Consider the following 196,163-nt stretch of genomic DNA (forward strand, 5'->3'; position numbering starts at 1 on the left):
GTCCCCTACGACCCCGCCAAACACGGTGCCGCAGCAGCGCTCAACAAGCCCGTCGCTGCCTGAGGTTGACACAGGGAGTGTCATGGGGCCTCCCGCCCTGGACTGAGGAGCGCAGGGAGCGAAGCGACCGGAGCGACGAGGGAAGGGCGGGAGTAACAGCCCCATGACCCGCGCGACGGAGTCGCGCAATCAATACAGTTCATGACGCTTTGTTGGCGCGGAGTGACGCGAGCTTGGCGATCGCGAGGCCGACGACGATCGTCACCAGTACGCCGATGATCCCGGCCAGTGCACCGGAAACCTGTGCATTGCCGATTCCGTGTACGCCGTAATCGGCCAGCGGACTGCCCGCGACCGCCGAGTCCTTCGCCGCACCCTCGAACCCGAGCTTGGCGCCGACGAACTCCAGCCCGTCCGGGTGCGCGCTCGCGAACAGGCTCAGCCCGCCCGCGACGAGCAGCGTCACCGCAATCCCCACGCCGAGGGAGCGGCCGGCCGGCTTCACGGCGATCGGCCGGTCCGGTGACACCGTGGAGGTGTTGCCGTCGGCATCGACCAGAACAAGGTCCTGCTGCAGGTGCCGAGCGGCGTACACGAGGTCCGGCCGGGTCGCGACGACCGCGCTCAGCACGGCCGCGGTGATCACCGCCTCGCCGATCCCGACCAGAACGTGCCAGCCGACCATCGCGGTCGCGAGTTTGCCGAGCGGGATGTCGACCGCGCCACCGATCGAGTACAGCCCGGTGAACGCCAGGGCCGCGACAGGTACCGACACCAGCGCGCCGACGGTCGCGGCCGGTACGACGCTGCCGACCCTCCGCGGCAGCACCTTCATCAGCGCCCGTGTCAGGAAGTACCCGACGAGCACGGTGATCAGGCCCATCAACGTGATGTTCGTACCCAGCGCCGTCAGACCGCCGTCGGCGAACAACAGCCCCTGCACCAGGAGCACCGTCGACATCACCAGTACGGCGGTCCACGGCCCGACCAGCGCCGCCGCGAGCGCGCCGCCGAGCAGGTGACCGCTGGTACCCGCGCCGACCGGGAAGTTCACCATCTGCACCGCGAACACGAACGCCGCGGTCAGCCCGGCCAGCGCCGGACCGGTCTCGCGGAGCTCGCGGTTCGCCCGCTGCAGGCTGAAGCCGACCGCCCCGGCCGCGATCAGACCAGTGGCGACGGACGTTGGCGCGTTGAAGAAACCGTCAGGGACATGCACGCGCTCATTGTTGTTCTTGTTGCGACCGAATCGCAACAAGCAGTCTCACAGCTCCTTGAGCGCCTCGCTGATCGCACGGTGGAAGGTCGGATACGCGTAGATCATCTGACGCAGCGTGTTCACCGGTACGGCGGCATGCACCGCGACCGCCAGCGCGCTGAGCACCTCGCCACCCGTCGGGCCCGCGCTCGTCGCGCCGACCAGCACGCCGCGGTCGGCGTCCATGATCACCTTGATGAAGCCCTCGTTGCCGGCCTTGTGGATCCAGCCGCGCGTCGAGGCCGGGATCGGGGTCGACGCGGTCCGCACGTTCAGCCCCGCGTCCCGTGCCTGCTTCTCGGTCAGCCCGACCGCGCCGATCTCCGGGTCGGTGAACGTGACCCGCGGCATCGCGTGGTAGCTCGCTGTCGGGGCGTCCGCCTCCTGGAGGATGTCGCGGACCGCGATGTCGGCCTGGTACATGGCGTTGTGGGTGAACGCGCCGACGCCGGTGACGTCGCCGACCGCCCAGACCTTGTCGCCCGCGCGGACGTGCTCGTCGACCTCGACCCGCCGCGCCGACGGGTCCAGACCGAGTTTGTCCAGGCCGAGCTCCGCGGTCGCCACCCGCCGACCGGTTGCCACCAGCAACTTCTCGCCGGAGACCGTCGCCCCGTCCGCGAGCGTGACGCTGAACGTGCCGTCGGCGTACCCGATCTGCTGCGCGTGCGCGCCGAGGCGGAACGTCACGCCGTCGCGCTCCATCGCCTCGCGGGCCAGCTCGCCCGACTCCGGCTCCTCCATCGGCAGCACCTCAGGAGCACCTTCGACCACGGTCACCCGGACGCCGAAGCGGGCGAACACCTGCGCCAGCTCCATGCCGATCGCGCCGCCGCCGAGGACGACGAGCGACTCGGGCAGCGTCTCGACCTCGATCGCCTCCCGGTTCGTCCAGTACGGCGTACCGGCCAGGCCGTCGATCGGCGGGACGGACGGGACCGTCCCGGTCGCGATCACGATGCCTCGGGCCGCTTCGTACTCGGTGTCGCCGGCGCGGACCGTGCTCGGGCCGGTGATCGTGGCGACGTCCTTGATGACGGTCGCGCCCTTGTCCACCAGCCGGTCGACCGCGACCTGGTCGTTCCAGGTGTCGGTCGCCTCCTCGCGGATCCGCTTCGCGACCGGCGTCCAGTCCGGCTGCACGCTCGCCGTACCGGCGATGCCGTCGACGCGACGGGTCTCGGCGATCAGGTTCGCGGCCCGGATCATCATCTTGCTCGGGATGCACCCGTAGTACGGGCACTCACCGCCGACCAGCCGGGATTCGATCCCGACCACCCGCAGCCCGGCCTGTGCCAGCCTCCCGGCCGTCTCCTCCCCGCCGACCCCGAGCCCCACCACGACGACATCCACCTGTTCAGCCATGCCGCCCAATCTCCCAGAGCAGCCCGAACCGGCCAAGTCCCCACCCCGCGCGTCATCGCGATATCAGGAGGCCGGCCAGGCGGTTCGGCGGCTAATCTGCTGCCCATGTACGTGATCGCGCACCTCAGTGACCCGCATCTCGACGGCTCGGAGGAGGCGCGGTCGCGGCTGCGGCGAATCACGTCGTACCTGCGAGAGTTCCGGCGGCCGGTCGACGCCGTCCTGGTCACCGGCGATCTGGCGGATCACGGCCTGTCGGAGGAGTACGCCGAGCTTGCCGAGGAGCTGAAGCTGGACGTGCCCGTGCTGGTGTTGCCGGGCAACCACGATGTGAGTACGCCGTTCCGCGCCGGGCTCGCGTCGTTCGTCGACGCGCCGGGTGAGGGGCACCCGGTGCATCAGGTGCGTGATGTCGGCGAGGCCCGTTTCGTGCTGCTCGACACGACGGTGCCGGGCGAGGACCACGGTCTGCTGCCGGAGGAGTCGTTGGCCTGGCTGGACGGCGTACTGCGGGAACCCTTCGACGGACCGGTGTTCGTCGCGTTCCACCAGCCGCCGTTCAACCTGCATCACCCGACGATGGACCAGTGGATGCTCCGCACGCGCGAGCCGTTCGCCGCCGTGCTCCAGGACAAGCCGGTCACCGCGCTTTTCGCGGGCCACGTCCACAACGCCATCACAGCAACCTTCGCCGGCATCCCGCTCCGAGTCGCCCCCGGCATCCGCTCGTCGGTCCCGCTCCCCTTCGAACCTGAGAGCCCAACAGGGTCGCTGGTCGACCCCACTGCCGAGCCCGGTCTCGCCCTCCATGTGCACGTGCCGGGCGAACCCCTCCAGACCGTCTACAGGTTCCCGCGATGACGGGCCCCTTGGTTCTGCACCCGATCGCCCGGGTCGAGTCGAGCCTGCGGGAGCGTGCCGATGCTCCCCGTCAGGGCGACGAAGGCGCCCCCGACGCGTGGGTGGTCTTCGACGAATCGGTCCGCGCTGCCCTCGCCGACATCACACCCGGCGACGAACTCATCCTGATCACCTGGTTCGACCGAGCCGACCGCGCCGTACAGGCGGTCCATCCCCGAGGCGACGCGTCCCGCCCGGCGACCGGAGTCTTCAGCACCCGCTCCCCCGACCGCCCCAACCCCCTAGGCCTCCATCGAGTCGCGGTCCTGGCCGTCGATGGCCTCCGTCTCCACGTCAACAACCTGGAAGCCCTCGACGGCACCCCGGTCGTCGACGTCAAGCCCGTCCTGGGGGACATCCACGAACGCTGACCCCGCGTCGATCAGCGACTCGTAGCGGGTGGCCATAGTGGTGGCTCGATGGTGGAGGGCGGTGCGGAGCGACTGGGGTGTGAGGGCTTCCGCGTTGGCGCCGAGTTGCCAGAGAGCCCATTCGGCGTGCCACGAGTCTTGGAAGGTCAGTTCGAGGTGGAGCCAGCCCTCGGCGTCGGGTTCGGGGGCTTCGGCTCGGACAGCCACTGCGGCGTTCAGTAGGTCTTCGCGGCGTGCTGGGTTGACCCGCACCAGGACCGTGAGGTGGCCGTCGGAGAGGAACTGGGCGGAGCGATCGCGCCAGATGCGGTCCAGATCGACCTGGTTCGGACGCTCCGCCGGCTCGGAGAGTTCCTCGGCGGCTTGCATTCGGGAGAGTCGGTACGTGCGGTCCTCGCCGGATCTTCTGGCCAGCAGGTAACCCCGGTCGCGTACGGTGACCAGGCCGATCGGGTCGACCGTGCGCCACTGCGGTTCCTGTCGAGTGGCGGTGTACAGGATGCGCAGTTTGTGGCCGGCCAGCACCGCGCGCCGGACCTCGAGCATCGTGGCATCGGGTACCTCTTTGGTGATCAGCCGACGCGAGAGCAGGTCCGTCTCCGGGTCGACCAGGATCCGCTGCGCCGCTTCGCTCGCGGTGGCCCGATGGCTTTCGGGAAGCGCGTCGACCACCTTGCGCATCGCCGACGCCAGCGCCGAGCTGAGACCGAAGACCTGTTCGCCTCGTCCCGAGCCGGCGGTCAGCAACGCCAGCGCCTCGTCGTGATTCAGCCCGGTCAGCTCGGTCCGGAACCCCGGTAGCAATGCGAATCCGCCGTGCCGCCCACGCTCGGCGTACACCGGGATGCCCGCAGCGGACAGCGCCTCGATATCCCGCAGCACGGTGCGCGTCGACACCTCAAGCTCGCGGGCGAGCACGTCCGCGGTCAGCCGGCCGCGCTGACGCAGCAGCAACACCAGCGAGACCAACCGGTCGGCGCGCACCCCGGAACAATACCTGACCAAGGATGTCGTGATTTGTTGGAAAGCTCGCCAGCATGACGATTGAACGAACCGCAGTCAACCCGGTGCCATGGTCACTGGAGCTGGGCTTCAACCAGGGCGAGCTGGTCGCAGGTCACACCCGGACGCTGTACTGCTCCGGCCAGACCGCGATGGACGCCGACGGCAAACCGCAGCACGACGGCGATCTGCCCGCACAGCTCGCACTGAGCCTCGACAACCTGGAGGCAATACTCACCGAGGCCGGTATGTCCCTCACGAACCTCGTCCGCCTCAACGTCTACACGACCGACGTCGACCTTCTGTTCCCGCACTACGGCGTACTGGCCGCACGCCTCGCAGCCGCAGGCGTCGCCCCCGCCACGACAATGCTCGGCGTCACGCGCCTGGCAGTCCCCGGCCAACTGGTCGAGCTCGAAGCTACCGCCGTCGACTAGTGGGTTGGGGAGGGTTGTGCGCCCAGAGCGGCACGAAACCCTCCCCAACTCGGGCTAGAAGTTGATCATGTGGCCTTCGAGGCCGTGGAAGGCTTCCTGGAGGGCTTCGCTCAGGGTGGGGTGGGCGTGGACGTTGCGGGCCAGTTCCTTCGTGGTCAGGTCCCACTTCTGGGCCAGGGTCAGCTCGGGCAGGAGCTCGGTGACCTCGGGGCCGATCAGGTGCGCGCCGAGAAGTTCGCCGTACTTGCTGTCGCTGATCACCTTGACGAAGCCGGTCGGGTCGCCGAGGCCGTGCGCCTTGCCGTTCGCGGTGAACGGGAACTTGGCGACCTTCACGTCGTGGCCGAGCTTGCGGGCCTCTTCCTCGGTGTACCCGAAGCTGGCGATCTGCGGCTGGCAGAAGGTCGCCCGCGGGATCATCGCGTAGTCGAGCTCCATCGTCTCGTGACCCGCGATCGTCTCGGCCGCGATCACGCCCATCGCCCCGGCCGCGTGCGCGAGCATCAGCTTCGCGGTCACGTCGCCGATCGCGAAGATGTTCGGCACGTTGGTCCGGCAGAAGCCGTCGACGCCGATCGCACCGCGCTCGGTGAGCTGTACGCCGATCTTGTCCAGGCCGTAGCCGTCGACGCGCGGCTGGAAGCCGATCGCCTGCATGACCTTGTCGGCCTCGATCGTCTGCTGTACGCCGTCCTTGCCCGTCACGGTGACCTTGACCGAGGCGCCGGAGTCGTCGATCGAGTCGACCCGCGTGGACGTCAGCACGTCGACGCCGAGCTTCTTGTACGCCCGCGCGAGCTCCTTGGAGACCTCCGGGTCCTCGAGCGGGACCATCCGGTCGAGGAACTCGACGATCGTCACCTTCACGCCGTAGTTCGCCAGCACGTACGCGAACTCGACACCGATCGCGCCCGCGCCGGCGATCACGATCGAGCCGGGCAGCTCCTCGGTAAGGATCTGCTCCTCGTAGGTCACCACGCGCTCGCTGAGCTGGGTGCCCGGCAGCAGCTTGGTGGTCGCGCCGGTCGCCACGATGCAGGAACCGAAGGTGACGGTCTCCGACGAGCCGTCGTTCAGCGTCACGTCGAGGGTGTTGGCGTCGGTGAACGAACCCCAGCCGTCGAACTCGGTGATGTTGTTCTTCTTCATCAGGAAGTGGACGCCCTTGACCCGGCCGTCCGCGACCTTCCGGCTGCGCTGCACCGCGGTCGGGAAGTCGAAGGTCACCTCGCCGCTGATGCCGAAGGTCTTCGCCTCCGTCCGGAAGATGTGCGACAGCTCGGCGTTCCGCAGCAGCGCCTTGGACGGGATACAGCCCACGTTCAGGCAGACACCGCCCCAGTACTTCTTCTCGATGATGGCGGTCTTGAGCCCGAGCTGGGCAGCGCGGATCGCCGCGACGTACCCGCCGGGACCGGCGCCGAGGACAACAACGTCAAAGTGCGAGGCCATGCAGTGAACTTTAATAGGTCGCACCAGTCCCACGGCGCAGTGGTACGGCGGTGCGCCCGGGCGGGTGATCCGGGTCACTGGTGGGGCCGATCGCGCCCTGTTGTCCTCCGTTCGCCCGATCAGCCGTCGGCCGAACGGTCACGGTCCGTCGAACCGGGTTCCGCGCGGACCGTTCGACGCCTACGCTGGCCTGGCGCGTGAGGCGAGAAGTGATGGGGGACGGATGGGACTGGGGAGACGCAAGGGGCTGCGGTTCGCGGCACTCGGCATACTGCTGGCGGCGGTCGCCGTCCCGGCAGCGTACGCCGACCCGACGCCGTCCACGACCGAGCCGCCGCCTGCCTCCGTCACCGATGTCAACCGCTCGCTCGAGCAGCTCCAGGCCGAAGCCGCCGCTGTCCAGGCCGACTTCGCGAAGGCGACGATCGCCTACACGAAGGCGCTGAAGGAGGCGCAGGCCGCCGAGGCTGCCGCGAAGAAGGCGGAAGCCAGCGCGACGGCCTCCAAGGGCCTGTCCGACCAGGAGCGCCGCCGGCTCGGCGTGATCACCGCGCAGGCGTACCAGCTGGGTATTCCGACCGTGATGGGTACCGAGTCGATGCTCTGGTCGCTCGCCCCGATCGCCGAGAACCTGCAGGAGATCGCCGACCGGCAGACCGCGATCACGCAGCTCGGCAGCACGCACGTGTCGCAGTACAACAAGGCCATGGCTGCTGAAGCCGAGTCCAACCGGCTCAAGGCGGAAGCGACCACGAAGCGCGCCGCCGCGAACGAGGCCGCCGCCAAGGCCCAGGAGCTCAGCAACCAGGTCCAGCACAAGGCCGCCAGCGCATCCGCGGCGATGGCCGATCAGACGGCCGATCTCGACGTCGCCTCCGCGCTCTCGAAGCAGCTCCAGCTGGCCCGCAACCAGCAGGCGCTCGCACGCTGGCAGACCTATCTGACTGAGCTCGCCGCCACGAAGGTCACTCCCCCGGCCGCCGCCGTACTGAAGAATCCGAGAACACTGCCGACCGGGCTGGCACCGCTGACCCGCCGCGGTGCAGCAGTCCCCGGTGTTGCCTCGGTGTCCGTCGCCGGCCGAACCGTCCGCGTGATGTCGGCCGAGACGATCCGGGCGGTCAATCAAGCCTTCAGCCTGGTCGGGAAGCCGTACGGCGTCGCCGCGACCGGCCCGGACAAGTACGGCTGCCTCGGCGCGGCCCGCGTCGCGTGGCAGCCGTACACGACCCTGCCGAACCTGGTCGGCAAGGTCTACCCGAACTACCAGGCCGTCCCGAACGCGCAGATCCAGCCCGGCGACCTGCTCGTCATGGGCAGCAAGTCCCTCGGCCTCGTCCACATCGGCATCGCACTCGACAACGGCGAGATGATCGCCGCGGACGAGTCGAAGGGCTCGGTCGTCGTCACGACCGTCCCCGACAACCTGTACGCCGCGCTCCGACCGACGCTCGGCGCCCCGACCAAGCCGCAGGTCGCGCCGGTGGCGACGTCCGAGGCGTACGCGTTCCGGTGCGGTAACACGGCCACGTCGTACGACGTCGGCTCGGGCTCCTGGACCTGGCCGCTGCCGGACGGGACCTACGAGATCGGTACGCCGTTCGGTCAGTCGGGATCCATGTGGTCGACCGGATTCCACACCGGCCAGGACTTCCCGGCCGCGGTCGGTACGACGGTACGCGCCGTGACGTCCGGCGTCGTACGCGTCGAGCACCCCGCCTGGGCCGGCAACCTGGTGCGGATCGACCACGGGAACGGCCTCGAAACGCTCTACGCCCACCTGAGCCGGGTCGACGTCGCCGACGGGCAGCAGGTGACGGCCGGGCAGCAGATCGGTGCCGTCGGCACCGAAGGCAACTCGACCGGGCCGCACCTGCACTTCGAGGTCCGGCTCGGCGGCGACCCCGTCAACCCGATGCCGTTCCTGGCCACCGGGTCCGCGAGCACCGGGTGGGGCGGCTACAGCAACGGCATGATTCCGTCCGGCAAGCTGTGCGCGCTCGGGTCCGGTCACATGCTCAGGTGCGACGCCGCCGCGGCCTACCTGAAGCTCGCATCGGACTACCGTGCGCAGTTCGGCAAGTCACTGTGCATCACGGACTCCTACCGTTCGTACGCGTCCCAGGTCAGCCTCTATCAGCGCAAGCCCTCCCTGGCCGCGCTCCCGGGCACGTCCAACCACGGCTGGGGCGTGGCGGTCGACCTGTGCGGAGGCGTCGACAAGTACAACACCACCCAATACCAGTGGATGAAGTCGCACGCGTCGGCGTACGGCTGGCTGCACCCGGCCTGGGCCGACCAGGGCGGCAACCGTGAAGAGCCCTGGCATTGGGAGTTCGGCAACCCGGCCGCCTCCTAGCCGCCCGGTAGGCTGGGGGCGTGGCCGAGAAAAGGAGTCCCGACCGCACCGACCACAACGTCACGCTCGATGCGGCGGACGACCGGTGGGAATGGCGGCGACGGATTCGCGAGAATCCGCGGAAGTTGCTGTTCTACCGGATCGGCGTCGGCGTTCTCGGCGGACTGCTGATCATTGCCGCGCCGTTGACCGGATGGTTGCCGGGACCGGGCGGGATCCCGTTGTTCATCGCGGGTCTCGCCGTGCTCGCGAGCGAGTTCGAGTGGGCCCAGCGGCTGCTGTACCGGGTCAAGGACTGGGTGAAGGCGCTCACTGCCTGGACCGGCAAGCAACCCGCCTGGCTGAAGGCGCTCGGGACACTCGCGCTGTTCGTCTGCGTGCTCGTCGTCATCTGGCTCTACCTGGCCGCGCTCGGCGTGCCGGGCTGGCTGCCCGACTCGTGGGAGTCATTCCTGCACAAACTGCCCCTGCTGCACTGAGTACGGCGGCAACTCGACCAGTTCGCTCATGTTCTGGGCCATCTTGAGCATCTGGTTCAGGAAGAACGGCCGGTCCAGGATCTTGTTCCGCGCCGCGATCCCGAACCGGGTCGCCGGGGCCAGGAACGAGCCCGCACGGCTGCCGTCCTGGGTCTTCGACACGGCCTTCCGCAACCGCTCCTCGTACCGGTCGAACGCGGTTCGGAAGTCACCGCGTGCCTGCGCCAACTCCCCCGCCAGTACGTAGGCGCCGACCACCGCCGTACCGGTGCCGAGCGCGCCGAACGTAGCGCCGTACCCCGCGTCGCCGAGCAACACGATCCGGTCGGTCGACCAGCGGTCCACGCGGACCCGGCTGATCGAGTCGAAGTACAGCTCCGTTGCCGCCGGCAACGCTTCGAGCAGCTCCGGGACGTGCCAGCCGAGACCGCTGAACTGCTCCAGCAGGATGGCCTTCTGCTGGTCCAGGTCGCGCCGGTTGTACTTCAGCTCCGGCGATTTGAACACGAACAGCGTCTGCGCCAGCGCCGGATCGCGACGGTCCGCGCCGACACTCGCAAGCTTCCCGGGAACGTTGTACATCAGCGTGTCGCCGGAGATCCCCAGCGTGTTCGGGACCTCCCAGCCGCCCACGTAGTAGTCGAGGTGCCGTTCGACGACCTGCTCCGCCGGCCACGCCAGCCGCCGTACGACGGAATGCATCCCGTCCGCGCCGATCACGAGGTCGTACGTCTCCTCGATACCGCTCTCGAACCGCACGTCCACGCCGTCCGCGTGCTCCTCCAGGCTCGCGATCGAGTCGCCGAAGCGGTACGTCGCCTGCTCGCGGCTGTGCTCGTGCAACACCCGCGACAGGTCTGCCCGCAGTACCTCCAGCTCCCCGCCCGCGAACTCGGCCGGCAGCCGCATCAACTTGCGGCCCGACTCGTCGACGAACCGCATCGCATTCCCGCCGGTCTGTAGCGACCGCAGGTCCTCGAGCACGCCCATGCGCTCCAGGACGGTGGTGAAGACCTCACCGCGGAAGTCCACCGCGTACCCGCCCTGCCGCAGCGCGGGCGCGATCTCGACCACCGTCACGTCATGTCCCGCACGGCCCAGCCAGAGCGCCGCCGAGGGGCCCGCCACGCTCGCACCCGAAACCAGAACCTTCATCGTCGCCTCCATCGAGAGTAACTGTGTCTGCCGGACACAGTAGTGTGTATGGTAGACACAGTTCAAGCGAATTCCAGAAAGGAAGGCGATGACCGAACTGCTCTGGGGCAAGGAACCGGCCCGGACGCGCGGCCCGAAGCCCGCGATCACGCTGACCGCCATCGCCGAGGTCGCGATCGCGATCGCGGACGCCGAAGGCCTCGACGCCGTCTCGATGCAACGCGTCGCGGGTGAGCTCCCGGTCACGAAGATGGCGCTCTACCGGTACGTCCCCGGCAAGAGCGAGCTGGTCGCGGTGATGAGCGACCTCGCGATGGGCAGCCCGCCGGACCGTCCCGACCTACCGTGGCGCGAGGCGCTCCGCACGTGGGCGATCGACCTGTACGACGGATTCACGCGGCACCCGTGGCTGCTGCAGTCGACGATCGGACGCCGGCTCCTCGGACCGAACGAGCTCGCCTGGATGGAGCGTGGAGTCGCGGCACTCGCCGGCACGGGCCTGACCGGCGGCGAGCAGTTCGACTCGATCCTGGTCCTCACCAGTCACGTCCGGAACATCGCTCAGCAGTCCACGACGTTCCCTGGGCACACCAGCGGGCTGAGCGAGGAGGACATGCAGCAGTCGCTCGCCGAGATCCTCACCACCGAGGCCGATCGGTTCCCGCACCTGACCGCCGCGATGCGTACGTCGGCGGGCAGCGAGAACCAGGGACTGGAGTTCGGTCTGCAGCGGATCCTGGACGGACTAGACCTTCTCGTCCGCAGCCGGGTAGCTGTGCCGGATCGCATTGAAACGTTGCCGATAGAGCGACGCGGGTAGCCCGTAGTGGGACTTGAAGCGGCGGGCGAAGTAGTTCTGGTCGGGCCAGCCGACGGACTCCCCGATCCGGTTGATCGGCAGGTCGGTGTGCAGCAGGCGATCGGCCGCGAGCTCGACGCGGTGCCGGGACAGGTACGCCATCGGCGGCAGTCCGGTCACCGACTTGAAGAGGCGGACCAGGTATCCGGGTGCGAGGTGCAGCTCCCCCGCGAGATCGGTCAGCGTCCAGTGCCGGGCCGGGTCGGCCTCCATCATCCGCATCGCGTCGACGACGGCCGGATGGGTGTACTCGCCGCGCTGGTCGGTTTCCGCGACGGTTCGCGCGACGCAACTGAGATACAACGACAGCCAGCCGATGATCTCACCGCGGTGCCGGCTCGGCGGCTGGTTCCGTAGCCGGCGCAGTCCGTCGAGGTGGCCGACCGCCTCGTTCCTGGTCGCCGGATCGAGGTGGGTGGCGATCATGCCGCGACGCTGGGCCGAGAAGGGACCGGTCCACAACAGGTAACCCAGCAAGGGATCCTCACGCGCCCAGGCGAGCTCGCGCCGGACCAGGTCGGCGGAGAAGCAGCAGTTGTAGACCTCGAGATCGTCGCAGTCGACGTACTCGTGCCAGACCCCCGGACGCAGCAGGATCGCATCACCGGCCCGCAGTCGCTGACGTCCGGCGAGGCTGTGATGGACGCCTTCACCGGCTGTGACGAGCAGCAATTCGAAGAAGCTGTGCGTGTGCAGCGGGTGCGCCTTCTCGTGCAGGTGTGTACCTGCGTGCACCACCGTCCCTTCGACGAAGTGCAGCACGGTCCCGCGGGTCCTCACCGGCTCGTCGGCCATGCCTCACGATACGAGCCAAGGTGCAGATCGTGCTAGATCGAGTGCACATCGGGCTAGTAGCCGGCGACTGCCGGTCGCAGGATCAGGGAACAGGCGAAACCTCCTCGCCGGTCCATCAGCCAAAGATCGAGCGTTTTGTCAGAGCACCCAATGAATCGTTTCACAGACCGTCCTGATCAGCGCCCTGGTTGGAGTCACATGTCGCAACTCGCCGCACCCACCGCCCTCCGCTTCGAGCATCAGCAGGCACCAGAATCCGGCCCAGAAGACGGCACAGTTCTGGGCCTCGGCACTGCGAGCCCGCGGATCTCCTGGCAGGTCCCAACCGCGGACGCCGGCTACGCGCAGACGGCGTACGAGGTCGAGATCACCACCGGAACCACAGAGGTCTTCACCGTCCAGTCCCCCGACCAGGTGCTGGTGCCGTGGCCGGCTGCGGCGCTCACCTCGCGTGAGTCCGCTCAGGTGCGGGTCCGCGTCCGGGGGAACGACGACTGGAGCGAGTGGAGCGAGCCAGCAACAGTCGAGACCGGGCTGCTCACGCCCGACGACTGGACCGCCCGGTTCGTCAGCCCGAAGAACAACCCGCACGGCTCCCCCGCTCCGCTGATCGCCGGCACAGCGAACCTCCCGGACGGCGTCGTGAAGGCCCGTCTGTACGCGACTGCGCACGGCATCTACATCCCCGAGCTCAACGGGCAACGGGTCGGGAACGAGGAGCTCGCGCCCGGCTGGACGTCGTACCAGTTCCGGCTCCGCTACCAGACGTACGACGTGACCGAGCTTGTTCGACCTGGTGAGAACACGCTCGAGTTCCTCGTCGGCAACGCCTGGTACCGCGGCCGGATCGGGTTCCAGCACCAGAAGCAGTTGTACGGCGAACGCCTCGCCGTCCTCGCCCAACTCGAGGTCACCACCGAGGACGGCCAGATCCACACGTTCGCGAGCGACGGCACCTGGACCTCCCGGGAGAGCAACGTCCTCGCCGACGACCTGTACGACGGGCAGACCACGGACCTGCGCAGACAACCCGGAGAGCGCTCTCTGGTGGACGTTCTCGACGCCGACCTGAACCTGCTCGTCGCTCCCGACGGCCCGCCGGTCCGGATCACCGACGTCCTGCCGGCGGTCGAGATCACCACGTCCCCGAGCGGCAAGACCCTCGTCGATTTCGGCCAGAACCTCGTCGGCCGCGTCCGCCTCACGGTTCGCGGCCAGGCCGAGGGCGACGAGATCGTGCTGCGGCACGCGGAAGTCCTGGAGAACGGCGAGCTCGGCGTCCGCCCGCTCCGCACCGCGAAAGCGACCGACACCTACATCCTCGCCGGCCCCGACGAGGTGACCCTCGACTCGCCGCTCACCTTCCACGGCTTCCGGTACGCCGAAGTCACGGGAGTGAGCGCTCTTTCCAAGGACGACATCGTGGCGGTCGTCGTCGGCACCGACCTGCGCCGCACCGGCTGGTTCGAATCGTCCGACGAGCTGCTCAACAAGTTCCACGAGAACGTGGTCTGGGGCATGCGCGGCAACTTCGTCGACGTACCGACCGACTGCCCGCAGCGCGACGAGCGCCTGGGCTGGACCGGCGACATCCAGGTCTTCTCGCCGACCGCGACGTTCCTGTTCGACACCGCCGGCTTCCTCACCAACTGGCTCGCCGACCTGGCCGCCGAACAGCAGAAGGACGGCTCCGTGCCGTACGTCATCCCGGACGTGCTGAAGGACGAGCACCCGGCGACCGCGGCTTGGGGTGACGCGGCAACGATCGTGCCCTGGGTGATCTACCAGCGCACGGGCGACGCCGGTCTGCTCGCCCGGCAGTTGCCGAGCATGCGTGCGTGGGTCGACAAGATGGCCGATCTGGCCGGCAGCAACCTCCTTTGGTCGGGCGGCTTCCAGTTCGGTGACTGGCTCGACCCGACGGCTCCCCCGGAGAACGCGTTCAAGGCCAAGGCCGACGCCGACGTGGTCGCGACCGCGCATCTGGCCCGCTCGGCCGAGGTTGTCGCGCAGGCCGCAGAGATCGTCGGCCAGCCGGACGTCGCCCGTCAGTACGCCACGCTGGCCGACGGCGTACGGAAGGCGTTTGCCGCCGAGTACGTCACCGCCGGTGGCCGGGTATTGAGCGACGCGGCAACGACCTACGCGCTCGCCCTGCAGTGGGCTCTGCTGCCGACCGACACCCAGCGCCGCGGCGCCGGCGAGCGCCTCGCCGACCTCGTCCGGACGTCGAGTTTCCGGATCAGTACCGGATTCGTCGGAACGCCGCTGATCTCCGACGCACTGGCCGATTCCGGACATCCTGACCTGGCATACCGCCTCTTGCTACAGACAGGGTGCCCGTCTTGGCTGTACGCAGTGACGATGGGAGCCACGACGGTCTGGGAACGCTACGACAGCATGCTGCCCGACGGCAGCATCAACCCCGGCGAGATGACGTCGTTCAACCACTACGCCCTCGGCGCCGTCGCAGACTGGATGCACCGCCGGGTCGCGGGGCTGGCCGCGGTCGATCCCGGTTACCGGACCTTCGAGGTGCGCCCGCTCGTCACCGACCACCTGACGAAGGCCTCGGCCAAGCACCTCACGCCGTACGGCGAGGCATCCGTGGCGTGGGCCCGCTCGAACGGTCAGGTCACGCTGTCGGTGACAGTTCCGGTCGGGTCACGCGCCAGCGTCTCCGTTCCTGGACAGGACGAGCCGAACGAGGTCGGTCACGGGACGCACGAGTGGACCGCCGCCGACCCGTACGCCGAGACGCCGGGCGTGCCCGCCGACGCCACGATCCGCCAGCTGATCGACAACGCACCGGCCTGGACCGCGATCGTCGCGGCCGCCATCGAAGACGAGGTGGTCGCCGCCGACACGGACCTCACCGCCCGTTTGGAGCGCTACCTCGACAATCCGGCCGCGGAGCTGATCCCGGTGCTCGGCCGCTTCCGCAAGAACCCCGACGCCCAGGCCCTGCAGGCCGAGCTCGACGCACGTCTCAGCCACTAACCCACCAACCCAACTCACCGACCGCCCCGCTGCCGCGATGTACATCCCTTGGAGGTCACGATGAGGTTCCGCCCAGGAGCCAGCGGTCTCGCACTGCTGGCTGTCTGTTCCCTAACCCTTGCCGCGTGCAGCGCGGGCAGTCTCGGATCCAGCGACGACGCCGGTGGCAGCGGCGCGGTCGAGATCACGTACCTGACCACGAACCAGGACCAGGACGTGAAGGAGGCCGAGCAACTCGCCAAGGACTTCCACGCCAAGAACTCGAACATCACCGTGAAGGTCGAGACCCGGCCGGGTGGCACCGAGGGCGACAACATCATCAAGACCCGGTTGTCGACCGGCGACATGGTCGACGTGTTCAACTACAACACCGGGTCCCTGTTCAACGCGATCGCACCGCAGAAGAACCTGCTCTCGGTCAACGACGAGCCCTGGGTCGCCAACCTGGACGACAACTTCAAGAAGACGGTGACCGCCGAGGGCCAGGTGTACGGCGCACCCGTCGGCGGATTCATGGGTGGCGCGGTCCTGTACAGCATCCCGGTCTACGAGAAACTCGGGCTGAAGATTCCGAAGACCTGGGCCGAGTTCATGGCCAACAACGCCAAGATCAAAGCCGGCGGCGGTGGCGTCGCCCCCGTCATCCAGACGTACGGCGAGACCTGGACCTCGCAGCTGTTCGTCCTCGGAGACTTCCACAACGTCTCCGCGGCCGAGCCGGACTTCGCCGACAAGTACACCAAGAACCAGGCGAAGTACGCGACGTCACCGGCCGCGCTGAAGGGGTTCGAGCACACCGAGGCCGTCCACGACGCCGGCTACGAGAACAAGGACTTCGCCTCGGCCAAACTGCCGGACGGTCTCAAGATGCTTGCCACCGGCAAGGGTGCGCACTACCCGATCCTGTCCGGCGTGGTCGCCAACATGATCGCCACCTACCCGGACGCGGCCAAGACCGTCGGACTGTTCGCGCTGCCTGGTGACGACGCGAGCAAGAACGGCCTGACGCTGTGGACGCCCGGCGGCCTCTACATCCCGAAGACCACCGAGGGCGACAAGCTCGACGCCGCCAAGAAGTTCCTCGCCTTCGTCGCCAGTCCGGACGGCTGCGCGTCGCAGACCAAGGCCGGCGCACCGACCGGTCCGTACGCGGTCAAGGGCTGCACGCTCGGCAACGACGTACCGCAGGCCATCAAGGACATGCAGCCGTACCTCGACAAGCCGGGCGCGTCCAGCCTGGCGCTGGAGTTCCTCTCGCCGGTGAAAGGCCCGTCGCTGGAGCAGATCACCGTCGAGGTCGGGTCCGGCATCCGCAAGGCAAAGGACGGCGCCGCCCGGTACGACGAAGACGTCAAGAAGCAGGCCCAGCAACTCGGGCTGGCGGGTTGGTGAGGCCCCATGACCGCATCGATGCCACACCTCCGGCGCGGCGGGTCATGGGGCTGTAACTCCCGACCTTCCCTCGTCGCTCCAGTCGCTTCGCTCCCTCCGCTCCTCAGTCCAGGTCGGGAGGCCCCATGACCGTTACCTCGGCCCGTCCTCAGGACCGCGTTGACTCGACCCCGGCCGCGAAGGCGATCGGGGGGAAGGTCTACACGCCGTACTCGTTCTGGTTCTACCTGCCGACCGCGGTGCTCTACAGCGTGCTGTTCCTGGTCCCGACGTTCGCGTCGTTCTACTACAGCCTGACGCGGTGGAGCCTGTTCGAGTCGAAGTTCATCGGGTTCGACAACTTCGTCACGTTCTTCCAGGAGCCGGCGCTGGTCAAGGGCTTCACCAACACCCTGATCTACGCCGTGGTGACGTCGGGTTCGAAGGTCGTGCTCGGTCTGTTGCTCGCCGTCCTGCTGACGTCGCGGATCGTCGGCCGCGGCTACCTGCGGTCGGTCGTGTTCTTCCCGGTGCTGGTCAGCACCGTCGGCGTCGGCCTGCTGTTCCAGGTGCTGATGAACCCTGAACGCGGCATCATCAACGGTGCGCTGGGCGTGTTCGGGATCCAGGGGCCTGGGTGGCTGACCGACCCGAAGTGGGCGCTGATGTCGATCGCCGCCGTCGACGTCTGGAAGGGCGTCGGGCTGGCGACCCTGATCTACATCGCCGGCATCGTGTCGATCCCGCGGGAGTACATGGAGGCCGCCCGGGTGGACGGCGCCGGGTCGTGGGAATCGTTCCGCCGGATCGTGCTGCCGCTGTGCAAACCGGCCACCGTCACCGTGATCATCCTGTCCCTGATCGGCGGCCTGCGGTCGTTCGAGCTGATCTGGGCGATGACGCGCGGCGGGCCCGGGTTCACCTCGGACGTGATCTCGTCGGTGATCTACAAGCAGTACCAGGCCGGGTTCTACGGCCTCTCGACAGCCGGCAACGTGATCCTCTTCGTGGTCGTGACTGCGATCATCCTCCCGCTGTCATGGTTCCTGAACCGGAAAGAGGTGGACATGTGAGTACGGTACATATGCCGCGACTCCGTCGCGGCGGCTCATGGGGCTGTTGCTCCCGGTCTTCCCTCGTCGCTGCGGTCGCTTCGCTCCCTCCGCTCCTCAGTCCAGACCGGGAGGCCCCATGAGTACCGCCGAACTCGTCAACCACCGGCCCGGGCGGAGCTATCTGCTCAGTGCGGTCGCGATTGTCGCCTCGATCGTGGTCTTCATCATCCCGTTCGCGTTCATCGTGCTGACCGCCGTGAAGGACCGGCAGCAGTCCGCGGACCTGGACTTCTCCTGGCCGCACCAGTTCCAGTTCGTGCAGAACTTCGTCGACGTGGTCAAGGCCCGCGACTACATGCTGGTGATCGCGTTCATCAACAGCACGATCCTGACCGTGGCCAGCGTCTTCGGGATGGTCGTGCTGGCGGCCATGGCCGGGTTCGTGCTGCAGCGGCGGAAGAGCAAGTGGAACGGCTTCATCAACTTCCTGGTGCTGTCCGGCCTCATCATCCCGCCGGCCGTCGTACCGACGATCTGGGTGCTGCAGAAGCTCGGGCTCTTCAAGACCATGCCGGGACTGATCCTGATCGAGATCGCGTTCGGGCTGTCGTTCTGCATCCTGTTGTTCCGCGCCTTCGTCGCGACCATTCCCCGCGAGCTGGACGAGGCGGCGATCATCGACGGAGCCGGGCCGTTACGGTTGTTCTTCCGGGTCATCTTCCCGCTGCTCAGATCCGTCATCATCACGGTCGTCGTGGTCCAGTCGGTCAACGTGTTCAACGACTTCGTGAACCCGCTGTACTTCCTGCCCGGCGACAAGAACGCCACCGTCCAGCTCACCCTCTACAACTTCTCCGGCCAGTTCAGCACCCAGTACAACCTGCTGTTCATGGACATCCTGCTGATCACGATTCCGCCGCTGATCATGTTCCTGTTCTTCAACCGGCAGATCGTGGCGGGTATGACGTCCGGAGCGGTCAAGGGGTAGCAGGCTTGCGGACGATCAGGGCCGCCTGGCCCGCGTCCTTCTCAGCGGGCAGCGCCGCGCGCGTCAGGGTCGCCACCTCGGCGAACCCGGCGCTCGCGAGCAGCCCGGCCACGTCGGCGACGTCGTACATGTAGACCTCGAGGTCTATGTCATGACCGTAGGCGTTCCTCAAATGCCGGCTGCCATCACCGACTTTGAAGCCGTGCACGAGGTGGCCGCCAGGCCGCAGCACGCGGAACAGCTCCGCGAACACCGCCGGCAGGTCCTCGCGTGGAGTGTGAACCAGCGAATACCACGCGAGGGCCCCGGCCAGCTCACCGTCCTTCAGGTCCAGGTCGAACAGCGAGCCGACCTCGAAGCGCAGCTCCGGGTACTCCCGCCGGGCCACCTCGATCATCCCCGGCGTCAGATCGACCCCGAACACGTCCATCCCGCTGCCGGCCAGGTACGTCGTGATCCGCCCGGTGCCGCACCCGAGATCCCCCACCGGCCCGTCGGTGACCAGGTGGCCGAAGTAGTCGAGGGCCCCTTTCTCGAACGGATCCGCGCGGTGATAGTCGCGCAGAATCGCGTGGTAGTCGGTGGCAGCGGCGTTGTACGACCCTTGGATATCGTTCACGCCAGAACCTTAGGAAGGCCCTCCGACAGTTTCTCGTAGTCCGCGATCGAGTTGTACGCGTGCGCCGAGAGCCGGATGAACCCACGGTCGTCGAAGCCGGTCAGCGTGATCTCGGCCTTCAGCTCGCGGGACACCCGCAGCTTCAGCGCGTCGCCGCCGCTGAGATCGACCGAGGACGGCAGCTCGACCAGGCGCATCGTCGCCGGCGGGTGCGCCACCTCGGCCACACCGGTCCCGAGCGCCTTCGCCAGCACCTTCGCGCCCTCCTCGACCAACGTGGTCAGCTGCGGGCGACGGGTCGGCCAGTCGAGCTCCGCCAGGACCCGCAACGATTCCGGGGCCGCGATCCACGGCACGTAGTCGTACGTGCCGAGCATGTCGAAGCGCTCCGGCATCCGCTCGTCGTACTCCGACCACGACACGATCAGCGGCATCGACGCCGTACGCCATTGCTCGGCGACGACCAGCCCGGCCGTTGCCCGCGGCGCGGCCGGCCACTTGTGGAAGTTGCCGGTCCAGAAGTCGGCTCCCGCGGCGGCCGGCGCGTCGATCAGCGCCGGGGCGTGCGCGCCGTCGACCACGATCGGTACGCCGCGCTCGTGGGAAGCCGCCACCAGCGCATCGATCGGGAAGACCTTCGCCGTACCCGACGTGATCTGGTCCACGATCAGGACGGATGCGCCGTCCAGGCGGTCCGCGATCAGCGCGACCACGGTCTCGTCGTCGGCCTCGATCGGGATCTCGACGATCGCCACCTCGGCGCCGTGCGCCTTCGCGAACCGCTCGGCCGCGTACCGCACCGCGCCGTACGCGTGGTCGGTCAGCACGATCCGGCTCCCGGCCGGGATCGGCAGCGTCTGGAGCGCGACGGTCACGCCGGCGCTCGCGTTCGGGACCAGCGCGAACCCGTGAGGGTCGGTCTCCAGGTACGCCGCCAGGGCCAGGCGGCTCGCGGTCAGCCGGTCGGCGACGGTACGGAACCAGACCATCGGGTTGGCGTCCATCTCGGCGCGGAGGCCGGCCATCACCTCCTGCGTGCGGCGCGGCACAGCGCCGTACGAACCGTGGTTGAGGTGCAGAACGCCGGGATCGAGAGTCCACAGATCGGGGCGGGAGCGGAGTACTGTCACCACCCAAACGGTACATACTGCACACGTGCACCCCTACCTCGACCATGACGGACCGATCGCGATGGCCCATCGAGGCGGCGCCAAGCACCCGGACAACATCGGCTACGAAAACTCGCTGCACGCGTTCCAGCACGCCGTCGACCTCGGGTACTGGTACCTGGAGACCGACCTGCACGCGACCAGCGACGGCGTCGTGATCGCGTTCCACGACGACCGGCTCGACCGCGTCACCGACCGGACCGGCGTGATCGCGGAGCTGCCGTGGTCGGAGGTCAGCAAGGCGAAGATCAACGGCCACGAGCCGATCCCCCGCCTGGACGAGCTGCTCGAGCACTTCCCGGAGACCCGGTTCAACCTCGACATCAAGGCCGAGGGCGGGCTCGAACCGGCCGCGAAGGTCCTGCGGGGCGCCGACGCGATCGACCGGATCTGCGTGTCCTCGTTCTCCCAGTCGCGGGTCCGCCGGATCCGCAAGCTGCTCGGGCCGCGGCTGTGCACGGGGTACGGCGAGTGGGAGATCGCCATGATCCGCTTCCTGCCGTTTGCCCTGAACGCGGCCGGCGCCTGCCTGCAGATCCCCGAGCGGTACGGCGCGCTCCACGTCCTCACGCCCGGCCTGATCAAGCGCGCGCACTCCCGCGGCAAACAGGTGCACGTCTGGACGATCGACGACCCCGACGCGATGCACCGGCTGCTCGACGCCGGCGTCGACGGCATCATCACCGACCGCACGGACCTGCTCCGCGACGTCCTGAAGGAGCGGGGTCAGTGGAGTTGAAGTGTTATCCCCAGAGTTGTCCAGAGGTACGCCGCATCGTCCCCCGGACCTGACACACTTCCGCGCATGGGATTCCTCTCCGCCCCGCCGGCGGTCGACAAGCGCGAGTACTGGGGATTCAGTCTCTACGACTGGGCCAACTCGGGCTACGTCACCACCACGGGCACCGTCCTGTTCGCGCCGTACCTGACATCGGTCGCGGAGAGGGCCGCCTGCGGGTTCGTCGGGACCACCGACAACCCGTGCCACACGAACCTCAACGTGCTCGGGCTCGGCATCTCCCCCGGCTCGCTCGCGTTCTACGTCGTCACGGTCGCGACCCTGGTGTCCGCACTGTTCCTGCCGGTGGTCGGCGCCATCGCGGACCGGATGTCGCACAAGAAGCTGCTGATGTGCGGCTTCGCCTGGGCCGGCGCTCTTGCGGCTTGCTGCATGGTGTTCGTCGACGACGGACGCTGGCAGCTCGGTGCGCTGCTGCTGTTCGTGGGGAACCTGTGCCTCGGCTCGTCCCTGGTCGTGTACGACTCGATCCTCATCGACATCGCTCCACCGGATCAGCGCGACGCCGTCTCGTCCCGCGCCTGGGCCTTCGGGTACGCCGGGGGCTTCCTGCTGCTCCTGGTCAACCTGGCAGTCGTCACCGCCCACGACGCCCTCGGGCTGAGCCAGAGCACGGCCGTACGCCTCAGCCTGCTCAGTGCGGGGCTCTGGTGGGGAATCTTCACGTTCTTCCCGTTCCTCCGGCTGCGGAACCGGCCGCCGACGAACGTCGTACAGGTGCGCAGCGGCAGCCTCGTGCGCCAGAGCTTCGGTCAGCTGGCCGCCACCCTCAAGCACCTGCGCAGCTACAAGATGACGATGCTGTTCCTGATCGCGTACCTGTTCTTCAACGACGGGATCCAGACGGTCATCTCGGTGTCTTCGACGTACGGCGAGAAGCAGCTCGGGTTCGAGACGCAGGTGCTGATCGCAACCATTCTGCTGGTCCAGTTCGTGGCCTTCTTCGGGGCGCTCGCGTTCGGCCGGTTCGCCCAGCGGTACGGCGCGCATCGCACGATCGCCGGCGGCCTGGTGGTCTGGATCCTGATCGTGATCGCCGGCTTCCTGCTGCCCGCGCACCAGATAGCCCCGTTCCTGGCGATGGGGACGGCGATCGGGATCGTGCTCGGCGGGACGCAGGCGCTGTCCCGCTCGGCGTTCAGCCAGCTGATCCCGAGGGGCCGCGAGGCGGAGTACTTCTCGCTCTACCAGGCGGGCGAACGCGGGACGTCGTGGCTCGGCACGCTGGTGTTCGGTCTCGTCCACCAGCTCACCGGCTCGTACCGTCCCGCGATCGTCGCCCTCGGCCTCTTCTTCGTCGTCGGCCTCGCGCTGCTGGTCCGCGTCGACATGCGCCGCGGCATCGACGAAGCCGGCAACAGTCAGCCGACCGTGGTCTAGGCAGTGGGTTAGCCCGTGGTTCAGGCCGTGTTCAGCCCGTGGTTCAAGTCGTGGTTCAGGCCGCGCCGGGGCCGACGTCCGCGGCGGTGAGTGGGCGTCGGACCGGTGCCGCGGTCGAGTACTCGTCGGCGCCCACGTCGTACGGCGCTGTCCGTGCCTGCCCGTCGACGTCGTCGCTGATCTGACCCGTGTGGTCGACGGCAGCGGCGTTCACCGCGGCACTCCCCGAACCGAGCCGATAGACGCCGTCGGCGCCCGCGGTCAGCTTCGGATCGGCGCGCGTGACGCCCGACGACGGGATGTTGCCGTTGGTCGCCTGACCCCAGACGATGTTCCCCGCCCAGCTCAGGCCGTCGAGGTACGGCATGTCGACCAGCTCGCCGCTGTCGCCGACCATCAGATTGTCAACAACCACACAATCCAGCGGAGGCACCGTGCGCTGACTCTCACCGACCAGGGCCTGGCCGTTGTTCCGGAGGGTGTTCAGCGCGATCGTCACGCGGTCAGGTGCGTCGTTGCCGGTCCGGGAGCTGGACGGCTCGCCCTCGTAGTGGTCCCGCTCCGTGCCGCTGCCGAGCACCACGCCGGCGCCCGCGATCCCGCTGACGTAGTTGTTCACGATCAGATGGTCGTTGCCGTAGATCCGGATCCCGTTCTGCCCGGAGAGCAGATAGTTGCTCTCGACCCGGTTGTCGTTGCCGTGCCGCAGGACGAGCCCGCCGAGGGACGAGCGGATCGTGTTGTACCGGATCGTGTTGCCCGACGACTTCACCGAGATCGCCTCGGGGTCGCCGTTGCACCGCTCGAACAGGTTGTACTCGACCGTCGCGTCGGCGGTGCTGAGCGCCCGGCTGCTCACTCCGAGCCGGATCGGTTCGCCGCCGTTCGCCCCGGCGTACGTGTGGTCGCGGAAGTAGTTCCGCAGGATGTGCGTGCGCTGCGCCATCGCCTCCGAGCCGGGGCCGTCGATCACGAGGTACACGCCGAGGGTGGACTTGTCGTGGAAGACGTTGCGGTCGATCTTCGCGTCGTCGCCGCGGACGACCACCCAGTGGCCGGTCGACGCCGCGAGGGCGAGGTCGTTGCGGGTCAACCGGATCCGCGGGCAGTCCGCCGGGATCTCCAGCGTCGTACTCTGCCGGAACGCGAACCCGCTGATCGTGATGTCCGACGATCCCGAGAACACGAAGCTCTGCGCGCCGGTGAGCGTCACACCGCCCCGGCTCTGGGCCACGATCGTGATCGGCGCGCTGCTGGTCCCGTGCCGGTTGGTGATGGTGATCGGCGACCCCGACGGTACGGCGTACGAACCGTTCGCCATCGTGATCGTGGTGCCGGCGGTGGCGCTGTTGATTGCCTGTTGCAACTCGGCCAGCGAGGTCACCGTTGCCGTTTCCTGGGCGAGCGCTGCTCGCGCACCTACCAAGGAAACTGCGACGGCGCCACTGCCGGCCAAGAAGGTACGACGGTCCATGACGAGGCTCCTAGTTGTGTGGGCGGTACAACTTCCGGTACTCGCTCGGGGTCACCGAACTCACCTGGCGGAACACCTTGGAGAAGTAGGACTGGTCCATGCCGACCTCGGCCGCGATCTCCTCCATCGGGCGCGCGGTCGTCGTCAGCTCGCGCTGGGCCCGTTCGATCCGGGCGCGCTTGATGTACTGCTTCGGCGACAGTCCGAACTCGGTGCGGAAATGCCGCAGGAAGCTCGGCAGGTCGTAGCCGAACACGGCCGCGAGCTCCTCGACGCTCGGCAGCGTCGCGAGATTGTCCTGGACGTACTGCACGATCCCGGACTCGCTCGTCTGCCGCTCCGACAACCGCACCGAGCCTGGCGGTGCACTGTCCAGATAGTGCGCGAACAAGGCAGTCAGCGCCGAACGCAGCCGCAGCGGCGTCGCGAGACCGGGCGGGTCCCGGTCCGCCGCACCGACCTGCTCGAACAGAGCCGCCGCCTCCTCGGGCGCCTTGCTCGGGACGACGTACGGCAGCGTCAGCATCTCGCCGATGTCGCGGTCGCCGATCAGCGCCGAGAAATGCAGCCAGTGCTTGCGGAAAACGTTGTCGCTGATCGTCTCGTAGGAGACCGGCACGTCGGCCGGCAGGTAGACCAGTTCACCGGGCCGCGGATAGAGCTCCTGGTCCCGTACGACGAGACGCCCCTCCCCCTCCAGGATCAGGTAGAGGCGCGAGAACGGATCCGGCATCAGAGCCCGGGACCACTCACGGTGGACCTTCGTGATCCGGGCCGCGACCACCAGATCCAGCCGTAGCCGGTCGAGATACGTGCGGATGATCTCCTGCTCTCCGACAGCGCTCTCCTGGGTCGTCCTCATCGCATCGTCCCGCCATTTCCGAGGCCGTTTTGTACTTTTTGCGCCTCATTTCGTCGGAAGATAGCGCTTTCCAGGCGAGGTAGTCAATGAGTCGTCGGATCTCTGGCCGGCAGGGTTCGGTTACATCGGTACGACGGAAGCGACGAACTCACGCACCTCGGCGGCTGTCGGGCGGGTGCCGGTGCGGTCGGCGAACATCATGTGGCTCGAGCCGATCAGCGTCAGGCCGAGGACGTCGATGTTGGCGCCTGGGCGGATGCGGCCGTAGGTCTGTTCTGCGGCGAGGTAGTCCCGGATGGCCTGGCCGGCTTCGCTGAGGATCGGCACGCCGGTGGGCACGGCCTCCCGCAGGCGGGCGCGCAGGCCGTCACGGGAGATTGTCAGGCTGACGATCGCGACGGCGACCGAGCCGAACAGGTCGGTCAGCATGGTGGTGAGGTTGTCGACGACACTCCCCTGCCCCGCGGCCTTCAGCAGCGCTTCGGCCTGGTCGTCGAGGCGGCGGATCCGGCCGAGGACGAGCTCGGCGAGGAAGCCGTCGAAGTCCGTGAAGTGCTTGTGCAGCACGCCCTTCGCGCACCCCGCCTCCGCGGTCACAGCCCGGCTGGTCAGCGCCTCGGGACCGTCCCGCAGCAACACTCGCTCGGCCGCGTCGAACAACTGCTCCCGGGCGTCCCGCATCGCCACACCGGTCGGCACGCACACCCCTCCCTTGACACAAATGGGCAACCGCCCACTACCGTGGGCACATGCCCACTCTACCGCCGAACCCCCACCCGAAGCAGCCCACCGCCGCGAGGCAACCCGCCGCCCCGCTGCGGTCCACCGACCCGAAGCAGCTCGCCGACCCGCTGCGGCCTGCCGATGCTGATCCGCATCGGCACCGTGAGATGGCTGAGTCTTTCGGCGCCGACGCGGCGCTCTACGACCGGGCCCGGCCGTCCTATCCGACCGCCCTCATCGACGCGCTCGTCGCCGCGGCGCCCGGTCGCGACTTCCTCGACGTCGGCTGCGGGACCGGCATCCTGTCCCGCCAGCTCCAGGCGGCGGGATGCCGAGTGCTCGGCGTCGACGTTGACGAGCGAATGGCGGCGTACGCGCGCTCGACCGGAGTCGACGCCGAGGTCTCCCCGTTCGAGACCTGGGATGCGGCCGGTCGTACCTTCGACGCGCTCGTCGCCGGAATGACGTGGCACTGGATCGACCCCGCGGTCGGCTCCGCGAAGGCCGCCGACGTGCTTCGCCCCGGCGGGACGTTCGCAGTCTTCTGGTACGTCCTGCAACCGCCACCCGACCTCGGCGCAGCCTTCGCGGCCGTCCAGCGCGACGTACTGCCCCAGAACCCAGCCGCCGCGCGAGCCGCCGCCTCGCCCCTCGGTGCGTACGAGCACTTCCTGGACCGAACCGCCGACAACCTCACCGACGCCTTCACCGACATCTCCCGCGCCACGTTCCCCTGGTCCCGGACGTACACCCGCGACGAGTGGCTCGACCAACTCCGCACCAGCGGCATCGCCAAACCCCTCGCCGACGCCGGCAAACTCGACACCGTACTCAAAGGCACCGGCGCAGCGATCGACGCCGCCGGCGGCACCTTCCCCCTCGACTCCGTCGCCGTAACCCTCACCGCCACCCGGAAGTGACCGTGCGCTCGGCCGGGGTGCTGGCCGGGCGCACGGGTTGAGGCGGATCGCCAGGCCATCACAATTCATCGCCGAACGCCTGCGGCACGCTTGGCGGCGCGGTGGGGGCGCGATTGTGATGGCCTGGCGGTCCTCAGCGCGAGGACGGAGTCGCGGTTGGGTTGCGGAAGCCGCCGAAAGTGCCCTGGCGGACTGTGTTCGCGGTGATCGTGCCGTTGGTGTTCTGGCCGCTGACGACGACCTGCTCCCCCGCCTTCAGGTCCGCCGCGGTGCCCTTCGACGTGATCTCGTACGTCGTGTCGCCGGTCAGCTTCACGGTGACGTTGCCGGACTGGGTCTTCACGACCAGCTCGGAACTGTTCGCCGAGACCACCGTGCCGACCGTCCCGCCACCGCCCTGCCCACCACCAGGCCCCTGACCGGGTGCGCCGTACCCGTTCTGGCCGCGGAACCCGCCGTACCCACCCGCACCGCGACCACCGGCCTGCGGCTGGTTCGACGAGCTGTCCGAGGCGAACGCCGCGTGCAGCCCGGCACCCGCGCCGAGCCCGATGGCGAGGACCACCATCCCGGTAAGGATCGCCGTTGCCAGCGGCAGGTTGAGGGTCTTCTTCGGCTTCAACGCCGCCTCGACCTCCTCGTCGGACCCGATCTGGGCGAACTCGTCGGGCGTCTGGTCGCTCATCGACGTCCTCGCTTCGCTCCGGGCGCCGATGAGACTCGGCGGACGCTGTGCTCGATGATGAACTCGCTTCGCTCGTTCATGTAGAACAGGCCTCTCACTCGTGACGTAGTGCATCGATGGGACGGAGGCCGGCGGCTCGGTGCGCCGGCATGCTGCCGAAGAACAGGCCCACCGCCGCGGACACGCCGAGCGCGAGTCCGATCGACGACGGCACCAGGACCGGGTGTACGCCGGCCAACTGGAAGCGGGTGACGATCAGCGCGGCCCCGACCCCGACCGCGCCGCCGATCAGGCTGAGCAGCGTCGCCTCGATCAGGAACTGGCCGAGGATCGTCCGCCGCCGGGCGCCGAGCGCCTTGCGGATGCCGATCTCCCGGGTCCGTTCGGTGACCGTGACCAGCATGATGTTGGTGACCCCGATCCCGCCCACGACCAGGCTGATCGCGGCCACGGTCGCGAGCAGCGCGGTGAACGTCGCCGCGGTGTCCTGGCTGGTCTGCAGGATCTGCGCCGAGTTCGTGATCCGGAACGGCGAGGTCTCGTCGGCGGGCACCTGGTGACGGGCGGTCAGCAGCTGCGTGACCTCGGCCTGCGTGGTGTCGACCCGGTCCTGGCCGGCCGCCTGGACGACGATCTGGTTCAGGGCGCCGTACCCGGCCTGGGTCGCCCGGAGCGTGGTGATCGGGACGATCGCGGTCGCGTTCGGGTCGTTGAAGCCGGTGCTGTCCTTGCTCGCGAGTACGCCGAGGACGGTGAAGTCGACCGCGCCGAGCTTGATCGTCTGACCGACCGCGCTCGCGGGCCGCGTGAACAGTTCGGTCGCGGCCGTCTGCCCTAGCAGGATGACCCGCTGCGAGCTGTCGACGTCGGCTTGCGTGAACGAGCGGCCGAGCTGCACTGGGGTGTTGGTGGTGGGCAGGTACGTCGGCGTGGTGCCGATCACCTGGTTGACCGTGTAGCTGGTGTCGCCGTTGGTCGCCGTACCGGAGCTGGTCATCACCGGTGCGACCGACGAGACGTCGGGAGCCAGGTTCTTGTCGGCGAGCGCGGTGGCGTCGTCGAGCGTAAGGCTGTACCGCTGGTTGGCCGGGCCCGCCTGGCCGCGAACGAAGCCGCCGCCACCGCCCGTCGTCGAGACCGTGAGCAGATTGGTGCCCATGGCCTCGAGACGGTCCTGTACCGCCTTCCCGGAGCCGTTGCCGACCGCAACCAGCACGATGACGGCGCCGACGCCGATCGAGACGCCGAGGACGGTGAGGAGCGATCTCAGTTTGTTCGCGGTGAGGCCGCAGAGTGCGGCGCCCATCAGGTCGCGGGGAGACATCAGCGGGTCACCTCGTCGGAGACGATCCGGCCGTCGGAGACCTGCACGAGCCGCCGGGCGCGGGCCGCGACGTCGTGCTCGTGGGTGATCACGATGATCGTGCGACCGTCGGCGTGCAGGTCGTCGAACATACCGAGCACCTCGGCGGTCGAGTGGGCGTCGAGGTTGCCGGTCGGCTCGTCGGCCAGCAGGATCCGCGGACCCGTCGCCAGCGCGCGGGCGATCGCGACGCGCTGCTGCTGACCGCCGGACAGCTCGTTCGGCCGGTGGCCGGTGCGGTCGGCGAGACCGACGAGTTCGAGCGCTCGCTGCGCGCGCTTGCGGCGTTCGCCGCGGCGCAGGTGGGCGTAGGTGAGCGGCAGTTCGACGTTCGCAAGCGCGGTGGTGCGCGGAATCAGGTTGAACGACTGGAAGATGAACCCGATCTTCCGGCCGCGGACGAGCGCCTGCTGGTCCTCGCTCAGCCGGGCCACGTCGCTCCCGTCCAGCCAGTACTCCCCGCGGGACGGTACGTCGAGGCAACCGAGGATGTTCATCAACGTCGACTTGCCGGAACCCGACGAGCCCATCACCGCGACGTACTCGCCGGCCTCGACCCGCAGCGACACACCCCGGAGAGCGTGCACCGCGGTCTCGCCCTGGCCGTACGTCTTGGTGACCTCCCGGATCTCGATCAGGGACTCAGCGGCCACGGAAACCTCCGGCGCCGGTTCCCTGGCCGACGCCCGCGCCCGGGAACTGGCCGCCGCCCGGCAGCTGTCCCTGCCGGCCCTGGCCGTTCTGGGTGCCGGTGCCGCCGATCGCGCCCTGCAGCAGCTCGATCCGGTCGCCTTCGTTCAGGCCGGACGTGATCTGGGTGTAGCTGTCGCCCCGGACGCCGACCTGCACCTCACGCGTCCCGCTGCCGTCGGCCATCGTGACTGTGTACGTCGTCCCGCTGGTCGCGATCGCTGTGCTCGGGACGTAGAGGGCGTTGGCCGCCTTCGCGGTCTGGACCGTGACGTTCGCGGTCTGGCCCATCCGGGCGTTGGCCGGGAGCTTGGCGAGGCTGAAGGTGGCCGAGTACGAGACCACGCCGTTGGTAGTGGTCGGGGTCGGCGACACGGTCGCCAGCGATGCGGTGAGCGTCGTACCGGGCTCGGCATTCAGGGTGACCGTCGCCGCCTGGCCGGCCTTGATCTTGATCGCGTCGGCCTCGGCGAACGCGGCCACCACCTGGAGCGCCTTCAGGTCGGCGATGTCCACGAAGCCGGTGCCGGACGTGGTCGACGTACCGGAGTTCGAGGCTGAACCTTGACCTGAGGTCGAGCCTTGGCCGCCGCTGCCTGAACCGGAACTCGAACTCGAGCTGGATCCGCCGGCCACCGAGCCGACCGTGCCGTTGACGGCGGTGACGGTGCCGGCGATCGGCGCCTTCAGCGTGGTCGCGTCAACCGCGGCCTGAGCCGCCTCGACGTTCTGGTCGGACTGTTCCTTGTCCGCCTTCGCCTTCGCCAGGCTCGCCTCGGCGTTGCTGACGGCGACCTCCGGACTCTGACTCTGCCCTTGACCTTGAGACTGCTGAGTCTGCTGAGTCTGCTGTTGCTGGCCGTTGCCCGGGGTGGGAGTCGGCGAGGGCGAGGCGGAAGCTTCCTCGGCCGCCTCCAATGCGTCCTGCGCGTCGCTGAGGGTCTCCTCGGCCGCGGTGACCGAGTTCGCGGACGCGATCTGGTTCTGCTGGGCGATCCGCAGCTGCCGCTCGGCGGCGGCCGGGTCGATCTTCGCGATCGCCGCGCCCTTCGCCACGACCTGGCCGACCTTGACGAGCACCTGCGTCACCGTGCCGGACGTCTCGAACTGCGGGGACGCGGTCTGCGAGCTCTGCAGCGTGCCGCTCGAGCTGACGCTCGCGGTCACGTCGCCGCGCTGCACGGCCACCGACGGCTGGGTCGCGCTGGCGGCCGGCGGATCCTTCTTGAAGAACAGGAAGTAGGCGGTGACGGCGATGGCGAGGACGATGGCCACCAGGGCCACGTTCACGAAACTGAGGCCACGGAGCTTGTGGCGGGGTAGCACCATGGACGCTGAGGCTAGGGTCGGTTGCTGAGGAGTAGATCCTCGATTCCTGGCAACAGGCTGTGAACCAGGTATCGAGTTGGTGCGTCGTACGTCGGGCGGCTTGGGACGCGCCGTGACACAGCGGGATCTGTGAACAGTCGATGACAGCAGGTCACGACGACAGTGTCAGGTGCGTACATATGGCTCGGACATGCCAAAATGGGAATGATCCGGGCCGGCCGACCGTTGGCTCGGATGACGATCTCGGAGGTTTGACATGTCTAATCGCGTACTGCGTGGTTCGGGGCTGGGTGGGGTCAGCTTCGAGGATGACCGCGGTGTCGAGTTCGCGCCGCGCCAGATGATCACGTACGACTGCCCCCGCGGCCACGTGGTCGAGGTGACCATGGCGCACGACGCCGAGGTGCCCGCGATCTGGGAATGCCCGCACTGCGGCAGCGAGGCCGCCCGCTCCACCGGCGAGAAGCCGGAGCCGAAGCAGGAGAAGCCGGCCCGTACGCACTGGGACATGCTGCGCGAGCGCCGGAGCATCTCGGAGCTGGAGGAGCTGCTGGCCGAGCGGGTCGACCTGCTCCGCAAGGGCGAGATCGGCCCGGCGCACCTGCACCGGACCAAGCGCACCGCCTGATCTACTGGGAACCCTCACCGCAAGGGCGCGGTGAGGGTTTCTTTTTGCCTTGATTTGCCTAATGCCTTTAGGTAATCACATAATGAGTTATGGCACGAGTGGGGTTGAGCAGTGCGCGGCTGGCGCTGGCCGGTGCCGAACTGGCCGACGAGGTCGGGTTCGAACAGGTCACCGTGTCGGCGCTGGCCCGCCACTTCGGCGTCCAGGTCGCGAGCCTGTACTCCCACGTCCGCAACTCCGACGACCTGAAGGCCCGCATCGCCACGGTCGCTCTCACCGAGCTCGCCGACCAGGCGGCCGCGGCCCTCGCAGGGCGCGCAGGCGGCGACGCCCTGCACGCCCTCGCCGACGTCTACCGCGACTATGCCCGAGCCCACCCGGGCCGCTACGCCGCCACACGCCACACCGCCGCTGCCTCAGTTCCGGTCGAGCAGTACGTCGCTGCGGGGCGGAGACACTCGGAGCTCGTCCGCGCGGTCCTTCGTGGATACGACCTCGGCGAGCCCGCCCAGACCGACGCCGTACGACTCCTCGGCAGCACGATCCACGGCTACATCACCCTCGAGCTCGCCGGCTCCTTCTCCCACAGCGAGCCCAGTGCCGGCGAGAGCTGGCCACGCATCATCGACGCCCTCGACACCCTCCTCCGAAGCTGGAGCTGACATGATCACTACCCCAATCACCGGCGACCTGCTCCGCGGTGCGCTCGACCTGGAGCAGACCGACCGCGGCGTGCTGCCGCACCGCCTTCCTGCTTGGGCGCGAACGCAGTACGACGACGACCAGATGTCGATGGTCGAGGCACAACCCTCCGGCGTACGCCTCGTCTTCCGTACGTCGGCCACCGTCGTCGAACTGGAGACGCTGCCGACGAAGCGGGACTACGTCGGCGCTCCCCCACGTCCGGACGGCGTGTACGACGTACTCGTCGACGGCCAGCTGGTGACGCAGCTCACCGCGACCGGCGGCGACGTCATCACCATCGACCTGATGACAGGTACCACCTCGCGGCGTCCTGGACAGCCCGAAACGCTGCGATTCGCCGGGCTGGCCGCCGTACCGAAGACCGTCGAGATCTGGCTGCCGCACGACGAGACCACCGAACTCGTTGCCCTGCGCACCGATGCTCCGATCGAGCCGGTTCCGGTTGCGGGTCGGGTCTGGCTGCATCACGGCAGCTCCATCAGCCACGGGTCCAACGCCACCCATCCCAAGGGCACCTGGCCGGCCCTGGCCGCCGCTCAGGCCGGTGTCGAACTCGTCAACCTGGGCTTCGGCGGCAGCGCGTACCTGCAGCCGTTCATCGCCCGCACCATCCGCGACACGCCCGCCGATCTGATCAGCCTCAAACTCGGCATCAACATCGTCAACAGCGACGGGCTCCGCCTTCGCAGCTTCACCCCGGCCGTCCATGGCTTCCTCGACACCATCCGCGACGGCCACCCTGACACGCCGCTCCTGGTCGTCTCCCCCATCCTCTGCCCGATCCACGAGGACACGCCTGGACCGACCAACTGGGACCTGTCCGCCCTGGCCGCCGGCGAACTCCGCTTCACCGCCACGGGCAACCCCGACGAGATCCCGGCCGGCAAACTCACCCTGTCGGTCATCCGCACCGAGCTGGCCCGCCTCGTCACACAACGCGCCCTCACCGACCCCAACCTCCACTACCTGGACGGACGCGACCTGTACGGCGAAGCAGACAACGTCGCCCATCCGCTCCCCGACGACCTCCACCCCGACGCCGCCACACACGACCTGCTCGCCACGCGCTTCACCCGTCACGCGTTCGGACCCAAAGGCCCTTTCACAGGTGACGTCCGGGGCTGATGGCTCAGTAGCGCGCGAAGTCTTCCAGAGAACGCAGGTCGGCGCGCCTGGCGGCGATCGTGACGCTGTCGTCGGTGATCTCCTCGATATCGTCCCAGGGCAGGTACCAGACATCGCCGAGTCGTGCGTGGATGAGCCGACGGAGCAGCTCGGGGCCGACATGGCGCTCGTAGCCGAAGAGCCGCGTGGCCCGCTTCTCCACGACGATCAGGCCGTCGACCCGCAGCGCGCGCTGCATCGAGACCAGCATCGGACCGTCCTGGACCAGGCGAACGTCCGCGACGGAGCCGACGACGTCGCCCTCGGCGTCCAGGACGTGGCGACCGAGCAGGTCATTCAGGCGCATGGCGGGCTCCCGGGATCTTCGCGATGACGTGGTTCTCGACCCAGTCGTCGTAGTAGTCGAGCTCGAGGTCCTCGACCGCGACCGTCACCGCCGTATCGATACCGGCGATCCGGCGGGCCGTGATCTGCTCCCGGCCGGTGATCAGTGCGGCCACGACCGGCGGATCGGCGTCCAGGTCGAGTTCGACGTCGTCGATCTTTCCGGCCAGGTGACCGTCGGCCTGGTCGATCAACTGCCGGTCCAGGAGATGCAGCTGGGCGTGCAGCACGCGCCCCGATTCGCTGGGCGTCCCTGGCATGGTCACTGCCCTCCTTTCGTGATGATCATCAGCGGTATCGCCGCCACCGAGGCGACGATGAGCAGCGCCAGGTAGACCAGGCCCACCGCGTTGCGCACCGGACCGTTCCTCTCCTCGCCGACATAGTCGGGGTCGTTGGCAACGATCAGGATCGGCAGGTAGGTCAGCGGCAGGGCCACCGCCGCGAACACCACGGAGTACTCCGTCACCTGCACCGGATCGACGGCCGTCAGCAGCGTCAGCATCGCCAGGACGAGGCACACGATGATCACCACGTGGAACCGGGACGCCTCCCGCGGCCGGACGAACTTCCCCCATTGCCAGCCGCGGTACTGCGCGATCGTGTAACCGCACGACAACGCGGTTTCCAGGGCCGCGCCGAAGGTCGCCGCGAACACCCCGATCAGGACGATCGCCAACCCGAGCTTGCCGAGGGCAACCGCCACCGGAAGGGTCACCTGGCCCAAGGTCTCGACCTTGATGGCCGCCGGCAGGAACAGGACCGCGGCGCAGCCCATGATCGCCAGCGACAGCAACCCGCCGAGCGGGAAACCGACGAACACGTTGGACCGTGCCGTCACCAGGTCTTTCCGCGTCCATTTCTCCTCGACCCCTCCGGACGAGAAGAAGAACACCTCGTACGGCGTCATCGCCGCACCGAACAGTGCGATCCCGTAGTACGCGTAGGTCGCCCAGTTCTCGTGACCGATCGGATGCGGCCGCGTCGCCTGGTGCAGCAGCTGGCCCCAGTCCGGTCCGAGCTTGAACAACGCGACCGCGAACACGATCAGCAGCAGCCCGAGCAGCCCGAAGACCTGCTCGAGCCGGGAGAACTTCACCCTCCAGATCACCAGCCACACCGCGAACGCGGCCAGCGGCATCCAGAGCAGGTAGTGCACTCCACTCGCGAGCTCGAGCGCCAGTGCCACACCGCCGATCTCGGCGATCAAGGTCAACAGCGTCACCAAGAACGACGCCACCAGGGTGAGCAGTCCCGTCCGGGAGCCGAGCCGCTCGCGGACCAGGTCGAACACCGGGCGTCCGGAGATCGCCACGACCCGTCCGCACATCTCGGCGTACAGGCAGATCCCGATCACTCCGACGACCACCACCCACGCCATGTGCATTCCGAACCGGGCGCCGACCAACGCGTTGGTGACCAGGTCACCGATGTCGACGAAGCCGCCGATCGCGGTCAGGATCCCGAGCGTGACGCCGAGTACCTTCTTCATTTCGCGAGCTCCCCGATCCGGCCCAGATCGGCACTGGATCGGCGAAGCGCCGCGAGCTGCTGTTCGGCCGCCGCCAGATTGCCGTTGCCGAGCGCGATCCGGACCGCCGTCACCGCGGTCTGCGCATCGTCCAGGGTCTTTGTGACCTGCTCGTAGAGCCGTGTCGAGGTTTCCGTCGACGGCTGCTGGGCGGAGAACGAACTCGTTGCCTTCTCGACACCCTTCTCGGCGTCTCCGACGATCTGCCCGGCGGCCTGCGACCACAGCTGGTGGGCCCGTAACTGCTCGACGGCCAGCCGGGTGGTGCTCACCTCGGACGCTGCGTCGCGGGCCGACTGGGCGGCCGCTGACCGCAGCTTCTGGTCCGGGTCGGCACAGCTGCTCAGAACCACCACCAACAGCACTGCCACAGCTATCGCTCGACGCATTCCCACCGTCCCGAATCCGATAGTCGTACGACGGACCGGTACCCAGGCCTCATGCAAGCTCAGCGACGAGGCTCCAGACAGAGGCAGCCGACGCCGCGCGGGATTGCCGGACGTGTGCCACTCAGCAAGCGCGCATCTCCACCGGGCGTACGCGGTGACTCCGGCCGCACGGCGAGGGCCGTCGGGGTTGGTGAGTGGCGGGGCTACTTCTTGTCTGGGTCGATGACTTCGCCTTGGATTATGTCGTCTGTGGGGCGTTGGGGCCCGGGGGTGTTGGCGCCGGGGATGAAGGTGCCTAGGCCGGGGCCGCCTAGTTGGGTGGTGACGCGGCGGCTGAAGAAGGCGGTCATGGCGCGGCGGGCCAACGGGCGGGTGAAGGGGAGGACGAAGAAGAAGCCGAAGATGTCGGTGATGAAGCCTGGAGTGAGGAGCAGTGTCCCGCCGACCAGGACCAACGCGGCGTCAGCCAGCTCGCGGCCCGGCATCTTCCCGGTCTCGAACGAGCTCTGCAGCGCCCGCCAGGCCCGCCGGCCCTCGCGCTTGATCAGCCACGCGCCGAACGCGCTCTCGACCAGCAGCAGCGCGACCGTCGGCCACCCGCCGATCACCTGACCGACCTGGATGATCACGAAGATCTCCGCGATCGGAACCACCAGCAACGCGAGCGCCACGAACCACGGCATGTCCTACCCCTTCCTGCCTGAGACACCAGCGTACGGAACGAGCGGGCACGACAAACCCTGAGTGAACCCTGACTTAGACCGGGACCTTCTCGCGGCTCGGCGTCTCGGCCGCCGGCGGCGGGGTCTTGTCCGTGCGACCGCGGCGGCGCTCGATCAGCGCCAGGACGAGACCGAGCAGGCCGAGCCCGGTCAGGACCCACTCCGGCCAGCCGCCGAGAGTCATGGCCAGCGTCTGCCCGTCCCGCACCGGAACGGTCGCGACGTACACGTCCGGAACGAACTGCGCCGACTTGTGCTCGACGCTGCCGTCCGGACGGATCACGCCGGAGATCCCGCTCGTCGACGCGATCAGTACGGTGCGCCCGGTCTCGATCGCGCGCATCCGGGTGATCGCGAACTGCTGCTCGGGCTGACCCGTTCCGCCGTACGTCGCGTTGTTGGTCTGCACGATCAGCACCTGGGCGCCGCCCTTGACCACGTCGTGGATGACGTTGTCGTACGCGAGCTCGAAGCAGATGACGTCGCCGTAGGTGACCCCGCGGATCGGCATCACGCCCGGCCCCACACCCGGCACGGTCTGCGCGCCGATCATCTCCAGCCGCTTGATGTAGGGCAGCAACTGGTCGCGGAACGGGATGTACTCACCGAACGGCACCGGGTGCCGCTTCGCGTACCGCTGCCCCGGCCCGGTGGCGGGATCCCAGACGATTCCGGTGGTCTGCCGCTCGTTCTCGCCCGGTCCCTCGGTGACGGCGCCGACCAGGATCGGCACGCCGACCGCCTTCACCGCGGTCTCGATGTCGGCGCGGGTCTCCGCGTCCTTGTACGGGTCGATGTCGGTCGAGTTCTCCGGCCAGATCACCACGTCCGGCTTCAGCTCGGTGCCGGCCTCGACGCGCTTCTGCAGGTCGAGGGTCGCCTGCAGATGGTTGCGCGTCACCGTCCGCGCCCTGCCCAGGAACTCCAGCCCCTTGCCCGGCACGTTGCCCTGCACCATCGCGGCCCGCACAGTCTTGCCGTCGCCCGCGATCGACAGGGGGATCAAGGCACTCCCGAACACGATGGCCAGCCCCGCGACGAGCGCCACGGCCCGCAGGCGCAGTGCGGTCTCGCGGCGCAGTACGGCGTACAGCAGGACGCCGACGAGCGCGACGATGAAGCTCAGGCCGGGGATGCCGACGTACGCGGCCAGCTTGCCCAGGGAGTCGTCGGAGAACGCCCACGCGAGCCGGCCCCAGGGGAAGCCGCCGAACGGCACCGACGCGGTCGCGAACTCGGTCGCCACCCACAGGCACGGGATCCACAGCATCCACAGCCGAAGCTTCAGCACCTGTGTCGCGAACAATCCGAAGACCGCGTAGAACAGTCCCTCGAGGATCGCCAGCGCGATCGCCGCGTCGCCGCCGATGATGCTCAGCCACGGCACGAGGACGGCGTAGTACGCGATCCCGAACCCGGCGCCGACCAGGAAGCCGGCCTTCATCGAGATCCCGTTCAGCGCGGCCAGGAGCAGCGGTACGGCGATGACGGTGAGCCAGGGGTGGTCGTGCGGTTCGAACGCGAAGCCGAGCAGTACGCCGGCGATCACGGCCACCGCCACCCGCGGCAGCAGCCGCCCCAGCGCCTTCAACCGGTCCACGCCGTACCCCTTGTCCTCACCGCACCGGCGGACGCCGGTCGCACGACCGTACAACGTCCGGGGCACGCGAATGTATCCGGTCAGTAGCCAGAACGATGTCCGGGCCGGACGGCGGGGAACTACACGCCTGGGATTCCGGCTGTCGGAGTGAAGGGGCAGGGAAAGAGGAAGAGGCTCGGCGTGCCTTCGGACCAACCGTCGGTGCGCTGGCTGCGCACTGTCGGGCTGTTGTCTACTGGCCGCCGAGCCTCTTCCACCTCTGCCCCGCGGGGGGCTCACCGCCGGTGATCTCAGCCCCCGTCGACTCAAGCCTGGCTTTGGCCTGGTCAGCGTCGCGGGATCATCCGGTGGCCGAACTTCTTGTGACCGTTGAACGAACGGGTTGTGACGACTCCCAAAACGATGCTCGCTGGCGGCGACGGTGTCAACCTCTCCCCAGGCTCTTTGAACCCGTTGTAACACGATCGCCTGCGCCACAAGGGAAAACGAGTTTCCTTCAGCCGAGTCACGTTACAGAGCGATATCAGCACTCCACGTGATCGTTACCCACGGCAACCAAACGTCACCCAACCGGTACAACGACGGTTCCCCTGGCGCGGGTGATCTCCAGCGGCTCGGCGAGCACCTCGGCCGCCGACGCGGAGCGGTCGGGACGTCCGCGGCACACGACGTACGCGCTGAAGTCGATGTCGCGGCTGCGGTTCCCGACCCGGCTGATCGTTGCCGTCACCTCGACCACGTCGCCCGCGCGCAGCGGCTGCAGGAACTGCACGTCGGAGTACGACGCGAACAGGCCTTCGTCACCGTCCGCCTGGATGCAGACCTCGGTCGCGACGTCACCGAACAGCGCGAGCACGTACGCGCCGTCGACCAGGTTGCCGGCGTAGTGCGCGTGGCTGTACGGAACGTAGCGCCGGTGCGTGACGGTCAGTCCAACGGTTGCCTTTGACACCTTTATGCGACCCCGCTTTCAATTGAACGCAGCCTGTTGGCGTGACGTCGCGTCACGAGAGCGTCGACGAGATAGCTGGCCACTTCACCCGGCGTCGTTCCCCGGCCGAACACCCGGTCGACGCCGAGCTCGTCGGCCATCTGCTCGGTGAAACGGGGGCCGCCGGCAACAAGTACGGGGCGCGCGTCCTCGGCGTACGCCTCCCGGAACGCCGCGGACATCTCCTTGGTGTTGAGTACGTGCGCCTCGCGCTGCGTCACCACCTGCGACACCAGGATCGCGTCGGCCTTGTCGGCCTTGGCCCGCCGGACCAGCTCGGGTACGGCGACCTGTGCGCCGAGGTTCACGACCTTCACCTCACGGTAGTACTCCAGGCCCTTCTCCCCCGCGAACCCCTTGATGTTCAGGATCGCGTCGATACCGACCGTGTGCGCGTCGGTGCCGATGCACGCGCCGACCACGGTCAGCCGGCGGCGCAGCCCCTTGCGGATCGCGAGGTTGACCTCCTTCGGCGACAGCAGCGGGTAGTCGCGCTCGATCACCTCGACCTTCGACGTGTCCACCAGGTGGTTCACAGGACCGTAGACCACGAAGAACGTGAAGTCCGGGCCGATCGCCTTCGAGTGCACGACCAGGGCCGGGTCCATGCCCATCTTGTTGGCCAGCTGGACCGCCGCACCCTCGGCGCGCTTGTCGTGCGGGACGGGCAACGTGAACGACAGTTGCACCATCCCGTCGCCCGTGGTGTCGCCGTACGGCCGGATGATGCTCACTGGCCCTCCTCCAACAGCTCGATCGCCGGGTTGTAGTACGCCGGCGACTTGCGCGCGACCCCGTCCAGCCCGCGACCGGCGTCCTGTGGACGTTTCATCAGGCCGAAGGTGCCGTCGCCGATCGCGTTCAGCAGACCGTCGTCGACGATCCGGTCCAGCAGCTCCACCGACTCGCCGAGGACCTGGCGGGCCCGGGACGCGATGAACCCGTTCGGCTCCGGCCGGAAGTCCTCGTGAAGGTTGCCGGCAGCACCTAAGACGTAGCGGACGTTCTGCAGCGCGAGGTCGCGGTCCGAGATCCACGGCGTCACGACGGCCTCGGTCATCATGCCGACCAGCAGGATGCCTTGCCCGGTCATCGCGCCGGCCAGGTTGAAGAACCCGTCCAGCAGATAGCCGCGGAACACGTCGCCGGTCATGTGCCGGGTCGGCGGCATCCACTTCAGCGGCGCGTTCGGGAACAGCTGTCGCGCCAGCATCGCGTGCGCGAGCTCGAGCCGGAACGAGTCCGGGATGTCAGGGTTGATCTCGAACGCGTGCCCGAGACCCAGCTGCCAGTCCTCGAGCCCGGCCTCCTTGGCGAAATACTCGTTCAGCAACTGCGAGACCGTCACGGTGTGCGCGGCCTCGACCGCGTCGGCGGTGGTCAGGTAGTTGTCCTCGCCGGTGTTGATGATGATCCCGGCGCGGGCGTGGATCTGGCGGCTGAAGCGCTGGTCGACGAACGTCCGGATCGGGTTGATGTCGCGGAAGAGGATCCCGTACATCGAGTCGTTCAGCATCATGTCGAGCCGCTCGAGCCCGGCCAGCGTCGCGATCTCCGGCATGCACAGCCCGGATGCGTAGTTCGTCAACCGCACATAGCGGCCCAACTCGCGAGACGACTCGTCCAGCGCCGCTCGCATCAGCCGGAAGTTCTCCTGCGTCGCATACGTACCGGCGAACCCCTCGCGCGTCGGGCCCTCCGGAACGTAGTCGAGCAGCGACTGACCCGTCGACCGGATCACCGCGATGATGTCGGCGCCTTCCCGTGCGGCCGCCTGCGCCTGCGGGATGTCCTCGTAGATGTCGCCGGTGGCAACGATCAGGTAGATCCACGGCCGCTGCTCCGGGTCGCCGTGCCGCTTGATCAGCCGGTCACGCTCCCGCCGCCGCCCGTCGATCCGCTTCATCCCGGCCGTCGCGGCCTTACGCGCGGCGGACCGAGCCCGGACGGCGTCGCGGCCCTCGGGCATCCGGAACGTGACGGAACCCGATGCGGCCTTCTGCGCCAGCACCGCCAGGTCCTCGGCCTCACCACGCAGCAGCGCGTCCCACACGGGCAGCGCGAGACCGTGCTCGAGGCCGACGTCCGCACGCACGGTGTCGGCGAGCCGGTTCACCCACGGAATGCCTTCGGTGTCGGCACCGGTCAGCCCGGCGAGCCGCAGTACAGCGCGCTCGACCGACACCGTGGTGTGCTGCCGAGCGAGGTTGACGATCGGCTTCCCGGCCTTGCGCGCGAGGCTGCGCGCCTTCCGGACGGTGACTGGATCGAGGTCCAGCTTCTTCTTCATTGCGACCATCCCTCGGCTTCATAGACCACACGACCACCGACGACGGTTCGCAGGCAGGTAGGTGTTCCCTGGCTCAGATCCGGCAGCACCGGTACGCCGGCCCGCGGGTCCGTCGACCACGCGGCGACACGCGTGTCCGGCGTCTGCACGACGAGGTCGGCATCGCTCTGCCAGATCGCGTACGTCGCGGCCGTGCTGGGTGCAAGCACTCCGGCGTCATCGATCCCGGCTGCCCGCCAACCGCCGCGCGTATGCGCCTGGAACGCCGCCCGGACGGTGATCCGCTCCGACTGCTCGTGATGGAACGCGGCCGCCCGAACGGCCTCCCAACCACCCAACTCCGTCACGGGCGCATCCGAGCCGAACGCGAGTACGACGCCGGCACGGGCCAGCGACCCGAACGGGTTCATGCCCCGCCAGCGGTCGCCGACGCGCTCGGCGTACATACCGTCCGGACCGCCCCACAGGCCGTCGAACATCGGCTGCACACTCGCCACCACGCCGCAGCGCGCGAGCGTCGCGATCGTTGCCTCGTCGACCATTTCGACATGCTCGAGCCGGTGCCGTGCCGCGACGAGGGCCTGTACGCCGACTTTCTCGGCGGCGAGCTCGAACCCGCGCGCGATGTTGTCGAGCGCCTGGTCGCCGATGCAGTGGAACCCGGCCTGCACGTTCCGCTCGGTGCAGGCGATCACGTGCTCGGCGATCTGCTCGGCCGTCAGGTACGCGTGGCCGCGGTGGTCTGTGCGGTCGGAGTACGGCTCCCGCAAAGCCGCCGTACGTGAACCGAGTGCGCCGTCGGCGTTCAGGTCACCGGCGAGACCGGCGAGACCGTAGGTGCCGAGGTGTTCGAAGGCGCCCGGCTCACCCCAGTACAGCGTCGCGGCCAGGCCGAGCTGCTCGGCCGCCTCACGCACGATCGGCAACTCCCACAGCGGCCCGATATGCGGTGCCGCCATCTCGTGGAACGCACCGATCCCCTTGGCCGCCATGGCCTTCAGCGCGGCCTCGATGTTCTGCCGCCGCTGATCCGGTCCGATCAGGTCGCCGAGGGCATCCCGTACGGCGTGATTCGCGGAGCGCTCCACGCGGCCGGTCTCGTCGTACCCCTCTTGGTCCTTCGCGACCGGGACGAGGGCCGACGAGATGACGCCGGAGTGGCCGTCGATGCGGGACAGGTACACGCGACGGCCGCCGGCTGCGCGGTCGAGCTCCTCCGTTGTCGGCGGGCGGCCCTCCGGCCAGGCGGTCTCGTCCCAGCCGGCGCTGTCGATGACCGCGTCCTCGGGGAGGTTCGCCGCGAACGCTGCGAGGCGATCGAGAGCGTCCGTCAGCGAGGTCGTACCGGCCAGGTCGAGACCGGTCAGCACCGCGCCGGCACCGGCCGTGTGGACGTGGGCGTCGACGAAGGCCGGTGTCACCAGCTTTCCGTCGAGGTCGATCACCTCGTCCGCGCCGTCGGCGTACGAACTCGTGCCCGTGTCGTCACCGAGCCAGGTCACCACCCCGTCGTCGAACGCGATAGCGGTGGCGTGAGGGTCGGCAGGCGAGTAGACGGAACCGTTCGTCAGAAGTGTGCGCACGGACTAATCCTCCGCCAGCCTGCTCTCGAACAGACCACGGACACCCGGCTCGGTCCGCAACAGCTCCATCGCATAGTCGGCGTGGCCGGGCACGTACCCGTTGCCGACGAGCATCGTGACGTCCGCGGCGAGACCTTCCGCGCCGAGCGCGGCCGCGGAGAACGAGGTCGCCATCGAGAAGAAGATCACGGTGCCGCCGGCCGCAGTCGACAGGACGGCTCCGTGCTCACATCCCGGTACGTCGACGCACACCACCGTGATGTCCGCAGGTCCCCCGGCCTCCTCGACCGCCTTCGCCAGCGCCACCGGATCGCGGGCGTCGGCCAGCGTCACGACATCGGCCAGACCGGCTTCGGTCAGGCGATCCTGCTCGTGCTGAACTGGCACAACACCGATCGCGCGAGCAGCCCCGGCGGCGCGGGCAGCAGCCAGTGACAACGAGCCGGATTTACCTGCGCCGCCAATTACTGACACGACAGGCTTTGTGCCTTTGTCGACATACGATCGCACCACGCGAGCGGTCAGCGCCGGGGCGCCGCAGACGTCCATGACCGCCAGCGACAGCTCCGGCTTCAGGTCGTCGGGGAGCTTCGCGACGATCGACCGCGCGAACAGGATCGCGTGCCCCTGCGCCGGAACCTGCTCGCTCTTGCCGTCCCAGTCCCGCAGTTCGTCGGTGATCTGCAGCGGGGTCAGCGTGAGCGAGACCAGCGTGGCCACTCGGTCGCCAGGCGCGAGACCGAGGGGCGAGTCGGGGCCGACCTCGTCGACCACGCCGACGAGCATGCCGCCGGAGCCGGTGACCGGGTTCTGCATCTTGCCGCGGGTCTCGACGATGTCCAGGACCGCGCGGCGGATCGCCGTACCGTCACCGCCGTGCGCTTCGGCGAGCTGACGGTACGAGGCGGCATCCAGGTTCAGCCGCTCGACCGCGATGCGGACCTCGTCGGGCCAGATCCCGGGACGTGCGTCGAGTTTCTCCGCCGCCTGCGGCAACACGCCGGACGGCGCGAGTACACGGTGCAGTCCTACCGGGCTGGATGACACGGATCCTCCTCTGTGCGGTCGGGCAAAATACTACTCACAGCACGCTCAGACGGGAATTCTTGCGGCGTACTGTTGGATCTGACGGATGTTCTGTCGCTATCCTCACATGAGACAGCAATACCCCTGAAGCCCGCGGAGGACCTGTGACCGACCTGATCACCCCGGAGCTGGCTCGTTCGGAGCCTGGCGACGGCCAGCCGTACCTCTATCGGCGCGCCGAGCTGGTCGAACCGGACTGGACCCGGCTGCCCGGCTGGAAGGACGTCACGGCCGAGGAGTGGCGCTCGGCGCAGTGGCAGCGGTCGCACTGCGTGAAGAACGTGAAGCAGCTGCGCGAGGTGATGGGCGACCTGCTCGAGGACCGGCTGTACGACGACCTCACCCGGGACCAGGCCGAGCGCGCGACCATGTCGATGCTGCTGCCGCCGCAGATGCTGAACACCATCGTTCCCACCGGCGCGGCTGACTACACGGAGGCGTTCTACGCCGACCCGGTCCGCCGGTACATGCTGCCCGTCTTCAGCGACCGCCGTACCGACTGGCCGTCGCACCCGCACGCGGCGCGGGACTCGCTGCACGAGCACGAGATGTGGGCCACGGAGGGGTTGACCCACCGCTACCCGACCAAGGTCCTCGCGGAGGTCCTGCCGACGTGCCCGCAGTACTGCGGTCACTGCACGCGGATGGACCTGGTCGGGAACTCGACGCCGGTGATCGACAAGCTCAAGTTCGTCGCGAAGCCGCAGACCCGGCTCGACGACATGCTCGACTACCTGCGCCGTACGCCGGGAGTCCGGGACGTCGTCGTCTCCGGCGGCGATGTGGCGAACATGCCCTGGCCGCGGCTCGAGGCGTTCCTGATGAACCTGCTCGAGATCGAGAACATCCGCGACATCCGGCTGGCCACCAAGGCGCTGATGGGCATGCCGCAGCACTGGCTGTCCGACGACGTCCGGTCCGGCGTCGCGCGCGTCGCCGGCGTCGCGCGGGACCGCGGCGTGATGCTCGCGATGCACACGCACGTGAACGCGGCGCAGTCCGTGACCCCGCTGGTCGCCGAGGCGTCGAAGGCGATGCTCGAGGCCGGTCTGCGGGACGTGCGGAACCAGGGCGTGCTGATGCGCGGCGTCAACGACTCGATCCCGCAGCTGCTCGACCTGTGCTTCGCGTTGCTCGACGGCGCGAACATCACGCCGTACTACTTCTACATGTGCGACATGATCCCGTTCTCCGAGCACTGGCGGGTGTCGGTCCGCGACGCGCAGCACCTGCAGCACGGGATCCTCGGGTACCTCCCCGGCTTCGCGACACCGCGCATCGTCTGCGATGTCCCGTACGTCGGCAAGCGCTGGGTGCACCAGCTGTCCGAGTACGACGAGGTCCGCGGAATCTCGTACTGGAAGAAGAACTACCGCACGGGCATCGAGCAGCAGGATCCTGACGCGCTGAACCGCACCTACGAGTACTACGACCCGATCGACACGCTGCCTGTCGAGGGTCAGGACTGGTGGACCCAGCACGCCGGCAACCACCTCGCCGAAGCCGAGGCCCGCGCCGCCGCCTCCCGCACCGCCGCCGAGGCCCAAAAACTCCTCGACATCAACTGACCGTCTTGGGTGCCACGAGTGCAGGGGGTGGCACCCAAGACTCTTGCAACTTCCTGCAACTCCCGCAGCGTGACGTCATGGATGCCCTCGGCAACCGCTAGCATCGCGGAGCGTTTGTCGGGCGGCGTGTCTGGGGCATGTCGCGAGCTCGGGAGTTCTTGTGCGGGTGATCCGCAGGATATTCGGCGTACTGCTGGCTTTGATCGGGTTGATCCTCGCCGTCGTCGGTGGGGCCGCGGCGTTCTGGCTGATCGGGCCGGACAATACGGTCCACTCCGGCGAGCAGCATCTCGCCGGCAAGGGGCTCGCGGTGGCGAGTACGCCGGATCTGCTGAACCGGCACGGTCCGGTGCTGCACGTCGACGTACGGTCGAGCAAGAATCAGCCTGTGTTCGTCGGGGTGGCTCGGGACTTCGACGTGAGCAGCTACCTGAAGGGCATCGCGCACACGAAGCTCGTGCAGGTGCAGTACCCGATCGCGCTGTCGACGCAGGACGAGAACGGTACGGCGGGCCCGCTCGCCGCGCCGGACACGCTCGACTGGTGGGTCACCAAGGCGAACGGCACCGGCACGCAGTCGCTCGCCTGGCCGATCGAGGACGGCCCGTACGACGTCGTCATCATGAACGCGGACGGGAAGACGGCGCCCGACGTACAGGTCGACCTGGGCATCGAGATCCCGAAAGCATTCGCGACCGCGCTGGTTGTCTTCGCCGCCGGCATTGTTCTCCTTGCCATCGGCATCCTCCTCATCCTCATCCGCCGCCGTCCCCGCAAGCCCCAGCCGACGCAGAACTCCACCGCACCGCAGCCGGTCCAGCAGCCGGCTTCCAGCAGCGCGGCCGCTCGGCGAGTTGTCGTCTTGGGACTCGCGTTCGGGTTGACGACGGGGTGTTCGGCCGTCCCGCCGGCGGACACGGTAACCGTGCTGACCCGTCCCGCGATCAGCGAGCAGGTTGCCGCAGCGGCCATCAAGCACTACGACGAGGTCAGCAACGCCGCCACCAAGCGCCGCGACGAGAAGCTGATCGCGACTGTCGAGACGGGGGACGTGCTCCGCCTGTCTCAAGCCGGCTACCGCATAGACCGGGTGTTGGACAAGGCCGGCAAGGACATTCCGGACCCGACCACTCACGTGAAGCCGAGCATCGGAGTGCCGTCGTACGGCGGTTATCCGATGCGGTTCGTGGCCTCGGCCGGCATGTCGGCGTACAAGGACTACCAAGTGCTGGACCTCTGGGAGCGCAGGTCCGCGGGTGATCCGTGGCTCGTGAGCCATCAGGTCACCCCGGAGAAGAAGGTCAAGCTCCCGCCCCTCAAGGGCTTGCGTCCGCTCACCGCCGCGGACAACGAGTTGCTCGCAGCCTCACCGGAAGCAGCGGGCAAGGCACTGGCCGGATACCTCAACGCCGGCACCAGGTCGTCGCACGCCGCTCTCTTCGCCCCGTCAGCGGACATCACCGACACGCTCAACGAGTTGGCGACAGCCAAGTCCAGCCTGCTCAAGAATCCGAAGGCGTATCGCGCGGTCATCGACACCTTCACCCCGAGCGGGAGTCCGGCCGCGTTCCTGACCACCTCGGGCGAGGCGCTGGTCTTCCTGTCCCTGACCGAGCAGTTCCAGGTCCAGATCGCGCCGAACCTCTCGATCTTCTGGGGACAGGGCAGCCGCGCGTCAGCGTTCAGCCCACCCACCAAGGCGTACGACAGCGCCCTGACCAGCACGATCCTCCATCAGGTGGCTCTGGTCATTCCGCGGAAGGGCGCCAAGATTCGCGTCCTTGCCGCCACCGACGACGTGGTTCAGGCCGGCGGTTTCTGAGCGAGGTGACTCGTCAGTTCGGCGTACGTCGTGATTGTCGGGCCGGGCCAGGTCGGGTCGCTGTTCGCGTGTTCGGTGGTGCGGATCGCGTGCATGCCGAGGGAGGCGGCGGCGGGGAGTTCGTTGTCGTTGCCGTCGCCTACGTAGATGCAGTCACTCGGCTCGGCGCCGAGGGCTGCGCAGGCGATCTCGTAGATCGCGGGCTCGGGCTTGGCGGCGCCGACCTCGGCGGAGAACGCCGTCGCGTCGAAGTACTGGGCGAGCGGGCTGGACGGCCACTGGAGCTGGGTTTCGGCGGTGATGTTGCTGACCAGCCCGATCCGCCAGCCCGCTGCCTTGAAGGCGGCCAACGTCTCCAGCGTCGCGGCAGGGGCTCGGCCGAGCAGTCGCTGGGCGAGCGACCGGCGCAGGCCGGTTGCCTCCTGCACCTGTTCGTCGGTCGGCGTACCACCGCACCGCTCGGCGATCACGCGCAGTGTGCTCGGCAGATCGCCGTACGCACCGATGAACCGTTCGTACGACGACGCGTCGAACGCGCGCTGGAATGCCGCGGCATCGACCCCGAGCACCGCGCCCATCCGTGCGTTGACCAGGTCGCGCTCGGCATCGCCACCTGAGACCAGGGTGCTGAACAGGTCGCTGAGCAGGACCTTCACAGGGCCGGTGGGCGGCGTTCGTACGGCGTGCTCAGGACGATCGTCGTGGTTGTGGAGACGTTCGCGCGCGCCCGGATCACGGCCAACAGGTTCTCCAGCGCGGCCGGTGAGGCGACCCGGACGACGAGGACGTAGCTGGAGTCGCCGGCCACGGAGTAGCAGGACTCGATCTCCGGGACGTCCCGGAGACGTTCCGGTGAGTCGTCCGGTTGCGACGGGTCGATCGGCCGGATCGAGATCAGCGCGGTCAGCGGCAGACCCAGCGCGGTGTGGTCGACGGTGGCGGCGTACCCCTGGATGATCCCGCGCTGCTCGAGCCGCTTCACCCGCTGATGGACGGCCGACGTGGACAGGCCGGTCGCCTTGCCCAGGTCGGTGAAGCTCATCCTGCCGTCGGATGCGAGCAGCCCGACGATCTTGCGGTCCAGGTCCTCCATCCTGGAGACCCTACTGCCGCGAGCGCCCGGCATGAAAGCATCTCCCCATGGCTGAGACAGGACAGCGCTTGATGCTGCTCGACACCGCGTCGCTCTACTTCCGTGCGTTCTTCGGCGTACCGGACACGATGAAGGCTGCCGACGGCACGCCGACCAATGCGATCCGGGGGCTGCTCGACTTCATCGCCCGGCTGGCCGAGAACCACAAGCCGACCCATCTGGTCGCCTGCTGGGACGACAACTGGCGGCCGTCGTGGCGGGTCGCGCTGATCCCGTCGTACAAGGCGCAGCGGGTCGAGTTCGTGACGCCGAAGGGCGAGCAGGTCGAGGACGTGCCCGATCGCCTGGAGGTTCAGGTGCCCTACATCCGGGCCTGCCTGGAGGCGATCGGGATCACCGTCGTCGGGGCGCCCGACCACGAGGCGGACGACGTGATCGGCACGCTGTCGCACCAGGCGACGATGCCGGTCGACGTCGTCACCGGGGACCGCGACCTGTTCCAGCTGATCGACGACAGCCGCGGCATCCGGGTCGTCTACACGGCCGCCCGCGGCGTCGGCCGGGCCGAGGTGTACGACGAGAAGGCGCTGCTCGCGAAGTACGAGATCCCCGCTCAGCGGTACGCCGACTTCGCGACGCTGCGTGGTGACGCGTCCGACGGGCTGCCCGGCGTGAAGGGCATCGGCGAGAAGACGGCCGCCTCACTCGTCACGGCGTACGGCGATCTGGACGCGATCCGCGCAGCGGCCGCCGACCCGACCACGCCGATGGCGCCCGGTGTGAAGAAGAAGATCCTGGCGGACAGCGACTACCTCGACGTCGCCCCCAAGGTGGTCGCGGTGGCGAAGGACGCGCCGGTCGGGACGTACGACGCGACGCTGCCGCGCACGATCAAGGACCCGGAGCGCTGGCTGGATCTCGTCGAACTGCTCGAGCTGGGCAGTAGTGCCCAACGCGTCATGGCCGCGCTCGACCTCGGGCCGAAGGCATGAGCGCCGGAAGGGTGCGGACGCGGGAGTTGGCGGAGCTGTTCCGCGAGGAGATCGTCGCGTTGCGCCGAGCGCTGCACCAGGTCCCGGAGTACGACCTCGACCTGCCGAAGACGCAGCAGCTGATCCTGGACGCGCTCGAAGGGCTGCCCCTGGAGATCACGCTCGGCAAGGAACTGTCGTCGGTGACCGCCGTACTGCGGGGCGGCGGCGGGCCAGGCCCCGTCGTACTGCTGCGCGGCGACATGGACGCACTGCCGGTCACCGAGCGGACCGACGTACCGTTCGCGTCCCGGCATCCAGGGATGATGCACGCCTGCGGTCACGACCTGCACGTCGCGGGGCTCGTCGGCGCGGCGAAGGTGTTGTGCGCGCTGCGGGACGAGCTGCCGGGTGATGTGGTGTTCATGTTCCAGCCGGGCGAGGAGACGACCGGTGGCGCGCCGATCATGATCCGCGAAGGAGTTCTCGACGCGGCCGGTCGCCGGGCGGATGCGGCGTACGGGCTGCATGTCGGGTCGTCCTCGCAGCCGTTGGGGATGTGGAGCAGCAGGCCCGGATCGTTCATGGCGGCGGCCGACCAGTTGTCCGTACGCGTCGTCGGCGCGGGGACGCACGGCTCCACGCCGTACCGGGGTAAGGACCCGATTCCGGTGCTCTGCGAGATCGTGACCGCGTTGCAGACGATGGTCACGCGGCAGTTCGACGTGTTCGACCCGGTGGTGCTCACTGTCGGCCGGATCGCCGGCGGCACGAAGGAGAACATCATCCCGGACGACGCGTTCTTCGACGCCACCGTGCGGACGTTCTCCGAGGTGGCCCGCGCGAAGGTGCAGGAGGCGTCGATCCAGGTCGTCGAGGGGCTCGCGGCCGCGCACGGGCTGCAGGTCGAGGCAGAGTACCGGGTCGGGTACCCGGTGACGGTCAACGACGAGGCGGAGTTCAACTTCGCCCGCGACACCATCGTCGACGTCTTCGGCCCGGACCGCTTCCGCGAACGGCCCAATCCACGCTGCGGCGCCGAGGACTTCTCCTACATCCTGCAGGAGGTCCCGGGCGTCTACCTCAACCTCAGCGCCTGCGCCGCCGCCGATCCCGACGCAGCCGCCGACAACCACTCCCCACTGGCCAACTTCGACGACTCGGTCCTCCCCGACGGCGCCGCCCTACTGGCGGAGCTCGCTGTACGTCGTCTCGCGCGCTGACGCCAGCCCGGTGAGCGCGAGTCCGAGGACCGTCGTCGCCGCGGCGACCAGGTAGATCGTGGGCAGGCCGGGTCCGGCGATGACCCGGCCGCCCAGCCAGCCTGCGAAAGCGGCCGCGACCTGGTACGACGAGGCGTTGACGGCGATCGCCAGTGTCGGGGCCGCGGCGGCTGTGGTGAGGACGCGGGCCTGCATGCCGGGGATCACGGAGAACGCGACGGCGCCGAGGGCGAAGACGAGCACACCGGTCAGGATCGTGGCCGGGCTCAGCCGGAGGGCGATGAGCAGTAGAACTAGCAGTGCTAGCGCGCCGAGTTGCGAAGGCAGCAGGGCGCGGTCAGCCAGGCGGCCGCCCACCAGGTTGCCGATCGTCGCGCCGACGCCGTACACCAGCAGCATCGGAGCGACGGCGCCCGCGGAGAACGACGCGGGGCCGGTCAGCAGCGGTGCGAGGTAGGTGAACACCATCAGTGCGCCGATGTTCGCGACGGCAGTGATGGCGATCGCGAGGAGCAGGTCGCGGTTGCGGAAGACGGCGAATTCGGTGAGCGCGCGGGTGCGTACGCCGGGCTGATCATTCGGGATGAACCGGGCGACCAGGATCAGGCCGGCCGCGCAGCAGGCCGTGATCGCGGCGAAGGTCGTACGCCAGCCGAACTCGTCGCCGATCCAGGTGCCGAGCGGTGCGCCGAGGACCATTGCCAGATTCATGCCGAGGGCAAGCTTCGCGACGGTGGACGCCTTCTTGTCCGGCGGTGCGGAGGTGGTCGCGATGACGATCGCGTTCGCGAAGAACGTGGAGGTGACCAGGGCCGTCACGATCCGCGCCACGAACAGGACGCCGTACCCGGGAGCGACCGTGGACAGCAGGTTTCCTGTCACCGCGACCGCGAGCAGCCCGAGCACGAGAGGTTTCCGCGGCCGTCCCGCGGTGATTGCCGTCAGCAACGGGCCGCCGACGATCATCCCCAGCGCGTACGCAGTAACGAGGAGCCCCGCCGCCGGGATCGAGACCCCCAGGTCCCCCGCCACGGCCGGCAGGATCCCGGCCACCACGAACTCCCCCGTGGTCACTCCGAACACGCACACCAGCAACGCCGTCAGCTTCATGAGTTCCTCACGGATAGGTAATGAATTATCCGTGAGAACCGTAGATCGTTCTCACGGATATTTGCAACCTGTACCATGAGAACCATGCAGGACCTGATCGCCGTTCAGCCCGATGCCGACGCGCCGTTGCCGCCTGCTCCCGGCTCCGACACGTGGCTCGCGCTGGACTTCGCGAACACCGCGATCGCGCTCCCCGGCGGTCAGTACGTCGACCTGCTCGGCAGTCCCGCGGCCGTCAACGGCTGGCTCGCCGCACGCGGCCTCGCCCCCGAGAACGCCGACGTACAGGAGATGTGCGCGACTCAGCTCCGCGCCCTCCGCGAGCACGTCCGCTCACTCTTCGCCGCCCGAGTCACCGGCGCACCCGCGCTCCCCGCTGCACTCGACGCCGTCAACGACGCCCTCACCCGTGTCCCGACCGCCGCACTCCTGCGCTGGGACGACAAGACCGGCCCTTATCGAGCCACCCCTTGCCCCACCAACGAGATCCTCGAGCACGCGCTGGCAACGATCTCCGCCAGCGCAGCTGACCTCCTGACGAGCGCGGAAGCCGAAACCCTCACCGCCTGCGAGTCCACCCCCTGCAACCGCTACCTCCTCCGCCACGGCCGCCGCCACTGGTGCTCCACCCGCTGCGGCGACCGAACCCGAGCCGCCCGCGCCTACGCCCGCCGTACTCGGTCCAGCTCAGACTGACGCCTCAGCGACCGAGCCCCGCCGCGACGTCGATCCCGATGCCGTCGTCGTGCGCCGGCACCCCGTGTCCGCAACCCGACTCGAGCCGCACCGATGACTTTCGCGGTCAGCTCGCCTCTGTACAGGTATGAGCTCATTGCGCCGGCCACAGACCACGGCGGTGGTCGCCGGAGCGGGCCGCGTTTCGGATCGGCGTGAGCAACCAGAACGGAGAAGGACATGTTGCTGGAACACAAGAATGTCGTCGTCTACGGCGCCGGCGGCGCGGTCGGTAGTGCGGTGGCCCGCGGTTTCGCTCACGAAGGTGCCAGGGTGTTCCTCACCGCGCGAAATCTCGACGTCATCGACACGGTCGCGAAGGAGATCTCCGCCGCGGGCGGAGCGGTCGAGACCGCCGTGGTCGACGCCCTGGACGAGAAATCCGTCACCGAACACCTCGACGCCGTCATCGCCGACGCCGGTCGCATCGACGTCTCGTTCAACGCGATCGGAATCTCTCCGCAGGGGCTGCAAGGCATCCCGTTCACCGACCTACCGGTCGACAACTTCCTGCGACCGATCACGACGTACGCCCAGGCCCACTTCATCACCGCGAAGTCCGCGGCCCGGCACATGATTCCCCAAGGATCGGGAGTGATCATGATGCACACACCCGAACCCGCCCGGGTAAGTCTGCCGCTGGTCGGGGGCATGAGCGTGGGCTGGGCGGCGATGGAAGCCCTCAACCGCGCGTTGTCGGCCGAATGGGCACAGCACGGTGTCCGCTCGATCTGCCTGCGGACCACGGGCATGGTCGAAACACCGACCATCGACGTCGTCTACGGGCTGCACGCCGACGCGATGGGTATCTCTCGAGACCAATTCACCGCCATGGTCACCTCGATGACCCACCGCAAACGCCCCACCGCACTGGCCGAACTCACCTCAGTGGCGGCATTCCTCGCCTCCGACCAAGCGTCGGCGATGACCGGAACAGTCGCCAACCTGACCGGCGGAATCATCGTCGACTGATCACCGCATGCCCCGGCTGCCACTCCCTTCGGCGGCCGGGGCACCCTTCAATGCAAGGAGCAAGCCATGGACGATCTCCTCGCGACCGCGGTCGCGGCACACGGTGGTCTGGACCGGTGGAACCAGATCAAGACGATCGACGTCAGGGCCGCTGTCAGCGGGGCCTTCTGGCAGATCAAGGGGAAAGCGGACGCGATGAGCGACGTTCGCCTCGAGGTGGACACCACACAGCAACAGCTGACCATGGACTACATCACTCAAGACCGGCGCTCGCTGTTCCAGCCCGACCGGGTAGTTCTGCAGCAACCCGACGGCACGGTTGTCGACGCACGCGACAACCCGGAGCGGTCGTTCGCCGGCCACGAGATCCACACACCGTGGGACGACTTGCATCTCGCGTACTTCACCGGGGAGGCGCTGTGGACGTACTTGAATACGCCGTTCCTGTTCACCTGGCCCGGGTTCGTCTGCGAGGAGATCGCCCCGACCGAGGCCGACGGTGAAACCTGGCGGCGGCTGAAAGTGACCTTCCCCGACCACATCAAGAGCCACACCCGCACGCAGGTGTTCTGCTTCGGCCCGGACGGGTTGCTGCGCCGTCACGACTTCACCATCGACATCGTCGACCCGACCACCGAATCACAGCTTCACGCCGCCGACTACCGCGACGTCGACGGCATCGTCGTCCCCGCCACACGACGGGCCTACGCCCCGATGGGCGGCGACCAGATCCTCTTCGTCAACATCGAGATGGCTGACATCGCCGTCCACTGACCCGAATTCCTTCTCACAAAGGACGTCACGATGACCACCACCGTCCGGCGAGCCGCGCACCCGGCCACCGCAGAATCGGCGGATCATGCACACCATGACTGAAGCCGACGCCGGCGACAAGGATTTCGGAAGGCTGAGCGATCCGTTCCGGCGCGAGCTCCTCGCGTACTGCTACCGCATGCTCGGCTCGGTCGACGACGCCGAGGAGGTGGTGCAAGACGTCTACCTCGACGCCTGGCGTGCGCACGGCGCGTTCGAGGGACGGTCGTCGCTGCGTACCTGGCTGTACCGGATCGCGACTCGAGCGTCTTTCAAGGCGCTCGAAAAAGGTAGACGCAGGCCTCTGCCCGCGGATCTCGGCGCTCCCCAGACAGACCTGGATGCGGCCCTCGGCGCACAAGAGGTGCCCTGGCTCCAGCCGATACCCGACTTCCTGTTCACCTCCGTACCGGCCGATCCGGCGACAGTCGTGGTGGAACGACAGAGCATGCGGCTCGCGCTGGTGGGAGCACTCCAGCAGCTGCCGCCGCGACAGCGCGCCGTGCTGATTCTCCGCGACGTACTGCAATGGCGTACGGCAGAGGTGGCGCAACTGCTGGAGATGACGACGGCGGCGGTCAACAGCGCGCTCCAGCGCGCCAGAGCCCAGCTTCCGCTCAGCCAAGACGACCTGACCGAACCCGCCGAGCCACAACAGCGGGCCCTGCTCGACCGATACGTCACCGCCTTCGAAACCGCGGACGTCGATCAACTCGTCGCGGTCCTGACCGAGGACGCGAGATGGGAAATGCCACCGATCGCGACCTGGTTCGAAGGTCGCGACACCATCCTCGCCTTCCTGGCCAAACAGATGCGAGTGATCGGACCGGCCGCATTGGTCCCCACCTCCGCCAACGGACAACCCGCCTTCGCGGTGTACGCCCGCGGCCGCGACGGGGCACTCCACCCACATGCGCTGCACGTACTGACACTCACGACCGAGGGCGCCTGCCGGATCGTCGCGTTCCACGGCTCAGAGCTGTTTCCACTGTTCGGGCTCTGACACGGCCGACGGCATGTCCGAACCGGAACACATCACCCAGCACAGCGACGAGCTTCACGCACAGCTGCGACTGTTCTGCCACCTCATGCTCGGTTCGGCCGACGCCGCGGACCGCGTCATGCGGCAGATCTACCGTCGCGCACTCGATCCTCAAGACGATCAACAGCATCGGCAATCAGAACGCGTCCGACTCTTCGGTATCGCCGCCGACCTCTGCGGGGCCCGCGCTTGTTCATCGCCGGCGCCGCCACGGTCGCTGATCGGCGGGGACGCTCACTTGCGTCCCCGCCGATCGGTGGTCAGCGGGCCATCGGGCGGCCGGCGGGGGCGGCTACCGGGGCGGCGATGGCGGCTGCTTCTTCGTCGATGTCTACGACTGCGCCGCTGAACTGGGCGTTGTAGAGGCGGGCGTAGGCGCCGTACTGCTCGCTAGCTCAGCGCCTTCTCCAGCCAGACCATGAAGGCGGAGTAGTCCGCCGAGATCGACCGGCTGATCTCGATTCCGTCCGCAGACACGCTCATGCGGGCGAGCTCGTCGAGCGCCACCCGCTCCCGCACGAATCGCACCCCTGGCCAGAGCAGCGCGGCGGCCAGGGTCAACGCGTCGTGCTGCATCGACCCCGGGTACTTCACCATCCACCGGTCGAAGTGCTCGCGCAGTACCCGCTCCCACGGTCGCGCGTCCGGGCGGCCCCAGCGTCGGTAGAGCACGGACTCTCGGGTGATCTCCATAGCGGGGTTGAACGTCACGTCCGACACCACGAACCTCGGGTTCCAGAGGCCGAGCTCGGGCAGCATCCGGATCGCTGCCGCGGTATCCACCCTGAAGTTGTGCTCGGCCCGCGACGGGTCGCGATAGCTGATGGCGCCGCCCATCTGGGTGACGGCAAACCGCGGCAGCAGCACCGGCTCCTCGCGTTGCAGCCGAGCGAGATTCGACAACGGGCCCATGCCGACCCATCGGATCCGCCCCTGGATCCCGGCGCAGACCTCGTCAACCACCGCGACCACGTCGTCGTCCTGCCGCGGCACCTCCGGCGGGCAGACTCCATCCATGATCCACATCCGGCTGTTCCCCAGATCGGACCCGGCAACGACCCGTACATCAGGCCGTCCGACAAGGTCGAGCAGATACCGCACGAGCCGAGCCCGCTCACCGCCGTACTCGTCGCTGGTCACCACCAACCGCAACTCGGGCACCTGCCGGGCCGCCACCACCAACGCCACCGTGTCGTCCGGATCCCCACCCAGATCGGTGTCGATGATCATCGGCGCCGTGGCAATCGCCGGCACGCCGACCCGTGGCGGAGGCCCGTCCCGGATCATCGCGTCCGCCATGTCCTCGAACCCCTCAAAGCTCGCGGTCGTCCCTGCGAGGGCCATCCAGTCCGCCTCCGGATCTCTTTCCTTCCCGCTGCCCATCAGAACCTCCGCTTGCCCGAGTCGAGTTCAGAACATTCTCTTCTCATCGCGAACGCCAGGTGGTGCCCGTCACGGCCCAGGGCGAGGATCCGGTCGGTACGACGAGACCCGACATCCGCCCGAAGATCCGCCAGCATGTCGTCGGCCACCCGCACCATCAACGGTGCCGGGAACTGGTATGCGACAAGGTAGGCGTCCTGCAGGGCGGCCAAGTGGGCCGGATCGGTGAGCCCCAGCCTCGATGCGGTCAGCTGCGCGCACCGGTTGCCACGTCGCCGCACCGAGCCTGCGTCAGTCGCCATGCCTCAAGTACGCCACAGTCGGCGCAAGCTCCGCGGAAGTTATCCACAGGCCGTGCGGGACGGGGACGCTGCGGTGCGTCCCCGTCCTTTCGATCAGCGGGCCATCGGGCGGCCGGCGGGGGCGGCTACCGGGGCGGCGATGGCGGCTGCTTCTTCGTCGATGTCTACGACCGCGCCGCTGAACTGGGCGTTGTAGAGGCGGGCGTAGGCGCCGTTCTCGGCCAGGAGCTCGCTGTGGTTGCCCTGCTCGACGATGGCGCCGTTCTCCATGACCAGGATCAGATCCGCGTCGCGGATGGTGGACAGGCGGTGGGCGATGACGAAGCTGGTGCGGTCGGAGCGCAGGGCGGCCATGGCGCGCTGCACCAGGACCTCCGTGCGGGTGTCGACCGAACTGGTCGCCTCGTCGAGGATCAGCAACTGCGGGTCGGCGAGGAACGCGCGGGCGATGGTGAGCAACTGCTTCTCACCGGCGCTGACGTTGCTGCCTTCCTCGTCGATGACCGTGTCGTACCCGTCCGGCAGGCTGTGCACGAAGCGATCGACGTACGTCGCCTTCGCTGCCGCCAGCATGTCCTCCTCGGTGGCCTTCAGGTTGCCGTAGAGGAGGTTGTCCCGGATCGTGCCGCCGAACAGCCAGGTGTCCTGCAGCACCATGCCGATCCGCGAGCGCAGGTCGTGCCGGGTCAGGTCGGTGATGTCGACGCCGTCGAGGGTGATCCGGCCGCCGTTGAGCTCGTAGAACCGCATGATCAGGTTGACCAGCGTGGTCTTGCCGGCACCGGTCGGTCCGACGATCGCGACCGTCTGGCCGGGTTCGGCGACCAGGCTCAGGTCGGTGATCAGCGGCTCGTCCGGCTTGTACGAGAACGACACGTGCTCGAACTCGACCCGGCCCCGCGAGTCCGTGACCTTCGCCGGTGTCGCCTCGTCCGGCACCTGCTCCTTGGCGTCCAGCACCTCGAACACGCGTTCCGCCGACGCCACGCCGGACTGCAGCAGGTTCGCCATCGAGGCCACCTGGGTCAGCGGCTGGGTGAACTGCCGCGAGTACTGGATGAACGCCTGGACGTCACCCAGCGACATCGTGCCGGAGGCGACCCGCAGACCGCCGACGACCGCGATCACCACGTAGTTCACGTTCCCGATGAACATCATCAACGGCATGATCAGACCGGAGATGAACTGCGCCCCGAACGCGGCCTTGTACAGCTCCTCGTTCTTCTCCGCGAAGCTCGCCTCGATCTCCTTCTGCCGGCCGAACACCTTCACCAGCTCGTGCCCGGTGAACGCCTCCTCGATCTGGCCGTTCAAGGCGCCGGTATGCCGCCATTGCGCGACGAACCGTACCTGCGACCGCTTGGCGATTGCCGCGGTCAGCACCATCGAGATCGGGATCGTGACGAGCGCGATCAGCGCCAGCAGCGGCGAGATCACGAACATCATCGTGATCACCCCGATCACCGTCAGCAGTGAGGTGAGCAACTGGCTCAGTGTCTGCTGCAGGCTGGTCGAGATGTTGTCGATGTCGTTGGTCACCCGGCTGAGCAGCTCACCGCGCGGCGCGCCGTCGAAGTAGCTCAACGGCAGCTTGTTCAGCTTCTCCTCGACCTCGGACCGCAGGTCGAGAATGGTCCGCTGTACGACGCCGTTCAGGATGTAACCCTGCGCCCAGGACAGGAAGAACGCGCCGGCGTACAACGCCAGTGCCAGCAGCAGAACGTTGCGCAGGGCATCGGTGTCGATGCCGACTCCCGGGATCAGGTCGATCCCCTGCAGCAGGTCCGCCAGCCGGCCGTTGCCGGACGCGCGGGTCTGCTCGATGATCTGCTCCTTGGTCACGCCGCGCGGGAACCTCTTGCCGATCGCGCCGGAGAAGATGATGTCGGTCGCGCGACCGAGGATCTTCGGGCCGAGCACCGACAGCCCGACGCTGAAGATCGCGAGCAGGATGACACCCGAGACCTGCACCCGGTGCGGACGCAGCCGCTTCAGCAGCCGCTTCGCCGAGGGCAGGAAGTTCATCGACTTGTCCCCCGGAATACCTCCCGGAGGCCCGAACGCGCGCCCGGTGGTCGGCCGCTCGGTCGCCTTCACGGTCTTGGTTTCCGCCTGGCCGTCCGCGGCAGGCTCTTGTGACTCGGTCATGCCGCCTCCTCCGCGGAACGCTGGGACTCGACGATCTCGACGTACGTCGGACATGTGTCGAGCAACTCCTGATGGGGGCCCTTGCCGACGATCGCACCGTCCTCGATCACCACGATCTGGTCGGCGTCGATGATCGTCGAGACCCGCTGGGCGACGACGACCACGCACGCCTCCCGGGTGACCGGCCGCAACGCCGCCCGCAACCGTGCGTCCGTCGCCAGGTCGAGCGCCGAGAACGAGTCGTCGAACAGGAAGATCTCCGGCTTGCGGACCAGCGCCCGCGCGATCGCGAGCCGCTGCCGCTGACCGCCGGACACGTTCGTGCCGCCCTGCGCGATCGGCGCGTTCAGCCCTTCCGGCATGGCCTCGACGAAGTCCTTGCCCTGAGCAATCTCCAGCGCTTCCCAGAGCTCCTCGTCGGTCGCGTCCGGGTTCCCGTACCGCAGGTTGCTGGCGACCGTCCCGGAGAACAGGTACGGACGCTGCGGCACCAGTCCGATCCGCTCCCACAGCGCCTCGGGTGCGATCTCCCGTACGTCGATACCGTCGACGAGCACGCGCCCCTCGGTCGCGTCGATCAACCGCGGCACGAGCGACAACAAGGTGGTCTTGCCCGCGCCGGTGCTGCCGATGATCGCGGTCGTCTGGCCCGGCGACGCGACGAAGCTGATGTCCTGCAGCACCGGCTCGGCGGCACCCGGGTACTTGAAGGAGGCGTGTTCGAACACCAGTTGGCCGCGCCCGGTGAAGCTGCGGATCGGCGTGACCGGCGGCCGCACGGACGAGTCGGTGTCGAGCACCTCGGAGATCCGGTCCGCGCAGACCGAGGCCCGCGGCACCATGATCATCACGAACACGCCCATCATCACCGAGAACAAGATCTGGATCAGGTAGCTCAGGAACGCGGTCAGCGCGCCGACCTCCATCGTCTGGTTCTCGATCCGGGAGGCGCCGAACCACAGCACCGCGACACTGGACACGTTCAGGATCAGCATCACCGTCGGGAACACCAGCGCCATCAGCCGGCCGGCCCGGATCGCGGTGTCGGTCAGGTTCGCGTTGGCCTCGCCGAACCGCTCGACCTCGTGCGGTTCGCGGACGAACGCCCGGACCACCCGGATCCCGGCGATCTGCTCGCGCAGCACCCGGTTCACACCGTCGATGTTCTTCTGCATCTTCCGGAACTGCGGCACCATCCTGCTGGCGATGAAGCCGACACAGCCGGCCAGCAGCGGTACGGCGACCGCGACCAGCCAGGACAGGCCGACGTCCTCGCGGACCGCCATGATGACGCCGCCGACCATCGTGATCGGCGCGGCGACCAGCATCGTCGTGGTCATCACCACAAGCATCTGGATCTGCTGTACGTCGTTCGTACTGCGGGAGATCAGCGTCGGCGCACCGAACTGGTTCACCTCCCGGGCGGAGAACTCGCCGACCCGGTGGAACACCGCGGCGCGGACGTCGCGTCCGAACAGGGCGGCCGTCTTCGCACCGAAGTACACCGCGGTGATCGTGCAGGCGATCTGCACCAGGCTGACGGCGAGCATCCAGCCGCCGGTGTTCATGATGTAGCCGGTGTCACCCTTGGCCACACCGTTGTCGATGATGTCGGCGTTCAGGCTGGGTAGGTAGAGGGAGGCAATCGTCCCGACCAGCTGCAGGACGACCACCAGGAGCAGGTTTCCCGCGTACGGACGCAGGTGCGTACGCAAGACGCGAAGTAACATCAATCATCCCCAGAGTCGTGATGGCGGGCACCGTCGAGCGCGAACTCGACGATGTCCTCGGAGGCCGGTGGCTGACCGGTGTCGTGCAAGCTGTCGTGCTTGAGCAGACCGTCGAAGGCGAAGTCGACGATCTCCTCGGCGGTCAGCACGTGGCCGCCGGAAATCATTGGGTGGGTGGCCGAGAAGGTGACCATGCCGATCATCCGGACCACGTCCTCCGGCGGCACCCGGAGCTGGTCGGCGTCCGGTCGCAGCAGGTCGGCGAACGCGGCGTTGGCCAGCTCGTTCTGATGTTTGCGCCGGGCCTCGTCCATCGGCGTCGAGTGCTTGAACTCCGGCGGCCGGCGGATCCGCAGCGCGAACAGCAGTTTGAACACCCCGCGCAGCCGCTTCTGGCTGATCTCGACAGCGGCGACGGTCCGCTCCCGCAGCGGCAAGCTGCGATCGACCTGCTCGAGCGCCCGGATCAGGTCCGAGGGGTCGAACACCGTCGCCATCGCGGCCTCGATCAGCGCGTCCTTGCTGCCGAAAGCTCGGAAGATCGTCCCCTCGGCGATACCCGCCGCCTCGGCGATCTGCTTGGTGCTGACCTCCGGACCGGATTCCTCCAGCAACGGCAGCGCGGCCGCGAGGATGGCAGCGCGCCGTTCCTCGGGGGGCAGTGGGGTCGCTCGTGGGCTCACGTCGTCAAAGGTAACTGAGTGAGTACTCACTCACAACTACATTTACCCTTCTGGCGCAGTCCGGTTCGCGACCAGCGCAGACACGCCGTCGAGAAGCCTTTCCAGACCGTACTCGAACGAGTGTTCGGCATCATAAGGAGCATCGAACTCATTCCCGACAGCGGTCCCGACCCGGGACGAGAGCGGGAACTTCTCCAGATCCCCGATCTGATCCAGGTGCGGTACGTGCGCCAGCCACCACTCCTTGTCGGTCATCCCGGACCGCTGGATCACCTGGCGCGCTTCGACCGCCGTACGGACGGCGCCGTGGACGTAGCCGTTGACGAGTGCGACGGTCGCATCCATCTCCAGATCGGTGAGTCCGATCCCCTCGACCGCGGTCAGCTCCCACTCGTACTTCGCCATCACGTTCGGCCCGAGCGGCGGGCGGTTGATCGCGACGTGGAGCAGCCACGAGTGCCGCAGGTACAGCTCCCGGTTCTCCCGGGCGACCTCGTCGAGCGCTGCTCGCCAGTCCCCCGGTACGACGCGGCGCGGCAGTTCGCCGTACACGGTGTCGAGCATGACGTCGAGCAGTTCGCCTTTGCCCGGGAAATAGCGGTACAGCGTCATCGCGCCGACGCCGAGCTCGTCGGCGACCCGGCGCATCGACATCGCGGCCAGTCCTTCGGCGTCCGCGACCCGCAGAGCGACCGAGACGATCCCGTCGACGGTCAGCGCCGGCTTGGGCCCGCGGGTCGGCGCGGGACGGCGGCGCCACAGCAGCTCGAGGCTCTTCGCCGGGTCCCCGCTGCCGCTGAACTCCTGATTCATGTGCGCGTTTCCTTCGTAGCCGCTATTCTTCGTACAGTGTACGCAGTTGACCTCAAGTTCCGTCGAGGTTCTAGCGTGACGTTTTGTCGGTGGTGTGCGGAATCATCGACCGTCCCAGCCGATCGATGCAGCGGAGCACAGCCGTGAGTATGGAAATGACCGCGTGGAACTCGCTCTACCACGCGATGCACGCGCAGGACGAGAAGAGACCCTTCTCCCGAGCCACCTTGCAACGGATCCTTGCCTTCGCCCGGCCCCACCGGCGGTATCTGGTCTCGTTCCTGGCGCTGAGCATCGGCGGTGCCGTGCTCGCGGTCGCCACGCCGGTGCTGGCAGGGCGAGTGGTCGACGCGATCGTCGGCGGCAAGGCCTTCAGCGTCGTGCTGCAACTGTCCCTGCTGATCGCGGCCATCGCGGTCGCCGAGGCCGGGCTGAGCATGCTCACCCGCTGGCTGTCCGCGAGCATCGGCGAGGGATTGATCCTCGACCTGCGGACCGCCGTGTTCGACCACATCCAGCGGATGCCCATCGCGTTCTTCACCCGCACGCGGACGGGCGCGCTGGTCTCCCGGCTGAACAACGACGTGATCGGTGCGCAGCGGGCGTTCAGCGACACCCTGTCCGGTGTCGTCAGCAACTTGGTGATGCTCGTGCTGACGCTGGTCGTGATGCTCGGCGTGTCGTGGCAGATCACCCTGCTCGCGCTGGTCATCCTGCCGGTCTTCGTCGTGCCCGCGCGCCGGATCGGGAGGAAGCTGGCCGGGTTGCAGCGCGAAGCGGCGGACTACAACGCGACCATGAGCACCCAGATGACCGAGCGGTTCTCGGCGCCCGGTGCGACGCTGGTGAAGCTGTTCGGGCGGCCGGCTCGCGAGTCCCTCGAGTTCGCGATCCGGGCACGCCGCGTGCGCGACATCGGTGTGCGGACCGCGATGGTGCAGTGGATCTTCGTCACCTCGCTCACGCTGGTGTCCGCGCTCGCGCTGGCAGTCGTTTACGGGCTGGGCGGGTTCTACGCGTTGCGTGACCAGCTCGACGCGGGCGCGGTCGTCTCGATGGCGTTGCTGCTCACCCGGCTGTACTCGCCGCTGACGGCGCTCGCGAGTGCGCGGCTCGAGGTGATGACCGCTCTGGTGAGCTTCGAGCGGGTCTTCGAGGTGCTGGACCTGGAGCCGCTGATCAAGGACAAGCCGGACGCCGGACGCGTGCCCGAAGGTCCGGTGGCGGTGGAGTTCTCCGGCGTCAGCTTCGCGTACCCGTCGGCGGACAAGGTGTCGCTTGCGTCGCTCGAAGAAGTCGCGAAGCTGGACACGCGCGGTGGCGTCGAGGTGCTGCACGATGTCTCGTTCCGCGCCGAGCCCGGGCAGATGGTCGCGCTGGTCGGCTCGTCGGGTGCCGGGAAGTCGACGATCGCGCAGCTGATTCCACGGTTGTACGACGTGGACTCGGGCTCCGTGAAGCTCGCCGGGGTCGACGTACGGGATGTGTCCGCGGAGTCCTTGCGGGAGACGCTCGGCATGGTCACGCAGGACGGGCACCTGTTCCACGACTCGATCCGGGAGAACCTGCTGCTCGCGCGCCCCGAGGCTACCGAGGATGATCTGTGGGACGCGCTGGAGCGTGCTCGGCTGGGTGATTTGATCCGGTCGCTGCCTGATCAGCTGGACACGGTCGTGGGTGAGCGTGGGTATCGGCTGTCGGGTGGTGAGCGGCAGCGGTTGACGATCGCACGGTTGCTGCTCGCGCAGCCGCGGGTGGTCATCCTCGACGAGGCGACCGCGGCCCTGGACTCGACGAACGAGGCCGCGGTGCAGGCAGCGCTGACCGAGGCGCTTTCCGGACGTACGGCGGTGGTCATCGCGCACCGGTTGTCGACCATTCGGGCCGCGGACCAGATCCTCGTGATCGAGGACGGGCGGATCGTCGAACGCGGCACGCACGCGGATCTCCTCGCGGCGGCCGGGCGGTACGAGGAACTGCACCGGACCCAGTTCGAGCAGCCAGGTACGGAAGGCGCCGAAGCGGTTCCGGTCTGAGTTGGTTGTTGTTGTCCGTAGCGAGTGGGAGGGTCGTCGGTTGGTGGGTACGGGGCAGGAGCTGGCTGGGTGTGCGGTGGTTTTCCGGCCGGCTGATCCACCACGGGCAAGTCGCGTGGCGTTCTGGGATCCGGACGGCGGTCCACTCCCCCTCGGGGTCGGCGGCCAGGTCGACCTAGAACTGGTCCACGCCGACTCCTCCAGTGGAGCAGGTGTTGGCCACGTGGGGGCGCAGTCTGGCGGAGGCGTGCGGCTTCACCCCGTCCCCGCTGTCGAGTTGCCGGTGGCGGAGGCCGTTCCGATCCTCGGGCGGATGCGGCGGGCGCCCGGGGCGCATCCGTCGGCGGCCTTCTGGGGTGGCGCCTCCCTGGTCGCCCTCCAACTGGTTGCCCGCGGCAAGCTCCTGCCCGGCGTCACCCCCGAAGGTCACGACGCCTGGCGGGTCGGCCCGCTCGACCCGGACGACATCACCCGCCTCCTCACCCTCGCCGAAGCAATGCCAGCCTCTGCCCGGGCACTCCCACTCACCAACTCTTCCCGTGGTGAGGTGCGGGTTCCTGTTGCCGAGGAGCTGTTGCGGGAGTTTCTGGATGCCGTGGCCGACGGCATGCCTCGCTCGCCCGCCGCAGCGAAGGCACACCAGACCAACCTCTTCACCGCGACCGCACCCCAGCGCGCCGAGCGTCTGCGGACCTGGGCCGACGAAGTCTCGGCCGGACTCGACACCGGCGTACGGATCTCGCTCCGCATCGAGTTGGCCGACTCACTCGCCTTCAGTGCCGTGGTCCAACTGCACAGCCTCAAGGACCCCACCCTCGTCAGAGACGCAGATGATGTCTGGTCCGACGACGTTCCCGGCTTTGGACCCCGAGCACGGATCGACGCCACACTGGCGATCCGCCGCGCGGCGCGTGTCTGGCAACCACTCGGCCGCCTGCTCGACTCCGCCGTACCGGACCGGATGGACCTCGCAGACGAAGAGGTCGCCGAACTGCTGGCCGGCTCCGCACAGCGGCTCGCCGCAGCGGGCGTGGACCTGCACTGGCCACGCAGCCTCGGCCGGGAGCTCACGGCACGCGCCGCGATCACCTCGGCCGACGGGCCGCCCAGCGATCTCCCGGGCTTCTTCGGCGGCGACCGCACTCTCGATTTCAGCTGGCAGGTGGCGCTCGGCGACGACCCGCTGACCGAGGCCGAGCTCGACCGGCTCGCGGAAGCGACCCGCCCGGTCGTCCGGCTCCGGGACCAGTGGATGCTGATCGATCCCGAGCTCGCCCGCAAGGCCCGCGAACGCATCCTCAAACCCGTCACCGCGATCGACGCCCTCGGCGCCGCCCTCACCGGGACCACCGAGATCGACGGCCGCCAGATCGCCGTCACTCCGACCAAGTGGCTCGACGAACTGCGCGCCAAGATCGCTGACCCGGACCGCGCCGACGAGCCGATCGAAGCGCCGGCAGGACTGCAGGCGACCCTCCGCGACTACCAGCTGCGCGGCCTGCGCTGGCTGTCCCGGATGACGTCGCTCGGTCTCGGCGGCTGCCTCGCCGACGACATGGGCCTCGGCAAGACGATCACGCTCATCTCGCTGCATCTGCACCGTCAACAGTCCGCCGATACCGCCGGTCCGACGCTGGTCGTCTGCCCCGCCTCCCTGCTCGGCAACTGGGAGCGGGAGGTGCAGCGCTTCGCTCCGGGCACGCCGGTACGCCGCTTCCACGGCACGTCCCGTTCGCTCGACGACGCGCGGGAAGGTTTCGTGCTGACGACGTACGGGACGCTGCGGCGTGACGCCGTACGGCTGGCCGACCATCCGTGGGCGCTCGTGGTGGCGGACGAGGCGCAGCATGTGAAGAACCCGTCGTCGGGTACGGCGAAGGCGCTGCGGACCGTGCCGGCCAAGGCCCGGGTCGCGCTGACCGGTACGCCGGTGGAGAACAACCTGTCCGAGCTGTGGGCGATCCTCGACTGGACGACGCCCGGGCTGCTCGGGCGGCTCGGATCGTTCCGGACGCAGTGGGCGCAGCCGATCGAGGCGGACAAGGACGAGGAGGTCGCGGCGCGGCTCGCGAAACTCGTCAAACCGTTCCTGCTCCGCCGGAAGAAGTCCGATCCGGGCATTGCGACCGAGCTGCCGCCGAAGACCGAGACGGACCAGGCGGTGTCGCTGACCCGCGAGCAGGTTGTGTTGTACGAGGCAACGGTCCGCGAGCTGATGGCGGAGGTCCAGGCGAGCGACCGGATGGCGCGGCGCGGGCTGATCGTGAAGCTCCTGACCGGGTTGAAGCAGATCTGCAACCACCCCGCGCAGTACCTGAAGGAACCCGGCGACGCGCGGCTGACCGGCCGCTCGGGCAAGCTCGAACTGCTCGACGAGCTGCTCGAGACGATCGTCGCCGAGGACGGCGCCGTGCTCGTCTTCACCCAGTACGTCGCGATGGCGCGACTGCTCGAACGGCATCTCGCCGACCGCGGCATCCCGACCCAGCTGCTGCACGGCGGCACGCCGGTCGCGCGGCGCGAGGAGATGGTCGACCGGTTCCAGGCCGGCGAGGTGCGCGTGTTCCTGCTGTCGTTGAAGGCCGCCGGGACCGGGCTGAACCTGACCCGCGCGGATCACGTCGTGCACTTCGACCGCTGGTGGAATCCCGCGGTCGAGGACCAGGCGACCGACCGGGCGTACCGGATCGGGCAGACCCGGCCGGTGCAGGTCCACCGGTTGATTGCCGAAGGCACCATCGAGGACCGGATCGCCGGAATGCTCGCCGCCAAACGCGAGCTGGCCGAGGCCGTGCTGTCCGGCGGTGAAGCGGCGCTGACTGAGCTCTCCGACGCCGAACTGGCCGATCTGGTCGAGCTGCGGGCAGGTGCGCGATGACCGAGGCACAAGGCTTCCCTGCCTTCGCGGCCCAACACCGCAGTACCCGTGGCAGGTCGTGGTGGGCCAGGGCCTGGGTGCAGGCAATGGAGGACACGTCGCTGGACAACGGTCAGCTCAAGAAGGGCCGTCGGTACGCGAACTCCGGACAGGTCGGCACGATCACTGTCAGCCCCGGACGGATCGCAGCGACTGTGTACTCGCCCGAGGACACGTACGAGGCCGTGGTTCACGTCGACCAGCTGAGCGATGACGACTGGCGCCGGTTCCACGAGCAGGTTGCCGCACGCGCCGGTCACATCGCGGCGTTGCTCGACGGCGAGATGCCGCACAAGCTGGTCGAAGCAGCGTCCGACGCCGGCGTCACACTGCTGCCGGGCATCGGCGATCTCGATCCGAGCTGTACGTGCGACGCCTGGGAACTCCCCTGCCTGCACGCAGCCGCCCTGTGCTACCAGGTCGCCTGGCTCCTCGACGCCGATCCGTTCGTGCTGCTGCTCCTCCGCGGCCGCACCCGCGAAGCGCTGCTCGACGAACTGCAGGCCTCGTCGGCTCAGCCCGTCGAGGTGGGCGTGGCCGTCACCGACGTACTGGCCGGCACGCCCGGCGATCTGCCCGAGCCACCGGAGCTCCCCGCACGCGTTGGCCTCGACGAGCTCGCGGTGGCGGGGATCGAGCCACCCGGCGACGTCGGGCCGCAGGTGCTCCAGTTGCTCGTGCTCGATGCCGCCCGCCGCGCCCGATCGATCCTCAACGCGCTCCTCCGCGGCACCGCCGAGCCGCGGCCTCTCGACGAATGGCAGGACGCCGTCCGCCTCGCGACGGACTTCCCGCAACTCGTCCCGGCGCTGACCGAGTCGACCGGACGGAACCTTGCCCCCGGCATCCAAGCCTGGCAGTACGGCGGCGCGCCCGGTCTCGACGTACTCGAGCACACCTGGACGCCCGATCCGGCCGAGCTGAACCGAGCGCGGACGGAGTTGCTCGCCGCGGACGACGACCTGACGATCAGCACGTCGGCGAACCAGTTGACGCTGGGGGCGGACACGCAGCTTCGCCTCGACCGGGACGGGCGCTGGCATCCGTACCGGCTCGTCGACGAGGTCTGGATCCCGGCCGGTGCGCCGTCCAGGGATCCGCTGGTCGTCGAGTGGTAAGAGTCAGGACTCGGTGACGGGACGCATGGCGAGGCCCTCGGTGCCCGCCCAGTACGTGACGCGCTGGCCGTCGTCGGCCTCGAACGAGGTCACCGGCATCTTCACCTTGACCGGCTTCTCCGCCTCGGCCTCGCCGCCCGGGCTGCCGAGGCTGACGGTCATGAACTTCACGGGATAGGTGTCCATCTGTCCGCCGGTCGCGAGCACACCCGCGTAGGCCTTCTCACCGGGAGCGAGGGTGACCGCCTCGTCGGGGTTGGTCCCCTCCTTGACCGGGGCGTAGCTCTTGGCGTTGCCGAGTGTGACCTCGGGATAGTTCTGTACGTCGCACTTCTTGGCGCTCTTGTTGGTGGCCACGAGCATGAGGTGCCGGACCTCTTCGCCCGGCGCGTCGTAGTTCGTGACCGTGAAGGTCAGGTCCGCCATGGTGCACAGGTCGACGCTGGAGTCGCCGGTGGGCTTCTTCGACGGCGTCGCGGTCGATGTCGCTGTCGATCTCGATGCGGCCGGCTTCGTCGACTGCACCGGATTCGACGCGGCCGGCGCGGTCGACGAGGTCGTTGCACTCGCCGAGCTCGTGGCACTCTGCTGGTCCGAGGGCTTGCTCCCGTCCGACGCGTTGGCCGACCCGCACGCGGCGATTGTCAGGAGTGCGGCGACCGCGCCGGCCCCCAGGGCATACCTTCTCCAACTGCCAGCACACTTGCGGCTCACATTCACTGAAGCTCCCCTTGCTCAGTTGACGAATTCGAGGTGATAGACGCTTCACGCTCGGTTAAAGTTGGTCACGACTTCGGAGCAGGAGGAGGTGAGTTGATGACCGCGTCAGTCCGCGCTGCGGCACGTCCGGCAGCGCCATCGGTCATTCAACTCATCCACTGAACCTTCGAAAGGGACCTCCGTTGTCCATCACCTGGAACACCCGTGTCGAGACCCGGTCCGACATCGACCCTCTCCGCAACCTGACCCATGAGGCCTTTGGCCGGCAGTTCGAGGTCGACTTCCTGGACGCACTGCGCGCGAATCCGGTCGCCTGGATTACCGGGCTCTCGTTCGTCGCCACCACGTCCGACGACGAGCCGATCGCCTACGCGATCCTCAGCCGTTGTCACGTCGACGACGTACCGGTCCTGTCGCTCAGTCCGGTTGCCGTGCTTCCGGCGTACCAGCGGCAAGGGGCCGGCGGAGCCGTCGTACGAGCCGCTCTGGCGACGGCGCGTGACCGCCCTGAGCCTGCGGTGGTCGTCCTCGGCCACGCGGAGTACTACCCACGGTTCGGTTTCCGGCAGGCGACCGAGTTCGGTATCCATCATCCGCAGTACGACGGCCCGCACCTGATGGCGCTCGCCCTCGGCAACCACGCCGTACCCGCCGGAAACCTCACCTTCCCGGTCACCGGCTGACGACCGCCACGGGGCGGTGGTAAAAGGTTCACTCAAACTCGCCGAATCACTTGCGCACCCACCTTGTATACATGAAACAGTCGACAAGAACCCGCCTACTCAGGAGCTACTGCGATGACTCGTCGACTCGCACTGAACCGTTTCATCTCCGGCACCCGCCGTCGTACCGCGGCTGGGATCGGCGCGGCCGTCGTTGCGGTGGCCATGTTCGCCGCGGCCGGGACGGCCTGCTCGCCGGTGGAGCCGAGCGGCGGTGACAATCCGTCGAACGGTCAGTCGGCCGGCGGGCAGGACGTGTTCGGCGAGGCGGCCGATGCGGCGAAGGTGAAGCAGGGCGGCACGCTGACCGTCGCCCTGTCCGCAGACCCGGACAAGCTCGACCCGACGCTGTCACGCAGCCTGTACTCGCGGTACGTCTTCCACACCATGTGCGAGAAGCTGTACGACCTCGGCCCGGACGCCAAGCTGGTCCCGCAGCTCGCGACCGCGCTGCCGACGATCTCCTCCGACGGGCTCAGCCTGACGATCCCGCTGAAGGAGGGTGTGAAGTTCGCCGACGGCGGCACGTTCGACTCGAACGCGGTCAAGATCTCGCTGAACCGGGATCTCACGCTGGCCGGCTCGGCGCGCAAGAGCGAGCTCGGCCCGGTCGCCTCGATCGAGACGCCGGACCCGAAGACCGTTGTCATCAAGCTTTCGAAGCCGTTCGCCCCGCTGACGGCCGCGCTGGCCGACCGGGCCGGGATGGTGCTCAGCCCGGCCGCGGTCGCGAAGCTCGGTGCGAACTTCTCCACCGCGCCGGTCTGCGTCGGCCCGTTCAAGTTCGCCAGCCGGGTCGCGCAGAACTCGATCAAGGTCGTCAAGGACCCGCAGTACTACGACGCCGCCAAGGTGCACCTGGACGCGATCGAGTACCGGATCATCACCGACTCGAGCATCCGCTCGGCGAACTTGAAGTCCGGGGACGCGCAGGTCGCGGACTCGCTGTCGTCCCAGGACGCGCCGACGCTGCAGAAGGACGACAGCGTCAGCGTGCTGCAGTCGCAGTCGCTCGGGTACCAGGGCCTGACGATCAACATCGGTAACGCCAACGGGATCGGCAACCCACTCAAGCAGCTCGACACCCCGATCGCGAAGGACCCGAGGGTACGGCAGGCGCTGGCGCTGGCGATCGACCGGGAAGCGCTCGTGAAGTCGATCTTCAACGGGCTCAACACGGTCGCCTGTTCGCCGATCTCGCCGAAGAGCGAGTTCACGTCGGACGCGGCGCAGGTCTGCCCGGCGCACGATCCCGCGAAGGCCAAGCAGTTGCTGGCCGACGCCGGCGTGAGTACGCCGTACAAGGTCGAGATGATCACGTCGAACAACCCGGACAGTCTGCGGCTCGCGCAGGCGCTGCAGGGCATGGTGAAGGAGGGCGGGTTCGACCTGGTCATCAAGCCGGTCGAGTACGCCGCTCTGCTGGACCAGCAGGACCGTGGTGACTTCGAGCTGCTGCAGCTCGGCTGGTCGGGACGGGTCGACCCGGACGCGAACATCTTCAACTTCGTCGGCACCACCGGCAGCCAGAACGTCTCCGGCTACAGCAACCCCGACGTCGACAAGCTCCTCACCGACGCCCGTCAGTCCACCGACAAGGCCGAGCGCGTGAAGCTGTACGGCGACGTCGTCGCCAAGCTGCAGCAGGACGACCCGATCATCTACATGTACCGCCAGCGCAACCTGACCGGCGTCTCCAAGAAGCTGCTCGGTATCCAGGTCTACCCCGACGGCGTGATCCGCACCGCGTTCGCAGGTTTCGCGAAGTGAGGCGGTACCTGCTCAATCGGTTGTGGCAGTCCGCGGTGACGCTCGTGCTCGCGACGATCGTGGTGTTCGCCGGGGTGCGGGCGTTGCCGGGCGATCCGGCGCTGGCGCTGGCGGGTGAGGACCGGGATCCGGAGTCGCTGCGGGCGATCCGGCAGCAGTACGGACTGGACCAGTCGTGGCTCGTGCAGTTCTGGCAGTTCGTGAGCCATGCGGCGCGCGGTGATCTCGGGCAGTCGATCCGGACCGGTACGCCGGTGCGGTCGATGATCGTGAGCGCGCTGCCGGTGACGATCGAGCTGTCAGTGCTGGCGATTCTGATCGCGAGCGTGATCGGGGTCGGGACCGGTGTGGTCGCCGCCGTACGGCGTGGGCGGCCGGCGGAATGGGCCGCGAACGCGCTAGCACTGCTAGGACTTTCGGTGCCGCACTTCTGGCTCGGCCTGATGGCGATCCTGTACCTGTCCGTTGCCCTCGGCCTCTTCCCCGCGTCGGGCTTCGTCCCGTTCTTCACCAACCCGGTGGCCAACCTGCACCACCTCGTCCTCCCGGCGCTGATCCTCGGCACCGGCCTGTCCGCTGTGATCATGCGCCAGACCAGGTCCTCGATGCTCGATGCGCTGTCCGCGGACTACATCCGTACGGCGGAGGCCAAGGGTCTCTCGCCCAAGTCCGTCGTCGGAAAGCACGCCCTGCGCAACAGCCTGATCGTGGTCGTCACGATCGTCGGCCTCCAGCTGGGCGCGCTGATCTCCGGCGCGGTCGTCACCGAACGGATCTTCGCTCTCCCCGGTTTCGGCAAGCTCACTGTCGACGCCGTCTTCCAGCGCGACTACCCCGTCATCCAGGCGGTCGTCCTGGTCACCGCGACGGCGTACATCGTCATCAACCTGCTCGTCGATCTCCTGTACTCCGTCATCGATCCGCGCATCCGCGTGCGAGGTGAGGCCTGATGGCAGTCGCCGAAGTCACCGAGGCCGTGCCGACGGCCCCGCTCCGCAGCAACCGCCGCCGAGTGGTACGCCGGATCCTGCACAACCCGCTCGCGCTCACCGGGCTAGCAGTGCTAGCGATCGCGGTGATCCTCGCGGTGTTCGCCAACTGGCTGGCGCCGCACGAACCAACTCAGACCCACCTCGACCGCGCGTTCGCCCCGCCGGGCACTGCCGGCTACCTGCTCGGCACCGATGACCTCGGCCGCGATGTGCTCTCGCGGATCATGTTCGGGCTCCGCGCGTCGCTGCACGTCGGCGTCCTCGCGGTCGCGTTCTCGCTGGTGGTCGGCGTACCGCTCGGGCTGATCGCCGGCTACTTCCGGACCGTCGACGCGCTGATCTCCCGGCTCACCGACCTGGTGCTGGCGTTCCCGTTCCTGATCCTCGCGGTCGGTCTGGCCGCGATCCGCGGCGCGAGTCTCGGCAACGCGGCGATCGCGATCGGCATCGCGCAGATCCCCGGCATGATCCGGATCGTCCGGTCGGAGACCTTGCGGATCAAGTCGCTCGACTTCGTCGCCGCGGCGATCGTCGAAGGTGCGAGTGACGCCTGGGTGCTGGGCCGGCACATCTTCCCGAACGCCGGCTCCGCGATCATAGTCCAGGCCACCGTCGGCATCCCGGCGGCGATCCTCGGCGAGGCCGTGCTGTCGTTCCTCGGCCTCGGTATCCAGCCACCCGCGCCGAGCCTCGGCACGATGCTCGCCGACGCGCAGCAGTTCGCGTCCCGGGCGCCGTGGGCCGCGGTGATGCCCGGTGTCGCGATCATGCTGCTCACGCTGGCGTTCAACATCGTCGGCGACAGCCTCCGCGACGCCCTCGACCCGAAGGCGAGCCGCCGATGAAACCTGTACTCGCAGTGAAAGAGCTGTCCGTCACGTTCCGCACCGAGGACGGGCCGTTGTCGGCGGTCGACCGGGTCAGCTTCGAGGTCGGGGACGGCGAGGTGCTCGCGGTGGTCGGCGAGTCCGGCTGCGGCAAGAGCGTCACCGCGATGAGCGTCGCCGGTCTGCTCCCCCGTACGGCGACCGTCACCGGCTCGGTCGAGCTCGACGGCACCGAACTGATCGGCGCCGACAAGCGCACGCTCCGCTCGATCCGCGGCCGCGAGGTCGCGTACATCTTCCAGGAGCCGATGACCTCGCTGAACCCGGTCTTCACCGTCGGCCACCAGATCATCGAGGTACTGCGGACGCACATCGGCCTCAGCCGCCAGGCGGCGCACGCCCGCGCGGTCGAACTGCTCAAGCTCGTCGGCATCCCGTCCGCCGAGCGCCGCGTGGGCGACTATCCCCACCAACTGTCCGGCGGCATGCGGCAACGCGTGATGATCGCGATGGCCGTCGCCTGCGACCCGAAGGTGCTGATCGCCGACGAGCCGACCACGGCCCTCGACGTCACGATCCAGGCCGGCATTCTCGACGTACTGCGTGGTTTGCGCGAACGCCTCGGCACGAGCATCGTGCTGATCACGCACGACCTCGGGGTGGTCGCCGATCTCGCCGACCGGGTCGCGGTGATGTACGCCGGTCGCGTCGTGGAAACCGCCGAGGTCCATGACCTGTTCGCACACGCCGAGCACCCCTACACCGTAGGACTGCTCGGCGCATCCCCCGCTGCCGGACGCCATGCGGAATCCCAACGCCTGAACGAGATTCCCGGTCTCGTACCGGTCCTCAGCGAGCAACCTGACGCCTGCACGTTCGCCGACCGCTGCCCACGAGCCGTCGACACCTGTACGTCGTCCCAACCGCAGCTCACCGACGGTCCGCACCGCGTCGCGTGCTGGAACCCGGTCCGCGAACGAGTGGAGGTCTGATGGATGCCCTAGAGGTTGAGGACCTCGTCATGCACTTCGGTCCGGTCCGGGCGGTCGACGGCGTGACGCTCCGGATCCGGCAAGGTACGGTCGTCGCGCTCGTCGGTGAGAGCGGCTCCGGCAAGTCGACCGTCGGCCGCTGCATCGTCAGGCTGCTCGAACCGACCGGCGGCACCGTCCGGCTCGCGGGCGCTGACATCACGCACCTGAGCCGCCGCCAGCTCCGGCCGCACCGCCGCGACGTGTCCATCGTGTTTCAGGACCCGGCCGGCTCACTCGATCCGCGGCTGTCCGTCGGCGACATCGTCGGCGAACCGCTCCGCCTGATGCGCCGCAAGGACATCTCCACCAAGGTCTCCGAGTCACTGCGCCGGGTCGGCCTCCGGCCCGAGGTCGCACAACGCGCACCACACGAACTGTCCGGCGGTCAGCGGCAACGAGTCAGCATCGCCCGCGCGCTGATCTCCGAACCACGGCTGCTCGTCGCGGACGAGCCGACCAGTGCGCTGGACGTCTCGGTGCAGGCCGCCGTACTCAATCTGCTCGCCGACCTCCAGCGCGATCTCGGGTTCGCGTGCTTGTTCATCACCCACGACCTGTCAGCGGTCGAATACCTTGCCGACGAGGTCGCGGTGATGTACCTCGGTCAACTGGTGGAGCAGGGACCGCGCGCCAGGATCTTCGGGAACCCGGCGCACCCCTACACGCAGGCGCTGCTGTCCGCGGCGCCCGTACCCGATCCTGTCGAGCAGCGTGCCCGCCGGCCCGTCCTGCTCGGTGACGACCTTCCGTCGGCAATCGATCCACCGCCCGGTTGCCGCTTCCACACCCGGTGCCCGGTCGCGGTGGACACATGCCGGACAGTCGTCCCGGAACGACGGACGATCGGCGAAGGTGGACACCAGGTCGCCTGTCATCTCGTCGACGACGACGGCACCGGCCCCGACGTACGACCAACTGAAGGAGTTGTCCAATGACGTTCACCACCCGGCCGACGCTGCGTGGCACGTTCGGGATGGTTTCGTCCACGCATTGGCTGGCGTCGCAGTCGGCCATGCGGATCCTCGAGCTGGGCGGCAACGCGTTCGACGCAGGTGCCGCGGCCGGGTTCGTGCTGCACGTGGTCGAGCCGCACCTCAACGGGCCGGGCGGTGAGGTGCCGGCGATCATCGCGACCGCTGAAGACCCGACGCCGCGGGTGCTGTGTGGTCAGGGCGTCGCGCCGGCCGGTGCGACCATCGAGCACTATCGGTCGCTCGGCCTGACCATGGTGCCGGGCTCCGGTCCACTCGCGGCCACGGTTCCGGGCGCGGTCGACGCCTGGCTGCTCCTGCTGCGCGACCACGGCACATTGCCGTTGAGCGTCGTACTCGAGCCAGCGATCGAGTACGCCCGCAACGGGCATCCGCTCGTGCCGCGGATCGCCGACACCATCGGCACCGTCCAGCAACTCTTCGAGGAGCACTGGCCGACCTCCGCCGCGCTCTGGCTCAAGAACGGCCGCCCCGTGACCGGCCGGTTCAGCAACGAGGCGTACTCCACGACACTCGAGAAGCTCGTGGCCGCGGCCACAGGAGCCGATCGGGAAACACAGATCGAGCGGGCGCGGAAGACCTGGCGGGAAGGTTTCGTCGCGGAGGCGATCGACAAGTTCTCGCGGCTCCCGCATCGCGACTCCAGCGGCGAGGACCACGCCGGCCTGATCACGGGCGACGACCTGGCCGGGTTCGAGGCGACCTGGGAGGACGCGGCGACGTACGACTGGAACGGGTACACCGTCGCCAAGACCGGTTCCTGGGGCCAAGGCCCCGCGCTGCTGCAGTCGCTCGCCGTACTCGCGGAACTCGGCGACGTCGACCTCGACACCGCCGAGGGCGTTCACACGACGGTCGAGGTCATGAAGCTGTCGTACGCCGACCGCGAGGCCTGGTACGGCGACGGCGCCGACGTACCGCTCGACACGCTCCTCTCCCCCGCCTACGCCGCCGAGCGGGCGAAGCTGGTCGGATCGGACGCCTCGCTGGACCTCCGCCCGGGCACTCCGGACGGACGCGCACCGAAGCTGCCTTCATTTGCTGCAGGCAACGAGACGGGCGATGCGACGACCGGTGAGCCGACCGTCTCCCCGGTCGGTGAGACGCGCGGCGACACCTGCCACGTCGACGTGGTCGACCGCTGGGGCAACATGATCTCGGCGACGCCCAGCGGCGGCTGGCTGCAGTCGTCGCCGACGATTCCCGAGCTCGGGTTCTGTCTCGGCAGCCGCGCACAGATGTTCTGGCTCGAGGAAGGGCTGCCGGCGTCACTCGCGCCCGGCAAGCGGCCGCGCACCACGCTGACGCCGACGCTCGTACTCCGCGACGGCGAACCGATCATGGCCTGCGGATCACCGGGCGGTGACCAGCAGGACCAGTGGCAGCTGCTCTTCCTGCTCCGGCACCTCGGCGCGGGCCAGGACCTGCAGGAGGCGATCGACGCACCCGCCTGGCACACGACCGGCTTCCCGTCGTCGTTCTACCCGCGCACCACGGAACCAGGCGGGCTCGTGATCGAGAGCCGGGTCGACAAGGGCATCCGCGACGAGCTGGTACGGCGTGGACACGTCGTGACCGAGTCCGATCCGTGGAGCCTCGGCCGGCTGTGCGCCGTACGGAAGGAGGCCGACGGCGTCCTGGCTGCCGCGGCCAACCCTCGCGGCATGCAAGGCTACGCGGTCGGGCGCTGAGTCAGGCCTTCGAGCCCAGTGCTGCCTTGGCGGCGGCCTCGACGTGCAGGCGGGCGGCCGTACTCGCGGCCGCCGCGTCGCCTGCCTCGATGGCCTCGACCAGCCGCAGGTGCTCCTCCGTGGAGTGCGGCGCCCGCTGAGCCGCGCCGACCCGGAACACCCAGTGCACGTGGTGGTACATCGCGGCCGAGATCGAGTGCAGCCAGCGATTCCCGCTGACCTCGATCACGGCCCGGTGGAACGCGCTGTTCAACTCGGCGACCCGGTCGAAGTCCTCAGCCTTCGCGGCCGCGTTCGCGTCCTCGACCAGCCCGCGCAGCGTCGCGATCCCCGCAGGGGTCGCCCGCTCCGCGGCGAGGCCGGCCGCGAGGGTCTCGAGTTGCTGCCGTACGGCGAACAGGTCCCGCACCGCGGTCTCGTCGAGCGTCGCGACCACCGCGCCCCGGCGCGGAAGGATGTGCACAAAGCCTTCGGCCTCGACCACACGCAGTGCTTCCCGGACCGGATTCCGCGACACCCCGAAGTCGTCCGCGAGCCGCGTCTCGGTCAGCCGCTCGCCCTCGTGGTACTCACCGTCGACGATCCGCCGACGCAGTTCCGCGAGCACCTGCTCGCGGAGCGCGATGTGATCGGCACCGATCGTGCGGACCATCCGGTCCCGGCGGGCGTCCTCGTCGAGCTGCTCCACCCCTGGCTCCTCTCCCCGCTCCCCGTTCGGCCTGCGCGCCACGGTAGCCGATCGATCGCCACCCGGCACGTGATCCCGGGACAGCGTTATGTTGACGGCTTGAGCATCCGACTGATTCCCCTGACAGATCCCGACCACAAGCCGTTCAGCCGGCGCATCGCCTGGCTGGCCGCACAGGCCGACGGTACGCCGGTCGGTTCCGCGTTCCTGCGGCTCAACAGCCGCAAGGCCCACGCGCATCTCGGCGACCTGGAGATCAACGTGCACCCGGCCGAGCGCGGCCGTGGGACCGGCACGCTGCTGCTCGGCGCCGTCGTCAGCGCCGCGCGCGAACACGGCGTACGGACGCTGATCACGGATGTCGACGTCAACTCGATCGGCGACCGCTTCCTTCAGCGGCGCGGGTTCGCGATCGGCCTGACGCTGATCTACGCGCGGCTCGATCTGTCGACGAGCACTCCCGACGTACCGGAAGTTCCTGGCTACCGGCTGGTGTCCTGGGAAGGTGCGCCGCCGGAAGAACTGGTGCAGACCTTCACCGATGCGCGCGCCGGGATGAACGACGCGCCGTCGGGCACGATCGACGCCGGCGTGGACGTGTGGGATGTCGAGCGGACGAGGTCTGCCGCGCAGCTGATCGAGCAGCGCGGCGAGCGTCTCTTGGTCGTCGCGGCGGTCGACAGCACGGGCCGCATCGCCGGCTTCACGGAGGTCGTCGTCGCTGGAGATGGGAAGGGCGACGGGCAGAACTACGGCACCGCCGTCCTCCCCGAGCACCGCGGCCGCGGGCTCGCGCTGTGGATGAAGGCCGCCCAGATCCACGAGACCCGCCGCCGGTTCCCCGATCTCGACGGCCTCCTCACCGACACGGTCGACACCAACACAGCGATGCGCCGCACCAACGACCGCCTCGGCTACCGCCCGCAGCACGAGGTCCACCGCCGCACCCTCGACCTATAGCTGAGCGCTACTGGCCGAGGATCTTCAGGACCGCGGCGGTCGTGATCGGGTGGTAGCCGGGGCGGGCCTTGGCGAAGACCTCCGCGGCGAACGCTCGGTCGGTGCCGGCCAGCGCCTGGTACACCGGGAGGACGAGCTTCATCCGGCCGACGGTGGTCAGGAACTCGGCGAGCTCGGCGTACGCCGCCTCATAGCTGCTCGCGGCAACGATCTGGTACCAGCGCCGCGCGATCTCACCGTTCGCCGTACCGGTCAGGCCGAACGCACGGTCGAGCTGCTGCAGCAGGACCGGGCTCAGTACGTCGGGAGCCCCGTCGAGGAACCTGAGCCACTCCTGCGTCGTCCACCGCTCCGCGCCGTGCGGCAGCTCGCCCGTCGTCAGCCACAGTCCGCGCGCCTCGTCCACGACCTCGAACCGCGCCGACACCGCGCGCCGCGCGAACGCCGGAATCCCCGGCTCGTACAGCCAGGCGGCCAGCTCGTCCTCGGTCACCACGCCCGGATGCGGCGTCGTCAGGTGCTCCCGCAGGTGCTCGACGAAGTTGTCGGTGTTGATGCTGCGGAACGCGAACGTGTCGAAGTACCCGCGCAGGAACGGATCGAACACCTCCCGCGTGAACCGCTCCTCCAGCCAGGACAGGAACCACGAACCCTTGAGTGGGCCGGTCGACGTCGTGCCGTGGTACTCGGACCGGTGATGCAGGCCCGGCAGCTCGACCGCGAGCTCGGCCGGCGTCAGCGGGTCCAGCTTCACCACGGTCGCGTGCTGCTTGATCGCGGTCTCCATCACCGCGAACTCGGTCCCGTAGACGGCCTCGACGATCCGGTTCTCGACGTACGACGTGAAGCCCTCGTTGAGCCAGATGTCGTCCCAGCTGTCCTGTGTGACGAGGTTGCCGGACCAGCTGTGCGCCAGCTCGTGGGCGATCACACTGACCAGGGACTTGTCGCCGATCACCACGGTCGGGGTCGCGAACGTCATCCGCGGGTTCTCCATACCGCCGTACGGGAACGACGGCGGCAGCACGAGCAGGTCGTAGCGGCCCCAGCGGTACGGGCCGAAGAGCTCCTCGGTGACCCGCATCATCTCCTCGGTGTCGGAGAACTCGGTCGCCGCCCGCCGCACGGTCGCGGGCTCGGCCCACACGCCCGACCGCTCGCCGAGCGGCTCGAACACCAGGTCGCCCGCGGCGATCGCCAGCAGGTACGACGGGATCGGCTCCGGCATCACCACGTCGTACGAGCCGGTACGGCGCGACGTCGTACCGTTGTCGGCGCTCATCAGCACCATCAGCTCGGGTGGCGCCGTCACGTGCGCGGCGTAGCTGAACCGCACGCTCGGCGTGTCCTGCACCGGGACCCAGCTGCGCGCGTGGATCGCCTGCGACTGGCTGAACATGAACGGCATCACGCCGCCCGCCGTCATCGCCGGGTCCAGCCACTGCAGACCGGTCGCGGTCGGCGCGGTCCGGTAACTCACCTTGACCCGCGGTTGGCCCGCCGTCCGGATGGTCAGCGCGGAGCCGAGCTCCGGGTCCGGGACCGCGAGGCTGTACTCCAGCGGCTCCCAGCCGTCGGCGGTCAGGCCCTCGACGCCCAAGACGGTGAGGTCGCGGGTGTCCAGGACGAGCCGGCTGGTCGCACCGGTCCAGGCGAGGGTGTGCGTGGCACTGCCGGCCAGCACTTTCTCGTCGAAGTCGAGCGCGAGGTCGAGCTCGAGGTGGGTGGTCCGAACCACCTGCGGCTCGGCGTAGGAGTGGCGATCGTGCGTCAAGGGATGCTCCCCAGGTGAGGCGTCCGGGGAACACTACCCACGTCGCGGGCGGATCGGACGACCAATCTGGGCCAGCCGCACCACCGTGCCAAAACCCTGGTTCGGTCCTGACGCGGCAGACTAGGACGATGATGTCCCAGCGGATGTCCCAGCGGAACCCCGAGCTGGTGCTGAAACGGCGCCCGTTCGGGTCCTGGCTGCTCGGTCCGGCCGACCAGAGCACGAAACGGCTGCGGATCCGCCTCCACCTGCTGCTGACCGTGTTCTCGATCGGCACCAACCTGATCGGTGCCTTCGTCACCTTCGTCCTCGCTGTCTTCGTGCTGCCCGGCCCGTCGCTGGTCGACCAGCTACAGCTCATCGACGCGATCGTCATCCCGGCGTACTTCCTCTTCGCGATGGGGGTCTGTTACGTCTGGAGCAGCCGCCTGACGAAGCGGGTCACCCGCTGGATCGACCTCGAGCGGTCCGCCACCCGGCGGGAGCAGATCGCCACGCTGCAGCTGCCGCTGCGGCTCACGCTGATCGAGGTGCTGCTCTGGTTCGGTGCCGCCGTGCTGTTCACGGTGATGACGGTGGTCCTGCAACCCGAGAACGCGCTCCGGGTGGCCCTCACGGTCATCGACGGGATGATCATCACCTCCGCGGTCTCGTACTTGCTGACCGAGTTCGCCCTCAGGCCCATCGCCGCACGGGCGCTCGTCGACTCCCCGCCGCCGCGGCGGCTGCTCGCGGCCGGGTTGAAGGCCCGCACGGTGTTCTTCTGGGCGGTCGGCTCCGGCGTACCCGTGGCCGGCCTGATGCTGGCCGCCGTACTCGCGCTGATCGAGGGCGACGTCACCTCGACCCGGCTGTCGGTCGTGATTCTTGCCCTGGGCATCGTGGCGCTCGGCAACGGTTGCCTGCTCACGTGGTTGTCGGCGAGGTCCGTGGTGGCGCCGGTGCGATCGGTGCGGGACGCGTTGAACCTGATCGGCGAGGGACGTCTCGACGTGAGTATCCCGGTCTTCGACGGCACCGAGCTGGGGTCGCTGCAGGCCGGGTTCAACCGGATGGCGGACGGTCTGCGCGAGCGGGAGCGGATCCGGGACCTGTTCGGGCGGTACGTCGGGCCGGATGTCGTCCAGGAGGCGCTGACCAGCGACAGCCTCGGCGGCGAGGAGCGGTACGCCGCGGTGCTGTTCGTCGACCTGGTCGGATCGACCGAGCTCGCTGCCCAGCGGCCGCCGGCCGAGGTCGTGCAGCTGCTCAACCGGTTCTTCGCGATCGTGGTCGCGGAGGTGGACCGGCAGGGCGGGTTCGTGAACAAGTTCGCCGGTGACGCGGTGCTGGCGGTCTTCGGGGCGCCGGCCGAGCTGGTGGATCCGGCGGGCAGCGCGCTGACCGCGGGGCGGGAGCTGTCCCGGCGGCTCGCCGACGAGTTGCCGGAGGCAACCGCGGGGATCGGTGTCACGGCGGGGATCGTGGTGGCCGGCACGGTGGGCGACGTACGGCGGCACGAGTACACCGTGATCGGGGACCCGGTGAACGAGGCGGCGCGGCTGAGCGACCTGGCCAAGACCGCACCCGGGCGACTCATCGCGTCGATGACCGCGGTCGCCGAGTCCGCCCCCGCTGAGGCCGAGCACTGGCACCCCGGCGACGAGATCACCGTCCGCGGCCGCTCAACCCCAACCCACCTCGCCGTACCACGCCAACTTTGAGCACCCACCAACCATCAGGCCGGCGCCGAAACGGTTGGTGCGTGCTCAAGGTCGTCGATGAGTTGGTGGAGCAGCGCGGCGCCGTACAGCATCGCCTTCGTTTGGCGGTCGTGGGCGGCGCGGCGTTCGGCGATCGCGGTGCGTAGCGCCTCGGTGCTGCCGGTACGGCGCAGGCCGTCGAGGACCGGCCTGATCTGCTCGAAGTAGTACCGGCCCTGGCGGAGCATGTGGATGATCCGCGCGTCGCGCACTTCCTCGGGGCCGTACCGCCGGTACTTCGTGCCCGGTTCCCGGGTCGGCGCGAGCAGGCCGGCGGCCTCCCAGACGCGGAGAGCCGACGTACGGATGCCCAGGCGGTGTGCGAGTTCGCCGACGAGTAGGGACGGGCCGGTGACCGGCTGCTCGTCGACGTACTCCGCGGCCAGCGCGCCGAGGGCCTCACTGGCGGCGTCGGTGGCGAGTCGTTGCTCGTGCAGGGCGGCGTGGGCCGCGTCCACGAGTCTGTAGGCAAGCGCCTCGTCGCCGTTGTGGACGGCGCGCATGATCTCGGTGGCGGTCTCGGCGCCGAACCCGGGCGCGAGCGCGCGGTACGTCAGCAACGCCGCCACATGCTCTGGTCCGTACTGCCGGTACCCGGTGTCCGACCGAGGCGCCGGCGGCAGAATCCCCGCCGCCTCGTAGTTGCGCACCAACTGCGTCGAAACACCCGCCCGCCGCGCCAGATCCACCGGCCGCAGTCCCACGCCCTACCTCCCAATCCCTCGACTTTGTGCACCAGATCCGCGCTCCGGCCGCTCGATCTCGCGGATCCGGTGCACAAAGTGGTGCTAGCGGCCGCCGGAGACGTCGACGGTGGTGCCGGTCATGTACGAGGAGCGGGTGGAGGCCAGGAAGGCGATGACCTCGGCTACCTCCTCGGGTTTGCCGGGGCGGGCCAGGGGCGGGGTGGCGCCGAGACGGTCCAGGCGGCCGGGCTCGTGGATGTCGGTCTGGATCAGGCCGGGCCGGACTCCGAGGACCCGGACGCCTTCCTTCGCCACCTCGTTGGCCAGGCCGGTCGTCAACGCGTCGACGGCGGCCTTGCTCGCCGCGTAGTCGACGTACTCGCCGGCCGATCCGAGCACCGCGGCGCGCGAGGAGATGTTCACGATCACGCCGCCATCGCCGCCGTACGCCGTCGACATCCGGCGGACCGCGGCACCGGCGACCAGGAACGCGCTGATCGCGTTGATCCGGAACACCCGGTCGAGCCGTTCGGCGTCGTACTCCGCGACCCGCCCGGCCGGCGAGACGACGCCGGCGTTGTTGATCACCGCGGTGATCGGGCCCAGCTCCGCGGTCACCGCGTCGAAGAGCCGCTCGATCTGCTCGGCCTCGGTAACGTCCGCCTGGACGGCGATCGCGCGACTACCGTGGTCCTCGCAGGCCTTCACGACCTGCGCAGCGTCGTGGGCTTGCGTCCGGTAGTTGACCCCGACGTCCCAGCCGTCCGCCGCGAGCGCGAGCGACGCGGCCGCGCCGATCCCGCGACTTCCACCGGTGACCAGTACAACTCCACGTCCGTCAGTCATGGTCCTACTGTTTCATGTGGGGTCAGGCAGGCGGCTTCGCGAACCCGAGTTGGGTTTCCGAGTCGGTGAATCCGAGCGAGCGATAGATCCGGATCGCGAGGTACTCCGGATCCGCGACCATCACCAGGGTCCGCGCACCGCCTTCGGTCAGCCCGTAGGTCGACGCGTGGTGGACGAGCGTGGTCGCCAGCCCGCGACCACGGTCCTCCGGGGACGTCTGCACATCCTGGAACCGGGCCAGCCCCCTGCCGTCGAACATCAACCCGAGCGCACTCTGCAGCCGATCCCCGTCGAACGCGCCGAACCACTTCCCGTGACCGTCGTCGACCAGCTCGCGCTTCGCCGCCAACCTGCGCCGGGTGAAGTCCTCGTACGCCGCGTCGACCTTCATGGACGCGGTGGCGAGACTCTGGCGGTACAGCTGCTCCCAGTCGTCGTCACTGTTCAAGAAGCGGTACGTCGAATCCGCGTTGGGCCGTTGCGGTTCCAGGACCCGATCGGCCGTCATCACGACACTGCGGTCGACTGTGAACCCGGCAGCGGTCAGCTCGTCCTCGGCCCCGACCTCGCCGTCGACGGTATCGATGCCGATGGCAACGTGGGCCGCGTCCGGGAACTCCCGCCGGAACTCGTCGAGCCGGATCTTCGCGTCACCCGTCGCGAACGGCGTGCGGTAGAGCAGGAAATTCCCCCACCAGAAGCCCGGGTTGCCCGGCGTGCGCACCACGACGTACTCCCCCGCGTCGCGCAGCGTGCTTCCGCCCAGCTGCAGCAGCAACAGGTCGGTCCGATACCCCAGGCTCTTGATCTCCACCCCCACATCCTCACCCACGCGTCAATCGCCTTCTTTGACGATGCAGTGGTTGACATGCAGCCAACCGGCTGCCTATGTTGGAAAGGCAGCCAAACGGCTGCATGAAGCGATCGGAGGGCGATGGACGACGAGGTGTTCCGGGCGCTCGCGGATCCCAGCCGGCGACGGCTGCTCGACCTGCTGAACCTGCGCAACGGGCAGACACTGCGCGAGCTGTGCGCCGAGCTCGACATGGCGCGGCAGTCCGTCAGCAAACATCTCGCCGTCCTCGAGAGCGCGAACCTCATCAGCACCGTATGGCGCGGCCGGGAGAAGCTGCACCACCTGAACGCGGAGCCGATCAACGCCATCGCCGACCGCTGGATCCATCAGTACGACCGTCGGCGGGTTCAGCTGTTCGCCGACCTCAAGACGGCTTTGGAGGCTGACATGAGCGACCACGATTTCGTCTACACCACCTACATCCGGACCACGCCCGAGCGGTTGTGGCAGGCGCTGACGGACCCGGCGTTCACCGAGCAGTACTGGCAGCTCCACCACGAGACCGATTGGAAGCCCGGCTCCCCGATGGTGTGGCACCAAGGCGACGTCGCGATCTCCGGACCGGGGCAGGTGGTGGTGGAGCACACGCCGTACACGCGGCTGGCCTATGCCTGGCACCACATCACGCCCGAGTTCGCGAAGGCGGTCGGGTTCGACGAGGCGACCTACGAGCGGACCAGCCGCGAGCGGTTGTCGACGGCAACGTTCGAGCTCGAGCCGGTCGACGACCAGGTGAAGCTCACCGTGATCCACAGCGGCTTCGAGCCGGGCAGCACGATCCGGACCATGATCCAGGACGGCTGGCCGCGCCTGCTGGCGGACCTGAAATCCTTGCTGGAGACATCAGTCGCCACCGTGCAGTAGGAGTCCTAAGGGCGCTTGTGGATCACCAGCGGGAGAACCGCGGCCGCTCCTGCTTCGCGGAGTTTCGCCGCGGCTACCGTGACCGGCCACTGGGACGATGTGGAGTCGACGAGGAGGAGCACTGTGCGTGCTGTGACGGCCTGGGCCGTGGCGCCGTCTACCTGGAGGCCGTCCCGCCAGACCTTCGCCTCCTCCGCTGACGACAGGTCGTCGGTGTAGCCGCTCCGGTCGATGGTCAGCTCCGCCCGCTCCAACCGCCCGACCCCGGCAACGTGATCCGCAACCGCGGACGTGAGCTCCCGATAACCCCCGGCAGCAAGCGGTACGACGACATCGGGCCGAGCCGACCACGACCCACGCCATCGGGAGAGCGCCGCGACCGCACCGGCCTGCAACGCCTCGACTGCCTCGGGCGCGGGCGAGCCGTTGAACGCGCCTTGCAACACCTCGCGCCACTCGGGCGCGTCGGCGTACACGATGATGCGGCCCGGCTCGGCGGAGAGTGCTGGCGGGATCTTCCCGCGGGCGCCGAACGCGCCGCCCGGCCACATCTTCCGCGTCTCCAGCACGTGGACCTCGCCGCGCAGCGACCGCGTGATCGTCGCGACGGTCTCCGGATCGGGCCGCTCCACCAACGGCTCCGGCAACACCCCCAGGCACACCGAGCACCGGCCACAGGGCTCCGCCGACGGATCGTCCAGCGACTCCTGGAGAAGTTGCATCAGACAACGATCGCCGCGGGTGTACGCGCGCATGATGTCGGCCTCGCGCCGCCGTACGGACACGATGCCGTCGTAGTGCGCCGCGTCGAACGTCCACTCGGCGCCGGTCCGGACCCAGCCGCGCTCGACCCTGTCGACGGCTCCGTCGACGGCGAGTTGCTTCAGCATCAGCTCGACCCGGGTCCGGCGCAGACCGGTCTCGGCCTCCAACGCCGGCACGGTCGCGGGCTGATCCGGTCCGTAGCTCTCCAGCGCCCTCAGCAAGCGCTGCACGTTCTCGGGCACCGGGATCGTCGCGGTCGCGAAGTAGTCCCAGACGCCCGCGTCCGCGTCGGACGGCAGCAACGCCACCACCGCATGGTCGATGCCGCGGCCGGCACGGCCGACCTGCTGGTAGTACGAGACCGGTGAGGGCGGCGACCCGACATGCACAACGAAACCGAGGTCCGGCTTGTCGTACCCCATTCCCAACGCCGAGGTCGCGATCAGCGCCTTCAACTGGTTGCCGCGCAGCGCGTCCTCGAGCCGCTCCCGCTCCCCCGCCTCCAGCTGACCTGTGTACGCCGCGACCGGGACATCTGGCCCGTGGACCTCTTGGATCACCGAAGCCAGCCGCTGCGCGTCAGCGACCGTCAACGCGTACACGATCCCCGACCCGGGAAGCGTCGGCAGTACGTCGACGACCCATGCGAACCGATCCAGCGGAGACAGCGCATCCACCACCGCGAGCTGCAGACTCGATCGCGCCAGCGGGCCACGCAGTACCAAAGTGGACTCGCCGAGCTGCTTCGCGACGTCTTCTGTCACGCGCGAGTTGGCGGTCGCTGTCGTCGCCAGCACCGGTGTCTTCGGGTTCAGCTGCTGCAGCACCTCGGACACCCGGCGGTAGTCCGGGCGGAAGTCGTGACCCCAGTCGGACACCGCGTGCGCTTCGTCGATGACGAGCAGACCGATCTGCCCCGCGAGGCCGTCCAGCACGCGCCGTCCGAAGCCCGGGTTCGCCAGGCGCTCCGGGGACACCAGCAGTACGTCGACCGCACCGGAGCGCAGATCGTGCTCGATGCTCGACCATTCGTCGATGTTGTTCGAGTTCAGCGTCGCGGCGCGGAGCCCCGCACGGCTGGCCGCGGCGACCTGGTCACGCATCAACGACAGCAGCGGTGAGACCACGAGCGTCGGGCCGAACCCCTCAGCCCGCCGGATCGCCGTCGCGGCCCAGTAGACCGCGGACTTCCCCCAGCCGGTCGCCTGGACCACGAGCACCCGCGCGGCCGCCTCGCACAACGCGGCAACAGCGGTCTCCTGATCCGTCCGCAGCCGCGCCTCGTCGCCCGCGATCGCCCGGATCAGGTCACCCGCAACCTTCGCCCGGTCGTCGGTCAGAGTCAGCATCGCCGCAGTCTCGCCCATGCCGACGACCCTAGACGCCCCCACCCCCATTCCGCGCGCGCCTGCCGCCCACCCTGTGGACAACCCGATCCAACTCCCGGCGCGCCGGCCTCCCGACCCCGGCGGTGGGGGCGTGGGTGGTGGGCTAGGCGCACTTGCCGGGGTGGCAGGGTTCTCCGTTGGAGGCGACCAGGCGGCGGGGACCGGGGCCTGTGGTGGCGAGGGTGTCGTGGGGGTTGGCCAGGGCACAGCGGTCGAGGGAGAGGCAGCCGCAGCCGACGCAGTCCTTGAAGTCGTCGCGGAGTTGTTCGAGGTGCACGATGCGGCGGTCGAGCTCGGCCTGCCAGCACTCCGAGATGCGCTCCCAGTCGGCACGCGTCGGCGTACGGTTCTCCGGCAGCAGCTTGAGGATCGCGGCCACCTCCGCGAGCGGTACGCCGACCCGCTGGGCGATCCTGACCAACGCCACCCGGCGCAACGTGTCTCGCTTGTAGCGGCGCTGGTTCCCCGACGTACGGCGGCTGACGATCAGCCCCTGCCGCTCGTAGAAATGCAGAGCCGAGATCGCCACGCCGCTGCGTTGCGACAGCTGCCCGACCGTCAACTCACCCGGCTCGATGTCCATCGCTCGTCCCTTCAACCTCAACTTATATCGAGGCTAGCGGAAAGAGTCAGGCGGTTACGAGGCGGCGCCCGATGCTCGCGGACATCAACGCGGCCGCCGCGCAGAGACCACCGGCCAGATACCACGCGATGTTGTAGCTGCCTTGCGCGTCCCGGATCGCTCCGGCGCCGGTCGCGGCCAGGGCCGCACCGACCTGGTGCGACGCGAACACCCAGCCGAACACGATCGGCCCGTCCTCGCCGAACCACTCGCGGCACAGCGCCACGGTAGGCGGCACGGTCGCCACCCAGTCCAGCCCGTAGAAGATGATGAACACCCAGGTGCTCGGCGCAGCACTCGGTCCGAGCAGCGACGGCAGCACCAGCAACGACAGGCCGCGCAGCGAGTAGTAGGCGATGAGCAGGTACCGCGGGTCCCACCGGTCGGTCAGGTACCCGGAGAAGATCGTCCCGCCAACGTCGAAGACACCGACCAGTGCCAGCAGTGACGCGGCAGTCGTGGCCGGCATGCCGTGGTCGTGCGCCGCCGTCACGAAATGCGTGCCGACCAGACCGTTCGTCGAGGCGCCGCAGATCGCGAACCCGCCCGCCAGCATCCAGAACGCGGGACGCCGGGCCGCCGTTCGCAGGGCGTTGAGCGCTCGCATGGCACTACTACCGGTCGTCTGCACCCGCTGCCCCGCCGTACTGCCCTCCGGGGCGCCGTACGCGCGCAGCCCGAGGTCACTCGGGTAGTCCCGCAGGAAGAACAGCACCAGCGGTACGACGGCCAACGCTGCACCAGCCGCCACGAGCGCAGGCACCCGCCAGCCAAAGTTCGACGCCAGCGACGCGATCAGTGGCAGGAAGATCAGCTGACCGGTCGCACCGGCCGCTGTGAGGATCCCAGTCACCAGACCGCGACGGTGCACGAACCAGCGCCCGGTGATCGTCGCCACGAAGGTCATCGACATCGACCCGGTGCCGACGCCGACCAGTAGCCCCCAGCAGAGCAGCAGTTGCCAGGACGCGGTCATGAACACGGTCAGGCCGCTGCCCAGCGCGATCAGGACCAGTGCCCCGCTGACCACCTTCCGCAGCCCGAGCCGGTCCATCAGCGCGGCGGCGAACGGCGAGATCCCGCCGAACAGCAGCAGGTTGATCGACACCGCCGCCGAGATCGTCGCGTGCGACCACCCGAACTCCTCGTGCAGCGGATCGAGCAGCACACTCGGCACCGACCGGAATCCGGCCGCGCCGATCAGCGTCACGAACCCGACCACAGCGACCGCCCAGGCCAGGTGCACCCGGGGAGCCTTCTTCGTCTCCAGTATCTGTGTCACCCGACCAGGGTGCCCGTTCGACCGCCATCGAACTAGTGGCCAGATAGACAACATATGTCAAGATATGGCCATGAGTCCTCGTCGTCATCTGGCCGCCGTCGGTCCGCACGTGGTCGCCGTCCTCGCGCTCGAGCCGGTCGTCGGGTTCGACCTGACCATCCCGCCGACCGTCCTGGGCGCCGCCACCAAAGCCGACGGCACCAAGTTGTACGACGTTCGCATCTGCGGACTCGGCGGACCGGTGCGGGCGGGTGCCGGATTCAGCCTCGTGCCGGACCACGGCCCCGAGGCGCTCGCCGAGGCGGACACGGTGATCGTGCCGGGAACCTACATCCCCCAGCCGCGGTACGAAGGCACGCTGCCCGACGACCTGGCCGCCGCGCTCGCCACCATTCGCCCGGGTACGCGTATCGCCTCGATCTGCACGGGGGCGTTCGTCCTCGGCGCGGCCGGCTACCTGGACGGGCGGCCGGCGACGACGCACTGGCGGCGGGCCGAGTTGTTCCGCAGCGTGTACCCGCAGGTGAAGCTCGACGAGGACAAGCTGTTCATCGACGACGGCGACGTACTCACGTCGGCCGGCCTGGCCGCGGGTGTCGATCTCTGCCTGCACCTGATCCGCCGCGACTTCGGCAGCGAGGTCGCCAACAGGGCCGCCCGGCACTGCGTCGTACCGCCGTGGCGTGACGGCGGACAGTCGCAGTACATCGAGCGCGCCGTACCTGAAGAAGGCAGTGAGGGTACGTCGCCGACGCGGGCCTGGGCGCTCGAACGGCTCGATGAGGACATCAGTCTCGCGGCGATGGCGGACCATGCGCGGATGAGTGTGCGTACGTTCAGCAGGCGCTTCAAGTCGGAGACCGGACAGTCGCCCGGCACCTGGCTGCTGCAGCAGCGCGTGCGGCACGCGTGCCAGCTGCTCGAGACCACCGACCTCTCGGTCGACCGCGTCGCCGAGGAGGCCGGCCTGGGTACGGCGGCCTCCCTGCGACACCACCTGCGGTCCGAGCTGGGCGTCTCTCCACTCGCCTACCGCAAGACGTTCCGCGCGGGCTAGGCCAGAACGACCAGGTCATGAGGCTGGTTGTTCATCGACTCGACGCCGTCCGCCGTCACCACGACGATGTCCTCGATCCGTGCACCCCAACGACCGGCCTGGTAGATGCCCGGCTCGACACTGAACGCCATACCGGGCTCCAGCGGCAGGTCGTTGCCCGCGACGATGTACGGCTCCTCGTGGACGTCCAGCCCGATCCCGTGGCCGGTCCGGTGGATGAAGTAGTCGCCGAAGCCCGCCGCGGCGATGACGTCCCGGGCCGCGGCGTCGATCGACTCCGCGGTCGCACCGGGCCGAACGGCCTCCACCGCGGCCTGCTGAGCCTCCTGCAGTACGGCGTACGTCGCGGCGACGTCGGCGTCCCGCGGCGTACCGACGGCGTACGTCCGCGTGGAGTCCGAGTTGTAGCCCTCGGCCACCGGACCGCCGATGTCGACGACCACCACGTCGCCGGCCTCGATCACACGGTCGGACAGGGCGTGGTGCGGGCTCGCGCCGTTCGGGCCGCTGCCGACGATCACGAAGTCCGCCCCCGTGTGGCCTTCCTCGACGATCGCGGCCTCGATGTCCGCACCGACCTCGGCCTCGGTCCGGCCCGGACGCAGCCACTCCCCGACGCGGGCGTGCACGCGGTCGATCGCCGCGCCCGCCTTGCGCAGCGCCTCGATCTCCGCCGCGTCCTTCCGCATCCGCAACTCACGGACGATCGGTCCGGCCAGCACCTGCTCGGCCTTCGGCAACGCGTCCCGGAACCCGAAGACGTGCAGCGCCGGCGTGAAGTCGCTCACCGCGACCCGCTCGGCGCCACTCAGCCGCTCGGCCACGAGGTTGTACGGGTCGACGCCGTCCACCCAGGTGATGACGTCGACGCCCAACTCCGCCAGCGGCAGATCGTCGTACCCGGGCGCTTCGAGTTTCGGCACGACGAGTGCCGGGGCGCCGTCGGCCGGGATCACCAACGTGGTGAGACGCTCGAGCGAGCCGCCGGGCTGACCGATCAGGTAGCGCAGATCGGAACCCGGTGTGATCACCAGACCGGTTCCGGCCGCGGCCTCGCGAGCGCGATCCAGGCGGGCACGGAGTACGGCGGCCCCGGGTACGGAAGGAAGTGCTGAGCGACGAGCCATGGGTGTGACTCTAGAACTGTCGGACGGGGTTGCTACAACTTGCCCCATGACCCTGCATCATGTGTCCGTCGGCGACGGTGTTCCGGTTCTCGCACTGCACGGATGGACGCCGGACCACCGGCTGATGACCGGCTGCCTCGAACCGATCTTCAGCCGCCTGACCGGATACCGCCGGCTGTACCCGGACCTGCCCGGGATGGGGAAGAGCCCGGCCGGCGACATCGACAGCTCGGACGGCATCATGGCGGCGGTGCGCGCGTTCATCGACGAGCAGATCGGCGACGAGCCGTTCCTGCTCATCGGCGAGTCGTACGGCGGGTATCTCGCCCGCGGCCTGGTCATGGAGCGCGCCGAGCAGATCCTGGGCATCGGACTGATCTGCCCGATCGGCACGCTCTGGCACAAGGACCGGAAGCTGCCCGAACACGTCGTACTGCGGTCGGAGCCGGGGGTACTCGAATCGCTGACCGAGGGCGAGGATTTCGCCGAGCTGGCCGTCGTACAGACCGCCGACGCGCTGGCGGCGTACCGCGCGGACGTGGCGCCGGGTCTCGCGGTCGCCGACACCGCGGCGCTCGAACGCATCCAGAAGAACTGGGCGTTGTCGACGGCACCGGAGAGCGGTCCGCCGTACGACGGACCGTCTCTCATCGTGTGCGGCCGGCAGGACGCCGTGACCGGATACGAGGACCAGTTCGGTCTGCTCCCCCACTACCCGCGCGCGACGTACGCCGTATTGGACGTCGCCGGCCACAATCTCCAGCTCGAGCAGCCCGGGCTGCTCGACGCCTTGATCCGCGAATGGCTTCAGCGCGCCGCCGAGTGAGCTCTCAGCTGGTCTGAGCGGTCGGCATGATCGTCAGCTGCTGGAAGTTGACCCGCGGCGGCTGGGCGGCGACGAAGCCGACAGCCTGCGCGATGTCCTCCGCGGTGAGCCACTCCATCGTCTGCTTGGATCCGTCCAGCCACTCCAGCGCGCCTTGGTCCGTGACGTGGCTCTGCAACTCGGTGCCCACGATGCCCGGCTCGAGTGCCGAGACCCGGACGTTCTTCGGACCGAGCTCGGCCCGCAGGTGACGGGACAGGTGGCTGACGTAGGCCTTGGTCCCGGAGTACACCGCGAAGTTCGGGAAGATGTTCTGCGCCGCGATCGAGGAGGTGTTGATCAGGTCCGCGACACCGCGTTCGGCGGCGGCTGCGACCAACTGCGGCGTGAAGGCGCCGATGACGTTCATCAGGCCGGTGATGTTGAGGTCGATCTGCTGCTGCCACTGCTCGGTCGCGCGCTCCTCGACAGGTGCCGGGAGCATCACGCCGGCGTTGTTGAACAGCAGGTCGGCGCCGCCGAGTTCGGCTCCGACCCGATCGGCCGCGGCCTGCACGGCCGCCGCGTCGGTCACGTCGGCCGCCAGCGCCAGCGCGGTTCCGCCGTCCTTCTCGATGCGGGTCACGAGTTCGCGCAGGCGATCCGCCCGCCGGGCCAGGACGACGACGGTCGCGCCCAGTGCTGCCAGGTGTTCGGCTGCGGCCTCGCCGATGCCGCTCGAGGCTCCGGTGATCACCGCGACCCGACCTGCGAGCGGCTTGGAGACAGCGTGCACAGTCATGTTGATGACTACCTTCCGGTGTGAAGAAGTTCGTCGGCCGGCGATCGCCGGCCGCATCTCCAGAACACCAGCCACAGAAGGGTTTCGGGGCGCTCGAGCAGGCCCTGTCCAGGCAGGCACCGTCGAGGCTGGTACCGGCAGGGCCACCCAGCGGCGCGGATCGACCGCCTCCGTCGATCACACTGGAGCCATGGAACGCAGCACCGAGGTCGCCGACTTCCTGCGCTCGCGGCGGGCCGCGATCGCGCCCGATCGGGCAGGCCTGCCCGAGGACGGACGGACGCGACGGGTGCCCGGCCTCCGTCGGGACGAGGTCGCCCGGCTGGCGGGCGTCAGCACGGAGTACTACACCCGTCTCGAGCAAGGGCGGGCCGGCAACCCCTCGGCCGAGGTCCTCGACGCGCTCGCCCGCGCACTGCAACTGGACGCGACCGAACGCGAACACCTCAACGACCTGCTCAGCCGGCGTGCACCGGTACGACGGACGCCGGCCGGCCCGCAACGGGTCCGGCCCGGTCTCTACCTGATGCTGCAGACCCTCGACCACGTGCCCGCGTTCATCCTCGGACGACGGACCGACGTCCTGGCCACCAACCGGCTCGCACGCGCGGTGCTGACGGACTTCGACGCGATGCCGGCGACGCGCCGCAACCTCGCACGGTACTACCTGCTGGATCCCGAGGCCCGCGAGCGGGTCGGCGACTGGGAGCGGATCGCGGCCGAGACCGTGGCGATGCTCCGCCTCGAAGCCGGCCGCCACCCGAACGATCGGCAACTCGCGGATCTCGTCGGCGAGCTCACCCTGCGGTCGCCGGAGTTCACCGGCTGGTGGAACGACCACCGCGTCCTGCGCCGCACCCACGGCGCGAAGGTCTACCGCCACCCGATCGCCGGTGAGCTGCAGTTCGCCTACGAGTCCTTCCAGGTGCCCGGCGACGCCGAACAGACCCTCTGCGTCTACCAGGTCGAGCCGGGTTCGCCGACTGCCGACGGCCTGCGGCTGCTCGCCAGCTGGACCGCTCCGCAGCACGCGACCGACTGAATCACCCCCTGCCGCTCACCGCTACCAGCGGGTAATGTCGGGCGCATGGTGACTGGGAAGCGTCCGATCGGGTGGCCGTTGCTGGTCGCGCTCACCAACGGGCGCACCAGGATTTCCGACGAGCGGCTGGAAGCGGCCGTCCGGGGCCAGGTGGTGCTGGTCACCGGTTCGTCGTACGGGATCGGTGAGGCGACCGCGCGGCGGCTGGCCGCGGCTGGGGCGACGGTGCTGCTCGTGGCGCGGACGGCGGACCAGTTGCAGCTCGTCGCGGACGACATCCGGTCGCGGGGCGGGGCGGCGTACGTGTACCCGGCGAACCTCGCCGACCCGGCGGCGGTCGAGGAGCTAGCGCGGACCGTGCTGGCCGAGCACGAGCGGGTCGACGTACTCGTGAACAACGCCGGCAAGTCGATCCGGCGATCGATCGCGGACACGTACCAGCGTTTCCACGACATCGAGCGGACCAACGCGGTCAACTACCTCGGGCCGGCGAAGCTCGTGCTCGAACTGCTGCCGTCGATGCGCGAACGCGGGTCCGGCCACATCGTGAACGTGTCGACGGCCGGCGTCCGTACGCCGCCGATGGCGCGCTGGTCGGCGTACCTGGCGTCGAAGAGCGCGTTCGACGTGTGGCTGCGGTGCGTGGCGCAGGAGGTCCGCGGCGACGGGGTGACGACCTCGACGGTCTACATGGGGCTGGTGCACACGCGGATGAGTGAGCCGACGCCGCTGCTCAACAAGTTGCCGGGGCTGACGCCGGAGCAGGCGGCCGATCAGGTGTGTACGGCGGTGGCCGAGCGGCCGCACAACATCACGCCGCCGTTCGTCCGTCCGGCCGATGCCCTCGGCAACCTGTTGCGGGTGCCGACGGATCGGTTGCTCGAGCAGTACTTCCGGCGTACCGGAGGCGGGAAGAAGCGATGAGGACGATCCGCCCGATCCGGCCGCTGCGACCACCGGAGTGGCTGGTGCAGAGCGCGGCCGAGGTCGGCGGGTTGTCGGTCGCGTTGATCAGGTCCGGGGTGTGGCGGTCGGCCGGGCCGACGCAGCTCGTGCGGATCGAGCGGGCGTTGCGGACCTGGGGTCAGTCGATGGCGGCGCTCGGGGTGATCGCGGCGATCCGGTATCCGGAGCGGCCGGCGGTGATTTCCGGGGACGACGAGATCACGTACGCCGAGCTGGATCGGCGGTGCGAGCGGATCGCCGCCGGGATGCGGGCGCAGTACGGGATCGTTGCCGGGAGCAAGGTGGCGGTGCTGTGCCGCAACCACCGCGGATTCCTCGAGGCGACGCTGGCGGCGTCGCGGATCGGCGCGGACGTCCTGTTCGTGAACACCGAGTTCGCACCACCGCAACTGCGAGCGGTCCTCGAGCGGCACCGCTTGGATCTTCTGGTTCACGACTCCGAGTTCACACCACCGAACGACATCCCGGCCGTCCTGTCGAGTCTGGATGAGCTGGCTCGGAGTGTGGCGCCTGCAGCACCTCCACCCGAGACCGCCGGGCACATCACGACTCTCACTTCGGGAACCACTGGTACGCCGAAGGCCGCGCCTCGGGTGCCGACCGCGCTGGGGTTGGCGGGGTTGACCGGGAGCGCGCTCAGCCGGTTCGGGCTCCGGGCGGGCGAGCCGATGGTCGTGTGCCCACCCCTTTTCCACGGGCTCGGCCTGCTCACCTCGACGCTCGCGTTGTTCCTCGGCTCGCCACTCGTCCTGCGACCGCGCTTCGACGCCGCCACCGTGCTCGCCGACGTCGAGGCGACCCGCGCCGGCGCGATCGTCGCCGTACCGGTGATGCTGCGCCGGATGCTCGATCTCGGTCCGAATGCCACCGCTGAGTACGATCTGCGCTCGCTGCGGGCCGTCATCTCGGGCGCGTCCCAGCTCGGCGCGCCGCTGGCGGAGCGATTCATCGAACGGTTCGGGCCGGTGCTGTGTGACGCGTACGGGTCGAGTGAGGTCGGCATCGCCACGATCGCGACGTCCGCCGACCTGCTCGCCGCGCCCGGGACCGTCGGGCGGCCCTGTCTGGGCAGCACGATCCGGATCCTCGACGACCAGGACCGCACGGTGCCGATCGGCACGACCGGGCGGATCTTCGCGGGCGGCGGGCTGGTGTTCGGCGGCTACTCGGACGGTTCGAGCAAGACCGTCGTCGACGGGCGGATGAGCACCGGCGACCTCGGCCACGTCGATGCGGCCGGCCGCTTGTTCGTCGACGGCCGCGAGGACGACATGATCGTGTCCGGCGGCGAGAACGTGTATCCGGTCGAGGTCGAGCAGTGCCTCGCCGCACATCCCGCGGTCGCCGAAGCGGTCGTCGCCGGAGTCCCCGACGACGAGTTCGGCCAGCGGCTCATCGCGTACGTCGTACTCCACTCGCCGGCCACCGAGGACGAGCTGCTGACCCATGTGAAGGCCAACCTCGCGCGCTACAAAACGCCGCGCCAGATCGTGGTCCTCGACGAATTCCCGCGCAACGCGACGGGCAAGGTCCTGCGCGGCAAACTCACCCCGCCGTGAAGAGCTTCCGGAACCTCGTCATCCGGTCCAGCGCGCTGGACTCGTCCCCGAAGGACACCGCCACGGTCTCCGCCCCGGCGTCGACGAGCTCGTGAGCCATGGCGACGACCGGATCGGGATCACCGCCGGACCAGTCGAGCCGCGTCCCGACCTTGATCGGCCGGTCGCCGAACGACCTGAGCCGCGACACCGCCGCCGCAAACGCGGGACCGTCCAGGTTGAGCCCCTGCCACTCGTCGCCGTAGCGCGCGGCGCGGCGCAACGCGGGCAGCGTCGTACCGCCGATCATGAGCGGGAGCGGCGCCCGGAGCCTGGGCTCGAACACCCCGCCGCGGTCCCGGCCCTCGAAGAGATCGCGGATGATCCCGAGCGACTCGTCCGTCCGGCGGCCGCGCTCCTCGAACACGGCACCGACCGCCGCGAACTCGGCCTTCGCCCACCCCGCGCCGATCCCCAGTACGACGCGCTCGCCGGACAACCGGTGCAGTGTCGCCGCCTGCTTGGCGACCACGTACGGACTCCGCATCGGCAGCACGAGCACCGAGGTCCCGAACCGGATCCGGCTCGTGCGCGCCGCCAGGTACCCGATCGTGACGAGAGGTTCGTACACACCGCCGTACGTCGGGCCGAACTCAGCCGGCGGGAGGAGGTGATCGGGCAACCACGCCGTACCGTAGCCCAGATCCTCCGCGGCGATCGCCAGCTCGACCAGTCGCTCGGGCGGCATCGTCGCCGACTCGTCCGGGAGGACCACCTGGAGTTCGACCATATGCCCGACCCTAACCGGCGGCGAGGACGATTGATGGGAGAGTGGGCACGTGAAGATTCTCGTCGGATACGTACCAACGCCCGAGGGTGAGGCGGCGCTGACCGCCGCGGCGACCGAGGCCGAGCTGCGCGGGGCCTCGATCCTGCTGCTGAACACGAGCCGGGGCGACGCCTACATCGACGCCCGCTACGCCAACGCCGACGAGTTGGCCGCCGCCGAGGCCAAGCTGCGCGAGCACGGCGTCGAGGTGACGATCCAGCAGGCGGTCTCCGAGGGCGACGTGGCCGGCGCACTCCTGAAGGCGGCCGCCGCCGAGGACGTCGGCCTGATCGTCCTCGGCCTCCGCCGCCGCAGCCCGGTCGGCAAACTCATCCTCGGCAGCACCGCCCAACGGGTCCTCCTCGAGTCCCCGGTCCCGGTCCTCGCGGTGAAGGTCCCGTCCCCCCACGACTGAAATCCGGGTGAGGTGCTGGGGTCGGGCCTCTAAACTGGACTGGTTATGCCTGATGCCCGGACCGAGTCCACGAGTCCTTCCCCAGCCCCCTCGCAGGACCCGGCCAATCGCCGGCGCCGTCGGCGCGGCGGAAAGGGACGCCAAGCCACCGCCCCGACAGCCGTAACCGGTGCCTCCGAGGGCGAGCTGAATCTTGCGGACGTGCTCGCTCGGCTCGACGATCTGACGGCGTACGACCGGGAGCACCTCGGGCGGCGGCTCGAGCGGGTCCGGCGTACGACGGATGCTCGCAAGCGGGCCGCCGAGCTGCAGAGTGTGGCCGGGGCGGTCGAGCATGCCGAGCGGCGGGTCGACGTACGGCGCAACGCCGTGCCCGAGATCACGTACCCGGAAGAGCTGCCGGTCAGCCAGCTGAAGGACGAGATCGCCGCCGCGATCCGGGACCACCAGGTCGTGGTCGTCGCGGGTGAGACCGGATCCGGGAAGACCACCCAGATCCCGAAGATCTGCCTCGAGCTCGGCCGCGGCATCCACGGCATGATCGGCCACACCCAACCCCGCCGGCTCGCGGCGCGCACGGTCGCGGAACGGATCGCGGAGGAGCTCGGCACCGAGCTCGGTGAGACGATCGGTTTCGCCGTCCGGTTCACCGACAAGGTCAGCGAGCGGTCGCTGGTCAAGCTGATGACCGACGGCATCCTGCTGAACGAGCTCCAGCGCGACCGCGACCTCACGCGGTACGACACGCTCATCATCGACGAGGCGCACGAGCGCAGCCTGAACATCGACTTCATCCTCGGCTACCTCAAGCGCCTGCTTCCCCGCCGCCCGGACCTCAAGGTGATCATCACCTCGGCGACCATCGACCCGGAGCGGTTCGCCGCGCACTTCGCGGCCGCGGACGGCACCCCGGCGCCGATCGTCGAGGTGTCCGGCCGGACCTACCCGGTCGAGGTGCGGTACCGCCCGGTCAACGACCCCGAGGATCCGAGCACGATCGACCGCGACCAGACCCAGGCGATCCTGGACGCCGTCGACGAGCTCGAGTACGAGGCGGACGGCGACGTACTGGTGTTCCTGTCCGGCGAGCGCGAGATCCGCGACACCGCCGACGCGTTGAACGACAAGTTCCGCGGCGAACGCCGTACGACCGAGATCCTCCCCCTCTACGCCAGGCTCTCGAACGCGGAGCAGCACCGGGTCTTCCAGCCGCACTCGAACCGCCGGATCGTGCTCGCCACGAACGTCGCCGAGACCTCGCTGACCGTCCCGGGCATCAAGTACGTGATCGATCCCGGTACGGCGCGGATCTCGCGCTACAGCCACCGCACAAAGGTCCAGCACCTCCCGATCGAGCCGGTGTCGCAGGCCAGCGCGAACCAGCGCAAGGGCCGCAGTGGCCGGACCAGCGACGGCATCTGCATCCGGCTGTACTCCGAGGAGGACTTCACCAACCGGCCCGAGTTCACCGACCCGGAGATCCTGCGCACCAACCTCGCCTCGGTCATCCTGCAGATGACCGCGATCGGGCTCGGCGACATCGCCGCGTTCCCGTTCATCGACGAACCCGACAAGCGCAGCATCACCGACGGCCTGCAACTGCTCACCGAACTGGGAGCGATCGACACGCCGAAGGGCGGCCGGCTGACCCCGATCGGTAGGCAGCTCGCGCAGATCCCACTGGACCCGCGGCTGGCCCGGATGATCGTCGAGGCCGACAAGCACGCCTGTGTCCGCGAGGTCATGGTGATCGCGGCCGCGCTCTCGATCCAGGACCCGCGCGAACGGCCGACGGATGCCGAGGCACAGGCGCAGCAGGCGCATGCCCGGTTCCGCGACCCGAACAGCGACTTCCTCGGGTACCTGAACCTTTGGGGCTACCTGAAGAAGCAGCAGAAGGAGCTGTCCGGCAACCAGTTCCGCCGGATGTGCCGCAGCGAGTACCTGAACTATCTCCGGGTCCGGGAGTGGCAGGACATCTTCGCGCAGCTCCGCCAGGTCGCCACCCAGATCGGCGTGAAACTCAACAGCGGCGAGCCGGCCGACCCGCAGAGCGTGCACATCGCGCTGATGTCCGGTCTGCTCAGCCACCTCGGGATGAAGGATCCCGCGAACCAGCACCAGTACCTCGGCGCGCGCGGCACGAAGTTCGCGATCTTCCCCGGCTCCGGGCTGTTCAAGAAGCCGCCGCAGTTCGTGATGGCCGCCGAGCTGGTCGAGACGTCGAAGCTGTGGGCGCGGGTGAACGCGAAGATCGAGCCCGAGTGGGCCGAGGATCTCGCCCCGCACCTGATCAAGCGCTCGTACTCCGAGCCGCACTGGGAACGCAAGGCCGGTGCCGTGATGGCGTACGAGAAGGTGACGCTGTACGGCGTACCGATCGTTGCCCGGCGCAAGGTGAACTACGGGAAGGTCGACCCGGAGGTGTCGCGCGAGCTGTTCATCCGGCACGCGCTGGTCGAGGGCGACTGGGACACGCACCACAAGTTCTTCCACGAGAACCGCAAGCTGATCGAAGAGGTCGAAGAGCTCGAGGAGCGGACGCGGCGGCGCGACCTGCTGGTCGACGACGAGACGTTGTTCGCGTTCTACGACGAGCGTCTCGGTCCCGAGGTCGTCACGGGCCGGCACTTCGACACGTGGTGGAAGACGGCGCGGCAGCGCGATCCCGATCTGCTCGACTTCGAGCGCTCGCTGATCGTCCGCGAAGGCGCGGACGTCAAGGAGGATGAGTTCCCGCTCCACTGGACGCAGAACGGGATGACGTTCGACCTGACCTACGCGTTCGAGCCCGGCACGGACGCCGACGGCGTGACCGTGCACATTCCCCTGCTCGTCCTGAACCAGGTGACCGAGGACGGCTTCGAGTGGAGCGTTCCCGGGTTCCGCGAGGAGCTGGTCACGACGCTGATCAAGTCCCTTCCGAAGGCTGTACGGCGGAACATCGTGCCGGCGCCGGACCACGCGCGACAGATCCTCCCCGAGCTCGACCCGGCGTCCGGGCCGCTCACCGACGCGATGGCACGCGCCTTGCGGGAGCTGCGCGGCGTGGTGATCGAGCCGGAGGACTGGGACTGGACGCGGGTGCCCGAGCACCTGCGGATGACGTTCCGGGTCGAGGACGACAAACGTAAGACAGTGGCCGAAGGCAAGGATCTCGCCAAGCTGAAGGAGAAGCTGAAGCCGAAGACGAAGGCCGCGATCTCGCAGGTCGCGTCGAAGGCGGTCAGCGGGCTGGAGAAGGCCGGTCTGACCGACTGGACGTTCGGCGATCTCCCCCGCAGCTTCTCCGAGCACCGCAACGGGCTGACGGTCGCGGGCTACCCGGCGCTCGTCGACGAGGGCAAGAGCGTCGCGATCCGCCTGCAGGAGACCGAACGCGACCAGGCCGCGGCGATGTGGGCGGGCACGCGGCGGCTTCTGCTGCTGACCATGCCGTCGGTGATCGACGTCGTACAGAGGAATCTGACCAATCAGCAGAAGATGACTCTGATGGCGGGCCCGCATCGCAATGTCGGTGAACTGCTCGACGACGCGATCGCGGCTGCCGTCGACCAGCTGATGGCAGCGGCCGGTGGGCCGGCGTGGAACCTGACCGCGTTCTCGATCCTGCGGGACGCCGTACGGTCGGAACTCGCGGACACCGTGCTGACGATCCTGCAGCAGGTCGAGCAGGTGCTCGGGCATGCGCGGACCGTGGACAAGCAGATCTCCCGGGCCGCCAGCCCCGCGTTGCTCGCTGCGCTGTCGGATGTCCGCGGTCAGCTCGAGGGCCTCGTGCATCCGGGCTTCATCACCGAGACCGGGGCGAAGCGACTGCCCGATCTGGTGCGGTACCTGCGCGGTATGGAGCTGCGCCTGGACAAGCTCGGCGCCAACGCGGCGCGCGACCGCTCCGGCATGGCCGTCGTCGACATGCTCACCGACGAGTACCGCAAGAGACTCCGCGCGGTGCCGACAGGCAAGTACCCGAGCCCGGAACTGCTCGAGGTCCGCTGGATGCTCGAGGAACTCCGCATCAGCCTGTTCGCCCAAACCCTTGGCACGCCGTACCCAGTCTCCGAAAAGCGCATCCGCAGGGCCCTGGCCGACAGCTAGGACTCCAGCAGTCGACGGGCGTGCTCGTGGACGGCGGTGCGTAGTTCGGGTGGCTCGAGGATCTCGAACGGCCAATAGATCCGGCAGACCTGGGCGACCAGAGGGCCGAGTTCGTTGGCGGCGAAGCGGACCTCACAGGTCGTGGCGTCGAGCTCGTCGACCACGCCCTGACTCGGCGGGATCATCTTCGTCACGGTGCCGGCCGGAGCCTGGACGCGGATCCGGGCGACGATGTCCCACGGCGACACTCCGGTGCCCTCGGCAACGAGTGCGACCGGGTCCGGCGGGTCGTCGAAGCGGTACCGGGAGCCGGTGAGCACCGGCTGCTCGATGCGGTCGACCCGGAAGGTTCGCCAGGCCTGCCGATCACGGTCGCGGGCGACGAGATACCAGCGCCGGCCGGTGTGCACGATCTGCAACGGTTCGACGCTGCGCTCCGACTCGGTGCCGTCATGAGTGCGATAGCGGAACCGGATGCCTTCGACGTGCCGGCAGCCCGCCGCCAGCGTGACCAGCACGCTGCCGTCAACCGGCGGCAGTTCGCCCTGCGGCAACTGAGTCGTGTGTGCGCCGATCGCGTCGACCTGCTCCCGCAGCCGGACGGGCAGCACCTGATGGAGTTTCGCGAGCGCCGAGATCGCCGCCTCCTCGACGCCGGACACCGTCGTGGTCGTCGCGACCCGCAGACCGACCGCGATCGCCACGGCCTCGGAGTCCTCGAGCAGCAGCGGCGGCAGGCGTCCACCAGGTCCGAGGCGATAGCCACCGCCGATCCCGGCCTCGGCGTCGATCGGGTAGCCGAGCGACCGCAGCCTGGTGATGTCCCGCCGTACGGTGCGAGGCGTGATCTCGAGCCTTGCTGCCAACTCGGCGCCGTCCCACTGGGGACGCGAGTGCAGCAAGGACAGCAATCGGAGCAGCCGGGCCGCGGTATCCATCGCGGTTCTATTCTGCCTCGACCTGCGGACCGATCCTGTCCGCAGGTCACTCTACGGTGAGTTCATGACGACGCTCTCGCAGAACCTCTTGGACCTCTCGGACTTCGCGTGGCAACGCCTGCGGAACCGGGTCGAAGGCATGACCGACGACGAGTACTTCTGGGAACCGTTCGACGGCTGCTGGTCGGTCCGCGAGACAGCGGACGGGTACGCCGCCGACTGGGCCTGGATCCCGCCCGCTCCCCCGCCGTTCACCACTCTGGCCTGGCGGATCACGCACATCGCCGACCTGTTGCAGGCCGAACGCACGGCGACCTGGTTCGGCCACGAACCTGCCGCCACGGATGCCGCGCTTGAGGTCCCGGGATCCGCTGCGGCCGCGCTCGCTGCGCTGGACCGCGCCTACGACATCTGGCGCCGGCGCCTCGCAGCGCTCAGCCAGGAGGACCTTGACCGGCCGATGGGTGAGATCGCCGGCCCGTACGCCGAGAGCGACGGCACGTCCTTCGCCCTGCACATCCTCGACGAACTCATCCACCACGGCGCCGAGGTGGGCACCGTCCGCGACTTCTACCGCGGTGCGCACCCCGAAGACCCGTTCGCGGCTGCCCTCGCGGGTGAACTCACACCGACCGACCGCCCCGCATTGCTCGCCGAGGCCGCGGCCGCACAGCGCTGGGAGGTCGTCCCGACGCTCGCCGACCTGGGCTTCAGCGTCAACGAGCAGACGCCGGACGGCGCGACCGCAGCCCATCTGGCCGCAGGCACCGGCTCGCTGGACACCCTCCGGTTCCTGGTCGAGCGTGGCGCGGACCTGTCACTGACCGACAGGCAGTTCAACGCCGACGTACGTGGATGGGCGCAATGGTTCAAGCAGGCGGACGTTGCGGAGTACCTCGCGACGGTCCGATCAGCGCCCGAGACCCGTTAGGAACGGTGACCGAAGCTCGACGAGCGAGAACTGGGGCCGTGTCGATCGAGTTGCCAGCCCCCCGCAGTTGTCTACTCCCATGCAACGCGCTTCTCGCGCATACATGTGTTTGGTGACCGCTGACGCACCGGCACTGGTGCTGGTCTGAGGCGTGCTGGGGCATCGACAGCTGTGCGTGGTTGCTCGGGCTCGTTGTGGCGGTGACCGCGAGATCCGGGTTTCGCCGATACCGGAGCCGGCGATGGCGCTGCCCGTGCTGGCGCCCGTCATGGCGCCCGTGATGGTGTGCCTTCTGCCTTCAGAACGGTGGCGGGTCGTGAGCTGCCTGCCGGGGATCGGCGCTGGGATGCGCGTCGGGTTGTTGGGTGATCGGTCCGCGGGCGGGTGGGACGGTGGTGTACCGGTGGCCGGTGGGGGTGGTGAGCGTGACGGAGCCGTCGTGGTGGGCGGTGGTTTTCCATCCCCAGGCTTTGGTGTCCTTGATGACGTGGTGGTACTCGCAGTACGGCACGAGCCCGATCAGGGTTGTCTGCCCGGATTGTGCGAACGGGGTGGCGTGGTCGCGGTCGCAGTCGCGGGAGGTGCGGTTGCAGCCGGGCCAGGCGCAGACGGGGTGGCGGGCGAGCAGGGTTTCGGTGACGAGTACGCCGGGGTCGTGGCGGGTGGTGGAGGCCTCGAGCACGGTGCCGTTGGTGGGGTCGGTGAGGAGCCGTCGCCAGGTGCCGTCGGCGGCGATGCGGCGGGCTAGGTCGGCGGGGATGGGCCCGTAGCCGGTGAGTTCGGCCGGGTCGTCGTCGAGGCCGAGCAGGGTCGAGGCGGGGACGACGACCTCGATGTGCGGGCGGCGGCGGTGCTGGTCGGGCAGTCGCCGCCCGAGCCAGTCCAACCCGTTGCGCAAGATGTGCTCGAACAGATCCGCGGCCACATCCGCACGGCGCTGTTCCGCGGTGCGGACGTCCTTCCCCGCACCAGCACCCGCACCGACATCCGCAGCAGCCCTCGCATCGGCATCCGCGCCGCCATCGGCATCCGCACCGGCATCCGCACCGGCACCGGCATCTGCACTGGCGGCGGCGCCGGTGGCGGGGGCGTCGGTGGTAGGGGTGGGGGTGCCGCGTTTGGCGACGGTGGCCATGGCTTGGATGGTGACCCACATCTTCTGGATCCTGTCGGCGGTGTGCACGATCCACAACCCGGCCATGCCGTTGGCCAGCGCGACGATCTTGCAGGTCCGCTCGACCACCGCGGCGCGGTGATCCTCCGCCGTCTGCGGGCCGGTGTGTTTGGCGACCCGGCGGCGCAGCGACTCCAGCAGGTTGCGGTGGGTCTGCTTCGCGGCGCGCTTCAGCACATGCGCCTCCACCGCTCGGGCGGCCTCATCCGGCAGCGCGCTGGTCGCCTCGGAGATCGCCAGCGCCTTACCCCACGTCAACGCCCCACACCGCGACCCCGAATACGTGGCCGACAACGTCGAGGTCAACCGCAACGCCGTCTCCACCCGGCGCCCCACCGTGTTGGGGGACAACCCGAGCGCCAGCGCGATCTCACCGTGCCAGGACCGCTCCGGGTCCACCGGGCGACCCCTGGAGTCGATCTGGCTCGGGCGCGGCGACTCGCGATGCTCGGCGCGACGCTGCCGCATGAACGACGCCGTCGCACCGGCTGATCGCCTCCCCAAAGCCGATCAGCCGGTCCGCGGCCTTCATCAACTCGATCAACGCCATCGGCGACATCGCCTCCGGCCGCGTCTGCTCCAACGCGGCAGCCAACTCACCACCAGGCGGCAAGAACACCCACGCCGGCGCCTCCCGACGCAACATCTCCCGCTCTGCGGCGTCCAGCTCGACACCGTCCCACTCCTGCCACTCGAACTCATCCACCCGCGAGTAGCGCTTCCCGCCCAGCAACTCGTCCAGCTCGGCGTCCAACTGGTCCTGCTCACTGATCACCACCGGACCGACGGGCAGCTCGGGATCGGTCGGATACACCAGGTCATCCGGGACGTAATCGTCATTCGGCGGCGCATCGTCCCAACCGCACCATGGAGATCGCATGACGGCACGCCCATGAGTGGAATCGAGAGTCCCGTCCGGACCGGTCGACCGGTCCACCCCAAGCGCATTGGGCGCACCGTGTTCGGCCGGGACCTGGCGGTCGCCGCCGAGTTGAGTGCTCGAGATTCCTCTCAAACGCCCATATTAGAACATGTGTTCGCTTGAACTCAAGTTCTCAGATAGGCCACGATCTGGGGCGGCGGCTACGTCGTGGACCGTGTATTCACCAGGCACAAAACGGTCGGGCGAACGCAAGGTCGGCGTCCACTCGGCGCAACCCGTCGAAGCCCCACGTCTTGACGCCCTCTAGGTCGACCTCGTCGCAGATGCGGACTGCGAGGTCGCGCAGAGATCGGGCGAGCCGGGCGTACTCGAGGTGGGTGAGGTCGAGTCGCTCCGCGCCGTAGGCCTGCAGGAAGCGCACAGTGCCGGTCTCGCACAAGGCGGCGAAGAGGTCGTGCTCGCGCGGCGCCAGCATCGCGTGATCCCGGTCGAGCAGCGATGCGACGCGACCGTCGCGGTCGATGAGGACGTTGTGAGGGAACAGGTCGTGGTGACATAACACGTGGGGCACGTCGATCGCGCGTGCCCGTTCGATCAACGCCTCGAGCCGATCGACGCCGGCCAGGATCTCGCCTCGGCGATCGGCGAGCCAAGGGTGGTCGCGGCGGTCGCGCAGTGCCTCGATGCACCACTCGCGGATCTCGGCCCGAGGCAGGGCGATGTCTGTGTGTCGTGAACTGCGCGCATGGCCCGCGCGATCGCCTCGGTGTCGTTCTCCGTTGCCTGGCGGCCCTCGACGTACGGGAACAAGGCGTAACGCCCGGCCGAGGTGCTCGGCGGTGTACGAGCCGGCGAGCGTTCGCTGCGCGGCGGGAACGGGGATGCCCCGAGCCGCCAACTCAGCCGTGAGCGCCAGTGCGGCGTCGCTGTCAGGCTGCTGACGCCAGAGTTTTACGAACCAGCAACCGTCGGTGAAGGCATCCGCTTCGAACCCGCCCGGATGCGCCCACAGTTCGCCCACCTCAACACCGAAGGTGTCGCGGATCTGAGCTGTCGTCGGCGGTCGCACTTCGCTCCAAATCGAGCCAAGAGACTACTGGTGACGAGCAGAGCCGAGCGAGGGGTTTGTGGCACTGGCGCAATGCTGCTGTAGCTCAGCACGTCAGGACTGCGTCACAGCCGCGGGTGCGTTGGATCCGCCGCCGTTCACGACGGTGGCTTGGCGGATCGCGCATCTCGTCGACGTCCTGCAGGTGGAGCGCACGGCGACCTGGTTCGGTTCAGACGCCCGCCGCGCGCCCGGCCCTGCTGGCCGAGGCCGCGGCCGCACGCCACTGGGAGCTCGTCCCCCAGCTCGCGGACCAAGGCTTCGACCTCAACGCGAAGACCACCAGCGGCCGTACGGCGGCCCACCTGGCCGCGGGAACCGGGAATCTGGAGATCCTGCGGTTCCTGGCCGAACGCGGGGCCGATCTGTCGATCACCGACGGCCATTTCCAGGCCGACGTACTCGGCTGGGCGAAGTGGTTCCAGCAGCCCGAGGCAGTCAAGTACCTCGAGACGCTGTGATCAGCCCCGCGCTGAGCAGCCAGATGTGTTCGCAGGTCGAGGACGCCTGCTGCAACTGTACGGGCGACTCCTGCGAGGCGTGGTAGAAGGTTCGCTCGATCATCCAGCACAGGACACGAGCCATCGCCGACGCCTGATCCGGTGCGGTGCCGGCCGGTACGCCGGCGCGTTCGAGGACTGCGGTGATGGCGGTGATGAACAGGTCGGCGGTCCGGCTCCACAGCGTGCCGATCTCGGGGACGGTCAACGACAGGTCGATCGCCGTCCGCATCACCAGGCCGTGCTCGTTCCACAGCTCGACCGTGCGCTGCATGGCGGCCGCGATGGCCTCGCGCGGCTCGTCGGACTCGGCGGCGACGCGGGACCTTTCCCACAGGTGTTCGACGGTCCGAGCCACCAGTGCCGTGACGACTTCCTGTTTGGAGCCGAAGTAGAAGTACAGAGCGCCGCGCGTGATCCCGGCGCCTTGGGCGATGTCGCCGACCGACATAGCGTCGTACCCCTTGTCCGCCAGCAACGCCTCGCAGGTGTCCAGGATGGCTCGCTCACGGACATCGCCTTTGCGTTCGACAGCGCGCCGGCCGGTCATCAGAGCTGCGCACCTTCCGCGAAGTCGGTCGTCCGGGAGAGGGCATCCCACGCGCGGATGTCCGCATCGGTGGCGGAACGTGCGGCCGTGACCAGGCGCAGCGCGTCCGAGCCCAGGACGAGGTGCGCCGGAGGTTGATCGACCGCCGCGATGTGGACGACTGCTTCGCCGGCCTTCGCCGGGTTGCCCAATTGGTTCCCACTCGCCTTCTGCCGCGCCGCCCGGATCGGAACGAACAGTTCGTCGTAGTCGTCGATGGAGTGCCCGGCGCGTGTCATGGAGCGCCCGGCCCAGTCGGTGCGGAACGACCCGGGCTCGATCGCAGTCACGTGGATGCCGAACTGTGCGACCTCCTTGCCGAGCGCCTCGAGAATGCCTTCCATTGCGAACTTGCTCCCGCAGTACGCCGACATACCGGGCACGGCCATCAAGCCGCCCATCGACGTGACCGCCATCAGGTGTCCGCGGCGGCGGCGACGCATGAACGGGAGCGCCGCCTGCAGAGTGGCCGCTGCCCCGAAGACGTTGACCTCGAACTGCCGGCGTACGTCTGCCAACGGGGTTTCCTCGAAGGTGCCCTCCAGGCCGTAGCCGGCGTTGGCGACGACAACATCCAACGGGCCGACGCTCTGCTCCACGTCCGCCACCACGCGAGTGACTGCGTCGTCGTCGGTCACGTCGAGGATGCGGGCGTGCGCGCGCTCCAGTTGCTCGAATGCACGCAGGTCCTCCGCGGAGCGGACCGTCCCCACGACGGTGTGACCGGCGGTCAGGGCGGCCTGGGCGAACGCACGCCCGAGCCCCGTGCTGACGCCGGTGATGAGCCAGTTCTGCTTCTCCATGCGTCAAATTCTACATGGTGTCGATTTTTCTCAACGTGACGTAGATTACGGGACGAAGGCGCGTTGGGACTGGCGGCGGAAATCTCGTGGTGAGAGCCCGTGGGCGGTGGTGAAGCAGCGGGTGAAGTAGGACTGGCTGGTGAAGCCGCAGCGGGCTGCGATGGCGGCGATCGTGGCGTTGGTGGCTGCTAGCAAGGATGCGGCGTGTTCCAGGCGGAGGTCGGTGACGAAGGCGGTTGGAGTGACGCCGTACGCCGCGCGCATCGAGCGGGACAGGTGTGCGGCGCTGACCCCGGCGAGTTCGAGGAGGCGCGGTACGCCGCCGCGGAGGTTCTCCTCGGCGCGCATCGATGTACACGCCTTGGCCAGCCAGTCCGGGATCCCTGAGCCGCTGGGGTCTCCTGGTGCCAGCAGGTCGAGAAGGTCGGTCCAGAAGCGCAGGAGGTCGTAGGCGGTCGGGGCGTTCTGGAAGCGGTCGAGGGCGTGCTCGAAGACCGGTACGGCGGCCGGCTGATGGAAGCTGACTGGGCCCCGGGACCTCCAGGTCGGGGTGCGGGTCAGGTCCAGGAACCCTTGCCAGATCGAGCTCGGGAACGCCACGTTGACGAACTCCAGACCGTCGGGCGCCGCGCCGCGGATCGCATGGCGGTCGCTCGGCCGGACCAGGACGACGTCGCCGGCACGCAGCGGCGCGGCGCCGGTGGTCAGCAGGTGCTCGCCGCTGCCGGATACGACTCCCATGAACTCGTGGAAGTCGGCGTGCGTGTGCAGTTCGGTGTCGCGGGTTCGGGCCGGGATCCGTACCCGCGCCGCGTGGTACGGCCGGCCGAACGCGTGCGCCTCGAAGCGCAGGATCTGCTCCACATCAAGACAGTACAAATTCTCGTCGTACGGCTGCTAGTCCTCGGAAGCGTCACACCCGGACGCTGGAGGCATGTTCGAAACCGATGGATATGTCATCTTCCGCGACGTCATCGACCAAGACTTGATCAAGGAAGTGAACGATCATGTCGAGTGGCTGCAGGCCAGGCATCCCGACGTACGGCCCGAGCAGCTCGGCCACATCTACCTGAAGGACGACCCGTTCTGGGTCCGGCTGGTGAGCGACGACCGGCTCGTCGACATCGCCGAGAAGTTCGTCGGGCCGGACATCGCGCTGTTCGCGTCCCATTACATCTCCAAGCCGCCGTACTCCGGGCAGCCGGTGCTCTGGCATCAGGACGCCGCGTTCTGGCCGCTCGATCCGATGGAGGTGGTGACGCTCTGGCTGGCCGTCGACCACTCGACGCCGGAGAACGGGTGCGTCCGGGTGATCCCGGGAAGTCACCGCTCCGGGGTCGCCGGGATGCGTGACAACACCGACGTGGAGAGCGTGCTCGGCAAGGAGATCGCGGTCGAGGTCGACGAGTCGCAGGCCGTCGACATGGTGCTCGCGCCGGGCGACGTCGAGGTGCACCATCCGAACATCGTGCACGGCAGCAACGCGAACACGTCGCCGCATCGGCGCTGCGGGCTGACCATCCGCTACGTCCCGACGTCGACGCGGATCACCGATCCGGAGTCGCCGTACCCGAGCGCGTTCCATCTGCGCGGTGAGCTGGGGGTGAACAGCTACCAGCCGCGGCCGCGGTACGTCGAGGGCCGGCACTTCCCGTTCGCCGGTGCCTGAACAGGTGAAGAGCCCGCCCCGGGAAAGGGGCGGGCTCTTCGGTGACTCACTCGAGGCAGATCCGGAACGGATGCCCTGCGGGATCCGCGTAGATCCGCCAGCCGCGCGCGTTCTCGGCGGGCGGCGGGTCCAGCGGATCGAGCGGCTCGGCGCCGAGGGCAACCACCGTCGCATGCCCGCTGGAAAGGTCCTCGACGATCAGGTCGAGGTGGAGATCCTGCGCGTCGGTGCCGGGCCACGTGCCCGGCACGTACTCCTCCGAGCGCCGGAAGGCCAGCGTCGAGAACCCCAGCGAGGACCCCGGGCCGGTCAGGCTCCGCCAGTCCTCGTCACCGTTCTCGTCGATCTCCAGCCCCAGCAGCGCCGAGTAGAACTGGGCGAGCTCGAGTGGGTCCGGGCAATCCAGAACCACCGAGCCGAGCCGCCCGGCAGTACTGCCCGGCTGCTCTGCCACCTGCGTCATCTGTCCTCCACAATCAATCTTGTCAGCTTGGCCCACATCATTGGCGGTCCGGCCAGGGCCCTCTTGTCGGAAGGCCCGGCCGCCTACGATGACAGGTCGCGGGGACAATTCGCACCTTTCGACACGCGTTCTCGGCCAGTGAGCCGGTCGCTGACAGTGAAGGTTCGAGCGCGCTACCCCTCAAACCGCTGTACGCCGGTAGCACGCCGGCGCTCACCGAGCTTGCGGATCTTCGCCCGCGTCCCGCAGTCCTCCATCGCGCACCAGCGCCGCGAACCGTTCCGGCTACGGTCGAGGAACAGCCAGCCGCAGCCTCCGTCCTCGACCGGGCAGGCCCGCAGCTGACGCAGCTCGACGCCGCGCACCAGCTCGACCGCGGCCACCACCAGCCGATCCGGGATCAACTGCGCCGGCGACGTCCCGACCACCAGCTCCGCGATGCCGCGGTCCCGGCCCGGATCCGGGATCAGCATCGACCGCGCGGCCGCCGCCGCCCAGCGCAGCATCAACCGCTCGAACGCGGAGCCCTCGCTGTGCTTGACGCCGTTGCCCGCGACCACAGCACCGGCCGCTCGCGGCGCGAACACGTCGTACGCCGCCTCGCGGATCTCCAGCGTCGCGTTGAGGGCCTTCGCGGCCAGCTCCGGCGCCGAGCGCCAGGTGCCTTCGACGGCGCTGTGGTCCCGCAGATCGATCAGCCCGATCCGATGCGCCCAGGCGATCAGCTCGGACGGCGAGGTGAGGTAGTCGCGCTCCGGGTCGCCGCCCCGCAGCCGCGGGCTGACCGTGTTCACCAGGTCGAGAACGGGATGTCCGCCCACGATGCGATATTCCGCGTGAGAACTGTCGGTCATGGATGAGACGCTACCACTGTCCGAACCTTTACTGGGATCAGGTGACTCATGCCTCTCTCGTCCCGCCGAGCAACCGCCGCACTGGTGTTCCTCGGCGTTTCGACCTTCTCGTTCGTGACCGTCGAGGTGCTTCCGATCGGTCTGCTGACCGTGATCGCCGACGACCTCGAGCGGTCCCGCTCCCAGGTCGGCCTCCTCGTCACCGGGTACGCCGCGGTCGTCGTCCTCGCGTCCATCCCACTGGCCCGACTCACCCACCACCTGCCCCGCCGCCTCGTGCTGACCGGCACACTCGGGGTCCTGACCGCCGCCACGGCACTCTCCGCGGCCGCTCCGTCGTACGAGACGCTGTTCGCCGCGCGGCTGCTGATCGCACTCTCACAGGCGCTGTTCTGGTCGATCGCCCCGCCGATCGCGACCAGTCTGTTCGCGCCGGAGTTTCGCGGCCGGGTGGTCGCGCGGCTCGCGATCGGCACGGCGCTGGCGCCGATCCTCGGCATCCCGCTCGGCACCTGGCTCGGAGAGCAGGCCGGCTGGCGGGTGCCGTTCGTGGTGATGACGGTGCTCGGAGCGGCCGCCTGCGTCGGGATCGCCGTCCTGCTGCCGCGCACCGAGGTGCAGGACAGCCCGTCCCGCCGGGGCAGCTCCCCCGACCTGCGGCGGTACGTCGTCCTGCTGATCGCGTCCGCTGTCGGCGTGACCGGATTCCTGACGTTCAACACGTACGTCACGCCGTTCTTGCTGGACATCTCCGGGTTCTCGCCCGAGGTGCTCGGTCCGATGCTGCTGGCCAGCGGTGCGGGCGGACTGGCCGGCACGGTGATCGTCGGACGCGTCCTGGATCGGTACCCGTGGGGCGCGATCGTCCTGCCCCTCGGCCTCATCACGATCGGCCTGTTGGGGCTGTACGCGCTGGGAGAGGTGCAGGTCGTGACGGTCGCGCTGATCGCGGTGATCGGCCTGGCGTTCAGCGGACTCGCAGTCGCCGTGCAGAGCCGGACGCTGCAGATCGCCCCGGGCAGCACCGACATCGCGTCTGCCGGGACCAGCTCGGCGTTCAACGTCGGCATCGCCGCCGGAGCCTTCGTGGGCGGCGCGCTGATCGACACCACGACTGTGCGGGCGGTAGCACTCGTCGGCGGCTTGCTGACCGCAGCCGCAGCTCTTGTCATGCTCAGCGAGCCCTTGCTGGTCCGAGTGCGACGGACCGTGCCAGAGTGCCGGGATGACCACGCCGTTTGTGAAGAGCCGGTCTGACGCACCCGCGGGCTTCTTCGAGGTCGAGGCGGCCAGTCTGCGCTGGCTGGCCGTTCCTGGCGGAGTGCCGGTCGCTGAGCCGCTCCAAGTCTCCCCTACTCAGCTGGCGACGACCAGGTTGGATACGTCTCCCCCAACCGAATCCGCAGCCGAGGACTTCGGGCGGCGGTTGGCTGTCACGCATGACGCCGGCGCCCGCTACTTCGGCGTACCGCCGGACGGGTGGAGTGGCGACGGCTACATCGGCACCGCGCCATTGCCGCACGCGCTGGAGCCCGTGAAGTCGTGGGGCGAGTTCTATGCGAACCTGCGTCTGCGCCCGTACCTGCGGGCCGCCCACGACCAGGGCATCCACCTGGACGCCATCGAGCGCCTCTGCACTCGCCTGGAGGCAGGTGCGTACGACGACCCATCCGACGAGCCGTGCCGGATCCACGGCGACCTGTGGTCGGGCAACGTGCTCTGGACGCCGGACGGCGTACACCTGATCGATCCGGCTGCTCACGGCGGTCACCGAGAGACGGACCTCGCCATGCTCGCGCTCTTCGGGCTACCGCAGCTGGACCGCGTACTGCGCGCGTACGACGAAGCCCACCCCCTGCGAGACGGGTGGCGGGACCGGATCGGGCTGCACCAACTGCACCCCTTGCTGGTGCATGTCGTGCTGTTCGGCGGAGGCTACGTGACCCAGGCGATCGAGGCGGCCGAGCGGTATTGAAGCCTCTTGACGTAATGCCGGGAGCCGCGAACACTTTCGATCATGATTCCGCAGCCCACGGCGCAGCAGGCGCTCCCAGACGAGACCTTCACGCTGCAGCCCGATGCCACCATCGGCATCCCCGACTCCTCCGCCCGAACGATCGCGGACCGGTTCGCCACTCAGCTCCGCCGGTCGACCGGTTTCGAGCTGCCTGTCCAGGAAGGCACCGGCACGATCACGCTGTCCACCGACAGCACAGAGTCGCTGGGCGCTGAGGGCTACGAACTCCGCGCGGACGCCTCCGGCGTGACCGTCACCGCGGCGACCGCCGAGGGCCTGTTCCGCGGCGTCACCACGCTCCGCCAGCTCCTCCCCGCCAAGGCCGAGGCCGACACCGAGCAGGAGGGGCCGTGGGAGATCGCCGGTACGACGATCTCCGACTTCCCGCGGTACGGGTACCGCGGCGTGATGCTCGACGTGTCGCGGCACTTCTTCACCGTCGACCAGGTGAAGCACTTCATCGACCTGGTGTCGCTCTACAAGATCAACCGGCTGCACCTGCACCTCTCGGACGACCAGGGCTGGCGGATCCAGGTGGACTCCTGGCCGCGCCTCACGGAGTACGGCGGCAGTCTGCAGGTCGGCGGCGGCACGGGCGGCTACTACACGAAGGCGGGGTACGCCGAGCTCGTCCAATACGCCGCGGAGCACTACATCACTGTCGTACCGGAGATCGACACCCCAGGACACACCAATGCGGCTCTGGCGTCGTACCCCGAGCTGAACAAGGGTGACCAGGCGCCGGAGCTCTATACGGAGACCGAGGTCGGGTTCAGCTCGTTCGCCATCGACAAGGACGTGACGTACGAGTTCCTCGACGACGTGTTCCGGGAGGTGGCCGAGCAGACGCCCGGTGAGGTCCTGCACCTCGGTGGCGACGAGGCCCACTCGACCCCGCACTCGGAGTACCTCGCCTTCGTACCCCAGGCCGCCGAGCTGGTCGTGAAGCACGGCAAGCGGGTGATGGGGTGGCACGAGATCGCCGACGGGTCGCTGCCTGCCGGCACTGTCGTGCAGTACTGGGGCACGGAGGACCCCAAGGCTCAGGTGCTGGCGCAGAAGGCAGTGGAGCAGGGGGCGACGCTGGTGCTGTCTCCCGCGAACCGTGCGTACCTGGACATGAAGTACCACGAGGAGACGCCGCTCGGTCTGCAGTGGGCCGGACTGGTCAGCGTCGAGCAGTCCTACAGCTGGAACCCGGCCACGCTGGTCCCCAACGTGCCGGCGAGTGCGATCGACGGCGTCGAGGCGCCGCTGTGGACAGAGACGCTCGACGATCTGGAGAAGGTCGAGTTCATGACGTTCCCGCGGCTGCCGGGCATCGCCGAGCTCGGATGGTCGCAGGAGTCCGCGCTCGACTGGACGACGTACCGCGACCGGCTGGCCGAGCAGGGGCCGCGCTGGGAGGTGCTCGGCGTCAACTTCTACCGCTCGCCGGAGATCGACTGGCGCTAACTGAGGATGCGGTCCAGCAGCCAGGCTGTGGTCGCGTCCATGTCCTGCTCTGCGACCGTGTGGTGCGTGACGTTGGCGGCGTCACGCACCACCAGCCGGTACACGTACCGGTCCGGCTGCGGCCGGCCGGCACCCAGGTCCTTGGCCCCCAGCTCCCGGACCGCGGCCTCCAGCCGGTCGGCGTCCGGCTGGTCGCTGGTGTCGAGCTCGCCCTGCTTGGTCAGCCCGGCGAAACCACCGCTCCGAGTCACGCTGACGATCATCGTTGCCTCCTCGCTGTTGCTGCCGCGTTGCCTGTCGTGCAACTGTCCACAGCCGCGCGACACGCCGGGGACTCCGATCAGAATCTTGCGCCCATCACCCGGCGTACCGGGCCATTGTCCTTCGTTGCCAACGTCGCATCCCCACCCGCGGCCGCGAAACAGCAGGTCGGCGCGGGATTTCCGGTCCCGGACCGGCCCTGTGCCGCCCAGAATCGACCGCGCACGGAGGGTAGCGAGTCGCGACAATCAGCGACACGTGTTTGTGGTCACCTCTACCATCAGGCCGCAGAACGGCTACAGTTATGGCGTTGCAGTTTTGGACTCCCTGACTTTTGCTGTGCTGCATGGCCGGTCTGTCGTCTGGGGCCTTTCGGCGACGCGCGGCTCATGAGGTGTGAGTCGCGGATTGTTAATAGCCATCGAGGAGATAGACAAATGGCTGTCGGTACTGTCAAGTGGTTCAATGCTGACAAGGGCTTCGGCTTCATCACCCCGGATGACGGCGGCGCGGACGTGTTCGCGCACTACTCCGCCATCCAGATGTCGGGCTTCCGTTCGCTGGACGAGAACCAGCGCGTGGAGTTCGAGATCACCCAGGGCCAGAAGGGTCTGCAGGCGGAGAACATCCGCGCGATCGGTTCCTGATCGCCCTTCCAGCACACTGACGAGAGGGCCGCACACCACCAGGTGTGCGGCCCTTTCGCCGCCCCAGGACAATCAGGCTCGGCGCAACCGGGGTACGACGTCGCTCGCGACTTGCTCGAGGACGGTTTCGGAGCCGGCGTACACGCCCTCGGTGCGGGGCCAGTGGGTGATGACGTCGGTGAAGCCGAGGGCGGCGGCGCGGCCGACGGCGTCCTCGAAGGCGGACGGGCTGGAGAGCGCGTAGACCTTGGAGTCGAGGGACAGGTACCGGTCCAGGTGGCGGCCTTCGAGAAGGTCGTCGAGGCGGTGGCTGAGGTCGGCGACCGACGCCCACCACCCGTCCAGATCGTCCCCCGCTCCCCCGGTCGTCATCCAGCCGTCACCGTGCCGGGCGGCGAACTTGAGCGAGCGCGGCCCGTTGCCGGCCAGGATGAACGGGACACGTGGTTGCTGGACGCAACCAGGCAGCGTCCGGCCGTTGCGCGTCTCGAAATACTCGCCCTTGAAGTCGACGCCGTCCGTGGTGAGCAGCATGTCGAGGAGCTGCACGAACTCCTGATAGCGGTCCTGCTTCTGCCGTGGCGTCAGGTCGGGCCCGCCCTGGATCGTCGCGTCCAGGCTGCCGCCGGCCCCGATCCCGCACACGAACCGGCCGTCCGACACGTCGTCGATCGCGAGGATGTCGCGGGTCAGCGCCAGCGGGTGCCGGAAGTTCGGCGAGGTGACGAACGTGCCGAGCTTGATCGCCGACGTGACGAGCGCGGCCGCCGTCAAGGTCGGCGTCGTCCCGTACCACGGTGAGTCCTGGAGGCCGCTCCAGGTCAGGTGGTCGTACGTCCACGCATGGTCGAAGCCGTACTCCTCGGCTCGCCGCCACCGCGGCGCGGCGTCGTGCCAGCGGTACTCCGGCAGAATCGCGATCCCGAAACGCATGCCCGCACCCTACCGAGTGTGGCCGAAACCACGATTGTTGCGTTTTGCCACGATCTTCGACACGGTCGTAAGGCACTTTTCCCGACACAACAGAACGGAGGCGCGCCTAAGCGAGGCGTGACTTACCTGTGGCGATCGATATCGACAACCAGGCAGACACCCAAGCAAACACCCAGGACCCCGCACCCCATCCCGCGATTGCAACACCCCCAGCACCCGGCAGCCGAAGTCGCGGCTCCGGACTCGACCGCGTCACCTTCGGTGTCACCGCGGTCATCGCCCTGGCCTTCGTCGCCTGGGGCATCGCCGACGCCGCCGGTCTCGGGACGGCGTCCACCTCGGCCCTCGGATGGGTCGAGCAGAACACCGGCTGGCTGTTCGTCCTGCTGGCCTCCGGTTTCGTGGTCTACGTGATCTGGCTCGCCGCCGGACGGTACGGGCGGATCCCGCTCGGCCGGGACGACGAGGAGCCCGAGTTCAGGACCGTGTCGTGGGTGGCGATGATGTTCAGCGCCGGCATGGGCATCGGGCTGATGTTCTTCGGCGTCAGCGAGCCGCTCTCGCACTTCACCAGTCCCCCGCCCGGCACCGTCCAGGGCGGGTCGCCGGAGGCCCTCGAGACGGCGATGGCGACCACGTTGTTCCACTGGACCCTGCACCCGTGGGCGATCTACGCCGTCGTCGGCATCGCGATCGCGTACGGCACGTTCCGGCGCGGGCGGTCGCAGCTGATCAGCGCGGCGTTCGCTCCGCTGCTGGGACGCCGTACCGAAGGACCGATCGGCAAGATGATCGACGGGTTGGCGATCTTCGCGACCCTGTTCGGGTCGGCCGCGTCACTCGGGCTCGGCGCGTTGCAGATCGGTTCCGGTGTCCGGATCCTCGGCTGGCTGGACAACACCGGGAACGCCGTCATGGTCGGCGTGATCGCCGTACTCACCGCGGCCTTCGTGGCCTCGGCGGTTTCCGGTGTGGCCAAGGGCATCCAGTGGCTCTCGAACATCAACATGGTGCTGGCCGTCGTCCTGGCGGTCTTCGTGTTCGTGGTCGGCCCGACCGTGCTGATCCTGAACCTGGTACCGACCGCGATCGGCGACTACTTCCGCGACCTCGCCGACATGGCCGCGCGGACCGAGGCCAGCGGTGGCGACGCGATGGCCACCTGGCTGTCCGGCTGGACCGTCTTCTACTGGGCGTGGTGGATCTCGTGGACGCCGTTCGTCGGCATGTTCATCGCGCGGATCAGCCGCGGCCGCACGATCCGGCAGTTCGTCACCGGCGTCCTGCTGGTGCCGTCGCTGGTCAGCGTGCTGTGGTTCTGCATCTTCGGCGGTACGGCGATCGACATCCAGCGTGGCGGTACGGACATCGCCGGCGCGTCGACGACCGAAGGTCAGCTGTTCGGCATGCTCGACCACATCCCGCTGAGCGCGGTCACGACGGTCATCGTCGTCCTGCTGGTCGCGATCTTCTTCGTGTCCGGTGCGGACGCCGCGTCGATCGTCATGGGCACGCTGTCCGAGCGCGGGGCGATCGAGCCGAAGAAGCCGCTGGTGATCTTCTGGGGCGTGCTGACCGGTGCGGTGGCGGCGGTCATGCTGCTCGCCGGCGGAGGTGGCGCGGACGCCTTGCAAGGCCTGCAGAACCTCACGATTGTCGCGGCGTTGCCGTTCGCGGTCGTGATGGTCGGACTCGCGGTGGCGCTGGCCAAGGACCTGCGCACCGACCCCTTGATGTTGCGCAGCGAGATCGGCTCGGAGGCGGTCGAGGCTGCGGTCATCGAAGGAGTCAGCAACCACGGCGAGGCCTTCTCGCTCGTCGTCGCCGGTAACGGCCACGACGCCGGCACCGAGGTCCCGGAGTCACCGCAGCCGCGGGGCGAGGTCCCGCCGCCTAAGCCCTAACGGGCCGGCGTCGGGAACGTGGCTAGGGAGCTCGTGCCGATGCTTCCTAGCCACACTCTCCCGTCGCGTTCGCGGACGCCGGTGGGCATGTGGAAGTTCGGGTGCTTGGCGCGCAGGTCGTGGATCAGTTCGCCGGTCTCGTCGTACGCCTGGATCTCGATGATGTCCGCGGCCTTCGGCTTCAGCGCGTCCGGCAGCGACCAGACGACCTTGCGGAGCACCGGGTGCTTGGGCAGCAGCAGGTCGAGTACGGCGTTGCGCGGCGACCCGAGCGCGACCCAGATCAAGCCGTCGGAGCCGCGCGCGATGTTGTCCGGCAGCCCCGGGATCTCCGCGATTCGCACCGGCTCGGCGCCCTCGGTCGTGAGGTCGAGTTTGTAGAGCCCGTACATCGCGGTCTCGGCCCAGAAGAGGGTACGGCGATCGCTGCTGAGCGCCACGCCGTTCGGGAAGCCGCGACCGGTCGCCAGCCGGGTGACCTCGCCGTCGGGCGTACGGCGGTACACGCTGCCGGTCGTGGAGTGTTCGAGGAGGTCGGCCATCCACTCGTCGATGCCGAACCGGGTCGACGAGTCGGTGAAGTAGATCGTGCCGTCCTCGGTGACGTCCGCGTTGTTGCAGAACCGCATCGGGCGGCCGTCGATCTCGGACAGCAGGGTGGTGATCCGATTGTCGGCGTCGAGGCTTGGGTCGAGGGTCAGCAGGCCGCGGTTCGCGTCGCAGATCAGCACCTTGCCGTCCGGCATCCATTCCAGGCCGAGCGGCCGGCCGCCGGTGTCGGCGAGGGTGCTGATCGTCTTGCCGTCGGCGCTGACGCGCAGGATGCGGCCGTCGTACAGACCGGTGAGGACGCTGCCGTCGTCGTCGATCAGCGTGTCCTCGGGGCCGGCGCCGGGCAACGCGACGACCTCGACGTCGATGCCCTTGGGATGCCGCACCGGCGGTGCGGGCGGCGGGGTCCAGCGCAGCGGCGCAATCGAGCTCTTCATGGCGTCCGACCCTAGCGCGCTGCACCCGCCCGACCACAGGGAGTATAAACAGCGAAGCCCGGACCGGTTGGTCCGGGCTTCGTCGTGCCTGCTAGAAGATGACCTCGCCGCGGGCGCGGCGGGCGCGGAGCTTCTCGAGGGCTTCGTCGAGGATCTCCTGCGCCTCCTGCTCGGAGCGGCGCTCCTTCACATAGGCCAGGTGGGTCTTGTAGGGCTCGATCTTCGGCGGCGGGGGCGGGTTGTTCACATCGGTGCTGGTCGGCAGACCGCACCGTGGACAGTCCCACTCCTCCGGGATGGAGGCCTCGACCGCGAACCAGGTCGCGGTCTCGTGCCCGTTCGCACAGAAGAACACGATGCGCTGCCGGGGCGCGGTGTCGCCGCGCTCCGCCTCGCCCATCGGCCCGGCACCGACCCGGCTGCCACGAATCGCACTGCCACCGCCAGCCACGCGAACCTACTCCCCTCAGCCGAGCTTGTAGAGCAGGCCGAGCGCGACGATGGCGGCGAACCAGATCAGACCGACGCCGATCGTGATCCGGTCAAGGTTCCGCTCCGCGACCGACGAGCCGCCGAGGCTGGACGACACACCGCCGCCGAACAGGTCCGAGAGGCCGCCACCGCGGCCTTTGTGCAGCAGCACCAGCAGCGTCAGGAACAGGCTGCAGACGATCACGACGATCGAGAAAGCGAGAATCACGAGGAGTAGCCTAACTGAAGGTCCAGGTAACGGCAGATGCCGGCGAACTCGTCCACCTGAAGGCTCGCACCTCCGACCAGGCAGCCGTCGACATCCGGTTGGGCAATGATGCCACTTGCACTGGCCATCTTCACCGACCCACCGTAAAGAATCCGTACCGAGTCGGCGACCGAGGGTGAGATCGTCTCCTCGATCCGGCCCCGGATCGCGGCGATCACCTCCTGTGCGTCCTCCGGCGTCGCGACCTCGCCGGTGCCGATCGCCCAGACCGGCTCGTACGCGATGACGACCTTGCGGACGTCGTCCTGCTTCAGCCCGGCCAGCCCGGCGTCGATCTGACCCAGGCAGTGCTCGACGTGCCCGTCGGCCTTCCGGATCTCCAGGCCCTCGCCGACGCACATGATCGGGACCAGCCCGGCCTCGAGCGCCTTCGCGGTCTTGGCGTTGACGACCTCGTCGGTCTCGTTGTGGTACTGCCGGCGCTCGGAGTGCCCGGTCAGCACATAGGTGCAGCCGAGCTTGGTGAGCATCGCCGCCGAGATCTCGCCGGTGTACGCGCCGGCGTCGCGCGTGGACACGTCCTGCGCGCCGTACTTGATCTTCATCCGGTCACCGTCGACCAGCGTCTGCACGCTGCGGATGTCGGTGAACGGCGGCAGCACCGCCACCTCGACCCGCTCGAAGTCGTGCTTCTTGTCCTGCAGCGTCCAGCTCAGCTTCTGCAGCAGGTGCACGGCCTCGACGTGGTTCAGGTTCATCTTCCAGTTGCCCGCCATCAACGGCGTACGGGCAGCTGAGTTGTCGCCTGCCATCTCAGTCCTCTTCCAGTACCGCGAGACCCGGGAGCTCCTTGCCCTCCAGGTATTCGAGCGACGCGCCGCCACCGGTGGAGATGTGGCCGAACGCGTCGTCGGCGAAGCCTAGCTGCCGTACCGCGGCCGCGGAGTCACCGCCGCCGACGACACTCAGCCCGTCCACCTCGGTCAACGCCTGCGCGACGGCCTTGGTTCCGCCGGCGAACGCCGCCATCTCGAACACGCCCATCGGGCCGTTCCAGAAGACCGTCCTCGCCGCGGCGACCTCGGCGGCGAAGGCCTTGCCGGACTCCGGGCCGATGTCCAGGCCGAGCTGGTCGGCCGGGATCGCGTCCGCGGCCACCACGGTGGCCGGCGAGTCGGCCTTGAACTCGGGCGCGACCACGATGTCGGTCGGCAGCACGATCTTGTCGCCGGCGTCCTCCAGGTAGCCGCGGACGACGTCCAGCTGGTCGTCCTCGAGCAGGCTCTTGCCGACCTCGTGGCCCTGCGCCTTGAGGAACGTGAAGACCATGCCGCCGCCGATCAGCAGCTTGTCGGCCTTGGCGATCAGGTTGTCGATCACCGCGAGCTTGTCCGACACCTTGGCGCCGCCGAGCACGACGACGTACGGCCGGGCCGGGTCCTCGGTGAGCTTCTTCAGTACGTCGACCTCGGCGAGCACCAGGCCACCCGCGGCGTGCGGGAGCTTGCGCGCGACGTCGTACACACTGGCCTGCTTGCGGTGCACTACACCGAAGCCGTCGCTGACGAACACGTCGGCCAGCGCCGCGAGCTCATCGGCCAGCGCGCCGCGCTCGGCCTCGTCCTTGCTCTCCTCGCGCGGGTCATAGCGCACGTTCTCCAGCAGCAGGACCTCACCCTCGTCGAGATCCTGTACGGCGGTCTGCGCCGCGTCACCGGTGACGTCGGAGGCGAACCGCACGGTGATGCCCTCGGGCTGCAGCAGCTCACCGAGCCGCTTGGCCACCGGGGCCAGCGTGTACTTCGGGTTCGGCTCGCCCTTGGGACGACCGAGGTGCGCGGTCACGATCACCTTCGCGCCCGCCTTGGCCAGCTTCACCAGAGTCGGCAGCGACGCGCGGATCCGGCCGTCGTCGCCGATCACCTCGTCCTTGATCGGCACGTTCAGGTCGGACCGGACCAGCACCCGCTGCCCGGCCAGGTCGCCGAGGTCTTCGATGGTCTTCACAGTTCAGCTTCCTCGTGAGAACGAGCTTTGCGCCCGAAGAAGCACCAGGGCTGCCTTCGGACGCAAAGCTTGGGGAATGTCAGAGCGAGGCGCCGACGTGGTTCACCAGGTCGACGAGGCGGTTCGAGTAACCCCACTCGTTGTCGTACCAGCCGACGACCTTCACCTGGTTGCCGATCACCTTGGTCAGGCCCGCGTCGAAGATGCAGGACGCCGGGTCGGTGACGATGTCGGTCGAGACGATCTCGTCCTCGGTGTAGGTCAGGTAGCCCTTCAGCGAACCCTCCGCCGCGGCCGCCTTGTAGGCCTCCTTGACCTCGTCCACGGTGACCTCGCGGCCGACGGTGACGGTGAGGTCGGTCGCCGAGCCGGTCGGGACCGGGACGCGCAGCGCGTAGCCGTCCAGCTTGCCCTTGAGCTCCGGCAGCACCAGGCCGATCGCCTTCGCGGCGCCGGTGGAGGTCGGGACGATGTTCAGGGCGGCGGCGCGGGCGCGGCGCAGGTCCTTGTGCGGACCGTCCTGCAGGTTCTGGTCCTGGGTGTACGCGTGGATCGTGGTCATCAGACCCTTCTCGATCGTGAACGCGTCGTTCAGAACCTTGGCCAGCGGGGCGATGCAGTTCGTGGTGCAGGACGCGTTCGAGATCACGGTGTGCTTCTCGGCGTCGTACAGGTCGTGGTTCACGCCCATCACCACGGTCAGGTCCTCGTTCTTCGCCGGGGCGGAGATGATGACCTTCTTGGCGCCGTTGTCGGCGTGCGTCTTGGCCTTGGTGGCGTCGGTGAAGAAGCCGGTGGACTCGATCACCACGTCGGCGCCGACGTCCGACCACTTCAGGTTGGCCGGGTCGCGCTCCGCGAACGCCTTGAAGCTCTTGCCGCCGACGGTGATGTCGTCCTCGGTGGCGGAGACCTCACCCGGGAAACGGCCCAGGATCGAGTCGTACTTCAGCAGGTGGGCGAGGGTCTGGTTGTCGGTCAGGTCGTTGACGGCGACGACCTCGATGTCGGCACCGGACGCCTGCACGGCGCGGAAGAAGTTACGGCCGATGCGGCCGAAGCCGTTGATACCTACGCGTACGGTCACGGATCTGCGTCTCCTCAGAACTAGCTTTGGCACTGCCGCTACAGCCCGAAGACTAGCCCAACAGCCCACTCGATCAACTGGTAGCGTCCAGATGAGACCACCGGTTATTTTTCACGGCTTCAGACCAGACCACTGGCTGGTACGACGAACGGCGATTTCCGGAACATCCCTCCGGAAACCGCCGTTCGACCTTGGTCAGCCGAGGCCGAGCGCCGGTTTCGCGGCCCGTGACCCAGCGCTTTCCTTCGCGCCGTCGGCGGCCTCGTCAGGCTTGGCCACACCACCGAGGGGTGCCTGGCCGCTGTTCAGCAGATCCCGCGCGAACGCCACGTCGCCCGCATGTCCGACGCCGAGGGCTCCGGCGACCTTGTCGAGACCGGTCTGCGGCGCAGCCTGCACCTCGTTGTCCGGCCAGCCTGCACCGCCCGCACCCGGGTCAGCGACCATCTGCCCCTGCCCTTTGGCGGCCTCTTCAGCAGCCTTGCGATTTATTTCAGCGATCTCACGCGCGATCTCACGCTGGATTCCCTCTTGCTGGATCTTGGCCAGCGCAGCCGCTTCCTCTTCAGCAGTACCCATCGGGTGTCCTCACATGTTCATCGGATGGAAACCCCCGCCAGAGGCAATCCAACCAATCGCGCAAGGCCTTCGTGGGCCGGCGAAGATAACGATCCGGTCAGGCCGGGTCGAGCATCTCCGGGGTGAGGTTGGCTTCGGTGTTCGGGACGCCGAGGTCGCTGGCGCGCTTGTCGGCCATCGCGAGCAGCCGCCGGATCCGGCCGGCCACGGCGTCCTTGGTCAGGGCCGGCTCATGCAGCTGGCCGAGCTCTTCGAGGCTGGCCTGCTTGTGCTCCAGCCGCAGCTTGCCCGCGACCTGCAGGTGGTCCGGTACGTCGTCGCCGAGGATCTCCAGCGCCCGCTCGACGCGCGCTCCCGCGGCCACCGCGGCTCGTGCGGAGCGACGCAGGTTCGCGTCGTCGAAGTTGGCCAGCCGGTTCGCGGTCGCACGGACCTCGCGACGCATCCGCCGCTCTTCCCACGCCAGCACCGACTCATGTGCACCAAGGCGCGTGAGCAGAGCGCCGATCGCGTCACCGTCGCGGATCACCACGCGGTCCACGTTCCGCACCTCGCGGGCCTTCGAACCGATCCCGAGCCGCCGGGCCGCACCGACCAGTGCGAGCGCCGCCTCCGGACCGGGGCAGGTCACCTCGAGCGAGGACGACCGACCAGGCTCGGTCAGCGAGCCGTGCGCGAGGAACGCACCGCGCCAGGCCGCCACAGCGTCACAGGACGCACCGGACACGACCGCGGGCGGGAGCCCCCGGACCGGACGGCCACGGTTGTCCACGAGTCCGGTCTGCCGCGCCAGCGCGTCACCGTCCCGGACCACGCGGACGACGTACTTCGTCTGCTTGCGGATGCCCGACGGGGAGATCACCACGACGTCCGACGGGTGACCGAAGATCTCGGCGATGTCCTTGCGCAGTCGCCGGGCCGCCGCGCCGCTGTCCAGTTCGGCCTCGACGACGATACGTCCGGACACCAGGTGCAGCCCGCCGGCGAACCGCAGGATCGACGAGACCTCGGCCTTGCGGCAACACGGTTTCGTCACCTGAATACTGGTCAACTCGGACTTCACCTGTGCTGTCATCGCCATGAAGGCCATCCTCCCACCCGTGTCAAAGACCGTTGCCTGCTGGTAATGCGAACGTCGGTTTGCTCCATCAGGCAGCCTCGCCTTGCGGTGAGGCAGTCCCCGTCTGATCCAGCGGGTGCTGGGGCGGGGTTGACGTTTCACGGCCTGCTGCGTCGCCCGCTGGCGCGGACTCGGTCTCCTGCATGGCTCCACGTCCGGCCACCGGACCACTCCCGGCGGGACTCCGTTCACTCACGGTGTGAGTCTCGCCGAGTCGCGCGAGGTTGATTGCAGCATTCAGGTCTCGGTCGATGACCAGGCCGCAGTGTTCGCAGACGTAACTGCGCTCGGCCAGCAGAAGCCTTGGCTTTCGGCTTCCGCATCCCGAGCAGGTCTTGCTGGACGGGTACCAGCGGTCGGCTTCGACCAGCCTGGACCCGTACCAGATCGTCTTGTAGGCGAGCATGCGCCGTACCTGCGCGAGAGCGGCATCCGCCAACGCGCGGTTCAAACCGCGCTTGCGCGCACCGCCAGCCGTCCGCATGCCCGAGACGTTGAGGGTCTCCACAGTGATGGTCAGGTGCTGCTGGGCGAGTCGGGTGGTGGCCTTTTGCACAGTGTCCCGCCTGATGCTCGCGGCTCGTGCGTGGGCTTTACCGATCAGGGCCTGGGTGCGTCGCCATCGCTTGGAAGGCAACCGTTTGTGCTTCGACTGAGGATCGTACGGGGCCTGCTGGCGTGAGGCCTTGCGTTGCAGCGCTCGCCGGACCTGTGCCCTGGCGAGGCTCCGGGGCGCAGGCACCCGCTCGACCTCGGCGCCGTCCGGAGTAGCGACCACCAGCAGATCCTTCACACCGACATCCACACCCACCACGGCGTGCCGTATACCCGCGTGCGCCGGACGGGTAGTGGTGCGTTGTACGAGAGTCTGGAAGGACACGTGCCAACGCCCATCACTGTCCTTGGCAACCGTGGCGGAAAGCACCCGCGCGGTCGCGTTCTCGATGCGGAGTGCGAGTTTCCGTGTGGACTCGTGCGTGCGGATCCTGCCGAGCCTGGGGAGGGTGACGTGATGCCGGTCGGGCTCGAGCCGGATGGGACCGGTGGTGAACCGCACGCTCGCGCGGGCACGCTTGGTGTGGAAGCGGGGGAACCCAACTGGCCGCCCGGCACGCCTGCCTCCGCGGGACTTCCACCACGACTCCAGTGATCTAGCGAGCGAATCCAGGCCGCTGTTGTATGCCTCCTTGGAGTTCTCCTTCCACCACGGCGCCGCCGAGTCCTTTCGCGCGTTCCAGACCCTGCGCAGCGCCGGTAGCGACCACCCCAGGACTGGCGTCAGGTCAGCCTCAGCCTGCACCACCCAACCGTCAGGGATCTTGAACCTCGCCATCTCACTACCCTCCCATCGACCGCCGACAACTACCTGCGGCTCGAAGACCGGTCGCTTCATCACCCTCGCAACGAAGCCTCAAGCCCTTCGGGGTCGATCACTCCAACGGAAGCGACGAGGATCCGTTACGCGGATTGCAACCTTTCCGCGGGGTGAGTGCGTTACTCCGGCGAAGTTGTCAGAGGAGGGGGTATGAAGGCACCGGACGACGCCGAGTTCACCGAGTTCGCCGCGACCACGATCCGGCGGCTGCGCAGAACGGCGTACCTGATGTGTGGCGACTGGCACCGGGCGGAGGACGCGGCGCAGGACGCGCTGGTGAAGGTGTACCGCCGCTGGCACCGGATCGACCGCACCCAAGGGCTGAACGGGTACGCGCACCAATGCCTGGTCACGGCCGTGTTCGACCAGTCCAGGAAACCGTGGCGGCGGGAGCGGCTCGTCGACGCCGACGAGAACACCGGGCCGCGGCCAGATCCGGTCGGCACCGTCGACGACCGGCTGCTCGTCGTCCAGGCACTCGGAGCGTTGCCGCCGAGTCAACGGACGTGCGTCGTACTGCGGCACTACGCCGACCTCAGCCTCGAACAGACCGCCGACATCCTCGGCATCGGCGTCGGCGGCGTGAAGAGCCAGACATCCCGCGGCCTCACCCGCCTCCGCGAACTTCTCGACCAGACTGAAAGGAGCGCCTCATGACCACGGACATCGAACGCTTGCTGGCCGCTGCCGCCGACGACTCCGAGCAGCCGCTGACCACCGGCGTCGACGATCTGCTCGTCCGTGCCCGGCGCTCCGTGCGGAAGACCCGGATCGCAACGATCTCCACGGCGGTCCTCACCACGGGCGTCATCATCGCCGGTGTCGCCACGTGGTCCGCGAACCGCAACGAGACCACCGGTCCGGCCGACGGCCCGAGGCTGACGCTGGATCCGGCTACCGGTCGCGTCATCAAGGACGAGGCCGGCGCGCAGGTCCAGGCGCCTCCGCCGGTCAGCCAGCTCAGCGACGCCGACCTGCGCGTCCAGTGCAAGCAGGCCGACAAGGAGTACGTCGACTTCTTGCGTGAGCACGGCGCCAACCCCCTCGACAAAGGTCAGCCGCTCGACGCCCGCTGGAAGGTCGTCGTGAAGGCCGGCACCGGCAACCGGGTGCAGGCGATGTTCCTGTCGCCGGACCAGTCCATCGTCAGCACCTGCACGTTGATGAGCGTCGGGCAGGCGCAGTCCTACGGCCGGGTCAGCACAAAGGCGGGCGCTTCGATCAAGGCCTCCGGCGGGGTGGCGAACCGGGTTCCGGACGGTGTCCGCGAGGTCCTGGTCGACGTCGACGGACAGACGGGGCCACGGCAGGCGCTCCTCGGCGAGAACGGCTTCTACTCGGTGGGATTCGACGCCTCGACCAGCGGACGGGTGCGGCAGGTCCGCGGGTACGACGAGCAAGGCCGCAAGGTCTTCGAGTACACGCGCCCCTCGCTCCCGACCGCGGCGACCGAAAGGCCCGTCCCGGACAGCGTCACGGTCAAGACCGCTGAGCCGATCACGCCGAACGTCGTACTCACCAAAGACCCGTTGACGGGGAAGGCTCTCGCTCCCCCGCCGCCGGTCAGTCCGCTGACCGACGAGCAGATCACCACGCGCTGCCGTCAAGTGGACGACATCTACTTCAATGGCAGCAGCGGAGCGCAGGATCCGCGGATCAAGGCGGCCGGCCCGGTCACGAAGGAGTGGCAGGTCGCGCTCAAGACGGGCATCGGCAACAAGCTCACCGCCGTACTGATCTCACCGGACAAGAAGGTGTACGCGTGGTGCCACATGCTGGCGTCGACGGCGAAGGGCGCGTACGACTACACGCGGAGCGCCGTACAGGCGAACGGGAAGTTCGCCGACGACTTCAGCTTCGGGATGGTGCCGGACGGGGTCGCGCAGATCGTCGTCGACCTGCCGAAGCAGGGCCCGACCCGCGCGCTGATCTCCAACGGTTACTACATCTGGGGCCTCACCGGCGGGAACTCAGACATCAAGAACGTCCGGGTTCGCGGGTACGACGCCCAGGGCAAGCAGGTGTACACCGCCAAGAAGGATGTGGACGCCGACTTCGACTAAGGCCTCAAGAAGATCTCCCGGTACACCTTGGCGAGTTTGTCCGGGGCGTGGTGGAGGTCGCGGTCCTCGTCGGCGATGTCGGCGATCACCAGCTCGGCCCCGAGGGCTTCCGCCGTACGGCGCAGCGACTCGGGGTCGGGCACGTGACCGGCGTCGGCGAGTACGACGTCGATCCGGAGATCCGGCGCGTGCCCGGCGAGCACCTCCAGATGCGTCTCGGGCGAGAACCCGTCGGTCTCCCCCTTCTGCTCTCCCAGATTCAGTGTCAGGAGCCGGCGGGCGCTGGTCTGCTCGAGACCGCGGCACAATGCCGGCACCAGCAGATTCGGGATGACGGACGTGAACCAGGACCCCGGGCCGACCACGACCCAGTCCGCTTCCGCGATCGCCACCAGGGCCTCGGGACAAGCCGGCGGGTCGGCCGGGTCCAGCGCGACGTCGACGACGTGCCCCTCGGTCGACGCCACCTCGGCCTGACCGCGGATCTCCGTGATCACCTCCGGATGCTCGGGATCCAGCCCGAGCACCCGCGCAGTGATGTCCAGCGGTACGGCGGACATCGGCAGCACCCGGCCCTCCGCGCCGAGCAGCCGGCCGACCCAATCGAGTCCTTCGACCGCCTCGCCGAGCAGCTCCCACAAAGCGACGATCAGCAGGTTGCCGACCGCGTGGTCGTGCAGCTCACCGTTGCTGCGGAAGCGATGCTGCAGTACGTCGGCCCACGTCCGGCCCCACTCGTCGTCACGGCACAGCGCGGCCAGCGCCATCCTCAGATCACCCGGCGGCAGTACGCCGAGCTCCTGGCGCAACCGCCCGGACGAGCCGCCGTTGTCGGCAACCGTGACGACCGCGGTCAGCTGATCGGTTACATGACGAAGCGCGGAAAGGGATGCGGCCAGGCCATGTCCCCCACCCAGTGCGACGACCCGGGGTGATCTTGTCACTCGCGTCCCAGATCCCGGTGTACCACTAACGTCGGTGACCCCTTCTCGCGCAGCCTGCGGGCGATCTCCTCCGCCATCGCGACACTGCGGTGCTTACCCCCGGTGCAGCCGATCGCGACGGTGACGAAGCGCTTGCCCTCGTTCAGGTAGCCGGTCCGCAGGGTGTCCAGCACGTCCACGTAGTTCTGCAGGAACTGCTGGGCCAGCGGATGGCCGAGCACGAAGTCTGACACAGGCTTGTCCTGCCCGGTCATCGGGCGCAGGTCGGGCTGCCAGTACGGGTTCGGGATGAAGCGCATGTCGGCCACCACGTCGGCGTCCACCGGGATGCCGTACTTGAACCCGAACGACACCACGGTCGCCCGCAGCTCCGCGTTCTCCTCGTCGCCGAAGGCATTCACGATCTTCGCGGCGAGCTGGTGGATGTTCAGGCTCGAGGTGTCGATCACCAGGTCGGCGCCGGCGCGGATGTCGCCGAGCAGCTCGCGCTCGCGCTGGATGCCGTCGAGCAACCGGCCCTCGCCCTGCAGCGGGTGCGGCCGGCGGACGCTCTCCTGCCGGCGCACGATGACGTCGTCGGACGCCTCGAGGAACAACGTCAGCGGCCGGTACCCCTTCAGCCGCAGGTCGTGGATCGCAGAGCTCAGCTCCTCGAAGAACAGGCCGGTCCGGACGTCGACGACGACCGCGAGCCGCGGCGCCGCGCCGGTCCCGACGACCTGCTCGACGAGCGTGGTCAGGAACATCGGCGGCAGGTTGTCCACCACGAACCAGCCGAGGTCCTCCAGTACGTCGGCGACCGAGCTCCGTCCCGCGCCCGACATACCGGACACGATGATGAGGTTGCCGCCTGTGTCGTCCATCAGTTCTCAGTTCTCCCTGGGTCCCCGTCAGCCAAGTCGGTCGAACGCTGTCCGGCCGGCGCCGGGACGTCGTCCCCCAGTATCTCGCCTGTGGCCGTGTTCACCGACGGAGCCCGGCCGGTTTCCGCCTTCGTTGCGGCAGCGTTAACCGCGAGTACGACGGACTCCGCCGTACGGCGCCCGAAACCGGGCAGCTCCGCCACCTCGTCGATCGTGGCCAGCCGCAACTTCTTCAGCGACCCGAAGTGCCGCAGCAGCGTCTTGCGACGGACCTCGCCGAGGCCCGGCACCTCGTCGAGGACGCTCTCGACCATCGACTTCGAACGCCGGTTGCGGTGGTGCGTGATCGCGAACCGGTGTGCCTCGTCCCGGAGCCGCTGCAGCAGGTAGAGGCCTTCCGACGTCCGCGAGAAGATCACCGGGTCTTCCTCGTCGGGCAACCACACCTCCTCGAGGCGCTTCGCCAGGCCGCAGACCGGGATGTCGCCGAGGCCGAGCTCGTCCATCGCCTGCCGGGCCGCCGCGACCTGCGGAGGACCACCATCGACGACCACGAGGCCCGGTGCGTACGAGAACTTCTTCGCCCGCCCGGTCTCCGGGTCGATCAGCGTGCCGCTCGGATCCTCGTCACCGGTCATCGTCGCGCGCTCGTCGAGCAGCCGCTTGAACCGGCGCGTCAGGACCTCGGCGATCGAGGCGACGTCGTTCTGCCCGTCGACGCCCTTGATCACGAACCGCCGGTACTCGCTCTTGCGCGGCAGGCCGTCCTCGAACACGACCATCGAGGCGACGACCTCGGTGCCCTGCAGGTTCGAGACGTCGTAGCACTCCAGCCGCAGCGGCGCTTCGGGCAGGTCGAGCGCGGCCTGGATCTCCTCGAGCGCCTGGTTGCGCGTGGTCAGGTCGCTGGCCCGCTTGGTCTTGTGCATCGTCAGCGTCTGCAGCGCGTTCCGCTCGACAGTCTCCATCAGCGCCTTCTTGTCGCCGCGCTGCGGGACCCGGATGTCCACCCGCGCGCCGCGCGTCGCCTCGAGCCACTCGGTCAGCGCGGCCGCGTCCTCGGGCATCGTCGGAACCAGGATCTCCCGCGGGATCGCTTCGGCCGAGTCCCCGGCGTACGTCTGCTGGATGAACCGGGACACCAGGTCGCCGGTGGACGCCGTACCGTCGGCCTTGTCCGCGATGAAGCCGCGTTCACCGCGGATCCGCCCGCCGCGGACGTAGAAGATCTGCACCGCGACCTCGAGCGGATCCTCGCTGAGCGCGATCACGTCCGTGTCGGTGCCGTCGCCGAGGACCACCGCGTTCTTGGCCAGCGCCTTCTCGAGGGCGGCCAGGTCGTCGCGGATCTTCGCGGCCCGCTCGTACTCGAGCTCGGCGGCCGCGGCCTGCATCTCCTTCTGCAGCCGACGCACGTACGTCGCGGTCTGGCCGGAGAGGAACGCGGCGAAATCGTCGACGATCTGCCGGTGCTCCTCCTGGGTCACTTGCCCCGTGCAGGGCGCGGCGCACTTGCCGATGTACCCGAGCAGACAGGGCCGGCCGATCTGGCGGTGCCGGTTGAACACGCCCTTGCTGCACGAGCGCATCGGGAACACCCGGAGCAGCAGGTCGACGGTCTCCCGGATCGCCCACGCGTGGCTGTACGGACCGAAGTACCGCACGCCCTTCTTCTTCTGGCCGCGGCCGACCATCACCCGCGGATACTCCTCGTTGAGGGTGATCGCGAGCCACGGGTACGACTTGTCGTCGCGGTACTTCACGTTGAAGCGCGGGTCGTACTCCTTGATCCAGGAGTACTCCAGTTGCAGCGACTCGACCTCGCTGCCGACCACGGTCCACTCGACCTTCGCGGCCGTCGTCACCATCGCCTGCGTGCGCGGGTGCAGGTTCACCAGATCCTGGAAGTACGACGACAGGCGCGCGCGCAGGTTCTTCGCCTTGCCGACGTAGATCACCCGGCCGCCGGAGTCGCTGAAACGGTAGACACCGGGCGAGTCGGGGATCGATCCCGGAGCAGGACGGTACGAGGACGGATCAGCCACCCAACCACCCTAGTTCGGCCCGCCGACAAATCCGGAATCGCGCGAAAGTTTCTACTGCTCATTCAATGACAGACTTGAAGGTATGAGAATCGAAGAACTGGATCGACTGATTCGCGCGTACGACGGTGTCCGGGTGCTCGAGGCCCAGGACGACCTGTTCTACCTGTACGACCCGGCTGCCGACCTTCCCCCGGAGCGGCAGCAACCGTTCGCCACCATTGTCACCGGTGACCACTACGAGAAAGTGTCCCGCCTCGACGAGCCCGGATCCTGGCGTCTCAACCTCGGGCTCACCAAGACGACGTACACCTCGCTGTTCGGACCGGTGCCGACCGAGCGCGACGCCGACTGGGTGCTCGAGTCGGGCCACGACTACGCCGCCCGTGACGTGTTGATGCCGCATCCGTTCTACGCCGCTCAGCACTGGGTCGCGATCGTAGACCCGACCGGTCTGGACCAGCTACTCCCGTTGATCGTGGAGGCGTACGAGTTCGCAGCGCGCAAGTATTCCAATCACCAGGCACGCGCTGTACCCCATTCCTAGGCAGCTGAAGTTTGCGGTCGTATTGCGGGTTGACCCATAAGGCTGAGTTGACCCCCGGCTGGGATGGGCGCGCTCCTTAGCGTGTGGACCAGGGTAGATGCGCAGGTCCTTTGCGTGAGGCAACAAGGCCTTGCGCTGACTCGAGGGAGTTCCGCCCATGTTCCCACCCCTTCGCAGATCACGCGCCTTATTCGGAGCCGCTGCTGCGTCCGCGCTCGCCGTCACCGGGATCGCCGCCACCGCGGCCGGTAGTGACGCGACGCAAACCGCTCCCGTGACGATCCGCGGCGCCGGCAGCTCGAACGCGATCCCCGGCAGCTACATCGTCGTTCTGGCCGGCCAGAACTCGCGGGCCCAGACCCGGGCCGCGACGCAGAGCCTGGCCTCGAGCTACGACGTCAAGATCAACAAGCAGTTCGACTCGTCGATCAAGGGCTTCTCCGCCGGCATGACCGAGGATCAGGCGAAGAAGTTGGCCGGTGACCAGCGGGTCGCGTTCGTCCAGCAGAACCAGAAGATCACGGTCAGCCAGGACAACCCGCCGTGGGGTCTGGACCGCGCCGACCAGCGCGACCTGCCGCTGGACAAGAAGTACGAGGCGTCGACCACCGCCGAGAACGTGAACGTCTACGTGATCGACACCGGGATCTACGCCGCCCACAAGGACTTCGGCGACCGCGCGTCGGTCGGCACCGACACGGTCGGCGACGGCCAGAACGGCGTCGACTGCATGGGCCACGGCAGCCACGTGGCCGGCACCATCGCGGGCACGACGTACGGCCTGGCCAAGGGCGCGAAGGTGGTCGGCGTCCGGGTGCTCGACTGCAAGGGCTCGGGCTCGACCGAGTCCGTGGTGGCCGGTATCGACTGGGTGACCAAGAACGCCAAGAAGCCGGCGGTCGCGAACATGAGCCTCGGCGGCGGCGCCGACGATGCGCTCGACGCGGCGGTCAAGGCCTCGATCGACTCCGGTGTCACGTACGCCGTTGCCGCCGGCAATGAAAGCGCGGACGCCTGCCAGAGCTCGCCGGCGCGGGAGCCCTCGGCGATCACCGTCGGCGCCACCGACGACCAGGACAAGCGCGCGGAGTTCTCGAACTTCGGCAAATGCGTGGACCTGTTCGCACCCGGCGTCGACATCACCTCGGTCGGCATCACCGACCCGGACGCCACCGCGAAGATGAGCGGTACGTCGATGGCCACGCCGCACGTCGCCGGCGGGGTCGCGCTGTACCTGGCCGACCACCCGGACGCCACCCCGGCCGACGTCGCCAAGGCGCTGGTCGACACCTCGACCGCCGACAAGGTCGGCGACCCGGGCACAGGCTCGCCGAACAAGCTCCTGTTCGTCGGGGCCGCCGACCAGTCCTGACCCTCTTCATGGGTTGACCCATGAGATGGGGGGTTCTCCACCCTGATTCCGGGTGGGGAACCCCCCATTTGCCTGGTGGACCCACCAATTTGACTGGTCAGCCCAGCAAATCGGTCAGGCGGACTCGACGATGTTGCCGCCCTCGACCTTCACGTTCACGGCCGGCAGCGCCGTCTGCGCCGGACCGCTGACCGGGCTGCCGTCGGTGATGCTGAAGTGGCTGTTGTGGAACGGGCAGACGATCTGACCGCCCTCCACCGAGCCGATCGGGTTGCCCTGGTGCGTGCACACCGCGGAGAAGCCCTTGTACTGCCCCGCGGTCGGCTGCGTCACCACGACCTTCGCGTCGGTGAACACCTTCCCGCCGCCGACCGGTACGTCGGACGCCGGGCCGAGCACCGCACCGCCACCGGCCGGCGCACTCGACGAAGGGGCACTCGACGAGGCGCTCGGCGCCGAGCTCGAGCCGCTTGCGGACGGCGTCGTACCGCCACCCGAGGCGTCGTCGCTGCCACCGCAGGCCGCGAGGATCGGCGCGCTGGCACCCGCGAGCGCGACCATCGCCGCGCAACGGAGCACCGACCTCCGGTCGCGCAGACCGTCGGCCGCCTTGGCCGTTCCATCGGCCTGTGGCGGGGTGGTGGCCGGTGCCATCGTGTCATCGCTCATGAACTGGACCTCCAGGAGCCTGCTGATCGAAGTAGTTGAACGCTATATACCGAGTCAAACGACCGGATAGGCCGAACGGTTCAACGCCGCCGGGATTGAACCGCGGTTTGAAGGTTCGCTGTGAATCAGCTGGCAATCCGCGTCACGATCCCAACCATGACCGGCTTCAGTCCGCAGGCGGCTGTTGCTGGTGGGGGTGCTGCTGGTGGGGTGCTGTTGCTGGTCTGACTGGGGCTGGAGCGGAGGCTGATCTGCCCGCCCGGCACACTTTAGTGGTGGGAGAGGCCTGGAGATGACTGGTGCGACGGACGACTCGACGGTTCTGAAGGCGATCGCGGACCTGGCGCCGATGTGGATGCCGGGATGTGTCGTCGACACCGCCGAGCGCACGGTCGAGGTCGGTTGGGGCCGCGGCGCGTTGCAGATGTCGGCCGTCGTCGGCCTCGGCGAGATCATCGATCGATGCCGTCAGCTTCCCCAGCAGCTCTGGGCGGAGCAGATCGAGGCCTGGCTGCGCGCGGTCGTCGCGGAGGGCGAGCTGGCCACGGAGGAACACCGGTTCGGCGACGTCGCCGTACGTCAGCGTGCGATGCTGCTGCAGCGCGGCTGGTCGGCGCGAACCTCCGGTCCGGTGGCCGACGCGTTGATCCCGTTCGGCGACCATTTCGAGGTCGTGGTGTTCATCGGCACCGGTGCGGACTACCGTCGGCTGACCGTCGTACGGCGCTCCATGCTCGGGCTCGGTGATCCCGACGTACCGTCGCCGGTGCAGTTGACGCTCGAGCACATCTCGGACCTGCGGCCCGTCGAGCACGACGGCTTCTCGGTGCTCTCCCGCGACGACGACCCGCTTGTGTCGATGGCGATCGTCGACCGCGAGAAGTTGTTGCCCCAGGCCTCCATCGGGCTGGGCGTCCTGGTCGGCGTACCGAGGTTGAGCAGTGTCGCGTTCTGCGCAGCCGATGCGGGACAGCAGGTCGCCGACCGGTTGGCGCAGTTCGTCGCCGACACCTACCGCGATGCGCCGGACCAGTGCAGCCCCGACCTGTACTGGTTGCAGGGCGACCGCATGGTTCAGGTGCCGGTCACGCTCGCGAAGCCGCCGGCAGTCATGCTGCCGGCGGCGTTGCTGCCGTCACCGCGCCGCACCTGGGTCCGGCACCTCTGGCAGCAACTCTTCCGCCGCTGACTCCCTGGTCAGCCTCGTCAGCCCGCGACGCGCTTCCTGGCAGCTGTCTTCTTCGCCGGCGCAGCCTTCTTGGCCGCGGTGCTCTTCTTGGCCCCGCCGTTCTTCGCGCCGGTGGTCTTCGCGACAGCGGTCTTCTTCGCGGCGGTGGTCTTCTTCGCAACCGCCTTCTTCGCCGGCACCGACTTCGCCGCTGCCTGCTTGGCGCTCGGCTTGGCCGCACGACCCCTGAGGATCTCGGCGAGGAACTGCCCGGTGTACGACGCGGGGTTGGCCGCGACATGCTCCGGCGTACCTTCCGCAACCAGGGTGCCGCCGCGACGTCCGCCGTCGGGGCCGAGGTCGATGATCCAGTCGGCGGTCTTGATGACGTCGAGGTTGTGCTCGATCACCAGCACCGAGTTGCCCTTGTCGACCAGACCGTTGAGAACGCCGAGCAGCTTGCGGATGTCCTCGAAGTGCAGACCCGTCGTCGGCTCGTCCAGCACGTACACCGTCCGGCCCGTCGACCGGCGCTGCAGCTCGGACGCCAGCTTGACGCGCTGCGCCTCACCACCGGACAGCGTCGGCGCGGGCTGACCGAGCCGCACATACCCGAGCCCGACCTCGACCAGCGTCTTCAAGTGCCGCGAGATCGCCGGGATCGCCGCGAAGAACTCCGCCGCCTCCTCGATCGGCATGTCCAGCACGTCCGCGACCGTCTTGCTCTTGTAGTGCACTTCGAGCGTCTCGCGGTTGTACCGGGCGCCGTGGCACACCTCGCACGGGACATACACGTCCGGCAGGAAGTTCATCTCGATCTTCAGCGTGCCGTCACCCGAGCAGGCCTCGCAGCGGCCGCCCTTCACGTTGAACGAGAAGCGACCCTGCTGGTACCCGCGGACCTTCGCCTCGGGCGTCTCCGCGAACAGCTTCCGGATGTGGTCCCACACGCCGGTGTACGTCGCCGGGTTGGACCGCGGCGTGCGGCCGATCGGCGACTGGTCGACGTGGATGACCTTGTCGACGAGCTCCATCCCGGAGATCTTCGTGTGCCGTCCGGGCACCGCCCGGGCGCCGTAGATCTGCCGCGCCAGTGACGTGTAGAGGATGTCGTTCACGAGCGTCGACTTACCCGACCCGGACACCCCGGTGACCGCGACGAACACCCCGAGCGGGATGGTCACGTCGAGATCCTTCAGGTTGTTCTGGCGCGCGCCGTACACGGTCAGCTCGCGGCCCTCGGTGAGCGGCCGCCGTACCGCCGGGATCGGGATCTCCCGGCGGCCCGACACGTAGGCGCCGGTGATCGAGTCCGGGTGGTTGCGCAGGTCCTCGACCGTGCCGGACACGACGACCTGGCCGCCGTGCTCACCGGCGCCCGGGCCGATGTCGACGACCCAGTCCGCGTGGTCGATGGTGTCCTCGTCGTGCTCGACGACGATCAGCGTGTTACCGAGCTCCTTGAGCCGAACCAGCGTGTCGATCAGCCGCCGGTTGTCCCGCTGGTGCAGGCCGATCGACGGCTCGTCGAGCACATACAGTACGCCGACCAGTCCCGAACCGATCTGCGTCGCCAGCCGGATCCGCTGCGCCTCACCGCCGGACAGCGAACCCGCCGGCCGGCTCAGCGCCAGGTAGTCTAGGCCGACGTCGAGCAGGAACCGCAGCCGCTCGCCGATCTCCTTGACCACGCGCTCCGCGATCTGCTTCTCGCGCGGGCTCAGCTCCATCTGCGACAGGAAGCCGTGCACCTCGTCGATCGACATCGCGCTGATCTCGGCGATGTTCTTCCCGCCGAGCGTGACCGCCAGCGAGATCGGCTTCAGTCGCGCGCCGTTGCAGGCCAGGCACGGCACCTCGCGCATGTACTCCTCGAAGCGCTCCCGCCCGGTGTCGCTCGACGCCTCCGCGTGCCGTCGCTCGACGTACGGGATGACGCCTTCGAAGCTCGTGTAGTACGACCGCTCGCGGCCGTAGCGGTTCTGGTACGAGACGTGGACCTGCTTGTCGTGACCGGTGAGCAGCGCCTTCTTCGCCTTCGCCGGCAGCTCCCCGAACGGCGTGCTGGTCTTGAACTTCAGGTCCTTCGCCAGCGCCTCCAGCAACCGCTCGAAGTACTGCGAGACGTTCTGCCCCGCCCACGGCTGGATCGCGCCCTCGTCGAGTGACTTCGACGGGTCCGGGACCAGCAGCTCCGGGTCGACCTCCATCCGGGTCCCGAGACCGGTGCAGACCGGGCAGGCGCCGTACGGCGAGTTGAACGAGAACGACCGCGGCTCGAGCTCGTCGATCGCGAGCGGGTGATCGTTCGGGCAGGCGAGCTTCTCGGAGAACCGGCGCTCGCGGTGCGGGTCGTCCTCCGGCAGGTCGACGAAGTCCAGCACGAGGAGCCCGCCGGCCAGACCGAGCGCGGTCTCGACCGAGTCGGTGAGCCGCTGCTTGGCGGAGCTCTTCACCGCCAGCCGGTCGACGACGACGTCGATGTTGTGTTTCTTCTGCTTGTCGAGCTTCGGCGGGTCGGTGAGCTGGATCGTCTCCCCGTCGACCCGGGCCCGGGACAGGCCCTGACCGGTCAGCTGGCGGAAGAGGTCCAGGTACTCCCCCTTGCGGCCGCGGACGACCGGCGCGAGCACCTGGAACCGGGTGCCCTCCTCCAGCTCGAGCACCCGGTCGACGATCTGCTGCGGCGTCTGGCGCGCGATCGGCTCACCGCACTCCGGGCAGTGCGGCCGCCCGGCGCGGGCGAACAGCAGCCGGAGATAGTCGTACACCTCGGTGATCGTGCCGACGGTGGACCGCGGGTTCCGCGAGGTGGACTTCTGGTCGATCGAGACGGCCGGCGACAGCCCCTCGATGAAGTCGACGTCCGGCTTGTCCATCTGGCCGAGGAACTGCCGCGCGTACGCCGAGAGCGACTCGACGTACCGCCGCTGGCCCTCGGCGAAGATCGTGTCGAAGGCCAGGCTGGACTTCCCGGACCCGGACAGGCCGGTGAAGACGATCATGGCGTCCCGCGGCAGGTCGACCGAGACGTCTTTCAGGTTGTGCTCACGCGCTCCGCGCACGATCAGACGGTCAGACACAAGCTCACTCTCAGCCGTTCTCGAGGGGTTCCGGGTGCAGCTCTGGATGGATCTCTGGCATGCCCGGTCATGCTAACGAGGCCCACCGACAAAAACTTCCGCCTGCTGGATCCGGAAGCCTCTTCGAAAGTATATTCGATCGCCGCGGGTGGTCGCTGCACCGGTGGTCAGGAGGTGCGAGGATCGGCGTGTCACCGAGATCAGGGAGAGGCGAGATGCCGGAGTACCACGGGAACGTGAAGGTCGGCGGGGCAGCGCAGACGCACGAGCTGGCCCACTTGATGATCACCAAGGTCGCGGTCGGGCCGATGGACAACAACGCGTACCTGTTGCGCTGCCGGCACACCGACGAGCAGGTGCTGATCGACGCCGCGAACGAAGCGGACACCCTGCTGCGGCTGATCGGTGACGGCGGCCTCGCGCGGGTGATCACCACGCACCGCCACCAGGACCACTGGGAGGCGCTCGCCGAGGTCGTCGCCCGCACCGGCGCCACCACGGTCGCCGGCCGGTACGACGCCGAGGGCATCCCCGTCCCCACCGACGAGCCCGTCGACGACGGCGACCACATCGCCGTCGGTCAGTGCAGCCTCCGCGTCATCCACCTCGTCGGCCACACCCCCGGGTCGATCGCACTCCTGTACGACGACCCCGACGGCGCACCCCACCTCTTCACCGGCGACTCCCTGTTCCCCGGCGGCGTCGGCAACACCCAGGGCGACGCCGAGCGCTTCACCTCACTCCTGAACGACGTCGAGACCAAACTCTTCGCCGACCTCCCCGACGAAACCTGGGTCTACCCCGGCCACGGCTCCGACACCACCCTCGGCACCGAACGCCCCAACCTCCCCGAATGGCGCACCCGCGGCTGGTAACCACCCGACCTGCTCGCGGTGGGGCAGTGCACCTGAACTGGTGGCGTTGAACAGGAAATAGCAGGTCTCCACCCACCACTTCCTGTCTCCACCCATATCAGATCTGGGAGCGGGCTGCTTCGATCTGTTCGGTGATCTTTCGGGCGCCGGATGTGGTGGCGAGGGTGGTGGCTTCGGTGGCGAGGGTGCGGGCGTCTTCGGGGCGGTTCTGGGCTATTGCCAGGTAGATGAGGCCGACCAGGTTGGCGGCGACGCCGGCGGTGAAGTTGAGGGTGCGGCGGAGTGCGGTGGACTCCTCCAACAGGTCGCGGGCCTTGGCGTAGTCGTCGGCCATGTGGGCGGCGATGCCCAGGTGGCGGAGGGCGTAGGAGAGGGTTAGTGGGTCGCCGGTCTTGCGGGACAGGTCGGCGGCCTGGGTGAGGAAGGGGACGGCGGTCGGGTTGTCGTCGCGGACGACCTGGTGAAAGCAGCCGATCCAGAACAAGGCCTCGGCCTCACCGCGCTCGTCGCCGACGATGCGGAACAGGTCGGCCGCACGCTGGAAGTACGCCAACTCCTCCACCGGCTCGACCTGCGATTGCAGGAAGCGGCAGTGCAGGATCCGGCCACGTTGCACGAACAGCCGGGCCTCGACCGCGTCCAGCGCACGATCCGCGTCGGGCAGACCGTCGTACTCGCCGTTGAAGACCGCCAGCTCGTACAGTCCGTCGACCTGCCGCATGAGTTCGTCCATCCGCCGATCCTAGGATGCCTGCATGACCGGCTTCGCGGAGTATGAGCCCGGGGCCGCCCGAAAGACAACCGACGTTGTGGTGCGACCGGCCGCGGCGGCGGATCTCACGACCTGCGCCGAGCTGATCGTCACGCGAACCGGCGGGTCGGTCGACGAACGACGGAGCAAGCTCCAGGCCGACCTCCAGAACCCCGATCGGTACACCGCCGTCGCAGAGATCGATGGTGAAGTCGTCGGGTACGGCGCCGTGATCCGGCACCAGATCTCCCCCGCCGACCCGCCCACAACGGCCCCGGACGGGTACTACCTGATCGGGCTCATCGTCTCGAACGAGTGGCGGCGCCACGGTATCGGCGACCTGCTCACCCAGGACCGCATCCGCTGGACCACCGACCGCGCAGACGAGATCTACACCTTCGTCAACCTCGCCAACGGCGCCATTCTCGACCTCACCCGCCGCTTCGGGTTCACCGAGGTCACCCGCGACTTCACCTTCCCGAACGCGCCCCTCAAACCAGGCACCTGCGTCCTCCTGCGCGCCGAGCTCAATCGGTGAGTTCGGCCGGGTAGGCGATCACGTCCACGAGCGCGTTGTTCCGGATCGCGGTGATCTCGGTACGGCGTGCGATCGCGTCCTCGAACAACTGACGCTGCAGAGACTGAGCATCCCGAAGCGGTACGCCGTTCACGGCCAGGACGAGATCGCCCTGCCGTAGACCCGCTGCCGCCGCCGGACTGGCCGGAATCACCTCGACGACCCGCAGAGCCGAGCGCTGATCGAACCGTTCCGCGAGCGCCGGCTGCAGCGGGGCGGGCTTGGTCACGAGCCCGAGGTACGCGCGTCGCACGCGGCCGTCGTGCAGCAGCGAGTAGATGATCCGGCGCGTGGTCTGGTTGACCGGCACCGCGAGACCCAGTCCGATCCCGGCCACCGCGGTGTTGATCCCGATCACCCGCCCGTTGCCGTCGGCAAGCGCCCCGCCGGAGTTGCCCGGGTTCAGCGCGGCGTCGGTCTGGATCACGTCCTCGATGATGCGCTGAGCCGAGCCACTCCGCACCGGCAACGACCGGCCCAGCGCACTCACCACGCCGGCCGTCACGCTCCCGGCCAGGCCGAGCGGATTACCGACGGCAACCACCAGGTTCCCGACCTTCAGCACGTCCGCGTCGCCGTACTCCGGCGGATCAGGAATCTCCCGGTCGGCCCGCAGTACGGCGAGGTCGGACAGCCGGTCCACCCCGACCACCCGGGCCTGCGCCGTCGTACCGTCCGCGAACTCGGCCGACGCCTCGACGCCGTCGCCGACCACGTGCGCGTTCGTGAGCAGGTGCCCGTCGCCGGTCAGGACGACGGCGGAGCCGGACGAGTCGCCGCGCCGGCTGTGGATCCGCAGGCTCGCGACCCGCGGGATCAAGTGTGCGGCCACGCCCGAGACCACCCGGGAGTAGGCGTCCAGTACGTCGTCCCCGGCCACCCCGTCGGCAATCTCGTCAGCCATCGCTCTCGCCTCCTGAATTACATCATTACACCGAAGACAACCACGTGAACCCGACCACAGAACTGACCGATCGGTTGAAAACTGGCCGATCGGTCAGTCATGATGCATGACATGGCAGCTACCACCCCGGCACGGGAACGGACCAGGCGCGAGATCGTGCGTCAGGCAATGGACCTGTTCCAGGCCGGCGGCTACAACGCGACGTCACTGCAGGACATCGCGACCGCGGCCGGTTGCTCCAAGGCCACCGTGCTGTACCACTTCAGCGGCAAGCCCGCCGTCCTGGCCGCCGTCCTCGAGCCGGCCGCCGCCGACGTGGCCGCACTCGTCAAGGCCGCCGCCGAGCTGTCCCGCGCCGACGCACAGGAGCTCGCCATCCAGAGCTTCATCGATCTCGCCGTCGTCCATCGCGGCGTGGTCGACGTCCTCCAGGACATCCTCCCGGTGATCGAGCAGATGCCCGAGGTCGCGCAACTCGTTGCCGACGGCATGCAACTCTCGAACTACCTCGCCGGGTCCGACGACCCGCTCGAGCAGGACCTGGCGAAGTTCGCCATCAACGGCCTGCTCGGCGAGTGCCGGCACGCGCAGGAACGCACCGACGACGACCTCCGAAGACTCTGCGACATCGCCCTGCGGAGAATCCTCCGCCGCGCCTGAGCCCCGACCCGACTCCCCCGCCGCCACGGGGCGATCACTTCTGCCCGTACGCCGTACCGATCTGAACGGACGCTCTTCACGATGGCCAATCTGCTGTACCGGCTCGGCCGGTTCTCCTATCAGCGCAGGCGCCTGGTCGCCGCTCTCTGGGCACTGTTCCTCGTCGTTCTCGGCGTCGGTGCGCTGACGCTGGGCGGCAAGACCGCGAACACGTTCTCGATCCCGGGCACCGAATCGCAGCGCGCGCTCGACGCCCTGAAGCAGGAGCTGCCAGCCGCCAGCGGTGCGTCCGCCACGGTCGTGGTGAAGGCGCCCGACGGCAAGACGCTCGCCGACCCGACCGTGAAGGCCGCTGTCGGCGCCACCGTCGCCAAGGTCGCGAAGGTGCCCGAGGTGATCGCCGCGATCGACCCTTTCACCAGCAAGGCGATCAGCCCGGACGGTACGACGGGATTGATCAGCGTCCAGTTCGACAAGCCGGCCGACGAGCTGTCGCACGAGAGCAGCGACGGGTACGACGGATTGAGCGGACTCAGCTCGGGTGATCTCAAGGTGGTGCCGGGCGGACAGATCAAGGCCGGCGTACCGGAGATCGGTGCGACCGAGGTGCTCGGTGTGGCGGTCGCGGCCGTGGTACTGGTCGTCACGTTCGGATCGCTCGTGGCAGCCGGGATGACGCTGGTGACGGCGCTGCTCGGCGTCCTGGCCGGGATGGCCGGGTTGTTCATCGTGACCGCGTTCACCGACGTGTCGTCGACGGCGCCGATCCTGGCGCTGATGCTCGGACTCGCGGTGGGGATCGACTACTCGCTGTTCATCAGCTCGCGGCACCGGTCGCAGCTCGGCGAAGGCATGGAACCGGAGGAGTCGGTCGCACGAGCGACGGCGACGGCCGGGTCGGCGGTGTTGTTCGCCGGCGCGACCGTGGTGATCGCGCTCGCCGGCTTGTCCGTGGTCGGCGTACCGTTCCTGACCGCGATGGGCCTGGCAGCAGCGGCAACCGTGCTGACCGCCGTACTGGTGGCGCTGACGTTGCTGCCGGCACTGCTCGGGTTCGTGGGTAACCGGGTGCTGCCGCGGAAGCTGCGCAAGTCACCGGCCGCCGCGACTCACACGGAGGGCTTCGGTTTCCGGTGGGGCCGGTTGGTGACCCGGCTGCGAGTGCCGATCGTTGCTGTCGGCATCATCGGCTTGGGCTTGCTCGCGATCCCGGCGAAGGACATGCAGCTCGCACTCCCGGACGGCGCTTCGGCAGCGGCCGGGAGCAACCAGCGGGTCGCATACGACCTGACGGCCGCGGCGTTCGGCCCGGGCGCCAACGGGCCGCTCGTGGTTGTTGTGAAGAGCAACGACGCGGCGACGTCCAACGCCCTGGTGCAGCAGGTGCTGGGGAAGACGCAGGGCCTGCCGGATGTGGTGGCGGCGCAGCCGGCCGCGGCGAGTCAGGACGGTACGACGCGCTTGCTGCAGGTGATCCCGAAGAGCGGCCCGGCCAGCGAGGAAACCGCTGATCTCGTGAAGAACCTGCGGTCCGCGGTGCAGCCGCTCGCCAAGGGCGACGCGAGTATCTCGGTGACCGGGAACACGGCGGTCGGCGTGGACGTGTCGAACAAGTTGTCCGACGCGTTGCCGACATACCTGTTCGTCGTGATCGGGCTGTCGTTCCTGCTGTTGCTGCTGGCGTTCCGGTCGGTGCTGGTGCCGTTGAAGGCGACGCTCGGGTTCGTGCTGACGATCGGGGCGACGTTCGGGATCACGATCGCGGTGTTCCAGGAAGGGCATCTGGCGAGCCTGGTCGGGATCGACTCCCCCGGCCCGCTGGTGAGCTTCCTGCCGATCATCATGATGGGCATCCTGTTCGGGCTGGCGATGGACTACGAGGTGTTCATCGTGTCCCGGGTCCGGGAGGAGTTCGTGCACGGGCGGCACGCGAACGACGCCACCGTCCAGGGCCTCGGTCACGGTGCCCGCGTCGTCACCGCCGCGGCCCTGATCATGGCGTCGGTCTTCGCCGGCTTCATCCTCGTCGAGGACCCGATCATCAAGGCGATCGGCTTCGGCCTCACCATCGGCGTCCTGATCGACGCCTTCGTCGTCCGCATGACCCTGGTCCCCGCCATCCTCAGCCTCCTCGGCGACCGAGCCTGGTGGTTCCCGAAGTGGCTAGACCGGATCACCCCGCGCGTCGACATCGAGGGCGAGTCCCTGAAGGTCGCGGACGAACCCGAGCCCAGGCAACTGGCCGACGTCTCCTGAAATGCAACAGAGGGGCACCGGATCGGTGCCCCTCCAATGTCGGGCTGACAGGATTTGAACCTGCGGTCTTCTGGCCCCCAGCCAGACGCGTTACCAAACTACGCCACAGCCCGATGGACGCTCCGAAGAGCGAGCCGGGGTAAACCTTACCTCATCCGATCGGGTGTTTCGGACCGGGTTCGGTCAGCGTTTCTTGTTCTTCTGGCGGGCTCGGATCTGGACGTGGATCGGGCTGCCGACGAAGCCGAAGTCCTCGCGCAGGCGGCGTTCGATGAAGCGCTGGTACGACGCCTCGATCTGGCCGGAGGTGAAGATGGCGAAGGTTGGGGGCATCGTGGTCGCCTGCGTGCCGAAGAGGATCTTCGGCTGCTTGCCGGAGCGGACCGGGTGCGGATGGGCGGCGACCAGGCGGCCGAGGAAGGCGTTGAGCTGCCCGGTCGGGACGCGGGTCTGCCAGCCTTCCAGCGCGGCCTCGATGGCGGGCACCAGCCTGTCCATGTGCCAGCCGGTGAGCGCGCTGATGTTCACCCGCGGCGCCCAGCGGAACTGCACCAGGTCGCGGTCGATCTCGCGCTCCAGGTAGTAGCGGCGCTCCTCGTCCATCAGGTCCCACTTGTTGTACGCGATCACCAGCGCCTTGCCGGCTTCCTCGACCGCGTTCATGATCCGCAGGTCCTGCTCGGTGAGCGACTCCGAGGCGTCGATCACGACGACCACGACCTCGGCCCGCTCGATCGCCGCGTTGGTCCGCAGCGAGGCGTAGTACTCGTGCCCCTGGACGTTCTTCACCTTGCGCCGGATGCCCGCGGTGTCGATGAAGCGCCACTCCTGGCCGCCGAGCGTGATCAGCTCGTCGACCGGGTCCACCGTCGTACCGGCGACGTCGCTCACGACGACCCGGTCCTCCTTGGCGACCTTGTTGAGCAGCGAGGACTTGCCCACGTTCGGCTTGCCGACGATCGCGACCCGGCGCGGTCCGCCGACCTCGCCGTCGCGCTCGGCCGGTGCCTCCGGAAGTGCCGCGAGTACGGCGTCCAGCAAGTCGCCCGTACCGCGGCCGTGCATCCCGGACACCGGGTACGGCTCACCGATACCGAGGCTCCACAGGTTCATCGCCTCGGACTCGATGCGCTGGTCGTCGACCTTGTTCGCGGCCAGTACGACGGGCTTGCCGGACTTCCGCAGCACCCGGACGACGGCTTCGTCCGCGTCGGTGATACCGACCACGGCGTCGACCACGAACAGCACCGCGTCGGCCGCGTTGATCGCGACCTCCGCCTGGGCGGCGACCAGGGCGGCCATGCCGACCGCGTCCGGGTCCCAACCGCCGGTGTCGACGACCGTGAACTCGCGGCCGGCCCAGTTGGCGTCGTACGAGACGCGGTCCCGGGTGACGCCCGGGGTGTCCTCGACGACCGCCTCGCGGCGGCCGATGATGCGGTTGACCAGCGTGGACTTGCCCACGTTCGGCCGCCCGACGATCGCGAGCACGGGCAGCGGCCCGGTGTCTTCGCGGTCATGCGTCGGTGCTTCGGTGGGCAGGTCAGTCATCAGGGTCCTTCTGGTCTCGCCAGCCCGGAAGCGGGTGGCCGGTTTCGTCGACGGCCGCCTTCACATGGGCGCGCAACACGTCGCCGATGTGACCGGCGACCGCCTGTACGTCGGATTGTCTCCTGGGAAAGGGTACGCGCTCGACGGCGAAAGGCTCGCCGTACACCACGTCGACCCGGCTCCCGGCCGGCGGAAAGCCCTCCACGTCGCCCCCTGGGAGCCGCGTTCCGATCAGCGCGACGGGCAGGATCGGGGCCCCGGTCACCATCGCCAGGTACGCCACGCCGGTCCGGATCCGGCTGAAGTCGCCCGGGCCGCGGGTGCCCTCCGGGTAGATGTTCAGCACCCGGCCGTCCCGCAGTACCTGGATAGACTGCCGGATCGCGAGCACGTCGTACGTCGATCGGTCGACCGGGATCTGGCCGACCCGGCGCAGGATCGCCCCCTGGAGGCCGCCGAACGCCTCGATCTTGCCGAGCTGGTGCAGCATCCGCGGCGCGATCGCCCCGAGCAGCGGCCCGTCCAGCAGGCTCAGGTGGTTCGGCGCCATCAGCAGCGGACCGGTCCGCGGGAACCGGTCCTCGTGGTGGATGGTCAGCTTGTACTTACGGCGGAAGTAATACCTGGCAACCGCCCGCATCGGAAGCGCCAACCGGTACGGCAGCGCCGGGAGATCGTCCGTGCGGGGCAGGTCCTTGTGTCCGGTGACGTTCGCCGTCATGACTCCCGGCCCTGGGGAACGGTCTCCTTTGCGAGTCGGCTGATCACGTCGACGACCTCCTCCAGGCTCAAATGGGTGGAGTCGACGGTCACCGCGCCGTCCGAGGCGACCAGGAACTGCGAAACGGTGGCGTCGTCGGCGTCGCGGCGGACGATCTGGTCCCGCAGCTGCTCGGCGGTCACCGAACCGGACTCGAGCTCGGCGCCGCGCCGGGACATCCGCGCGTCCTGGTCGGCGGTCAGGTGGACCTTGAGCTCGGCATCGGTGGCGACCACGGTGGCGATGTCGCGGCCCTCGACCACGATCCCGCCGCCCGGCTGTCCGGGGTTCTGGGCCGAGTTCTGGGCGTCGTCGATGATCTCCCGCTGGCGCCGGATCAGCTCCTTGCGGACGTCCAGGTTGGTGGCGATCTTCGACACCACCGCGCTGATCCGCGGCTCCCGGATCGCGGCCGTCACGTCGGTCCCGTCGGCGATCACGAACTGATGGCCGGGGTCGGTGCTGATCTCCAGCTCGAGCTCCCGGGCACGCTGCGCGACCGCCGCCGTGTCGTCCAGGTCCAGCCCGCGGTCGACGGCCGACCAGGTCACCGCGCGGTACGTCGCACCGGTGTCCAGGTACCGCAGACCGAGGCGCGTGGCCACTCCACGCGCGGTGCTCGACTTACCGGAGCCGCTCGGCCCGTCAACAGCGATGATCATGCCCGAAGATTACCTTCGGCCGGGGACAACCTACCGGTGGACTACCCACCCGCGGTCGGTCAGGACCTCGACCAACTGGTCGACGGATCCCGGTTTCACGGCGAGCTCGACCTCACCGACCGGGCGACCCGGGCTGTGGTCGATGCGAAGGTCCTCGACGTTCGCGCCCGATTCGGCCGCGTCGGCGAACAGCCGGGCCAGCTGACCGGGCCGGTCCGGGATCGTGACGAGGACCGTGACCAGGTCGATGTGCGGCGTACCGTGCTTGCCCGGGACGCGGACCGCGCCAGACACGCCCTGGCCCAGGATGGCGGTCAGTTCGTCGGCCGCCTCTTCCTTGCCGAGGGCAACGAGCAGCCGGTCGAGCTCGCCGCGGATCTGCTCCAGCAGGCCGGTGAGCGCGGTCGAGTTCGCGGACACGATCTGGGTCCACAACCGGGGGTCGCCGGCCGCGATCCGGGTCACGTCGCGAACACCCTGGCCGGACAGTTCGAGATGGGAGGACGGCGCGTCCGCCAGCGTGCCCGCGGCGAGCGCCGACATCAGGTGCGGAAGGTGCGACACCCGGGCGACACCGAGGTCGTGATCCTCCACCGACAGCTCCACCGTCCGGGCACCACAGGCCTCGGCGAGCCGGCGTACGAGATCGACCGCTTCCGGAGCGCTCGTCGCGTGCGGGGTGATCGCCCAGGTCGCGCCGTCGAACAGGTCCGCGCGTGCGGCCAGTGGGCCGTTGCGCTCGGAGCCGGCCATCGGGTGACTACCGACGTACCGGCTGACGTCACCGGTCAGCCGGCGCGCATCGGTCAGGGGCTTGGACTTCACGCTCGCGGCATCGGTCACGACGGCGTTGGTCTGTGCGAGTTGCTCGGCCACCACGGCGCCGACGTGGTCCGGCGGTACGGCGACCACGACCAGCTGCGGTTCGATCTCGACCAGCCGCGAGCCGGCGCCGATCCGCTCGGCCATCAGCGCGTTGTCCAGGTTCCCGTCGACGAGCTCCACGACCACACCGAGCCGCGCCAGCGCCAGACCGATCGACGTACCGATCAAACCGGTGCCGACAACGCGAACCGGCCCGCGCAACTCACTCACTGCGCCACCCCCACTGCGCCACCCTCACTGCGCCGCGCTCACTGGGCGCCGGTCAAGTCCGGGCGGAGCGCGACGGCTCCGTGCAGGTAGACGTGCTGGATCTTGTCCCGGGACCGCGGCGTCTCGGTGTGCACCATCAGCCGCACCACCCGCGGCAGCGCATGCGGCACCGGGATCTCCTGCATGCACATCAGCGGTACGTCGGTCAGCCCGATCTGCCGGCCCGCGACCGCGGGAAACTCCGAACGCAGGTCCGACGTGACGGTGAACAGGATGCTGATCAGGTCCTCGTTCTCCAGATCGTTCGCCTCCAGGACCGCCTTCACCAGCTCCGCGGACCGCTCGAGCAGGTGCTCGCGCTCGTCCACGTCCAGCTGGGTGGCACCCCGGATCGCCCGTACCGCCACGTCCGCCTCCTTAGATCTTGTCCCCCAACCCTAGGCCAGAGTAGTCAAAGAGTGGACAGCCGTCTCAGCGGCGTCGACCGTCTGCTCCAGCAGCAGCGCGATCGTCATCGGCCCGACCCCGCCCGGGACGGGCGTGATCAGCCGGGCCACCTCGGCCGCCTCCGCGAAGTGCACGTCGCCGACGTTGCCCTCGTTGTACCCGGCGTCGACCACGACCGCGCCCGGCTTCAGCCAGTCGCCGCGGACGAAGTTCGCCTTGCCGACCGCGGCGATCACCACATCCGCGGTCCGGACCAGCTCGGGCAGGTCCCGGGTCCGGGAGTGCGCGTACGTGACGGTGGCGTTCGATGCCAGCAGCAACATGCCGGCCGGCTTACCGAGGATCGGGCTGCGGCCGATCACGACGGCGTGCGCCCCTTCGAGCGGTACGTCGTACGCCGCCAGCAGCCGCATGATCCCGCCGGGGGTGGCCGAGCGGAACCCGGGATCCCCGAACGCCATCGCCGCGAACGACCGCATCGTGACGCCGTCGACGTCCTTCGCGGGGTCGATCGCCTCGAACGCGGCCCGCTCGTCGATCTGCGCCGGTACCGGGTGCTGGAGCAGTATCCCGTGCACGGCCGGGTCGGCGGAGAGCTTGGTGATCTCCGCGACCAGCTCCTCCGTGGTCGTCTCGGCCGGAAGTACGACGCTCAGCGACGCGATCCCGGCCTTCTTCGAGCGGTTCTGCTTCATCCGCACGTACGTCGCCGACGCCGGGTCGTCACCGACCAGGACGGTCGCCAGACACGGCTGCACGCCGTACTGCTCCTGCAGGACCCGTGCCCGTTCGGCCGCCTTGGCGACCATGTCGGCGGCGAGGTCGGTCCCGATCATCAGTTCTGCGCTCATCGGCGCACTCCTCTGCGTCAGAAGTGTGCCCAGGCGCGCGGCGAAGCCGGATGGCAGACCGTTCCCCGGTGGTCGTCCACCTCAGCGCCAGTCGCGGTCCGCTGCCAGGATACCGGCCCGACCAGCTCGCCTGGATCCTTATGCGCGCTTGAGCTCGAGCACAGGGATGGTGCGGATACCCGCCGTACTGCGCTCGTAGTCGGCGAAGCCGGGATACCGCCGGGCCTGCTCGGCGTAGATCCGGTCGCGGTCGGCGCCGGTCACTTCCTTGACAATCACCTCGTAGGTCTCGGTCCCGCGTTCGACCGTGCCCTTGCCGGCGGCGGTGAGGTTGCGGTACCACTCCGGGTTCGTGGGGGCGCCACCCTTGCTCGCGAAAACGTAGATCAGGTCCGGATCGTTGTCGTCTGCGAGGTACATCGTCGGGGCGACGTACTCCTGCCCGCTCCGACGGCCGTAGTGGTGCAGCAGGACCATCGGCGCGCCCTCGAACTGGCCACCGACCTTGCCCTCGTTGTCCCGGAACTCGGTGATGATGTTGGCGTTCCAGTCGCTCATATCGATTCCTCCACAGATTGCTGGTTGCTAGAGCAAGCCTGCGTGGTCCAACGCGAGATAGGCGGCGTCGATTCCCGTCATCGCACCGGGTGTGCGCAGCTCGGCACGGAACGCGTCAAGGGACAGCTCCACCGGGACGCAGTCCTCGGTCTCGTCCAGTTGTTGTTTCCCGTCGGGGCGGCAGCCGCGGGCGATCGCGACGTACTTGCGGTACGTCGACGAGGCCGCCGACCACTGCCAGCCGACGACATCGAGCGACTCGCAGACGTAGCCGGTCTCTTCCTCGAGCTCCCGGACACCGGCCACCGCCGGGTCTTCGCCGGGCTCGACGTACCCACCCGGCAGGTTCGTGACGACGCGGTCCGGTCCGGCCCGGAACATCCGCACCGTGACGATCCGGCCCTCGGGTGTCAACGGCAGCACGGTCACACCGGACGTGATGCCGGCATCGGACTTCGGGCCGAGCACGTCCCAATCGACCTCGCGCCCGTCAGGCATCCGGTACCGGCGCAGGTTCACGCTCAGGAACCGGTGAAAGCCCGGCTCCTCCCCCAGCAGTTCCCAGGGCGCCGGGTCGGCCGGCCGAGACGGCTCAGCCGCCACCTTGTCGGTAGCGGCTGAGTTCTCGATCTGGTCCGTCACAGCGGACGGTCGTCGTCCGAGTCTTCCGGCGGCGCCACCGGTGCGTCGTCCGCCGGCGGCGCGACTGGAGTGTCAGCCGTCGACGACTCACCGGAGTCACTCGCGTCACTCGCGTCCGAACCCGGGTCCGGCTCCGATTTCGCGTCCACCGCCGGGCTGGACTCGCTCAGGATGCCGGCCAAGGACTCCTCGGAGATGCGCTTGAACTTGCGCATCTGGGTCCGGGTCCGGTCCAGGACCGCGACCTCGAGCTGGTCCGGGGTGAGCTCCCGGATCTCGGTGCTGTCGTGGCCGAGCGCGTCCACTGCCAGCCGGACCGCGCCGGCCAGCGAGATGCCGTCGTTGTAGTGCTCGCCGATGTATTCCGCGACCGTGTCCGCGGCGCCGCCCATCACGGCGTAACCGCGGACGTCCGCGATCGAGCCGTCGTAGGTGAGCCGGTAGATCTGGTCGTCGGCCGGGCCGGCGCCGATCTCGGCGACCAGGATCTCCACCTCGAGCGGCTTCTCGCCGCCGGAGGAGAAGATCGCGCCGAGGGTCTGCGCATACGCGTTGGCCAGCGCCCGGCCGGTGACGTCGCGCCGGTCGTAGGAGTACCCGCGCATGTCGGCGAGCCGGACGCCGGCGATCCGCAGGTTCTCGAACTCGTTGTACCGGCCGACGGCGGCGAACGCCATCCGGTCGTAGATCTCGGCCACCTTGTGCAGGGCGGGCGAGCGGTTCTCGGCCACGAACAGGATGCCGTCGGCGTACTGCAGCGCGATCGCGCTGCGGCCCTTGGCGATGCCCTTCCGGGCGAAGTCGGCCCGGTCCCGCATCAGCTGCTCGGGCGAGACGTAGAACGGAACGCTCATCGAAGGTGTCGTCCTCTAATCAGTCGATCGGGCATGATCATCGAGATGGTCAGGTCAGGGACGCCGCGGCCGGGCCGTCGGGACGCTCGTGGCGCTGGGCCCAGGCGGCGTCGACGAGCGCCGCCACCTCGTCCGCCGGCAGCCGCCGGTAGCCGTCCGCGGTGACCACGCCGATCACCGGGAAGATCCGGCGCAACATGTCCGGACCGCCGGTCGCCGAGTCGTCGTCGGCCGCGTCGATCAGCGACTGGATCGCCACCGTCGCGCAGTCGGTCTCGGACAGGTCCTCGCGGTACAGCTTCTTCAGCGCGCCGCGGGCGAACAGCGAGCCCGAACCGACGCTGTAGAAGTGGGTCTCCTCGTACCGCCCGCCGGTCGGGTCGTAGGAGAAGATCCGGCCGCCCTTGATGTCGGGGTCGTAGCCCGCGAACAGCGGCACCACGGTCAGGCCCTGCATGGCCATCGGCAGGTTGCCGCGGATCAGCGCGCTGAGCCGGTTGGCCTTGCCGTCGAGGCTGAGGGTGGCGCCCTCGAGCTTCTCGTAGTGCTCCAGCTCGACCTGGAACAGCCGGACCATCTCGATCCCGAAGCCGGCCGATCCGGCGAACGCGACCGCCGAGTACTCGTCGGCGGGGAACACCTTCTCGATGTCACGCTGGGCGATGATGTTGCCCATCGTGGCCCGCCGGTCGCCGGCCATGATCACGCCACCGGGGAAGGTGGCGGCCACGATCGTCGTACCGTGCGGGACTTCGCTGGACAGGTCGCCCTGCCCCAGGGACCGTCGTCCGGGCAACAGGTCGGGCGCGTGCCCGGCCAGGAAGTCCATGAACGACGAGCCGCCTGGGGTCAGGAAGGCTTCCGGCAGCCGGCCGGAGGCATCAGATGTCATCGAGCGGTTCACTCCCCACCCTTTTGCACGAATCCGCGGACGAACTCCTCGGCGTTCTCCTCGAGGACCTCGTCGATCTCGTCCAGGATCGAGTCGACGTCCTCGTCGAGCCGCTCTTTCCGCTCCTGGACGTCCTCCGACGCCTCGACCTGCTCGACCTCTTCCTCGGTCGACGAACGCTTCGGCTGCTTGTGCTGCTGACCGCCGTCCTTCGCCATGGCACACCTCCTAGAACCGCTGGGAGGGCCGCCCAACCGACCCTCACTAGCGACCCTACCCGGCGGCACCCCCAGTAATGGTGCGAACCAGGTCACTTGCGGTGTCGCATTGGTCAAGAAGTGCCCCGACATGCGCTTTCGTGCCCCGCAGCGGGTCCAGTGTCGGGATCCGCTGGAGCGACTCCTTACCGGGCAGATCGAAGATCACGGAGTCCCAGGAGGCGGCCGCGACCTGCGGCGCGTACTGCTGCATGCAGCGGCCGCGGAAGTACGCCCGGGTGTCGGTCGGCGGGTGCGCGACGGCCATCCGGATCTCCTCGTCGGAGACGATCCGCTGCATCCTGCCGGTTTTCACCAACTTGTAATACAGGCCCTTGTCCGGGCGCAGGTCGGCGTACTGCAGGTCGATCAGGTGCAGCTTCGAGTCGTCCCACTCGAGGCCGTCGCGGTCGCGGTACGACTGGAGCAGTTTGTACTTCGCGACCCAGTCGAGCTGGTCGGACAGCTTCATCGGGTCGATGGCGAGCTGGTCGAGCACCTGCTCCCAGCGGTGCAGCACGTCCTTGGTCTGCCGGTCCGCGTCGTCGCCGTACTTGTCCTCGACGTACTTGCGGGCCTGCGCCAGGTACTCCGTCTGCAGCTGGACGGCGGTGATCTTGCGGCCGTCCTTGAGCGTCAGCAGGTGCGTGCAGGAGGGGTCGTGGCTGACCTCGTGCAGCGCGGTCACCGGCCGGTCGACGCTGAGATCGTCGGTCAGCCAGCCGTCCTCGATCATTGCCAGCACCAGCGACGTCGTCCCGACCTTCAGGTACGTCGAGATCTCGGACAGGTTCGCGTCGCCGATGATCACGTGCAGCCGGCGGTAGCGGTCCGGGTTCGCGTGCGGTTCGTCGCGGGTGTTGATGATCGGCCGCTTCAGCGTCGTCTCCAGGCCGACCTCGACCTCGAAGTAGTCGGCCCGCTGGCTGATCTGGAAGCCGTGCGCCGCGCCGTCCTGGCCGATCCCGACCCGGCCGGCGCCGGTCACCACCTGACGGCTCACGAAGAACGGCGTCAGGTGCCGCACGATCGACGCGAACGGCGTCGACCGCCGCATCAGGTAGTTCTCGTGCGAACCGTACGACGCGCCCTTGTTGTCGGTGTTGTTCTTGTAGAGGTTCAGCTGCGGCGCCCCGGGAATCAGCCGGGCCTGCCGCGCGCCCTCCATGATCACCAGCTCGCCGGCCTTGTCCCACACCACCGCGTCCCGCGGGTTCGTCGTCTCGGGCGCGGAGTACTCCGGGTGGGCGTGGTCGACGTACAGCCGGGCGCCGTTGGTGAGGATCACGTTCGCCAGGCCGGTCTCCTCGTCGGTGAGCTGGCTGGAGTCGGCCACCTCCCGGCTGAGATCGAACCCGCGCGCGTCCCGCAGCGGGTGCTCCTCGTCGAAGTCCCACCGGGTCTTGCGCGCGAGCGGCTGTGTCTGCGCGTACCCGTTCACCACCTGGCTCGAGGTCAGCATCGGGTTCGCCCCGGGCTGCCCCGGCACCGAGATCCCGAACTCGGTCTCGGTACCCATGATCCGCCGAACACTCATGCAGCCGAGCCTACGCGGTACCAGCGACTAAAGGGGGTTGCTGTATCCACAGGGTTATCTGTGAGACTGCGCGGGTGGACGAGATGGTGGCGATTCTGGACGAGGACAACCAGGTCACGGGGGCGGTGCCACGGTCTGTGATGCGGCGCGACAACCTGCGTCACTCCGCGACGGGTGTCGTCGTCCTCAACTCCGCCGGGCAGCTCTACGTGCATCGGCGGACGCCGACGAAGGACGTCTATCCGGGACGGTACGACTTCGCTGCGGGTGGGGTCGTCGCGGCCGGTGAGGACCCGTTCCATGCCGTCGTACGGGAACTGGACGAGGAGCTCGGGATCTCCGGCGTGGAGCTGACCCGGTTACCGGAGGACGACTACGCCGACGAGAACACGCGGTACCACGCGTACCTGTACACGTGTGTCTGGGACGGCCCCGTGCGGCATCAGCCGGAAGAGGTCGCCTGGGGCGCGTGGATGTCGCCGGCCGAGCTCGTGGCCAAGTTCGACGAGTGGTTGTTCATGCCGGACACCGTGGCGTTGCTCGGGCCGTACGTCCGGAGCTTGGTATGACAATCGTCGAGGGGTGGGACAGCCACGCCTGGATGGACGGACCGTGGATCCACCGGGCACCGCGTCGCCCGGAGGTGCGCCCGCGGCTGCTCGCCGAGGCGACGCTGCTCCCCTGGCTCGCGCCCCAGCTCCCGCTACCGATCCCGGTACCTGAGCTGACAACCGACGGCGTACGCCACCTGCTGCTCCCCGGCGAACCGTTCACCGACGGCAGCATCGAGACCGGCCGGGCGCTGGGTGCCTTCCTGAAGGCGTTGCACGCGGTCGACAGCACAGAAGCCGTGGCGTACGGCGCATTGGACGCAGCGACCGCTACAGCCGAGAAGACCGCCTTTCTGGGCGAGTGCCGCGACCAGATCGTGCCGTTGCTCCCGCCAGAGGCGCGGACCACAGCGGTCGAGCTGCTGGACCGCGTCGCGAACGTCAGAACGGCCTTGGTGCACTGCGACTTCGGTCCGGACCACATCCTGATGACCGACGAACAGATCACCGGGATCATCGACTGGACCGACGCCGTCATCGGCGACCCTGCCCTCGACCTCTGCTGGCCCCTCAACGGCGCACCTGCCCCGGTCGCCGCCGGCCTCGTCGAGGTCTACCAACCCAGCCCCGACCAGGTCGAACGCGCCCACGACTGGGCCCGCCTCTCCCCCTGGTACGGCGCCCACCGCGGCCTGCTACTGGACGTTCCCGACGACGTCAGCGACGGATTGCGCGACATACTCCAAGCGCTCTGATGCAACCATCGGGCCGGTGACCGGTCATTAGCCGATGTGAAGATCACCCTGATTGACGAAACGGAGCCGTCGATGGCTACGGGATCCGGAGGCCTCGATCCCGGCCGGGGGCCGGACGAGGAGCTGTGGGAGCGGTTGCGCGTCGGGGACCATTTCGCGCTCGGTGAGCTGTTCGACCGGTACGCGGACGAGGTGCGCGCCTTCGCGTTCCGGCGGACCGCCTCCTGGACTGCCGCCGACGACGTGGTCCAGGCGACGTTCCTGAGTACCTGGCGGCGCTTCCAGCGCAACCCGCCGGGGCCGCTCACCGCACCGACCGCCCGTGGATGGCTGCTCATGGTGGCGCGCCACGAGTGCAGCTCCCTCTTCCGTACGGCGAACCGGTTGCGCAAGCTGGTCGATCGCCTGCCCGAGCCGGCACCTGACGAAGACCATGCCCCCGACGTCGCCCGCCGGCTGGACGACGAACGCCGGATGTCGGCGATCCGTCGCGCCGTGGCCAAGCTTCCCCGGCACGAACGCGAGACGCTCGAGCTCGTCGTCTGGTCCGGGCTCACCACCGCCGAGGCAGCGGACGCGCTCGGCGTACCGGTCGGAACCGTCAAGGCCCGCCTGCACCGCACTCGTCGCCGCTTCCCCGACCTGCTGACCCGGGTCGACCTCACCGAGGAGCTCTCATGAACACCGAACTCGAACCGCCGCCGGTCGCCCCACTGACCACCGCCGAGCGGGCCCGGCTCCGCAACCGCGTGATGGACAAGACGCGACCCGCCGGTCCCCACCCCGCCCGCCGCTGGATCGCCCCGGCTGTCGGGGTCGCGGCCATCACCGCAGTGGCGGCCGGCACGCTCGTCGTCACCAACCGGCCGTCCGACGATTCCGGAGTCGCCGGTCGCGCTACGGCAGCAGCGCCGACTGCGGCCCGAACCGGCCTCGAAGTCGTGCCCGACGCCGAGGCGACCGTCGCGTTCGTGAAGTCGTGCGAGCGCCGCCTGCACGTCGAGGAGATGAAGCAACCGTTCACGGTTGTCTGGGCGCGGCGGGTACCGGGTAAGACGTCGAAGGCCACCGACATCCTCATGATCGTCAAGGGCTCCGGAGCCTCAGGCATCGCATCCTGCCTCACCCCCTCCGGAGGAGGCATCTGGCAGAAGGATCCGTCGGGGTGGACCAAGCCGCCGACGCAGAAGCAAGGCCTCGCGGGCCTGACCGGAGGCACCTACTCGACTTCGGAGCCGAAGCCGGAGTCCCGGATCTGGATGCTCTACCGGGCCCGTCCGGAGATCGCCCGGGTCGAGTCCCGCTACGTCTCGAACGGAGCCGTGGGCCCCTGGCAACGAGGGTACGTCGACAGCGGCTACGCCTACGCGGACAACCGGACGAACTCGGACCTCGGTGCCGGCGACCTGCGCCAGGAGGTGCGGGCGTACGACGCCCAGGGCCGGGTGGTCCCGATCCAGGCGAAATAGCCGCTGGTCAGCCGCGGCGGGCGATGGTGCGGGCGAAGTTGATGGCGACCAGGCCGGCCCAGCAGATGACGACGCCGAAGGGGCCGATCATGCCGGCTGCGATCGCGGTGATCGGGATCGCGGCGACGATCGAGACGATCGCCAATGCCAGCCCGCCAGGGTCGGTCTCGCGGCTCGGGCGCCGCCGAGGCGCAGGCTCCGGCAGCAGCCCGGCGCTACGGTACCGGTCGCGCGCGTCGAGCTTCTCGAGGAAGCCGTCGATGATCTCGGCCTCGTACTCCGGTCCCAGCTCCTGGCGTGCCGCCACCGCAGCACGCAGGTCCTTCCGCACCTCGTCCGTCGCCATACCAGCACGCTAGGCCCGCGAAACCGCCGTACCAATCGGGGAAACCCCCCGATCCCACCGGGTGTTAGACCTACCCCACAGAGGCGGAACCGCCCCCGGACGCTCGGTCCGGGGGCGGTTCGCCGTACAGCGTGTTACAGGTACTGACCCGTGTTGGTCGCGGTGTCGATGGAGCGACCCGGCTCGGTGCCCTGCTTGCCGGAGATGAGCGTCCGGATGTAGACGATCCGCTCGCCCTTCTTGCCGGAGATCCGGGCCCAGTCGTCCGGGTTTGTGGTGTTCGGCAGGTCCTCGTTCTCCTTGAACTCGTCCACGCAGGCCTGCAGCAGGTGCTGCACCCGCAGACCCTTCTGGTTCTCGTCCAGGAACGCCTTGATCGCCATCTTCTTCGCCCGGTCGACGATGTTCTGGATCATCGCGCCCGAGTTGAAGTCCTTGAAGTACAGGACCTCCTTGTCACCGTTGGCGTAGGTGACCTCGAGGAAGCGGTTCTCGTCGGCCTCGGTGTACATCCGCTCGACCGTGCGCTGGATCATGCCGTCCACGCAGCCCTGCCGGTCGCCGCCGAACTCGCCCAGGTCGTCGTCGTGCAGCGGCAGGTTCGCGGTCAGGTACTTCGAGAAGATGTCCCGCGCCGCCTCCGCGTCGGGGCGCTCGATCTTGATCTTCACGTCCAGCCGGCCGGGCCGCAGGATCGCCGGGTCGATCATGTCCTCGCGGTTGGAGGCGCCGATGACGAGGACGTTCTCCAGCCCCTCGACACCGTCGATCTCGCTCAGCAACTGCGGGACGATGGTGTTCTCCACGTCCGACGACACACCGGATCCGCGGGTGCGGAACAGCGAGTCCATCTCGTCGAAGAACACGATCACCGGCATGCCCTCGGAAGCCTTCTCCCGGGCCCGCTGGAAGACCAGACGGATGTGCCGCTCGGTCTCGCCGACGTACTTGTTCAGCAGCTCGGGGCCCTTGATGTTCAGGAAGAACGACTTCTGGCCCTCGGTCCCGGTCCGCTCGGCGACCTTCTTGGCCAGCGAGTTCGCCACCGCCTTCGCGATCAGCGTCTTGCCGCACCCCGGCGGGCCGTAGAGCAGCACGCCCTTCGGCGGCTTGAGCTCGTGCTCCAGGAACAGGTCCTTGTGCAGGTACGGCAGCTCGACCGCGTCCCGGATCTGCTCGATCTGGCCGGACAGGCCGCCGATCTGGGTGTAGTCGATGTCCGGGACCTCTTCGAGGATCAGCTCCTCGACCTCGGACTTCGGGATCTTCTCGTACACGTATCCGGAGCGCGGCTCCAGCAGCAGCGAGTCGCCGGCCCGCAGGGGTACGTCGAGCAGCGGCGACGCGAGTCGCACCACGCGCTCCTCGTCGGCCTGCGCGATCACCAGCGCCCGCTCACCGTCGGCGAGCAGCTCCTTGAGCATCACCACGTCCCCGACGACCTCGTACTCGCAGGCCTCGACCACGTTGAGTGCTTCGTTCAGCATCAGTTCCTGGCCGAGCTTGAGCGCGTCCAGGTCCACCGACGGGCTCGCCGCAACCCGGAGCTTCCGGCCGCCGGTGAACACGTCGAGGGTGTCATCTTCGTTCCGTCCGAGGAAGGTGCCGAAACCGGACGGCGGTTGCGCCAGCCGGTCGACCTCCTCCTTCAGGGCGATGATCTTCTCTCGCGCCTCCCGCAGCGTGTCGGCCAGCCGCTCGTTCTGAGCGGTGACACTCGCCAAGGAGGCCTGGGTTTCGGACAGTCTGCTCTCGAGCGACCGGCTGTCCGCCGGGTGCTCGAGCAGCCGACGTCGCAACGCCGCGACTTCGGCTTCCAGGTACCGGACCTGGTTACGCAGTTCTGCCGCGGTAGGACTCTCGTCTCCAGCCACGATCATCACCTCACCATGTGGGGCTCGACCCTATGGACCTTACCCAGAAAACCTCGCCGGGCAAGCTGAATCCCATCACGTGTCGGTTGCGGATGGAGTCCGTTGCCTACGGCATGTCGCCGGAAGTTTGTGCGGATGCCTCGGACGACGGCGCACCGGCTGCGTCAGGGCGGCGCGGTCCGGCGTAGTCGTCGCCGTACGCGCCCGGTGCCGGACGGCGCTTCTTGCGGGGTGCCTGCACCCCGTGCGCCATCCTCCGGGCGGTGACCAGGAAGGCCGTGTGTCCTTGCATCCGGTGACCCGGACGGACGGCGAGACCCTCTACATGCCAGTCTCGCACGAGTGACTCCCAGGCGCGCGGCTCGGTGAACTCGCCGTGTGCCCTCAGCGTCTCCACAACGCGGCTCAGCTGCGTTGTGGTGGCCACATAGGCACAGAACACGCCGCCGGGTGAAAGTGCCTCAGCGACCGCGTCAACGCACTCCCACGGCGCGAGCATGTCGAGGACGACGCGGTCGACGTCCTGCTCGTTCAGCTTCTCGACCAGGTCGCCGACCTCGAGCCGCCAGGCGGGGTGCTCGCCGCCGAAGAAGCCGGTCACGTTCTTGCGCGCGACCTCGGCGAAGTCCTCGCGGCGCTCGAACGAGATGACCTGGCCGTGGATGCCGACCGCCCGCAGCAGCGCGGTGGTCAGCGCGCCGGACCCGGCGCCGGCCTCGACCACCTTCGCGCCCGGGAAGATGTCGGCCATCGTGACGATCTGCGCGGTGTCCTTCGGGTAGATCACGGCAGCGCCGCGCGGCATCGAGACCGAGTAGTCGGCCATCAGCGGCCGCAGCGCGAGGTACTCGACGTTGCCCTTGGACCTGATCACCACGGCGTCCGGGCCGTCGATCAACTGGTCGTGCTCGATCCCGCCCTTGGTGGTGTGGAAGGTCTTCCCGCGCTCCAGCTTGACCGAGTGCCGGCGGCCCTTGGAGTCCTGCAGGGTGATCCACTCGCCCTCCTGCAGCGGTCCGTGATGGACGCCGGAGTACGCCTGGTCGGGAAAGTCGCGCAAGTCAGCCATAAGGCGCTCACCTTAACTTTCGGTCACCTGAACCGAAGAATCAGCGGCTGTTCAACGACCGCGGAAAGCGCGTTCAACGTCGGCGGTCGCGAGTACGCCGTACACGCCGCCGTCGGCGCCCAGGACCAGGTACTCCGAGGCGGGGTGCGCGCGCAGTGTGCTGAGGATCTCTTCGCCGGTGTCGTTGACGCCGATGATGTGGCCCGCGCCGATCCGGGTGGAGACCTCGCTGACCGTGGTCCACGGGCGCTGGTTCGGGGCGACCGCGGCGACCGCGGTCTCGGACACCAGGGCGTGCGGTTTGCCGTCGCCGTCGATCACCACGACCGCCCCGGCGTGCGCCTCTGCGGCGAGCCGGACGGCTTCCGCGAGCGGCGTACCGGAATGTACGGCGATGGCGCGGCGGGCCATCGTCCGGACCTGGAGGGCGGGCAGCTTGCGCCGCAGCCGGGCCTGCATCAGGGACGCGGTCGAGCCGGACCAGAGGAAGAAGCCGACCAGCAGGGCGATCAGGAAGTCGATCATCGACGGGTGCCGGCCCCAGATCTCCTCGAGCAGCACCGGCAGCGCCAGCACCGCCATCGCGAGGATCCGTCCGGCCCACGCGGCGGCGATCGTGCCGGTGTGCATGTTGCCGGTGAACTTCCACACGATCGCCCGCAGCACCCAGCCGCCGTCCAGCGGCAGGCCGGGCAGCAGGTTCGTGACGCCGACGATCAGGTTCGCCACGCCGAGTTCCCACAGGGCGACGTACCCGACGCCCTCGTCGAAGGCGCGGGAACCGAGGTACGCCAGGCCGCCGACGATCAGGGACGCGATCGGGCCGACGACCGAGACCGCGAACTCCTCGAACGGTGACTTCCGCTCCCCTTCGATGTGCGTGCCGGCCGCGAAGAAACCGAGGTTGATCTCCGAGACGCCGATGCCGAACCGCATCGCCATCAGCGCGTGCGCGAGCTCGTGGATCAGGATCGACACCGTGAAGGCGACCACGAACGCGAACGCCGCGACGTACCGCCAGCCGCCGAGCTCGGGGAACTGCTGCCCGATGATCGCGGCGAACCCGATCGCGAGCAGCATCGCCACCGGCAACCAGGTGAAACGCATGGTCAGCCGGATCCCGCGGACGCGCCCCAGCACCCACGTTCCGGGCGGTGGTTGGCCGACCGGCTGGGCGGGGTTCTGAGGGTCAGGCGAGTCTGGCATCAAGCCAACGCTACTTGGCCGGTGTTAACTCGCTGCTACACACCCACCGTCAGCGTGGCGACGTACCCACCGGACACGTCCCCGGCGACGGTCGCGAGCTGGTGTACGCCGTCGTCGTCGCCGAACACGTTGTCGTTCTCCAGCGACGTCTGGCTGAGGTTCTGCGCACTGCCGTCGTACCCGTCGGTGGCGTAGACGGTGCTGCAGACGTCCTTGGGGAGGGCGAGCTGCGACGTACGGGTGATCTGGCCGGCCTTGGTCGCCTCGGCGGCGCTGGCGTAGACCTCGAAGTGGATGTGCGGCCAGCGACCCATGTACGCGGCCGGGAAGATCGTCTTGAAGGTGACCTTGCCGGAGCCGTCCGCGGCCTGGACGCCGCGGAGGTAGTTCTCGTTCGTCACGCCGTCGGAGTACAGCGAGTAGCGGCCCTGGGCGTCGCAGTGCCAGAGGTAGACGGCGGCGCCTTCGAGGGCTTCGTCCTGGTTGGCGTCGACGATGGTGAGCTCGACGGTCAGCGGTACGCCGGTGGCGACGCCGGATGCGGATCCGAACGACTTGGTGATGTCGCTGCGGACGATGCCGGACTGGGTGAGGACGTTGGGCCCGTTCGAGCCGTCGCCCGGGTACGGTCCGCCGGTCTCCTGCGGGATCTCGTCCACGTCCGTGGAGGCATCGGTCGTCGTGCTCGGCGTACTCGAGCTGGCCGACGGCGTGGTGCTCGTCGGGGAGCTGCTCGGCGTGCTGGTCATCGTACTGTCGTCACTTGCGCAGCCGGCGACGGCGGCGAGGCCGGCGGCTGTGAACAGGCCGAGGAAGCGACGGCGGTGGAGTGTCGCGAGGTCGTACTCGAGACCGCGGTCGTGGTTCGGCGGAGGCTGCTTCGGTGGCGTCATGGTTCGAGCATGACAACGCCTCCCGGTGGTCGGCCGTGAGTTGGCTGGGAGATTCCTGTGAAGCGGTTTTCCACAGGGTCGGGGTGGGGTGCGGGCGAACTGTCGGTGGTTGTGCCTAGGGTTCGGGGCATGAGCATTGCAGCTGTTGTCGATCCGCACGTGCATCCGCGTGGGGCGTTGTCGCCGTCCCGGGCCGCGGACTTCATGAGCTGCCCGCTGAAGTACCGGTTCCGGGTGGTCGACCGCCTGCCGGAGAAGCCGTCGGCGGCCGCAGTTCGCGGGACTGTCGTGCATGCAGTGCTCGAGAGGCTGTTCGATCTGCCGCGCGGCGAGCGGACGCTGGAGCAGGCGGCGCAGATGCTCGAGCCGCAGTGGCAACGGCTGCTGGAGGAGGAGCCGGAGGTCGCGGAGCTGTTCGCGGAGGACGCGGACGGCGAGGAGCTGGCGAAGTGGCTGGCCGAGGCGCACCAACTGCTCGGCAAGTACTTCGCACTCGAGGACCCCAACGCGCTGGAGCCCGCCGAGCGGGAGCTGTACGTCGAGACCGCGCTGGACTCCGGTCTGGTGCTGCGGGGGTACGTCGACCGCCTGGACGTGGCGCCGACCGGAGAGATCCGGGTGGTCGACTACAAGACCGGTCGCTCGCCGTCGGAGTTCTTCGAGGCGAAGGCGCTGTTCCAGATGAAGTTCTACGCGCTGGTGCTGTGGAAGCTGCGCGGCGTGGTGCCGGCGATGCTGCAACTGGTCTATCTGGGCAACGGCGAGATCGTCCGCTACATCCCGGACGAGGCCGACCTGCGCGCCTGTGAACGCAAGGTCTCAGCGCTGTGGGTCGCGATCACCAGAGCCCTCGACTCCGGCGACTGGCGCCCCAGCCCGGGGCCGCTGTGCGACTGGTGCGACCACAAGCCCATCTGCCCGGCCTGGGGCGGCACGCCCCCGCCGCTGCCCACCCGCTCGGTGGAGGAAGTCGCCGCCGAGTCGGCGGGCATAGACCTGATCACAGTCGACGGCTAGAGCTGACCTCGCCCCCGGGAGAGGAACCCTGGGTGGATACGGTTCGTCGCATGAGTGTGGGCGATGTGGCGGTGCGGGCGACCGGCGTCTGGAAGCGGTATGGCGTCGGCCTCACGCAGGTGGATGCGCTGGCCGGCGTGAGCGCGGACTTCGGGAAGGGTCGGTTCACCGCGATCATGGGGCCATCGGGCTCCGGTAAGTCGACGCTCCTGCACTGTCTCGCGGGCCTGGACAAGCCGTCCGACGGCAAGGTGTTCCTCGGTGACGTCGACCTGACCTCGCTGCCGGAGAAGCAGCTCACGCATCTGCGCCGGGACCGGATCGGCTTCGTGTTCCAGGCGTTCAACCTGGTCCCGACGCTGTCCGCGCTGGAGAACATCACGCTCCCCCTCGACCTGGCCGGCCGCAAACCCGACCAGGACTGGCTGACCACGGTTGTCGACACGGTCGGCCTGATGGACCGCCTCGCCCACAAGCCGTCCGAGCTGTCCGGCGGCCAGCAGCAGCGCGTCGCCTGCGCCCGCGCGCTGGTCTCCCGCCCGGACGTGGTGTTCGCCGACGAGCCGACCGGCAACCTCGACTCGCGGTCCTCCGGGGACGTCCTCGACTTCCTGCATCGCTCGGTCCGGGAGTTCAACCAGACGGTCGTGATGGTCACCCACGACCCGACGGCCGCGTCGTACGCCGACCGCGTCCTGTTCCTGGCCGACGGACAGCTGCGGTCCGAACTGGTCGACCCGACGGCGGAGTCCGTGCTCGACGCGATGAAGCAGCTGGAGAGCCGGCCCGACACCGCCGACGAGCTGGCCGGCTGATGTTCAAGCTCGGCCTCCGTTCGGTGCTCGCGCACCGGCTCCGCTTCGTGCTGTGCACGCTCGCCGTCACCCTCGGCGTCGCGTTCGCCGGCGGCGCGATGGTCTTCACCGACACCTTGTCCTCGGCGCTGAAGAAGAACTTCGCGGTGAGTACGGCGGACGTCACGGTCACGCCGGCGTCCCCGATCGAGACCGGCACGGACCGCCCCGCGACCTTCCAGATCGAGCTCGTCGACCGCATCGCCGCCGTACCCGGTGTCGCTGCCGCGGTCCCGCAGCTCCTGGTCGGCAACGTGCAGATCCTCGGCCTGGACGGCAAACCGCTGGAGAACTACGGTTTGACGTCCTTCGGCGCCGCCTGGCCGCGGGACCCCGGTGCGGCGCCGTTCAAGCTCGTCGACGGTACGGCGCCCTGGAGCAGCGACCAGCTCGCACTCGACGAGTCGACCGCGAGCCGCGCGGGCTACCACGTCGGTGACCAGGTCCGGATCGTCACACCGACCCGAGCCGTCACCGCGACACTCACCGCGACCACGACCCCCGCGCAGGCCGGGGCGGCGGCCGGGGCACCGCTGGTCAGCTTCGACGGCGCGACGGCTCAGCTCCTGCTGCTCGGCAGACCAGGCTGGACTTCGATCACCGTCTCGCTCAAACCGGGTTCCGACCCGAACGCGGTCAGCAAGGCGATCGCGGACACCATCGGCGACTCGGTCAAGGTCAGGACCGCGAAGCAGGTCGCGACCGACGGCGAGAACGATCTCGACAACACCTTCGGCGGGTTCGGCACCGTGCTGCTGCTGTTCGCCGGCCTCGCGCTCTTCGTCGGCGGGTTCCTGATCGTCAACACGTTCGCGATGGTCGTCGCGCAACGGTCCCGGGAGCTCGCGATGCTCCGCGCGATCGGCGCGTCCCGCGGCCAGATCACCGGGACTGTGCTCGCCGAGAGCGTCATCATCGGCTTCGTCGGAGCAACGCTCGGCCTGCTGGTGGGCGTCGGCGTGGCTGCCGGCATCCGGTTCGGCTACGAACTGCTCGACCTGCGCATCCCGACCGCGTCGCTGCAGGTCACACCGACCACGATCATCGCCTGCTACCTGATCGGCATCGGTGTGACGGTCGCCGCCGCGGCCCCCGCCGCCCGCCGGGCCGGGAAACTCCCACCGGTCGCGGCGATGCGCGACGACGTCCACGTCCCGGAACGCTCGCTGCTCGCCCGGCTGGTGATCGGCGCCTTCATGCTGCTGATGGCCGTCCTCTTCTTCGGGATCGGTGTCGGCGCCGGCGGACTCCCCGGCGCCGTCCTGATCACGCTCGGCACCGGCACCGCCGTCCTCGCGGTCGTGATGCTCAACCCGCTCATCAGCCGGTACGTCGTCCGGGCCCTGATGTACCCGTTCGGCCGCAAGGCGCCGGTCACCCTCGGCCGCCGCAACGCCGAGCGGAATCCACGCCGTACGTCGGCCACCGCGTCCGCGCTGATGATCTCCGTGGGGCTGATCAGCGGCCTGCTGGTGATCGGCGCCTCCGTGAAGGCGTCGATCGACAAGAGCCTGGTCGACGCGCTGGGCACTGCCGAGATCCTCATCACCAACGACGGCACCCCGAGTTTCGGCACCGAGGTCGGCGACCGGACCGCGAAGATCCCGGGTGTCCAGGCGGTGCAGCGGGTCCGGCAGCAATCCGGTGAGGTCGGTAGCGCGAACGTCCAGGTCACCGGAGTCAGCGACGGCACGCTCGCCGGGCCGGTCACGACCGTGTTCGACGCCGGCTCGGCCGCGGCGCTCGCGGCCGGTCAGGCGATCCTCCCCCGCAACCTCGCCAAGACGCTGAAGCTCACCGTCGGCAAGCCGTTCGACCTGAAGACCGCGAACGGCACCCATCGCCTGACCGTCGGCGGGGTGCTCGCCCCGAACCGGCAGTTGAACGCGATCGTCGTGTCGCTGCCGACGTACGCGACGCTCGGCGGGTCGCCGAGCGACAACCTGCTGTACGTCGAGGTTGCCAAGGGCAATCAGGTGGCGCAGGTCCGGACCGCGATCCTCGACCAGCTCCGCAAGGACTACCCGACGATCGAGGTCCGCGACCAGGAGGCGTACGCCGCGGTCGCGCGGGAGCCCGTGAACGGCGTACTGGTGGCGGTCGGGTTCCTGCTCGCGATGGCGATCCTGATCGCGCTGCTCGGTATCGTGAACACGCTCGCGCTCGGCGTGGTCGAGCGGACCCGGGAGATCGGCCTGCTGCGCGCGATCGGGATGGACCGGCCGCAGCTCAGCCGGATGCTCCGGGTCGAGTCGATCGCGATCACCCTGCTCGGCGCGTTCCTCGGCCTGGCCATCGGCGTCGCGTTCGCCGTCGCGGTGCAATCGGCGATGGTGGACGACGGTCTCGCGGTCCGCGACATCCCGGTGCTGCAGCTGCTGATCGCTGTCGCGCTCGCGATCGTGTTCGGCGTACTGGCCGCGGTCTGGCCGTCCCGTCGCGCGGCCCGGCTGGACGTCCTGCAAGCGATCGCTTCAGAATGACCGGTTCAGGTGATCGGTTCAGGTGATGGCTCGGCGTGACGCGTGAGGTGGAGCCAGACCAGTGATTCACAGGTAGCCTGCCGGTGTGCCGGGGACCGTGCAGTCGATCGAGCGGGCCGCGGCGGTGCTGCGACTGCTCGCCGCCGCGCCTGACGGGTTGGGGGTGGCCGACCTCGCCAACGCGCTCGGCCTGGCGAAGACGACCGTGCACGGGATCGTCCGAACGCTCCATCAGGTCGGGTTCGTGGAACAGGACCACAGCGGCGCGCACTACCACCTGAGCGACGCGTTCGGTCGGCTCGGCGAGAGCTATCTCGACCCGAACGAGCTGCGCAGCCGCGCGATCAACTGGGCCGACTCGCTCGCCTCCCGCAGCGGCGAGGTGGTGCGCGTCGGCCGCCTCGTCGAGGGCAAGGTCGAGGTCGTGCACCATGTGTTCCGGCCGGACGACAGCGACCAGGACCTCGACGTCGGTACGACGCTGCCTCCGCACGCGACCGCACTCGGCAAGGCTGTGCTCGCGTACGACACCAGCGCCCGACCGAGGAGCCTGGAGGCGTACACGACACGGACGATCACCGATCCGGTCCAGCTGGGCGAAGAGCTCGCGACGGTCCGGTCGCGCGGGTGGGCGACCGAGTTCGAGGAGCACACGGTCGAACTGGCCAGCATCGCGGCGCCGATCCGGGGCCTCGGCGGCCTCGTCGTCGGCGCGGTCGGGCTGGCCGGCCGGATCGAGCGCATCTGCGACAGCAGGCTCCGGCATCGCGGTGATCTGGTCAGCATGGTCCGCGCCACCGCCGACGCCATCGCCCGCGACCTCCGGGAGGACCCGTGAGGTGGATCGATGGCTGAGCAGTATGTGGCAGCAGTGGATCAGGGGACGAACTCGACCCGATGCATCCTGTTCGATCGGCGCGGGCGGTTGGTGTCCGTGGCTCAAAGGGAGCACCATCAGTTGTTCCCCCGGCCGGGCTGGGTGGAGCACGACGCCGGGGAGATCTGGAACAACGTCACCCGGGTGGTGCCGGCCGCCATCAAGCAGATCGGCGCCACACCGTCCCAGATCGTTGCCATCGGCATCGCGAACCAGCGCGAGACCAGTCTGCTCTGGGATCGCGTCACCGGCCGGCCGATCGGGCGCGCGGTGACCTGGCAGGACACCCGGACGGACCGCCTCGTCACCGAACTGGCCGGCAGCGAGGGCCCGGACCGGTTCGCGGAGCTGTGCGGTCTCCCGCTGACGACCTACTTCTCCGCGCCGCGGATCCGGTGGCTGCTCGATCACACCCCGGGTCTACGGCAACGCGCAGAGCGCGGCGAGATCCTGTTCGGCACGATGGAAAGCTGGCTGATCTGGAACTTCACCGGCGGTGCGAACGGCGGTCTGCACGCCACCGACGTGACGAACGCGAGCCGGACGATGCTGATGAACATCGAGACGCTCGAATGGGACGACAGACTGCTCGAGGCGTTCGACGTACCGCGCGCGATCCTCCCCGAGATCCGCCCGTCGTCCGGGGTGTTCGCGACCGCGACCGAAGTCCTTCCGGGGGTTCAGATCGGTGCGGCGCTCGGCGACCAGCAGGCGGCGCTGTTCGGGCAGACGTGCTTCAGTGCGGGCGAGGCGAAGTGCACGTACGGCACGGGGTCGTTCCTGCTGCTGCACACGGGGCACGAGATCGTCCGGTCCAAGCACGGGATGCTCACGACGGTCGCGTACCAGATCGGCGACCAGCCGGCGTCGTACGCGCTCGAAGGCTCCATGGCGGTCACCGGGTCGCTCGTGCAATGGTTCCGCGACGGGCTCGGGATGATCCACACCGCGGCCGAGATCGAGACGCTGGCGCGAACGGTCGAGGACAACGGCGGCGCGTACATCGTGCCCGCGTTCTCCGGGCTGTTCGCGCCGCACTGGCGCAGCGAGGCGCGGGGCGTGATCGCCGGGCTCACCGGCTACATCACCAAGGGACACCTGGCCCGCGCCGTCCTCGAGGCGACCGGGTTCCAGACCCTCGAGGTCGTCGACGCGATGAACGCCGACTCCGGGATCGCGCTGACCGCGTTGAAGGTGGACGGCGGGATGACGGCCAACAACCTGCTGATGCAGTTCCTCGCCGACCTGCTCGACGTCCCCGTGGTCCGCCCGATGGTGACCGAGACGGTGTCGCTCGGAGCGGCGTACGCCGCCGGACTGGCCGTCGGTTACTGGCCCGACCTGGAGGGCCTGCGCAGCAACTGGCACCGCGCCGGCCAGTGGATGCCGCACATGGATCCGGCCCGCCGCGCCACCGAGTACACGAACTGGCAGGCCGCCGTCCAACGCACCTTCAACTGGATCCGCCCCGAGGACCACGAGGCCTAGCGTCCCGCACCGGAGTTCGCGACCCCTGTCCGGAGTGGGTGCCCTTCCCAGCCATGTCCAACTGGGTGGGGCGTTGTGGGGAGTTTCACCCTCCCGAATCGGGCAGCAGCCCACCCCGGTCCCGGTGCAAAACCTCCCCAAACCGGTTTGGGGCAGACGCGCTCCCCGATCCCGGTGCAGAGCCCTCCCCAAACCGGTTTGGGGCAGACGCGCTCCCCGATCCCGGTGCAGAGCCCTCCCCAAACCGGTTTGGGGAGGGCTCTCTGCGTGAACTGGGGAGCCGTACTGCCCGATTCGGGAGGGCAGGACTCCCCAAACCGGTTTGGGGAGGAGCGGGGCGTCACGAGGGGGGCCGGTTCGGGCCGGCGATTTCGGAGGGTGTCAGCGCGCGCAACGCGAGCCCGGACTATGCCGCGAACTTCCGGTGCGGACACTGATCATGGTTCATGGTCCTCGCGACGGTTATGCCGGGGAGACGATGTCCGGTGCTTCGAGGCGGACCTTGTCGGCCGACTCGTCGTCGGGCTGGTCCTGCGAGTCGCGTTCGGACTGGACCCGCTGGGTGTAGAACGAGACCTCGCGCTCGATCGTGGCCTCGTCCCAGCCGAGGATCGGGGCGACCAGCCGGGCGGCCGGCTCGGCGGCGCCGACGCCGCGGTCCCAGGCCTCGATCGAGATCCGGGTCCGCCGGGCCAGGATGTCGTCGAGGTGACGGGCGCCTTCGGCCTTGGCGCCGTACACGATCTCGGCCTTCAGGTAGTCCTGCGTGCCGGGCAGCTGCTCGCCCAGCGACGGATCCTCGGCGACGAGCTCGAGGACCTCGTCGATCAGCGCGCCGTACCGGTTCAGCAGATGCTCGATCCGGGCGACGTGCAGGCCGGAGCGTCGCGCGATCAGGTGCCGCTGGTTCCACAGCGCCTGGTAGCCGTCCGCGCCGACCAGCGGGATGTTCTTCGTGACGCTGCGCGGCACCCGGCCGTCGAGCGCGTCCGCGGCCGCGTCGATGGCGTCCTTGGCCATCACCCGGTACGTCGTGTATTTGCCACCGGCAACCACTACGAGACCCGGCGCCGCGTGGGCGACGACGTGCTCGCGGGACAGCTTCGACGTACTCTCCGACTCACCGGCGAGCAGCGGCCGCAGACCGGCGTACACGCCCTCGACGTCCTCACGGGTGAGCGGTGTGGTGAGGACGGCGTTGACGTGGTCGAGCAGGTACTCGATGTCCTTGCTGGTCGCGGCCGGGTGCGCCTTGTCCAGTTGCCAGTCCGTGTCCGTGGTGCCGATCAGCCAGTGCCGGCCCCAGGGGATGATGAACAGCACCGACTTCTCGGTCCGCAGGATCATCCCGGTGCTGGACTGGATCCGGTCCTTCGGTACGACGAGGTGGATGCCCTTCGACGCGCGGACGTGGTACTGCCCGCGTTCCCCCACCATCGCCTGTGTGTCGTCGGTCCAGACACCGGTCGCGTTCACGACCTGCTTGGCGCGGACCTCGAACTCGCGCCCGCTCTCCAGGTCCTTCGCCTGGACGCCGGTGACCCGCTCGCCCTGCCGCAGGAACCCGGTCACCTTCACCCGGTTCGCGACCAAGGCGCCGTACGACGCCGCGGTCCGGGCGAGCTCCATCGTGTGCCGCGCGTCGTCGACCTGCGCGTCGTAGTACTGCAACGCGCCGACCAGTGCGGACTTCTTCAGCGACGGCACGAGCCGCATCGCCCCGCGCCGGGTCAGGTGCCGGTGGATGGGCAGTCCGGCGCCGAGGCCGGAGCTGACCGCCATACCGTCGTACAGCGCGACACCGGCGCCGGCGTAGAACCGCTCCCACCAACGGTGCTGCAGCGGGTACAGGAACGGCACCGGCTTCACCAGGTGCGGCGCCAGGCGTTGCAGGAGCAGGCCGCGCTCCTGCAGCGCCTCGTGCACGAGCCGGAAATCGAGCATTTCCAGGTAGCGCAGGCCACCGTGAATCAACTTGCTGGACCTGCTGGAGGTGCCGCTCGCGAAGTCGCGCGCCTCCAGCAGTCCGGTGGTCAAGCCGCGGGTCGCAGCGTCGAGCGCCGCGCCGGTGCCGACCACCCCGCCACCGATCACCAGGACGTCCAGTTCGCGCCCGTCGGCCATCGCGTCGATCGCGTCGGCCCTTGCTTGCGGTGACAGAGCCACTACAGCCACTGTGTTCGTCCTTCCGATTCCGTAGGTCGTGCTGGATCAGTCGACGTCGACCCAATCAAGGGTGCGCTGGACGGCCTTCTGCCATCCGGCGTACCCCTTCTCGCGCTGCTCGTCGTTCCACTGCGGCTCCCACCGCTTGTCCTCGTTCCAGTTCTGGACGAGCTCTTCCTTGTTCTTCCAGAACCCGACGGCCAGGCCGGCCGCGTACGCCGCTCCGAGCGCGGTGGTCTCCGCGACGACCGGCTTGCTCACCGGTACGCCGAGGATGTCCGCCTGCATCTGCATGCAGAGCTCGTTCGCGGTCACACCGCCGTCCACCTTCAGTACGTCGAGCTTCACGCCCGAGTCCTTCTCCATCGCGTCGGCGACGTCCTTGCTCTGGTAGCAGATCGCTTCCAGTGTTGCGCGCGCCAGGTGGGCGTTGGTGTTGAACCGGGACAGACCCACGATCGCGCCGCGGGCGTCGGACCGCCAGTACGGCGCGAACAGGCCGGAGAACGCGGGCACGAAGTACACGCCGCCGTTGTCCTCGACCTGGCGGGCGAGCGTCTCGGTCTCACTCGCACCGGAGATGATGCCGAGCTGGTCCCGCAGCCACTGCACCGCGGAGCCGGTGACCGCGATCGAGCCCTCCAGCGCGTACACCGGGGCCTCGTCGCCGAACTTGTAGCACATCGTGCTCAGCAGGCCGGCCTTCGAACGAACCAGCTCGGTGCCGGTGTTGAGCAGCATGAAGTTACCGGTGCCGTAGGTGTTCTTGGCCTCGCCCGGGTTGAAGCAGACCTGGCCGACGGTCGCCGCCTGCTGGTCGCCGAGGTCGCCGGTCAGCGGTACGACGCCGCCGAGCGGACCGTGCGCGAGGGTTTCGCCGTACTTGTTCGGGTCCGACGACGGCCGGATCTCCGGCAGCATCTGCCGCGGGATGTTGAAGAAGCTGATCAGCTCGTCGTCCCAGTCGAGGGTCTCGAGGTTCATCAGCATCGTGCGGCTGGCATTCGTCACATCGGTGATGTGCACGCCGCCGTTCACGCCACCGGTCAGGTTCCACAGCAGCCACGTGTCGGTGTTCCCGAACACCGCGTCCCCGGCCTCGGCCGCTGCCCGCACGCCGTCGACGTTGTCGAGGATCCACTGCACCTTGCCGGCCGAGAAGTACGTCGCCGGCGGGAGGCCGGCCTTCTGCCGGATGACGTCGCCCTTGCCCTCGCGCTCAAGCGCGGAGGCGATCCGGTCGGTCCGGGTGTCCTGCCAGACGATCGCGTTGTAGTAGGGCCGGCCGGTCTTGCGGTTCCAGACCACGGCCGTCTCGCGCTGGTTGGTGATGCCGAGCGCCGCCAGGTCGCTCGCCTGCAGACCCTTCGCGCCCAGCGCGGTCTGGATCACCGAGCTGGTCCGCTCCCAGATCTCGACCGGGTTGTGCTCGACCCAGCCGGCCTGCGGCAGGATCTGGTCGTGCTCCAACTGGTGCTTGCCCACCTCGTTGCCGGAGTGGTCGAAGATCATGAAACGGGTGCTCGTGGTGCCCTGGTCGACGGCGCCGACGAAGTCAGCCATGGATAGTCCTCTCCTCACACTGCTCGCACTGCCTGCTCATGCTGTGGTGTTCTCCTCCGGGATCCGGCCCGGCTCCTCGTCCTCGTCCGCGATCGGAAGGTTCCGGCCGACCAGCAGGTCGTACAGGAACGCACCCACCAGCGCGCCGATGATCGGTGCCACGATCGGCACCCAGAAATAGACGTCCCCGAACTGATCCTTGAGTGCTCCGCCGTATCCGGTGATCAACGAGGCGACCCGGGGACCGAAGTCACGGGCCGGGTTGATCGCGTACCCGGCGTTGGTGCCCCATGCCATCCCGATCCCGACCACCAGCAGGCCGACGATCAGCGGCGCCAGGTTCGCCGCCGGGGAGGTGTTGCGCAGGTCGGTGATCGCGAGGATCACGAACATCAGGATCGCCGTACCGATGATCTGGTCCCGGAAGCCGCCCCACATGTGCACGCCGAGATCCAGGCTGCCGTTGCCGGGCAGGGTGGAGAAGATGCCCTGGGTCTTGATCGTGTGCCCCGGGTCGACCTTGCCGATCGCCTCGGTGTAGTTCCAGCGAACCACGAGCGCCGCCAGGAACGCCCCGAGGAACTGTGCCACCGAGTACGGCAGCACCTTCTTCCAGCTGAACCCGCGGAACGCCGCCAGCGCGATCGTCACCGCCGGATTCAGATGCGCTCCGGTCATCCGGCCCGCGGTGTAGATGCCCAGGGTCACGCCGAGACCCCACGCCCACGCGATCGAGTCGTGGTTCCCGATCCCACCCGCCACCACCTGCGCCACCACACCGACGCCGAACAGGATCAGAATGAACGTGCCCGCCAGTTCCGCCGAACACTCCCCCAGAAGGGTCTTCGCTTTGACCGCTTCGGTCGTAGCCATACCGAACCTCCCTTCCCCGCCGTGACGACCACGGCTGGCTGGAATGTAGGAGCGATCCCGACCCGGCACAACGCCCCCCGTTCGACATTGTCGAACGCCACCCCCGGCCTCCCGGCTGCGACACCCAGCGACGGCGGTAGGTTGTTCTTCCGCGTCCGATCCACTCCGAGGAGCTTCCGCCTGTGGCTCTGTCGCCGTACACCTTCCGGGGTGCGCTGTCCGTCCTCGACATCGACGCCCGGAACCGATCCGCCTTCGAGAGATTCTTCGGTACGGCGATCTTCGTCGGAGCCGGTGCCGCGACGCTTGCGGGTGGACCTGTTGCCGGGCTCACCGCAGCGGCCTGGCTGTCGCTGGTCGACCCGAAGAACGAGGCGGTGAGCCTGCTCGACGCCCTCGTGACGAACGTGACCAAGCGCCTCCGCGGCACCAAGGACAAGAACCAGCTTGACCTCGTCGTAGCCGCGCACACGATCACGGCCGTCTCGTCGTTCTTCGACGCGCTGCCCCAGATCATCGGCCCGAAGTATCGCGAACTCGGGCTCACCGACCAGGAGCGCCGCCACCTGCTCGCGGTACCTGGAACCGGATCCGACGACCTGTTCGATGTCGTTGTACCACTGTCGTCACCGGAGCTCGGGCTCGAGGAGAACATCGACCGCAATCTCAAGCCGTACTACCAGCGGCTCGGGCGACGTTGCCTCGATTTCTTCACTGGACTCGAGGCCTGGAGCCGGCTGGAACCAGTGCCATCTGCGGGGCTGAAGGAGGCAATCGTCGAACGGGCGGCCTCGCTGTACAGGAGCCGGCTGCTCGAGCTCAGCAACTCCGCGCCGTTCAGTCTGTGGGTGACGCTGAACGAATTCTCCGGCACTCGCGAGCTGATCCGCGCGCAGGCCGGCGTACAGGAAGCGGCGCTCGGTGAGCTTCGGACGATGCTCGCGATGGTGATGCCGGGCCGACCCGCAGCGCGGAACAGCTACCGCGAGAAGCTGGCGCTGGCGGCCCGTGAGGTCCTGGACGAGCCGCTGCTGCGCTCCCGTACACAGTCCGTCGCGTCACCTCCGGTGCGGGATGGGTTCGTCGAGCCGACCTTCCACTACGCGGTTGCGGACGATCGATCGCGACCCTCCGACGAGGCCTGGTGGTCGGAACAGCCGGAGCATTCGTCGCTGGTCGAGTACCTCGCGAGCTACCTGGCGAGCCCCGAAGGCGCCCGGCGGCCGTTGCTCCTGCTCGGCCACCCCGGCGCCGGTAAGTCGTTGCTCACGGAGGTCCTGGCGGCACAGCTGCCGGAAGACGCGTTCGCGGTCGTCCGCGTACCGCTCCGATCAGTCAATCCTGACGACGACCTGACGCTTCAGATCAACAAGGAGCTGCAGCGGACGCTCCAACGGCCGAACGCCGACCTCGACGAACTGCGGCAGGAATGCGGCGCCTGCGAGTTCTGCGGCGATGCGAGTGTGTGCCCGCACCGGTGTCATCTCGTCGTACTGCTCGACGGCTTCGACGAACTCGTCCAGGCCACCGGTGTCACCCAGTCGGCGTACCTGTCGAAGGTCGAGGACTTCCAGAAACGGGCCAGAACCCTGGGTACGCCGACCTCGGTCATCGTCACGTCCCGGACCGTCGTCGCGGACCGCGCCGAGATCGCCGCGGACACCCCGATGATCAAGCTGCGGGAGTTCGACAGGCCGAGGATCGAGCAGTGGCTCACCGCCTGGAACGCGGCGCACGCCGGGGCCGCCACGTTCGTCCCGCTGGAGATCGAGGAGATGACGGTCTCCGACGAGATCGCCGAGCTGAGCAGCCAGCCGCTGCTGTTGCTCATGCTCGCGGTCTACCTGGCCGAGCTCGGCACCAATCAGCTGGGCGGCGCCGACCTGACGCAGAGCGAGCTCTACCAGCGGATCATGGACCGCTTCATCACCCGCCAGATCACCGAGAAGACCGCACCGGAGGCTTCCGAGCCCGAGCAGAAGCTGCTGCAGCGTCAGCAACGCCGGCAGCTGCAATACGCCGCGATCGGCATGTTCAACCGCGGGCGGCAACACATCACCGATATCGAACTGAACGCTGACCTGGCCGCCCTCGAACCGCCCGCCGTCGCGCCGCCGGGAATCCAGCCGTTGACCGCGGCCGACCGCGTCCTCGGCGATTTCATGTTCGTCCACAACCCTCGAGCCGACCGCGAACAACGCAGCGCCTACGAGTTCCTCCACGCCACCTTCGGCGAGTTCCTGGTCGCCGAACTCGTCGTCGAACTCCTCGTCCAGCTCATGCGCCACCGCGACCTCGAAACCGCCTCGCTCAGCCCACAGCCAACCGCCCTCGACGACACCCTCCTGCGCCGCCTCCTGAGCCATCAGCCCCTCAGCACCCGCGGCCCCGTCCGACTCTTCATCGCCGAGCTGGCAGAGCGACTCCCCGAGGAACAACACCCTTCACTCCGAGCCACCATCAGCGAACTGCTACGCCGCGAACTCACCCGCCCGGACACCGGCGACCAGCTCTACGTGCCACTCCCCTACGACCCCGTACGCCACCGAGCCAGCTACACCGCCAACCTCACGATGCTCCGCATTCTCCTCGACGCCGAACCGGTCCCCGTACATGACCTCGTCGGCTCCGATGCAGCCGACCGCTGGCGCCCGCTGGTACATCTCTGGCGCGCCGGCCTCGACAATGCGGCCTGGTTCAGCGTGATGAGCACACTGGGCGTGGAGGCCTCTGAGGAGCCGCCTCCCTGGTGGAATTTGAGGCTGTGTCTCCGCCTCGACTCCACGCACGACGTCCTCGTCAACGAGGCGGAGCTACTGGGTGACCAAACGCACAAGGCGAGACTCGTGGTCGGCGCCCTCGCGACTCAGGTTGTCGACGACCCGTGGGATCCGTGGCGGGAGGCAGATCTCGCTGCCATCCAGCAGGTGGCGGTCATTCATTTCGCAGCCTCGGGTACGCCGCATTTCGGTCGTCCACTCCCGTACGACCACGCGTGGTACCAGAACCTGCTCACCATCTTGTCGGGCCGAACAGACGTGAACAGCAACGTCAAGCGAGCGATCTCGATCTTGCTCTCCCGGGCCGCTGGGGATCTGCCGGTCGAGGAGGTCACGGAGTTGCTCACCCACGCGTTCCCACCGCCCGAGAACACCGGCTACCAGGTCGAGTTTGCAGCCACTGCGGTCTGCCACCCGAGCGTGCTCAACGCGATACCCGGGCTCGAGGACCACATTCGCGCAGTTCCATCGCCCATCGCGCCGACAGTCGTCGCCATGCTCTGGTATGCCGAGCAGCGGGCCTCCGGCGCCGTGCAGGAGCAACTGCGAGAGATGCGACTCGACATCGACCGCGAATTGGCGCAAACGCCGGCCTCCTGTGCGCACACCTACTTCGCGCCGGAGTTCGTCACCTACCTGCGACTCGAGCAGCCTCCGCACTGGACGCCCCGACAGCCCGTCCTGAGGATCTTCGACAACCTCGAAGGATCGATTCTCGCCAGCATTGCTCCCGAGGACATGCTTTTCCTTGTGGAAACGTGGCCGGAGGACGTGGACGACTTCATCGGGCTCTATCTGGAGGGCCGGGCAGTGCCCCTGAAACAAGGCGACGATCCGCTCGAGGTCCTGCGGGCTCTCGTCCGAACCTGAGTAGCCGCTGAGAGGGCCTGGGGCGGCGTGCCAACCATCCGCCGTGGTTGGGCGTCTGCGGTTTGGGTCTGCTCAGGTTCGGAGGGTTGGATGAGGGTATCGCTGCTTGGGGGATGGTTTCCGGTGGTGCTGGATGCGGTTGCCGTCGGGATGGTGCTGGTTGCGGTGGGGTGGCGGGATCGGCGGTGGCGGGGGCAGGTGGTGCCGCTGGCGGTGGTCGGGGCCGCGTTGGTGACGCTCGTGGCGGCGTACCCGGGGGCGAAGCTCGTCGGGCTGACGGATCCGTTGCCGTTTGTGGTGTGGTTGTGGTTCGGGGTGGCTGTGGGGGCGCTGATCGTGCTGGGGGTGGGGTGGCGAAGTGCTCGGTGGTGGCGGCGGGGTACGGCGGTGGTCGCCGCGGCGCTGGCAGCCCTGGTGTGTGCCAACGGGATCAACCAGTTCGTCGGGTACTACCCCACGATCGACTCCGCGGTGAACGACTGGCGTAACGCTCCGCTGCCGGGTCAGGTGTCGATGTCGGGGCTGGCGCACGATGCACGCTCGGCGAAGGTTCCCTCGGCCGGGCGGCTGGTCGCGGTGGACATTCCCGCGACGTACAGCCACTTCGCTCATCGGCAAGAATTGGTGTACCTGCCGCCGATCTGGTTCGCGCACCGGCAGGCGCTCCCGGTGGTCGAGTTGATCGGTGGCGAGCGCGGCGGCCCGGGTGACTGGGTGCGGCTCGGCAACGCCGTCCAGGTGTCCGACGCGTACGCGCACCGGCACCACGGGTACGCGCCGATCCTGGTCTTCACCGACCCGATCGCGAAGTTCGACAACGACACCGAGTGCGTGAACGGGCCGCGGGGCAACTCCGCCGACCATCTCGACGAGGACATCCCGCGGTACGTCGAGAAGACGTTCGGCGCCTCCACCAACCCGAGCCAGTGGGCCGTCGCCGGCTTCTCGATGGGCGGCACCTGCGCCCTCGACCTGGTCGTCGAGCACCCGGGCGTGTTCGACCACTTCATCGACATCTCCGGGGACCTCGCGCCGTACACGACGACGCCCGCCGGCAGCCTGCACGATCTGTACGGCGGCAACGTGGCGCTCGAGAAGGCCAACGAACCGCTGCTGGTGATGCGTGCCCACGGCAAGTACCGAGGCGTCAACGGCCTGTTCCTGACCAGCACCGCGGAGCTGCGTCACCAGCACGAGGCGGAGGAACTGTCCACGGCCGGCGCCAAGGTGGGCATCTGGTCCCGGGTCGAGATCTCCCCCGGCACGCACGTGTGGCAGTTCGCCGCGCCCGCGTTCGCGTCGGCCTATCCTTGGCTCGTGAACCAGCTCGTCCTTCCGCAGCACGACGGGAGCCACACCAAACCGGCGTGATCCACACACTCCGACGGCTCGCCGCCGGCCTGCTCGTGCTCGCGTTCGTCAGCGCGGTCACCGGCGCCGCGATGGTCAGCGAGGTCCTCCCACCACCTGCCGCAGGCCCGGTCCGGGTGGTGGCCCTCGGCGACTCGGTCACCTCCGGTTCCAACTGCGACTGCACCGCCTTCCCTCAGCTGTACGGCGACCTGCTCCACAACCGCTCCGCCGTACCGGTCACGGTCGACAACCAAGGCGTCGCGGGCCTCGACTCGACCGGTCTGCTCCAGGAGCTCGACCTGCGCAACTCCCCCGTCGAGCAGGCCACGAAAACCGCGAACGTCGTACTGCTCACGATCGGCGCGAACGACTTCGGCGACCATCACGACGACGTCACCAGCGGGCAGTGCACCGGCGACTGCGTGTCCGACGAGTACGAGCAGCTGACCACCAATCTCGGCCGGATCCTGAGCCGCGTGCACGCTCTCCGCGGCGATCTGCCGACGACGATCCTGGTGACCGGCTACTGGAACGTCTTCAAGGACGGCGACGTGGCCAAGCAGCAGTACACCCCCAGCGGGAGGATCGCCAGCGACCAGCTCACGATCCGCACGAACACCGCGATCGCCGCCGCGGCACGGGCCGACGACGCGACGTACGTCGACATCTACACGCCGTTCGAGAACAGCACCGACATCACCGCGCTGCTGGCCTCCGACGGTGACCACCCGGACTCGGCCGGTCACGCGCTCATCGCCCGGCTGCTTCTTGCTGCAACGCCCAACCCTTTGCCTACGTCCCCACGTCAGGGAGGGTAGGGGGTGTCTGATGGTTCCACGCCGCACCGAGCACCTCCTCGCTACGGCGTGGAACCATCAGACACCCCCTCAACAGACCCAAAGGGGGACAGATGGCCGAGGCGACTGCGTTCGCCGAGTTCGCGACCAGCAGGCACGGCGCGCTCTTCCGGTACGCGTACCTGCTGACGAGCGAGCGCGGCCTCGCCGAGGATCTCGTCCAGGAGGCGCTGGTCAAGACGTACGTCGGCTGGCACCGCCTGCGCGATCCGAACAACGCCGAGGCTTACACGCGCCGCGTGATCACGACCACCGCGATCGGCTGGTGGCGCCGCAAGTCCTGGCGGGCGGAGCGGCCGTACGACGACGTACCCGATCAGCCCGTCAGCACCGACGACGCGACCGCCCGGGTCTGGCTGTGGCGCGAACTGCAGAAGCTCCCGCCGCGGCAGCGCGCCGCACTGGTGCTGCGGTACTACGAAGACCTCACCGAACCGCAAACCGCCGAGATCCTCGGCTGCAGCGTCGGGACCGTGAAGAGCCAGGTCTCCGACGCACTGAAGAAGCTCCGGACCCGCCTGGGCTCCGACGTCGTGCTGAAGGCAGGGATCACCGAATGAACGACCTCCTCAGGGACACGCTGGCCGAACGTGCCGCCGGCACCGAGCCGCCGCCGCTCGACCTCGACGGCATCATTGCGGCCGGCAACCACCGGGCCGCGCGCCGCCGTACGCTCGGCATCCTCGGCGGTGCCGTCGCGACCGCGGCCGTGGCCGTCGGCGGAGCGAGTGTGCTGAGGCCCCGCAACGAACAACCCCAGCCGGCCCGGCCCGGGCCGTTCACACAACGCCGCGCGACCTATGCACTGGGCAACGAGATCCACTACGGCTCCGAGGTCATCTCGGTGGCCCCGCACACGGTGACCGCATTCGTCCAGACCGACGCGGGCTTCGTGTTCCTCAACGCCGAGAACGCGATCCACGTGGCCGACCGGTCCGGCGTGCGGAGCCTGGGCAAGAGCAGCTGGGAGCTGGCCGCCGACTTCCGCGGCAACCTGGTCGGATGGGTCGAGGGTTTCAACGACCACAACGAGTCAGTGGTGTACGACGTCGCCACGGGCCGGGAACTCGTGCGGACGGCAGTCGGTAACAAGATCCCGCCGAACATCAGCCTCGTGTTCCGCTCGCGGATCATCGCGATCGACGGCGGGACGGCGTACTTCGACACGGTCGACGGCCCGTACCGCTGGGACATCCGGGCGAACCGGGGCGAGCTGCTCGCGAAGGTGCCGACGAACGCGGTCCGCGCGGTGGCGGCCGGGCAGATCGTGTTCCAGCAACCGCTCGAGCAGCGTCCACCCGCCGTGAGCCTGGCCGTCGCGAAGACGGTGTCCGCAACCGCGCCCGCGAGGTTCTCCGGCCAGCAGGCGTTCCTGTCACCCGACGGCAGGTACCTCGTGACCCAGCCCGACGACGCGCAGCCGGGCGCCTGGCCGCGCTGGGCCGGAATGAATCTGTTCGGTGTGACCGCCACCCGCGCCGCGGCAATGCCCCGCCAGTACGGGGTCTACCGCTTCGGCCAATGGCTCGACGAAACGACCTTCAGCGCTGTCGGTGTCCGACCCGGAAGCCTCGTGGACGTGGTCAGTCTGATCACCTACAACGCACGGACGAGCGCCCTCACCGTCGTCGCGCGAAACTTCTCCACCTGGACCTTCAGCAAGACCGCACCACGAACAACGCCGTTCGCCCTACCCACCGGCACGCCGATCATCGACCTGGCCGAGTGATCAGCCGGCCGAATCCGCCGTGGCGGCAGGCTGGTCCACGTTTTCCGGGAAGTGGCAGGCGGTCTGGTGGCCCGGCTTCAGTTCGACCAGCGGGGGTTCCTGGGTCTTGCAGATCTCCTGCGCCTTCCAGCAGCGGGTGTGGAAGCGGCACGCGGGCGGCGGGTTGATCGGGCTGGGGACGTCGCCCTGCAGCCGGATCCGCTCCTGCTTGCCCTTCCGCTTGGTGTCCGGCACCGGTACGGCGGACAACAGCGCGACCGTGTACGGGTGCATCGGCTTCTCGTACAGGTCGACCCGGTCGGCCAGCTCGACGATCTTGCCGAGGTACATGACCGCGACCCGGTCCGACACATGCCGTACGACGGACAGGTCGTGCGCGATCATCACGTACGTCAGGTCGAACTCTTCCTGCAGGTCCTCCAGCAGGTTCACGACCTGGGCCTGGATCGACACGTCCAGCGCGGACACCGGCTCGTCGGCGACGATCAGCTTCGGCCGCAGCGCCAGCGTGCGCGCGATCCCGATGCGCTGCCGCTGACCGCCGGAGAACTCGTGCGGATACCGGTTGTAGTGCTCCGGGCTCAGACCGACCAGCTCGAGCAGCTCCTGCACTGCCCGCTTGACGCCGTGCTCGGTCTTCACGTGCTGCAGCCGGAACGGCGCGCCGACGATCTTGCCGACCGTGTGCCGCGGGTTCAGCGAACCGTAGGGGTCCTGGAAGATCATCTGTACGTCGCGACGCAGCGGACGCATCCGCCCCTCGCTGAGGTGACTGATGTCCCGCCCCTCGAACACGATCTTGCCCGAGGTGGGGGCGAGCAGCCGGGTCAGCAACCGTCCGGTCGTGGTCTTGCCGCAGCCGGACTCCCCCACCAGCGACAGGGTCTCGCCGCGGGTCACGTTGAACGTCAGGCCGTCGACCGCCTGCACCGCGCCGACCTGGCGCTGCAGGACGCCCTTGCGGATCGGGAAGTGCTTGACGAGGCCGTCGACCGACAGGATCTCCTCGCCGATCTTGGGAACGACGGGAGTCGATTCGGTGTCAGCAGTAGTCACAGTCCGCGTCCCATTTCCGGTCCCGTTCACAGCTTCGGCTTGATGTCGGTCTCCCACGCCTGCCGGCGGTTCTGCGGGGAGAGATGGCAGGCGACCAGGTGGCCGTTACCGGTGTCGAGCAGCTCGGGCCGCTCGGTCTGGCTGAGCCCGTCGTTCAGGTGCGCGTAGTTGCAGCGCGGGTTGAACGCGCAGCCGCTCGGCACGTTGATCAGGCTCGGCGGTGTGCCCTTGATCGGGATCAGCCGCTCGGAGCGCTCCCGGTCGATCCTCGGCATCGAGCCGAGCAGACCCCAGGTGTACGGGTGCTGCGGGCGGTCGAAGATGTCCTCCGCGGTGCCGTACTCGGCCGCGCGGCCGGCGTACATCACCTGGATGTCGTCGGCCAGCTCGGCGACCACACCGAGGTCGTGGGTGATGATGATGACCGCGGAGTTGAACTCGCGCTGCAGGTCCCGGATCAGGTCCAGGATCTGCGCCTGCACGGTGACGTCGAGGGCCGTGGTCGGCTCGTCGGCGATCAGCAGGTCCGGGTCGCAGGACAGCGCCATCGCGATCATCGCGCGCTGCCGCATACCGCCGGAGAACTGGTGCGGGTACGCGTCCACCCGGCGGTCGGGCTGCGGGATGCCGACCCGGTCGAGCATCTCGATCGCGTGCTTGCGCGCGACCTGTTTGCTCACCTGGTTGTGCACCTGGTAGGCCTCGATGATCTGCCGCCCGACGGTGTAGAACGGGTGCATCGCGGACAGCGGGTCCTGGAAGATCATCGCCATCCGCTTGCCGCGGAGCAGCCGCACCTCTTCACGGCTCGACGACACCAGGTCCTGGCCGTCGAGGAAGATCTGGCCGCTGATCCTGGCCACACCCGGCGGGTGCAGACCCATGATCGACAGACTCGTCACGCTCTTCCCCGAGCCCGACTCGCCCACGATACCGAGGGTCTTGCCACGCTCGAGTTTGAACGAGACGCCGTCGACGGACTTCACCACACCGTCGTCGGTCGGGAAGTGCACCTTCAGGTCGCGAACGTCGAGGAACGCCTCGCCGCGCTCCACCCGCTGCCCCGGGGCGTCCTGGACTTCTTCGATCGGCTCACTCACGAGATTCGCACCCTCGGGTCGACGACGGCGTACAGGAGGTCAACGACAAGGTTCGCCAGCACGATGAAGAACGCGGCGACCAGGGTCACGCCGAGCACCTTCGGCAGGTCGTTGGCCCGCAGCGCGATCACGGCGTACTGACCGATGCCGGGCAGCGAGAACGTGGTCTCGGTGAGGATCGCGCCGCCCATCAGCAGGCCGAGGTCGAGGCCGAAGATCGTCAGGATCGGCGTCAGCGCCGACCGCAGCCCGTGCCGCAGCACCACGGTCCGCTCGGTGAGTCCCTTGGCGCGGGCGGTCCGGACGTAGTCCTCGTTCATCGTCTCGAGCATGCCGGCCCGGGTGAGTCGCGCGTACGCCGCGGCGTACAGGAAGGCCAACGTGACCCACGGGAGGATCAGGTCGTACGCCCACCACAACGGGTTCGTCTCGTCGAGCGGGTTGATGCCGCCCTGCTGGGTCCAGCCGAGGCCGTAACTGAAGATCGACAGCGACAGCAGGCCGGTGAAGAAGATCGGCAGCGAGACACCCGCCAGCGCCACCGACATGAGTGATCGGTCCAGCACCGACCCACGTCTCAGTGCCGAGACGACACCGGTCCCGACACCGGTCAGGAGCCAGATGAAGGCCGCCCCGCCCGCGAGCGAGGCTGTCACCGGTATTCGCGCGACCAGGTCCGGCCAGACCGGCTGCTGGGTCAGGAACGAGTAGCCGAAGCACGGCGCCGGGCAACGCTCGGTTCCGGTGCCGTAGTTGTAGTCCTGGCCGACCACGATGCCTTTCACGAATCGGCCGTACTGCACGTAGAGAGGGTCGGTGAAGCCGAGCCGGACCGCCGTGTTGTGGATCTGCTCCTGCCCCGCGCTCTTGCCGACGTAGCGCCCGGCCAGGTCGTCGGCGGTGGCACCGCCGAGTCTCGGGACGAGGAAGAAGATCGCGAACGTGACGGCCGTGACGATGAGGAGCAGGAGTACTGCTCCGATCACCCGGCGAACTAGATATGCGAACACCGTGCTCGGCGTGGTGGCCGGTGATCATCGCTGATCACCGGCCACCCTCAGCCTTCACCTACCTCTACTGGTGATTGTTGGTCAGGGCAACTGACTGCCGACTACTACTTCTGTGCGAGTCCGATGCTCGCGTAGTCGTACATGTTCTGACCGTCGTTGCTGAACACGTTCGCGAGCGTGTCCGGGCGGTACAGCAGACCCTTGGCCCAGATACCCGGCAGCACGCCGGCCTGCTCCATGACCTTCTTGTCGACGTCCACCCAGATCTGGTTGCGGGCCGCGTCGTCGGTGGTCGCCAGCGCCTTGTCGATCAGCTGGTCGACCTCCGGGATCCGGATCCCCAGGTTGGTGTTGCCACCCGCGGCCCGGATGACCCGGCTGTCGACGATCTGGCTGAGGAAGCCGAAACCGTCCGGCCAGTCCGCACCCCAGCTGTAGACGATCATGCCCAGGCCGTTGGCCTTCGCGTAGTCCGGCTTGCCGGCGTACAGCTTGGTGTAGTCACCGGTCGGGAAGCCCTTCGGCGTCAGCTTGATGCCGACCTTGGCCAGCGACTGCTGCAGCGACTCGGCGACCGCCTTCTCCTTCGGCCGGTCCGCACGGTAGGCGATGTTGGTGCTGAAGCCGTTCGGCATACCGCACTTCGTCAGCGCTTCCTTGGCCTTCGCCGGATTGCCGTTCTTGTCCTGCTCGAAGCCGTAGTCGTCGAACTTCTGCGCGCCCACGACCGTCGGCGGCATCAGATTCGTCGCGATGTCGCCACCGATCGGACCGCCGTACGCGCGCTGGTAGCCCTCGTGGTCGGCGGCGTACAGGATCGCCTTGCGGCAGTCGACGTTGTCCAGCGGCTTGACCTGGCTGTTGAACACAGTGAAGTTCAGGCGCGTGGACAGCACGTTGTCGGTGTGCGCCTTCAGCTTCGGGTCGGCCAGGACCTTGGCCTGGGTCTCGGCCAGCACGCCGGTACCGGCGATGTCGACGTCGAGGTCACCGGCCTGCAGCCGGTTGTCGATGTCCGCGCCGTTCACGTTGTAGGCGACGGTGATCTTGTCCGGCAGCGCCTTGCGGCCCGAGTCCGGGTCGGTCGCCGGGTCGTACTGGTCGTTGCGGACCAGCGTGAAGCCCTTGTTCGCGTCGTTGCTCTCGAACTTGTACGGGCCGCTCGAGATCGGGTGCAGCTGGTACTTCGTGCCGGTGTCCTTCGCCTGCGGGACCCCCGCCGTCGACGGCAGCTGCGCGAAGTAGTCGAAGCCGGCGAACGTCTTGTTCAGGTGGAAGACGATGGTGTAGTCGTCCGGCGTCGTCATCGCCTTGGACAACTGCTTCATCTGCGGGTCCTTGGCGACGCTGTAGTCCTTCGGGACGTCCAGCAGGAAGTCGTTGAAGTACGTCGGCCCGTTCGGCAGCGTGGTCTTGTCCAGGGACCGGGCGACGCCGTACATGACGTCCTTGGCCTTGACCTCGGTGCCGTCCTCGTACTTGACGCCCTTGCGGAGGTGATACGTCCAGGTCTTGGCGTCGTCGCTCGGCTCGCCCGGCTTCTCGGCAAGGTCCGGCACGACCTTTGCGCCTTCCTTGCCCGGGGCCGACTTGAAGGTCATCAGCGGCCGGACGTAGTTCCGCACGAGGTTCCAGGACAGGCCGTAGTAGGTGTCACCGGGGTCGGTGGAGTCCCACTTCTCCGTGATCGCCATCCGGAGCGTGCCGCCCTTTTTGTCGCTCGGATTGAAGATCTTGTTGTTCGCCGCGTCGAACTCGGGCGTCGCCGCGCTGCTGCCGCCACCCGACCCTCCGGAGGAAGCCTTCGGTCCCCCGCAGGCCACCAGGCTCAAGGCGACGGCCGCACTGACGGCTGTTACCGTCGTGATGCGATTCCATCTCATCTCTTGTTGCACCCCTTCAATCGTTGAGAGCCAGGCTCCCTGGTTGATGCGAAACGCCTACCGGGATCGCGGGTCGAGCGCGTCGCGCAATCCGTCACCGAACAGGTTGAACGCAAGCACGGTGACGAAGATCGCCAAACCGGGCGGAATCATGTACATCGGGTCGACCTGGTACCAGTTCGCCGCGCCGGACAGCATGTCGCCCCAGCTCGACGTGGGCGGGCGGACACCGAAGCCCAGGTAGGACAGGCCGGCCTCGAAGAGGACGTTGGTCGGGATCAGCAAGGTCGCGTACACCAGGATCGGCGCGATCAGGTTCGGCAACAGTTCGGTGAACAGGATGTACGGGCGGCGCGCACCGAGACTCCGGGCCGCGTCGACGAACTCCCGCTCCCGCAGCGACAGTGTCTGGCCGCGGATGATCCGGCCGATGTACGGCCAGCTGAAGAAGCCGATGATGAACACGATCAGCGCGACCCGCAGGGTGTTGCCCTTCAGCCCGAAGATCTGGTCCGGGATCGCACCGACCATCGCCAGCGCGAACAGCACCAGCGGAAACGCCAGGAAGATGTCCATCAAGCGGCTGATCAGCGAGTCCACCCAGCCGCCGAAGTACCCGGCGACGATCCCCATCGCGACACCGATCACGACCGACAGCAGCGTCGCCAGGAAGGCGATCAGCAGCGAGATGCGGGCGCCGTACACGATCCGGGCGAAGATGTCCCGGCCGTTCACCGGCTCGATTCCGAACGGGTGGTCCCAGCTGACGCCGCCGAGCTTGCCGATCGGGGTCTGCAGCGACGGGTCCACCAGATCCTGGTGGAAATCGTTCGGGGTGACACCGACCAGTTTGCAGACCACCGGCGCGAAGATCGCGACCAGGATCAGCAGCGCCACGACGGCGCCGCCGGCCAGCGCGACCTTGTCACGCTTCAGCCGCATCCAGGAGATCTGCCACAGCGACCGGCCCTCGATCTTGCCCGCGCCTTTGAGGATCGCCTCGGGTTGCGCTGAGGATGATCCCGGCTCGACCTCGAGTGGTGCGCTCACGCCCTCACCTCGCTTCGCTCGGCTCGCGCGTGAGCATGATGCTGCTGAACTCTTTGGTTCACTCGCTCCGCTCGCTCACGTGATGAGTTCCCCTGCCTGATTCGGATGAACCGGAACAAAATCCGGAATGGCTGCCGCCTTAACCTGCCGCCATTACAGCCCGGAGTCAAACGCGGAAAGTGCTGCGTTGCCCGATCGTGATCGTCAGGAAATCGTCCCGTATCGTGGACTTTCCGCAGTAAACCACGGCGTCGCACCCACGGTCGTCAGCACCTTGCGAACCGTTACTGCCATGGCATCTTTGTGTCACTTTCGAAGGCCGGACAGATAAAGGAACGAAAGCGGATCGAGAGCCGTCCTGAGGTTCTCCAGATCCTTCCCGGCGACCACCGCGAGGCGTCCCTGCCAGCTCGGGATCACCGGCGCCTCTCGCGCGATTACTCCCTGTAGCTGCCCGATCAGGTCGTCGCGTTTCAGGCCGTTCTGCTCGGTCCGTTCCTGCTGCAGCAACTTCGTCGCGGCCGCCGACCGGTAGCCGTTCACGAACTCCCCGTCGATCGCCACGAACGGGCTCAGGTAGTCGTCCGCATCCGGGTACGACGGAGTCCAGCCGGCCTGGTACAGGTCGTACGCCCCGGTCTTCGTCAGCTCCTGGTACTGCGGCCATTCCGCACCCCGCAGCGTCACCCGGAACAAGCCGGACGCCTCCAGCTGCCGCTTCAGCTCCAGCACCTCGGCCTTCGCGCCGACGCCGTACTGCGAGGGCGTCCAGCCGACCGTCAGCGGCACGGGTACGGCGATGTTCGCCTCCTTGAGGATCGCCGCGGCCGCCGTCCTGCTCGGCTGCTTGTACTCCGTCTTGAACGCGTCGGCCTGTCCGCCGTAGCCGGGCGGCACCACCGAGTACAGCGGCGACACGTGGTCGCCGTACGCCTTCTTCGCGATCGCCGGGCGGTCGATCAGTTGCGCCACGGCCCGCCGTACGGCCGGATTGCGGGCCAGGAGCGACTTCATCTGGAAGGTGAACAGCCGGATCTCCGCGGAGCCCGTCTCGACGACCTGGACCTGGTCGGACTTGCGCAGCTTGTCCAGCAGACCCGGGCCGAACCCGTGGAACGCGAGGTCCGCCTTGCCGGTCGTGACCGCCTGGTAGAGCGCGTTCGAGTCCTTCATTAGGCTGATCGTCACGCCGTCGTTCTGCGCCGCCCGCGGACCGTGGTACCCGGGGAACTTGGTCAGCGTGACCTCGGTACCCGGTTTGTATCCCGCCAGCTGGTACGGCCCGCTGCCGATCGCCTTCGTGTCGAGCAGCTTGTTCGCCGGGTACGACTCCTCGTCGACGATCGAGGCGGCGGTCGTCGTCAGCAGGTACGGCAGGCGCGCGTCCGGGCTGGTCAGGTTGAACACCGCGGTCAGCTCGTCCGGCGTACTCACCGACTTCACCGAGGAGAACAGTGCGGCCGCTCCCCCGGGCGTCCTGAGCCGCACCAACCGGTCGAAGCTGAACTTCACGTCCGACGAGGTCAGCTCGTGCCCGTTCGGGAAGGCCAGGTGCTCCTTCAGGCTGCAGGTGTACGTCGTCGGCGAGTCGAACTGGCAGTCCGCGGCGTCCGGCACCGGGGTCGGCTTGTCCGGCAGGATCGTCAGCAGCGTCTGGTACAGGTTCGCCTGGACGGTCCGCGAGCCCTCGTCGGACGGCCCGGCCGGGTCGAGCGTCGAGATCGCGTCCGTGGTCGCGAGCCGCAGCAGCATCAGCTTCGCCGTCGGCTCCCCCGGGTGCGGGGCGTTGTCGTCCGGCTCACCGCAGGCCGCCAGGGACACGCCCAGCGCGCCTACCGCCACGGCCGCCGACACCCGGCGCACCCACTCACTCACCGTCTCACCTTTCCCCAGCCCGCGACCCCACCACAAGACAACGCCCCCGAGGGCACCAAGTGACGGTACTTCCTCAACGGAGCAGCGACCGCAGGGACTCCGGGGTGAGCGGCTCCAGCGACTTCACCACGAGCCGTCGCGGCGCGTCCGGGATCGACACCCACTGCGGCACGGCGACGACGTACATGCCGGCCGCCGTCCCGGCCTGGGTGCCGGTCATCGAGTCCTCGATCACGACGCAGTTCGCCGGGTCGACACCCAGCCTGGCCGCACCGGTCAGGTACGGCTCCGGGTTCGGCTTGCCCAGCGTCACCTCGTCACCGGCCACGATCACGGCGAACGGGTCCGGCGGCAGGTGTTCGAGCACCGCGTCGATCATCACCCGGTACGACGCCGACACCAGCGCGCACGGGATCTCTTCCTTGCGCAGCGCCTGGAGCAGCTCGAGCGCACCCGGCTGGAAGGTCACCTCCTTGCGGAGCGCCTCCACCACCGCCGAGAACATCCGGTCGGCCAGCTCCTCGGCGGTGATCACGCCTTCCGGGATCCGCGCCATCCAGACCTGGACGGCGTCGCGCAGGTCGCTCCCGATCAAGGTCATACAGTCCTCGACCGTCCAGGTCGCACCCAGCTCGGCCAGCAGCTCGAGCTGCACCTCCGCCCAGACCTTCTCGGAGTCGACCAACGTCCCGTCCATGTCCCACAGCACCGCTTGCAGGGCCGGCAACTACAGCTCCTCTACCTCATCACCTCACTTTGAGAACCCACCAACCACTTGCGCGCTCGGAAAATGGTTGGTGGGTTCTCAAAGTCTCGGTGCTCATTCTCCCCGGTGGGGTTGGGACAGGGTGCGGCGGGTGCGGCGACACGTTCCGCCTGGGGTGAAACCGGGCACACGCTCACAGCGGAGCACGTAGGCTGGGCAGTCCGGTTTCCGGTGACCCACCGGATTGGCTACAGAGCCGACTACAGAGACGACAGGGGGCCTGCGAGTGGTAGACCTCGCGAACCTGAGGGACCCGGTCGTGATCGCCGCGTTCGAGGGCTGGAACGACGCGGCCGAGGCGGCCACCGGAGCGGTCGACCACCTGATCGACGAGTGGGAGGCCGAGCTCGTCACGGCGATCGACCCCGAGGACTACTACGACTACCAGGTGAACCGGCCCCGGGTCGGCCTCGACGAGGAGGGCGGACGGCACCTGACCTGGCCGACCACCCGGATCTACCTGGCCCGCCCGGAGGACACCGGCCGCGACGTGCTGCTGATCCGCGGCGTCGAGCCGAACATGCGCTGGCGGGCGTTCTCCCGGGAGCTGCTGGAGATCGTCGACGAGTCGAACGCACAGCTCGTCGTCGTCCTCGGCGCCCTGCTCGCGGACTCCCCGCACACCCGTCCGATCCCGGTCTCCGCGACCTCGTCCGACGAGGAACTCAGCGCGGCGTGGAGCCTGGAGCCGTCGACGTACGAAGGCCCCACCGGCATCACCGGTGTGTTCGCGGACCTGTGCACCACCCTCGGCGTGCCGGCCGTGTCGATCTGGTCCGCGATCCCGCACTACATCGCGGGTACGCCGTGCCCGAAGGCGTCACTGGCGTTGCTCAGCAAGATCGAGGCGCTCCTCGACCTCGCGATGCCCGAAGGCGACCTGCCGGAGCTCGCGCGGGCCTGGCAGCGCGGCGCGGACGAGCTCAGCGAAGAGGACCCCGAGGTCGCGGAGTACGTGCAGTCCCTGGAGGAGCAGCGCGACACCGCCGACCTCCCGGAGGCCACCGGTGAGGCGATCGCCGCCGAGTTCGAGCGCTACCTCAAACGCCGCAACAAGAACCACCCGGGCGATTAGAGTTCACGGGCCGCGGTGGCGATGACGTCGTCGAGGACGGCCCGGGACGTGGCGAGGTCGGCGATCATCTGGTCGATGCGGTCCCGCTCGGCGGTCAGTTCGACGACCAGCTCCGGCGTGGCCCGCTCGTTCGGGCCGCCGTCCGGGTCCCGCATACACGGCAGCAGCTGAGCGATCTTCTTGCTGTGCAGCCCGGCCGCGAACAACTCCTGGATCAGGATCACCCGGTCGACGGCACGCTCGGCGTACTCACGCTGCCCACCCGCGGTCCGCTCCGACACGAGCAGCCCCTGCGCCTCGTAGTACCGCAACGACCGCTCGCTGACGCCGGTGCGACGCGCCAGCTCCCCGATCCGCACGACAGACCTCCGGACTTGAACCTGACATTGATGTCAGACTTTACCGTCCAATCATGACGCTCTACGACTACAGCCCGCTTCCCGAACGACCCCGCCTGACCTGGCCCGACGGCAAGCGCGTCGCCTTCTACGTCGGCCTCAACATCGAGCACTTCCTGCCCGACCAGCCGTCCACCAGCATCTGGCCGCTCGACCTCAAGCCCGATCCGTTGAACCACGGCTGGCGCGAGTACGGCGCCCGCGTCGGCATCTGGCGCACCATCGACATCCTCGACCGGTACGACGTCCGCGCGAGCGTGCTGCTCAACTCGGACGTTGCCGAGCACAACCCGCAGATCATCAAGGCCGGCGTCGAACGGGACTGGTCCTGGCTCGCGCACGGCTCGACCAACTCCACCCTGCACACCGGCTACGAGCCCGACGACGAACGACGCATCCTCACCGAGATCACCGACACCATCGAGACCGCCACCGGCAAGCGTCCGAAGGGCTGGATGGGTCCCGCCCTCACCGAGACCCACAACACACCGCAACTGCTGTCGGAGCTCGGCTACCGCTACGTCCTCGACTGGACCAACGACGACCAGCCGTACCACCTCAACGTCCCCGGCATGCTGAGCGTCCCGTACACCGTCGAGCTCAACGACCTGGGCCTCTTCCTCCGCGGTCTGACCGGCCCGGACTTGCTGCAGATGGTGAAGGACCAGTACGACGTACTGCGTGACGAGTCGGCCGGCACCGGACGGGTGATGGCGCTCGCGCTGCACCCGTTCGTCATCGGGCAGGCGTTCCGCGCGAAGTACCTGGACCTCGCACTGGAATACATCAGCGCGCAGCCGGACGTCTGGATGACCACCAGCGACGCGATCGCGGAGCACTACGCGGCGTTGTAACCTCGCGAGGTGTGGCGCGTTGTTACCAGTGGGTTTATATTCGTCCGGACTACTGGGGGGGTGACGGCGTGCCGTCACCGGGACCACGGGGAGCAATCGGATGCGCGACGAGCGAGGCGGTAGCTCGGTTCCTGCGCTGGCCGTGCTCGTGCTGCTCGGCGTGGTCGCCGCGGTCGGGATCCTCGGCAACAAGAAGCACGAGACCGTCGACCTCACCACGCTGACCGCCTCGACGACCGCGACGACGATCACCACCGCGCCGCTCGACGCCGAGCCGTTCGCCGGCACCACCGGGCTCGTCGTGCACCCGCGCGCCGAGGCGGCGCTCTACAGCTCCCCCGACGCGGACGCGTTCGGCAAGATCGGCCCGACCCAGTTCGGGCCGACCTGGCTACCGGTAGTGGAGCAGACCGACGGCTGGGTCCGGGTCCTGCTGCCCTCCAAGCCCAACCGGTCCACCGGCTGGCTCCAGGACGAAGGGCTCGATCGGGCCACCTCGTCGTACCTGATCCGCGTGCACACCAGCTCGCGGACGCTCGAGCTCTTCGAGAACAACAGGAGTCTGGGCACCTGGAAGGCCGGGGTCGGCGCGACGAAGACGCCGACACCGCCCGGGCGGACGTTCTTACTCGGCTCGATCATCGATCACAAGCGCTCGGCGTCGCCGATTGTGCTGCCGTTGGGTGCACACAGTCCCACCTTGGACACGTTCGGTGGCGGACCTGGTACGGTCGCGATCCACGGCTGGCCGAATCCGCACGTGTTCGGCGCCGCGATCAGCGCGGGCTGCGTCCGGGTGCCGAAAACCGCCCTCGCCCACCTGCAGAAGGTTCCGCTCGGGACGCTCGTCCTGATCGACAGCAAATAAGGAGAATCCGATGCGACGACAGTTGACTCCGACCGTGCTGACGGCTGCGGCCGTGGCGGGCGTCGTGACGTTCAGCCTGGTCGCGAGCGCCCCCGTCGGTAACGCGGCGGCCCGCCCGTCCTCGGCGTACGCCGTGAGCGCCGAAGGCCAGGTGCCGATCCCGAAGACGCCGTACGCCGAATCGCTGGACGGCAAGCGGCAGACGACGTCCGCGCTCGAGCTCCCGAAGAACCCGCTGATCTCGGTCCGGGCCGGTACGGCGACCGCGGGCAACGACTCGGCCTCCGTCGAACTGTTCGACGTCGTGGTCGGCCCGGACATCCTGAGCCAGGTGACGATCCCGCCGGAGCTGAAGCAGCAGTGCTCCACGCTGCCGAAGACCGGCGCGGACAACCTGCCGCTCCCGGACATCGCGCTGCCCGACCTCGGCCTGCCGTTGCCGAAGCTGAGCACCAAGGACCTGCCGGTGAAGAACCTGCCGGACCTCTGCAACCTGCTCCTGAACCCGCCGAAGTCGCTGCTCGGCATCGACTCGCTGAACGTCTGGTGCTCCGGGGACACCGGCGGCGTCGACATCGGCTCGCTGACGCTCCTCGGCCAGACCGTCAAGCTGCCGAGCACGAAGCAGAGCGCGTCCTTGCCGTCCAACCCGCTGGCGAGCATCACGGTCAACAGTCAGGGCAAGCACTCGGACGGTGCGTTCACCATCACCGGCCTGAGCATCAACCTGGGCGGCGGGGCCGAGGTCATCAACCTGGCGTCGGCGACCTGTGCCAAGCCGGCTGCGAAGCCGAAGCCCAAGCCGCAACCGCAGCCGCCCCACGAGGCGCCCGCCCAGGTCGACACCCCGCCGGCCGCGCCGGTCCCGACCCCGGTCAAGACCCACCACCCGGTCACGGGCTGAGTAGCTACTTCGACCTGAAAAAGTGTCGGTCGTCGTGAGGGTGGGTGCGGCTGGTGCTTGGTTTGGGTGCGGGTGACCGGATCGGGTGGGCAGGGTCCGCCTCGGCGTGGTTT

Annotated in this window: 181 protein-coding genes, 1 tRNA gene, 1 pseudogene and 1 riboswitch; of the genes and pseudogenes, 80 read left to right on the forward strand and 103 right to left on the reverse strand. The window is 68.6% G+C overall.

The features are described 5' to 3' along the window. Positions 1–199: 199 nt before the first annotated feature. Positions 200–1,219 (reverse strand): energy-coupling factor ABC transporter permease, encoded by a 1,020-nt coding sequence (locus EV651_RS32040; RefSeq protein ID WP_133789015.1) that lies wholly within the window; start codon positions 1,217–1,219, stop codon positions 200–202. Positions 1,220–1,264: 45 nt separating this feature from the next. Further along, complete coding sequence (locus tag EV651_RS32045) at positions 1,265–2,623, reverse strand: NAD(P)/FAD-dependent oxidoreductase (protein ID WP_133789016.1); 1,359 nt, start codon at positions 2,621–2,623, stop codon at positions 1,265–1,267. A 105-nt stretch (positions 2,624–2,728) separates the two neighbouring features. On the opposite strand from EV651_RS32045, the gene EV651_RS32050 reads away from it, so the two are divergent. After that, complete coding sequence (locus EV651_RS32050) at positions 2,729–3,484, forward strand: metallophosphoesterase (protein ID WP_133789017.1); 756 nt, start codon at positions 2,729–2,731, stop codon at positions 3,482–3,484. Beyond that, positions 3,481–3,822 (forward strand): annotated as a pseudogene (locus tag EV651_RS42670) (TrmO family methyltransferase); the annotation flags it as partial. The gene EV651_RS32050 and the pseudogene EV651_RS42670, both read left to right, overlap by 4 nt. Here EV651_RS42670 and EV651_RS32060 read toward each other — a convergent pair. Then, the gene (locus EV651_RS32060; RefSeq protein ID WP_202870609.1) at positions 3,766–4,878 is read right to left on the reverse strand and encodes a YafY family protein; all 1,113 of its coding nucleotides are present in this window, start codon (positions 4,876–4,878) and stop codon (positions 3,766–3,768) included. The pseudogene EV651_RS42670 and the gene EV651_RS32060 overlap by 57 nt on opposite strands. A gap of 59 nt (positions 4,879–4,937) precedes the next feature. Between EV651_RS32060 and EV651_RS32065 the strand changes: the two genes are divergently transcribed. After that, entirely contained in the window at positions 4,938–5,333 is a 396-nt protein-coding gene (locus tag EV651_RS32065) for a RidA family protein (RefSeq protein WP_133789174.1), read from the forward strand. 54 nt (positions 5,334–5,387) lie between these two features. Here the strand turns inward: EV651_RS32065 and lpdA are convergent, their stop codons facing one another. Then, positions 5,388–6,785, reverse strand: coding sequence for a dihydrolipoyl dehydrogenase (gene lpdA, locus EV651_RS32070; protein WP_133789019.1), 1,398 nt, complete (start codon positions 6,783–6,785; stop codon positions 5,388–5,390). A 223-nt stretch (positions 6,786–7,008) separates the two neighbouring features. On the opposite strand from lpdA, the gene EV651_RS32075 reads away from it, so the two are divergent. Both EV651_RS32075 and EV651_RS32080 read left to right on the forward strand, forming a co-directional pair. Continuing rightward, positions 7,009–9,144: a peptidoglycan DD-metalloendopeptidase family protein gene (locus EV651_RS32075; protein WP_133789020.1), complete on the forward strand. Its 2,136-nt coding sequence runs from the start codon at positions 7,009–7,011 to the stop codon at positions 9,142–9,144. A gap of 20 nt (positions 9,145–9,164) precedes the next feature. Beyond that, entirely contained in the window at positions 9,165–9,623 is a 459-nt protein-coding gene (locus EV651_RS32080) for a PGPGW domain-containing protein (protein WP_133789021.1), read from the forward strand. On the opposite strand, the gene EV651_RS32085 is transcribed toward EV651_RS32080, so the two are convergent. After that, the gene (locus EV651_RS32085; RefSeq protein WP_133789022.1) at positions 9,591–10,778 is read right to left on the reverse strand and encodes an FAD-dependent monooxygenase; all 1,188 of its coding nucleotides are present in this window, start codon (positions 10,776–10,778) and stop codon (positions 9,591–9,593) included. The genes EV651_RS32080 and EV651_RS32085 overlap by 33 nt on opposite strands. 88 nt (positions 10,779–10,866) lie before the next feature. Between EV651_RS32085 and EV651_RS32090 the strand changes: the two genes are divergently transcribed. After that, positions 10,867–11,598 (forward strand): TetR/AcrR family transcriptional regulator C-terminal domain-containing protein, encoded by a 732-nt coding sequence (locus EV651_RS32090; RefSeq protein WP_133789023.1) that lies wholly within the window; start codon positions 10,867–10,869, stop codon positions 11,596–11,598. On the opposite strand, the gene EV651_RS32095 is transcribed toward EV651_RS32090, so the two are convergent. Then, the gene (locus tag EV651_RS32095) at positions 11,524–12,432 is read right to left on the reverse strand and encodes an AraC family transcriptional regulator (RefSeq protein ID WP_133789024.1); all 909 of its coding nucleotides are present in this window, start codon (positions 12,430–12,432) and stop codon (positions 11,524–11,526) included. The genes EV651_RS32090 and EV651_RS32095 overlap by 75 nt on opposite strands. Positions 12,433–12,630: 198 nt before the next feature. Between EV651_RS32095 and EV651_RS32100 the strand changes: the two genes are divergently transcribed. The 4 genes from EV651_RS32100 (at position 12,631) to EV651_RS32115 (ending at position 18,846) form a co-directional block, all read left to right on the forward strand. Beyond that, positions 12,631–15,432 (forward strand): alpha-L-rhamnosidase, encoded by a 2,802-nt coding sequence (locus EV651_RS32100; protein WP_133789025.1) that lies wholly within the window; start codon positions 12,631–12,633, stop codon positions 15,430–15,432. Between the two features lie 60 nt (positions 15,433–15,492). After that, positions 15,493–16,824, forward strand: coding sequence for an ABC transporter substrate-binding protein (locus tag EV651_RS32105; RefSeq protein ID WP_133789026.1), 1,332 nt, complete (start codon positions 15,493–15,495; stop codon positions 16,822–16,824). A 125-nt stretch (positions 16,825–16,949) separates the two neighbouring features. Continuing rightward, positions 16,950–17,876: a carbohydrate ABC transporter permease gene (locus EV651_RS32110; protein ID WP_133789027.1), complete on the forward strand. Its 927-nt coding sequence runs from the start codon at positions 16,950–16,952 to the stop codon at positions 17,874–17,876. A gap of 118 nt (positions 17,877–17,994) precedes the next feature. Beyond that, entirely contained in the window at positions 17,995–18,846 is an 852-nt protein-coding gene (locus EV651_RS32115) for a carbohydrate ABC transporter permease (RefSeq protein WP_133789028.1), read from the forward strand. Here EV651_RS32115 and EV651_RS32120 read toward each other — a convergent pair. Both EV651_RS32120 and EV651_RS32125 read right to left on the reverse strand, forming a co-directional pair. Beyond that, on the reverse strand, positions 18,836–19,465 hold the full coding sequence (locus EV651_RS32120; protein WP_133789029.1) for a class I SAM-dependent methyltransferase: 630 nt from the start codon (positions 19,463–19,465) through the stop codon (positions 18,836–18,838). The genes EV651_RS32115 and EV651_RS32120 overlap by 11 nt on opposite strands. Beyond that, positions 19,462–20,595 (reverse strand): aminotransferase class V-fold PLP-dependent enzyme, encoded by a 1,134-nt coding sequence (locus EV651_RS32125; RefSeq protein ID WP_238157320.1) that lies wholly within the window; start codon positions 20,593–20,595, stop codon positions 19,462–19,464. Before EV651_RS32125 ends, EV651_RS32120 begins: the two co-directional genes overlap by 4 nt. A gap of 25 nt (positions 20,596–20,620) precedes the next feature. Here EV651_RS32125 and EV651_RS32130 point away from each other — a divergent pair, with 25 nt between their 5' ends. Continuing rightward, positions 20,621–21,373, forward strand: coding sequence for a glycerophosphodiester phosphodiesterase (locus EV651_RS32130; RefSeq protein ID WP_202870610.1), 753 nt, complete (start codon positions 20,621–20,623; stop codon positions 21,371–21,373). Positions 21,374–21,439: 66 nt separating this feature from the next. Beyond that, positions 21,440–22,813 (forward strand): MFS transporter, encoded by a 1,374-nt coding sequence (locus EV651_RS32135; protein ID WP_133789031.1) that lies wholly within the window; start codon positions 21,440–21,442, stop codon positions 22,811–22,813. 55 nt (positions 22,814–22,868) lie between these two features. Here EV651_RS32135 and EV651_RS32140 read toward each other — a convergent pair whose 3' ends face one another. The 3 genes from EV651_RS32140 to EV651_RS32150 form a co-directional block, all read right to left on the reverse strand. Next, the gene (locus tag EV651_RS32140) at positions 22,869–24,287 is read right to left on the reverse strand and encodes a polysaccharide lyase 6 family protein (RefSeq protein WP_133789032.1); all 1,419 of its coding nucleotides are present in this window, start codon (positions 24,285–24,287) and stop codon (positions 22,869–22,871) included. Positions 24,288–24,297: 10 nt separating this feature from the next. Next, on the reverse strand, positions 24,298–25,149 hold the full coding sequence (locus tag EV651_RS32145) for an AraC family transcriptional regulator (RefSeq protein WP_133789033.1): 852 nt from the start codon (positions 25,147–25,149) through the stop codon (positions 24,298–24,300). Between the two features lie 120 nt (positions 25,150–25,269). Then, a complete protein-coding gene (locus EV651_RS32150; RefSeq protein WP_133789034.1) occupies positions 25,270–25,848 on the reverse strand; it encodes a TetR/AcrR family transcriptional regulator in 579 nt (192 codons plus the stop codon). A 50-nt stretch (positions 25,849–25,898) separates the two neighbouring features. On the opposite strand from EV651_RS32150, the gene EV651_RS32155 reads away from it, so the two are divergent. Next, on the forward strand, positions 25,899–26,792 hold the full coding sequence (locus EV651_RS32155) for a class I SAM-dependent methyltransferase (RefSeq protein WP_202870611.1): 894 nt from the start codon (positions 25,899–25,901) through the stop codon (positions 26,790–26,792). Between the two features lie 133 nt (positions 26,793–26,925). Here EV651_RS32155 and EV651_RS32160 read toward each other — a convergent pair whose 3' ends face one another. The 4 genes from EV651_RS32160 to EV651_RS32175 all read right to left on the reverse strand — a co-directional run bounded on the left by EV651_RS32160 (position 26,926) and on the right by EV651_RS32175 (position 30,859). Beyond that, positions 26,926–27,477: a hypothetical protein gene (locus EV651_RS32160; RefSeq protein WP_133789035.1), complete on the reverse strand. Its 552-nt coding sequence runs from the start codon at positions 27,475–27,477 to the stop codon at positions 26,926–26,928. A 94-nt stretch (positions 27,478–27,571) separates the two neighbouring features. Next, positions 27,572–28,801, reverse strand: a complete 1,230-nt coding sequence (locus EV651_RS32165; RefSeq protein WP_133789036.1) for an ABC transporter permease — start codon at positions 28,799–28,801, stop codon at positions 27,572–27,574. After that, positions 28,801–29,493, reverse strand: coding sequence for an ABC transporter ATP-binding protein (locus tag EV651_RS32170; RefSeq protein WP_133789037.1), 693 nt, complete (start codon positions 29,491–29,493; stop codon positions 28,801–28,803). The genes EV651_RS32165 and EV651_RS32170 overlap by 1 nt, the downstream gene beginning before the upstream one ends. Beyond that, positions 29,483–30,859, reverse strand: a complete 1,377-nt coding sequence (locus EV651_RS32175) for an efflux RND transporter periplasmic adaptor subunit (RefSeq protein ID WP_133789038.1) — start codon at positions 30,857–30,859, stop codon at positions 29,483–29,485. Before EV651_RS32175 ends, EV651_RS32170 begins: the two co-directional genes overlap by 11 nt. Before the next feature lie 256 nt (positions 30,860–31,115). Between EV651_RS32175 and EV651_RS32180 the strand changes: the two genes are divergently transcribed. The 3 genes from EV651_RS32180 to EV651_RS32190 all read left to right on the forward strand — a co-directional run bounded on the left by EV651_RS32180 (position 31,116) and on the right by EV651_RS32190 (position 33,317). Beyond that, entirely contained in the window at positions 31,116–31,487 is a 372-nt protein-coding gene (locus EV651_RS32180) for an RNA polymerase-binding protein RbpA (protein ID WP_130385606.1), read from the forward strand. An 89-nt stretch (positions 31,488–31,576) separates the two neighbouring features. After that, complete coding sequence (locus tag EV651_RS32185) at positions 31,577–32,149, forward strand: TetR/AcrR family transcriptional regulator (RefSeq protein ID WP_133789039.1); 573 nt, start codon at positions 31,577–31,579, stop codon at positions 32,147–32,149. Position 32,150: 1 nt separating this feature from the next. Next, on the forward strand, positions 32,151–33,317 hold the full coding sequence (locus EV651_RS32190) for a GDSL-type esterase/lipase family protein (protein ID WP_133789040.1): 1,167 nt from the start codon (positions 32,151–32,153) through the stop codon (positions 33,315–33,317). Between the two features lie 4 nt (positions 33,318–33,321). On the opposite strand, the gene EV651_RS32195 is transcribed toward EV651_RS32190, so the two are convergent. The 11 genes from EV651_RS32195 to EV651_RS32245 all read right to left on the reverse strand — a co-directional run bounded on the left by EV651_RS32195 (position 33,322) and on the right by EV651_RS32245 (position 43,854). Then, the gene (locus EV651_RS32195; RefSeq protein ID WP_133789041.1) at positions 33,322–33,663 is read right to left on the reverse strand and encodes a PRC-barrel domain containing protein; all 342 of its coding nucleotides are present in this window, start codon (positions 33,661–33,663) and stop codon (positions 33,322–33,324) included. After that, positions 33,650–33,967 carry a hypothetical protein gene (locus EV651_RS32200; RefSeq protein ID WP_133789042.1) on the reverse strand — a complete coding sequence of 106 codons (318 nt, stop codon included), beginning with the start codon at positions 33,965–33,967 and terminating at the stop codon, positions 33,650–33,652. The genes EV651_RS32195 and EV651_RS32200 overlap by 14 nt, the downstream gene beginning before the upstream one ends. Further along, positions 33,964–35,193 carry an NRAMP family divalent metal transporter gene (locus EV651_RS32205; RefSeq protein ID WP_133789043.1) on the reverse strand — a complete coding sequence of 410 codons (1,230 nt, stop codon included), beginning with the start codon at positions 35,191–35,193 and terminating at the stop codon, positions 33,964–33,966. Before EV651_RS32205 ends, EV651_RS32200 begins: the two co-directional genes overlap by 4 nt. Then, positions 35,190–35,603: a hypothetical protein gene (locus tag EV651_RS32210; protein WP_133789044.1), complete on the reverse strand. Its 414-nt coding sequence runs from the start codon at positions 35,601–35,603 to the stop codon at positions 35,190–35,192. The genes EV651_RS32205 and EV651_RS32210 overlap by 4 nt, the downstream gene beginning before the upstream one ends. Before the next feature lie 221 nt (positions 35,604–35,824). Next, positions 35,825–36,304 carry an FxsA family protein gene (locus tag EV651_RS32215; protein ID WP_133789045.1) on the reverse strand — a complete coding sequence of 160 codons (480 nt, stop codon included), beginning with the start codon at positions 36,302–36,304 and terminating at the stop codon, positions 35,825–35,827. Between the two features lie 73 nt (positions 36,305–36,377). After that, the gene (gene lnt, locus EV651_RS32220; protein WP_238157321.1) at positions 36,378–38,009 is read right to left on the reverse strand and encodes an apolipoprotein N-acyltransferase; all 1,632 of its coding nucleotides are present in this window, start codon (positions 38,007–38,009) and stop codon (positions 36,378–36,380) included. 496 nt (positions 38,010–38,505) lie between these two features. Beyond that, positions 38,506–38,895, reverse strand: coding sequence for a hotdog domain-containing protein (locus tag EV651_RS32225; RefSeq protein WP_133789046.1), 390 nt, complete (start codon positions 38,893–38,895; stop codon positions 38,506–38,508). A 2-nt stretch (positions 38,896–38,897) separates the two neighbouring features. Beyond that, complete coding sequence (locus EV651_RS32230) at positions 38,898–39,668, reverse strand: OAM dimerization domain-containing protein (protein WP_133789047.1); 771 nt, start codon at positions 39,666–39,668, stop codon at positions 38,898–38,900. Next, positions 39,665–41,224 carry a lysine 5,6-aminomutase subunit alpha gene (locus EV651_RS32235; protein WP_133789048.1) on the reverse strand — a complete coding sequence of 520 codons (1,560 nt, stop codon included), beginning with the start codon at positions 41,222–41,224 and terminating at the stop codon, positions 39,665–39,667. The genes EV651_RS32230 and EV651_RS32235 overlap by 4 nt, the downstream gene beginning before the upstream one ends. Further along, positions 41,221–42,807: an amidohydrolase gene (locus EV651_RS32240; protein ID WP_133789049.1), complete on the reverse strand. Its 1,587-nt coding sequence runs from the start codon at positions 42,805–42,807 to the stop codon at positions 41,221–41,223. The genes EV651_RS32235 and EV651_RS32240 overlap by 4 nt, the downstream gene beginning before the upstream one ends. A gap of 3 nt (positions 42,808–42,810) precedes the next feature. Then, positions 42,811–43,854 (reverse strand): L-erythro-3,5-diaminohexanoate dehydrogenase, encoded by a 1,044-nt coding sequence (locus tag EV651_RS32245; protein ID WP_133789050.1) that lies wholly within the window; start codon positions 43,852–43,854, stop codon positions 42,811–42,813. A gap of 143 nt (positions 43,855–43,997) precedes the next feature. Here EV651_RS32245 and EV651_RS32250 point away from each other — a divergent pair, with 143 nt between their 5' ends. Both EV651_RS32250 and EV651_RS32255 read left to right on the forward strand, forming a co-directional pair. Beyond that, complete coding sequence (locus EV651_RS32250; RefSeq protein ID WP_133789051.1) at positions 43,998–45,461, forward strand: KamA family radical SAM protein; 1,464 nt, start codon at positions 43,998–44,000, stop codon at positions 45,459–45,461. Between the two features lie 166 nt (positions 45,462–45,627). Further along, on the forward strand, positions 45,628–47,283 hold the full coding sequence (locus tag EV651_RS32255; protein ID WP_133789052.1) for a hypothetical protein: 1,656 nt from the start codon (positions 45,628–45,630) through the stop codon (positions 47,281–47,283). Here the strand turns inward: EV651_RS32255 and EV651_RS32260 are convergent. After that, positions 47,265–47,939: an HAD family hydrolase gene (locus EV651_RS32260; protein WP_133789053.1), complete on the reverse strand. Its 675-nt coding sequence runs from the start codon at positions 47,937–47,939 to the stop codon at positions 47,265–47,267. The two genes, EV651_RS32255 and EV651_RS32260, sit on opposite strands and share 19 nt — an antisense overlap. After that, complete coding sequence (locus EV651_RS32265) at positions 47,936–48,376, reverse strand: Lrp/AsnC family transcriptional regulator (protein WP_133789054.1); 441 nt, start codon at positions 48,374–48,376, stop codon at positions 47,936–47,938. Before EV651_RS32265 ends, EV651_RS32260 begins: the two co-directional genes overlap by 4 nt. Positions 48,377–48,447: 71 nt before the next feature. Between EV651_RS32265 and EV651_RS32270 the strand changes: the two genes are divergently transcribed. Both EV651_RS32270 and EV651_RS32275 read left to right on the forward strand, forming a co-directional pair. Next, entirely contained in the window at positions 48,448–49,368 is a 921-nt protein-coding gene (locus tag EV651_RS32270) for a 5'-3' exonuclease (RefSeq protein WP_133789178.1), read from the forward strand. Further along, entirely contained in the window at positions 49,365–50,570 is a 1,206-nt protein-coding gene (locus EV651_RS32275) for a M20 family metallopeptidase (protein WP_133789055.1), read from the forward strand. The genes EV651_RS32270 and EV651_RS32275 overlap by 4 nt, the downstream gene beginning before the upstream one ends. Here the strand turns inward: EV651_RS32275 and EV651_RS32280 are convergent. Further along, positions 50,532–51,680: an MFS transporter gene (locus EV651_RS32280; RefSeq protein WP_133789056.1), complete on the reverse strand. Its 1,149-nt coding sequence runs from the start codon at positions 51,678–51,680 to the stop codon at positions 50,532–50,534. The genes EV651_RS32275 and EV651_RS32280 overlap by 39 nt on opposite strands. An 84-nt stretch (positions 51,681–51,764) precedes the next feature. Here EV651_RS32280 and EV651_RS32285 point away from each other — a divergent pair, with 84 nt between their 5' ends. The 4 genes from EV651_RS32285 (at position 51,765) to EV651_RS32300 (ending at position 55,203) form a co-directional block, all read left to right on the forward strand. Next, positions 51,765–52,376 carry an ABATE domain-containing protein gene (locus tag EV651_RS32285; RefSeq protein WP_202870613.1) on the forward strand — a complete coding sequence of 204 codons (612 nt, stop codon included), beginning with the start codon at positions 51,765–51,767 and terminating at the stop codon, positions 52,374–52,376. A gap of 219 nt (positions 52,377–52,595) precedes the next feature. Then, complete coding sequence (locus EV651_RS32290) at positions 52,596–53,387, forward strand: SDR family NAD(P)-dependent oxidoreductase (RefSeq protein ID WP_133789058.1); 792 nt, start codon at positions 52,596–52,598, stop codon at positions 53,385–53,387. Between the two features lie 66 nt (positions 53,388–53,453). After that, the gene (locus EV651_RS32295) at positions 53,454–54,161 is read left to right on the forward strand and encodes a hypothetical protein (protein WP_133789059.1); all 708 of its coding nucleotides are present in this window, start codon (positions 53,454–53,456) and stop codon (positions 54,159–54,161) included. An 85-nt stretch (positions 54,162–54,246) separates the two neighbouring features. Further along, a complete protein-coding gene (locus EV651_RS32300) occupies positions 54,247–55,203 on the forward strand; it encodes a sigma-70 family RNA polymerase sigma factor (RefSeq protein WP_133789060.1) in 957 nt (318 codons plus the stop codon). Positions 55,204–55,632: 429 nt separating this feature from the next. On the opposite strand, the gene EV651_RS32310 is transcribed toward EV651_RS32300, so the two are convergent. From EV651_RS32310 to EV651_RS32335, 6 genes are all read right to left on the reverse strand, one after another. Continuing rightward, the gene (locus EV651_RS32310) at positions 55,633–56,625 is read right to left on the reverse strand and encodes a nucleoside hydrolase (protein WP_133789061.1); all 993 of its coding nucleotides are present in this window, start codon (positions 56,623–56,625) and stop codon (positions 55,633–55,635) included. Beyond that, positions 56,625–56,927, reverse strand: coding sequence for a hypothetical protein (locus tag EV651_RS32315; protein WP_133789062.1), 303 nt, complete (start codon positions 56,925–56,927; stop codon positions 56,625–56,627). Before EV651_RS32315 ends, EV651_RS32310 begins: the two co-directional genes overlap by 1 nt. A gap of 93 nt (positions 56,928–57,020) precedes the next feature. Beyond that, on the reverse strand, positions 57,021–59,075 hold the full coding sequence (locus tag EV651_RS32320) for an ABC transporter ATP-binding protein (RefSeq protein ID WP_133789063.1): 2,055 nt from the start codon (positions 59,073–59,075) through the stop codon (positions 57,021–57,023). Next, positions 59,072–60,805 (reverse strand): ABC transporter ATP-binding protein, encoded by a 1,734-nt coding sequence (locus EV651_RS32325; RefSeq protein ID WP_133789064.1) that lies wholly within the window; start codon positions 60,803–60,805, stop codon positions 59,072–59,074. The genes EV651_RS32320 and EV651_RS32325 overlap by 4 nt, the downstream gene beginning before the upstream one ends. Next, on the reverse strand, positions 60,805–61,488 hold the full coding sequence (locus tag EV651_RS32330; RefSeq protein ID WP_238157323.1) for a TetR/AcrR family transcriptional regulator: 684 nt from the start codon (positions 61,486–61,488) through the stop codon (positions 60,805–60,807). Before EV651_RS32330 ends, EV651_RS32325 begins: the two co-directional genes overlap by 1 nt. 42 nt (positions 61,489–61,530) lie before the next feature. After that, complete coding sequence (locus tag EV651_RS32335; RefSeq protein ID WP_133789065.1) at positions 61,531–62,301, reverse strand: TetR/AcrR family transcriptional regulator; 771 nt, start codon at positions 62,299–62,301, stop codon at positions 61,531–61,533. A gap of 155 nt (positions 62,302–62,456) precedes the next feature. On the opposite strand from EV651_RS32335, the gene EV651_RS32340 reads away from it, so the two are divergent. The 3 genes from EV651_RS32340 to EV651_RS32350 all read left to right on the forward strand — a co-directional run bounded on the left by EV651_RS32340 (position 62,457) and on the right by EV651_RS32350 (position 68,372). Continuing rightward, positions 62,457–64,337: an ABC transporter ATP-binding protein gene (locus EV651_RS32340; protein WP_202870615.1), complete on the forward strand. Its 1,881-nt coding sequence runs from the start codon at positions 62,457–62,459 to the stop codon at positions 64,335–64,337. Between the two features lie 283 nt (positions 64,338–64,620). Continuing rightward, complete coding sequence (locus tag EV651_RS32345; protein WP_238157324.1) at positions 64,621–67,215, forward strand: DEAD/DEAH box helicase; 2,595 nt, start codon at positions 64,621–64,623, stop codon at positions 67,213–67,215. An 86-nt stretch (positions 67,216–67,301) separates the two neighbouring features. Beyond that, positions 67,302–68,372 carry an SWIM zinc finger family protein gene (locus EV651_RS32350; RefSeq protein WP_238157325.1) on the forward strand — a complete coding sequence of 357 codons (1,071 nt, stop codon included), beginning with the start codon at positions 67,302–67,304 and terminating at the stop codon, positions 68,370–68,372. A 3-nt stretch (positions 68,373–68,375) separates the two neighbouring features. Here the strand turns inward: EV651_RS32350 and EV651_RS32355 are convergent, their stop codons facing one another. Then, entirely contained in the window at positions 68,376–68,798 is a 423-nt protein-coding gene (locus EV651_RS32355; RefSeq protein WP_133789069.1) for a DUF4232 domain-containing protein, read from the reverse strand. Between EV651_RS32355 and EV651_RS32360 the strand changes: the two genes are divergently transcribed. From EV651_RS32360 to EV651_RS32395, 8 genes are all read left to right on the forward strand, one after another. Continuing rightward, positions 68,797–69,129 (forward strand): hypothetical protein, encoded by a 333-nt coding sequence (locus EV651_RS32360; protein ID WP_133789070.1) that lies wholly within the window; start codon positions 68,797–68,799, stop codon positions 69,127–69,129. The two genes, EV651_RS32355 and EV651_RS32360, sit on opposite strands and share 2 nt — an antisense overlap. Positions 69,130–69,274: 145 nt before the next feature. Continuing rightward, positions 69,275–69,775, forward strand: a complete 501-nt coding sequence (locus EV651_RS32365) for a GNAT family N-acetyltransferase (RefSeq protein ID WP_133789071.1) — start codon at positions 69,275–69,277, stop codon at positions 69,773–69,775. Positions 69,776–69,889: 114 nt separating this feature from the next. Then, positions 69,890–71,584 (forward strand): ABC transporter substrate-binding protein, encoded by a 1,695-nt coding sequence (locus EV651_RS32370; protein ID WP_238157326.1) that lies wholly within the window; start codon positions 69,890–69,892, stop codon positions 71,582–71,584. Next, positions 71,581–72,534, forward strand: a complete 954-nt coding sequence (locus EV651_RS32375) for an ABC transporter permease (protein ID WP_133789072.1) — start codon at positions 71,581–71,583, stop codon at positions 72,532–72,534. The genes EV651_RS32370 and EV651_RS32375 overlap by 4 nt, the downstream gene beginning before the upstream one ends. Continuing rightward, complete coding sequence (locus EV651_RS32380) at positions 72,534–73,421, forward strand: ABC transporter permease (RefSeq protein ID WP_133789073.1); 888 nt, start codon at positions 72,534–72,536, stop codon at positions 73,419–73,421. Before EV651_RS32375 ends, EV651_RS32380 begins: the two co-directional genes overlap by 1 nt. Continuing rightward, a complete protein-coding gene (locus tag EV651_RS32385) occupies positions 73,418–74,395 on the forward strand; it encodes an ABC transporter ATP-binding protein (protein WP_133789074.1) in 978 nt (325 codons plus the stop codon). Before EV651_RS32380 ends, EV651_RS32385 begins: the two co-directional genes overlap by 4 nt. Further along, positions 74,395–75,372 (forward strand): ABC transporter ATP-binding protein, encoded by a 978-nt coding sequence (locus EV651_RS32390; RefSeq protein WP_133789075.1) that lies wholly within the window; start codon positions 74,395–74,397, stop codon positions 75,370–75,372. The genes EV651_RS32385 and EV651_RS32390 overlap by 1 nt, the downstream gene beginning before the upstream one ends. Further along, positions 75,369–77,120, forward strand: a complete 1,752-nt coding sequence (locus EV651_RS32395; protein ID WP_133789076.1) for a gamma-glutamyltransferase family protein — start codon at positions 75,369–75,371, stop codon at positions 77,118–77,120. The genes EV651_RS32390 and EV651_RS32395 overlap by 4 nt, the downstream gene beginning before the upstream one ends. 1 nt (position 77,121) lies before the next feature. Here EV651_RS32395 and EV651_RS32400 read toward each other — a convergent pair whose 3' ends face one another. Continuing rightward, on the reverse strand, positions 77,122–77,808 hold the full coding sequence (locus EV651_RS32400; protein ID WP_133789077.1) for a GntR family transcriptional regulator: 687 nt from the start codon (positions 77,806–77,808) through the stop codon (positions 77,122–77,124). A 99-nt stretch (positions 77,809–77,907) separates the two neighbouring features. Here EV651_RS32400 and EV651_RS32405 point away from each other — a divergent pair, with 99 nt between their 5' ends. Further along, the gene (locus tag EV651_RS32405; RefSeq protein WP_133789078.1) at positions 77,908–78,768 is read left to right on the forward strand and encodes a GNAT family N-acetyltransferase; all 861 of its coding nucleotides are present in this window, start codon (positions 77,908–77,910) and stop codon (positions 78,766–78,768) included. Positions 78,769–78,775: 7 nt separating this feature from the next. Here the strand turns inward: EV651_RS32405 and EV651_RS32410 are convergent, their stop codons facing one another. Then, on the reverse strand, positions 78,776–80,542 hold the full coding sequence (locus EV651_RS32410; protein ID WP_133789079.1) for a M1 family metallopeptidase: 1,767 nt from the start codon (positions 80,540–80,542) through the stop codon (positions 78,776–78,778). 128 nt (positions 80,543–80,670) lie between these two features. Here EV651_RS32410 and EV651_RS32415 point away from each other — a divergent pair, with 128 nt between their 5' ends. Beyond that, positions 80,671–82,245, forward strand: coding sequence for an adenylate/guanylate cyclase domain-containing protein (locus tag EV651_RS32415; RefSeq protein ID WP_238157327.1), 1,575 nt, complete (start codon positions 80,671–80,673; stop codon positions 82,243–82,245). A gap of 14 nt (positions 82,246–82,259) precedes the next feature. Here EV651_RS32415 and EV651_RS32420 read toward each other — a convergent pair whose 3' ends face one another. From EV651_RS32420 to EV651_RS32430, 3 genes are all read right to left on the reverse strand, one after another. Continuing rightward, positions 82,260–82,988 carry a MerR family transcriptional regulator gene (locus tag EV651_RS32420; protein WP_133789080.1) on the reverse strand — a complete coding sequence of 243 codons (729 nt, stop codon included), beginning with the start codon at positions 82,986–82,988 and terminating at the stop codon, positions 82,260–82,262. An 84-nt stretch (positions 82,989–83,072) separates the two neighbouring features. Further along, positions 83,073–83,816, reverse strand: a complete 744-nt coding sequence (locus EV651_RS32425; protein ID WP_133789081.1) for an SDR family oxidoreductase — start codon at positions 83,814–83,816, stop codon at positions 83,073–83,075. A gap of 22 nt (positions 83,817–83,838) precedes the next feature. Beyond that, entirely contained in the window at positions 83,839–84,630 is a 792-nt protein-coding gene (locus EV651_RS32430) for a GNAT family N-acetyltransferase (protein WP_133789082.1), read from the reverse strand. A gap of 120 nt (positions 84,631–84,750) precedes the next feature. Here EV651_RS32430 and EV651_RS32435 point away from each other — a divergent pair, with 120 nt between their 5' ends. Beyond that, entirely contained in the window at positions 84,751–85,536 is a 786-nt protein-coding gene (locus tag EV651_RS32435) for a metalloregulator ArsR/SmtB family transcription factor (protein WP_133789083.1), read from the forward strand. 5 nt (positions 85,537–85,541) lie between these two features. On the opposite strand, the gene EV651_RS32440 is transcribed toward EV651_RS32435, so the two are convergent. From EV651_RS32440 to EV651_RS32450, 3 genes are all read right to left on the reverse strand, one after another. Continuing rightward, complete coding sequence (locus EV651_RS32440) at positions 85,542–87,668, reverse strand: ATP-dependent DNA helicase RecQ (RefSeq protein ID WP_133789084.1); 2,127 nt, start codon at positions 87,666–87,668, stop codon at positions 85,542–85,544. A gap of 124 nt (positions 87,669–87,792) precedes the next feature. Further along, positions 87,793–88,272: a redox-sensitive transcriptional activator SoxR gene (gene soxR, locus EV651_RS32445; protein WP_133789085.1), complete on the reverse strand. Its 480-nt coding sequence runs from the start codon at positions 88,270–88,272 to the stop codon at positions 87,793–87,795. Positions 88,273–88,318: 46 nt separating this feature from the next. Beyond that, positions 88,319–89,593: an MFS transporter gene (locus EV651_RS32450; protein ID WP_238157328.1), complete on the reverse strand. Its 1,275-nt coding sequence runs from the start codon at positions 89,591–89,593 to the stop codon at positions 88,319–88,321. A 70-nt stretch (positions 89,594–89,663) separates the two neighbouring features. Between EV651_RS32450 and EV651_RS32455 the strand changes: the two genes are divergently transcribed. Further along, complete coding sequence (locus EV651_RS32455) at positions 89,664–90,650, forward strand: GlxA family transcriptional regulator (RefSeq protein ID WP_133789087.1); 987 nt, start codon at positions 89,664–89,666, stop codon at positions 90,648–90,650. Here EV651_RS32455 and EV651_RS32460 read toward each other — a convergent pair. Continuing rightward, entirely contained in the window at positions 90,647–91,777 is a 1,131-nt protein-coding gene (locus tag EV651_RS32460; RefSeq protein WP_133789088.1) for a Xaa-Pro peptidase family protein, read from the reverse strand. The two genes, EV651_RS32455 and EV651_RS32460, sit on opposite strands and share 4 nt — an antisense overlap. Before the next feature lie 46 nt (positions 91,778–91,823). On the opposite strand from EV651_RS32460, the gene EV651_RS32465 reads away from it, so the two are divergent. After that, positions 91,824–92,603, forward strand: a complete 780-nt coding sequence (locus tag EV651_RS32465) for an alpha/beta fold hydrolase (protein WP_133789089.1) — start codon at positions 91,824–91,826, stop codon at positions 92,601–92,603. Between the two features lie 4 nt (positions 92,604–92,607). Here the strand turns inward: EV651_RS32465 and EV651_RS32470 are convergent, their stop codons facing one another. Beyond that, positions 92,608–93,384 carry an SDR family oxidoreductase gene (locus tag EV651_RS32470; RefSeq protein WP_133789090.1) on the reverse strand — a complete coding sequence of 259 codons (777 nt, stop codon included), beginning with the start codon at positions 93,382–93,384 and terminating at the stop codon, positions 92,608–92,610. Between the two features lie 190 nt (positions 93,385–93,574). On the opposite strand from EV651_RS32470, the gene EV651_RS32475 reads away from it, so the two are divergent. From EV651_RS32475 to EV651_RS32485, 3 genes are read left to right on the forward strand one after another with little or no spacing between them, the layout of a single operon-like run. Next, the gene (locus tag EV651_RS32475) at positions 93,575–94,426 is read left to right on the forward strand and encodes a helix-turn-helix domain-containing protein (RefSeq protein ID WP_133789091.1); all 852 of its coding nucleotides are present in this window, start codon (positions 93,575–93,577) and stop codon (positions 94,424–94,426) included. A 45-nt stretch (positions 94,427–94,471) separates the two neighbouring features. Continuing rightward, entirely contained in the window at positions 94,472–95,350 is an 879-nt protein-coding gene (locus EV651_RS32480; RefSeq protein ID WP_133789092.1) for an SDR family NAD(P)-dependent oxidoreductase, read from the forward strand. Next, positions 95,347–96,951: an AMP-binding protein gene (locus tag EV651_RS32485; protein WP_238157329.1), complete on the forward strand. Its 1,605-nt coding sequence runs from the start codon at positions 95,347–95,349 to the stop codon at positions 96,949–96,951. The genes EV651_RS32480 and EV651_RS32485 overlap by 4 nt, the downstream gene beginning before the upstream one ends. Here EV651_RS32485 and EV651_RS32490 read toward each other — a convergent pair. Further along, entirely contained in the window at positions 96,938–97,720 is a 783-nt protein-coding gene (locus EV651_RS32490; protein WP_133789093.1) for an LLM class flavin-dependent oxidoreductase, read from the reverse strand. The two genes, EV651_RS32485 and EV651_RS32490, sit on opposite strands and share 14 nt — an antisense overlap. A 49-nt stretch (positions 97,721–97,769) precedes the next feature. Here EV651_RS32490 and EV651_RS32495 point away from each other — a divergent pair, with 49 nt between their 5' ends. Together EV651_RS32495 and hrpA are read left to right on the forward strand one after the other, a co-directional pair. Further along, positions 97,770–98,174, forward strand: a complete 405-nt coding sequence (locus EV651_RS32495; RefSeq protein WP_131338258.1) for a universal stress protein — start codon at positions 97,770–97,772, stop codon at positions 98,172–98,174. 201 nt (positions 98,175–98,375) lie between these two features. Next, positions 98,376–102,272, forward strand: a complete 3,897-nt coding sequence (gene hrpA, locus EV651_RS32500) for an ATP-dependent RNA helicase HrpA (RefSeq protein WP_238157330.1) — start codon at positions 98,376–98,378, stop codon at positions 102,270–102,272. Here the strand turns inward: hrpA and EV651_RS32505 are convergent. Continuing rightward, positions 102,269–103,210, reverse strand: coding sequence for a YafY family protein (locus EV651_RS32505; RefSeq protein WP_133789095.1), 942 nt, complete (start codon positions 103,208–103,210; stop codon positions 102,269–102,271). The genes hrpA and EV651_RS32505 overlap by 4 nt on opposite strands. 64 nt (positions 103,211–103,274) lie before the next feature. On the opposite strand from EV651_RS32505, the gene EV651_RS32510 reads away from it, so the two are divergent. After that, positions 103,275–104,141, forward strand: a complete 867-nt coding sequence (locus tag EV651_RS32510) for a DinB family protein (RefSeq protein WP_133789096.1) — start codon at positions 103,275–103,277, stop codon at positions 104,139–104,141. 298 nt (positions 104,142–104,439) lie between these two features. On the opposite strand, the gene EV651_RS32515 is transcribed toward EV651_RS32510, so the two are convergent. The 3 genes from EV651_RS32515 to EV651_RS32525 form a co-directional block, all read right to left on the reverse strand. Further along, on the reverse strand, positions 104,440–105,714 hold the full coding sequence (locus EV651_RS32515) for an HNH endonuclease signature motif containing protein (protein WP_166658869.1): 1,275 nt from the start codon (positions 105,712–105,714) through the stop codon (positions 104,440–104,442). After that, entirely contained in the window at positions 105,686–106,195 is a 510-nt protein-coding gene (locus EV651_RS32520; protein WP_133789098.1) for a hypothetical protein, read from the reverse strand. Before EV651_RS32520 ends, EV651_RS32515 begins: the two co-directional genes overlap by 29 nt. Before the next feature lie 223 nt (positions 106,196–106,418). Further along, positions 106,419–107,219 (reverse strand): phosphotransferase family protein, encoded by an 801-nt coding sequence (locus EV651_RS32525; RefSeq protein WP_166658870.1) that lies wholly within the window; start codon positions 107,217–107,219, stop codon positions 106,419–106,421. A 164-nt stretch (positions 107,220–107,383) separates the two neighbouring features. Here EV651_RS32525 and EV651_RS32530 point away from each other — a divergent pair, with 164 nt between their 5' ends. After that, a complete protein-coding gene (locus EV651_RS32530; RefSeq protein WP_166658871.1) occupies positions 107,384–107,767 on the forward strand; it encodes an ankyrin repeat domain-containing protein in 384 nt (127 codons plus the stop codon). On the opposite strand, the gene EV651_RS32535 is transcribed toward EV651_RS32530, so the two are convergent. The 3 genes from EV651_RS32535 to EV651_RS32545 are packed head-to-tail and all read right to left on the reverse strand — an operon-like array spanning position 107,745 to position 110,062. Continuing rightward, a complete protein-coding gene (locus tag EV651_RS32535; RefSeq protein WP_133789101.1) occupies positions 107,745–108,356 on the reverse strand; it encodes a TetR/AcrR family transcriptional regulator in 612 nt (203 codons plus the stop codon). The genes EV651_RS32530 and EV651_RS32535 overlap by 23 nt on opposite strands. After that, positions 108,356–109,198 carry an oxidoreductase gene (locus EV651_RS32540; protein ID WP_133789102.1) on the reverse strand — a complete coding sequence of 281 codons (843 nt, stop codon included), beginning with the start codon at positions 109,196–109,198 and terminating at the stop codon, positions 108,356–108,358. The genes EV651_RS32535 and EV651_RS32540 overlap by 1 nt, the downstream gene beginning before the upstream one ends. Before the next feature lie 45 nt (positions 109,199–109,243). Then, complete coding sequence (locus EV651_RS32545) at positions 109,244–110,062, reverse strand: AraC family transcriptional regulator (protein ID WP_133789103.1); 819 nt, start codon at positions 110,060–110,062, stop codon at positions 109,244–109,246. Between the two features lie 70 nt (positions 110,063–110,132). Between EV651_RS32545 and EV651_RS32550 the strand changes: the two genes are divergently transcribed. Further along, positions 110,133–110,867, forward strand: a complete 735-nt coding sequence (locus tag EV651_RS32550) for a phytanoyl-CoA dioxygenase family protein (RefSeq protein ID WP_133789104.1) — start codon at positions 110,133–110,135, stop codon at positions 110,865–110,867. Positions 110,868–110,913: 46 nt separating this feature from the next. Here the strand turns inward: EV651_RS32550 and EV651_RS32555 are convergent, their stop codons facing one another. Together EV651_RS32555 and EV651_RS32560 are read right to left on the reverse strand one after the other, a co-directional pair. Then, a complete protein-coding gene (locus tag EV651_RS32555) occupies positions 110,914–111,330 on the reverse strand; it encodes a VOC family protein (RefSeq protein WP_133789105.1) in 417 nt (138 codons plus the stop codon). Between the two features lie 173 nt (positions 111,331–111,503). Further along, a complete protein-coding gene (locus EV651_RS32560; RefSeq protein ID WP_133789106.1) occupies positions 111,504–112,184 on the reverse strand; it encodes a CGNR zinc finger domain-containing protein in 681 nt (226 codons plus the stop codon). A 48-nt stretch (positions 112,185–112,232) separates the two neighbouring features. Between EV651_RS32560 and EV651_RS32565 the strand changes: the two genes are divergently transcribed. From EV651_RS32565 to EV651_RS32575, 3 genes are read left to right on the forward strand one after another with little or no spacing between them, the layout of a single operon-like run. Continuing rightward, positions 112,233–113,441 carry an MFS transporter gene (locus EV651_RS32565; RefSeq protein ID WP_133789107.1) on the forward strand — a complete coding sequence of 403 codons (1,209 nt, stop codon included), beginning with the start codon at positions 112,233–112,235 and terminating at the stop codon, positions 113,439–113,441. Further along, the gene (locus EV651_RS32570; RefSeq protein ID WP_133789108.1) at positions 113,410–114,159 is read left to right on the forward strand and encodes a fructosamine kinase family protein; all 750 of its coding nucleotides are present in this window, start codon (positions 113,410–113,412) and stop codon (positions 114,157–114,159) included. Before EV651_RS32565 ends, EV651_RS32570 begins: the two co-directional genes overlap by 32 nt. Before the next feature lie 42 nt (positions 114,160–114,201). Then, positions 114,202–115,656 (forward strand): beta-N-acetylhexosaminidase, encoded by a 1,455-nt coding sequence (locus tag EV651_RS32575; protein WP_133789109.1) that lies wholly within the window; start codon positions 114,202–114,204, stop codon positions 115,654–115,656. On the opposite strand, the gene EV651_RS32580 is transcribed toward EV651_RS32575, so the two are convergent. Continuing rightward, on the reverse strand, positions 115,653–115,919 hold the full coding sequence (locus tag EV651_RS32580; protein ID WP_133789110.1) for a protealysin inhibitor emfourin: 267 nt from the start codon (positions 115,917–115,919) through the stop codon (positions 115,653–115,655). The genes EV651_RS32575 and EV651_RS32580 overlap by 4 nt on opposite strands. A gap of 435 nt (positions 115,920–116,354) precedes the next feature. Between EV651_RS32580 and EV651_RS32585 the strand changes: the two genes are divergently transcribed. Then, on the forward strand, positions 116,355–116,564 hold the full coding sequence (locus EV651_RS32585; RefSeq protein WP_130385526.1) for a cold-shock protein: 210 nt from the start codon (positions 116,355–116,357) through the stop codon (positions 116,562–116,564). 72 nt (positions 116,565–116,636) lie between these two features. Here EV651_RS32585 and EV651_RS32590 read toward each other — a convergent pair whose 3' ends face one another. Continuing rightward, complete coding sequence (locus tag EV651_RS32590; RefSeq protein WP_133789111.1) at positions 116,637–117,497, reverse strand: LLM class flavin-dependent oxidoreductase; 861 nt, start codon at positions 117,495–117,497, stop codon at positions 116,637–116,639. Between the two features lie 128 nt (positions 117,498–117,625). On the opposite strand from EV651_RS32590, the gene EV651_RS32595 reads away from it, so the two are divergent. Further along, the gene (locus tag EV651_RS32595; RefSeq protein WP_133789112.1) at positions 117,626–119,401 is read left to right on the forward strand and encodes a BCCT family transporter; all 1,776 of its coding nucleotides are present in this window, start codon (positions 117,626–117,628) and stop codon (positions 119,399–119,401) included. Here the strand turns inward: EV651_RS32595 and EV651_RS32600 are convergent. The 9 genes from EV651_RS32600 to tnpB all read right to left on the reverse strand — a co-directional run bounded on the left by EV651_RS32600 (position 119,398) and on the right by tnpB (position 127,216). Next, a complete protein-coding gene (locus tag EV651_RS32600; protein ID WP_133789113.1) occupies positions 119,398–120,390 on the reverse strand; it encodes an SMP-30/gluconolactonase/LRE family protein in 993 nt (330 codons plus the stop codon). The genes EV651_RS32595 and EV651_RS32600 overlap by 4 nt on opposite strands. A gap of 91 nt (positions 120,391–120,481) precedes the next feature. Beyond that, positions 120,482–120,841 (reverse strand): RNA polymerase-binding protein RbpA, encoded by a 360-nt coding sequence (locus tag EV651_RS32605; protein ID WP_130385522.1) that lies wholly within the window; start codon positions 120,839–120,841, stop codon positions 120,482–120,484. A 15-nt stretch (positions 120,842–120,856) separates the two neighbouring features. Then, positions 120,857–121,090 (reverse strand): preprotein translocase subunit SecG, encoded by a 234-nt coding sequence (secG, locus tag EV651_RS32610; RefSeq protein WP_130385521.1) that lies wholly within the window; start codon positions 121,088–121,090, stop codon positions 120,857–120,859. Next, the gene (tpiA, locus tag EV651_RS32615; protein ID WP_133789114.1) at positions 121,087–121,902 is read right to left on the reverse strand and encodes a triose-phosphate isomerase; all 816 of its coding nucleotides are present in this window, start codon (positions 121,900–121,902) and stop codon (positions 121,087–121,089) included. Before tpiA ends, secG begins: the two co-directional genes overlap by 4 nt. Position 121,903: 1 nt before the next feature. Continuing rightward, positions 121,904–123,097, reverse strand: coding sequence for a phosphoglycerate kinase (gene pgk / locus EV651_RS32620; RefSeq protein WP_133789115.1), 1,194 nt, complete (start codon positions 123,095–123,097; stop codon positions 121,904–121,906). Positions 123,098–123,176: 79 nt separating this feature from the next. Next, positions 123,177–124,184 carry a type I glyceraldehyde-3-phosphate dehydrogenase gene (gene gap, locus EV651_RS32625; protein ID WP_133789116.1) on the reverse strand — a complete coding sequence of 336 codons (1,008 nt, stop codon included), beginning with the start codon at positions 124,182–124,184 and terminating at the stop codon, positions 123,177–123,179. A 195-nt stretch (positions 124,185–124,379) separates the two neighbouring features. Next, complete coding sequence (locus EV651_RS32630; protein ID WP_133789117.1) at positions 124,380–124,763, reverse strand: hypothetical protein; 384 nt, start codon at positions 124,761–124,763, stop codon at positions 124,380–124,382. A 97-nt stretch (positions 124,764–124,860) separates the two neighbouring features. Beyond that, positions 124,861–125,844 (reverse strand): DNA-binding protein WhiA, encoded by a 984-nt coding sequence (whiA, locus tag EV651_RS32635; RefSeq protein ID WP_130448357.1) that lies wholly within the window; start codon positions 125,842–125,844, stop codon positions 124,861–124,863. A 67-nt stretch (positions 125,845–125,911) separates the two neighbouring features. Then, entirely contained in the window at positions 125,912–127,216 is a 1,305-nt protein-coding gene (gene tnpB, locus EV651_RS32640; protein ID WP_133789118.1) for an IS607 family element RNA-guided endonuclease TnpB, read from the reverse strand. Positions 127,217–127,408: 192 nt separating this feature from the next. Here tnpB and EV651_RS32645 point away from each other — a divergent pair, with 192 nt between their 5' ends. Together EV651_RS32645 and EV651_RS32650 are read left to right on the forward strand one after the other, a co-directional pair. Next, positions 127,409–127,915 carry a SigE family RNA polymerase sigma factor gene (locus EV651_RS32645; RefSeq protein ID WP_133789119.1) on the forward strand — a complete coding sequence of 169 codons (507 nt, stop codon included), beginning with the start codon at positions 127,409–127,411 and terminating at the stop codon, positions 127,913–127,915. After that, positions 127,912–129,321, forward strand: coding sequence for a hypothetical protein (locus tag EV651_RS32650; protein WP_133789120.1), 1,410 nt, complete (start codon positions 127,912–127,914; stop codon positions 129,319–129,321). Before EV651_RS32645 ends, EV651_RS32650 begins: the two co-directional genes overlap by 4 nt. Here EV651_RS32650 and yvcK read toward each other — a convergent pair. The 3 genes from yvcK to uvrC are packed head-to-tail and all read right to left on the reverse strand — an operon-like array spanning position 129,318 to position 133,173. Next, positions 129,318–130,265, reverse strand: coding sequence for a uridine diphosphate-N-acetylglucosamine-binding protein YvcK (gene yvcK / locus EV651_RS32655; RefSeq protein WP_133789121.1), 948 nt, complete (start codon positions 130,263–130,265; stop codon positions 129,318–129,320). The two genes, EV651_RS32650 and yvcK, sit on opposite strands and share 4 nt — an antisense overlap. Beyond that, positions 130,262–131,128, reverse strand: coding sequence for an RNase adapter RapZ (gene rapZ, locus EV651_RS32660; RefSeq protein WP_130385510.1), 867 nt, complete (start codon positions 131,126–131,128; stop codon positions 130,262–130,264). Before rapZ ends, yvcK begins: the two co-directional genes overlap by 4 nt. Beyond that, positions 131,128–133,173: an excinuclease ABC subunit UvrC gene (gene uvrC / locus EV651_RS32665; protein WP_133789122.1), complete on the reverse strand. Its 2,046-nt coding sequence runs from the start codon at positions 133,171–133,173 to the stop codon at positions 131,128–131,130. The genes rapZ and uvrC overlap by 1 nt, the downstream gene beginning before the upstream one ends. Positions 133,174–133,255: 82 nt before the next feature. On the opposite strand from uvrC, the gene EV651_RS32670 reads away from it, so the two are divergent. Then, positions 133,256–133,717, forward strand: a complete 462-nt coding sequence (locus EV651_RS32670) for a DUF6194 family protein (protein WP_133789123.1) — start codon at positions 133,256–133,258, stop codon at positions 133,715–133,717. A 157-nt stretch (positions 133,718–133,874) separates the two neighbouring features. Continuing rightward, entirely contained in the window at positions 133,875–135,089 is a 1,215-nt protein-coding gene (locus tag EV651_RS32675) for a S8 family peptidase (RefSeq protein ID WP_133789124.1), read from the forward strand. 114 nt (positions 135,090–135,203) lie between these two features. On the opposite strand, the gene EV651_RS32680 is transcribed toward EV651_RS32675, so the two are convergent. Next, a complete protein-coding gene (locus EV651_RS32680; RefSeq protein WP_238157331.1) occupies positions 135,204–135,758 on the reverse strand; it encodes a Rieske (2Fe-2S) protein in 555 nt (184 codons plus the stop codon). Between the two features lie 292 nt (positions 135,759–136,050). On the opposite strand from EV651_RS32680, the gene EV651_RS32685 reads away from it, so the two are divergent. Continuing rightward, positions 136,051–136,947: a hypothetical protein gene (locus tag EV651_RS32685; RefSeq protein WP_133789125.1), complete on the forward strand. Its 897-nt coding sequence runs from the start codon at positions 136,051–136,053 to the stop codon at positions 136,945–136,947. A gap of 17 nt (positions 136,948–136,964) precedes the next feature. On the opposite strand, the gene uvrA is transcribed toward EV651_RS32685, so the two are convergent. Further along, a complete protein-coding gene (gene uvrA / locus EV651_RS32690) occupies positions 136,965–140,009 on the reverse strand; it encodes an excinuclease ABC subunit UvrA (RefSeq protein ID WP_133789126.1) in 3,045 nt (1,014 codons plus the stop codon). Between the two features lie 215 nt (positions 140,010–140,224). Between uvrA and EV651_RS32695 the strand changes: the two genes are divergently transcribed. Further along, a complete protein-coding gene (locus tag EV651_RS32695) occupies positions 140,225–140,884 on the forward strand; it encodes an MBL fold metallo-hydrolase (RefSeq protein WP_133789127.1) in 660 nt (219 codons plus the stop codon). A gap of 97 nt (positions 140,885–140,981) precedes the next feature. On the opposite strand, the gene EV651_RS32700 is transcribed toward EV651_RS32695, so the two are convergent. Beyond that, entirely contained in the window at positions 140,982–141,617 is a 636-nt protein-coding gene (locus tag EV651_RS32700; RefSeq protein WP_133789128.1) for a tetratricopeptide repeat protein, read from the reverse strand. A gap of 22 nt (positions 141,618–141,639) precedes the next feature. Here EV651_RS32700 and EV651_RS32705 point away from each other — a divergent pair, with 22 nt between their 5' ends. Next, positions 141,640–142,173: a GNAT family N-acetyltransferase gene (locus EV651_RS32705; RefSeq protein WP_133789129.1), complete on the forward strand. Its 534-nt coding sequence runs from the start codon at positions 141,640–141,642 to the stop codon at positions 142,171–142,173. On the opposite strand, the gene EV651_RS32710 is transcribed toward EV651_RS32705, so the two are convergent. After that, positions 142,163–143,116, reverse strand: a complete 954-nt coding sequence (locus EV651_RS32710; protein WP_133789130.1) for a S1C family serine protease — start codon at positions 143,114–143,116, stop codon at positions 142,163–142,165. The two genes, EV651_RS32705 and EV651_RS32710, sit on opposite strands and share 11 nt — an antisense overlap. 111 nt (positions 143,117–143,227) lie before the next feature. Here EV651_RS32710 and EV651_RS32715 point away from each other — a divergent pair, with 111 nt between their 5' ends. Together EV651_RS32715 and EV651_RS32720 are read left to right on the forward strand one after the other, a co-directional pair. Then, positions 143,228–143,776, forward strand: a complete 549-nt coding sequence (locus EV651_RS32715; protein WP_133789131.1) for a TetR/AcrR family transcriptional regulator — start codon at positions 143,228–143,230, stop codon at positions 143,774–143,776. Between the two features lie 81 nt (positions 143,777–143,857). Then, positions 143,858–146,032 (forward strand): MMPL family transporter, encoded by a 2,175-nt coding sequence (locus EV651_RS32720; RefSeq protein ID WP_133789132.1) that lies wholly within the window; start codon positions 143,858–143,860, stop codon positions 146,030–146,032. Between the two features lie 39 nt (positions 146,033–146,071). Here EV651_RS32720 and EV651_RS32725 read toward each other — a convergent pair. The 13 genes from EV651_RS32725 to dop all read right to left on the reverse strand — a co-directional run bounded on the left by EV651_RS32725 (position 146,072) and on the right by dop (position 156,138). Further along, positions 146,072–146,145, reverse strand: a tRNA-Pro gene (locus tag EV651_RS32725). A gap of 70 nt (positions 146,146–146,215) precedes the next feature. Further along, a complete protein-coding gene (der, locus tag EV651_RS32730; RefSeq protein ID WP_133789133.1) occupies positions 146,216–147,583 on the reverse strand; it encodes a ribosome biogenesis GTPase Der in 1,368 nt (455 codons plus the stop codon). Then, the gene (locus tag EV651_RS32735; RefSeq protein ID WP_133789134.1) at positions 147,576–148,304 is read right to left on the reverse strand and encodes a 1-acyl-sn-glycerol-3-phosphate acyltransferase; all 729 of its coding nucleotides are present in this window, start codon (positions 148,302–148,304) and stop codon (positions 147,576–147,578) included. The genes der and EV651_RS32735 overlap by 8 nt, the downstream gene beginning before the upstream one ends. Next, positions 148,301–149,005: a (d)CMP kinase gene (cmk, locus tag EV651_RS32740; protein ID WP_133789135.1), complete on the reverse strand. Its 705-nt coding sequence runs from the start codon at positions 149,003–149,005 to the stop codon at positions 148,301–148,303. The genes EV651_RS32735 and cmk overlap by 4 nt, the downstream gene beginning before the upstream one ends. Before the next feature lie 30 nt (positions 149,006–149,035). Continuing rightward, on the reverse strand, positions 149,036–150,100 hold the full coding sequence (locus EV651_RS32745; protein WP_133789136.1) for a prephenate dehydrogenase: 1,065 nt from the start codon (positions 150,098–150,100) through the stop codon (positions 149,036–149,038). Positions 150,101–150,138: 38 nt separating this feature from the next. Beyond that, the gene (aroH, locus tag EV651_RS32750) at positions 150,139–150,507 is read right to left on the reverse strand and encodes a chorismate mutase (RefSeq protein ID WP_130385491.1); all 369 of its coding nucleotides are present in this window, start codon (positions 150,505–150,507) and stop codon (positions 150,139–150,141) included. 30 nt (positions 150,508–150,537) lie between these two features. Further along, entirely contained in the window at positions 150,538–151,398 is an 861-nt protein-coding gene (locus EV651_RS32755; RefSeq protein ID WP_133789137.1) for a bifunctional 5,10-methylenetetrahydrofolate dehydrogenase/5,10-methenyltetrahydrofolate cyclohydrolase, read from the reverse strand. 20 nt (positions 151,399–151,418) lie between these two features. Next, positions 151,419–151,503, reverse strand: a riboswitch (ZMP/ZTP riboswitch). 33 nt (positions 151,504–151,536) lie between these two features. Further along, entirely contained in the window at positions 151,537–151,956 is a 420-nt protein-coding gene (locus tag EV651_RS32760) for a nitroreductase family deazaflavin-dependent oxidoreductase (RefSeq protein WP_133789138.1), read from the reverse strand. A gap of 27 nt (positions 151,957–151,983) precedes the next feature. Next, a complete protein-coding gene (locus EV651_RS32765) occupies positions 151,984–152,598 on the reverse strand; it encodes an NUDIX hydrolase (RefSeq protein WP_133789139.1) in 615 nt (204 codons plus the stop codon). After that, positions 152,595–153,452, reverse strand: a complete 858-nt coding sequence (gene prcA, locus EV651_RS32770) for a proteasome subunit alpha (protein ID WP_133789140.1) — start codon at positions 153,450–153,452, stop codon at positions 152,595–152,597. The genes EV651_RS32765 and prcA overlap by 4 nt, the downstream gene beginning before the upstream one ends. 49 nt (positions 153,453–153,501) lie before the next feature. Further along, the gene (gene prcB, locus EV651_RS32775; protein WP_133789141.1) at positions 153,502–154,344 is read right to left on the reverse strand and encodes a proteasome subunit beta; all 843 of its coding nucleotides are present in this window, start codon (positions 154,342–154,344) and stop codon (positions 153,502–153,504) included. 8 nt (positions 154,345–154,352) lie between these two features. Beyond that, a complete protein-coding gene (locus EV651_RS32780; protein WP_130448384.1) occupies positions 154,353–154,562 on the reverse strand; it encodes a ubiquitin-like protein Pup in 210 nt (69 codons plus the stop codon). A gap of 55 nt (positions 154,563–154,617) precedes the next feature. Beyond that, positions 154,618–156,138, reverse strand: a complete 1,521-nt coding sequence (gene dop / locus EV651_RS32785) for a depupylase/deamidase Dop (protein ID WP_133789142.1) — start codon at positions 156,136–156,138, stop codon at positions 154,618–154,620. Positions 156,139–156,221: 83 nt separating this feature from the next. Here dop and EV651_RS32790 point away from each other — a divergent pair, with 83 nt between their 5' ends. The 4 genes from EV651_RS32790 to EV651_RS32805 all read left to right on the forward strand — a co-directional run bounded on the left by EV651_RS32790 (position 156,222) and on the right by EV651_RS32805 (position 158,913). Beyond that, positions 156,222–156,707, forward strand: a complete 486-nt coding sequence (locus tag EV651_RS32790) for an NUDIX hydrolase (protein ID WP_238157340.1) — start codon at positions 156,222–156,224, stop codon at positions 156,705–156,707. Continuing rightward, positions 156,704–157,444: a phosphotransferase family protein gene (locus EV651_RS32795; protein WP_133789144.1), complete on the forward strand. Its 741-nt coding sequence runs from the start codon at positions 156,704–156,706 to the stop codon at positions 157,442–157,444. Before EV651_RS32790 ends, EV651_RS32795 begins: the two co-directional genes overlap by 4 nt. 72 nt (positions 157,445–157,516) lie before the next feature. Continuing rightward, the gene (locus EV651_RS32800) at positions 157,517–158,125 is read left to right on the forward strand and encodes an RNA polymerase sigma factor (protein WP_238157332.1); all 609 of its coding nucleotides are present in this window, start codon (positions 157,517–157,519) and stop codon (positions 158,123–158,125) included. Continuing rightward, the gene (locus EV651_RS32805; protein ID WP_133789146.1) at positions 158,122–158,913 is read left to right on the forward strand and encodes a hypothetical protein; all 792 of its coding nucleotides are present in this window, start codon (positions 158,122–158,124) and stop codon (positions 158,911–158,913) included. Before EV651_RS32800 ends, EV651_RS32805 begins: the two co-directional genes overlap by 4 nt. 7 nt (positions 158,914–158,920) lie before the next feature. Here EV651_RS32805 and EV651_RS32810 read toward each other — a convergent pair whose 3' ends face one another. The 5 genes from EV651_RS32810 to EV651_RS32830 all read right to left on the reverse strand — a co-directional run bounded on the left by EV651_RS32810 (position 158,921) and on the right by EV651_RS32830 (position 164,301). Then, positions 158,921–159,259, reverse strand: coding sequence for a hypothetical protein (locus EV651_RS32810; protein WP_133789147.1), 339 nt, complete (start codon positions 159,257–159,259; stop codon positions 158,921–158,923). Between the two features lie 134 nt (positions 159,260–159,393). Beyond that, a complete protein-coding gene (gene arc / locus EV651_RS32815) occupies positions 159,394–161,139 on the reverse strand; it encodes a proteasome ATPase (protein WP_133789148.1) in 1,746 nt (581 codons plus the stop codon). Positions 161,140–161,239: 100 nt separating this feature from the next. Beyond that, positions 161,240–162,202 (reverse strand): tRNA (adenine-N1)-methyltransferase, encoded by a 963-nt coding sequence (locus tag EV651_RS32820; RefSeq protein ID WP_133789149.1) that lies wholly within the window; start codon positions 162,200–162,202, stop codon positions 161,240–161,242. Between the two features lie 51 nt (positions 162,203–162,253). Next, a complete protein-coding gene (locus EV651_RS32825) occupies positions 162,254–163,408 on the reverse strand; it encodes a M50 family metallopeptidase (protein ID WP_238157333.1) in 1,155 nt (384 codons plus the stop codon). A 35-nt stretch (positions 163,409–163,443) separates the two neighbouring features. After that, positions 163,444–164,301 carry an intradiol ring-cleavage dioxygenase gene (locus EV651_RS32830; RefSeq protein ID WP_133789150.1) on the reverse strand — a complete coding sequence of 286 codons (858 nt, stop codon included), beginning with the start codon at positions 164,299–164,301 and terminating at the stop codon, positions 163,444–163,446. Positions 164,302–164,430: 129 nt separating this feature from the next. Between EV651_RS32830 and EV651_RS32835 the strand changes: the two genes are divergently transcribed. The 5 genes from EV651_RS32835 (at position 164,431) to glpK (EV651_RS32855) (ending at position 171,020) form a co-directional block, all read left to right on the forward strand. Beyond that, the gene (locus EV651_RS32835; protein WP_133789151.1) at positions 164,431–165,318 is read left to right on the forward strand and encodes a PD-(D/E)XK nuclease family protein; all 888 of its coding nucleotides are present in this window, start codon (positions 164,431–164,433) and stop codon (positions 165,316–165,318) included. Between the two features lie 50 nt (positions 165,319–165,368). Continuing rightward, positions 165,369–166,133 (forward strand): ABC transporter ATP-binding protein, encoded by a 765-nt coding sequence (locus EV651_RS32840; protein WP_133789152.1) that lies wholly within the window; start codon positions 165,369–165,371, stop codon positions 166,131–166,133. Then, positions 166,133–168,655 carry an ABC transporter permease gene (locus EV651_RS32845; protein WP_133789153.1) on the forward strand — a complete coding sequence of 841 codons (2,523 nt, stop codon included), beginning with the start codon at positions 166,133–166,135 and terminating at the stop codon, positions 168,653–168,655. The genes EV651_RS32840 and EV651_RS32845 overlap by 1 nt, the downstream gene beginning before the upstream one ends. Before the next feature lie 85 nt (positions 168,656–168,740). Further along, positions 168,741–169,493, forward strand: coding sequence for an IclR family transcriptional regulator (locus EV651_RS32850; protein WP_133789154.1), 753 nt, complete (start codon positions 168,741–168,743; stop codon positions 169,491–169,493). A 9-nt stretch (positions 169,494–169,502) separates the two neighbouring features. Then, positions 169,503–171,020, forward strand: a complete 1,518-nt coding sequence (gene glpK, locus EV651_RS32855; RefSeq protein ID WP_133789155.1) for a glycerol kinase GlpK — start codon at positions 169,503–169,505, stop codon at positions 171,018–171,020. Between the two features lie 462 nt (positions 171,021–171,482). Here glpK (EV651_RS32855) and EV651_RS32860 read toward each other — a convergent pair whose 3' ends face one another. From EV651_RS32860 to EV651_RS32870, 3 genes are read right to left on the reverse strand one after another with little or no spacing between them, the layout of a single operon-like run. Further along, a complete protein-coding gene (locus EV651_RS32860; RefSeq protein ID WP_238157334.1) occupies positions 171,483–173,195 on the reverse strand; it encodes a glycerol-3-phosphate dehydrogenase/oxidase in 1,713 nt (570 codons plus the stop codon). 36 nt (positions 173,196–173,231) lie between these two features. Further along, the gene (glpK, locus tag EV651_RS32865) at positions 173,232–174,749 is read right to left on the reverse strand and encodes a glycerol kinase GlpK (protein WP_133789156.1); all 1,518 of its coding nucleotides are present in this window, start codon (positions 174,747–174,749) and stop codon (positions 173,232–173,234) included. Positions 174,750–174,785: 36 nt separating this feature from the next. Then, the gene (locus tag EV651_RS32870) at positions 174,786–175,622 is read right to left on the reverse strand and encodes an MIP/aquaporin family protein (protein WP_133789157.1); all 837 of its coding nucleotides are present in this window, start codon (positions 175,620–175,622) and stop codon (positions 174,786–174,788) included. A 182-nt stretch (positions 175,623–175,804) separates the two neighbouring features. Between EV651_RS32870 and EV651_RS32875 the strand changes: the two genes are divergently transcribed. The 5 genes from EV651_RS32875 to EV651_RS32895 all read left to right on the forward strand — a co-directional run bounded on the left by EV651_RS32875 (position 175,805) and on the right by EV651_RS32895 (position 183,211). Further along, complete coding sequence (locus tag EV651_RS32875; RefSeq protein WP_133789158.1) at positions 175,805–179,272, forward strand: NACHT domain-containing NTPase; 3,468 nt, start codon at positions 175,805–175,807, stop codon at positions 179,270–179,272. 90 nt (positions 179,273–179,362) lie between these two features. After that, positions 179,363–180,643, forward strand: coding sequence for an alpha/beta hydrolase family protein (locus EV651_RS32880; RefSeq protein ID WP_133789159.1), 1,281 nt, complete (start codon positions 179,363–179,365; stop codon positions 180,641–180,643). Next, complete coding sequence (locus tag EV651_RS32885; RefSeq protein ID WP_133789160.1) at positions 180,640–181,443, forward strand: SGNH/GDSL hydrolase family protein; 804 nt, start codon at positions 180,640–180,642, stop codon at positions 181,441–181,443. The genes EV651_RS32880 and EV651_RS32885 overlap by 4 nt, the downstream gene beginning before the upstream one ends. Positions 181,444–181,535: 92 nt before the next feature. Next, on the forward strand, positions 181,536–182,042 hold the full coding sequence (locus tag EV651_RS32890; RefSeq protein WP_133789161.1) for a SigE family RNA polymerase sigma factor: 507 nt from the start codon (positions 181,536–181,538) through the stop codon (positions 182,040–182,042). Then, positions 182,039–183,211, forward strand: a complete 1,173-nt coding sequence (locus EV651_RS32895; RefSeq protein WP_133789162.1) for a hypothetical protein — start codon at positions 182,039–182,041, stop codon at positions 183,209–183,211. Before EV651_RS32890 ends, EV651_RS32895 begins: the two co-directional genes overlap by 4 nt. Here the strand turns inward: EV651_RS32895 and EV651_RS32900 are convergent, their stop codons facing one another. The 7 genes from EV651_RS32900 to EV651_RS32930 all read right to left on the reverse strand — a co-directional run bounded on the left by EV651_RS32900 (position 183,212) and on the right by EV651_RS32930 (position 191,912). Beyond that, positions 183,212–184,267, reverse strand: coding sequence for an ABC transporter ATP-binding protein (locus EV651_RS32900; protein WP_133789163.1), 1,056 nt, complete (start codon positions 184,265–184,267; stop codon positions 183,212–183,214). A gap of 26 nt (positions 184,268–184,293) precedes the next feature. Continuing rightward, complete coding sequence (locus tag EV651_RS32905) at positions 184,294–185,367, reverse strand: ABC transporter ATP-binding protein (protein ID WP_133789164.1); 1,074 nt, start codon at positions 185,365–185,367, stop codon at positions 184,294–184,296. Beyond that, positions 185,364–186,377: an ABC transporter permease gene (locus EV651_RS32910; protein ID WP_133789165.1), complete on the reverse strand. Its 1,014-nt coding sequence runs from the start codon at positions 186,375–186,377 to the stop codon at positions 185,364–185,366. Before EV651_RS32910 ends, EV651_RS32905 begins: the two co-directional genes overlap by 4 nt. A 104-nt stretch (positions 186,378–186,481) precedes the next feature. Continuing rightward, positions 186,482–188,260, reverse strand: a complete 1,779-nt coding sequence (locus EV651_RS32915) for an ABC transporter substrate-binding protein (RefSeq protein ID WP_133789166.1) — start codon at positions 188,258–188,260, stop codon at positions 186,482–186,484. A 57-nt stretch (positions 188,261–188,317) separates the two neighbouring features. Next, a complete protein-coding gene (locus EV651_RS32920) occupies positions 188,318–189,310 on the reverse strand; it encodes an ABC transporter permease (protein ID WP_133789167.1) in 993 nt (330 codons plus the stop codon). 306 nt (positions 189,311–189,616) lie between these two features. Beyond that, positions 189,617–191,185: an ABC transporter substrate-binding protein gene (locus tag EV651_RS32925; protein ID WP_133789168.1), complete on the reverse strand. Its 1,569-nt coding sequence runs from the start codon at positions 191,183–191,185 to the stop codon at positions 189,617–189,619. 73 nt (positions 191,186–191,258) lie between these two features. Next, complete coding sequence (locus tag EV651_RS32930) at positions 191,259–191,912, reverse strand: HAD family phosphatase (protein WP_238157336.1); 654 nt, start codon at positions 191,910–191,912, stop codon at positions 191,259–191,261. A gap of 265 nt (positions 191,913–192,177) precedes the next feature. On the opposite strand from EV651_RS32930, the gene EV651_RS32935 reads away from it, so the two are divergent. Next, the gene (locus EV651_RS32935; protein ID WP_133789169.1) at positions 192,178–193,026 is read left to right on the forward strand and encodes a PAC2 family protein; all 849 of its coding nucleotides are present in this window, start codon (positions 192,178–192,180) and stop codon (positions 193,024–193,026) included. Here EV651_RS32935 and EV651_RS32940 read toward each other — a convergent pair. Beyond that, entirely contained in the window at positions 193,023–193,385 is a 363-nt protein-coding gene (locus EV651_RS32940) for a MerR family transcriptional regulator (RefSeq protein ID WP_133789170.1), read from the reverse strand. The genes EV651_RS32935 and EV651_RS32940 overlap by 4 nt on opposite strands. Positions 193,386–193,438: 53 nt before the next feature. Here EV651_RS32940 and EV651_RS32945 point away from each other — a divergent pair, with 53 nt between their 5' ends. From EV651_RS32945 to EV651_RS32955, 3 genes are all read left to right on the forward strand, one after another. Next, on the forward strand, positions 193,439–194,278 hold the full coding sequence (locus EV651_RS32945; protein ID WP_133789171.1) for a polysaccharide deacetylase family protein: 840 nt from the start codon (positions 193,439–193,441) through the stop codon (positions 194,276–194,278). A gap of 100 nt (positions 194,279–194,378) precedes the next feature. After that, the gene (locus EV651_RS32950) at positions 194,379–195,146 is read left to right on the forward strand and encodes a L,D-transpeptidase (RefSeq protein WP_133789172.1); all 768 of its coding nucleotides are present in this window, start codon (positions 194,379–194,381) and stop codon (positions 195,144–195,146) included. A gap of 10 nt (positions 195,147–195,156) precedes the next feature. After that, complete coding sequence (locus EV651_RS32955; RefSeq protein WP_133789173.1) at positions 195,157–196,050, forward strand: hypothetical protein; 894 nt, start codon at positions 195,157–195,159, stop codon at positions 196,048–196,050. Positions 196,051–196,163: the final 113 nt, after the last annotated feature.

This window comes from Kribbella sp. VKM Ac-2571 (genome assembly GCF_004362255.1).
GTDB classification, from domain to species: domain Bacteria; phylum Actinomycetota; class Actinomycetes; order Propionibacteriales; family Kribbellaceae; genus Kribbella; species Kribbella pratensis.

Bases quoted from the DNA above. Each gene is read 5' to 3' on its own strand.
- EV651_RS32045 (WP_133789016.1), bottom strand. From the start codon at position 2,623: ATGGCTGAACAGGTGGATGTCGTCGTGGTGGGGCTCGGGGTCGGCGGG.
- EV651_RS32050 (WP_133789017.1), top strand. From the start codon at position 2,729: ATGTACGTGATCGCGCACCTCAGTGACCCGCATCTCGACGGCTCGGAG.
- lpdA (WP_133789019.1), bottom strand. From the start codon at position 6,785: ATGGCCTCGCACTTTGACGTTGTTGTCCTCGGCGCCGGTCCCGGCGGG.
- EV651_RS32075 (WP_133789020.1), top strand. From the start codon at position 7,009: ATGGGACTGGGGAGACGCAAGGGGCTGCGGTTCGCGGCACTCGGCATA.
- EV651_RS32085 (WP_133789022.1), bottom strand. From the start codon at position 10,778: ATGAAGGTTCTGGTTTCGGGTGCGAGCGTGGCGGGCCCCTCGGCGGCG.
- EV651_RS32090 (WP_133789023.1), top strand. From the start codon at position 10,867: ATGACCGAACTGCTCTGGGGCAAGGAACCGGCCCGGACGCGCGGCCCG.
- EV651_RS32095 (WP_133789024.1), bottom strand. From the start codon at position 12,432: ATGGCCGACGAGCCGGTGAGGACCCGCGGGACCGTGCTGCACTTCGTC.
- EV651_RS32100 (WP_133789025.1), top strand. From the start codon at position 12,631: ATGTCGCAACTCGCCGCACCCACCGCCCTCCGCTTCGAGCATCAGCAG.
- EV651_RS32105 (WP_133789026.1), top strand. From the start codon at position 15,493: ATGAGGTTCCGCCCAGGAGCCAGCGGTCTCGCACTGCTGGCTGTCTGT.
- EV651_RS32110 (WP_133789027.1), top strand. From the start codon at position 16,950: ATGACCGTTACCTCGGCCCGTCCTCAGGACCGCGTTGACTCGACCCCG.
- EV651_RS32115 (WP_133789028.1), top strand. From the start codon at position 17,995: ATGAGTACCGCCGAACTCGTCAACCACCGGCCCGGGCGGAGCTATCTG.
- EV651_RS32135 (WP_133789031.1), top strand. From the start codon at position 21,440: ATGGGATTCCTCTCCGCCCCGCCGGCGGTCGACAAGCGCGAGTACTGG.
- EV651_RS32140 (WP_133789032.1), bottom strand. From the start codon at position 24,287: ATGGACCGTCGTACCTTCTTGGCCGGCAGTGGCGCCGTCGCAGTTTCC.
- EV651_RS32145 (WP_133789033.1), bottom strand. From the start codon at position 25,149: ATGAGGACGACCCAGGAGAGCGCTGTCGGAGAGCAGGAGATCATCCGC.
- EV651_RS32155 (WP_202870611.1), top strand. From the start codon at position 25,899: ATGCCCACTCTACCGCCGAACCCCCACCCGAAGCAGCCCACCGCCGCG.
- EV651_RS32160 (WP_133789035.1), bottom strand. From the start codon at position 27,477: ATGAGCGACCAGACGCCCGACGAGTTCGCCCAGATCGGGTCCGACGAG.
- EV651_RS32165 (WP_133789036.1), bottom strand. From the start codon at position 28,801: ATGTCTCCCCGCGACCTGATGGGCGCCGCACTCTGCGGCCTCACCGCG.
- EV651_RS32175 (WP_133789038.1), bottom strand. From the start codon at position 30,859: ATGGTGCTACCCCGCCACAAGCTCCGTGGCCTCAGTTTCGTGAACGTG.
- EV651_RS32180 (WP_130385606.1), top strand. From the start codon at position 31,116: ATGTCTAATCGCGTACTGCGTGGTTCGGGGCTGGGTGGGGTCAGCTTC.
- EV651_RS32185 (WP_133789039.1), top strand. From the start codon at position 31,577: ATGGCACGAGTGGGGTTGAGCAGTGCGCGGCTGGCGCTGGCCGGTGCC.
- EV651_RS32190 (WP_133789040.1), top strand. From the start codon at position 32,151: ATGATCACTACCCCAATCACCGGCGACCTGCTCCGCGGTGCGCTCGAC.
- EV651_RS32195 (WP_133789041.1), bottom strand. From the start codon at position 33,663: ATGCGCCTGAATGACCTGCTCGGTCGCCACGTCCTGGACGCCGAGGGC.
- EV651_RS32205 (WP_133789043.1), bottom strand. From the start codon at position 35,193: ATGAAGAAGGTACTCGGCGTCACGCTCGGGATCCTGACCGCGATCGGC.
- EV651_RS32215 (WP_133789045.1), bottom strand. From the start codon at position 36,304: ATGCCGTGGTTCGTGGCGCTCGCGTTGCTGGTGGTTCCGATCGCGGAG.
- EV651_RS32235 (WP_133789048.1), bottom strand. From the start codon at position 41,224: ATGAAGAAGAAGCTGGACCTCGATCCAGTCACCGTCCGGAAGGCGCGC.
- EV651_RS32265 (WP_133789054.1), bottom strand. From the start codon at position 48,376: ATGGAGGACCTGGACCGCAAGATCGTCGGGCTGCTCGCATCCGACGGC.
- EV651_RS32270 (WP_133789178.1), top strand. From the start codon at position 48,448: ATGCTGCTCGACACCGCGTCGCTCTACTTCCGTGCGTTCTTCGGCGTA.
- EV651_RS32275 (WP_133789055.1), top strand. From the start codon at position 49,365: ATGAGCGCCGGAAGGGTGCGGACGCGGGAGTTGGCGGAGCTGTTCCGC.
- EV651_RS32280 (WP_133789056.1), bottom strand. From the start codon at position 51,680: ATGAAGCTGACGGCGTTGCTGGTGTGCGTGTTCGGAGTGACCACGGGG.
- EV651_RS32285 (WP_202870613.1), top strand. From the start codon at position 51,765: ATGCAGGACCTGATCGCCGTTCAGCCCGATGCCGACGCGCCGTTGCCG.
- EV651_RS32290 (WP_133789058.1), top strand. From the start codon at position 52,596: ATGTTGCTGGAACACAAGAATGTCGTCGTCTACGGCGCCGGCGGCGCG.
- EV651_RS32295 (WP_133789059.1), top strand. From the start codon at position 53,454: ATGGACGATCTCCTCGCGACCGCGGTCGCGGCACACGGTGGTCTGGAC.
- EV651_RS32300 (WP_133789060.1), top strand. From the start codon at position 54,247: ATGCACACCATGACTGAAGCCGACGCCGGCGACAAGGATTTCGGAAGG.
- EV651_RS32310 (WP_133789061.1), bottom strand. From the start codon at position 56,625: ATGGGCAGCGGGAAGGAAAGAGATCCGGAGGCGGACTGGATGGCCCTC.
- EV651_RS32315 (WP_133789062.1), bottom strand. From the start codon at position 56,927: ATGGCGACTGACGCAGGCTCGGTGCGGCGACGTGGCAACCGGTGCGCG.
- EV651_RS32320 (WP_133789063.1), bottom strand. From the start codon at position 59,075: ATGACCGAGTCACAAGAGCCTGCCGCGGACGGCCAGGCGGAAACCAAG.
- EV651_RS32325 (WP_133789064.1), bottom strand. From the start codon at position 60,805: ATGTTACTTCGCGTCTTGCGTACGCACCTGCGTCCGTACGCGGGAAAC.
- EV651_RS32335 (WP_133789065.1), bottom strand. From the start codon at position 62,301: ATGAATCAGGAGTTCAGCGGCAGCGGGGACCCGGCGAAGAGCCTCGAG.
- EV651_RS32340 (WP_202870615.1), top strand. From the start codon at position 62,457: ATGACCGCGTGGAACTCGCTCTACCACGCGATGCACGCGCAGGACGAG.
- EV651_RS32350 (WP_238157325.1), top strand. From the start codon at position 67,302: ATGGAGGACACGTCGCTGGACAACGGTCAGCTCAAGAAGGGCCGTCGG.
- EV651_RS32360 (WP_133789070.1), top strand. From the start codon at position 68,797: ATGGTGCACAGGTCGACGCTGGAGTCGCCGGTGGGCTTCTTCGACGGC.
- EV651_RS32355 (WP_133789069.1), bottom strand. From the start codon at position 68,798: ATGGCGGACCTGACCTTCACGGTCACGAACTACGACGCGCCGGGCGAA.
- EV651_RS32370 (WP_238157326.1), top strand. From the start codon at position 69,890: ATGACTCGTCGACTCGCACTGAACCGTTTCATCTCCGGCACCCGCCGT.
- EV651_RS32380 (WP_133789073.1), top strand. From the start codon at position 72,534: ATGGCAGTCGCCGAAGTCACCGAGGCCGTGCCGACGGCCCCGCTCCGC.
- EV651_RS32385 (WP_133789074.1), top strand. From the start codon at position 73,418: ATGAAACCTGTACTCGCAGTGAAAGAGCTGTCCGTCACGTTCCGCACC.
- EV651_RS32390 (WP_133789075.1), top strand. From the start codon at position 74,395: ATGGATGCCCTAGAGGTTGAGGACCTCGTCATGCACTTCGGTCCGGTC.
- EV651_RS32395 (WP_133789076.1), top strand. From the start codon at position 75,369: ATGACGTTCACCACCCGGCCGACGCTGCGTGGCACGTTCGGGATGGTT.
- EV651_RS32415 (WP_238157327.1), top strand. From the start codon at position 80,671: ATGATGTCCCAGCGGATGTCCCAGCGGAACCCCGAGCTGGTGCTGAAA.
- EV651_RS32425 (WP_133789081.1), bottom strand. From the start codon at position 83,816: ATGACTGACGGACGTGGAGTTGTACTGGTCACCGGTGGAAGTCGCGGG.
- EV651_RS32435 (WP_133789083.1), top strand. From the start codon at position 84,751: ATGGACGACGAGGTGTTCCGGGCGCTCGCGGATCCCAGCCGGCGACGG.
- EV651_RS32440 (WP_133789084.1), bottom strand. From the start codon at position 87,668: ATGGGCGAGACTGCGGCGATGCTGACTCTGACCGACGACCGGGCGAAG.
- soxR (WP_133789085.1), bottom strand. From the start codon at position 88,272: ATGGACATCGAGCCGGGTGAGTTGACGGTCGGGCAGCTGTCGCAACGC.
- EV651_RS32455 (WP_133789087.1), top strand. From the start codon at position 89,664: ATGAGTCCTCGTCGTCATCTGGCCGCCGTCGGTCCGCACGTGGTCGCC.
- EV651_RS32460 (WP_133789088.1), bottom strand. From the start codon at position 91,777: ATGGCTCGTCGCTCAGCACTTCCTTCCGTACCCGGGGCCGCCGTACTC.
- EV651_RS32465 (WP_133789089.1), top strand. From the start codon at position 91,824: ATGACCCTGCATCATGTGTCCGTCGGCGACGGTGTTCCGGTTCTCGCA.
- EV651_RS32470 (WP_133789090.1), bottom strand. From the start codon at position 93,384: ATGACTGTGCACGCTGTCTCCAAGCCGCTCGCAGGTCGGGTCGCGGTG.
- EV651_RS32475 (WP_133789091.1), top strand. From the start codon at position 93,575: ATGGAACGCAGCACCGAGGTCGCCGACTTCCTGCGCTCGCGGCGGGCC.
- EV651_RS32480 (WP_133789092.1), top strand. From the start codon at position 94,472: ATGGTGACTGGGAAGCGTCCGATCGGGTGGCCGTTGCTGGTCGCGCTC.
- EV651_RS32485 (WP_238157329.1), top strand. From the start codon at position 95,347: ATGAGGACGATCCGCCCGATCCGGCCGCTGCGACCACCGGAGTGGCTG.
- EV651_RS32490 (WP_133789093.1), bottom strand. From the start codon at position 97,720: ATGGTCGAACTCCAGGTGGTCCTCCCGGACGAGTCGGCGACGATGCCG.
- EV651_RS32505 (WP_133789095.1), bottom strand. From the start codon at position 103,210: ATGGATACCGCGGCCCGGCTGCTCCGATTGCTGTCCTTGCTGCACTCG.
- EV651_RS32510 (WP_133789096.1), top strand. From the start codon at position 103,275: ATGACGACGCTCTCGCAGAACCTCTTGGACCTCTCGGACTTCGCGTGG.
- EV651_RS32520 (WP_133789098.1), bottom strand. From the start codon at position 106,195: ATGCGATCTCCATGGTGCGGTTGGGACGATGCGCCGCCGAATGACGAT.
- EV651_RS32535 (WP_133789101.1), bottom strand. From the start codon at position 108,356: ATGACCGGCCGGCGCGCTGTCGAACGCAAAGGCGATGTCCGTGAGCGA.
- EV651_RS32540 (WP_133789102.1), bottom strand. From the start codon at position 109,198: ATGGAGAAGCAGAACTGGCTCATCACCGGCGTCAGCACGGGGCTCGGG.
- EV651_RS32550 (WP_133789104.1), top strand. From the start codon at position 110,133: ATGTTCGAAACCGATGGATATGTCATCTTCCGCGACGTCATCGACCAA.
- EV651_RS32555 (WP_133789105.1), bottom strand. From the start codon at position 111,330: ATGACGCAGGTGGCAGAGCAGCCGGGCAGTACTGCCGGGCGGCTCGGC.
- EV651_RS32560 (WP_133789106.1), bottom strand. From the start codon at position 112,184: ATGACCGACAGTTCTCACGCGGAATATCGCATCGTGGGCGGACATCCC.
- EV651_RS32565 (WP_133789107.1), top strand. From the start codon at position 112,233: ATGCCTCTCTCGTCCCGCCGAGCAACCGCCGCACTGGTGTTCCTCGGC.
- EV651_RS32570 (WP_133789108.1), top strand. From the start codon at position 113,410: ATGACCACGCCGTTTGTGAAGAGCCGGTCTGACGCACCCGCGGGCTTC.
- EV651_RS32575 (WP_133789109.1), top strand. From the start codon at position 114,202: ATGATTCCGCAGCCCACGGCGCAGCAGGCGCTCCCAGACGAGACCTTC.
- EV651_RS32580 (WP_133789110.1), bottom strand. From the start codon at position 115,919: ATGATCGTCAGCGTGACTCGGAGCGGTGGTTTCGCCGGGCTGACCAAG.
- EV651_RS32585 (WP_130385526.1), top strand. From the start codon at position 116,355: ATGGCTGTCGGTACTGTCAAGTGGTTCAATGCTGACAAGGGCTTCGGC.
- EV651_RS32590 (WP_133789111.1), bottom strand. From the start codon at position 117,497: ATGCGTTTCGGGATCGCGATTCTGCCGGAGTACCGCTGGCACGACGCC.
- EV651_RS32600 (WP_133789113.1), bottom strand. From the start codon at position 120,390: ATGAAGAGCTCGATTGCGCCGCTGCGCTGGACCCCGCCGCCCGCACCG.
- tpiA (WP_133789114.1), bottom strand. From the start codon at position 121,902: ATGGCAGGCGACAACTCAGCTGCCCGTACGCCGTTGATGGCGGGCAAC.
- EV651_RS32630 (WP_133789117.1), bottom strand. From the start codon at position 124,763: ATGGGTACTGCTGAAGAGGAAGCGGCTGCGCTGGCCAAGATCCAGCAA.
- whiA (WP_130448357.1), bottom strand. From the start codon at position 125,844: ATGGCGATGACAGCACAGGTGAAGTCCGAGTTGACCAGTATTCAGGTG.
- tnpB (WP_133789118.1), bottom strand. From the start codon at position 127,216: ATGGCGAGGTTCAAGATCCCTGACGGTTGGGTGGTGCAGGCTGAGGCT.
- EV651_RS32645 (WP_133789119.1), top strand. From the start codon at position 127,409: ATGAAGGCACCGGACGACGCCGAGTTCACCGAGTTCGCCGCGACCACG.
- EV651_RS32650 (WP_133789120.1), top strand. From the start codon at position 127,912: ATGACCACGGACATCGAACGCTTGCTGGCCGCTGCCGCCGACGACTCC.
- rapZ (WP_130385510.1), bottom strand. From the start codon at position 131,128: ATGGACGACACAGGCGGCAACCTCATCATCGTGTCCGGTATGTCGGGC.
- EV651_RS32670 (WP_133789123.1), top strand. From the start codon at position 133,256: ATGAGAATCGAAGAACTGGATCGACTGATTCGCGCGTACGACGGTGTC.
- EV651_RS32675 (WP_133789124.1), top strand. From the start codon at position 133,875: ATGTTCCCACCCCTTCGCAGATCACGCGCCTTATTCGGAGCCGCTGCT.
- EV651_RS32680 (WP_238157331.1), bottom strand. From the start codon at position 135,758: ATGAGCGATGACACGATGGCACCGGCCACCACCCCGCCACAGGCCGAT.
- EV651_RS32685 (WP_133789125.1), top strand. From the start codon at position 136,051: ATGACTGGTGCGACGGACGACTCGACGGTTCTGAAGGCGATCGCGGAC.
- EV651_RS32695 (WP_133789127.1), top strand. From the start codon at position 140,225: ATGCCGGAGTACCACGGGAACGTGAAGGTCGGCGGGGCAGCGCAGACG.
- EV651_RS32700 (WP_133789128.1), bottom strand. From the start codon at position 141,617: ATGGACGAACTCATGCGGCAGGTCGACGGACTGTACGAGCTGGCGGTC.
- EV651_RS32705 (WP_133789129.1), top strand. From the start codon at position 141,640: ATGACCGGCTTCGCGGAGTATGAGCCCGGGGCCGCCCGAAAGACAACC.
- EV651_RS32710 (WP_133789130.1), bottom strand. From the start codon at position 143,116: ATGGCTGACGAGATTGCCGACGGGGTGGCCGGGGACGACGTACTGGAC.
- EV651_RS32715 (WP_133789131.1), top strand. From the start codon at position 143,228: ATGGCAGCTACCACCCCGGCACGGGAACGGACCAGGCGCGAGATCGTG.
- EV651_RS32720 (WP_133789132.1), top strand. From the start codon at position 143,858: ATGGCCAATCTGCTGTACCGGCTCGGCCGGTTCTCCTATCAGCGCAGG.
- der (WP_133789133.1), bottom strand. From the start codon at position 147,583: ATGACTGACCTGCCCACCGAAGCACCGACGCATGACCGCGAAGACACC.
- EV651_RS32735 (WP_133789134.1), bottom strand. From the start codon at position 148,304: ATGACGGCGAACGTCACCGGACACAAGGACCTGCCCCGCACGGACGAT.
- cmk (WP_133789135.1), bottom strand. From the start codon at position 149,005: ATGATCATCGCTGTTGACGGGCCGAGCGGCTCCGGTAAGTCGAGCACC.
- EV651_RS32755 (WP_133789137.1), bottom strand. From the start codon at position 151,398: ATGAGCGCAGAACTGATGATCGGGACCGACCTCGCCGCCGACATGGTC.
- EV651_RS32760 (WP_133789138.1), bottom strand. From the start codon at position 151,956: ATGAGCGACTGGAACGCCAACATCATCACCGAGTTCCGGGACAACGAG.
- prcA (WP_133789140.1), bottom strand. From the start codon at position 153,452: ATGAGCGTTCCGTTCTACGTCTCGCCCGAGCAGCTGATGCGGGACCGG.
- prcB (WP_133789141.1), bottom strand. From the start codon at position 154,344: ATGACATCTGATGCCTCCGGCCGGCTGCCGGAAGCCTTCCTGACCCCA.
- EV651_RS32780 (WP_130448384.1), bottom strand. From the start codon at position 154,562: ATGGCGAAGGACGGCGGTCAGCAGCACAAGCAGCCGAAGCGTTCGTCG.
- dop (WP_133789142.1), bottom strand. From the start codon at position 156,138: ATGAGTGTTCGGCGGATCATGGGTACCGAGACCGAGTTCGGGATCTCG.
- EV651_RS32790 (WP_238157340.1), top strand. From the start codon at position 156,222: ATGGTGGCGATTCTGGACGAGGACAACCAGGTCACGGGGGCGGTGCCA.
- EV651_RS32795 (WP_133789144.1), top strand. From the start codon at position 156,704: ATGACAATCGTCGAGGGGTGGGACAGCCACGCCTGGATGGACGGACCG.
- EV651_RS32800 (WP_238157332.1), top strand. From the start codon at position 157,517: ATGGCTACGGGATCCGGAGGCCTCGATCCCGGCCGGGGGCCGGACGAG.
- EV651_RS32805 (WP_133789146.1), top strand. From the start codon at position 158,122: ATGAACACCGAACTCGAACCGCCGCCGGTCGCCCCACTGACCACCGCC.
- EV651_RS32810 (WP_133789147.1), bottom strand. From the start codon at position 159,259: ATGGCGACGGACGAGGTGCGGAAGGACCTGCGTGCTGCGGTGGCGGCA.
- arc (WP_133789148.1), bottom strand. From the start codon at position 161,139: ATGATCGTGGCTGGAGACGAGAGTCCTACCGCGGCAGAACTGCGTAAC.
- EV651_RS32820 (WP_133789149.1), bottom strand. From the start codon at position 162,202: ATGGCTGACTTGCGCGACTTTCCCGACCAGGCGTACTCCGGCGTCCAT.
- EV651_RS32825 (WP_238157333.1), bottom strand. From the start codon at position 163,408: ATGCCAGACTCGCCTGACCCTCAGAACCCCGCCCAGCCGGTCGGCCAA.
- EV651_RS32830 (WP_133789150.1), bottom strand. From the start codon at position 164,301: ATGACGCCACCGAAGCAGCCTCCGCCGAACCACGACCGCGGTCTCGAG.
- EV651_RS32835 (WP_133789151.1), top strand. From the start codon at position 164,431: ATGAGCATTGCAGCTGTTGTCGATCCGCACGTGCATCCGCGTGGGGCG.
- EV651_RS32840 (WP_133789152.1), top strand. From the start codon at position 165,369: ATGAGTGTGGGCGATGTGGCGGTGCGGGCGACCGGCGTCTGGAAGCGG.
- EV651_RS32845 (WP_133789153.1), top strand. From the start codon at position 166,133: ATGTTCAAGCTCGGCCTCCGTTCGGTGCTCGCGCACCGGCTCCGCTTC.
- glpK (WP_133789155.1), top strand. From the start codon at position 169,503: ATGGCTGAGCAGTATGTGGCAGCAGTGGATCAGGGGACGAACTCGACC.
- glpK (WP_133789156.1), bottom strand. From the start codon at position 174,749: ATGGCTGACTTCGTCGGCGCCGTCGACCAGGGCACCACGAGCACCCGT.
- EV651_RS32870 (WP_133789157.1), bottom strand. From the start codon at position 175,622: ATGGCTACGACCGAAGCGGTCAAAGCGAAGACCCTTCTGGGGGAGTGT.
- EV651_RS32880 (WP_133789159.1), top strand. From the start codon at position 179,363: ATGAGGGTATCGCTGCTTGGGGGATGGTTTCCGGTGGTGCTGGATGCG.
- EV651_RS32890 (WP_133789161.1), top strand. From the start codon at position 181,536: ATGGCCGAGGCGACTGCGTTCGCCGAGTTCGCGACCAGCAGGCACGGC.
- EV651_RS32895 (WP_133789162.1), top strand. From the start codon at position 182,039: ATGAACGACCTCCTCAGGGACACGCTGGCCGAACGTGCCGCCGGCACC.
- EV651_RS32915 (WP_133789166.1), bottom strand. From the start codon at position 188,260: ATGAGATGGAATCGCATCACGACGGTAACAGCCGTCAGTGCGGCCGTC.
- EV651_RS32945 (WP_133789171.1), top strand. From the start codon at position 193,439: ATGACGCTCTACGACTACAGCCCGCTTCCCGAACGACCCCGCCTGACC.
- EV651_RS32950 (WP_133789172.1), top strand. From the start codon at position 194,379: ATGCGCGACGAGCGAGGCGGTAGCTCGGTTCCTGCGCTGGCCGTGCTC.
- EV651_RS32955 (WP_133789173.1), top strand. From the start codon at position 195,157: ATGCGACGACAGTTGACTCCGACCGTGCTGACGGCTGCGGCCGTGGCG.